Origin of the sequence: Pseudarthrobacter enclensis (assembly GCF_030811655.1) — a bacterium.
In the GTDB taxonomy this organism is placed as follows: domain Bacteria; phylum Actinomycetota; class Actinomycetes; order Actinomycetales; family Micrococcaceae; genus Arthrobacter; species Arthrobacter enclensis_A.
In genome coordinates, this window is record NZ_JAUSRE010000003.1 from 54,899 (window position 1) to 281,542 (window position 226,644).

General features: G+C 66.4%; 209 protein-coding genes, 4 tRNA genes and 5 pseudogenes (2 of these 218 only partly in view). 97 read left to right on the plus strand and 121 right to left on the minus strand.

The window, feature by feature from the left end; genetic code table 11:
- Positions 1 to 238, minus strand: partial view of a 30S ribosomal protein S10 gene (gene rpsJ, locus J2X98_RS03645; protein ID WP_003803825.1) — the 5' portion only. Its footprint begins 71 nt before the window's first position; only the first 238 of its 309 coding nucleotides appear in the window; the start codon lies at positions 236 to 238; its stop codon lies beyond the left edge, outside the window.
- A gap of 395 nt (positions 239 to 633) precedes the next feature.
- Between rpsJ and J2X98_RS03650 the strand changes: the two genes are divergently transcribed.
- Positions 634 to 2,070, plus strand: coding sequence for a GH1 family beta-glucosidase (locus J2X98_RS03650; protein ID WP_307304348.1), 1,437 nt, complete (start codon positions 634 to 636; stop codon positions 2,068 to 2,070).
- Between the two features lie 6 nt (positions 2,071 to 2,076).
- Here J2X98_RS03650 and J2X98_RS03655 read toward each other — a convergent pair whose 3' ends face one another.
- The 9 genes from J2X98_RS03655 to J2X98_RS03695 form a co-directional block, all read right to left on the minus strand.
- Positions 2,077 to 3,327, minus strand: coding sequence for an Nramp family divalent metal transporter (locus J2X98_RS03655; protein ID WP_307304351.1), 1,251 nt, complete (start codon positions 3,325 to 3,327; stop codon positions 2,077 to 2,079).
- Positions 3,328 to 3,432: 105 nt separating this feature from the next.
- Positions 3,433 to 3,558, minus strand: coding sequence for a hypothetical protein (locus J2X98_RS03660; RefSeq protein WP_256398176.1), 126 nt, complete (start codon positions 3,556 to 3,558; stop codon positions 3,433 to 3,435).
- Between the two features lie 124 nt (positions 3,559 to 3,682).
- Positions 3,683 to 4,873, minus strand: a complete 1,191-nt coding sequence (gene tuf, locus J2X98_RS03665) for an elongation factor Tu (RefSeq protein ID WP_018760460.1) — start codon at positions 4,871 to 4,873, stop codon at positions 3,683 to 3,685.
- A gap of 249 nt (positions 4,874 to 5,122) precedes the next feature.
- On the minus strand, positions 5,123 to 7,237 hold the full coding sequence (fusA, locus tag J2X98_RS03670; protein ID WP_141942684.1) for an elongation factor G: 2,115 nt from the start codon (positions 7,235 to 7,237) through the stop codon (positions 5,123 to 5,125).
- A gap of 69 nt (positions 7,238 to 7,306) precedes the next feature.
- Positions 7,307 to 7,777 carry a 30S ribosomal protein S7 gene (rpsG, locus tag J2X98_RS03675; protein WP_003803829.1) on the minus strand — a complete coding sequence of 157 codons (471 nt, stop codon included), beginning with the start codon at positions 7,775 to 7,777 and terminating at the stop codon, positions 7,307 to 7,309.
- A 1-nt stretch (position 7,778) separates the two neighbouring features.
- Positions 7,779 to 8,153 (minus strand): 30S ribosomal protein S12, encoded by a 375-nt coding sequence (gene rpsL / locus J2X98_RS03680; protein ID WP_009358312.1) that lies wholly within the window; start codon positions 8,151 to 8,153, stop codon positions 7,779 to 7,781.
- Positions 8,154 to 8,539: 386 nt separating this feature from the next.
- A complete protein-coding gene (locus tag J2X98_RS03685; protein ID WP_141942686.1) occupies positions 8,540 to 12,439 on the minus strand; it encodes a DNA-directed RNA polymerase subunit beta' in 3,900 nt (1,299 codons plus the stop codon).
- 105 nt (positions 12,440 to 12,544) lie between these two features.
- Positions 12,545 to 16,054, minus strand: a complete 3,510-nt coding sequence (gene rpoB / locus J2X98_RS03690; protein ID WP_141942688.1) for a DNA-directed RNA polymerase subunit beta — start codon at positions 16,052 to 16,054, stop codon at positions 12,545 to 12,547.
- A gap of 304 nt (positions 16,055 to 16,358) precedes the next feature.
- On the minus strand, positions 16,359 to 16,517 hold the full coding sequence (locus tag J2X98_RS03695; RefSeq protein ID WP_307304366.1) for a hypothetical protein: 159 nt from the start codon (positions 16,515 to 16,517) through the stop codon (positions 16,359 to 16,361).
- A 46-nt stretch (positions 16,518 to 16,563) separates the two neighbouring features.
- Between J2X98_RS03695 and J2X98_RS03700 the strand changes: the two genes are divergently transcribed.
- Positions 16,564 to 17,763: an acetyl-CoA C-acetyltransferase gene (locus J2X98_RS03700; RefSeq protein WP_307304863.1), complete on the plus strand. Its 1,200-nt coding sequence runs from the start codon at positions 16,564 to 16,566 to the stop codon at positions 17,761 to 17,763.
- Positions 17,763 to 18,260 carry an aminoacyl-tRNA deacylase gene (locus J2X98_RS03705; RefSeq protein WP_307304369.1) on the plus strand — a complete coding sequence of 166 codons (498 nt, stop codon included), beginning with the start codon at positions 17,763 to 17,765 and terminating at the stop codon, positions 18,258 to 18,260. Before J2X98_RS03700 ends, J2X98_RS03705 begins: the two co-directional genes overlap by 1 nt.
- Positions 18,261 to 18,333: 73 nt before the next feature.
- On the opposite strand, the gene rplL is transcribed toward J2X98_RS03705, so the two are convergent.
- The 9 genes and pseudogenes from rplL to J2X98_RS03750 all read right to left on the minus strand — a co-directional run bounded on the left by rplL (position 18,334) and on the right by J2X98_RS03750 (position 23,825).
- Positions 18,334 to 18,711, minus strand: coding sequence for a 50S ribosomal protein L7/L12 (gene rplL, locus J2X98_RS03710; RefSeq protein WP_141942694.1), 378 nt, complete (start codon positions 18,709 to 18,711; stop codon positions 18,334 to 18,336).
- A 78-nt stretch (positions 18,712 to 18,789) separates the two neighbouring features.
- The gene (gene rplJ, locus J2X98_RS03715) at positions 18,790 to 19,371 is read right to left on the minus strand and encodes a 50S ribosomal protein L10 (protein ID WP_141942696.1); all 582 of its coding nucleotides are present in this window, start codon (positions 19,369 to 19,371) and stop codon (positions 18,790 to 18,792) included.
- A gap of 296 nt (positions 19,372 to 19,667) precedes the next feature.
- A complete protein-coding gene (locus J2X98_RS03720; protein WP_141942698.1) occupies positions 19,668 to 20,786 on the minus strand; it encodes a GNAT family N-acetyltransferase in 1,119 nt (372 codons plus the stop codon).
- A gap of 7 nt (positions 20,787 to 20,793) precedes the next feature.
- Positions 20,794 to 20,907: pseudogene (locus J2X98_RS03725) on the minus strand (GNAT family N-acetyltransferase); the annotation flags it as partial.
- A gap of 105 nt (positions 20,908 to 21,012) precedes the next feature.
- On the minus strand, positions 21,013 to 21,720 hold the full coding sequence (gene rplA / locus J2X98_RS03730; RefSeq protein WP_043456064.1) for a 50S ribosomal protein L1: 708 nt from the start codon (positions 21,718 to 21,720) through the stop codon (positions 21,013 to 21,015).
- Between the two features lie 179 nt (positions 21,721 to 21,899).
- On the minus strand, positions 21,900 to 22,331 hold the full coding sequence (gene rplK, locus J2X98_RS03735) for a 50S ribosomal protein L11 (protein ID WP_018760472.1): 432 nt from the start codon (positions 22,329 to 22,331) through the stop codon (positions 21,900 to 21,902).
- A 128-nt stretch (positions 22,332 to 22,459) separates the two neighbouring features.
- A complete protein-coding gene (gene nusG / locus J2X98_RS03740) occupies positions 22,460 to 23,272 on the minus strand; it encodes a transcription termination/antitermination protein NusG (RefSeq protein WP_141942700.1) in 813 nt (270 codons plus the stop codon).
- A gap of 113 nt (positions 23,273 to 23,385) precedes the next feature.
- Entirely contained in the window at positions 23,386 to 23,670 is a 285-nt protein-coding gene (gene secE, locus J2X98_RS03745; protein WP_141942702.1) for a preprotein translocase subunit SecE, read from the minus strand.
- Positions 23,671 to 23,752: 82 nt separating this feature from the next.
- Positions 23,753 to 23,825 (minus strand) — tRNA-Trp (locus tag J2X98_RS03750).
- Between the two features lie 277 nt (positions 23,826 to 24,102).
- On the opposite strand from J2X98_RS03750, the gene J2X98_RS03755 reads away from it, so the two are divergent.
- Positions 24,103 to 25,320, plus strand: coding sequence for a pyridoxal phosphate-dependent aminotransferase (locus J2X98_RS03755; protein WP_307304387.1), 1,218 nt, complete (start codon positions 24,103 to 24,105; stop codon positions 25,318 to 25,320).
- 162 nt (positions 25,321 to 25,482) lie between these two features.
- Here J2X98_RS03755 and J2X98_RS03760 read toward each other — a convergent pair whose 3' ends face one another.
- Together J2X98_RS03760 and J2X98_RS03765 are read right to left on the minus strand one after the other, a co-directional pair.
- Entirely contained in the window at positions 25,483 to 26,172 is a 690-nt protein-coding gene (locus J2X98_RS03760) for a LuxR C-terminal-related transcriptional regulator (protein WP_174237526.1), read from the minus strand.
- A complete protein-coding gene (locus J2X98_RS03765; RefSeq protein WP_307304390.1) occupies positions 26,169 to 27,530 on the minus strand; it encodes an ATP-binding protein in 1,362 nt (453 codons plus the stop codon). Before J2X98_RS03765 ends, J2X98_RS03760 begins: the two co-directional genes overlap by 4 nt.
- A gap of 125 nt (positions 27,531 to 27,655) precedes the next feature.
- Between J2X98_RS03765 and J2X98_RS03770 the strand changes: the two genes are divergently transcribed.
- The 5 genes from J2X98_RS03770 to J2X98_RS03790 all read left to right on the plus strand — a co-directional run bounded on the left by J2X98_RS03770 (position 27,656) and on the right by J2X98_RS03790 (position 31,729).
- Positions 27,656 to 29,239: a PspC domain-containing protein gene (locus J2X98_RS03770; RefSeq protein WP_307304392.1), complete on the plus strand. Its 1,584-nt coding sequence runs from the start codon at positions 27,656 to 27,658 to the stop codon at positions 29,237 to 29,239.
- Position 29,240: 1 nt separating this feature from the next.
- Positions 29,241 to 29,498, plus strand: coding sequence for a hypothetical protein (locus tag J2X98_RS03775; protein ID WP_141942710.1), 258 nt, complete (start codon positions 29,241 to 29,243; stop codon positions 29,496 to 29,498).
- Between the two features lie 3 nt (positions 29,499 to 29,501).
- Positions 29,502 to 29,756, plus strand: a complete 255-nt coding sequence (locus J2X98_RS03780) for a PspC domain-containing protein (RefSeq protein ID WP_307304398.1) — start codon at positions 29,502 to 29,504, stop codon at positions 29,754 to 29,756.
- 203 nt (positions 29,757 to 29,959) lie between these two features.
- A complete protein-coding gene (locus J2X98_RS03785; RefSeq protein ID WP_141942714.1) occupies positions 29,960 to 30,985 on the plus strand; it encodes an ATP-dependent 6-phosphofructokinase in 1,026 nt (341 codons plus the stop codon).
- Between the two features lie 27 nt (positions 30,986 to 31,012).
- Positions 31,013 to 31,729 carry a GNAT family N-acetyltransferase gene (locus J2X98_RS03790; protein ID WP_307304401.1) on the plus strand — a complete coding sequence of 239 codons (717 nt, stop codon included), beginning with the start codon at positions 31,013 to 31,015 and terminating at the stop codon, positions 31,727 to 31,729.
- Here J2X98_RS03790 and J2X98_RS03795 read toward each other — a convergent pair.
- The 5 genes from J2X98_RS03795 to J2X98_RS03815 all read right to left on the minus strand — a co-directional run bounded on the left by J2X98_RS03795 (position 31,691) and on the right by J2X98_RS03815 (position 36,453).
- On the minus strand, positions 31,691 to 33,214 hold the full coding sequence (locus J2X98_RS03795; protein ID WP_307304404.1) for a DHA2 family efflux MFS transporter permease subunit: 1,524 nt from the start codon (positions 33,212 to 33,214) through the stop codon (positions 31,691 to 31,693). The two genes, J2X98_RS03790 and J2X98_RS03795, sit on opposite strands and share 39 nt — an antisense overlap.
- Before the next feature lie 50 nt (positions 33,215 to 33,264).
- Positions 33,265 to 33,690, minus strand: a complete 426-nt coding sequence (locus tag J2X98_RS03800) for an ankyrin repeat domain-containing protein (protein WP_307304407.1) — start codon at positions 33,688 to 33,690, stop codon at positions 33,265 to 33,267.
- On the minus strand, positions 33,690 to 34,772 hold the full coding sequence (gene ygfZ, locus J2X98_RS03805) for a CAF17-like 4Fe-4S cluster assembly/insertion protein YgfZ (protein WP_307304410.1): 1,083 nt from the start codon (positions 34,770 to 34,772) through the stop codon (positions 33,690 to 33,692). The genes J2X98_RS03800 and ygfZ overlap by 1 nt, the downstream gene beginning before the upstream one ends.
- Before the next feature lie 131 nt (positions 34,773 to 34,903).
- A complete protein-coding gene (locus tag J2X98_RS03810) occupies positions 34,904 to 35,512 on the minus strand; it encodes an FABP family protein (protein WP_141942722.1) in 609 nt (202 codons plus the stop codon).
- Positions 35,513 to 35,685: 173 nt separating this feature from the next.
- The gene (locus J2X98_RS03815) at positions 35,686 to 36,453 is read right to left on the minus strand and encodes a permease (protein WP_141942724.1); all 768 of its coding nucleotides are present in this window, start codon (positions 36,451 to 36,453) and stop codon (positions 35,686 to 35,688) included.
- 339 nt (positions 36,454 to 36,792) lie between these two features.
- Here J2X98_RS03815 and J2X98_RS03820 point away from each other — a divergent pair, with 339 nt between their 5' ends.
- The 11 genes from J2X98_RS03820 (at position 36,793) to asd (ending at position 46,995) form a co-directional block, all read left to right on the plus strand.
- The gene (locus tag J2X98_RS03820; protein WP_018769102.1) at positions 36,793 to 37,491 is read left to right on the plus strand and encodes a winged helix-turn-helix transcriptional regulator; all 699 of its coding nucleotides are present in this window, start codon (positions 36,793 to 36,795) and stop codon (positions 37,489 to 37,491) included.
- A 37-nt stretch (positions 37,492 to 37,528) separates the two neighbouring features.
- Positions 37,529 to 38,497: a mycothiol synthase gene (gene mshD / locus J2X98_RS03825; protein ID WP_141942726.1), complete on the plus strand. Its 969-nt coding sequence runs from the start codon at positions 37,529 to 37,531 to the stop codon at positions 38,495 to 38,497.
- A 131-nt stretch (positions 38,498 to 38,628) separates the two neighbouring features.
- A complete protein-coding gene (locus J2X98_RS03830) occupies positions 38,629 to 40,878 on the plus strand; it encodes an RNA degradosome polyphosphate kinase (RefSeq protein ID WP_307304414.1) in 2,250 nt (749 codons plus the stop codon).
- Between the two features lie 9 nt (positions 40,879 to 40,887).
- Positions 40,888 to 41,856: an NUDIX hydrolase gene (locus J2X98_RS03835; RefSeq protein WP_307304417.1), complete on the plus strand. Its 969-nt coding sequence runs from the start codon at positions 40,888 to 40,890 to the stop codon at positions 41,854 to 41,856.
- 25 nt (positions 41,857 to 41,881) lie between these two features.
- Positions 41,882 to 42,685 carry a thymidylate synthase gene (locus J2X98_RS03840; RefSeq protein ID WP_141942732.1) on the plus strand — a complete coding sequence of 268 codons (804 nt, stop codon included), beginning with the start codon at positions 41,882 to 41,884 and terminating at the stop codon, positions 42,683 to 42,685.
- Entirely contained in the window at positions 42,682 to 43,266 is a 585-nt protein-coding gene (locus J2X98_RS03845) for a dihydrofolate reductase (protein WP_141942734.1), read from the plus strand. Before J2X98_RS03840 ends, J2X98_RS03845 begins: the two co-directional genes overlap by 4 nt.
- Before the next feature lie 4 nt (positions 43,267 to 43,270).
- Positions 43,271 to 43,489: an NF038396 family protein gene (locus J2X98_RS03850; protein ID WP_141942736.1), complete on the plus strand. Its 219-nt coding sequence runs from the start codon at positions 43,271 to 43,273 to the stop codon at positions 43,487 to 43,489.
- 113 nt (positions 43,490 to 43,602) lie between these two features.
- Complete coding sequence (locus J2X98_RS03855; RefSeq protein ID WP_307304421.1) at positions 43,603 to 44,571, plus strand: WXG100 family type VII secretion target; 969 nt, start codon at positions 43,603 to 43,605, stop codon at positions 44,569 to 44,571.
- A gap of 23 nt (positions 44,572 to 44,594) precedes the next feature.
- Positions 44,595 to 45,239, plus strand: a complete 645-nt coding sequence (locus tag J2X98_RS03860; RefSeq protein WP_307304424.1) for a hypothetical protein — start codon at positions 44,595 to 44,597, stop codon at positions 45,237 to 45,239.
- A 2-nt stretch (positions 45,240 to 45,241) separates the two neighbouring features.
- Positions 45,242 to 45,658 (plus strand): hypothetical protein, encoded by a 417-nt coding sequence (locus tag J2X98_RS03865; protein WP_307304426.1) that lies wholly within the window; start codon positions 45,242 to 45,244, stop codon positions 45,656 to 45,658.
- Between the two features lie 206 nt (positions 45,659 to 45,864).
- Positions 45,865 to 46,995, plus strand: a complete 1,131-nt coding sequence (gene asd / locus J2X98_RS03870; protein WP_307304428.1) for an aspartate-semialdehyde dehydrogenase — start codon at positions 45,865 to 45,867, stop codon at positions 46,993 to 46,995.
- A gap of 97 nt (positions 46,996 to 47,092) precedes the next feature.
- On the opposite strand, the gene J2X98_RS03875 is transcribed toward asd, so the two are convergent.
- The 11 genes from J2X98_RS03875 to J2X98_RS03925 form a co-directional block, all read right to left on the minus strand.
- Positions 47,093 to 48,109, minus strand: a complete 1,017-nt coding sequence (locus J2X98_RS03875) for a polysaccharide deacetylase family protein (RefSeq protein WP_307304430.1) — start codon at positions 48,107 to 48,109, stop codon at positions 47,093 to 47,095.
- A 453-nt stretch (positions 48,110 to 48,562) separates the two neighbouring features.
- Positions 48,563 to 49,666: a winged helix DNA-binding domain-containing protein gene (locus J2X98_RS03880; RefSeq protein WP_307304433.1), complete on the minus strand. Its 1,104-nt coding sequence runs from the start codon at positions 49,664 to 49,666 to the stop codon at positions 48,563 to 48,565.
- Positions 49,667 to 49,700: 34 nt separating this feature from the next.
- A complete protein-coding gene (locus J2X98_RS03885) occupies positions 49,701 to 50,768 on the minus strand; it encodes a UDP-N-acetylmuramate dehydrogenase (protein WP_307304435.1) in 1,068 nt (355 codons plus the stop codon).
- 22 nt (positions 50,769 to 50,790) lie between these two features.
- The gene (locus J2X98_RS03890) at positions 50,791 to 52,068 is read right to left on the minus strand and encodes an MFS transporter (RefSeq protein ID WP_307304439.1); all 1,278 of its coding nucleotides are present in this window, start codon (positions 52,066 to 52,068) and stop codon (positions 50,791 to 50,793) included.
- Positions 52,069 to 52,078: 10 nt separating this feature from the next.
- Positions 52,079 to 52,516, minus strand: coding sequence for a MaoC family dehydratase (locus J2X98_RS03895; RefSeq protein WP_307304441.1), 438 nt, complete (start codon positions 52,514 to 52,516; stop codon positions 52,079 to 52,081).
- 2 nt (positions 52,517 to 52,518) lie between these two features.
- Entirely contained in the window at positions 52,519 to 52,980 is a 462-nt protein-coding gene (locus tag J2X98_RS03900) for an FAS1-like dehydratase domain-containing protein (RefSeq protein ID WP_307304442.1), read from the minus strand.
- Positions 52,981 to 53,048: 68 nt separating this feature from the next.
- Complete coding sequence (locus tag J2X98_RS03905) at positions 53,049 to 53,273, minus strand: DUF3188 domain-containing protein (protein WP_141942754.1); 225 nt, start codon at positions 53,271 to 53,273, stop codon at positions 53,049 to 53,051.
- A gap of 44 nt (positions 53,274 to 53,317) precedes the next feature.
- Positions 53,318 to 54,259 (minus strand): DUF2797 domain-containing protein, encoded by a 942-nt coding sequence (locus J2X98_RS03910; RefSeq protein WP_307304445.1) that lies wholly within the window; start codon positions 54,257 to 54,259, stop codon positions 53,318 to 53,320.
- Between the two features lie 27 nt (positions 54,260 to 54,286).
- A complete protein-coding gene (locus J2X98_RS03915) occupies positions 54,287 to 55,150 on the minus strand; it encodes an HpcH/HpaI aldolase/citrate lyase family protein (protein WP_141942759.1) in 864 nt (287 codons plus the stop codon).
- A 165-nt stretch (positions 55,151 to 55,315) separates the two neighbouring features.
- Positions 55,316 to 56,257 (minus strand): aldo/keto reductase, encoded by a 942-nt coding sequence (locus J2X98_RS03920; protein WP_307304448.1) that lies wholly within the window; start codon positions 56,255 to 56,257, stop codon positions 55,316 to 55,318.
- Between the two features lie 31 nt (positions 56,258 to 56,288).
- The gene (locus tag J2X98_RS03925) at positions 56,289 to 58,001 is read right to left on the minus strand and encodes a glycoside hydrolase family 13 protein (protein ID WP_307304449.1); all 1,713 of its coding nucleotides are present in this window, start codon (positions 57,999 to 58,001) and stop codon (positions 56,289 to 56,291) included.
- A 96-nt stretch (positions 58,002 to 58,097) separates the two neighbouring features.
- Between J2X98_RS03925 and J2X98_RS03930 the strand changes: the two genes are divergently transcribed.
- The gene (locus J2X98_RS03930; protein WP_307304451.1) at positions 58,098 to 59,330 is read left to right on the plus strand and encodes an ROK family protein; all 1,233 of its coding nucleotides are present in this window, start codon (positions 58,098 to 58,100) and stop codon (positions 59,328 to 59,330) included.
- Here J2X98_RS03930 and J2X98_RS03935 read toward each other — a convergent pair.
- Positions 59,327 to 59,977, minus strand: a complete 651-nt coding sequence (locus J2X98_RS03935; protein ID WP_307304453.1) for an NAD(P)H-binding protein — start codon at positions 59,975 to 59,977, stop codon at positions 59,327 to 59,329. The genes J2X98_RS03930 and J2X98_RS03935 overlap by 4 nt on opposite strands.
- Before the next feature lie 104 nt (positions 59,978 to 60,081).
- On the opposite strand from J2X98_RS03935, the pseudogene J2X98_RS03940 reads away from it, so the two are divergent.
- The 5 genes and pseudogenes from J2X98_RS03940 to J2X98_RS03960 all read left to right on the plus strand — a co-directional run bounded on the left by J2X98_RS03940 (position 60,082) and on the right by J2X98_RS03960 (position 68,222).
- Positions 60,082 to 63,793 (plus strand): annotated as a pseudogene (locus J2X98_RS03940) (nitrate reductase subunit alpha).
- A complete protein-coding gene (gene narH / locus J2X98_RS03945) occupies positions 63,793 to 65,499 on the plus strand; it encodes a nitrate reductase subunit beta (protein ID WP_307304457.1) in 1,707 nt (568 codons plus the stop codon). Before J2X98_RS03940 ends, narH begins: the two are co-directional and overlap by 1 nt.
- A gap of 26 nt (positions 65,500 to 65,525) precedes the next feature.
- Positions 65,526 to 66,145, plus strand: a pseudogene (gene narJ, locus J2X98_RS03950) (nitrate reductase molybdenum cofactor assembly chaperone).
- 2 nt (positions 66,146 to 66,147) lie between these two features.
- Entirely contained in the window at positions 66,148 to 66,945 is a 798-nt protein-coding gene (narI, locus tag J2X98_RS03955; protein WP_373460825.1) for a respiratory nitrate reductase subunit gamma, read from the plus strand.
- A gap of 38 nt (positions 66,946 to 66,983) precedes the next feature.
- Positions 66,984 to 68,222 carry an MFS transporter gene (locus J2X98_RS03960; RefSeq protein ID WP_307304462.1) on the plus strand — a complete coding sequence of 413 codons (1,239 nt, stop codon included), beginning with the start codon at positions 66,984 to 66,986 and terminating at the stop codon, positions 68,220 to 68,222.
- Between the two features lie 20 nt (positions 68,223 to 68,242).
- Here J2X98_RS03960 and J2X98_RS03965 read toward each other — a convergent pair whose 3' ends face one another.
- From J2X98_RS03965 to J2X98_RS03990, 6 genes are all read right to left on the minus strand, one after another.
- Entirely contained in the window at positions 68,243 to 68,797 is a 555-nt protein-coding gene (locus J2X98_RS03965) for a dihydrofolate reductase family protein (RefSeq protein WP_307304465.1), read from the minus strand.
- Positions 68,798 to 68,855: 58 nt separating this feature from the next.
- On the minus strand, positions 68,856 to 69,809 hold the full coding sequence (locus J2X98_RS03970) for a hypothetical protein (RefSeq protein ID WP_307304467.1): 954 nt from the start codon (positions 69,807 to 69,809) through the stop codon (positions 68,856 to 68,858).
- Positions 69,810 to 70,108: 299 nt separating this feature from the next.
- Positions 70,109 to 70,182: transfer RNA gene (locus tag J2X98_RS03975), tRNA-Met, on the minus strand.
- A 60-nt stretch (positions 70,183 to 70,242) separates the two neighbouring features.
- Positions 70,243 to 70,314, minus strand: a tRNA-Thr gene (locus J2X98_RS03980).
- A gap of 300 nt (positions 70,315 to 70,614) precedes the next feature.
- A complete protein-coding gene (locus tag J2X98_RS03985; RefSeq protein ID WP_307304469.1) occupies positions 70,615 to 72,615 on the minus strand; it encodes a DEAD/DEAH box helicase in 2,001 nt (666 codons plus the stop codon).
- Positions 72,616 to 73,008: 393 nt separating this feature from the next.
- Complete coding sequence (locus tag J2X98_RS03990; protein ID WP_307304471.1) at positions 73,009 to 73,662, minus strand: MOSC domain-containing protein; 654 nt, start codon at positions 73,660 to 73,662, stop codon at positions 73,009 to 73,011.
- Positions 73,663 to 73,837: 175 nt separating this feature from the next.
- On the opposite strand from J2X98_RS03990, the pseudogene J2X98_RS22190 reads away from it, so the two are divergent.
- The 3 genes and pseudogenes from J2X98_RS22190 to J2X98_RS04000 all read left to right on the plus strand — a co-directional run.
- Positions 73,838 to 74,320: pseudogene (locus J2X98_RS22190) on the plus strand (Tat pathway signal protein); the annotation flags it as partial.
- Positions 74,315 to 74,551, plus strand: a pseudogene (locus J2X98_RS22195) (amino acid transporter); the annotation flags it as partial. The pseudogenes J2X98_RS22190 and J2X98_RS22195, both read left to right, overlap by 6 nt.
- Positions 74,552 to 74,593: 42 nt before the next feature.
- Positions 74,594 to 75,784: an acyl-CoA dehydrogenase family protein gene (locus J2X98_RS04000; protein WP_307304869.1), complete on the plus strand. Its 1,191-nt coding sequence runs from the start codon at positions 74,594 to 74,596 to the stop codon at positions 75,782 to 75,784.
- Positions 75,785 to 75,805: 21 nt separating this feature from the next.
- Here J2X98_RS04000 and J2X98_RS04005 read toward each other — a convergent pair whose 3' ends face one another.
- The 5 genes from J2X98_RS04005 to J2X98_RS04025 are packed head-to-tail and all read right to left on the minus strand — an operon-like array spanning position 75,806 to position 81,119.
- Complete coding sequence (locus tag J2X98_RS04005) at positions 75,806 to 76,576, minus strand: SDR family oxidoreductase (protein ID WP_307304475.1); 771 nt, start codon at positions 76,574 to 76,576, stop codon at positions 75,806 to 75,808.
- A 35-nt stretch (positions 76,577 to 76,611) separates the two neighbouring features.
- Positions 76,612 to 77,979, minus strand: coding sequence for an MFS transporter (locus J2X98_RS04010; RefSeq protein ID WP_307304872.1), 1,368 nt, complete (start codon positions 77,977 to 77,979; stop codon positions 76,612 to 76,614).
- 5 nt (positions 77,980 to 77,984) lie between these two features.
- Positions 77,985 to 78,491: a winged helix-turn-helix transcriptional regulator gene (locus tag J2X98_RS04015; RefSeq protein ID WP_141942786.1), complete on the minus strand. Its 507-nt coding sequence runs from the start codon at positions 78,489 to 78,491 to the stop codon at positions 77,985 to 77,987.
- Positions 78,492 to 78,542: 51 nt separating this feature from the next.
- Positions 78,543 to 79,706 carry a cystathionine gamma-synthase gene (locus J2X98_RS04020; protein WP_141942788.1) on the minus strand — a complete coding sequence of 388 codons (1,164 nt, stop codon included), beginning with the start codon at positions 79,704 to 79,706 and terminating at the stop codon, positions 78,543 to 78,545.
- 27 nt (positions 79,707 to 79,733) lie between these two features.
- On the minus strand, positions 79,734 to 81,119 hold the full coding sequence (locus J2X98_RS04025; protein WP_307304481.1) for a cystathionine beta-synthase: 1,386 nt from the start codon (positions 81,117 to 81,119) through the stop codon (positions 79,734 to 79,736).
- Between the two features lie 59 nt (positions 81,120 to 81,178).
- Here J2X98_RS04025 and J2X98_RS04030 point away from each other — a divergent pair, with 59 nt between their 5' ends.
- Positions 81,179 to 82,366 (plus strand): ArsB/NhaD family transporter, encoded by a 1,188-nt coding sequence (locus tag J2X98_RS04030; protein ID WP_307304483.1) that lies wholly within the window; start codon positions 81,179 to 81,181, stop codon positions 82,364 to 82,366.
- A 17-nt stretch (positions 82,367 to 82,383) separates the two neighbouring features.
- Here J2X98_RS04030 and J2X98_RS04035 read toward each other — a convergent pair whose 3' ends face one another.
- A complete protein-coding gene (locus J2X98_RS04035; protein ID WP_141942794.1) occupies positions 82,384 to 82,791 on the minus strand; it encodes a VOC family protein in 408 nt (135 codons plus the stop codon).
- Between the two features lie 157 nt (positions 82,792 to 82,948).
- Here J2X98_RS04035 and J2X98_RS04040 point away from each other — a divergent pair, with 157 nt between their 5' ends.
- The 3 genes from J2X98_RS04040 to J2X98_RS04050 all read left to right on the plus strand — a co-directional run bounded on the left by J2X98_RS04040 (position 82,949) and on the right by J2X98_RS04050 (position 86,180).
- Positions 82,949 to 83,965, plus strand: coding sequence for a DNA-3-methyladenine glycosylase family protein (locus J2X98_RS04040; protein WP_307304486.1), 1,017 nt, complete (start codon positions 82,949 to 82,951; stop codon positions 83,963 to 83,965).
- 146 nt (positions 83,966 to 84,111) lie between these two features.
- Positions 84,112 to 85,182, plus strand: a complete 1,071-nt coding sequence (locus J2X98_RS04045) for a glucose 1-dehydrogenase (RefSeq protein ID WP_307304488.1) — start codon at positions 84,112 to 84,114, stop codon at positions 85,180 to 85,182.
- Entirely contained in the window at positions 85,179 to 86,180 is a 1,002-nt protein-coding gene (locus tag J2X98_RS04050) for an aldose 1-epimerase family protein (protein ID WP_307304490.1), read from the plus strand. The genes J2X98_RS04045 and J2X98_RS04050 overlap by 4 nt, the downstream gene beginning before the upstream one ends.
- Positions 86,181 to 86,280: 100 nt before the next feature.
- On the opposite strand, the gene J2X98_RS04055 is transcribed toward J2X98_RS04050, so the two are convergent.
- Entirely contained in the window at positions 86,281 to 86,775 is a 495-nt protein-coding gene (locus tag J2X98_RS04055; protein ID WP_307304492.1) for a MarR family transcriptional regulator, read from the minus strand.
- A gap of 94 nt (positions 86,776 to 86,869) precedes the next feature.
- On the opposite strand from J2X98_RS04055, the gene J2X98_RS04060 reads away from it, so the two are divergent.
- From J2X98_RS04060 to J2X98_RS04095, 8 genes are read left to right on the plus strand one after another with little or no spacing between them, the layout of a single operon-like run.
- Positions 86,870 to 87,337, plus strand: coding sequence for a hypothetical protein (locus J2X98_RS04060; RefSeq protein WP_222116071.1), 468 nt, complete (start codon positions 86,870 to 86,872; stop codon positions 87,335 to 87,337).
- The gene (locus J2X98_RS04065; protein WP_307304497.1) at positions 87,334 to 87,975 is read left to right on the plus strand and encodes a gluconate 2-dehydrogenase subunit 3 family protein; all 642 of its coding nucleotides are present in this window, start codon (positions 87,334 to 87,336) and stop codon (positions 87,973 to 87,975) included. The genes J2X98_RS04060 and J2X98_RS04065 overlap by 4 nt, the downstream gene beginning before the upstream one ends.
- Positions 87,972 to 89,627 (plus strand): GMC family oxidoreductase, encoded by a 1,656-nt coding sequence (locus tag J2X98_RS04070; RefSeq protein WP_307304499.1) that lies wholly within the window; start codon positions 87,972 to 87,974, stop codon positions 89,625 to 89,627. Before J2X98_RS04065 ends, J2X98_RS04070 begins: the two co-directional genes overlap by 4 nt.
- Positions 89,628 to 89,629: 2 nt before the next feature.
- Positions 89,630 to 91,420 carry a thiamine pyrophosphate-requiring protein gene (locus tag J2X98_RS04075; protein WP_307304502.1) on the plus strand — a complete coding sequence of 597 codons (1,791 nt, stop codon included), beginning with the start codon at positions 89,630 to 89,632 and terminating at the stop codon, positions 91,418 to 91,420.
- A 3-nt stretch (positions 91,421 to 91,423) separates the two neighbouring features.
- Positions 91,424 to 92,542, plus strand: a complete 1,119-nt coding sequence (locus J2X98_RS04080) for an enolase C-terminal domain-like protein (protein WP_307304504.1) — start codon at positions 91,424 to 91,426, stop codon at positions 92,540 to 92,542.
- Positions 92,543 to 92,572: 30 nt separating this feature from the next.
- Entirely contained in the window at positions 92,573 to 94,372 is a 1,800-nt protein-coding gene (locus J2X98_RS04085) for a glycoside hydrolase family 15 protein (RefSeq protein ID WP_307304507.1), read from the plus strand.
- 34 nt (positions 94,373 to 94,406) lie between these two features.
- Positions 94,407 to 94,550, plus strand: coding sequence for a hypothetical protein (locus tag J2X98_RS04090; protein ID WP_186338484.1), 144 nt, complete (start codon positions 94,407 to 94,409; stop codon positions 94,548 to 94,550).
- 50 nt (positions 94,551 to 94,600) lie between these two features.
- Positions 94,601 to 95,209, plus strand: a complete 609-nt coding sequence (locus J2X98_RS04095; RefSeq protein ID WP_307304510.1) for a hypothetical protein — start codon at positions 94,601 to 94,603, stop codon at positions 95,207 to 95,209.
- On the opposite strand, the gene J2X98_RS04100 is transcribed toward J2X98_RS04095, so the two are convergent.
- Entirely contained in the window at positions 95,206 to 96,882 is a 1,677-nt protein-coding gene (locus J2X98_RS04100) for an AMP-binding protein (protein WP_307304513.1), read from the minus strand. The genes J2X98_RS04095 and J2X98_RS04100 overlap by 4 nt on opposite strands.
- Before the next feature lie 103 nt (positions 96,883 to 96,985).
- On the opposite strand from J2X98_RS04100, the gene J2X98_RS04105 reads away from it, so the two are divergent.
- Positions 96,986 to 97,264: a putative quinol monooxygenase gene (locus tag J2X98_RS04105; RefSeq protein WP_141942843.1), complete on the plus strand. Its 279-nt coding sequence runs from the start codon at positions 96,986 to 96,988 to the stop codon at positions 97,262 to 97,264.
- Between the two features lie 67 nt (positions 97,265 to 97,331).
- Here the strand turns inward: J2X98_RS04105 and J2X98_RS04110 are convergent, their stop codons facing one another.
- Positions 97,332 to 97,760 carry a thioredoxin family protein gene (locus J2X98_RS04110; protein WP_141942845.1) on the minus strand — a complete coding sequence of 143 codons (429 nt, stop codon included), beginning with the start codon at positions 97,758 to 97,760 and terminating at the stop codon, positions 97,332 to 97,334.
- 94 nt (positions 97,761 to 97,854) lie between these two features.
- Positions 97,855 to 98,409 (minus strand): acyl-CoA thioesterase, encoded by a 555-nt coding sequence (locus J2X98_RS04115; RefSeq protein WP_307304518.1) that lies wholly within the window; start codon positions 98,407 to 98,409, stop codon positions 97,855 to 97,857.
- Between the two features lie 71 nt (positions 98,410 to 98,480).
- Here J2X98_RS04115 and J2X98_RS04120 point away from each other — a divergent pair, with 71 nt between their 5' ends.
- Positions 98,481 to 99,269, plus strand: coding sequence for a potassium channel family protein (locus tag J2X98_RS04120; RefSeq protein ID WP_307304520.1), 789 nt, complete (start codon positions 98,481 to 98,483; stop codon positions 99,267 to 99,269).
- 289 nt (positions 99,270 to 99,558) lie between these two features.
- Entirely contained in the window at positions 99,559 to 100,533 is a 975-nt protein-coding gene (locus tag J2X98_RS04125) for a LysM peptidoglycan-binding domain-containing protein (protein ID WP_307304522.1), read from the plus strand.
- Between the two features lie 95 nt (positions 100,534 to 100,628).
- Here the strand turns inward: J2X98_RS04125 and J2X98_RS04130 are convergent, their stop codons facing one another.
- The 3 genes from J2X98_RS04130 to J2X98_RS04140 form a co-directional block, all read right to left on the minus strand.
- Positions 100,629 to 101,054: a CBS domain-containing protein gene (locus tag J2X98_RS04130; RefSeq protein ID WP_307304524.1), complete on the minus strand. Its 426-nt coding sequence runs from the start codon at positions 101,052 to 101,054 to the stop codon at positions 100,629 to 100,631.
- A gap of 186 nt (positions 101,055 to 101,240) precedes the next feature.
- A tRNA-Tyr gene (locus tag J2X98_RS04135) sits at positions 101,241 to 101,322 on the minus strand.
- Between the two features lie 166 nt (positions 101,323 to 101,488).
- The gene (locus J2X98_RS04140) at positions 101,489 to 101,743 is read right to left on the minus strand and encodes a hypothetical protein (protein WP_141942868.1); all 255 of its coding nucleotides are present in this window, start codon (positions 101,741 to 101,743) and stop codon (positions 101,489 to 101,491) included.
- A gap of 185 nt (positions 101,744 to 101,928) precedes the next feature.
- Between J2X98_RS04140 and J2X98_RS04145 the strand changes: the two genes are divergently transcribed.
- The 4 genes from J2X98_RS04145 (at position 101,929) to efeB (ending at position 106,126) form a co-directional block, all read left to right on the plus strand.
- Positions 101,929 to 102,420 (plus strand): YajQ family cyclic di-GMP-binding protein, encoded by a 492-nt coding sequence (locus J2X98_RS04145; protein WP_141942870.1) that lies wholly within the window; start codon positions 101,929 to 101,931, stop codon positions 102,418 to 102,420.
- Positions 102,421 to 102,685: 265 nt separating this feature from the next.
- Entirely contained in the window at positions 102,686 to 103,546 is an 861-nt protein-coding gene (gene efeU, locus J2X98_RS04150) for an iron uptake transporter permease EfeU (protein WP_307304529.1), read from the plus strand.
- Between the two features lie 31 nt (positions 103,547 to 103,577).
- Complete coding sequence (efeO, locus tag J2X98_RS04155; protein ID WP_307304531.1) at positions 103,578 to 104,774, plus strand: iron uptake system protein EfeO; 1,197 nt, start codon at positions 103,578 to 103,580, stop codon at positions 104,772 to 104,774.
- Positions 104,771 to 106,126 (plus strand): iron uptake transporter deferrochelatase/peroxidase subunit, encoded by a 1,356-nt coding sequence (efeB, locus tag J2X98_RS04160; protein WP_307304534.1) that lies wholly within the window; start codon positions 104,771 to 104,773, stop codon positions 106,124 to 106,126. The genes efeO and efeB overlap by 4 nt, the downstream gene beginning before the upstream one ends.
- Before the next feature lie 184 nt (positions 106,127 to 106,310).
- Here efeB and htpX read toward each other — a convergent pair whose 3' ends face one another.
- Together htpX and J2X98_RS04170 are read right to left on the minus strand one after the other, a co-directional pair.
- Positions 106,311 to 107,177 carry a zinc metalloprotease HtpX gene (gene htpX / locus J2X98_RS04165; RefSeq protein ID WP_141942876.1) on the minus strand — a complete coding sequence of 289 codons (867 nt, stop codon included), beginning with the start codon at positions 107,175 to 107,177 and terminating at the stop codon, positions 106,311 to 106,313.
- Positions 107,178 to 107,205: 28 nt separating this feature from the next.
- A complete protein-coding gene (locus J2X98_RS04170) occupies positions 107,206 to 108,477 on the minus strand; it encodes an MFS transporter (RefSeq protein ID WP_307304538.1) in 1,272 nt (423 codons plus the stop codon).
- 80 nt (positions 108,478 to 108,557) lie between these two features.
- Between J2X98_RS04170 and J2X98_RS04175 the strand changes: the two genes are divergently transcribed.
- The 3 genes from J2X98_RS04175 to J2X98_RS04185 all read left to right on the plus strand — a co-directional run bounded on the left by J2X98_RS04175 (position 108,558) and on the right by J2X98_RS04185 (position 111,321).
- Entirely contained in the window at positions 108,558 to 109,043 is a 486-nt protein-coding gene (locus J2X98_RS04175; protein WP_018769037.1) for a Fur family transcriptional regulator, read from the plus strand.
- A gap of 7 nt (positions 109,044 to 109,050) precedes the next feature.
- Entirely contained in the window at positions 109,051 to 110,547 is a 1,497-nt protein-coding gene (locus tag J2X98_RS04180) for a catalase (RefSeq protein WP_307304543.1), read from the plus strand.
- Between the two features lie 138 nt (positions 110,548 to 110,685).
- Positions 110,686 to 111,321, plus strand: coding sequence for a DUF2461 domain-containing protein (locus J2X98_RS04185; RefSeq protein WP_307304546.1), 636 nt, complete (start codon positions 110,686 to 110,688; stop codon positions 111,319 to 111,321).
- Positions 111,322 to 111,460: 139 nt separating this feature from the next.
- Here J2X98_RS04185 and J2X98_RS04190 read toward each other — a convergent pair whose 3' ends face one another.
- From J2X98_RS04190 to J2X98_RS04230, 9 genes are all read right to left on the minus strand, one after another.
- The gene (locus J2X98_RS04190; protein WP_141942885.1) at positions 111,461 to 113,014 is read right to left on the minus strand and encodes an amino acid permease; all 1,554 of its coding nucleotides are present in this window, start codon (positions 113,012 to 113,014) and stop codon (positions 111,461 to 111,463) included.
- Positions 113,015 to 113,188: 174 nt separating this feature from the next.
- The gene (locus tag J2X98_RS04195) at positions 113,189 to 113,596 is read right to left on the minus strand and encodes a DUF779 domain-containing protein (protein WP_307304550.1); all 408 of its coding nucleotides are present in this window, start codon (positions 113,594 to 113,596) and stop codon (positions 113,189 to 113,191) included.
- A complete protein-coding gene (adhP, locus tag J2X98_RS04200) occupies positions 113,596 to 114,618 on the minus strand; it encodes an alcohol dehydrogenase AdhP (RefSeq protein WP_307304553.1) in 1,023 nt (340 codons plus the stop codon). The genes J2X98_RS04195 and adhP overlap by 1 nt, the downstream gene beginning before the upstream one ends.
- A gap of 39 nt (positions 114,619 to 114,657) precedes the next feature.
- Positions 114,658 to 116,181 carry an acetaldehyde dehydrogenase ExaC gene (gene exaC, locus J2X98_RS04205; RefSeq protein ID WP_307304555.1) on the minus strand — a complete coding sequence of 508 codons (1,524 nt, stop codon included), beginning with the start codon at positions 116,179 to 116,181 and terminating at the stop codon, positions 114,658 to 114,660.
- A gap of 169 nt (positions 116,182 to 116,350) precedes the next feature.
- A complete protein-coding gene (locus J2X98_RS04210; protein ID WP_307304558.1) occupies positions 116,351 to 117,730 on the minus strand; it encodes a GAF domain-containing protein in 1,380 nt (459 codons plus the stop codon).
- Positions 117,731 to 117,811: 81 nt separating this feature from the next.
- Entirely contained in the window at positions 117,812 to 119,086 is a 1,275-nt protein-coding gene (locus J2X98_RS04215) for a glycosyltransferase (protein ID WP_307304559.1), read from the minus strand.
- Positions 119,086 to 119,706: a TetR/AcrR family transcriptional regulator gene (locus J2X98_RS04220; RefSeq protein ID WP_307304561.1), complete on the minus strand. Its 621-nt coding sequence runs from the start codon at positions 119,704 to 119,706 to the stop codon at positions 119,086 to 119,088. The genes J2X98_RS04215 and J2X98_RS04220 overlap by 1 nt, the downstream gene beginning before the upstream one ends.
- 60 nt (positions 119,707 to 119,766) lie before the next feature.
- Positions 119,767 to 121,227 (minus strand): FAD-dependent oxidoreductase, encoded by a 1,461-nt coding sequence (locus J2X98_RS04225; protein ID WP_373460826.1) that lies wholly within the window; start codon positions 121,225 to 121,227, stop codon positions 119,767 to 119,769.
- A 45-nt stretch (positions 121,228 to 121,272) separates the two neighbouring features.
- Positions 121,273 to 122,268, minus strand: coding sequence for a DNA topoisomerase IB (locus tag J2X98_RS04230; RefSeq protein ID WP_141942898.1), 996 nt, complete (start codon positions 122,266 to 122,268; stop codon positions 121,273 to 121,275).
- Positions 122,269 to 122,386: 118 nt separating this feature from the next.
- Between J2X98_RS04230 and rarD the strand changes: the two genes are divergently transcribed.
- Positions 122,387 to 123,415 (plus strand): EamA family transporter RarD, encoded by a 1,029-nt coding sequence (gene rarD, locus J2X98_RS04235; protein WP_307304564.1) that lies wholly within the window; start codon positions 122,387 to 122,389, stop codon positions 123,413 to 123,415.
- Between the two features lie 79 nt (positions 123,416 to 123,494).
- Here rarD and gabT read toward each other — a convergent pair whose 3' ends face one another.
- Positions 123,495 to 124,865 (minus strand): 4-aminobutyrate--2-oxoglutarate transaminase, encoded by a 1,371-nt coding sequence (gene gabT / locus J2X98_RS04240; protein ID WP_307304567.1) that lies wholly within the window; start codon positions 124,863 to 124,865, stop codon positions 123,495 to 123,497.
- 82 nt (positions 124,866 to 124,947) lie between these two features.
- A complete protein-coding gene (locus tag J2X98_RS04245) occupies positions 124,948 to 126,378 on the minus strand; it encodes an aminobutyraldehyde dehydrogenase (RefSeq protein ID WP_307304570.1) in 1,431 nt (476 codons plus the stop codon).
- Between the two features lie 167 nt (positions 126,379 to 126,545).
- On the opposite strand from J2X98_RS04245, the gene J2X98_RS04250 reads away from it, so the two are divergent.
- A complete protein-coding gene (locus tag J2X98_RS04250; protein ID WP_307304574.1) occupies positions 126,546 to 127,982 on the plus strand; it encodes a PucR family transcriptional regulator in 1,437 nt (478 codons plus the stop codon).
- A 34-nt stretch (positions 127,983 to 128,016) separates the two neighbouring features.
- Here the strand turns inward: J2X98_RS04250 and J2X98_RS04255 are convergent, their stop codons facing one another.
- Entirely contained in the window at positions 128,017 to 129,618 is a 1,602-nt protein-coding gene (locus J2X98_RS04255; RefSeq protein ID WP_307304575.1) for a CYTH and CHAD domain-containing protein, read from the minus strand.
- A 135-nt stretch (positions 129,619 to 129,753) separates the two neighbouring features.
- Between J2X98_RS04255 and J2X98_RS04260 the strand changes: the two genes are divergently transcribed.
- Positions 129,754 to 131,049, plus strand: coding sequence for an MFS transporter (locus J2X98_RS04260; RefSeq protein WP_307304578.1), 1,296 nt, complete (start codon positions 129,754 to 129,756; stop codon positions 131,047 to 131,049).
- A 4-nt stretch (positions 131,050 to 131,053) separates the two neighbouring features.
- The gene (locus tag J2X98_RS04265; RefSeq protein ID WP_307304580.1) at positions 131,054 to 131,734 is read left to right on the plus strand and encodes a FadR/GntR family transcriptional regulator; all 681 of its coding nucleotides are present in this window, start codon (positions 131,054 to 131,056) and stop codon (positions 131,732 to 131,734) included.
- Positions 131,735 to 131,807: 73 nt separating this feature from the next.
- Here the strand turns inward: J2X98_RS04265 and J2X98_RS04270 are convergent, their stop codons facing one another.
- Positions 131,808 to 132,347 carry a hypothetical protein gene (locus J2X98_RS04270; protein ID WP_307304582.1) on the minus strand — a complete coding sequence of 180 codons (540 nt, stop codon included), beginning with the start codon at positions 132,345 to 132,347 and terminating at the stop codon, positions 131,808 to 131,810.
- Between the two features lie 159 nt (positions 132,348 to 132,506).
- On the opposite strand from J2X98_RS04270, the gene J2X98_RS04275 reads away from it, so the two are divergent.
- Genes J2X98_RS04275 through J2X98_RS04285 form a run of 3 tightly spaced genes read left to right on the plus strand, consistent with a single transcriptional unit; the run spans position 132,507 to position 134,895 of the window.
- Complete coding sequence (locus J2X98_RS04275) at positions 132,507 to 132,797, plus strand: hypothetical protein (RefSeq protein ID WP_141942915.1); 291 nt, start codon at positions 132,507 to 132,509, stop codon at positions 132,795 to 132,797.
- Between the two features lie 3 nt (positions 132,798 to 132,800).
- Positions 132,801 to 133,628, plus strand: a complete 828-nt coding sequence (locus J2X98_RS04280; protein ID WP_307304585.1) for a DUF1206 domain-containing protein — start codon at positions 132,801 to 132,803, stop codon at positions 133,626 to 133,628.
- Between the two features lie 28 nt (positions 133,629 to 133,656).
- Entirely contained in the window at positions 133,657 to 134,895 is a 1,239-nt protein-coding gene (locus J2X98_RS04285; RefSeq protein WP_307304587.1) for an SRPBCC family protein, read from the plus strand.
- A 107-nt stretch (positions 134,896 to 135,002) separates the two neighbouring features.
- On the opposite strand, the gene J2X98_RS04290 is transcribed toward J2X98_RS04285, so the two are convergent.
- The 7 genes from J2X98_RS04290 to J2X98_RS04320 form a co-directional block, all read right to left on the minus strand.
- Positions 135,003 to 136,469 carry an FAD-dependent oxidoreductase gene (locus tag J2X98_RS04290; protein WP_307304590.1) on the minus strand — a complete coding sequence of 489 codons (1,467 nt, stop codon included), beginning with the start codon at positions 136,467 to 136,469 and terminating at the stop codon, positions 135,003 to 135,005.
- Between the two features lie 87 nt (positions 136,470 to 136,556).
- Positions 136,557 to 137,819 carry a uroporphyrinogen-III C-methyltransferase gene (gene cobA, locus J2X98_RS04295; RefSeq protein WP_307304592.1) on the minus strand — a complete coding sequence of 421 codons (1,263 nt, stop codon included), beginning with the start codon at positions 137,817 to 137,819 and terminating at the stop codon, positions 136,557 to 136,559.
- Positions 137,820 to 137,893: 74 nt separating this feature from the next.
- Complete coding sequence (locus tag J2X98_RS04300; protein WP_307304595.1) at positions 137,894 to 138,352, minus strand: SRPBCC family protein; 459 nt, start codon at positions 138,350 to 138,352, stop codon at positions 137,894 to 137,896.
- Positions 138,353 to 138,573: 221 nt separating this feature from the next.
- Positions 138,574 to 139,608, minus strand: coding sequence for an ABC transporter permease (locus J2X98_RS04305; RefSeq protein WP_307304597.1), 1,035 nt, complete (start codon positions 139,606 to 139,608; stop codon positions 138,574 to 138,576).
- Entirely contained in the window at positions 139,598 to 140,323 is a 726-nt protein-coding gene (locus J2X98_RS04310) for an ABC transporter ATP-binding protein (protein WP_141942926.1), read from the minus strand. Before J2X98_RS04310 ends, J2X98_RS04305 begins: the two co-directional genes overlap by 11 nt.
- Before the next feature lie 27 nt (positions 140,324 to 140,350).
- Positions 140,351 to 141,481 (minus strand): ABC transporter substrate-binding protein, encoded by a 1,131-nt coding sequence (locus tag J2X98_RS04315; RefSeq protein ID WP_307304879.1) that lies wholly within the window; start codon positions 141,479 to 141,481, stop codon positions 140,351 to 140,353.
- Positions 141,482 to 141,611: 130 nt separating this feature from the next.
- The gene (locus J2X98_RS04320; RefSeq protein WP_307304602.1) at positions 141,612 to 142,778 is read right to left on the minus strand and encodes an RtcB family protein; all 1,167 of its coding nucleotides are present in this window, start codon (positions 142,776 to 142,778) and stop codon (positions 141,612 to 141,614) included.
- Between the two features lie 74 nt (positions 142,779 to 142,852).
- On the opposite strand from J2X98_RS04320, the gene J2X98_RS04325 reads away from it, so the two are divergent.
- Entirely contained in the window at positions 142,853 to 143,290 is a 438-nt protein-coding gene (locus tag J2X98_RS04325) for an SRPBCC family protein (RefSeq protein ID WP_307304605.1), read from the plus strand.
- 90 nt (positions 143,291 to 143,380) lie between these two features.
- Here J2X98_RS04325 and J2X98_RS04330 read toward each other — a convergent pair whose 3' ends face one another.
- Genes J2X98_RS04330 through J2X98_RS04350 form a run of 5 tightly spaced genes read right to left on the minus strand, consistent with a single transcriptional unit; the run spans position 143,381 to position 149,116 of the window.
- Complete coding sequence (locus tag J2X98_RS04330) at positions 143,381 to 144,790, minus strand: sulfate adenylyltransferase subunit 1 (protein WP_307304608.1); 1,410 nt, start codon at positions 144,788 to 144,790, stop codon at positions 143,381 to 143,383.
- A complete protein-coding gene (gene cysD / locus J2X98_RS04335) occupies positions 144,790 to 145,734 on the minus strand; it encodes a sulfate adenylyltransferase subunit CysD (RefSeq protein WP_141942934.1) in 945 nt (314 codons plus the stop codon). Before cysD ends, J2X98_RS04330 begins: the two co-directional genes overlap by 1 nt.
- Positions 145,731 to 146,459 (minus strand): phosphoadenylyl-sulfate reductase, encoded by a 729-nt coding sequence (locus J2X98_RS04340; protein WP_307304612.1) that lies wholly within the window; start codon positions 146,457 to 146,459, stop codon positions 145,731 to 145,733. Before J2X98_RS04340 ends, cysD begins: the two co-directional genes overlap by 4 nt.
- The gene (locus J2X98_RS04345; protein WP_307304615.1) at positions 146,459 to 148,204 is read right to left on the minus strand and encodes a nitrite/sulfite reductase; all 1,746 of its coding nucleotides are present in this window, start codon (positions 148,202 to 148,204) and stop codon (positions 146,459 to 146,461) included. Before J2X98_RS04345 ends, J2X98_RS04340 begins: the two co-directional genes overlap by 1 nt.
- Before the next feature lie 54 nt (positions 148,205 to 148,258).
- Complete coding sequence (locus J2X98_RS04350; protein ID WP_307304617.1) at positions 148,259 to 149,116, minus strand: sirohydrochlorin chelatase; 858 nt, start codon at positions 149,114 to 149,116, stop codon at positions 148,259 to 148,261.
- A gap of 61 nt (positions 149,117 to 149,177) precedes the next feature.
- Between J2X98_RS04350 and J2X98_RS04355 the strand changes: the two genes are divergently transcribed.
- Both J2X98_RS04355 and J2X98_RS04360 read left to right on the plus strand, forming a co-directional pair.
- Positions 149,178 to 149,831, plus strand: a complete 654-nt coding sequence (locus tag J2X98_RS04355; protein WP_141942942.1) for a trimeric intracellular cation channel family protein — start codon at positions 149,178 to 149,180, stop codon at positions 149,829 to 149,831.
- Positions 149,832 to 149,883: 52 nt separating this feature from the next.
- Positions 149,884 to 150,312: a hypothetical protein gene (locus J2X98_RS04360; protein WP_307304620.1), complete on the plus strand. Its 429-nt coding sequence runs from the start codon at positions 149,884 to 149,886 to the stop codon at positions 150,310 to 150,312.
- Positions 150,313 to 150,417: 105 nt separating this feature from the next.
- On the opposite strand, the gene J2X98_RS04365 is transcribed toward J2X98_RS04360, so the two are convergent.
- The 4 genes from J2X98_RS04365 to J2X98_RS04380 all read right to left on the minus strand — a co-directional run bounded on the left by J2X98_RS04365 (position 150,418) and on the right by J2X98_RS04380 (position 154,921).
- Positions 150,418 to 151,269 carry a type IV toxin-antitoxin system AbiEi family antitoxin domain-containing protein gene (locus J2X98_RS04365; protein ID WP_307304622.1) on the minus strand — a complete coding sequence of 284 codons (852 nt, stop codon included), beginning with the start codon at positions 151,267 to 151,269 and terminating at the stop codon, positions 150,418 to 150,420.
- 443 nt (positions 151,270 to 151,712) lie between these two features.
- Entirely contained in the window at positions 151,713 to 152,813 is a 1,101-nt protein-coding gene (locus J2X98_RS04370; RefSeq protein ID WP_141942948.1) for a polyprenyl synthetase family protein, read from the minus strand.
- Positions 152,810 to 154,141 carry a geranylgeranyl reductase family protein gene (locus J2X98_RS04375; protein ID WP_307304627.1) on the minus strand — a complete coding sequence of 444 codons (1,332 nt, stop codon included), beginning with the start codon at positions 154,139 to 154,141 and terminating at the stop codon, positions 152,810 to 152,812. Before J2X98_RS04375 ends, J2X98_RS04370 begins: the two co-directional genes overlap by 4 nt.
- Positions 154,142 to 154,144: 3 nt before the next feature.
- Entirely contained in the window at positions 154,145 to 154,921 is a 777-nt protein-coding gene (locus tag J2X98_RS04380) for a demethylmenaquinone methyltransferase (RefSeq protein WP_307304882.1), read from the minus strand.
- Between the two features lie 124 nt (positions 154,922 to 155,045).
- On the opposite strand from J2X98_RS04380, the gene J2X98_RS04385 reads away from it, so the two are divergent.
- From J2X98_RS04385 to J2X98_RS04400, 4 genes are all read left to right on the plus strand, one after another.
- Entirely contained in the window at positions 155,046 to 156,446 is a 1,401-nt protein-coding gene (locus tag J2X98_RS04385) for an isochorismate synthase (protein ID WP_307304631.1), read from the plus strand.
- A gap of 189 nt (positions 156,447 to 156,635) precedes the next feature.
- On the plus strand, positions 156,636 to 157,589 hold the full coding sequence (locus J2X98_RS04390) for an ABC transporter substrate-binding protein (protein WP_141942956.1): 954 nt from the start codon (positions 156,636 to 156,638) through the stop codon (positions 157,587 to 157,589).
- Between the two features lie 35 nt (positions 157,590 to 157,624).
- A complete protein-coding gene (locus tag J2X98_RS04395) occupies positions 157,625 to 158,581 on the plus strand; it encodes an amino acid ABC transporter permease (protein WP_307304634.1) in 957 nt (318 codons plus the stop codon).
- Complete coding sequence (locus J2X98_RS04400; RefSeq protein WP_307304637.1) at positions 158,578 to 159,354, plus strand: amino acid ABC transporter ATP-binding protein; 777 nt, start codon at positions 158,578 to 158,580, stop codon at positions 159,352 to 159,354. The genes J2X98_RS04395 and J2X98_RS04400 overlap by 4 nt, the downstream gene beginning before the upstream one ends.
- Before the next feature lie 98 nt (positions 159,355 to 159,452).
- Here J2X98_RS04400 and menD read toward each other — a convergent pair whose 3' ends face one another.
- The 9 genes from menD to J2X98_RS04445 form a co-directional block, all read right to left on the minus strand.
- A complete protein-coding gene (gene menD / locus J2X98_RS04405) occupies positions 159,453 to 161,231 on the minus strand; it encodes a 2-succinyl-5-enolpyruvyl-6-hydroxy-3-cyclohexene-1-carboxylic-acid synthase (RefSeq protein ID WP_373460827.1) in 1,779 nt (592 codons plus the stop codon).
- Positions 161,232 to 161,331: 100 nt separating this feature from the next.
- Positions 161,332 to 163,398, minus strand: coding sequence for a PhoX family protein (locus tag J2X98_RS04410; protein ID WP_307304640.1), 2,067 nt, complete (start codon positions 163,396 to 163,398; stop codon positions 161,332 to 161,334).
- Between the two features lie 214 nt (positions 163,399 to 163,612).
- Entirely contained in the window at positions 163,613 to 164,644 is a 1,032-nt protein-coding gene (locus tag J2X98_RS04415) for an o-succinylbenzoate synthase (RefSeq protein WP_307304644.1), read from the minus strand.
- A 30-nt stretch (positions 164,645 to 164,674) separates the two neighbouring features.
- Positions 164,675 to 166,135 (minus strand): aminotransferase class I/II-fold pyridoxal phosphate-dependent enzyme, encoded by a 1,461-nt coding sequence (locus tag J2X98_RS04420; RefSeq protein WP_307304645.1) that lies wholly within the window; start codon positions 166,133 to 166,135, stop codon positions 164,675 to 164,677.
- An 85-nt stretch (positions 166,136 to 166,220) separates the two neighbouring features.
- The gene (locus J2X98_RS04425) at positions 166,221 to 167,555 is read right to left on the minus strand and encodes an Nramp family divalent metal transporter (protein WP_307304646.1); all 1,335 of its coding nucleotides are present in this window, start codon (positions 167,553 to 167,555) and stop codon (positions 166,221 to 166,223) included.
- A gap of 97 nt (positions 167,556 to 167,652) precedes the next feature.
- Positions 167,653 to 168,669 carry a magnesium/cobalt transporter CorA gene (corA, locus tag J2X98_RS04430; RefSeq protein WP_141942967.1) on the minus strand — a complete coding sequence of 339 codons (1,017 nt, stop codon included), beginning with the start codon at positions 168,667 to 168,669 and terminating at the stop codon, positions 167,653 to 167,655.
- Positions 168,666 to 169,160, minus strand: coding sequence for a GbsR/MarR family transcriptional regulator (locus tag J2X98_RS04435; RefSeq protein ID WP_307304650.1), 495 nt, complete (start codon positions 169,158 to 169,160; stop codon positions 168,666 to 168,668). The genes corA and J2X98_RS04435 overlap by 4 nt, the downstream gene beginning before the upstream one ends.
- Positions 169,157 to 170,779, minus strand: coding sequence for an ABC transporter permease (locus J2X98_RS04440; protein WP_307304653.1), 1,623 nt, complete (start codon positions 170,777 to 170,779; stop codon positions 169,157 to 169,159). Before J2X98_RS04440 ends, J2X98_RS04435 begins: the two co-directional genes overlap by 4 nt.
- A 1-nt stretch (position 170,780) precedes the next feature.
- Positions 170,781 to 171,770 (minus strand): ABC transporter ATP-binding protein, encoded by a 990-nt coding sequence (locus J2X98_RS04445; protein WP_307304655.1) that lies wholly within the window; start codon positions 171,768 to 171,770, stop codon positions 170,781 to 170,783.
- Positions 171,771 to 171,823: 53 nt separating this feature from the next.
- Between J2X98_RS04445 and J2X98_RS04450 the strand changes: the two genes are divergently transcribed.
- Both J2X98_RS04450 and J2X98_RS04455 read left to right on the plus strand, forming a co-directional pair.
- Entirely contained in the window at positions 171,824 to 172,996 is a 1,173-nt protein-coding gene (locus J2X98_RS04450; RefSeq protein ID WP_307304657.1) for an MFS transporter, read from the plus strand.
- Positions 172,997 to 173,032: 36 nt separating this feature from the next.
- Positions 173,033 to 173,938, plus strand: coding sequence for a phosphatase PAP2 family protein (locus tag J2X98_RS04455; protein ID WP_307304659.1), 906 nt, complete (start codon positions 173,033 to 173,035; stop codon positions 173,936 to 173,938).
- 192 nt (positions 173,939 to 174,130) lie between these two features.
- Here J2X98_RS04455 and J2X98_RS04460 read toward each other — a convergent pair whose 3' ends face one another.
- The 3 genes from J2X98_RS04460 to J2X98_RS04470 form a co-directional block, all read right to left on the minus strand.
- The gene (locus tag J2X98_RS04460; RefSeq protein ID WP_307304661.1) at positions 174,131 to 174,514 is read right to left on the minus strand and encodes a VOC family protein; all 384 of its coding nucleotides are present in this window, start codon (positions 174,512 to 174,514) and stop codon (positions 174,131 to 174,133) included.
- Positions 174,515 to 174,980: 466 nt separating this feature from the next.
- The gene (locus J2X98_RS04465) at positions 174,981 to 175,649 is read right to left on the minus strand and encodes a response regulator (RefSeq protein WP_307304664.1); all 669 of its coding nucleotides are present in this window, start codon (positions 175,647 to 175,649) and stop codon (positions 174,981 to 174,983) included.
- Positions 175,642 to 177,285, minus strand: a complete 1,644-nt coding sequence (locus J2X98_RS04470) for a sensor histidine kinase (RefSeq protein WP_307304666.1) — start codon at positions 177,283 to 177,285, stop codon at positions 175,642 to 175,644. Before J2X98_RS04470 ends, J2X98_RS04465 begins: the two co-directional genes overlap by 8 nt.
- A gap of 186 nt (positions 177,286 to 177,471) precedes the next feature.
- Between J2X98_RS04470 and J2X98_RS04475 the strand changes: the two genes are divergently transcribed.
- From J2X98_RS04475 to J2X98_RS04485, 3 genes are all read left to right on the plus strand, one after another.
- Positions 177,472 to 178,326: an ABC transporter ATP-binding protein gene (locus J2X98_RS04475; protein ID WP_307304669.1), complete on the plus strand. Its 855-nt coding sequence runs from the start codon at positions 177,472 to 177,474 to the stop codon at positions 178,324 to 178,326.
- Entirely contained in the window at positions 178,323 to 179,207 is an 885-nt protein-coding gene (locus tag J2X98_RS04480; protein ID WP_307304672.1) for an ABC transporter permease, read from the plus strand. The genes J2X98_RS04475 and J2X98_RS04480 overlap by 4 nt, the downstream gene beginning before the upstream one ends.
- 77 nt (positions 179,208 to 179,284) lie before the next feature.
- A complete protein-coding gene (locus J2X98_RS04485) occupies positions 179,285 to 180,400 on the plus strand; it encodes an ABC transporter substrate-binding protein (protein ID WP_307304676.1) in 1,116 nt (371 codons plus the stop codon).
- Positions 180,401 to 180,493: 93 nt separating this feature from the next.
- Here the strand turns inward: J2X98_RS04485 and J2X98_RS04490 are convergent, their stop codons facing one another.
- From J2X98_RS04490 to J2X98_RS04505, 4 genes are all read right to left on the minus strand, one after another.
- Positions 180,494 to 181,195: an esterase/lipase family protein gene (locus J2X98_RS04490; protein WP_307304679.1), complete on the minus strand. Its 702-nt coding sequence runs from the start codon at positions 181,193 to 181,195 to the stop codon at positions 180,494 to 180,496.
- A 58-nt stretch (positions 181,196 to 181,253) separates the two neighbouring features.
- Positions 181,254 to 182,471 (minus strand): MFS transporter, encoded by a 1,218-nt coding sequence (locus J2X98_RS04495; RefSeq protein ID WP_307304680.1) that lies wholly within the window; start codon positions 182,469 to 182,471, stop codon positions 181,254 to 181,256.
- Between the two features lie 90 nt (positions 182,472 to 182,561).
- Positions 182,562 to 182,999, minus strand: a complete 438-nt coding sequence (locus J2X98_RS04500; protein WP_307304683.1) for a hypothetical protein — start codon at positions 182,997 to 182,999, stop codon at positions 182,562 to 182,564.
- A 72-nt stretch (positions 183,000 to 183,071) separates the two neighbouring features.
- Positions 183,072 to 183,686, minus strand: coding sequence for a PAS and ANTAR domain-containing protein (locus tag J2X98_RS04505; protein ID WP_307304684.1), 615 nt, complete (start codon positions 183,684 to 183,686; stop codon positions 183,072 to 183,074).
- Between the two features lie 189 nt (positions 183,687 to 183,875).
- On the opposite strand from J2X98_RS04505, the gene J2X98_RS04510 reads away from it, so the two are divergent.
- Entirely contained in the window at positions 183,876 to 184,217 is a 342-nt protein-coding gene (locus J2X98_RS04510; RefSeq protein WP_307304686.1) for a hypothetical protein, read from the plus strand.
- 51 nt (positions 184,218 to 184,268) lie between these two features.
- Here the strand turns inward: J2X98_RS04510 and trxB are convergent, their stop codons facing one another.
- Positions 184,269 to 185,246: a thioredoxin-disulfide reductase gene (gene trxB, locus J2X98_RS04515; protein WP_141940443.1), complete on the minus strand. Its 978-nt coding sequence runs from the start codon at positions 185,244 to 185,246 to the stop codon at positions 184,269 to 184,271.
- 315 nt (positions 185,247 to 185,561) lie between these two features.
- Here trxB and J2X98_RS04520 point away from each other — a divergent pair, with 315 nt between their 5' ends.
- Complete coding sequence (locus J2X98_RS04520; RefSeq protein ID WP_307304691.1) at positions 185,562 to 185,885, plus strand: hypothetical protein; 324 nt, start codon at positions 185,562 to 185,564, stop codon at positions 185,883 to 185,885.
- A 174-nt stretch (positions 185,886 to 186,059) separates the two neighbouring features.
- Here J2X98_RS04520 and J2X98_RS04525 read toward each other — a convergent pair whose 3' ends face one another.
- Together J2X98_RS04525 and J2X98_RS04530 are read right to left on the minus strand one after the other, a co-directional pair.
- A complete protein-coding gene (locus J2X98_RS04525) occupies positions 186,060 to 186,500 on the minus strand; it encodes a hypothetical protein (RefSeq protein WP_307304694.1) in 441 nt (146 codons plus the stop codon).
- Between the two features lie 62 nt (positions 186,501 to 186,562).
- Positions 186,563 to 187,081 (minus strand): MarR family winged helix-turn-helix transcriptional regulator, encoded by a 519-nt coding sequence (locus J2X98_RS04530; RefSeq protein WP_141940441.1) that lies wholly within the window; start codon positions 187,079 to 187,081, stop codon positions 186,563 to 186,565.
- A 205-nt stretch (positions 187,082 to 187,286) separates the two neighbouring features.
- On the opposite strand from J2X98_RS04530, the gene J2X98_RS04535 reads away from it, so the two are divergent.
- The gene (locus J2X98_RS04535) at positions 187,287 to 188,060 is read left to right on the plus strand and encodes an ANTAR domain-containing protein (RefSeq protein WP_307304698.1); all 774 of its coding nucleotides are present in this window, start codon (positions 187,287 to 187,289) and stop codon (positions 188,058 to 188,060) included.
- A 324-nt stretch (positions 188,061 to 188,384) separates the two neighbouring features.
- Positions 188,385 to 188,531, plus strand: a complete 147-nt coding sequence (locus J2X98_RS04540) for a hypothetical protein (protein ID WP_160147549.1) — start codon at positions 188,385 to 188,387, stop codon at positions 188,529 to 188,531.
- Here the strand turns inward: J2X98_RS04540 and J2X98_RS04545 are convergent.
- Positions 188,528 to 189,799 (minus strand): MFS transporter, encoded by a 1,272-nt coding sequence (locus J2X98_RS04545; RefSeq protein ID WP_307304703.1) that lies wholly within the window; start codon positions 189,797 to 189,799, stop codon positions 188,528 to 188,530. The two genes, J2X98_RS04540 and J2X98_RS04545, sit on opposite strands and share 4 nt — an antisense overlap.
- A complete protein-coding gene (ftsW, locus tag J2X98_RS04550) occupies positions 189,789 to 191,069 on the minus strand; it encodes a putative lipid II flippase FtsW (protein WP_307304706.1) in 1,281 nt (426 codons plus the stop codon). The genes J2X98_RS04545 and ftsW (J2X98_RS04550) overlap by 11 nt, the downstream gene beginning before the upstream one ends.
- Before the next feature lie 202 nt (positions 191,070 to 191,271).
- Here ftsW (J2X98_RS04550) and J2X98_RS04555 point away from each other — a divergent pair, with 202 nt between their 5' ends.
- The 3 genes from J2X98_RS04555 (at position 191,272) to J2X98_RS04565 (ending at position 193,940) form a co-directional block, all read left to right on the plus strand.
- Entirely contained in the window at positions 191,272 to 192,807 is a 1,536-nt protein-coding gene (locus J2X98_RS04555) for an LCP family protein (RefSeq protein WP_307304709.1), read from the plus strand.
- 87 nt (positions 192,808 to 192,894) lie between these two features.
- A complete protein-coding gene (locus tag J2X98_RS04560) occupies positions 192,895 to 193,221 on the plus strand; it encodes an ArsR/SmtB family transcription factor (RefSeq protein WP_141940439.1) in 327 nt (108 codons plus the stop codon).
- Positions 193,218 to 193,940 carry a cation transporter gene (locus tag J2X98_RS04565; protein ID WP_307304713.1) on the plus strand — a complete coding sequence of 241 codons (723 nt, stop codon included), beginning with the start codon at positions 193,218 to 193,220 and terminating at the stop codon, positions 193,938 to 193,940. Before J2X98_RS04560 ends, J2X98_RS04565 begins: the two co-directional genes overlap by 4 nt.
- A 17-nt stretch (positions 193,941 to 193,957) precedes the next feature.
- Here J2X98_RS04565 and J2X98_RS04570 read toward each other — a convergent pair whose 3' ends face one another.
- A complete protein-coding gene (locus tag J2X98_RS04570) occupies positions 193,958 to 195,163 on the minus strand; it encodes an acyltransferase family protein (RefSeq protein WP_307304716.1) in 1,206 nt (401 codons plus the stop codon).
- A gap of 142 nt (positions 195,164 to 195,305) precedes the next feature.
- On the opposite strand from J2X98_RS04570, the gene J2X98_RS04575 reads away from it, so the two are divergent.
- Both J2X98_RS04575 and J2X98_RS04580 read left to right on the plus strand, forming a co-directional pair.
- On the plus strand, positions 195,306 to 196,043 hold the full coding sequence (locus J2X98_RS04575; RefSeq protein ID WP_307304719.1) for a GAF and ANTAR domain-containing protein: 738 nt from the start codon (positions 195,306 to 195,308) through the stop codon (positions 196,041 to 196,043).
- A gap of 510 nt (positions 196,044 to 196,553) precedes the next feature.
- On the plus strand, positions 196,554 to 196,970 hold the full coding sequence (locus J2X98_RS04580) for a VOC family protein (protein WP_141940435.1): 417 nt from the start codon (positions 196,554 to 196,556) through the stop codon (positions 196,968 to 196,970).
- 46 nt (positions 196,971 to 197,016) lie between these two features.
- Here the strand turns inward: J2X98_RS04580 and J2X98_RS04585 are convergent, their stop codons facing one another.
- Positions 197,017 to 198,474 carry an FAD-dependent monooxygenase gene (locus J2X98_RS04585; protein WP_307304725.1) on the minus strand — a complete coding sequence of 486 codons (1,458 nt, stop codon included), beginning with the start codon at positions 198,472 to 198,474 and terminating at the stop codon, positions 197,017 to 197,019.
- Between the two features lie 198 nt (positions 198,475 to 198,672).
- Here J2X98_RS04585 and J2X98_RS04590 point away from each other — a divergent pair, with 198 nt between their 5' ends.
- The 4 genes from J2X98_RS04590 (at position 198,673) to J2X98_RS04605 (ending at position 202,044) form a co-directional block, all read left to right on the plus strand.
- Positions 198,673 to 199,008: a YciI family protein gene (locus tag J2X98_RS04590; protein WP_307304727.1), complete on the plus strand. Its 336-nt coding sequence runs from the start codon at positions 198,673 to 198,675 to the stop codon at positions 199,006 to 199,008.
- A complete protein-coding gene (locus J2X98_RS04595) occupies positions 198,984 to 200,312 on the plus strand; it encodes an RNA polymerase sigma factor (protein ID WP_307304729.1) in 1,329 nt (442 codons plus the stop codon). Before J2X98_RS04590 ends, J2X98_RS04595 begins: the two co-directional genes overlap by 25 nt.
- A gap of 260 nt (positions 200,313 to 200,572) precedes the next feature.
- A complete protein-coding gene (locus J2X98_RS04600) occupies positions 200,573 to 200,965 on the plus strand; it encodes a GntR family transcriptional regulator (RefSeq protein WP_307304733.1) in 393 nt (130 codons plus the stop codon).
- The gene (locus J2X98_RS04605) at positions 200,962 to 202,044 is read left to right on the plus strand and encodes a DUF1648 domain-containing protein (protein WP_307304736.1); all 1,083 of its coding nucleotides are present in this window, start codon (positions 200,962 to 200,964) and stop codon (positions 202,042 to 202,044) included. Before J2X98_RS04600 ends, J2X98_RS04605 begins: the two co-directional genes overlap by 4 nt.
- Positions 202,045 to 202,220: 176 nt before the next feature.
- Here the strand turns inward: J2X98_RS04605 and J2X98_RS04610 are convergent, their stop codons facing one another.
- From J2X98_RS04610 to pdhA, 3 genes are read right to left on the minus strand one after another with little or no spacing between them, the layout of a single operon-like run.
- A complete protein-coding gene (locus J2X98_RS04610) occupies positions 202,221 to 203,807 on the minus strand; it encodes a dihydrolipoamide acetyltransferase family protein (RefSeq protein WP_307304738.1) in 1,587 nt (528 codons plus the stop codon).
- Between the two features lie 2 nt (positions 203,808 to 203,809).
- Positions 203,810 to 204,934, minus strand: a complete 1,125-nt coding sequence (locus J2X98_RS04615; RefSeq protein ID WP_307304740.1) for an alpha-ketoacid dehydrogenase subunit beta — start codon at positions 204,932 to 204,934, stop codon at positions 203,810 to 203,812.
- Entirely contained in the window at positions 204,931 to 206,157 is a 1,227-nt protein-coding gene (pdhA, locus tag J2X98_RS04620) for a pyruvate dehydrogenase (acetyl-transferring) E1 component subunit alpha (protein ID WP_307304742.1), read from the minus strand. The genes J2X98_RS04615 and pdhA overlap by 4 nt, the downstream gene beginning before the upstream one ends.
- Positions 206,158 to 206,317: 160 nt before the next feature.
- Here pdhA and J2X98_RS04625 point away from each other — a divergent pair, with 160 nt between their 5' ends.
- A complete protein-coding gene (locus tag J2X98_RS04625) occupies positions 206,318 to 206,779 on the plus strand; it encodes an Lrp/AsnC family transcriptional regulator (RefSeq protein WP_141946154.1) in 462 nt (153 codons plus the stop codon).
- 28 nt (positions 206,780 to 206,807) lie between these two features.
- Here J2X98_RS04625 and J2X98_RS04630 read toward each other — a convergent pair whose 3' ends face one another.
- On the minus strand, positions 206,808 to 208,304 hold the full coding sequence (locus J2X98_RS04630; protein ID WP_307304744.1) for a DHA2 family efflux MFS transporter permease subunit: 1,497 nt from the start codon (positions 208,302 to 208,304) through the stop codon (positions 206,808 to 206,810).
- Between the two features lie 194 nt (positions 208,305 to 208,498).
- On the opposite strand from J2X98_RS04630, the gene J2X98_RS04635 reads away from it, so the two are divergent.
- From J2X98_RS04635 to J2X98_RS04645, 3 genes are all read left to right on the plus strand, one after another.
- The gene (locus J2X98_RS04635; protein ID WP_307304745.1) at positions 208,499 to 208,882 is read left to right on the plus strand and encodes a MarR family winged helix-turn-helix transcriptional regulator; all 384 of its coding nucleotides are present in this window, start codon (positions 208,499 to 208,501) and stop codon (positions 208,880 to 208,882) included.
- Positions 208,883 to 208,991: 109 nt separating this feature from the next.
- Entirely contained in the window at positions 208,992 to 209,885 is an 894-nt protein-coding gene (gene lgt / locus J2X98_RS04640; protein WP_307304747.1) for a prolipoprotein diacylglyceryl transferase, read from the plus strand.
- Between the two features lie 58 nt (positions 209,886 to 209,943).
- Positions 209,944 to 210,858: a DMT family transporter gene (locus J2X98_RS04645; protein ID WP_307304749.1), complete on the plus strand. Its 915-nt coding sequence runs from the start codon at positions 209,944 to 209,946 to the stop codon at positions 210,856 to 210,858.
- Positions 210,859 to 210,906: 48 nt separating this feature from the next.
- Here J2X98_RS04645 and J2X98_RS04650 read toward each other — a convergent pair whose 3' ends face one another.
- The 3 genes from J2X98_RS04650 to J2X98_RS04660 all read right to left on the minus strand — a co-directional run bounded on the left by J2X98_RS04650 (position 210,907) and on the right by J2X98_RS04660 (position 216,414).
- Positions 210,907 to 213,135, minus strand: coding sequence for a transglycosylase domain-containing protein (locus tag J2X98_RS04650; protein ID WP_141940423.1), 2,229 nt, complete (start codon positions 213,133 to 213,135; stop codon positions 210,907 to 210,909).
- A gap of 177 nt (positions 213,136 to 213,312) precedes the next feature.
- Positions 213,313 to 215,748, minus strand: coding sequence for a hypothetical protein (locus J2X98_RS04655; RefSeq protein WP_307304754.1), 2,436 nt, complete (start codon positions 215,746 to 215,748; stop codon positions 213,313 to 213,315).
- 6 nt (positions 215,749 to 215,754) lie between these two features.
- Positions 215,755 to 216,414 carry a peptidoglycan-binding protein gene (locus tag J2X98_RS04660; RefSeq protein ID WP_307304756.1) on the minus strand — a complete coding sequence of 220 codons (660 nt, stop codon included), beginning with the start codon at positions 216,412 to 216,414 and terminating at the stop codon, positions 215,755 to 215,757.
- Between the two features lie 202 nt (positions 216,415 to 216,616).
- On the opposite strand from J2X98_RS04660, the gene J2X98_RS04665 reads away from it, so the two are divergent.
- Positions 216,617 to 217,300: a VTT domain-containing protein gene (locus J2X98_RS04665; RefSeq protein WP_307304759.1), complete on the plus strand. Its 684-nt coding sequence runs from the start codon at positions 216,617 to 216,619 to the stop codon at positions 217,298 to 217,300.
- Between the two features lie 36 nt (positions 217,301 to 217,336).
- On the opposite strand, the gene J2X98_RS04670 is transcribed toward J2X98_RS04665, so the two are convergent.
- Positions 217,337 to 217,849 (minus strand): hemerythrin domain-containing protein, encoded by a 513-nt coding sequence (locus J2X98_RS04670; RefSeq protein ID WP_307304762.1) that lies wholly within the window; start codon positions 217,847 to 217,849, stop codon positions 217,337 to 217,339.
- Between the two features lie 166 nt (positions 217,850 to 218,015).
- Here J2X98_RS04670 and J2X98_RS04675 point away from each other — a divergent pair, with 166 nt between their 5' ends.
- The 6 genes from J2X98_RS04675 (at position 218,016) to J2X98_RS04700 (ending at position 222,482) form a co-directional block, all read left to right on the plus strand.
- On the plus strand, positions 218,016 to 219,080 hold the full coding sequence (locus tag J2X98_RS04675; RefSeq protein ID WP_141940420.1) for a sodium:calcium antiporter: 1,065 nt from the start codon (positions 218,016 to 218,018) through the stop codon (positions 219,078 to 219,080).
- Between the two features lie 137 nt (positions 219,081 to 219,217).
- Positions 219,218 to 219,868, plus strand: a complete 651-nt coding sequence (locus tag J2X98_RS04680; RefSeq protein WP_307304768.1) for a hypothetical protein — start codon at positions 219,218 to 219,220, stop codon at positions 219,866 to 219,868.
- A 133-nt stretch (positions 219,869 to 220,001) separates the two neighbouring features.
- Positions 220,002 to 220,754, plus strand: a complete 753-nt coding sequence (locus tag J2X98_RS04685; RefSeq protein ID WP_141940419.1) for a hypothetical protein — start codon at positions 220,002 to 220,004, stop codon at positions 220,752 to 220,754.
- Between the two features lie 36 nt (positions 220,755 to 220,790).
- On the plus strand, positions 220,791 to 221,519 hold the full coding sequence (locus J2X98_RS04690) for a class F sortase (protein ID WP_307304771.1): 729 nt from the start codon (positions 220,791 to 220,793) through the stop codon (positions 221,517 to 221,519).
- A 61-nt stretch (positions 221,520 to 221,580) separates the two neighbouring features.
- Positions 221,581 to 222,054 (plus strand): cupredoxin domain-containing protein, encoded by a 474-nt coding sequence (locus J2X98_RS04695; RefSeq protein WP_307304775.1) that lies wholly within the window; start codon positions 221,581 to 221,583, stop codon positions 222,052 to 222,054.
- A gap of 62 nt (positions 222,055 to 222,116) precedes the next feature.
- A complete protein-coding gene (locus J2X98_RS04700; RefSeq protein WP_307304778.1) occupies positions 222,117 to 222,482 on the plus strand; it encodes a Sec-independent protein translocase TatB in 366 nt (121 codons plus the stop codon).
- Positions 222,483 to 222,500: 18 nt separating this feature from the next.
- Here the strand turns inward: J2X98_RS04700 and ftsW (J2X98_RS04705) are convergent, their stop codons facing one another.
- On the minus strand, positions 222,501 to 223,757 hold the full coding sequence (ftsW, locus tag J2X98_RS04705; protein WP_307304781.1) for a putative lipid II flippase FtsW: 1,257 nt from the start codon (positions 223,755 to 223,757) through the stop codon (positions 222,501 to 222,503).
- A 234-nt stretch (positions 223,758 to 223,991) separates the two neighbouring features.
- Between ftsW (J2X98_RS04705) and J2X98_RS04710 the strand changes: the two genes are divergently transcribed.
- Positions 223,992 to 225,437: an FtsW/RodA/SpoVE family cell cycle protein gene (locus J2X98_RS04710; protein WP_307304784.1), complete on the plus strand. Its 1,446-nt coding sequence runs from the start codon at positions 223,992 to 223,994 to the stop codon at positions 225,435 to 225,437.
- Here J2X98_RS04710 and J2X98_RS04715 read toward each other — a convergent pair.
- Entirely contained in the window at positions 225,348 to 225,845 is a 498-nt protein-coding gene (locus J2X98_RS04715; protein WP_141940414.1) for a DUF2127 domain-containing protein, read from the minus strand. The genes J2X98_RS04710 and J2X98_RS04715 overlap by 90 nt on opposite strands.
- A gap of 117 nt (positions 225,846 to 225,962) precedes the next feature.
- Here J2X98_RS04715 and J2X98_RS04720 point away from each other — a divergent pair, with 117 nt between their 5' ends.
- Both J2X98_RS04720 and J2X98_RS04725 read left to right on the plus strand, forming a co-directional pair.
- Entirely contained in the window at positions 225,963 to 226,535 is a 573-nt protein-coding gene (locus J2X98_RS04720; protein WP_307304793.1) for a phosphatase PAP2 family protein, read from the plus strand.
- Between the two features lie 9 nt (positions 226,536 to 226,544).
- Positions 226,545 to 226,644: the 5' portion of an undecaprenyl-diphosphate phosphatase gene (locus J2X98_RS04725; protein ID WP_307304797.1), read on the plus strand. Its footprint extends 839 nt past the window's final position; only the first 100 of its 939 coding nucleotides appear in the window; its start codon is at positions 226,545 to 226,547; its stop codon lies beyond the right edge, outside the window.

Here is a 226,644-nt window from a genome sequence, read left to right on the forward strand (position 1 = left end):
TGGGATCGATGATGTCGATAAGACGCTTGTGCGTGCGCATTTCAAAGTGCTCGCGGCTGTCCTTGTACTTGTGCGGAGAGCGGATTACGCAGTACACGTTCTTCTCCGTGGGCAGCGGCACGGGGCCAACTACCGTTGCGCCTGCGCGCGTGACCGTCTCAACGATCTTCCGTGCTGAAACGTCAATGACCTCGTGGTCGTATGACTTCAGCCGGATGCGGATTTTTTGTCCCGCCATGTCGCCTGACTCTCTTTCAGTCTGTGCTTCCCCGGTTTAGGGCTGCCCTGTTCACTTTCTCGTTGTATGGCTGCCGAAGCATTTGAGGTCGTAACCACCATCCGCCGCACAAGCTGAATCCGGATAAATCCGGGTTCCTCAACCTGCCGGCGCAACCGACCCCCGCGGTCGGGCGTGTCGCGCTGAACACGCATACAAATCCGCAAATCCATTGGGGTGGGTTATGTTTGGTCTTCAACTTGGACCCTGCACCCGGCATTATCCGGATCGGGACGCGAAGAAGCGCTTGAACAACTCATCTAGTATGCCGGAAAACCACAGCAGATGCGAATCGGCTCCAGCACCACCCTCCTGCGGCCATTGCCGTGGGCAGGAACGGGCTGGATGATAGGGGCATGACCCTGGAAGGCACTGAATCGGTGACGGAACTGGCCGGGCGCGTGCCGCCGTCGTTCACCCTTGGCGTCGCTGCTGCGGCGTTCCAGATCGAAGGCGGAGTCAAAGCAGGGGGCCGCGGCCCCTCGGGATGGGATGCGTTCGCGGAGAAACCCGGCACGATCATGGACGGGCACTCCCCCGCCGTGGCCTGCGACCATTACAACAGGCTGCCGGAGGACGTAGCCCTGCTCAAGGAGCTGGGGGTCGATTCCTACCGGTTCTCCCTGTCGTGGCCACGGATCCAGCCGGACGGGCAGGGCAGCTTCAACACGGAAGGCCTGGACTTCTACGACCGCCTGATTGACCAGCTCCTTGACGCCGGCATCTCTCCCATGGCAACCCTCTACCACTGGGACACCCCCTTGCCGCTCGAGCATCGCGGCGGCTGGCTGAACCGTGATACGGCCAAACGGTTTGGCGAGTACGCCAGTGCCGCCGGGGAGCGGTTCGGGGACCGCGTGGCCCAATGGGTCACCCTCAACGAACCCGTCTCGGTCACCCTGAACGGATATGCACTGGGCGTGCATGCCCCGGGCCGCCGGTTGATGTTCAATGCACTTCCCGCCGTCCACCACCAGCTCCTGGCACACGGGCTCGGAGTGCAGGCGCTGCGGGCAGCGGGCGTAGCCGGCGGCGTGGGCATCACCAACCTCCACTCCCCCGTCAGGCCCGCCAGCCGGAAGGTCGGTGACCGGCTCGTTGCCCACCTCTACGACCTGCTGATGAACAGGGTCTATGCCGACCCCGTCCTGCTGGGCCGGTACCCCTCGTTGCCGTTGTACGCCAGGCCCTGGCTGCGCTCCATTGGAAAAATCTCCGATGCGGATCTCAAGACGATCCACCAGCCCCTGGACTTCTACGGACTCAACTACTACTTCCCCGTCAAGGTGGCCCTGGGACCGGGCATCACCCCGATGCCAGCCGACATGCACCAGGAACTCGCCAAGCTGCCCTTCCATGAGGTGGGCTACCCGGAGTTCGGCAGCACGGGGTTCGGCTGGCCTGTGGCACCGGAGCACCTGGGCATCGTGCTCCAGGAATTGCGGGACCGCTACGGGCAGGCCCTTCCCCCGGTGTATATCACCGAGGGCGGCGCGAGCTTCCCGGAACCAGACCGCGTTTCCGGGACGCTCGAAGATTCGGAGCGCGTGGACTATCTCGCGACGCACCTTGGCGCAGCGCTTGAGGCCACTGCCCCCGGCGGCAACGCGGAAGGCGTGGACCTGCGCGGCTATTACGTGTGGACGCTCATGGACAACTTTGAGTGGGCCGCAGGCTATTCGCAGCGTTTCGGCCTGGTCCACGTGGACTTCGATTCGCTGCAGCGAACTCCGAAGAGGTCCTTCTACTGGTACCAGGCGCTGTCCCGCGCGCGCAGCAAGCGGCAGGGCTAGCCCCCGTCAGCCGCGGCCCATCAGCGTGAGGAAGATCAGGACGCAGTTCAGGCCCACGATCAGGGTGGCACTTGTCCAGCCGGCAATCCGCAGCGGCTTGGAGTCGGCGTGAATCCCCATCACTTCCCGGCTGCCCGTGAGGCGGATCAGCGGAATGAGGGCGAACGGGATACCAAAACTCAGGAGAACCTGGCTGAGGACCAACGCCAGTGTGGGCTCGACGCCGGCACCCAGGACCACCAGCGCCGGAACCAGCGTGACGGTGCGGCGGACCATCAGCGGGATCCTCGTCTTCAGCAGGCCGCCCATGATGGTGGCCCCGGCGTAGCATCCCACCGACGTGGATGCCAGCCCTGAAGCCAGGAGACCTACAGCGAAGACGACGCCGATAACCGGCCCGAGTGCCGACGTGACAGCTGCGTGCGCACCGGCGATAGTATCGGTCCCCTCCACGCCCCGGAGGCTGGTGGCAGCCAACAGCAGCATCGCGACGTTCACGACGCCGGCAAGCACCAGGGCGCCTGCGACATCAACGCGCGTAGCGCGGATTAGTCGGGTCCTTACCCGGGGGTCGCTGGAAAATCCGTGCCGGTCACGCGCGAGGGCGGAGTGCAGGTAGATGGCGTGTGGCATGACGGTGGCTCCAAGCATGCTCGCTGCAAGCAAGACGGTGTCGGATCCCTCGAAGCGGGGGACGAGTCCGGCCAGGGCGCCGCCGACGTCCGGCGGAGCTACGAACAGGCCCGAGACGAAGCCCACGGCGATCACGCCCAGAAGGGTCAGGATAGCGAGCTCAAAAGACCTTTGGCTGCGGCGCGACTGCAGCGTCAGGAGCACCATGGAGGCCACTCCAATCACGACGCCGCCAGCCAGCAGGGGCAGGCCGAACAGCAGGTTGAGCGCCACGGCCCCGCCGATGACCTCGGCCATGTCGGTGGCTCCGGCAACCACCTCGGCCTGCAGCCAGTAGGCGCGGCGGCGCTTGGTTCCCAGTCGCCTGCCCAGGATCTCCGGCAGGCTCATCCCGGTGGCAAGTCCCAACTTGGCGGACTGGTACTGGATCAGTACGGCCATGGCATTGGCGCCCACCAGGACCCACACCAGCAGGTATCCGAAGTTCGCTCCTGCGGTCAGGTTCGCCGCGACATTTCCCGGGTCCACGTAGGCGATAGCTGCCACGAACGCCGGCCCAAGCAGCAGGAGGCGTGACCAGGCCTTCTTGGTGGCGGGTTTCGCCGTCATGGTTGGAACAGCCATCAGGTGTCCTCGTCGTTGGGGGCGTTACTAAGACGAGGATACCGCGAATTTAGGTCTACCGAAAAGTAGGAATAAGGCACACCTGTACCGGGGCGCCGGCTGCAGCTACTGGTTCTTGTTTGCCCGGTTGATCCGCTTGGCACGGTCGATCTCGTGGCGGAAGTTTCGTCTGACCCAGAACACCCCGGCCACGACGGCAACCGCGATAATGAGGAATATCAGCCATCCCATAATGAGCTCCTTTCGGTGCTGCAACAGTATCAGGGCAAAAAGAAAGCCCCGCTGCTCGAAGCAGCGGGGCTTTCCTGTGGATTCAGCGTGGGCCGTGGCCCGGCAGAACCTTGATCAACAAGGACTACTTGATGATCTTGGTAACGCGTCCCGAACCAACGGTGCGGCCGCCTTCGCGGATTGCGAAGCCGAGGCCCTCTTCCATAGCGATGGGCTGGATGAGCGCAACGGTCATCTCAGTGTTGTCGCCGGGCATAACCATTTCCGTGCCCTCGGGCAGGGTGATAACGCCGGTTACGTCCGTGGTACGGAAATAGAACTGCGGGCGGTAGTTGGAGTAGAACGGGTTGTGACGTCCGCCTTCGTCCTTGGAGAGGATGTAGACGTTGGCCTCGAAGTCGGTGTGCGGGGTGATGGAACCCGGCTTGACGACAACCTGGCCACGCTCGACATCGTCGCGCTTCAGACCACGGAGCAGGAGGCCACAGTTCTCGCCGGCCCATGCTTCGTCGAGCTGCTTGTGGAACATCTCGATACCAGTAACCGTGGTCTTCTGGACCGGGCGGATACCAACGATCTCGACCTCAGAGTTGATGGCGAGGGTTCCACGCTCGGCGCGGCCCGTAACAACGGTGCCACGGCCGGTGATGGTGAAGACGTCCTCGATCGGCATCAGGAACGGCTTGTCACGGTCACGTACGGGGTCCGGAACAGACTCGTCGACAGCAGCCATCAGGTCCTCAACGGACTTGACCCACTCCGGGTCGCCTTCCAGGGCCTTGAGGCCGGAAACGCGGACAACCGGAGCGTTGTCGCCATCGAAGCCCTGCGAGCTCAGGAGCTCACGAACTTCCATTTCGACGAGGTCCAGCAGTTCCTCATCGTCAACCATGTCAGCCTTGTTCAGAGCGACCAGCAGGTAGGGAACACCAACCTGGCGGGCGAGCAGAACGTGCTCACGGGTCTGAGCCATCGGGCCGTCGGTAGCAGCAACCACGAGGATTGCGCCGTCCATCTGGGCAGCACCGGTGATCATGTTCTTGATGTAGTCAGCGTGGCCGGGGGCGTCAACGTGTGCGTAGTGACGCTTCTCGGTCTGGTACTCCACGTGGGAGATGTTGATGGTAATACCGCGCTGACGCTCTTCGGGTGCAGAGTCGATCGACGCGAAGTCACGCTTCTCGTTGAGAGTCGGGTACTTGTCGTACAGCACCTTGGAAATGGCGGCCGTCAGCGTCGTCTTACCGTGGTCAACGTGACCAATGGTGCCGATGTTGACGTGCGGCTTAGTCCGCTCGAACTTTGCCTTTGCCACAGGTTCCTCCTAGAACGTTTTCAAATGACATACCCTCCTGCCGCTCTTGTCGCGGCAGAAACTCAGGTAAGTCTACTTGGGGGGCTTTGGATTGGTGAAATTGCAGATTCAGGAACTAATACTAGTCCCTAGAGCCTGTTCGTGCAGATGGCCGGAATCCGGTCTGGACCGTAGCCGGCCACCTGCACCGGCTGTGCTTTCCGTTGCCGGCAAGCGCACCCGAGTTTGTTGCTTTGAGAAGTCCGGAGACTATTCGCCGCGGGTCTTCTGGATGATCTCGTCGGCAACTGCCTTCGGGACCTCGGCGTAGCTGTTGAAGGTCATGGAGTACACAGCGCGGCCCTGGGTCTTGGAGCGCAGGTCACCGATGTAGCCGAACATGCCGGACAGCGGAACGTGCGCACGGATGACCTTGACGCCCTGTGCATCTTCCATGGACTGCATCTGGCCACGGCGGGAGTTGAGGTCACCGATAACTTCACCCATGTATTCCTCAGGGGTGCGGACCTCTACATCCATCAGCGGTTCAAGCAGTACAGGGTTCGCCTTGCGTGCAGCTTCCTTGAAAGCCATACGGCCGGCGATCTTGAACGCCATTTCCGAAGAGTCAACATCGTGGTATGCGCCGTCGATCAGCGTGGCCTTGATGCCGACAACCGGGTATCCGGCCAGGACGCCGTCGTTCAGTGCGTCCTGGATGCCCGCGTCAACAGACGGGATGTACTCACGGGGAACGCGGCCACCGGTGACCTTGTTCTCGAACTCGTACAGCTCGCCCTCGGCGGTGTCCAGCGGCTCGATCGCGATCTGGATCTTTGCGAACTGACCCGAACCACCGGTCTGCTTCTTGTGCGTGTAGTCGTGGCGTTCGACGGCGCGCTTGATGGTTTCGCGGTAGGCAACCTGGGGCTTGCCCACGTTTGCCTCGACCTTGAATTCGCGGCGCATGCGGTCCACCAGGATGTCCAGGTGGAGCTCGCCCATGCCGGCGATGATGGTCTGGCCGGTGTCTTCGTTGAGGGACACCTGGAAGGTGGGGTCCTCAGCGGAGAGCTTCTGGATGGCCGTGGAGAGCTTCTCCTGGTCGCCCTTGGTGTTCGGCTCGATGGCAACCGAGATCACGGGCTCCGGGAAGCTCATGGACTCGAGCACGATCTGGTTGTTGGCATCACACAGGGTGTCACCCGTGGTGGTGTCCTTCAGGCCGATGGCTGCGTAGATGTGGCCGGCGGTAGCGCCCTCAACGGGCATTTCCTTGTTGGCGTGCATCTGGAACAGCTTGCCGATGCGCTCCTTCTTGCCCTTGGTGGAGTTGACCACCTGGGCGCCTGCTTCCACGTGACCGGAGTACACGCGGATGAAGGTGAGCTGGCCGAAGAAGGGGTGAGCAGCAATCTTGAATGCCAGGGCCGAGAACGGCTCCTCGGCGGAAGGCTTGCGGGTCAGTTCCTTCTCTTCGTCGCGGGGGTCGTGGCCGACCATCGGGGGGACGTCCAGCGGGTTCGGCAGGTAGTCCACAACTGCGTCGAGCATGGGCTGAACGCCACGGTTCTTGAATGCGGAACCGCAGAAGATCGGGTAGAGCTCGGAGTTGATGGTCATCTTGCGGATGCCGGCCTTGAGCTCGTCGATCGAGATCTCTTCACCCTCGAGGTACTTCTCCATGAGTTCCTCGGACGACTCGGCGACGGTCTCAACGAGGTTCGCGCGGTATTCCTCAGCCTTTTCCTGAAGGTCAGCCGGGATCTCGCGGATCTCGTACTTGGCACCCATGGTGACGTCACCCTTGGCATCGCCGGGCCACACCAGGGCGCGCATGTAGAGCAGGTCGACGACGCCGATGAAGTCGTTCTCGGCACCGATAGGCAGCTGCATGACCAGCGGCTTGGCACCGAGGCGGCTGATGATGGTGTCTACGGTGAAGTAGAAGTCAGCACCCAGCTTGTCCATCTTGTTGACGAAGCAGATACGCGGGACGTTGTACTTGTCAGCCTGGCGCCACACGGTCTCGGACTGCGGCTCAACGCCTTCCTTGCCATCGAAGACGGCAACTGCACCGTCGAGGACGCGCAGGGAGCGCTCAACCTCAACCGTGAAGTCCACGTGGCCGGGGGTGTCGATGATGTTGATCTGGTTGTTTTCCCAGAAGCAGGTCACGGCGGCAGACGTGATGGTGATGCCGCGTTCCTTTTCCTGTTCCATCCAGTCGGTGGTCGAAGCGCCGTCGTGCGTTTCGCCGATCTTGTGGTTCACACCCGTGTAGAACAGGATGCGCTCGGTTGTGGTGGTCTTGCCGGCATCAATGTGGGCCATGATGCCGATGTTGCGGACCTTGCTAAGGTCGGTAAGCACGTCCTGTGCCACGGGGTCTCCTTTTGGGATGGACTACACGTTCGCCGCCGGCTCGGTTGAGCCGGCGGCGTCCGGGGAGTATTACCAGCGGTAGTGTGCGAAGGCCTTGTTGGACTCGGCCATCTTGTGGGTGTCTTCGCGACGCTTCACAGCGGCACCGAGACCGTTGGACGCATCCAGGATTTCGTTCTGGAGGCGTTCGGTCATCGTCTTTTCGCGGCGGGCCTTGGAGTAGCCGACCAGCCACCGCAGGGCGAGTGCGGTGGAGCGGCCCGGCTTGACCTCAACCGGAACCTGGTAGGTGGCGCCACCGACACGGCGGGAGCGGACCTCGAGCGAAGGCTTGACGTTATCCATGGCCTTCTTCAGGGCTGCAACGGGGTCGCCGCCGGACTTGGCGCGTGCGCCTTCGAGTGCACCGTAGACGATGCGCTCTGCCGTGGACTTCTTGCCGTCAACAAGCACCTTGTTGATGAGCTGGGTTACCAGCGGGGAACCGTATACCGGATCCGAAACGAGCGGCCGCTTGGGGGCCGGACCCTTGCGAGGCATATTACTTCTTCTCCATCTTTGCGCCGTAGCGGCTGCGGGCCTGCTTACGGTTCTTCACGCCCTGGGTATCGAGGGCGCCACGGACGATCTTGTAGCGGACACCCGGGAGGTCCTTAACACGACCACCGCGAACGAGCACAATGGAGTGCTCCTGCAGGTTGTGGCCAACACCGGGGATGTAGGCGGTAACTTCCACGCCGCCGTTGAGGCGCACACGTGCCACCTTACGCAGAGCCGAGTTCGGCTTCTTCGGGGTGGTGGTGTAGACGCGGGTGCAAACACCGCGGCGCATGGGGCTGCCCTTAAGCGCGGGAGCCTTGGTCTTTGAGACCTTAGGCGTGCGGCCCTTGCGGACCAGCTGGTTAATCGTAGGCACTCTCGTGTTCTCCGTTTTATCCGGAGTGGCTGTTTCCGGCCACTCTCCTGTTGCGTTGCCCCGCCGCCCGGGCCCTGAAGGAAATCTCCATGACGGCGAAGGCGAAGCCTTTAATAGTCGGATCGCACACCGGGCGGAACCTTCATTCCAACAGTTCCCCAGGCATGCAAAAATGTGGCATACGTTGCACAAGAACCCTGCAAACCGGAAACGTCGCTCTGGTCCAGCCTTTCAGCTGATACCGGCGCACTCATCCACTGCCACAATAACAATTGGTAATAAGTCTAGCATGGACAGGCTCCATGCCTTAATCGACGGGTTAAACGGGGATGGTCCCCCACCGTACGGTGCGGGACCATCCCTGCGGCTAAGCCGGCTTCAGCGGATCAGCGGAAGTCGTTGCCCAGGTCGTAGTCATCCAGCGGGATGGCGTGGAACTCGGGAGCTCCATCACCGCCCAGGGTGTCGTACGAGAAGTCACTGAATGCGCTGGGGCCGGTGAACAGGTTGGCCTTTGCTTCCTCAGTGGGCTCCACGGTGACCTCGGTGTAGCGCGGGAGGCCCGTGCCGGCCGGGATCAGCTTACCTATGATGACGTTTTCCTTCAGGCCCAGCAGCGGATCGCTCTTGCCTTCCATGGCCGCCTGCGTCAGGACGCGGGTGGTCTCCTGGAAGGAAGCTGCCGACAGCCAGGACTCCGTGGCCAGCGACGCCTTGGTGATGCCCATGAGCTCGGGACGTCCGGAAGCCGGAGTCTTGCCCTCGGACACAACGCGGCGGTTGGCCTCCTCGAAGCGGCTGCGCTCGGCGAGCTCGCCGGGCAGCAGGTCGGATTCACCGGATTCGATGACCGTGACGCGGCGCAGCATCTGGCGGACGATAACCTCGACGTGCTTGTCGTGGATACCGATGCCCTGGCTGCGGTACACGCCCTGGACCTCGTCCACCAGGAACTTCTGTGCCGCACGCGGGCCCATGATGCGCAGGACCTGCTTGGGGTCCACCGGGCCGTTGATCAGCTTCTGTCCAACGGCGACGTGGTCGCCGTCTTCGATCAGCAGGCGAGAACGGCGCAGGACCGGGTAAGCGATCTCTTCCGATCCGTCGTCCGGGGTGATGACCAGGCGCATCTGGCGCTCGGACTCTTCGATGGTGATGCGGCCGGCTGCTTCAGCAATCGGTGCAACACCCTTCGGAGTACGGGCTTCGAAGAGCTCCTGGATACGGGGCAGACCCTGGGTGATGTCGTCACCACCGCCGGCGGAGACAGCACCACCGGTGTGGAACGTACGCATGGTCAGCTGGGTACCGGGTTCACCGATGGACTGTGCGGCGATGATGCCCACGGCCTCGCCGATGTCCACGGTCTTGCCGGTGGCCAGCGAACGGCCGTAGCACAGGGCGCAGGTACCGACGCTGGACTCACAGGTGAGTACGGAGCGGACCTTGACCTCGGTGATGCCTGCCTTGAAGAGCTCAGCGATCACCACGTCGCCGCAGTCGGTGCCGGCAGCTGCGAGGACGTTGCCCTCGGAGTCCACGACGTCGACCGCCAGCGTACGTGCGTAGGCGCTGTTCTCCACGTTCTCGTCCAGGACGAGCTCACCGTTGGAATCGGCGACGGCGATGGGCGTGACCAGGCCGCGCTCGGTGCCGCAGTCCTCTTCACGGACGATGACGTCCTGCGAGACGTCCACCAGACGACGGGTCAGGTAACCCGAGTTGGCGGTACGCAGGGCGGTATCGGCCAGACCCTTACGGGCACCGTGCGTGGCGATGAAGTATTCCAGCACCGACAGGCCCTCACGGTAGGAGGACTTGATGGGGCGCGGGATGATCTCACCCTTCGGGTTGGCCACCAGGCCACGGATACCCGCGATCTGGCGGACCTGCATCCAGTTACCACGTGCACCGGAGGACACCATGCGGTTGATGGTGTTCATCGGGGACAGGCTCTCGCGCATCACCGAGGCGATGTCGTTGGTGGCCTTGTTCCAGATTTCGATCAGTTCCTGGCGGCGCTCGTCGTCGTCGATCAGGCCCTTGTCGTACTGGCCCTGGATCTTGGCGGCGCGTTCCTCGTACCCGGCGAGGATTTCCGGCTTGGCAGCAGGAACCTCGATGTCGGAGATGGCAACGGTGACGCCCGAACGGGTGGCCCAGTAGAAACCGGCGTCCTTCAGGTTGTCCAGCGTTGCCGCGGTAACAACCTTCGGGTAGCGCTCGGCGAGGTCGTTGACGATGCGGGACAGTTCGCCCTTGTCGGCAACAGCTTCAACCCAGGGGTAGTCCTCGGGCAGGGTCTCGTTGAAGAGGACCTGGCCCAGGGAGGTCTGGACGAGTGCGGGCTGACCCTGCTCCCAGCCTTCCGGAGCTTCCCAGCCGGCGTACGGCACGAAGCCTTCGAGGCGGATCTTGACCTGCGAGTTCAGGTGCAGCTCGCGGGCGTCGAACGCCATGATGGCCTCGGAGACCGAACCGAAGATCCGGCCTTCACCGGCTGAACCCTTGCGCTTGGTGGTCAAGTGGTACAGGCCGATGATCATGTCCTGCGAGGGCAGGGTGACCGGACGTCCGTCGGACGGCTTCAGGATGTTGTTCGAGGACAGCATCAGGATGCGGGCCTCAGCCTGCGCCTCGGGGCTCAGCGGCAGGTGCACTGCCATCTGGTCGCCGTCGAAGTCGGCATTGAACGCGCCACAAACCAGCGGGTGCAGCTGGATTGCCTTGCCTTCAACAAGCTGCGGCTCGAACGCCTGGATGCCCAGGCGGTGCAGGGTAGGTGCACGGTTGAGCAGTACCGGGTGTTCGGTGATGATCTCTTCGAGCACGTCCCAGACCTGCGGGCGGTAGCGCTCCACCATCCGCTTGGCGGACTTGATGTTCTGGGCGTGGTTGAGGTCAACCAGGCGCTTCATCACGAACGGCTTGAACAGCTCCAGGGCCATCTGCTTGGGCAGGCCGCACTGGTGCAGCTTCAGCTGCGGGCCGACGACGATGACCGAACGGCCGGAGTAGTCGACGCGCTTGCCGAGGAGGTTCTGGCGGAAACGGCCCTGCTTGCCCTTGAGCATGTCGCTCAGGGACTTCAGCGGACGGTTGCCCGGTCCGGTGACCGGACGGCCGCGGCGGCCGTTGTCGAAGAGGCTGTCAACAGCTTCCTGAAGCATGCGCTTCTCGTTGTTGACGATGATCTCCGGAGCACCAAGGTCAAGCAGGCGCTTGAGGCGGTTGTTGCGGTTGATCACGCGGCGGTACAGGTCGTTGAGGTCGGAGGTCGCGAAGCGGCCACCGTCCAGCTGGACCATAGGGCGCAGTTCCGGCGGGATCACCGGGACGGCGTCGAGGACCATGCCAAGCGGGCTGTTGTTGGTGGTCAGGAATGCGTTGACCACCTTCAGGCGCTTCAGGGCACGGGTCTTGCGCTGGCCCTTGCCGTTGGCGATGACGTCGCGCAGTGCTTCGGACTCGGCCTGCATGTCGAAGTTCTCAAGGCGCTTCTTGATGGCTTCGGCACCCATGGAGCCTTCGAAGTACATGCCGTAGCGGTCGCGCAGTTCGCGGTACAGGCCTTCGTCACCTTCGAGGTCGGCGACCTTCAGGTTCTTGAAGCGGTCCCAGACCTGCTCGAGGCGCTCGATGTCGGCGTCGGCACGCTTGCGGACGTTGGCCATCTGGCGGTCGGCGGAGTCGCGGGCCTTCTTCTTGTCGGCAGCCTTGGCGCCTTCGCCCTCAAGGCGTGCAATTTCGCCTTCGAGGTCGCGGGCGATCGCGGCGATGTCGGCGTCGCGGTTGTCGATGAGCTGCTTCTTCTCGATGTCGTGCTCAACCTGCAGGTTGGGCAGTTCCTCGTGGCGGGCGGCCTCGTCAACGCTGGTGATCATGTAAGCAGCGAAGTAGATGACCTTTTCGAGGTCCTTCGGTGCCAGGTCAAGGAGGTAGCCCAGGCGGGAGGGAACACCCTTGAAGTACCAGATGTGGGTGACGGGAGCGGCGAGCTCGATGTGGCCCATGCGCTCACGGCGGACCTTGGCGCGGGTGACTTCGACGCCACAGCGCTCACAGATGATGCCCTTGAAGCGCACGCGCTTGTACTTGCCGCAGTAGCATTCCCAGTCGCGGGACGGGCCGAAGATCTTCTCGCAGAAGAGGCCGTCCTTCTCGGGCTTGAGCGTGCGGTAGTTGATGGTTTCCGGCTTCTTAACCTCGCCGTACGACCAGCCGCGGATGTCTTCCGCGGTGGCGAGGCCGATCTGCATGAGGCCGAAGGAGGATTCGCTGGACATATGGTCCCTGTTCTCTCTTGTTCTCTAAATTCTGAAGTCTTAGGTGCGGGATGAGGGAGGTGGCGTTCGACGGCGGGTGCGCACCCGCCGTCGAACGCTTACCTTCTAGACCTCTTCTACGGAGCTGGGCTCTGCACGAGACAGATCGATGCCCAGTTCCTCCGCAGCCGTGAAGACTGCGTCATCAGAGTCACGCATTTCAATCGTGGTTCCGTCCGTGGAAAGGACTTCCACGTTCAGGCACAGCGACTGCATTTCCTTGATCAAGACCTTGAAGGATTCGGGAACGCCCGGCTCGGGGATGTTCTCGCCCTTGACGATGGCTTCGTAGACCTTCACACGACCGTGGATGTCGTCAGACTTGATCGTGAGCAGTTCCTGGAGCGTGTAGGCGGCGCCGTAGGCTTCGAGCGCCCACACTTCCATTTCACCGAAGCGCTGGCCACCGAACTGTGCCTTACCACCCAGCGGCTGCTGCGTGATCATGGAGTACGGACCGGTGGAGCGTGCGTGGATCTTGTCGTCCACCAGGTGGTGGAGCTTCAGGATGTACATGTAGCCGACCGAGATCGGATCCGGGAACGGCTCGCCGGAGCGGCCGTCGAACAGACGGGTCTTGCCGGAGGAGTTGATCAGGCGGTCACCGTCGCGGGTCACGTTGGTGGAATCCAGCAGGCCCGTGATTTCCTCTTCGCGGGCGCCGTCGAACACCGGCGTTGCAACAGTGGTGGGACCACTCTCGCGCGGCAGGTTGGGCAGCTGCTTGACCCACTCGGGCTCGCCTTCGATCTTCCAACCGGTCTTGGCAACCCAGCCAAGGTGGGTTTCGAGCACCTGGCCCACGTTCATACGGCCCGGAACACCCAGCGGGTTCAGGACGATGTCAACGGGGGTGCCGTCGGCGAGGAAGGGCATGTCCTCCACGGGGAGGATCTTGGAGATAACACCCTTGTTGCCGTGGCGGCCGGCGAGCTTGTCGCCGTCGGTGATCTTGCGCTTGGCGGCAACGTACACGCGGACCAACTGGTTGACGCCCGGGGGCAGCTCGTCGTCGTTGTCACGGTCGAAGACGCGGACGCCGATGACGGTGCCGGACTCGCCGTGGGGAACCTTCAGGGAGGTGTCACGCACTTCGCGGGACTTCTCGCCGAAGATGGCGCGCAGCAGGCGCTCTTCCGGAGTCAGTTCGGTTTCACCCTTCGGGGTGACCTTTCCGACCAGGATGTCCCCTGCCTCAACCTCGGCACCGATGTGGATGATGCCGCGCTCGTCCAGGCCTGCCAGGACTTCCTCGGACACGTTGGGGATGTCACGGGTGATTTCCTCGGCACCAAGCTTGGTGTCGCGGGCATCGATCTCGTGCTCCTCGATGTGGATGGAGGAAAGAACGTCCTCGGCAACAATGCGCTGCGAGAGGATGATGGCGTCCTCGAAGTTGTGGCCTTCCCATGACATGAATGCCACGAGCAGGTTCTTGCCGAGGGCGAGCTCACCCTGGTCCGTTGCCGGGCCGTCGGCGATGATGCCGCCAACTTCCAGGCGCTGGCCTTCGTTGACCAGGACGCGGTGGTTGTAGCAGTTGCCCTGGTTCGAGCGGGCGAACTTGTTGATGCGGTAGTTGGTCTCCGTGCCGTCGTCGTTGAGCATGATGACGAGCTCGGCGGACACCTCGGTGACCACACCGGCCTTCTTGGCGATGACGACGTCGCCGGCGTCAACGGCTGCGGCGCGCTCCATGCCGGTGCCCACGAAGGGGGCCTCGGAACGGACCAGCGGCACGGCCTGGCGCTGCATGTTGGCACCCATGAGTGCACGGTTGGCGTCGTCGTGCTCCAGGAACGGGATCAGGGCGGTAGCCACGGACACCATCTGGCGCGGGGAAACGTCCATGAACTCGACGTCCTCGGCGGGCACGAGCACAGGCTCGCCTCCACCACCACGGGCACGGACCAGCACGGTGTCCTCGGCGAACTTGTTGTTCTCGTCCAGCGGCGCGTTGGCCTGGGCGATCAGCACTTCAGCCTCGTCGTCGGCCGTCAAGTACTGGACGTCGTCGGAAACGACGCCGTCCTTGACCAGGCGGTACGGGGTCTCGATGAAGCCGAACGGGTTGATGCGTCCGTAGGATGCCAGCGAACCGATCAGGCCAATGTTCGGGCCTTCAGGAGTTTCGATGGGGCACATACGTCCGTAGTGGGACGGGTGCACGTCACGGACTTCCATGCCGGCGCGGTCACGGGACAGACCACCGGGGCCCAGGGCCGACAGGCGGCGCTTGTGGGTCAGGCCCGAGAGCGGGTTGTTCTGGTCCATGAACTGCGACAGCTGGGAAGTTCCGAAGAACTCCTTGATGGCTGCAACCACGGGGCGGATGTTGATCAGGGTCTGCGGCGTGATGGCCTCGACGTCCTGGGTGGTCATACGCTCGCGGACAACGCGCTCCATACGGGACAGGCCGGTGCGGACCTGGTTCTCGATGAGCTCGCCGACGGCGCGGATGCGGCGGTTGCCGAAGTGGTCGATATCGTCGATTTCGACGCGCAGGTCCACTTCCTGGCCATCGCGGGTGCCCTTGATGGTCTTCTCGCCGGCGTGCAGCGCGACGAGGAACTTGATCATGGCAACGATGTCTTCAACGTGCAGGACCGAGGCTTCCTTGTCGCCAAGGGAGCGGTCGATGCCCAGCTTGCGGTTGATCTTGTAACGGCCAACCTTGGCCAGATCGTAGCGCTTGGAGTTGAAGTACAGGTTGTCCAGCAGCGACTGGGCAGCCTCGACGGTGGGCGGCTCGCCCGGACGCAGCTTGCGGTAGATGTCAAGCAGGGCGTCTTCGCGGGTTTCGGTGGCGTCCTTCTCCAGGGTTGCCCGCATGGAGTCATACTGGCCGAACTCTTCGAGGATCTGGCCTTCGGTCCAGCCCAGGGCCTTCAGCAGCACGGTTACGGACTGCTTGCGCTTCCGGTCGAGGCGGACGCCGACCTGGTCGCGCTTGTCGATCTCGAGCTCGAACCATGCACCGCGGGACGGGATGATCTTGGCGGTGAAGATGTCCTTGTCGCTGGTCTTGTCGGCAGCGCGCTCGAAGTAGGCGCCCGGCGAACGGACCAGCTGGGAGACGACGACACGCTCGGTGCCGTTGACAACGAAGGTGCCCTTCTCGGTCATCAGCGGGAAGTCACCCATGAACACGGTCTGCTGCTTGATTTCGCCCGTGTTGTTGTTCATGAACTCGGCCTTGACGTACAGCGGAGCCGAGTAGGTGGCGTCCCGGTCCTTGCACTCAGCCATGGTGTACTTGGGGTCAGCGAACTCCGGATCGGAGAAGCTCAGGGACATGGTGCCCTGGAAGTCCTCGATCGGGGAGATCTCTTCGAAGATGTCCGACAGGCCGGACGTGGTGGCGACGCTGAGATCGTTTTCTTCGACAGCCTTTGCCACGCGTGCCTGCCAGCGCTCATTGCCGACCAGCCAGTCAAAGCTGTCCGTCTGCAGGGCAAGCAGATTCGGAACGTCAAGGGGTTCGTGAATCTTTGCGAATGAGAGCCGGCGAGTGGCACCATCAGTGCTGTCGGCAGTGTTAGCGGTTTCGTTATTAGAGGTGCTCGAGGCGACCAAGAGGGATCCTTCCACAGACCTTCAGGCGTTTTCAGATCTCCCCCGCTGTGCACCCTGCGAAGTGACTCCGCAGCGCTACCATCCGGTTCCGCTATATGACCCGGGGCCCGGAACTGACTATGCTGTGACCGTGGTTACGGCACGTTGATTGCCAGCTGCCGGGCAAAGCCCACCGCTATATGAAGGCTGAAGGTAAACAGGGAAGACGCAAATATCTACGATACGGCAAAATAACCTACGTGTCTACCCCACAACCGGCCGGATTGCAAGCACCTGATTTTGGGCGGCAGAGACCCGCCGCATCCTAGAGCCGAAGCGTCACGCCCGCTGCAGTGCAGGCGCCGGCATTCGCGAACACCGCATCCCGGACCGCGTCCTGGGAAGCCTGTGCCGGCTTGCCCCCCATCGCCATGGAATGCACATAGCGGTTCCAGCGTTTGAATAGTTGGGTGACCAGGCTCACGATAGCCTTGGTGGCTTACAACGGAACCGGACTGAAAGTGGGAACCATGGCCAACTCTCCAGACAGCAATGACGTTGTCATCGTCGGGGCCGCGCGGACTCCGCAGGGCCGGATCAACGGCCAACTTTCCAGCCTCACGGCAGTGGACCTGGGGGCCCACGCCATCAAGGCCGCATTGGCGGGCAGTGGTGTGGACGCCTCCGACGTCGAGGCGGTGATCATGGGCCAGGTGCTCCAGGCGGGCGCGGGGCAGAATCCCGCACGGCAAAGCGCCATCGGCGCAGGCATCGGCTGGAACGTCCCTGCGGTGACAATCAACAAGGTGTGCCTTTCCGGCCTGACGGCGGTGATTGACGCCGCCCGGATGATCCGCGCCGGAGAGGCTTCGGTGGTGGTTGCGGGCGGCCAGGAGTCGATGAGCCGCGCGCCGCACCTGCTCCCGGGATCGCGCCAAGGCTGGACCTATGGATCCATTCAGGCGCTGGACGCGGCGGCCCATGACGGCCTGACCGATGCCTTCGACGGGCAGTCCATGGGCCTGTCCACGGAGACACGGAACCTCACCCTGGGTATCGACCGCGCGTCCCAGGACAACGTTGCGGCCCAGTCGCACCAGCGGGCTGCGCTGGCGGCAAAGAACGGAACGTTCGACGGCGAGATCGCACCTATCAGCGTCAAGCAGCGGAAGGGTGAGCCCCTGGTGGTCGACACCGACGAGGGGGTCCGTCCCAACACGTCAGTTGAATCACTGGCAGGCCTGCGTGCAGCGTTCGTCACCGACGGCACCATCACTGCCGGCAACTCCTCTCCCCTGTCCGACGGCGCCGCCGCACTGGTCCTCGCCTCACGCGGCTATGCGGAAGAGCACGGCCTGGAATACCTGGCTGTGGTGGGCAAGCCCGGGCAGGTGGCGGGACCGGACAACACCCTCCATTCGCAGCCGTCGAACGCGATCATGAATGCCCTCGGCAAGGCCGGCTGGAGCACGGGGGACCTGGACTTCGTCGAAATCAACGAGGCCTTCGGGTCCGTTGCCGTGCAGTCCCTCAAGGACCTCGACTACCCTCTGGAGAAGTGCAACATCCACGGCGGTGCCATCGCCCTGGGGCATCCCATTGGAGCTTCGGGGGCCCGCCTGGCCGCGCATGCGGCCCATGAGCTAAAGCGGCGGGGAACCGGTAAGGCGGCGGTGTCCCTCTGCGGCGGGGGCGGGCAGGGCGAGGCCCTCCTGCTGTACCGCGACTGATGGCGGGACTAGCCGGAAACGGCACGGGGGGCGCCGGTCGGGAACGGTTCCTGGCCGACGCCCAGGCCCGCGGGCTGAAGGTGGAGGTAGTGGAGCGGCCCCCTGCGCGAAGCCTTGACGAGGCTGCCGAGATCCTGGGCATCAGGCCGGCGGACATCGTAAAGTCCCTCGTGGTCAAGCACAAGGACGGGACCTTCCTGTTCGCCCTGATCCCCGGCGACCGGCAGATCTCCTGGCCAAAGCTCCGTGCCCTGGTGGGCGTGAACAAGCTCTCCCTCCCGGCCGCCGGGACCGCCCTTGAAGCGACAGGCTATGAGCGGGGCACCATCACCCCTCTCGGCAGCACCACCAGTTGGCCGGTCTACGCCGACGCCACCATCACCGGGCGCCGCATCTCCATGGGCGCCGGTGCCCACGGCTACAGCGCCTTCGTCGACGCTGACGCACTGACCGCAGCCCTGGACGCCGTGGTGGCGGACATCAGCGAACCCTCCTGAATCCCCCAAGCGCCTTAAAAGCAGGAAACCCCGCCCACCGAAGTGGACGGGGTTTCCTGAGGAAAAGGCGTTGTTACTTGAGGGTAACGGTGGCGCCTGCAGCCTCGAGCTGCTCCTTGGCCTTCTCGGCAGCTTCCTTGTTGGCGCCTTCGAGAACAGCCTTGGGGGCGCTGTCAACCAGGTCCTTGGCTTCCTTGAGGCCGAGGGAGGTGATGGCGCGAACTTCCTTGATGACCGCGATCTTCTTGTCGCCGGCAGATTCGAGGATGACGTCGAAGTCGGTCTTCTCTTCAGCCTCTTCAGCAGCGCCACCGGCAGCGGGGCCGGCAACAGCTACAGCAGCAGCGGTAACTTCGAAGGTCTCTTCGAAGAGCTTGACGAACTCGGAGAGCTCGATGATGGTCAGTTCCTTGAAAGCTTCAATGAGCTCTTCGTTGCTGAGCTTCGCCATGGTAGGCGTCCTTCCTGTTGTTGGTGTCCGAACGGCGCGTGGCTGTTCCGGCACCGGAGTCTGGTGGGGGTAAGAGAATTAGTTCTCTTCGGCAGCCGGAGCTTCGGCGGGTGCCTCGGCTTCAGCGGCGGGAGCTTCTTCAGCGGCAGGCGCTTCGGCAGCTGCCGGTGCACCGTTCTCTTCTTCAAGCTTGAGGCGCAGTGCGTCGATGATGCGGGCAGCTGCGGCGGCGGGCGCCTTGAGGACACCTGCAACCTTGGCGAGCTGCAGCTCACGGGACTCGAGGGCAGCCAGGGCTGCAACCTCGGTGGCGTCCAGCGCCTTGCCCTCGAAGTAACCGGTCTTGATGACCAGCTGCTTGTTGGCCTTGGCAAAATCCGTCAGGCTCTTGGCAGCGGCAACTGCGTCACCCTTGATGAACGCGATTGCAGTGGGGCCGGCAAGCTGGCCGTCGAATGCTTCGACGCCGGCTTCCTTGGCTGCAATGGCGGTCAGGGTGTTCTTGACGACCGCGAACTTGGTGTCCTGGCCGAGAGAAACACGCAGCTGCTTGAGCTGTGCAACGGTGAGCCCGCGGTATTCGGTCAGGACAGCGGCGTTCGATTCCTTGAAATCGTTAGTGATCTCAGCTACTGCTGAAACCTTGGTAGGCGTTGCCATAACCCTCCTTCCGGGGATAGTGCCGGTATTCGACGGTCCCCGCTCAAGAGAGCTAAAACTAAAAACGCCCCGCGCAGATGCACGGGGCTTGGCTCAACACGGCTTTACCGCGGAGCTTTGCTTCGTTCACCTGCGCCGGCCGCCCTGCGTTGAGGGTCCTTCGTCCGGAAAACCACTGGAACCCCCCGCGCACATCTGCAGAGTTGAGCCATGCTCAGGAGAGTGGATTTCCAACAACCGACGGTCTTTGGTACTGCCAGCTTACGCGAGGCCTTGCCGCTGCGCCAAATCGAGGTTCAGCTGGTGCTCGTGTGCAGCGTTGGCAGTTCCTTCTGCCAGATGCCCGTCACCCCGGCTGTCTGGAACCCAAGCTGCCTGTTGACCGTCAGGAGGTAACGGTTCTCAGGTGCGTTCCAGGTGTAGATAATGCGGGCGTCCGGAAACTGCTCGCTGAGCCGCACCATGTTCGCCACCTTGATCAGCAGCCCCAGTTTGTTGCCGCGGTGCTCCTGCAGCACCAGCGTGTCGTCCTGGAATACAACGTCCGCACGGTGCGCCAGCACCGTAATCGTGGTCAGTCCCACCAGGGACCCCGTGGCAATGTGCTCGACGGCGGTGACCACCGTTCTCCTGCCCTGCGCAATGGCGACGTCCTCGGCCTCGCGCAGGATGCCGCCGTCGAACACCATGTCCTGCTCAACCGGCACATCCAGGGACGGATCCACGTCCGCCCCCGCCTGGTTCTCCAGGACGGCCACGGCTTCCAGCCACCGGTCGGGGCACCGGTCCGTCCAGTGGTGGAGCCGGTACCGGCCGTTGTTCGCTTCCTCCGCTTCGGCCTGGAGGTCGGCCACCAGCTTGGTGTCCAGCGGCAGGAGGCATGAACTGAACTGCTCAATGTGCTGAAGCGTGTATCCGGTCTTCTGTGCGAACTCCACCTCACGGCTTTCCAGCGGCACGAACCCCTGCCCCGAGCCGGGAACCAACTGGGCCTGTTCAAACTCGTGCAGCGAGGCGCCGGGATGGTTCGTGTCCACCAGGATCATGGTCCGGCCTTCGCCCCTGGCCAGCTGCTCGGCGGCCTCGAGCAGGCGCCGCCCCACTCCCTGCCGCTGGAACTCGGGCAGGATGTCCAGGGTGAGCTCGGCGAGATCCAGGTGATCGGTGAGGGGCAACGCGATGTCCACAGTACCCACGATGGCGCCGTCCACCTTGGCCACCAGGATCAGCTGCCGCTCATACGGGTCCTCGAACTCCAGGAGCTTTTCCATGGGACCGTAAGCGAGGTCGTCACTCCCCCAGGTCTGCATCCGCACTTTGCGGCCCACCTCGACGGCGGCCAGGAAGTCCGCAGCGTCCGGGGTGTCCAGTGAGTCGGGAATCCAGAGCTGCTCGATCTTCACGTCTATTGCCATTCGGGCATCATCCCAGCTGTTTCTGCCGCTCACCTTCAAAGCCGGCGGGCCTGAATCCGAGTGCGGTATTTAGGGCCAGCATATGCTGGTTTCCGCTGGCATTCCATGTCAAAACCGAGCGCGGCGGCGCCAGTGGGACGAAAAGAAGACCGCCCCGGCGCGGTGGCGCAGGGACGGTCTTCGGGTGCTCCGGGAATCAATTCCCGGGCAGGGACTTCATTGAGGACTACGCCTCGGTGAGCACCTTGGTGACGTTGGGGTCAACGGAGATGCCCGGGCCGAACGTGGTGGCAACGGTGGCCTTCTGGATGTAGCGGCCCTTCGCAGCGGACGGCTTGAGGCGAAGGACCTCTTCCAGTGCTGCTGCGTAGTTCTCGGCCAGCTTCACGGCGTCGAAGGAAACCTTGCCGATGATGAAGTGCAGGTTGGAGTGCTTGTCGACGCGGAAGTCGATCTTGCCACCCTTGATGTCGTTGACGGCCTTGGTGACATCGGGGGTCACGGTGCCCGTCTTCGGGTTCGGCATCAGGTTACGCGGACCCAGGACCTTGCCGAGGCGGCCAACCTTGCCCATGAGGTCAGGGGTGGCAACGGCGGCGTCGAAGTCGGTCCAGCCGCCGGCGATCTTTTCGATCAGGTCGTCGGAACCAACGAAGTCGGCGCCGGCTGCGATTGCAGCCTCAGCCTTGTCACCCGTGGCGAAGACCAGGACGCGGGCGGTCTTACCGGTGCCGTGGGGCAGGTTGACCGTGCCGCGGACCATCTGGTCAGCCTTGCGGGGGTCCACGCCGAGGCGGAAAGCAACCTCAACGGTGGCGTCGAACTTGGACGGGTTGGTGTCCTTGGCCAGCGTTACTGCCTCGAACGGTGCGTAGTGCTTGGTCGCATCGATCTTGGCGGCTGCTGCCTCATATGCTTTGCTGCGCTTTGCCATGCTGCTTATTTCTCCTTGTGCAGTTGTGGTCTGCGGACCGCGCTGGGCCCTGCCACAGTCGGTGATCCGGTTCGTTATCCGGGCCGGATGACCAACATTTCAATTATTTTGGTGCCGGTGTCCCGGCGGTGCCGCCCGTCGTCGTCAATTGCACTGACGCTGGACAGCGGTAAAGGGTATTAGCCCTCGACGGTGATGCCCATGGAGCGGGCGGTGCCGGCGATGATCTTCGCTGCGCCTTCGAGGCTGGTGGCGTTGAGGTCTTCCATCTTGGTGGAGGCGATCTCGTTGACCTGGGCCTGGGTCAGCTTGGCAACCTTGACGGTGTGCGGGGTGGATGAACCCTTGGCAACGCCTGCAGCCTTCTTGATGAGCTCTGCAGCCGGCGGGGTCTTGGTGATGAACGTGAAGGAACGGTCCTCGTAGACCGTGATTTCCACGGGGATGACGTTTCCGCGCTGGGCTTCCGTCGCAGCGTTGTACGCCTTGCAGAATTCCATGATGTTGACACCGTGCTGGCCAAGCGCAGGACCGATCGGCGGGGCCGGGTTGGCGGCACCTGCCTGGATCTGCAGCTTGATGAGGCCGGTGACCTTCTTCTTGGGAGCCAATGTAGGGTCCTTCTCTCAATAACGTCCTGGGGCACAGGAGCGTGCCTCAGGTTTTTGGCCGCCATGGCAAGGCGGCCGGCCGTTCCGGTGCAGCTAAGCGGGCGGCGCCGGAACGAATTCTAGGAATCTCAGATCTTGGTGACCTGGTTGAACGCCAGGGTGACGGGCGTTTCGCGCTCGAAGATGGAGACCAGCACCACGAGGGTCTGGGACTCGGGCTTGATCTCGGAGATCGTGGCGGGAAGGGTTTCGAACGGGCCTTCCTTGACGATGACGGACTCGCCGACCTCGAAGTCAACAGCCACGGGAACCTGGTTCTGCTTGTTGACCGGCTTGCCCTTCTCGGCCTGCTCCTCTTCGAAGACGGGGGCGAGCATGGAGAAGACTTCATCCAAACGCAGCGGGACCGGGTTGTGGGCATTGCCCACGAAGCCGGTGACGCCGGGGGTGTGGCGGACGGCGCCCCAGGAGGCGTCGGTCAGGTCCATGCGGACCAGGACGTAGCCGGGGATGCGGACGCGGTTGATCACCTTGCGCTGGGCGTTCTTGATCTCCACGACTTCTTCCATGGGCACCTGGATTTCGAAGATGTAATCTTCCATGTCCAGGGTCTGGATGCGGGTCTCCAGGTTGGCCTTCACGCGGTTTTCGTAGCCGGCGTAGGAGTGGATGACGTACCAGTCACCTTCCTGGCGGCGCAGCTTGGCCTTGAACTCCTCTGCGGGGTCCGCGGCCGCGGTGGCTGCCGCTGCGGCAAGGGCGTCGGTCTCTTCGCCATCGACATCCGCTGAGTCGGCTTCGGATGCCTCTGCATCGTCGGAGGCGGCATCATCGGACTCGGGCGCGGAGGACTCAACCTCGGACTCTTCACCGGCTTCCGCCGTGACGTCCTGGGATTCTTCCAACCCGGTCTCGGTTACCTCGAGCTCCTGCTCAGACACTTGGTCTCCTGCTTCCTCATTGCCTAACATGCCTATTTAAATGGCTCAATTCCGCACACCGGCGCTTCCTTCCGGTTTCCCGGGGAAACACGCGGCCTGCGGACCGTCCAGCCCTAGTGGTCCGTGGGGCCGGTACCGCCGAAGACCCAGCCGACAGCGGTTCCGAAACCAATGTCCAGCAGGCTGACGATGACCATCATGATGGCCACGAACACCAGCACCACGAGCGTGTAGTTGATCAGTTCCTTGCGGGTGGGGGCAACAACCTTCTTCAGTTCGCCAATGATCTGGCGGACAAAGAGTGCAATGCGGGCGAAGAAGTTTGCCTTGGCTTCCTTCTTAGCTGGGCGGCCCTTGGAGCTGCTGGCAGCTGTTTCGGTCACCTGGTCCTCGCTCATCTTTGCAATGGTGGATTACCCGGCCCTGATCAGAACCATGGTTGCTGCGCCTGCCCCGGGCTTTCGCCCGGAGCAGCTTGCGCAGGGCAGACAGGACTCGAACCTGCAACCTGCGGTTTTGGAGACCGCTGCGCTACCAATTGCGCCACTACCCTATGGAGTGAAATCCACTCTTTGACGGCCCAACACCCAGCTTGAACTGGGGCGCACGCCATCATCCGTGTTTCAACACCGGTGAACCAGTCTACGCAAGAAGTCCGCGTAGGTAAAACCGGCCCGGCCGGCCCATCTGGAGTCCGGCCTGAAACCTGCCGCGCTGGGCAGTCATAAATCAAAACCGGCACCCCGGAGGGTCCGGTGAACAGCATAGAGTAGAACTCGTCGAATCCCACATTCCAGCCATCCCGGCTGCAAGCGAAGAACGGACCTGCCATGTCTGCCGCCCGCGTTTCCCAACGCATTTCCGCAATTGCCGAATCCGCAACCCTGGCCGTTGACGCCAAGGCCAAGGCGCTCAAGGCAGCTGGCCGGCCGGTTATCGGCTTCGGCGCGGGCGAACCCGACTTTCCCACGCCGGACTACATCGTCAAGGCCGCCATCGAGGCTGCCGGCCAACCCAAGTACCACCGCTACTCCCCTGCGGGCGGGCTGCCTGAGCTGAAGAAGGCCATCGCGGAGAAGACCCTGCGCGATTCGGGCTACACCGTGGACCCGTCACAGGTACTGGTCACCAACGGCGGCAAGCAGGCGGTTTACAACACCTTCGCCACCTTGGTGGATCCAGGCGACGAGGTCATCGTGCCGGCTCCGTTCTGGACCACCTACCCGGAGGCCATCCGGCTGGCGGGCGGCGTGCCCGTGGAGGTCTTCGCCGGACCGGAACAGGACTACCTGGTCACCGTCGAACAGCTCGAAGCAGCCGTAACGGACCGGACCAAGATCCTGCTGTTCGTCTCGCCGTCGAACCCCACCGGCGCTGTCTACTCCCCGGAACAGGTGGCGGAGATCGGCAAGTGGGCAGCTGCCAAGGGCCTCTGGGTTGTCACGGACGAGATCTACGAACACCTGACCTACGACGGCGTCCCCTTCACCTCCATCGCAACGGCGGCCCCCGAATTGGGCGACAAGGTGGTCATCCTCAACGGCGTAGCCAAGACGTACGCCATGACGGGCTGGCGCGTGGGCTGGATGATCGGCCCGGCCGATGTCATCAAGGCCGCCACCAACCTGCAGTCCCACGCCACCTCCAACGTGTCCAACATCATGCAGGTCGCCGCCCTCGCTGCCGTCTCCGGCCCGCTGACCGCCGTCGACGAGATGAAGGTTGCGTTTGACCGCCGCCGCAAGGCCATCGTCGCAGGCCTGAACGCGATCGAGGGCGTGGAATGCCCGACGCCGAAGGGTGCCTTCTACGTGTACGCGGACGTGCGTGCGCTGCTGGGCAAGGAATTCCCGACGGCGTCCGGCACCGCCACCCCGCAGACCTCCGCCGAGCTGGCGTCGCTGATCCTCGACGAGGTTGAGGTGGCAGTGGTTCCCGGCGAGGCCTTCGGGCCCTCCGGCTTCCTGCGTCTCTCCTACGCCCTGGGCGATGAGGACCTGGCCACCGGCGTCCAGCGCCTGCAGGACTTCCTGGGCAAGGCCCAGTAACGCCCCATCACCTTCCGCAGGCCAAAATCCAAACGCCCGCCCACTTCCTTAGGGAAGTGAGCGGGCGTTTGGATTTAACGCGCAGGAGCTGATGGGGCGTGTGGAGAAAAGCTGCCAAAGGTGATGGGGCGTGGGGGTTTTGGGCCAAAGGGAGCGGGCGATTCAGAGGAGGCGGCGCTCCGCGGCCCACTTGGTGAGCTCGTGCCGGCTGGAGAGCTGGAGCTTGCGCAGCACGGCCGACACGTGGGTTTCCACGGTCTTGATGCTGATAAAGAGTTCCTTGGCCACTTCCTTGTAGCTGTACCCCCGGGCGATGAGGCGCATGACCTCCAATTCCCGGGCCGAGAGCTTGTCCAGCTCATCGTCGGCAATGTCTGCGGGGGCCGTGCCGAAGGCGTCGAGGACGAATCCGGCAAGGCGCGGCGAGAAGACCGCGTCGCCACCGGCCACGCGGTGCACCGCGTCGGTGATCTCGGCACCGGAAATGGTCTTGGTGACGTAGCCGCGCGCCCCGGCTCGGATCACTGCCACCACGTCCTCCGCGGCGTCTGAGACGCTCAGCGCCAGGAAACGCGTGGTGGACAGGAGAGCTGCCGAGCCTGCGATGACCTCGCGGCCCCCGCCGCCCAGTCCGCCGGGCAGGTGCACGTCCAGGAGGACGACGTCGGGGCGCTGTCCGGCAATCACGGCGATGGCCTGCTCCACCGTTGCTGCCTCCCCCACCACGTGGATGCTGGCGTCAAGGTCCGCTTTAAGCCCGGACCGGAAGATGGCGTGATCGTCCACGATGACCACCCGCACGGAACTGGCCGGCCGGGTGCTTCCGGGGCCTGTCCCCTGGGTCATGTTCATGTTTTCCCTTCCCAATGTTCCGCTGCAGCAGGCAGCCTTAGGCGGACTTCCGTGCCGTCAGCGGTGCTGAGGATTGCCGCGGAGCCGCCGTGCCGTTTCATCCTGCCGATGATCGATTCGCGCACGCCCAGCCGGTCCGCCGGCACCTCGCCCAGCTCGAAGCCGGGCCCCCTGTCCTTGATGAAGATTTCCGTCTGCCCGTCCGACGCCTCAAGGTAGACCGAAACCGTCCCGCCCCCGTGCCGCGAGGCATTGAGCATGGCTTCCCGGGCCGCCTGGACCAGGGCTTCGTTTGCCTCAGTCATGGCGGCGTCGCCAACGGTCACAACCTCCACCGCGTTGCCTAGCAGGTCCTCCACTTCGGCGGCGGCGGCCTTGACGCGGGCGGAAAGCTGCCCGCTTTCCCGGCCCGGATCCTGGAACAGCCAGCCACGCAGCTCACGTTCCTGGGCACGGGCCAGGCGGACGACGTCGTGCTCGTTGCCTGCCCGCCGCTGGATCAAGGCGAGCGTCTGCAGGACGGAATCGTGCAGGTGGGCGGCGATCTCCGCCCGCTCCGTTTCCCGGATCCGCCCTGAACGCTCGGCCTCCAGGTCCCGCCAAAACTTCAGCGCCCACGGCAACAGGACCAGCACCACGCCGCCCAGCACGGCAACCGATGCCAGCAGCGCAAGCCAGGTCTGTTCCCACGAGCCGGAACCGGACACCATCACCAGCACACCGGCCACCACCAAGGCCAGGCCGGCGGCAAGCCGGCCCCATCCGCCGGCCTGGTCAGCCTTGGTCTTGTCCACCAGCCCGGCACGCCGGGTTTCGTCCAGCTGCATCCAGGCGATCGAGGCCCCGCTCAGCACCGCGGCCGCGGGGATCAGGGTCCCCAGGGAGACATCCACGCCCAGCATCTGCGCCACCATGATGCCGGCCACCAGCAGCAGCCCGCAGCCCAGGAGGATCTCCTTGCCGTAGCGCATCCCGCCGGCCCGGAACCAGGGCGGAGGAGCCGCCTCCCCGTCCGGCGCCTTGCCGTTGCCACCTGCGGCCGTGCCGGCGTCGGGCGCAGTTCGCTGTGGCGACGGGGCCTGAACGGCCTGGCCCTGCCCCGGTTGGCTCACAGCGGGAGCAATAGGCGACGCCGGGCGGCGGGCACTGCGGCGTGCGGCCTCGTCCGCGGTGGGCACCATAATCCAGAGCCAGGCGTAGAAGACCAGGCCCGCCCCTCCCGCGAAGGCGGCGAGGACCATGGCCAACCGGACGTTCCTTACCGGCCAGCCCAGGTGCGCGGCCAGCCCGGAACAGACGCCCGCGATGACGCGGTCGCTGCTCCGCGCCAGGGGCGGGCGCACCGGGAGGGTTGTCATGGATCAATCCAAACATGGATCAGGGTTGGCCGGGCCGGATCAAGGCCCTTGCCGGGGGCGGCTCAGGGACCGTTCAGGGTTTCCCCCAATAGAGGGCCGGATGGGCAGGGACGGAGGATCGAGGTATGAACTCGCAGATCCCTCCCTCCGACGACGAACCGTCCGGGCCTCTGCCCGGCCCGGAAAGCCAGCCTCCCACTGAGCCGCTCCCGCCCTCCGCCCAGCTTCCCTCCCCCGGCCCAGAACACCCCGCCCCCGGACCGGGGGCGGCACCTGGGGGCCAGGAGGCCGGTCCCGGCCCGAACTACGGTTTCCAGGACGGCCCGGCGCCGGCGGCCTCCACCGATTTCTTTGGCTGGGTCCGCAGCCAGGGCATTCACCGGGGAAACGACCGGTGGATCGGCGGCGTTTGCAGCGGCATCGCCCACCGGCTCAACGTTGATCCGATCATCATCCGCGGCGCCGCGATCGTCCTGACCCTCCTTGCCGGCATCGGCGTACTGGTCTACGGCCTTGCATGGGCCCTCCTGCCGGAACCCGACGGCAGGATCCACGTCCAGGAGGCCGGCGCGGGCCGTTGGTCGAGCGGCATGACCGGGGCCCTCATCGCCACAGTGCTGGGCCTCACAGGCCTGGGCGGAGGCTACTGGGGCTGGAGCCATAACGGCTTGAGCGGGCTGCTGTGGACCGTCTTCTGGGTCGGCGGCGCCATCTACCTCATCTACTACCTGACGCAGCGAAACAAGGCACATCCCACCATGGCGGGACACTCGGTTCCACCCCGGACCACCTATCCTGCGGGACGCCCGGGAACAGGAGCTGCCTCGGCATTTTCCACCGGCACGGCTTCCGCGCCGGCCCCGGGACACCCGGCAACGCCTCAGTATGGCCCGCCCACCATCGGAGCGGGCACAGACGGAGGCTACGGGCCTCCCACCGGCGCAGGCCCTGGAAGGCCCGGGCCCAGCGCCGCCGGCCCCGCCGGGGCCGGGAACGGCACAGGGTTCGGCGGCCCGGGCAGCGCGGCGACCGGCGGTGGCAGCTACCCCGCCCCGTGGGTCCCGCCCCGGCCGTCGAAGCCGCGGCCGGCTGGACCGGGCGCTCCCGCGGTGGCCATCGCAACGGGCGCTGCCCTTGTGGTGGGCGGCGGACTGAAGGCGCTGGACGCCGCCAACATCATCAACCTGGGCGGCTCGGCCAACGCCATTGTGTGGGCCAGCGCGGCAGCAGTCCTTGGCCTGGGCATCCTGGTGGCCGGCTTCCGCGGACGGACCGCCGGCATCCTGAGCCTGTTTGCCGTGATAGCACTGGTCACCGGCGGTATCTACAACACCCTGGACGACGGCCGGATGCGGTTCCAGCAGGTGGACTGGAGCCCTGCCGGAATCGAGGAAGCGCGCGGGGGCATCGACATCACGGCCGGGCGGGGAACCGTGAACCTCACGGACCTCTCCCCAAGCACCCCCCTGACCTCCGACGTCGTGGTGCCCCTGGACATCACGGCCAGCAACGTGACGGTGGTCATCCCGCGAAACCTGCCAGTGGACATCAAGGCGGACATGACCATGGGGAACCTGAACGAGCCAAGCGGCCAACGCGGCGGTACCACCACCCGCGAGAGCACCTACAACACGGACAAACCGGGCAACCACCTGGTGGTGCAGATCGACGGAACCTTCAGCAACGTCACCATCCAGGAAGGCAACTGACATGGACAGCGGCAACATTCCGACGACGGCGGACCAGGACCTTGAGGGCCGGGCACCTGCCAGGGTGGGGACGGTGGTGTGGGGACTGATCGTCCTGGCGCTGGCGGTGCTGATCATCGTGGCGCAGTTGGGCATCGTCACCCTCAACGGCACCTACGTCTTGATCGGCCTGATGATTGGGGCGGGCGTGGCCCTGGTGGTGGGCGGCCTGCTCTCAGCCCGGAAACGTGACAACCAACCGACGACAGGGAAGTCTTGAACCATGGATAAGTTCTTCAGCATTGTCAGGGGCCTTGGCCTGAAGCGCGGCCCGGAGCGGTGGCTTGGCGGAGTCTGCGGCGGCATCGCTGCCAAGCTCAATGTGGACGTAGCTTTTGTCCGTATCGCCTTCCTGCTCTTCGCACTGCTTCCGGGGCCGGCCTTCGTTTTCTACGTCCTCGCGTGGGTGATCCTCCCGGACCAGCGTAACGAGATTCCGCTGCAGACGTTCCTGGACCGCCGCTCACTCGGTCGCTGACCGGGCCGGCTTCCGCCGCCAGCCAATAGCCCCCGCCCGGTGAATCCGTTCATCGGGCGGGGGCTTTTGGCTGCCCTGATTCCGCTGCGTGCCGGCCCGCATGTAACCGGTTTGTGTCGTACCCCACACACCCCACTACACTTCTAGGTGAGCTCAGCGTGGCGCTCTGCCTGTAAACCTTCTTCCCAGGATTTGAGCCGAACATGAAAATTGGAATCCTCACCAGCGGCGGCGACTGCCCCGGACTGAACGCCGTTATCCGAGGCGCAGTATTGAAGGGCATCGCCGTCCACGGCCAGGAATTCGTAGGATTCCGCGACGGCTGGCGCGGCGTGGTGGAGGGCGACATCATCGAAATCCCCCGCACCATGGTCCGCGGCATTGCCAAGCAGGGCGGCACCATCCTGGGCACATCCCGCACCAACCCGTTCGAAAACGGCGGCGGACCCGAGGCCATCAAGGCCCACATGGACCGCCTGGGCATCGATGCCATCATCGCTATCGGCGGTGAAGGGACCCTGGCAGCAGCCAAGCGACTGACCGACGCCGGCCTCAAGATCGTGGGCGTCCCCAAGACGGTGGACAACGACCTTGACGCCACCGACTACACCTTCGGTTTCGACACCGCCGTGCAGATCGCCACCGAAGCAATCGACCGGCTCCGTACCACTGGCGAGTCCCACCACCGCTGCATGATCGCTGAAGTCATGGGCCGCCACGTGGGCTGGATTGCCCTGCACGCGGGCATGGCCGCCGGCGCGCACGCCATTCTCATTCCGGAGCAGAAGGTGAGCATCGAGCAGATCACCGACTGGGTCAAGGAGGCCCATGCCCGCGGCCGCGCGCCGTTGGTGGTGGTGGCCGAAGGCTTCGTGCCGGAGCACATGGAAAGCCCGCACTCCGAGCGTGGACTGGACACATTCGGCCGGCCGCGCCTGGGCGGCATCGCCGACCAGTTGGCCCCCGAGTTGGAGGCAAGGACCGGCATCGAAACGCGTGCCACCATCCTGGGCCACATCCAGCGCGGCGGCGTCCCCTCCGCCTTCGACCGGGTCCTGGCCACCCGGCTGGGCATGGCCGCAATCGACTCCGTGGTTGAAGGATACTGGGGCACCATGGTGGCGCTGAAGGGCACCGACATCCGGCATGTGGCCTTCGAGGAAGCCCTTGGCCAGCTGAAGACCGTCCCGCAGAACCGCTATGACGAGGCCGCGGTCCTGTTCGGCTAAGCCACCGTGCCGCCCTAGGCTGGGAGCATGACACTCGATCCCGGCTCCGCGGCCATCATCCAGCTGGCATGGGCCCGCCGTCTTGGCCTTGACGACGATGCTTTCGGTGACGCCCTGGCTTCCGGCGAACGGATTGTCCGCGCCGACGAGTCATGCCGCACCGTCGAGTTCGTGCGGATATTCGGAAGTTCCGCGCTGGTGGGCCCGCAGAGCGTGATCGATGCCGCCGCCGGCATCCCGGATGAGGAAATGGCCCAGCACGTGACCCTCCTGAAGCTCACCCGGGAACACGGCGGCCATGGACTCGGGGCTTCCGCCCTGTTCTTCGCCGACGACCTGCCGCTCCAGCAGCCGTCCGAAGAGCTGACCGTTTCGCACGGAAATCCCGAGGCCATCGAGCTGGAGGGCCGTTGCCCACCGGACGACGTCAACGAAGTGGGGCTCTCCGACCTGGAAAACCGCTACACCATCGTGCACGAACTGGACGGCAGGCGTGTTCCCCTGGCCTGCGGGGCCTACGGGGAATGGGAGGGCCTGTTGGGCAACATGGGCGTGCTGGTGGACCCTGAGTGGCGGCGGCGCGGCCTGGGCTCACTGGCCGGCTCCATCGCGGCGCACGAGGCACTGGCCGCCGGGCTGACCCTGCAGTGGCGTGCCGATGTGAGCAACACCGGCTGCCTGGCCCTGGCCCGGAAACTGGGCCTCTCAGCCGGCGGAATCCAGACCAGCGTCAACCTTCGCTGAGGTACCGGTACCGGCAGCGGCGCTCCAGTCCTGGACCGGCTTGGGCTTGGCGAAGAACAGGGCCACCGCCGCGCCGGCCAGCACCACAGCGGCGGGCATCAGGATGGACTGTGCCATCGCCGTGGAGAACCCTGCCTTCAGGAACTCCGGCAGCGTGCCGCCCATGGCCATTCCCCCACCGGCTGATGCCGCGGGGCCGCCGGACGGAAGTTCGGCGGCGAGCCGGGACTGGATGAGGACGGCAATGGCGGCGCTGCCCAGCACGGCCCCGATCTGGCGCGTGGTGTTGTAAACGCCCGAACCGGCTCCTGCCTGCCGCGGCGGCAGGTTCCTGGTGGCGGTGGTGCTCAGGGGCGCCCAAATGCCGGCGTTGGCGAAGCCCAGGACGGCGCTGGGCAGCAGGAACAGCAGGATGGGCGTGTCCGGCTGCATCAGCAGGCCGTTCCAGACCAGGGCGACGGCCATCAATACCAGGCCGGAAGCGGCGAGGTATTTCGGGTTGACCCGGTCCACGATCTTTCCCACCACAGGTGCCATGCCGCCCGAAATCAGGGCCATGGGGACCATCAGGAGTGCAGACTGGGTGGGCGTGAGGCCACGGACCAGCTGGTAGTAGAAGATCAGCGGCAGGCCGAATGACGTGACGGTGAACCCCACCATGGTGATGCCCAGGTTGGCGAGGGAGAAGTTCCGGTCCCTGAACAGCCCCAGCGGCAACAGTGGTTCACCCTTGTTGAACCGCTGCCAGGCCACGAAAGCGGCCAGGACAACAAGGCCGGCGATAATCAGGCCCCACACGCTGATGAATCCGGTGATGGTGCCCCAGTTGTACGTCTCGCCTTCCTGGATGCCGAAGACCAGCAGGAAAAGCCCCACGGCGCTCAGCAGCACGCCGGGGATATCGAACCGGTGCGGGTGGGTGCTCAACGCCGGGACGTTGCGCAGTGCAAGGATGAAGCCAACGACGCCGACGGGTACGTTGATGAAGAAGATCCACTCCCAGCCGAGTCCGTCCACCAGGACACCGCCCAGGATGGGGCCCACCAGGGTGGCCATGCCGGCAGTGGCACCCCAGATGGCCATGGCAGAGCCGCGGCGGTCGGGCGGGAAGATGCGGGTGATGACCGCCATGGTCTGGGGCGTCATGACGGCCGCGCCGAGCCCCTGGACCACGCGTGCCCCGATGAGGGTTTCAACGTTCTGGGCAAGGCCGCACCAGAGGGACGCCAGGGTAAACACCACCAGGCCCAGGAGGTACAGCCTCCTGGGTCCGAACCTGTCCCCAAGTCGTCCGGTTATGAGCAGCGGAACGGCGTAGGCCAGCAGGTAGGCGCTGGTCACCCAGATCACCGAGTTGATGTCGGCGTGCAGGCCTTGCATGATCCGGGGATTCGCCACCGAAACGATGGTGCTGTCGATCAGGATCATGAAGAACCCAATCACCAGGGACCACAGCGCCGGCCACGGCTTCTCTACGTTTTCCACTCTGTCATCCTTCTGGAGTTTTATTGGTGCCGGGCGGAGCCCGGGGAGCCTTAGCCCAGCAGGTCCAGGATCTCCGTGCGGGCGAACATTTGCGCCGCAGCCCGCGCCGAGGGCGCCCCGGCATCAGGGTCCGCTCCGGCGCCCAACAGGACCCGGGCCACGTCTGGGTAACCCTTGAATGCCGCTCCGGCGAGCGGGGTCTGGCCCCGGTCGTTGGCGGTGTTTGCGTCGGCGCCGTGCTGCAGGAGCAGCCCAACGGTACCGGCGTGGCCGTGGTACGCAGCCAGCATGAGCAGGGAATCACCGGCGGCGTTCGTCATGGTGGCCGGAGCGCCGGCGTCCAGGTACGCACCCAGCAGCGCGCTGTTTCCTTCGCGCGCAGCCTGGAAGAGCTCGTGCGCCAACGCCAGCGCGTCGTCGTCGTGCGCTTCCGCGCGCTGCGCCCCGGCGTGGACGGGCGTGGTGTTCTCGGTCATCAGCGTGGCCCCCTCAGGAATCCGGTCTGGCGCCCCACCACCTGGCCTGCGTCGGGGGCGACAATGAGCTCCTGCGCGGCGGGATAGGGTTCATCGCCGTCCAGGACCGTCAGTATTTCATCCGGTGCCACGGAACGCTTTATGACCGCCAGGGCCACCGGCCCCATTTCGTAGTGCTGGGCCACGGAGGTCACCGTTCCAACCTTCCGCTCCCCCGCCATCACCGGGCTGCCGGCTGCCGGGAGGGTGTGCTGCGAGCCGTCCAGCTGCAGGAACACCAGCCGGCGCGGCGGGTGGCCGAGGTTGTGCACCCGGGCAATGGTTTCCTGCCCCTTGTAGCAGCCCTTGGCCAGGTGCACGGCGGTGCGCAGCAGGTCCAGTTCGTGCGGGATTGTCTTGTCATCCGTTTCGGCGCCGATGCGCGGACGCCAGGCTGCGACGCGAAGGGCTTCGGCCGCGAGCACGCCCGCCAGTGCGTGCCCGGCAACGGCGTCCTCCAGCTCGCCGGCGGGGATGAGGTACTCGAACCAGGGCCGTTCAAGTCCTGGATGGTTTTCCTCCGGGATGGTGGCGTAGGAATATCCGCCCGCCGAAACGTGGGGCCACGGATCCTGCCAGGCAAGGTGGCCGGACCATTCCGGAACGGCACGGGTGCTGCCCACCACGGCCCAGTCCGCGGAGACGTCGGCGATTTCCACCCGCAGCATGAACTTCATCCGGTTCAGGTACTCTGCCAGCGGCGCGGCCTCGGCGGCCTCCACGATCAGCCAGGTGGTCCCGCCGTCGTCAACCACCCGGGCGTCGAAGTCGATGCGGCCCTGGACGCTGAGGAGCAGCAGTTCACTGGACTCCCCCGGCTGCAGGGCTGCCACCTGCTGGGAGGACAGGGTGTTGAGCCAGCTCAGCCGGTCCGGCCCGGTGACGGTGACCACGCCGCGGTGGGAAAGATCGACGACGGCGGTTCCGGCAGCGAGTGCGCGCTGCTCACGCAGCGGCTCGCCGTAGTGGGCGGCGACACCGGCGTCAGGGCCGGCGGCCTCGACGGCGCCGGGGCGCGACAACAAAGGGCTGGGCGTAGTCATATGAAGTAGAAGTCCTTTGGGGTCGGCGGTATTCCGTGATCTGTGGGTTCGTTTCCGCACCCCGGCCGCTGGAAGGCACTGCCCGGGAAGCCCACTGCCTCAGGAGACCCCTGCAGTGTCAGACCGCTGTATCAGGAGACCCGGTGCAGGAAGGCGGACGCGTGGGCTTCAAGGCCTTTGCCGGCTTCTCCTCCCGTGGCCACGTCCCACCGCCACAAGAGGTTGCCGTCCACCAGGCCGAAGATCCGGGTGGCTGCGCTGTACTCCTTGGAGTGGCTGCCGCGCATCACCATGTCGGTGGTCAGCTGGATCTGCGGGCCCTTGATCTGGCCGTAGTAGAGCTCGGTGATTCCGCCGGGGTGCGCGATGGACACAGAGATGTCGAAGCCGCCGTCTTTGTTGCGCAGGGCCTCCACCTCGTCGGCGCTCTTCAACACCGGCACGATGTCCGCAGGCACCAGGCCTGGGCCGCCGTCGGCGTCCAACTGCTTGCGCTCCAGCGCCCAGAAGCCCGTCTCAACCGTGAGCGGGCGCAGGCGGACACCTTGGTCGTCCGTCAGCCAGCTTTCGGCGCGGTACTGGAGGTACGGGAGGCCGTTGTGGGTGAAGGACACATGCTGCAGGAAGTGTTCCGAGTCCTCGTCGCCGCTGCCCAGCCGGCCGCGGCCCTCCCACTCACCGATGAGCCACGAGAGGGGAACGAGTTCGGGGGTCAGATCTGTTGGAATCTCAATGGGCATTGCCATTACCTCCAGATACGGCTGGTACTGGAATAGGTCTGGTTACTTCTGGCCCTTGAAGAGGCGGTAGACCACGAACCCGGCGAACCAGGCCATGGACACGCTCGCGATGCCAAGCAGGACAAGGAAGAAGATTTCAAAAGCAAGTACGGACATGGTGCCATCCTAACCCGTTAGTAGATGAGTAGTTTGTCTATGAAGTACGCGAGCGATCCCACAGCCGAAACCGGGGCGAGGCCCATGCTAAGGGCAGCAAGAATGTTCAGCGGCGCCCCGCGGAGCGTGGCAAGCCGGCGGAAGCTCGCCAGGACCGCGCCCACCACGATGCCAAAGACGGCGGCCGGAAGGACAGCGATGTCCGACAGGACCAGCCCGGCAAGTGGACCGGCCAGGCCGGCAAGCACAACTCCCAGCGGCGCAACGATGCTGTCCGGCCAGCGGATGAGCCCCGCGAGCACGGCAACCGCAGCGCTGATCGCGGCCACCAGCAGCATCTCGCGCACCCCATTGAACCGCGCACCGGCAATCCAGCCCGCGCCGAGGCAGGACAGCAACACACCGGCGCAGCAGCCGAGGGTGGACTCCAGACGCTGGGCCTGGCCTGTTCCGCGGATCAGCTGCACCACGAAGACGGCCATCATTCCCAGGGCAACAAACGCCGGCGTCCAGTCCAGGTATCCCGGCGCGGGCACCACGGCCGCGGCGACCGCCGCGCCGGCACCCGGCAGGGCAATGACGGCGGCAAGGGTCTTCTTGGCCGGGATGCGCAGGAAGTGCGGCCAGCCGATCCCCACGGCGGCGGCAATGACGATGCCCACGGCGGCCAGGGCCAGCGGCGAGGCGTAGACGCCGGCGACGATGGCAATGAGGCCTGCTATTCCCACGACGCCGATGGTCCAGGAACCGAGCGAACGCACGGGCGCCTGCAATTCCGCGGTCATGCGGGGTCCGGCCTGTGCTTCGTCGGTGCACTCACTGCGCTGTTTTCCCATCCTGGCATCGGCCGGAAGGCTGGTCCGCCCCCTCATGGCAGGGCTGGTCCGCCCTGGTTCAATCCTGCCTTATGTGACCCGGATATGTCGCAAAACGTGCCTTCCGATGGCGCGGATCTGTGGTCCCAAGGGGGCCGCCGGGTATACTCAAGGTTCAGCTACGCTCCCTGCTGAGGTGGCTGGCCGGCGGCGTGCTGACGGACCAAAACCTCCTGCAGGAAGCCCGTACCGGCCGGTGAGAATCCGGTTCAGTCGCCCAATGATGCGCGGACGGCCCTTGGAGGAACAATGTCGCACATCCTGTTACTGACCAACAGCACCGGTTCTTCGGTGGACATCCTGCCTGCCCTCGAATTGCTGAACCACCGCGTCCATATCCTCCCCGCCGAACCCACGGCCCTCCTGGAAACGGACCCCTGCGACATTGTCCTTCTGGACGCCCGCAAGGACCTGGTGGGCGCCCGCTCCCTCACCCAGCTCCTGAAGGCCACAGGCCTCAGCGCCCCGCTGGTACTGATCCTGACCGAAGGCGGCATGGCTGCGGTTTCCTCGGCCTGGGCTGTTGACGACATCGTCCTTGATTCCGCCGGACCGGCCGAGGTGGAGGCCCGCATCCGGCTGTCCGTTGCCCGCGCGGTACCCGAACAGGAGGACGCACCCAGCGAAATCCGTGCCGCGGGCGTCATCATCGACGAAGCAAGCTACACGGCCCGGGTCAACGGAGCGCCGCTGAACCTGACCTTCAAGGAGTTCGAGCTCCTGAAATACCTGGCACAGCACCCCGGCCGGGTCTTCACCCGCCAGCAGCTGCTGACTGAAGTCTGGGGTTACGACTACTACGGCGGCACCCGGACCGTGGATGTCCATGTGCGGCGGCTACGGGCCAAGCTCGGCGCGGACCACGAAAACCTCATCAGCACGGTCAGGAACGTGGGCTACCGGCTCACCCTGGTCCGGCAGCAGGAAGACGAACTTACCGAGGCCTGAACCCCGGCCTGCGGCCAGCGACGTATAGCCTTGGCACATGACTCCAGCGCATCCGCAGAAGTGGCCCGTCCATGCCGTCCGGGGCGGAGTTGACCAGCAACTCCTGAGGGACTGCCGCGTGCTCCTGGCCGCGGCAGAGGAATCGGACGGCAACCCGTCAATTTCCGAACAGACCCTGGTGACCATGCGTTCCGGGGACACCGCGGAACACAGCCTGCTGACCCTGGCCCTGTACGCGCCGGACGAGGACTCCGATCCCGCGACCGGCCAGGATCTGGCGGGTTTCGCTGTGGTGGTTGAGGAGCCTGACGGCAACGGCGTCCTCGAAATCGCCGTCCACCCCTCCTACCGGAACCAGGGGGTTGCCGACCGCCTGGTGGGTGCGCTCAAGGAAGCCCGGGGCTTTGAGGGGCTGAAGGCCTGGTCCCATGGCAACCACGAGGCAGCCGCTGACCTCGCCGCCCGCTACGGGTACAAGCCGGTGCGTGAGCTGTGGAAGATGAGGATGACGACGGCGGGCGCGGACCTGCCCGACGCCGGCCTTCCGGACGGCGTGGCCATCCGCACCTTCGTGCCCGGGAAGGATGAGGACTCCTGGCTGGCTGCCAACAGGGAGGCGTTCGCACACCACCCGGAGCAGGGACACCTGACACGGGCCGACCTCGAAGCGCGCATGGCCGAGGACTGGTTTGATCCTGCCGGGTTCTTCCTGGCGGAAGACCGCGACGGCCGCCTGCTGGGCTACCACTGGACCAAGGTCCATCCGGGGCACGGCGCCCACCCGGCAATCGGCGAGGTGTACGTGGTGGGGGTAACGCCGGCCGCGCAGGGCATGGGGCTCGGCAAGGCTCTGACGCTCACCGGCATCAGGCACCTCCGTGACTCCGGGTTGACCGCCGTCATGCTCTACGTCGATGCCGACAACAGTGCTGCGGTTGCCCTGTACCGGCGGCTGGGCTTCACCCGGTGGGACATGGACGTCATGTACGGCCCCGCAGCAGGGTGAACAGGACGGCCTCAACAAACGCTGCCACCACTTAAATCAAGGGCTGTGGCCCCACCGATTGCTTGTAAGGTTGAAAGGGAACCGCGCGGGGCGGAAGCGCCGGCACCAAAGCGCCAGCAAAAGGAGTTGCCATGAACCCGGAACCGTCCGGAACAGCCACGTCCCAGGATGTTGCGGTGCCCGTACGGGCGCGCTTCGGCTCCTCCGAAGTACCGGCGTCCAGGGCCACGCAGGACCGCATCGACATTCCCGAGTTCGCCCCTAACCTGCAGCCGGAAGGGGACATCAGGCCGGACCGGTTCCTGGACCGAGAGCTGAGCTGGCTTGCCTTCAACTCCCGCGTGCTGGAGCTGGCCGAGGACCCCACCCTGCACCTGCTGGAACGCGTCAACTTCCTGTCCATCTTCGCGTCCAACCTTGACGAGTTCTTCATGGTCCGTGTGGCGGGCCTCAAGCGCCGCATCGCCACCGGACTTGCCGTCCCCTCGCCGGCCGGGCTGAGCCCTGTTGAGGTGCTGGAAAGCATCAGCGAGGAAGCCCACCGGCTTCAGGAGCGGCACGCGCAGGTCTATGCCGACCAGATTCGGCCGGCCCTGGCCTACGAGCACATCCACCTCATGCAGTGGGATGAACTGGACGACACCGCCCAGCAGCAGCTGAGCGCGATGTTCGCCGAAAAAGTCTTCCCCATCCTCACTCCCCTTGCTGTTGATCCGGCCCACCCCTTCCCGTACATCTCGGGTCTGTCCCTGAACCTTGCCGTGGTGGTCCGCAACCCTGTCAGCGACAAGGAACTCTTTGCCCGCGTCAAGGTCCCGGACCAGCTTCCCCGGCTGATCTCCATCGACGGCCCCCGTGCCGGCGCGGTGCCGGGCCGCGTGGCCCGGTTCATCGCGCTCGAGGAAGTCATCGCCGTCCACCTGGACAAGCTGTTCCCGGGCATGGAGGTCCTGGAGCACCACACGTTCCGCGTCACCCGCAATGAGGACGTGGAGGTGGAGGAGGACGACGCCGAAAACCTCCTGCAGGCCCTGGAGAAGGAACTGCTGCGCCGCCGGTTCGGGCCGCCCGTCAGGCTTGAAGTCACCAACGACATCAACCCCAACATCCGCGCCCTGCTGATCCGGGAGCTGGGGGTGGAGGAATCCGAGGTGTACTCGGTGCCGGCTCCGCTTGACCTCCGGGGCCTGTCAGTCATCGCGGGCATCGACCGGGCGGACCTGCACTATCCCAAGCACGTCCCGCACACCTCCCGGTACCTGAACGAATCCGAGACCGCCAAGGCCGCGAACGTCTTCGCCGCGATGCGCCGCCGAGACATCCTGCTGCACCACCCGTATGACTCGTTCTCCACGTCGGTGCAGGCGTTCCTGGAACAGGCCGCCGCGGACCCCAAGGTCCAGGCCATCAAGCAGACCCTGTACCGCACGTCAGGCGACTCCCCGATTGTCGACGCCCTGATCGATGCTGCGGAGGCCGGCAAGCAGGTCCTGGCGCTGGTGGAGATTAAGGCACGGTTCGACGAGCAGGCCAACATCTCCTGGGCCCGCAAGCTGGAACAGGCGGGCGTGCACGTGGTCTACGGCATCGTGGGCCTGAAGACCCACTGCAAGCTTTCACTGGTGGTCCGCCAGGAAGTGGACGGGCTGCGCCGCTACTGCCACATCGGCACCGGCAACTACCACCCGCGCACGGCCCGGTACTACGAGGACCTGGGCCTGCTGACCGCCAACGAGCAGGTGGGCGAGGATCTGTCCAAGCTGTTCAACCAGCTTTCCGGCTATGCGCCCAAGTCCACGTTCAAGCGGCTCCTCGTGGCGCCACGTTCCGTCCGGTCGGGGCTCATCGACAGGATCGAGACGGAGATCCGCAATGCCCGGGCCGGGGTCCCGGGGCACGTGCAGATCAAGGTCAACTCAATGGTGGACGAGGCCATTATCGACTCCCTGTACCGCGCGTCCCAGGCAGGGGTGAAGGTGGATGTTGTGGTCCGCGGCATCTGCTCGCTGCGCCCCGGAGTTCCCGGCCTCAGCGACAACATCACGGTCCGCTCCATCCTGGGGCGCTTCCTGGAGCACTCACGCGTATTCGCCTTCGCCAACGGCGGTGACCCGGTGGTGTACATCGGCTCCGCGGACATGATGCACCGTAACCTGGACCGCCGGGTGGAGGCCCTGGTCCAGCTGGCCAGTGCTGACGACGTTACGTACGTCCTTGACCTCATGCGCCGCTATATGGACCCGGAAACCTCCAGCTGGCACCTTGACAACGAGGGTCGCTGGACGCGGCACCACCTGTCCGAGGACGGAAAACCGCTTGAAGACGTCCAGTCCTGGCTGTTGGCATCCCGGCCGCGGCAACGCAGCCTGAGCCGGCGATAGGCAGCCGCGTTGTCGAGCGATGCACTCGTAGCCGACCAGACCGACCATCCGGGGGAACCCGTAGCCGTTACCGCCGCGGGAGCCATCCCCTGGCGGGTCAACAAGGACCGCCTTGAAGTCCTGCTGATCCACCGGCCCCGCTATGACGACTGGTCATGGCCCAAGGGAAAGATCGACGCCGGTGAGACGGTTCCGGAATGCGCCGTCCGTGAGGTGAGCGAGGAAATAGGGCTCACCGCGCCGCTGGGCATACCGCTGCCGCCCATCCATTACCACGTGGCCTCGGGCCTGAAGAAGGTCCATTATTGGGCCGTCAAGGCCAATGGCAACGGACTGGTGCCCGATGGCAAGGAAGTGGACAGCGTCATGTGGTGCGTCCCCGAGAAGGCTGCCCGCCTGCTGTCCAACCCCTCCGACGTCGCACCCCTTGAATTCCTGCGCGACGCGCACGAACGGGGAACGCTGGACACGTGGCCCCTGCTGGTGCTGCGCCACGCCAAGGCCAAGCCGCGGGCCTCCTGGAGCAAGGCCGAGGGCGAACGTCCACTCGCGGCCACCGGCACGCGGCAGGCGCAGGCTGTCGGCCGGCTGCTGCAGGTCTGGCAGCCCATGCGTGTAGTCACCAGCCCGTGGCTGCGCTGTGTTGCCACCGTTGCCCCCTATGCGCGGTCCACCGGGGCCAAAGTGAAGCTGGCGGAGGGCCTGACCGAACACAAGCACCAGCGCAGCCCCAAGAAGACGGCTGCCGTCATCGAAGCCCTCTTCGACAAGCAGCGGGCCGTGGTGGTCTGCACCCACCGGCCTGCCCTGCCAACCGTGCTCAAGCAAGTGGGTACCCACATGCCGTCCGACCTGGCGAAGCTGCTGCCTGCTCACGAGCCGTTTTTGTCGCCGGGCGAACTGGTGGTCTGCCATGTGGCCAACGGCGGGAGCAAGCGCGTGGTCGCCGTGGAACAGCTCAAGCCTTTCGATGACTAAGGAGCGGTCCCAGTAGACTTGAGGCGTGAGCATCCCTACGCCTTATGAAGACCTCCTGCGCGATGTCCTGGCCAACGGCACCCATAAATCGGACCGCACTGGCACCGGAACCACCAGTGTTTTCGGCCGCCAGATCCGCTTTGACCTCTCCAGGAGCTTCCCGCTGATCACCACCAAGCGGGTCCACTTCAAGTCCGTGGCGGTGGAACTTCTGTGGTTCCTGCGCGGCGAGACCAATATCAAGTGGATGACGGACCAGGGCGTCACCATTTGGAATGAGTGGGCGGATGCGGACGGCGACCTGGGGCCGGTCTACGGCGTGCAGTGGCGCAGCTGGCCCACCCCTGATGGCGGCCACATCGACCAGATCGCCGAGCTCATCGAGAACCTGAAGTCGAATCCGGACTCGCGCCGGCACATCGTATCCGCCTGGAATGTCTCCGAGCTCAACGACATGGCGCTGCCGCCCTGCCACGCGTTCTTCCAGTTCTACGTGGCCAACGGCAAGCTGTCCTGCCAGCTCTACCAGCGTTCCGCGGACATGTTCCTGGGGGTGCCGTTCAACATCGCCTCCTACGCGCTGCTCACCTGCATGGTTGCCCAGCAGGTGGGGCTTGAGCCCGGCGAGTTCGTCTGGACGGGCGGTGACGTGCACATTTACGAGAACCACATGGACCAGGTCCTCAAGCAGCTGGAACGCGAGCCCTACGAGTACCCGCAGCTGAGGATCACCCGCAAGCCGGCGTCGATCTTCGACTACACCCTTGAGGACTTCGAAGTGATCGGCTACCAGCACCACCCGACGATTAAGGCACCGATCGCCGTATGAGCACAGGAAACTTCACTGACCCGCAGTCCTTTACCGAGGAACTGGCCGCCTCGATCACCGGCGTGGGGCTGGTGTGGGCGCAGACCTCCGACGGGGTTATCGGCAAGGACGGGGACATGCCCTGGAACCTGCCCGAGGACCTCAGGCACTTCACCCGCCTCACCACCGGGCACCCAGTGATCATGGGCCGGAAGACCTGGCTTTCGTTCCCGGACAAGTACCGCCCGCTGCCCGGCCGCACCAACATCGTCATCACCCGGCAGCCAGGCTGGGCCAGCACGCCTGAGGCGGAGGGCGCCGTCGTGGTCCCTTCCCTGGATGACGCGCTCCTTGAGTCGCAGTTTGTCGACGGCGGCGAAACCGTCTGGATCCTGGGCGGCGGTGAGGTCTTCCGCCAGTCCACCGAGCTCGCCAACGTCGCGGTGGTCACCACCATCGATGTGAAGGCCGACGGCGACACGTTCGCTCCCGAGCTTGGGCCCAGCTGGGAGGCCACCGCCTCCGTCCCGCCGGACGGCTGGCTGACCGCCGCCAACGGCACGCGCTACCGATTCACCAAATGGTCACGGACCGAGGGCTAGGAACATGCTGAAGAAACCGGAAACCCTGTTCGTCCTGGGCTACATGCTGCTGCCCCTGCTGGCGCTGCTGTCCGCGATCGTCGGGCTGACCATGATCCTGGGCGGCAACAAGATCGCCGGGGCCATCGTGCTCGTGGTGGTCACGCAGGTCTTCACCTTCGGGGCGTTCTTCGCGCTCCGCGCGCGGAAGGCGGCGATGCTGGAGCAGCCGGACCGGAGCTAGCGCTTACGGCAGCGGCATGGGGAGGCCAACCCATCGCGGCCGGGCTGCTCCTGCCCTAGGCTGGGGCACGCAGCACTCTGGGGGCTGTCGGATGAATATTGGGGGGAATCCTGGTGGCAGGAACTTTGTGGGGCGCCGACGTCGACCAACTGCGGACCCTCGCGCAGCAGTTCAGCAAGACGGCGGACCTGCTGCAGCAGCAGGCGACGCAGCTGAGCAGCCAGATCAACAACAACCCGGCCTGGAAGGGCGCAGACGCCCAGCGGTTCCGGTCTGACTGGAACACCAGCCATCGCACCCTTCTACAACAGACCGTCTCGCGGCTGCAGCAGGAGTCAAAGGTCCTCCTCAAGAACGCTGATGAGCAGGAGGAGGCGAGCACCGCCGGTGGCGGACCTGGCGCCGGTTTGCCTGCCGGCAGCAACGGTCCCCGCCCGCCAGTCCCGGGGCAGGGCAGCAACGATCCGTGGGGCCCGGACTGGCTCACGCATCCCAACTCCCCTTTCCGCAGCGGCTGGGACATGTACAACCTCACCAAAGCGTTGCCGAATCTCCGGGCAGGACTGTTCGATCTTCCCCATTTCATCAGCAAGGCAGACAACGTGCCCGAGTTCTTGTTTTCCAAGGACTTCCGGAGTGTGGCAAAGGCATTCCAGGACACAAACATGCTCAGCCAGTATTTCAACACTTCCTCCGAGCTGTTCGACGGCAGGTGGGACACCGCTCTGAACCTCGCCGAGGGCGGCAAGGCGGCCAAGTTCTTCGAGTTCGGCGGCAAAGCCCTGGGCGGCGTCGGAGTGGGCCTTGATGTGCTGGACACTGTCAACAACATCAAAGAGGGCGATGCGGGTGCTGCCTTTTACTCCGGAATCAAGGCCGGCCTGGGAGTGGCCAGTTTCGCTCCCCCGCCTGTTGGAACGGCGGCAATGGTGGCGTCCGGAGCGTTGGCCATCTATGACAATGTTCCGATAGTCAAGGAAACAGTCAATGCCATCGGCGGATCCATCGCTGATGGTGCCAAGGAAGTCTGGGAAGGCGCTGGGGATGCCGCCGAAAAAGTCGGCGACTTCTTTGGTTTCTGAGCCCACAACGAGAGGTATTGACGATGACTGAGACAACAACGGAAACCGCCTCCATCCCGGATGCCATCGGATATGGTTTTGCCGAGATGGTTACCCTTGCAAGCCTGCAGGGCGGGGACGCTGCCGTGCTCAGCGCTGAAGCACTGAGGGTGGACGGCTACCTGAACAACACGGACATGGTGAGCGCCGGTGCGTCTTCATTGGTGGCCCGAGGCCTGGCCAAAGCCGAAAGTGACGGGCTTCTCTCCGTGTCAGGCCCCACTGCCGCCGTTGCTGCCCTCCTCTCCTCTGCCAGCCGTCGGATTGAAATCTCTCTGCTGACGGCAGAGGGAGGCGACAGCGTCATCGGTATGGAAGGCGGAGGCATTCATCTGCTGTTCCAGCCCAGGGCCTACTTCACCTGGTGGGCTATGGCGCAGAGACCCGATGTCACAGCCGCCGAGGCCAACTTCATGGTCATCAAGAAGCACCTGCGCGACAACCCCCAGGGTGGCGCCACTCTCCGACGGCGCGAAGATCCCAAGGGGCAGACACTGTACGTGAAGAGCGGCGGCGACCAATTCTGGACCATCGGTATCTCCACACCCCAGCAGGCAGACATCACTGAAACCAGGGGCGTGGACGACGCCGGTCTCCTTCACCATATCCAAACCATCCGTCAGGACTGACTGTGACATTCGACCGCGACCGTGAACGCCGCAATGATGACGTCTATGCCGAGCACAAGGCCGCGCTCGCCCGGGGTGAGAAGCGCGTACTGCGGAGGACCAGCACAGGTGAACTGCACAGCTATCCTGGGGACGAGATCGGCTTTTCTCCCGGGCGTGGCCACGTGCAGGTCCGATCGTGGTGGGGCATGGGAATCCTCAGCGCCGTCATGGTGGTCCTGGTCATTCTCTCCCTGGTGATACTTCTGCGTCCCCTGCCTGATGGGGGCCAGCCCTTCTGGGGCGCCCTGGTCCTCACCGCATTCAGCAGTCTCGGGGCTTGGTACACCTTCGGCATGGCAAAGGACGAGTACCGGGCCAAAAAACTGCGCAAGGAACGGCAAGCACCGGAACCTGGGGCTGGACATGTCAACGAATGAACCGCACGGCAAGGGCGTGCCCCAGGAACCGGGCTACGTCCCCACCCGCCGGCCCCCGGAGACGCCCATGAAGCATCGCCTGGCCGGGAATCTCCCGCGGCCCGTGGAATAACGCCCAAAGCGCGTGCCGCCGTCGTGAATTTATCCCAGCCCGCGCGTGACGTAACCGACTGCGCCCTACCGGACGCGAAGTCTAAACTGGACCAATGACTACAGCAGCTACCCCTTCCGTCGGCCTGGTCGGATGGCGCGGCATGGTCGGCTCCGTCCTGATGCAGCGCATGCAGGACGAGGGCGACTTCGCCAACATCAACCCGGTGTTCTTCTCCACCTCCAACGCGGGAGGTGCCGCGCCGTCCTTTGCTGACGGCGCCGGCAAGCTCGAGAACGCGTTCGACCTCGACACCCTGGCCAAGCTGCCCATTATCGTCACCGCCCAGGGCGGCGACTACACCAAGCAGGTGCACGGCGAGCTGCGCAGCCGCGGCTGGGACGGCCTGTGGATCGACGCCGCCTCCACCCTCCGTATGAATGACGATTCGATCATCGTGCTGGACCCCATCAACCGCGATGTCATCGACAAGGGCCTGGTCAACGGCACCAAGGACTTCATCGGCGGCAACTGCACCGTGTCCTGCATGCTCATGGGCCTCGGCGGCCTGTTCAAGAACGGCCTGGTGGAGTGGGGCACGTCCATGACCTACCAGGCTGCGTCCGGCGGCGGCGCCCGGCACATGCGTGAACTGCTCACCCAGTTCGGTACGCTCAACGCCGAGGTCAGCACGGAACTGGACGACCCCGCGTCGGCCATCCTGGACATCGACCGCAAAGTCCTGGCCCACCAGCGCACCGATGTCGACGCCACGCAGTTCGGCGTCCCCCTGGCCGGTTCCCTGATCCCCTGGATCGACGCGGACCTGGGCAACGGTCAGTCCAAGGAAGAGTGGAAGGCCGGGGTGGAGACCAACAAGATCCTGGGCACCACGGACGAAAACCGCGTCATCATGGACGGCCTCTGTGTCCGCATCGGCGCCATGCGCTCCCACTCCCAGGCCCTGACGCTGAAGCTGCGCGAAGACCTGTCCGTCGCCGAGATCGAGAAGCTCCTGGACGAGGACAACCAGTGGGCAAAGGTTGTTCCCAACACCAAGGAAGCCTCGATGGCGGAGCTGACCCCGGTGGCTGCCTCCGGCACCCTGGACATCCCGGTGGGCCGCATCCGCAAGATGGAAATGGGTCCTCAGTACATCAGCGCCTTTACCGTGGGCGACCAGCTCCTCTGGGGCGCCGCCGAGCCGCTGCGCCGCATGCTCAACATCGCCACCGGCAACCTGTAGCCACGCAGCTGCCCGACAAGCGGCCCGGCCTGCAAAAGCAGGCCGGCCCGTTTCTGCACCTGCCCCCGGAATCGCCGGCGTGAATTGCGGGTGTCCCTTATGAGGGACGGCTGCCAAAAGTGATGACCGCGCCGCCGTCGGCTGTCCACGAGATCCGGCCGCCCTGATAGTCCTGGGCCACGCCGCTGCCGGAGGCAAACTCGTCGGTGATAGGATACCCGAGCCGTCCCCTCTCAAAGTCCGTTGCTGCCCACGCCTGGCGGATCGCACCGACAGAATAGTGGGCACCGGAAGCCGGGGACCAAATGACCGCACCCCGCTGGTACGTCCGGTAGCAGCCGCCCCTGTCCAGCCCGCAGACGGTGCTGCCAGACGGTGCTCCGAGCCTTGGGTTGGCTGCCGCCACGGCATTCATGGCTGCAGCAGCGCCGGGCGGCGGTGTTGCCCCCGGTGGCGGTGTGTTCGGCGCGGCCAGAGCGTCGGCGCCCTGTCGGATGGTAACCAGTGGCAAGCCGCTGTCCTTAACTGCCGCTATCTGCGCATCGAGCACGGCAGTGTCTGTATGGTAAATGTCCCGGCCGATGCTCGCTCCCACCTCGTGATAGACCAATACCAGCCACGTGTTGTTTGCCTTCGCGGCATCGATCCAGCCCTGCACCGTGGCGGCAGTAGTGCCGGCATCGACGTTCTGCACGAGGATGTTGTACGGGTCGAAGCTGGCCTGGCTGTTGAAACCGTCATCGGTGTTGCGCTGGGTAGCGTAGAACTTCTGGACGGCCGCAGTGGTGGTCGGGTTATACGCCCCGTAGGGAGAGGCAAAATCCAGCGCCGCGGACGGACCGAACATCTGTTGCAGAGCGGCCTTGCTCTGCGCCAGCTCGTTTTCGAGTTGGGCGGCGGAAAGTTTGGTGAGGTCGGGGTGGGTGACTGTGTGCGACGCGATCTCGTCGCCACGGCTTGCGAAGGCCTGGATTTGGGCCTGCGACATGTAATCGGGCGTGTTGATCGATCCCGGGAGAACGTAAAGCGTGGCCGGAACCGCGTACTTTTTCAGGATGGGCAACCCGTTGGTGTACTGGCTGGCCCATCCGTCGTCGAATGTCACGCTCACCATACCGCCTGCGGCATGGGCCACGGGGGCAAACCAAAGCGAAACGGCACCGAGTATCAGGGTGACGGAGAAGGGGGCAACCAACCATTTCGGCGACCGGTTTCTTATGCTGTTCGCCGGGCGCACCCTGGTCGACGGCGGCTGTGAGGACGACGGACGGTCGGGCCTGCGCCGAAGGGCGGGCCCCATCTCCCGGATTCGATTCAAAATGTTCATCTCGTCGCCGCCCCTGCAGTAGTGGTTCGTGCCCTGGCGGAGAGTACTGCCTGGTCACGTAGGCATCGTCGTCCACGGTCCCGGCGAGCCCGGCGGCACGCGCCAGCGCAATGAAAACACGGTAAGCCCGTCTGACCGGGAGGGCTAGGGTAGCCACTACCCAAATTACTTGTTGGCCACCCCCGCGCGTCCAACCAAGCCATCCAGCAGGAGGCGAACAGCAAGCGCAGGGGTCCTTTATCAGTCACCAAGGAAGGCAAGGTAGCGCTTGGCAGCGCGGGCAAGGGCTGCCTGGGCTTCTGCCTTCAGCGGCCGGATATCACCAAAGAGTTCGGGTACGACGGCGGCGCCGGGCCCCGTGCCATGCAGCGCCCAGGTACCAATCACCTTCCCCGCGGCAACCACCGTCTTCTTGAAGACGCCGTTCCCGCCAGGCACGATCAGGTCGGAATGCCCAGGGTCCAGGACGAGCGTCCGATCCGTATAGCCGAGGACGAATTCGTCGAAACCAGGCAGCAGGTGGACCGATCGTGCACCTGGCACGCCGGAGTCCAGGAGGGTCGCCACCTGCGGGGACAGCCAATAGCTGATGCCCTCCAACTCCAGCTCCACGAGCTCGTGGCGGACGTTCTCAAACGCCGCACGCACCTCGGTCAGCGGCAGCCGTGTCCACCAGGCAAAGTCGTGGAGCGTGGCTGGCCCGTGGCTCCGGAAATAGCACAGCAGGAACTCGGCAACCGCCTCCTCACGCTCCATGGCCCGGGAGGCCGGAATCCAGTTGTCGAAGGCCGCGATCAGCTGCTGGTTGCCGGCCAGCGGCCCCAGCACCAGCCACCCGTGCCGGCACAGCGCACCCAGGAGATGGATGCCCCTCTGGCCCTGCGTCGGCTGGCCACCGGCGTCGAACACCTTGAACAGTACAGCGCGGCTAATGGGGCCGTCCGCGAGAATGCGGTCCAGGGCAAGGTCGCGGGCCTTCTCGATGTCCGCCCAAGTGATCTCAAGCTGCCGGTGGCGCCCCGCGATGCTCTTGGTGAGCCGCTCCGCGGTGAGGTCCAGCATCCAGCGCAAGTCCCCGGGAGCCACCAAATGCAGTGTTCCGCGCATGGGCCAGGACCGCACCACCGTCCCGGCATTGATGGCGGCCCGCACATCGGTAATTCCCGTACCCGGTACGCGGGCACCCACTGCCCACAGTGCGGCGGGCAGGTCCTGTGCCTGCATGGCGGTCATCCACCGCACCAGCTCCGGCACGGAGGTGCCGGCCGTCCCGGCGAGCCGCTGGGAGGCGAGCCGCAGCCGCCCCATCACCCTTCGGTCGCGCAGAACAGCTTGTGCAGCCATGCGCCCATCCTAGGCCGGGTAGAGCCGGGAGCGGCTAGAGTCCGAGGCCGATGAGCAGCGGCTCCGGGTGCAGCGAAATGCCGAATTGGCGTTCGACGCCGGCACGCACCTCCCGCGCGACAGCAACCATGTCGGCGGCGCTGGCTGAGCCGCGGTTGGTAATGGCCAGCGTGTGCTTGGTGGACAGCGATGCCCGGCCGCCGGCGACTCCGTCCTGGTCCAGCCCGAATCCCTTGCCGAAGCCTGCCTGGTCGATGAGCCACGCTGCCGAAAGCTTCACCAGGCCGTCCTGGCCGGCGGGATAGCGGGGCGCGGTCTCGGGCAGCTTGTCCGCCACCTCAGCCGACACGATGGGGTTGGTGAAGAACGATCCCGTGGAATAGGTATCCCGGTCGGAAGAATCCCACACCATTCCCTTGGACGCGCGCAGCCGGAGCACTTCGCGCCGCACGTCGTTGGCGTAGGCACGTTTGCCCACTTCCACGTTGAGGGCCCGTGCCAGCTCGGCGTAACGGATAGGGGCGCTCATCCGGCCCAGCGGCAACTGGAATTCCACGGTGAGCACCACGTACCGCGGCGAGCCGTTGACGGTGGCCTGCTTGAGGATGGAGTCCCGGTAGCCGAACTTCAGCTCCGAGTTGGTGAAGGTCTGCACGGCGTTCCGCTCACGGTCCCACGTGCGGACCGCGGCGATGGTCTGCGAGACTTCCGAGCCGTAGGCACCCACGTTCTGGACCGGCGTCGCGCCCGTTGAACCGGGAATGCCGGACAATGCCTCGATACCGGACCAGGCGTGGCGTACCGCGTGCTCCACCAGCTTGTCCCAGTTGTGGCCGGCCTGCACCACCACGGACACTCCCCCGCACGAGTCTTCGGCGTTGACCGTGAACCCTTCAGACGCGATCCTGATGACGGTCCCGGGGAACCCGTCGTCGGACACCAGGAGGTTGGATCCTCCACTGATGATCAGGACCTGTTCCCCGGCGGCATCCGCGGAGCGCACGGCGTCGATGATCTCAGCCTCGGTCCGGGCCTCGACGAACTTGCCGGCAGGGCCGCCGACGGCGGAGGTGGTCAGGGAGGAGAGCAGCGTGGGAGTCACCAGTCCACAATACAAGGGAAAGCTAACCGGCCTTCCGGGCCACCGGGGACAGAACGAAGCTCACCGCCAGCATCACCATCACGGCCAGCAGCGAATGCAGGATACCCACGTGTTCGGCCAGCAGGCCCAGCAGCGGCGGCCCGCAAAGGAAAGCCCCGTAGCCGATGGTGGACACCACCGAGACCCGGGCCGCGGCCTTGGCAGGATCGTCGGCTGCAGCGGACATGCCCACCGGGAAGCCCAGGGAGGCTCCCAGGCCCCACAACGCGAGCCCCACGTACGCAAGCCACGGCTCCGGCGCAAAGACGAAGACGCCCAGTCCCAGAACGGCCGCGGCAGCGCACCAGCGCATCACCGGGACCCTGCCGAATCTATCCAGCAGCACCGTCCCGGCAAAGCGCCCTATGGTCATGAAGGTGACAAAGAGTCCGTAACCGGCGGCTCCGGCGGCATCGCTCTGCCCGTGGCCGTCCGCCAGGGCAAGGGCCACCCAGTCCCCCGCCGCGCCCTCGGCCAGGGCGAGGCCCAGGACCAGCACGCCCAGCAGCAGGGTCCGCCGGTCCCGCCACGCCTGGGCGATCTTGCGCTTGTTGTCCAGCGGGGCATCACCGGCAGTGGTTCCCGCAGTGAGCACGGGAATGGGCCCCGTGGTGGGGTCCTCGAAGTTGTCCGGGGAGTAGGTCCGCGCCGCTGCCACCGGGGTGGCATCGGCACGGAACCAGGAGGCAGCCGTTGCTACCGACACCGCAACCACCACGCCCGCGGCCGCCAGGTGCCAGAACACCGGCATGGCGATTGCCGCGGCACCGGCGCCCAGTCCCGCGCCGGCCACGGTCCCCAGGCTGAACGCGCCATGCAGCCGCGGCATGATATGCCTGCCCACCGCGCGTTCCACTGCTGCGCCCTCCACATTGGACGCCGTGTTCCAGCTTCCGGTGCCAAGGCCGATGATGGCCAGGCCGGCTGCTGTTGCCACCGGGTTTGCCAGCACGGTTGTGCCAAAACCCGCGGTCAGCAGTCCGACCCCCACCATGATGCTGCCGGTGCGGCTGGTCTGCTTGGACCCGAGCCGCAGCACGATCAGTCCGGAGACGGAGACGGAGGCAAAGGACCCCAGCGTCATGCAGAGCAGGATGGCGCCCACGGTGCCCGGGGTAAGGCCCAGCGCGTCCCGGATGGCCGGCAGCCGGGATACCCAGGAGGCAAAGGCAAGGCCGCTGGCGCCGTAAGCTACCACAACGGCGTTGCGCCACGCCGTGACCTGGGCGGCGGTTGCGGCGGTTCCTGCAGGGGTGGTCACAAGGTGCAGCTCAGGACAGCTTGACGAGGGCCTGGGCCTTCATCAGGACTTTTTGCCCGGCGGAGATCACGGTGAGGTCGACGCGGGCGGTGCCGGCGTCGGCGTCGAGCTTTCCGATGGTGCCGCTGACCTCGATGGTGGCGCCGGGCTGGCCGGTGCCCGTGGTGTCGGTGACCAGGACGGGCTTGGTGAAGCGGGTCTGGAAATCGACGACGGCGGCGGGGTCGCCTGCCCAGTCCGTCACCAGCTGCACGGCGGAGCCCATGGTGAACATACCGTGCGCGATCACGCCGGGCAGTTCCACGCTGGTGGCGAAGGCCTCGTTCCAGTGGATGGGGTTGAAGTCACCGGAGGCACCGGCGTACTTGACCAGGTCGGTGCGCGTGACTTCGATGGTGCGGATGCCGATTTCCTGGCCGGCGCTGAGTTCGTTGAAGCTGGGGCTCATGGTTACTGTCCCTCTCCGCGGACCAGGATGGATGACGTGGTGGTGGTGACGGGCTCGCGTGAGTCGCCGGACCCGAGCGCGAAGATCTCCGACCGGGTGGTGATCATGGCACCTCCGCCCATGGCCCGGACGCCGTCCACATGGAGCTCGGCAACGAGACGGTCGCCGGCGATGATGGGCCGGTGGTGGGTGAAGCGCTGGTCTGCGTGGACCACGCGGGAGAAGTCGATCCCGGCGTCGGGATCCTCGATGAGCTGGGCGTCGGCCCGCTGGGCGATGATGATGGCAAAGGTGGGCGGCGCCACCAGGTCGGTGTGGCCCAGGGCCTTGGCCGCCTCCACATCAAAGTGTGCAGGGTGGGTGGCCTTCACGGCGCGGGCAAACTCGCGGATTTTTTCGCGGCCAACGTCGTACACCTCTACGGCAGGGTAGCTTCGGCCCTGCAGATCCGGATTGATAGTCATGGATTCCAGCCTATCGCCCGCATGTTGGCGGGCAGAAAATAGCCCCGCCGCACCCCTTATGGCGGTGGCTACCGGCGAAGGTGCCTGCGGATGGCCTGGCCGCGGACCACGATGCCCACGACGTGCAGGACCAGGCCCAGCCCGATCAGCGGCAGGGAGGCCATGGCCAGGCCCTGGTTGCCACCGGTGTTGCCTATGAGGTTGAGGATGATGCCGACGGCAATCAGTCCCATGGCGCTGAACACAAGGACTTTGTAACGGGTTGGCGCGGTGGCCCAGAATTCGTTCAGCACCGTCCAAGTCTACCTGGCCCTTGCCGGGCGCCCCGGGGCAGCGGTCAGAACAGCGCTTCCTGCACGGCGGGCACCTCGGAGGAGAAGCTGCCCAGCACGACGGTCCGGGCAACCAGTTGTGACAGGTTCACCACGAACTCGGCGTCCGTGCCGTCCAGCCGTGCCAGTACGTTTGCCCCGCTCACCGCAGCGATGCCAAACCCATGCCGGCCGCCATCCAGGGCATGCGGGTAGGCGTGGCGTGGCCTGCTGCCGTACAGTGCCTCCGCATGCGCGGGCCGCGTCCATTGCTCCTCCACGGTCTCGAAACCGTCGACGGCGGTGCGGGCCAGCAGGGAGAGAACGTCGGTGGCGGCACGGGCGTTGACGGCATCCATCTCCTTCTCCGTGAGCGGCTGCAGGAGCGCTTCCGCTTTGGCGGCCGAGCGCACCTGCTGGGTCAGGCCGACGTCGGCCGTCACCAGGTCCTCGAGGATCCGCACCACCCGGCCATCCCGGACCCTGGCAACATACCTCGCCACAGCCGCCCCCTGTTCCGCGAGCCGGGTCCACTTGCGGGGGCCGGACGCCGTACCCACCTTGGTGGCGCCACCGGCGAAGGTGGCCACGTAGAGCCAGTGCTCCTGCATCAGGTAGTCCCGCAGGCCTGGCGTGACCCGGCCCCCACGGTGGAAATCGTGCATCAGCCGGGACTCGTCAAGCACAAAGCACCGCTCACACTGCTTTCCCCGTACAGCGGTAGCAGCGGAGCTGCAGAGCACGTGGCTGCGCGAGCCGGCTGACTGGACCGTGACATGGCCCAGGCACCACCTGCCGGGCTGCACCACTTCGAAGCCAAGGCGCTGGCCCGGGCTGAGGCCCACCTGGCGGAATTCCCCCTCAGGCGACTGCAGCCGCAAGACCGGGCTGCCGCCGTCGTCCGTTTCTTTGGAAGGGTCCGCTGCATGCCAAAAGACCCCGTGGACCAGATAGCGGGTATCGGTCACGGGGGCTCCTGAAGTGGCGGTTTGGCGCTACAGCGCGGGCTGCACCCCAAAGGCTACCGCGAGCTTCATGATCTTCTCGGCGCGGCCCAGGCGGGGCAGGTCTGAGCCGTCACGGATGACGCGGCCGTTGGCTTCGAAATCGTTCATGAAGTCGGTGGCCCAGGCGACGTCCGACGGCGTGGGGCTGATGACCTCGTTGATGACCGGGGTCTGGTCGATGGCCAGGCAGAGCTTGCCGGTCATGCCCATCATCACCGTAATGCCGGTCTGTTCGCGCAGGATGGGGTGGTTGGTGCCCACCGTGGGGCCGTCGATGGGGCCGGGCAGGTTGCCGACGCGGCTGGCGACCACGAGCTTGGCGCGGGGGTAGGCCATGGCCTCCGGGGTGGCTGCCATGCCGGTGTCGCGGCGGAAGTCGCCCGAGCCGAACGCCAGGCGGAACGCGCCCTGGGCTTTGGCGATGTGGTTCGCTTCCTCGATGCCGAGGGCGGATTCCACCAGCGGAATGACGGGCGTCTTGCCGTCCATGCGGTGGTAGCTCTCGGTCACCTGGTCAGCCGACTCGGTCTTGGCCAGCATGACGCCCAACAGCCCGGGCGTGCCGCGCAGGCCGGCGAGGTCGTCCGCCCAGAACGGGCTGGTGGCGTCGTTGATCCGGACCCAGGCCTTGCCGCCGGCGGTCAGCCAGTCGATGACGTTGTTGCGGGCCTGGTCCTTCTGCGAGGGGTCCACTGCGTCTTCGATATCCAGGATGATCGAGTCGGCGCGGGACACGGCCGACTGGTCAAAGAGCTCGGGCTTCATGGCATTGACCAGCAGCCAGGAACGGGCGATCTCGGCGGGGATATTCCGTTCCGGCCTAACGGTTTCGGCGGCGATGGTAGACGTCATGCCTTCTACAGTATCCGCCCCGCCAGTGGCACGGCGAAGAAAACGGCCCGCTTGTGAGGATCAATACGAACTAAACGGGTTGTGACCGGCTTGGCGGGGAAAGCAGCTGGCAGTAGTTGCCGTTTTGGAGCTTCAAAACGGCAACTACTGCCAGCCAGTTGGCGCTTACGGGATGTTGCTTCCGCGCGCCGTGACCCAGAGTTCGTACCAGTGGGCACGGGTCATGGCCCGGGCCACCCGTTCAGCGTCGCGGCACGCACCGATCCGGTCCGGATTGGCCGTGCCGATGACCGGCGCGATCCCCGCCGGATGCTTCATCAGCCACCCCAACAGGATGGCCTCGCCGGAGGTGCCGTACTCCCCCGCAAGATCGGCCACCAGTTCCGCGGTGGCCGCTTCCGCGGACGTGGGACTCTCCGGCTCGGCACCGGTGTAGATGCCCTTGGCCAGTGATCCGTAGGCCTGCAGGGTGATGCCGTTGCGGGTGCAGTACTCCAGCGTGCCATGGGGGAAGCTGTAGTCCAGGTGTTCCGCGTGGTTGACCAGGACCTGGCTTTCCAGCCACGCACGCTTGAGCAGGCTCATCTCCAGCTGGTTGGCCACCACCGGCGTCTCCAGCCGGTCCTGCAGCGCTTCGATCTGCGCGGCGGACATGTTGGAGACGCCCAGTTGGCGTACCTTGCCTTCAGCCATGAGCTGCCCGACGGCGGAAGCCACCTCCGCCGGATCCGCCAGGGGGTCCGGGCGGTGCAGCAGGAGGATGTCCACGTAGTCCGTTTGCAGCCGTTTGAGGCTGCCGTCGACCCGCTCCAGGATGGCCTCCCGGCTGAGGTCATAGTGGGTCTTCAGGCCGCGCTCGTTCAGCCGGATGCCGCACTTGGTCTGCAGCCGGATCCGCTCACGCAGGCCCGGAGTGGCAGCCAGCACCTCGCCGAACACCGCCTCGGCCTTGCCGCTGCGGTAGATGTCCGCGTGGTCGAACAAGGTGATGCCGGCATCCAGCGCGGCCTGCACGGCGGCGGCGGCCTGGTCCACATGGGCAGCATTATGCGGCTCATCGGACCAGCTGCCGCCCAGGCCCATGCAGCCGTAAATAACTTCCTGCATCAGGACGCCCCGCCCGGCTGTGCCCCCGCCATCAGCGCAGCCATGCGGTGGTGTTGGCCGGCAGCTTGCCGTCTTCCAGCGGCGCGCTGCTGACAAGGACTTCCCCGGCAGGGAGATCGACGGCGGCGTTCCCGAAGTTGGTCACGGACTGCCAGCCGTTGGGGCGCTTGAAGTGCAGGACATCCGGGTTGTCGTTCCCGACCCACTCCAGCTCTTCACCGGTGAGCAGTTCGCGGCGCAGCTTCAGTGCCTTGCGGTACAGCTCCAGGGTGGAACCTTCGGTTCCGTCCTGCGCCTCGACGGCGTACTTGCTGAACCAGTCTGGCTGCGGCAGGTGGGATCCGCCGTCGCCGAAGCCGAAGGAAGTGCCTTCAACCTTCCACGGCAGCGGCACGCGGCAGCCGTCACGGCCGATCTCCACGCCCTTGTTGCGGAAGTAGGACGGGTCCTGGCGCTCGGATTCTGGAATGTCGGCCACTTCCTGCAGGCCCAGTTCCTCGCCTTGGTACAGGTAGGCGGATCCAGGGACGGCGAGCATCAGCAGCGTTGCGGCACGGGCGCGGCGTTCGCCGAGCTCAACGTCCAACTGGTCCTTGGGGCCACCGGCGAGCAGCCAGTCCTTGCCGTCCTGGCCCTTGGCACCGGCCTTTGCCTTGGCAACCTGCGGCAGGCCGTAGCGGGTGGCGTGCCGGACGACGTCGTGGTTTGAGAACACCCACGTGGAGGAGGCACCGGTGGCAGCGGCCTCGGCAAGGTTGCGGGTGATGATCTCCTTGTACTCGGCGGCGTCGAAATCGGCCTGCAGCAGGTCAAAGTTGAACGCCTGGCCCAGGCCCTGCGGGCTGGCGTAGCGGGCACGCCGGGTGGCGTGGACCCAAGCCTCCGCCACCGCGGTGCGCGGCGGGTTGTACTCGTTGAACACCTCACGCCATTCGGCGTAGATCTCGTGGACTTCGTCCCGGTCCCAGAACGGGTGCGAGCCGTCGTCGAATCCGTCCACGCCGGTGTTGGCGGCACTAAGTTCCAGCTTGGACAGCAGCGGCTCGGTGAGGTCCTTGGTGAGGGCGTGGGCCACGTCAACGCGGAAGCCATCCACGCCGCGGTCAGACCAGAAGCGCAGGGTCTTCAGGAAGTCCTCGCGGATTTCGCGGTTGGACCAGTTCAGGTCCGGCTGCTCCTTGGCGAAGATGTGCATGTACCACTGACCCGGGGTGCCATCCGGCTCGGTGATGCGCTCCCACGCCGGGCCGCCGAATACGGAGTCCCAATCCGACGGCGGGAACTCGCCGTTGGGACCCTTGCCGTCGCGGAAGATGTAGCGGTCGCGCTCAGGCGAGCCCTTGGGGGAAGCCAGGGCCTCCTGGAACCACTTGTGCCGGTTTGAGGAGTGGTTGGGGACAATGTCGGCAATGAGCTTGATGCCGGCGTCGTGCAGGGCCTTGGCCATCTCGTCGAAGTCCGCCAGCGTGCCCAGCTTGGGGTCCACGTCGCGGTAGTCGTCCACGTCGTAGCCGCCGTCGGCAAGCGCGGAAGGGTAGAACGGGCTGAGCCACACGGCGTCTATGCCCAGCGTCTTCAGGTAGGGGACCTTGGCGGTGATGCCCTTAAGGTCGCCGATGCCGTCGCCGTTGGAGTCCGCGAAACTGCGGGGATAGATCTGGTAGACGGAGGCCTGGCGCCACCAGTTGGGGTCGGCCAGGCGGTCGGAATCGGACAGGGTTGCCAGCGTGGCGGTGGTGGACAAGGACTGACCCTTTTCTTCAGTGTGGTTATATTTATATTGAGTCTAAATTTACTTCCCCAAGTATTATCTGGTGATTCGTCCAGGAAGGTCAACAGCATGCCCGAACCGGTTCCGGCGACTCCTCAACTGCTGCGCAGGGTCAGCGCCGGCGCAGTCCTGGAGTTCATGCGCGCTTCGGCGGCGGTGACGGTCACGGACGTCATGGCTGCAACGGGCCTGACGCGGGCCACCACCATCGCCGTCTGCGAGGACCTGGTCCGCCGGGGGTGGCTCCTGGAACTGGAGAACCAGCGCGAGTTCGGCGGCTACCGGAAGGGCCGCCCCGCCCGGCGGTTTGAGCTCAACGAGCGGGCCGGCGTAGTCCTTGGCGTTGACATTGGGTACTCGAAGGTCACTGTAGTGGTGTCCGATCTCCGGGGCAGGACCCTGGGGCGCTCCAGCCGCCCCTTCCAGGCGGGAGAGGTCGCATCGGCCGAACGCATCGCGTTCATTGACGCGGTGGCCATGGCGGCCCTTGGCTCCGCGGATGCCGAACCTGGCCAGGTGCTGGCCGTCTGTGCCGGTGTGGCCGCGCCCGTGGACCGGCACGGGGAGGTGGTGGCCACGCAGAAGTTCTGGGGACTGTTTGACCTTGGCCTGCGGCCGGCCCTCATGGCGACCCACGGGTGGACGGTGCTGCTGGAAAACGACGCCAACCTTGCCGCCCTCGGTGACCGGTGGCAGGGGGCCGCAGCCGGCGTCGACGACGTGGTGGTGATCCTGGCCAGTGAGCGCCTGGGTTCCGGCATCGTGGAAGGCGGCAGGCTGGTCCATGGAACGCGCGGGAGCGCCGGCGAGCTTGCGTACCTGAACATGGTGGAGGGCGTGGGTGACACCTACGGCATCGCCTACCTGGCCCGGACGTGGGCGGCCGAAGCCCTGGCAGGCTCCGCCCCCACGGCACTCCGTGACTGCCGGCCAGGGCGGGTGGAGGCCGAACAGGTCTTCGCCGCAGCAGCCCACGGGGATGCCGTGGCACTGGACATCCTGGACCGGCTGGCGGAGAGGATGGCCCGGGTGGTGGGCACGGTGGCCACCATGCTCAACCCGGAACTGGTGGTCATAGGAGGCGGCGTGGCCGGTTCCGCCGACGTGCTCCTGGCGAACATCAGCGAGCGCCTGAAGAAGTTCACTGCCACGCCTGCACGCGTGGCAGTGTCCCCGCTGGGTGACTCCATCGTGACGGTCGGTGCCGTACGCTGCGCCCTGGATTACGTGGAGAGGAATTCCCTGGACCTGGAACTGGCTGCGCCTTCCGGCAGCCGGGCGCCGGACCCTGGCTGGCCCTAGTTGCCCAGGGCAGCGGCCACCGGCAGGGTGCCGTCGCGGAATTCGATGGTCCGGCCCGCGGTCTGGGGCAGGTCCAGCACCGCCGCTGCGACGATTGCCGTGTTGGCCCGGGACGTTTCCCGTTCCCCGTCCGGAGAGGGGTCCACGTCGATCCGCCCCGTTCCTGGATTGTCCGTGAGGGCGCCGGGGCCCAGGATGGTCCACGCCAGCCCGGTGCCGCGCAGGTATTCGTCCGCGGCCGCTTTGGCTTCGGCGTAGGCGAAGAAGCTGCTGTCTTCCGGTACCCCGTGGTCCTTGCCGGCGCCGAAGTAGGACACCATGATGTACCGGTTGACACCGGCCTGGACCGCAGCGTCCATGGAGCGGATGGCGGCGTCACGGTCAACCGCATATGTGCGCCCGGGGTTCCCGCCGCCCGCGCCGGCAGACCAAACCACGGCGTCGTGGCCGGCGAGCGCCTGGGCGATGGCCGCCGTCGAGGAATTTTCCACGTCCAGGACCGACGGCGCGGCGCCGGTGGCTGCGACGTCATCCGCGTGGCCCGGGTTGCGGATGAACGAGGTTACCGAGTGGCCCTCGCCGGCGAGGAGTGCGGACAGGAGGAGGGCCACTTTGCCGTGGCCGCCGATGATGGCGATGCGTGTCATGCCCCCATTGTGCCTGCCCGGGCAGCTCTTCGGGCAGCCCCACCCGCCTGAACAGGGCCTTTGTGCCCTATACCGGCTTTCCCGCACACGTCTAGCTTGGGTGAATGGCTGCCGGACCCCAGGCGGGGTTGGATGGACCCGCATCAGACGCACTGTTGAAACTGGGACGTTTCTTTACCAGGTGGGAACAGACAGAGGACGGCAGGGCGGTGTTCCGCGAGGGTGGCCGCAAAGGTGACATCTTCTACCGGGACCGTTGGAGCCACGACAAGGTGGTCCGTTCCACCCATGGGGTGAACTGCACCGGTTCGTGTTCCTGGAAGGTGTACGTCAAGGACGGCATCATCACCTGGGAATCCCAGCAGACGGACTACCCCTCCGTGGGTGCCGACAGCCCGGAGTACGAACCCAGGGGCTGCCCGCGTGGGGCGGCGTTTTCCTGGTACACCTACCTCCCCCACCAGGGTCCGGTTCCCCTATGCCCGGGGCGTGCTGGTGGAGATGTACCGGGAGGCCAAGGCCCGGCTCAAGGATCCCGTGCTGGCCTTTGCCGAGATTGCCGCTGACCCCGAACGGCGGCGCCGCTACCAGCAGGCCCGCGGCAAGGGCGGCCTGGTGCGGGTGTCCTGGCAGGAGGCCGTGGAGATCGCTGCCGCAGCCCACGTCAATACCATCAAGACCTACGGGCCGGACCGCTGTGCGGGCTTCTCCCCCATCCCGGCGATGTCCATGGTCTCGCACGCGGTGGGAACCCGGTTCATCCAGCTCATTGGCGGCGTGATGACCTCGTTCTACGACTGGTACGCGGACCTTCCCGTGGCCAGCCCGCAGGTGTTCGGCGACCAGACCGACGTCCCGGAATCCGGGGACTGGTGGGATGCCCGCTACCTCATGATGTGGGGATCCAACGTTCCGGTGACACGGACGCCGGACGCCCACTGGATGACCGAAGTCCGGTACCGCGGCACCAAGGTGGTCACGGTGAGCCCGGACTATGCGGACAACACCAAGTTCGCGGACGAGTGGCTGCCCGCCCAGGCGGGAACGGACGCCGCGCTGGCCATGGCCATGGGCCACGTGATGCTCAAGGAATTCTTCGTGGACCGGCAGGTGCCGTTCTTCACCGACTACGTGAAGCGGTACACCGACCTTCCCTTCCTGGTCAGGCTGGAGAAGAACGGCGACGGCGCCCTCACGCCGTCGAAATTCCTCACCGCCCTTGACCTCCCCGGCGAGGCCGCGGCCGAGGACGCAGCGTTCCGCACCGTCCTGTACGACAAGGCAGCCGGGCGGCCGGCGGTGCCCAACGGGTCCATGGGCTTCCGGTACTCGGGCAGCGGAGAAGGCAAGTGGAACCTGGACCTTGAGGGAATCGAACCTGCGTTGTCCCTCCGGGAGGTGTCCGGGGAAAGCGCCGAAATCCTGCTCCCCTGCTTCGAGGACTCAGGCGGCGAAGGCAGCATCCTGCGCCGCGGTGTCCCCGTCATGGAGATAGGTGGCCATTTGGTGACCAGCGTGTTCGACCTGATGCTGGCCCAGTACGGGGTGGGCCGGGAAGGCCTGCCCGGCGAGTGGGCGGCCGGCTACGAAGACGCTGCCACCCCGTACACGCCCGCCTGGCAGGAGGAAATCACCAGCGTTCCGGCACAGGCCTGCATCCGCGTGGCGCGCGAGTTTGCCCGCAACGCCGAGCAGTCCAGGGGCCGCTCCATGATCATCATGGGCGCCGGCATCTGCCAGTGGTTCCACGGCGATACCACCTACAGGGCGGTGCTCGCGCTGGTGATGCTCACCGGCTGCACGGGCCGCAACGGCGGCGGGTGGGCGCATTATGTGGGCCAGGAAAAGACGCGTCCCGTGACGGGCTGGGTGTCCCTGGCCAACGCCCTGGACTGGTCGCGGCCGCCAAGGACCATGACCGGCACCAGCTACTGGTACATGCACACGGACCAGTGGCGGCAGGACGGGTATTCGGCGGACGCCCTCAAGTCCCCGCTGTCCACCGGCAAGCTGGACGGAATGCACACCGCGGACGCCATCGCCCAGTCCGCGCGGCTGGGCTGGATGCCGTTCTATCCCCAGTTCGACCGCAATCCCCTCGATGTGGCTGACGAGGCGGACGCCGCGGTCGCTGCCGGCACCGCGGCCGATGCGCCGTCCTACATTGCCGAAGCCTTGAAGAACCGCTCGCTGAACCCCGCCATTGAGGACGTGGACGCTCCTGCCAACTGGCCGCGGACCCTGGTGCTGTGGCGGTCCAACCTGTTCGGCTCCTCCGCCAAGGGGAACGAGTACTTTCTCCGCAACCTGCTGGGGACCCACAACAACGTCCTGGGAGCGGACAGCGCCGGGGAACTCAAACCCCGGGACGTTGCCTGGCACGACAAGGCGCCCGAGGGAAAGCTGGACCTCCTGGTGTCCGCGGACTTCCGGATGACGTCCACCACGCTGCTGTCCGACGTCGTGTTCCCTGCCGCCACCTGGTACGAGAAGAACGACCTCTCCTCCACGGACATGCATCCGTTCGTGCACGCCTTCAGCCCCGCCATCGACCCGCCGTGGGAAACCAAGACGGACTTTGACACTTTCCACCTTCTGGCACGGGAATTCTCCCGCCAGGCCCGGACACACCTCGGCGTCCGGAAGGACCTGGTCAGCGTGCCTTTGATGCACGACACCCCGGGTCAGCTGGCCCAGCCCGGCGGGCGGGTCCGCGACTGGCGGGACGCCGGCATCGGGGCGGTACTCGGTCAGAACATGCCCGTCTTTGCCGTGGTGGAACGCGACTACACGGCCATCGCGGACAAACTGGCGGCTGTGGGACCCCTGGCTGACAAGCTGGGTTTCACCGTCAAGAACGTAACCTACAACGTGGCCCAGCCGGTGGCCAGGCTCAGCCACTCCAATGGCGTGATGCTGGGCGGCGCGGCGGACGGACGGCCTGCCATGGACACGGACGCGAAGATGGCCGAAGCGATCCTCGCCTTCTCCGGCACCACGAACGGGGCATTGTCCGTCCAGGGCTTCAAGGACCTGGAAATACGCACGGGCCAAAAGCTGGCTGACCTGGCCGAAGGCTCGGAGGAAAAGTTCATCACCTTCGCCCAGACCCAGGCGGGAACGGTCCCTGTGATCACCTCGCCGGAATGGTCCGGATCCGAGACCGGCGGACGGCGGTACTCCCCGTTCACCATCAACATCGAACGGCTCAAGCCCTTCCACACCCTGACCGGCAGGATGCATTTCTTCCTCGACCACGACTGGATCACCGACATCGGCGAATCCCTGCCCATCTACCGGCCCCCGCTGGACATGCACCGGCTGTTCGGCGAGCCGCGGCTGGGGTCCGATGGCGCCATGGAGGTGACGGTCCGGTACCTGACGCCGCACTCCAAGTGGTCCATCCATTCCGAATACCAGGACAACCTGCTGATGCTGTCCTTGTCCCGCGGCGGCCCGACCGTCTGGATGAGCCCGGCGGACGCCGATGCCATCAAGGTCCGGGACAACGACTGGGTTGAATGCACCAACGTCAACGGCGTCCTGGTGGCCCGCGCGATTGTCAGCCACCGCATGCCTGCCGGTGTGGTGTACGTCCACCACGCCCAGGAGCGCACCATCGACGTGCCCAAATCCGAGGCCACCGGGCGGCGGGGCGGCATCCACAACTCGGTCACCCGGCTGCTGGTGAAACCCTCGCACCTGATAGGCGGCTACGCCCAGCTTGCCTACGCCTTCAACTATCTCGGTCCTACCGGAAACCAGCGCGACATGGTGGCCACTGTGCGCCGGCGCTCGCAGGAGGTGCAGTACTGATGCGCGTGATGGCCCAGATGGGCATGGTGATGAACCTGGACAAGTGCATCGGCTGCCACACCTGCTCCGTGACCTGCAAGCAGGCCTGGACCAACCGGGCAGGCACCGAGTACGTGTGGTTCAACAACGTGGAGACCCGGCCCGGGCAGGGCTACCCGCGCCGGTACGAGGACCAGGAGCGCTGGTACGGCGGCTGGACGCTGAACCGGCGCGGCAGGCTGGTCCTCAAAGCCGGGGGCCGGGTCAAAAAACTGTTCGGCATCTTCGCCAGCCCCGTCCAGCCCGAGCTCAAGGACTACTACGAACCCTGGACCTACGACTACAAGACCCTGGTGGACGCGCCGCTGGGCGACGATTTCCCGGTGGCGCGGCCCAAGTCGCTGATCACCGGGAAGGACACCAAGATCACGTGGTCCGCCAATTGGGACGACGACCTGGGCGGCTCGCAGGACCACGGGCACCTGGATCCGATCGTGGAGAAGGTGCGGCGGGAGTCCGAGGACAAGATCAAGTTTGCCTACGAGCAGACGTTCATGTTCTACCTGCCCCGGATCTGCGAGCACTGCCTGAACCCGTCCTGCATGGCGTCCTGCCCGTCCGGCGCGATCTACAAGCGGGTGGAGGACGGGATCGTACTGGTGGACCAGGACAGATGCCGCGGCTGGCGGCAGTGCGTCACAGGCTGCCCGTACAAGAAGATCTACTTCAACCACAAGACCGGCAAGGCCGAGAAGTGCACCTTCTGCTACCCCCGGGTGGAGGTTGGCCTGCCCACCGTCTGCTCGGAGACCTGCGTGGGGCGGCTGCGGTACCTTGGGTTGTTTTTGTACGACGCCGACGCCGTCACCGCGGCAGCGTCCGTCACCGACCCGCAGGACCTTTACGATGCGCAGATGGACGTGCTGCTGGACCCGCACGATCCCCGCGTCCAGGCCGAAGCCCGGGCCCAGGGCATCCCGGAGGACTGGCTCGATGCGGCCCGCCGGTCCCCCGTCTATGCGCTCGCCAAGGTCTACAGGGTGGCCCTGCCGCTGCATCCGGAATACCGCACCATGCCCATGGTCTGGTACGTGCCGCCCCTGTCACCCGTGGTGGACCTGCTGCGCGACCAGGGCCACGACGGCGAGGACGCCGGCAACCTGTTCGGTGCCATCGATGCCCTCCGGATCCCGGTAGAGTACCTGGCCGAACTCTTCACCGCCGGGGACGCCGAACGGGTCGCCGCCGTGCTGCGGAAGCTCGCGGCCATGCGGTCCTTCATGCGCGGCATCAGCATGGGCGAGGACCCGGACGAGGCCATCCCGGAATCCGTGGGGATGGACGGGCAAAGCATGTACGACATGTACCGGCTGATGGCCATCGCCAAGTACAGCGAGCGCTACGTCATTCCCACGGCCCATCTGGAACAGGCACACGACCTTGAGGAGCTGGGCTGTTCATTGGATTTCGACGGCGGACCAGGCATGCAGGACTCCGCACCGTTCGGCGAAGCGAGCGGCCGGCCCGTCCCGGTGGCCGTGGACACGTTCAACGCCCTGCGCGACCGGCAGAGCACCGATACGATCGCGGCGGGAACCAGCCTGAAAGGGCGGGTGAACCTGCTGAACTGGGACGGCCGCGGCGCTCCGCCCGGCCTCTTCCCGGACAAGACCTACCCGGACAGGCTTTCCCCGGACACCCTGGCGGCCGCCGAGGACGAGTCATGAAACGTCCATCCCTGAACGGGCCGGCCCTGAACCGCCGCGAGCGGGTGGTGTACCTGGCCGCAGCCTGGTGCCTGTCCTACCCGGACGAGGAACTGGTGGGGCGGGTTCCCCTCATCAGGGCCGCGCTGTCCGAGTTTCCGGGAGCGCCGGCGGACTTCTCCCCGGTCCTGGACCTCCTCGAAGCCACCCCGCCCTTGGAACTGCAGGCACAGTACGTCCGAGAGTTCGACCTCGGCAGGCGGCACGCCCTGCACCTGAGCTACTGGACGGACGGGGACACCCGGCGCCGCGGCGAGGTGCTGGGCTCCTTCAAGGCGGCCTACCGGAGCAGCGGCGTCCTGGTGGACCTGGACGGGGAACTTCCGGATTACTTGCCCATGGTGCTGGAATTCGCCGCCAGGGTTGACGGCGGGGCCGGGCGGGAACTGCTGCAGCGGTACCGGGCCAGCCTGGAGATGCTGCGGCTCGGCCTGCTGCGGGACACCCTGCCGCACGCCGCTGTCCTGTCGGCCTTGTGCGCCACCTTGCCCGGAAAGTCGCCGCAGGACGAGCAGGAAGTGATGCGCATGGCCGGATTCGGTCCACCCACCGAAACGTGGGCCTGGACCCCTACGACCCGCGGCTGCTGCCGGTCAGGAAGGGCTGACCATGCCCGCACCCTGGATGGCGCTGGAGACGGAGCCCGCACCCGCCGTCGTCCTTAACGCCTGGGACATTGTCCTGTGGGGCGTCCTGCCGTACGTCATGGCGGTGGTGCTGGTGGGCGGCCTGGTGTGGCGCTACCGGTACGACCAGTTCGGCTGGACCACCCGGTCCTCCCAGCTGTACGAGTCCAGGCTCCTGCGGATCGCCTCCCCGCTGTTCCACTTCGGGTTGCTGGCTGTCATCGCCGGACACTTCTTCGGCCTGGTGATTCCGATGGCCTGGACGCAGGCGGTGGGCATGAGCCAGGAGTTCTACCACTTCAATGCCCTCCTGGTGGGCGGCATCGCGGGTGTCGCAACGCTTGGGGGAATCGCCCTGCTCATCTACCGGCGCCGGACCACCGGCCCCGTCTTCATGGCCACGACGAAGAACGACAAGACCATGTATGTGGTGCTGACCGCGGCCATCGTGTTCGGCCTGTGGACCACGCTGGCCAGCGTCTTCGAAGGTGAACACGGCCACAACTACCGCGAAACCGTGGCGCCCTGGTTCCGGTCATTGTTCATCTTCCAGCCGGACATCGCCGCCATGGCCGCCGCGCCGTTCACGTTCCACCTGCACACGCTGGTGGGGATGGCACTCTTCGTCATCTGGCCGTTCACCCGCCTTGTGCATGCGTTTACCGCGCCCCTGCACTACCTGTTCCGCCCGTACATCGTCTACCGGTCGCGGGACAGGGAGACCAAAGGCAGGGGCTGGTCCGCCGTCGGCACGCCCGACAGGGACACCCGCAACCGCTGACCGGCGGGGCGTTTTCGATACGTGGTGAGGAGCAGGCAGTGGCCGGAACAATCCCGACACCAGGCACCGGGAGGGCGCTGAACAGCGGCAGGGCACTGAACCTGGCGCTGGCGACGGCGGCGTCCGTGGCAGGTTTCTGGGCGTGGAACTCGGTGGCAACCCTGGGGGCCTTCTACACGCAGAACCTCGAACTGAAGCCTGCCACCACAGGGGTCCTGGTGGCCATGCCGGTGTTCGTCGGATCGCTGGGACGGATAGTGGTGGGGACACTCACGGACAAGTACGGGGGCAGGGCCATGTTCACGTTTGTGCTGCTGGCCGCCATCCCGCCCATTCTGCTGGTGTCCGTGGGGGGCCTCCTCAGTTCCTTCGCCCTGGTACTCGGGGCAGGACTGGTGCTCGGCGTGGCAGGAACCGTTTTCGCCGTCGGGATTCCGTTCGTCAGCGCCTGGTATGTCCCCGCCCGGCGCGGCTTCGCCACCGGCGTCTTCGGGGCAGGAATGGGCGGGACGGCGCTGGCGGCGTTCCTCAACCCGCGGCTCGTCACGGGGATCGGCTACTTCCCCACCCACCTGCTCATCGCCGGCGTCCTGGCCCTCATGGCCGCACTGGTCTGGTTCCTCATGAAGGAAGCCCCGGACTGGGCCCCCAACCACGCGCCGGTGCTGCCCAAGCTCCTGGACGCCGCCAGGACGGCCGTCACCTGGAAGATGTGCTTCCTGTACGCCGTGGTCTTCGGCGGCTTCGTGTCCTTTGCCACCTACCTGCCCACCTACCTGCGCGACGTCTACAGCTTCGACCCCGCCGGTGCCGGTGCCCGGACGGCGGGGTTCGCCCTTGCCGCCGTCCTCGCCCGTCCCGTGGGCGGGGTGCTGGCCGACAGGCTCGGCCCCAAGCCCGTGGTGCTGCTTGCCCTGGGAGCCGTGGCCCTCCTGGGCTGGCTGGTCAACCTGCGGCCCGACGGCGAGGTCCCGGCAGGTGCCACTTTCGTTGCCATGGCTGCGGCGATGGGACTGGGAACGGGCGGCGTGTTCGCGTGGGTGGGCGTCCTCTCGCCGGCAGGAAAGATGGGCAGCATCAGCGGCATCGTGAGCGCCGCCGGCGGCCTGGGCGGCTACTTCCCCCCACTGGTCATGGGCGCCACGTACGACGCCGCCACGCGCAGCTATTCCATCGGGCTGCTCCTGCTGGTGGGCACCGCCCTCCTGGCCCTGGTGTTCACCCTCTTCGCAGTACAGCCCCGGGCCGGGGCGCCGGCGGTCCAGCGGGCCCAGTGATACCGCTCGGAGTCATCGACTCAGCGGGCGCGGTAGCGAAGGTACACGACGCCGTTGCCGAACCGCCGCTCGTCCAGCAGGTCCAGCCGTGCCTCCAGCCCCGCCGGCAGGAAGCGGAGGCCGCCGCCCACTGTGACGGGGTTGATAAACAGCTGGCACTCGTCCACCAGGCCGGCCTTCAGGGCGTGCGCGGCAAGAGTCGGGCCGCCGATGCTGATGTCCTTGTCTGCGGACTCCTTCAGGTCCCGCACCCGGTCCGGGAGGAACTGCCGCTCCAGCCGTGTCCGGGCGGTGGCCACGCTCCCCAGCGAGCTGGAGTACACCACCTTGTCCGCCCCACGCCAGAGGGCGGCGTAGTCCTTGATCACGGGGGGCTCATCCTGCGTTTCCATGGTTTCCCAAACGGACATCACCTCATACATCCGGCGCCCCAGCAGGTACGTGCCCATGCCCCGCTCCAGGTCGTTCACGAAGGCGTGGATCTCTTCGTCCGGCGCCGACCAGTTGAAGTTGCCGTCCTTGTCCGCCGTATAACCGTCCAGGGACATGATTGCGGAGTAGATCAGCTGCGCCATGGGCCCATTCTTCCGCCGGGAATCCCGTCTGGATAGGAACTGGTGGGTTTCTCCAGCCCTACTGCTTCACGAGCGCGTTGCCGTAGCCTGCATCGCATTTGCCGTCATGGATAACGCCTGTCCCCGGTGCCACGGCGTAGTTGGCGGCCGGGTTGAAGACGGCGGTGTTGACGTTTGTCACCCTCCCGGCGCATTCGTCGGCGGCACCGGCACTGACACCCTGACCACCGATCCACATGTCGATCCAGATGGTGGAGTTGGTTCCGTTCGCGTTGACGCCCTGGTGGCACGGCCCGTTCTGGGGATCGTTCCCGTCGCCGCAGGTGTCTTCGACGATGAAGTAACGGCGGACGTCCGGGAGATAGATACGGGTGCCGGCGGGAAAGTCCAGGACGTCCTGGCCTGTTGCCAGTGAGTGGCCCACCGCAATGGTGATGGGCTCCTCATACGTGCCTTTGCCACCGGCCGTGGTGTGCAGCACGGGGTGGCTGATGGTGGCTGAACCGGCTGGGGTGTTGTCGTACCAGGTGTAGGCGGTGGTGGACGTGGTGGTCACAACCCGCTCCGGGGACGATGCCGCGGCTGGGGCCGGAGCTGCGGGCGCCACGGCAGGATGCGGGGCCGGGGGAAGGACCGGAGCGGCGGCGGGAGCCACCGCTGCTCCTGTGCCCGCTCCCGGGGCACCGGCGGCGGCCTGCGGGGCAGCAGCGGCAGCCGCAGGATCGGCGGTGGGAGCCTTGGGGGCAGGAGCAGCCCCTTCGGCCTTCTGAGCTTCAGCCGCTGCTGCTTCGGCGCGGGATGCCGCCGCAGCCTTTTCCGCGGCAACCCGCTGGGAGGCGCCCACCACGTCGGATGACACGTCGCCCCGGGTGCCGGCGCTGGCCTCAACACCTGCCGGGGCCGGGCTGGATGACTGTGCGGGGACACCGGGAGCAGCAGTGATGGCGCCACACGCGGTGGTGGCGAGGGCTGCCGAGAGCATACCGGCGGCGAGCAGATGGTTCCTGCGCATGGAAAACTAAGCCTCTTCATGGGAGTGCGGACGGGGCAGCGGCACGTCAGATGCCCTGCCCGGGCTGGGTCGCGGCCTGCGGAACGCAAGGCCCATGGGCCTGGGACTTACCACACGCAAGAGCATTCGGAGTGCTCCCCCAAGCGTGTGCGCCAACCGGTGACCTAAACGTTACTTTGTACCAAGCGCAACTGGCCAATCGGTGGGCGTGCCGCGTGTCGGCCGGGTGAGGGGAAGGACAGTTCGGGAATTAAACAGAAAAGCCCCCGGAATCTCGGGAATTCCGGGGGCTTAGCCTGTAGCGGTGGGGAGGCTCGATCTCCCGACCTCACGATTATGAGTCGTGCGCTCTAACCAACTGAGCTACACCGCCACGAATGAGAAAAACCTGCGTCAAGCCGGTCAAACCGCCTTGACGCAGGCCCTCATTCAGAGCCCCCCACCGGAATCGATCCGGTGACCTCGTTCTTACCAAGAACGCGCTCTACCACTGAGCTAGGGGGGCAACGAGTAAATACTCTACCGGAAGATTTACGCACCAACAAATCGGCGCTCCAAGCGTTGAGAGGCCCGCAATATGCTGGGTTCCGCCTGGCGTAAAGACCGCATTTTCCGCGGAATTCCGGGGCTTTAAGGGCCCCACGAGGGGACCGGACGACGCCGGCAGGCGCCTTCCTTGGGCCCCCCACCACCGCGCCGGGCAGAGAATGTGTCCAGCCCCACATTCACTCCTGGGTTAAATGCTGGTGGGCCGGCTCGAAAGCCGGCCCATCGCCGTCGTCAGTTGGTCAAACTGCGCGAAGGTTTACCACTTGCTCTTGCGGTTGAAGTCGCCGCCGCTGCGGGGCTTGCGGGAGCCGTCACCGTGGCCGCTGAAGGAACGCTCGGAACGCTCGCTGTACGAACGTCCGCCGCGGTCGGCGGAGGACCGCTCGCCGTCGTTCTTCCGGAATTCCTTCTTGAACCCGCCGTTGCCCTTGAAGTTGCCGCCGCGGCTGCCCTGGTAGGCGCCACGGTCACCGGAAGGCCTGCGGCCGTTGTCCAGTTCGAGGTGGATCAGCTCGCCGCCGATCCGGGTGCGGGACAGGGCGCGCAGTTGGTCTTGGCTCAGGTCCGCGGGCAGCTCCACCAGGGAGTGGTCCGAGCGGATGTCGATGCCGCCGATCTGGGCGGAGGAGATGCCACCCTCGTTGGCGATGGCGCCCACGATCGACCCGGGCATGACCCGCTGGCGCCGGCCCACCGCAATGCGGTAGGTGGCGTTGCCCTCGGTCAGGGCGCGGGTCGGCCCGCGGGAGCCGAAGCCGTCCTTGGAGCGTTCGCGCTTCTGGAACTCGGGAGCAGCAGGCAGTTCCTTGACCAGCAGCGGCTGCCCGCCCTGTGCCATGACGGCCAGGGCCGCAGCGATTTCTGCTGCCGGCACCTTGTGCTCTTCCTCGTAGGAAGCGATCAGGTCGCGGAACATCGCAACGTCCTCGGACTCGAGGGTCTCGGTGATGCGCTCGGCGAACTTGCCCAGGCGCAGCGTGTTCACGGTCTCGGCGGTGGGCAGGTGCATCTGCTCCACCGGCTGCCGGGTGGCCTTTTCGATGGCGCGCAGCAGGTACTTCTCACGCGGCGTCATGAACAGGATCGCGTCACCGTTGCGGCCCGCGCGGCCGGTGCGGCCGATCCGGTGCACGTAGGACTCGGTGTCGTGCGGGATGTCGTAGTTGACCACGTGGCTGATGCGCTCCACGTCCAGGCCGCGGGCGGCGACGTCGGTGGCCACCAGGATGTCGATGCGGCCTTCCTTCAGCGCGTCAACGGTGCGCTCACGCTGCTGCTGCGGGATGTCGCCGTTGATGGCGGCAGCCTGGAAACCGCGGGACTTCAGCTTGTCAGCCAGGTCCTCTGTGGCCATCTTGGTGCGCACGAAGGCGATGACGCCGTCGAATTCCTCAACCTCAAGGATGCGGGTCAGCGCGTCCAGCTTGTGCGGGCCCATGACCTGCAGGTAGCGCTGGCGGATATTGGTCCCCGTGGAGGTCTTGGTCTTGACCGAGATCTCGGCGGGATCGTTCAGGTACTGCTTGGACATCCGGCGGATCTGGCTGGGCATGGTGGCCGAGAACAGGGCAACCTGGCGGTCCTCGGGGGTCTGCTGGAAGATCTGCTCCACGTCTTCGGCGAAGCCCATGCGCAGCATCTCGTCGGCCTCGTCCAGCACCAGGTACTGGAGTTCGGACAGGTCAAGGGATCCCTTGGCGATGTGGTCGATCACGCGGCCGGGGGTGCCAACAACCACCTGGGCGCCGCGGCGCAGGCCGGCCAGCTGGGGACCGTAGGCGGAGCCGCCGTAGACGGGCAGCACGGTGAAGTCATCGATGTGCTTGGCGTAGGAGGTGAAGGCCTCGGCAACCTGCAGGGCCAGCTCACGGGTGGGGGCCAGGACCAGGGCCTGGGTTTTGCGGGACGGGCCGTTGAGGTCGTGGAGTTCGGCCAGGCGGGACAGTGCCGGCACTGCGAATGCTGCAGTCTTGCCGGTACCGGTCTGTGCCAGGCCCACTACGTCGCGGCCTTCGAGCAGCAGCGGGATGGTGGCTGCCTGGATGGGGGACGGCTTTTCGTATCCGACATCCTGCAGGGCGGCCAGGACGCGGCCGTCAATGCCGAGATCGGCGAACTTCACGGTGTTTTCGTCGTCGTTCTGCTCCGCAGCAGGAGCGGCAGTGTCAGCGGCGGCAACTTCGTCGGCGGCGTCCGTCACGGCAGCAGCGGGGGCTTCCTCAATGACGGCGGTGGTTTCGTTCAGGTTTTCGGGCATAGGGATATTCCTCATCCATAGGGGGCCAGGCGGCACTACCCAAGGTGAGCGGAGCCGCAGTACACGTGCCGATGGTGCCGGGCAAACGTTGACCGGCCGGTCACAGAAGTCCGGCGCTTTCGCAATCCCGTGGCAGGACTTCGCGCTGCATCTCTTGGCTGCTATCCCAGCAGTCTGTACAGCGTTTTCTTTAGCCGGCTCTCCCTATGAAAATGCCCGCATCGCTTGCGCGGGCCCCAACACTTGCCAGTCCTGCCTCAAAAATTGGGCAGGAATAAGGGATTTCCGGAGTGGGGGATGTTTCCAGTGTAGGGCACGGAGGTGCCGCAGCGTTAATCGGAACGGGCCACGGCGGCGGTGAGCTTGCGCACACGGGCCGCCCCGAGGGCGCTGCTACTCCCCCAGGCGCCGCAGCAGTGCCTGAAACTTGGTGTGGTATTCATCCTGGAGCCTGATCTCGCCGTCGGCCTCTGCACGGCGGAGCGCTTCGATGACGCCGGCGTCCGGCTCGCTGAACCACTTTCCGATGGTGATGCCGTGGCGCGGAACGAAGGTGCGTTCAATGGCGTCTCCGGCCTGGATGCTGCCGGTACGTATGACCCGCAGGTACGCCCCCACCCGCCCCTCCTCGGTGAACCGCTTCACCCACTGCGGTTCCTTCATCCGCCGCTGGAACGTGGCGCAGGGGGTTCGCGGGGACGTGACTTCGAGTTCGACGCCGGAGCCCAGTGTCCAGCGCTCCCCAATTACCGCATGGGTGGCCTCGATACCGGATACCCGCAGGTTCTCACCGAAGATGCCCGGCGGCAGCTCCCGTCCCAGGGCGGCCGCCCAGAAATCGGCGTCCGTCTGGGAATAGGCATAAACGGCCTGGTCCAAACCGCCATGGTGGGCCCGGTTGGCCTGGATGTCCCCGCGCAGGCCCAGCTTGTGCACCTTCACCGGACCAGCGGCCGGACGCTTGTCGATGGCCGTGACGCCCACGTTTCCCTGGTCCCCGACAAGCTGGTGGACGCGGCAGACGGCAAGGACGGAACCTGTTTGCATGGCATCAGTCTAGGGTTTTCCGGCAGGGTGCCCGGGCCGGGTGATGGGCAGTTCTCCACCACTGCCGGGAGGGGTTTGTGCTCGCAGGCGGAACCCGCAGGGACTACGCTGATTCGAGACTTGCATTGGGGTGCAGCGCTGGGCCCGGTTCGCGTGGACAAATGAAGGGGACGCCGTGGACTCGAACCAGAAAGATCCGGAAGAGGATGCCGGGAACGGGCCGTTGCCCGGGCCGGCCGGCGCCGGCAACACCGCCAAGCCGCCGCCCTGGCAGGTCCCCAAGCCGGACCTGCGTCCTGAGCTCCCCAACGAACCAGTTACCCCAGTAGACCCGTTTGCCCGTGAACGGGAGAAACAGCTCAACGATGCAGCGGCCCGGAAGAAGCGGTCCCAGCGGCGCACCATGGTGGTTGGCCTCGGCGTAACAGCGTTCCTGGCCGGCACCATCACGGCGGTGATTGCCAGCAACGAGGACGACCCTGAGTACGCACAGGTCTGTTTCAATGACGAAACCGGCGAGCGCGTGGCGGAAACCAACTGCGACAGTTCCGCCGGCCGCAGTGGCGGCATTTATGCCTGGTACTTCTACTCGCGCGGGGCCAGCGTTCCGTGCATCGGCCAGAACCCGGCCTCAGCCCCCAACTACACAAGGACGGTACGCAACCTGTGGTTCCGCGGCATCCTGCCGCTGGCCGGCGCACTTCTGCTGACCGCCGCATTCTTCATCTCGGCGATCCAGATGTGGGACCCGGCGTACGGTGACACCCGGACCTTCGGCGTAGGCGGTGCCTTTGTGAGCGGCGTGGTGCTGCCGGCCCTTGGCGTGGTGCTCGCCGCGGCCTGCCGGCTCCTCCCCGCCACCCGGGGCTACTTCCTGGGGACGAAATGACCAGGCGAAGAAATGAAGGATGACAAAGTGACGGCTGAAGAAATGACCGCTGAAGTCTTGGCCACCGGGGCGTCGGACGTCCTGGACCTGGACTCGCTGCTGTCCGCGGAGGAACTGGAGCTCCGGCAAAAAGTCCGCGACTTCACCCGGCAGCGGATCAAACCCGGCATCGCCCGCTGGTATGAGGATGCGGTCTTCCCCCTCGACCTGGCGACGGAACTGGGTGAGCTGGGCGTCCTTGGCATGCACTTGGAGGGCTACGGCTGCCCGGGCCGGTCCGCCGTCGAATACGGCCTGGCTGCCATGGAGTTGGAGGCCGGCGACTCCGGAATCCGTACCTTTGTGTCGGTTCAGGGCTCCCTGGCCATGACCGCTATCCACACCTGGGGCTCGGAGGAGCAAAAGCAGGAGTGGCTGCCCCGGATGGCCGCGGGCGAGGTGATTGGCTGCTTCGCGCTGACTGAACCGACCGCCGGTTCAGACCCTGCCTCCATGGCCACCTTCGCGCGGCGGGACGGCACCGGGGACGACGCCGGCTGGGTGCTGTACGGGGCCAAACGCTGGATCGGACTGGCCTCCGTGGCCGGCGTGATGGTGGTGTGGGCCATGACGGACGACGGCGTGCACGGTTTCCTGGTACCGGCAGGAACCCCGGGCGTCACGGCGACACCCATCGCGCAGAAGCTGTCCATGCGCGCCTCCATCCAGTGCGATGTAGTGTTCGACGACGTCCGGCTGGGTCCCGAGGCCCTGCTCCCGGCGGCGCGGGGGCTGCGCGGCCCGTTCACCTGCCTGAACGAGGCGCGGTACGGCATCGCATGGGGTGCCATGGGTGCAGCCCGCGATTCCTACGAGGCCGCACTGGCATACTCGATGGACCGGCTGCAGTTCGGCAAGCCGCTGGCCGGCTACCAGCTCACGCAGGAGAAGCTGGTGAACATGCTGCTGGAAATCCAGAAGGGCACCCTGCTGGCACTCCACCTTGGCCGGCTGAAAGACGCTGGAACCATCCGTCCGGAGCAGATTTCGCTGGGCAAGCTGAACAACGTCCGGGAGGCCATCGCGATCGCCCGGGAGGCGAGGTCAATCCTGGGCGGGAACGGCATCACCACGGACTACCCACCCCTGCGGCACGCCGCGAACCTCGAATCGGTCCGGACCTACGAAGGCACCGACGAAGTCCACACCCTCATCCTGGGCCGGCACATCACGGGCCTTGACGCCTTCCACTGAGATAGGCGCGGCCGGAAGGGCTCAGGCGGAGAAGCCGCCGTCGGCCTTGATCAGCTGCCCGGACACCCAGCGGCCAGCCGGCGAGAGCAGGAAGGCCACGGTTCCGGCGACGTCGGCAGGGGTGCCCAGGCGGCCGGTGGGCTGCTGGGCGGTGAGCTCGTCCCGGACCTCCGGGGTCATCCACCCGGTGTCCACGGGGCCCGGGTTCAGGACGTTCGCGGAGATGCCCCGGGGTCCCAGTTCGCGGGCGGCCGCAATCACGATCCGGTCCAGGGCTCCCTTGGACGCGCCGTAGGGAAGGTTGAACGCGGTGTGGTCACTGGTCAGCGCAACGATCGCGCCGCCGTCGCCCGTGGCCTGCCGTGCGAAGGCGGCGATCAGCTGCCAGCTGGCGCGCGTGTTAACCGCAAAATGCCGGTCGAAGGATTCAACGGTGGTATCCAGCACCCCGGAATCCACCGACTCGGCATGGCTGAGCACCAGGCCCTGCAGGGCACCGGCCGCCTGCGCTGCCTCCGCCACGAGCCGGTCCGGCACGCCCGGATCCTGCAGATCGGCCGACAGGACGTGGACCTTGGCGCCGATGGCTTCGAGCTCCGCTGTCAGCCGGACCACGTCCTCGGGTTCACTCCCCCAGGGCATGCGGGCGTCGTAGTCGGACCAGTAGGACAGCACCAGGTCCCAGCCGTCGGCCGCGAGCTGGCGCGCGATGCCTGCGCCGATGCCGGCCATCCGCCCCACGCCGGTAACCAGGGCAACGGGGCGGGCGGGGGCAGGTGCGTCGGGTTCCATCGGATCAGCCTAGCGGCCGGCTGGAGCACCGGCGTTCAGGCGGCCGCCGGTTCCGCGTCCCCCGCCGTGGCAGCCTCTGCCCGCTGCTTGCGGATGGTTGCGCTGATGACCGCGGCGATGGTGCACATGGCCGCCGCGCCCAGCCAGGCGTAGGTGTAGTGGCCGGTGGCGTCGCGGAGGGCGCCCGCGGCGATGGCGGCCGCAGCAGCTCCCAGCTGGTGCGCCGCAAAGACCCACCCGAACACCACACTGCCGTCAGCTCCGAACGTTTCGCGGCAGATGGCTGCCGTGGGTGGAACGGTGGCCACCCAGTCCAGGCCGTAGATCACCACGAACACGATCATGCTGGGCTGCACTTCGGCGTTCAGCAGCAGCGGGAGCACCAGCAGGCCGATCCCGCGGAACTGGTAGTAGACGGCAAGCAGGACGCGGGGATTGAAGCGGTCCGTCAGCCAGCCGGAGGCGATGGTGCCGATGATGTCGAAGATCCCGACGACGGCCAGCAGTCCCGCAGCAGCGGTTTCGGGCATTCCGTGGTCGTGTGCGGAGGGGATGAAATGGGTGCCGATCAGGCCGTTGGTGGTGGCGCCGCAGATGGCGAACCCGGCGGCCAGTGCCCAGAAGGTCCGGATTTTGCTGGCGCGGCGGAGGACCTGGAGGGCGCGGACGGCGGCGTTGGCGCGGGGCCCGCAGTCGTTGGGGCCGCCCGCGGCCTTCGGCTCTTCAGCTTCGAGGGCTGCAGGATCCGCACCGTACGGCAGGACCCCGACATCGGCCGGCGAGTTCTTGAGGAACTTCAGCACCAGCGGGACCACGGCCAGGGCACCGGCGGCGATGAGCAGGGACGCCTGACGCCAGCCGGGATCCTGGGCCAGGAGGGCGATGAACGGCAGGAAGACCAGTTGCCCGGCCGCGCTGCCGGCGGTGAGGATGCCAATCACCAGTCCGCGGCTTTTGGTGAACCAGGTGTTAGCGATGGTGGCGGCGAAGACCAGGGCCATGGAACCAGTCCCGAGTCCGATCAGCAGCCCCCACGTCAGCAGGATCTGCCAGGACTGGTTCACCAGCACGGTGAGGGCGCTGCCCATGCCGATCAGGACCAGGGCTGTCGCAGTGACGGCCCTGACGCCGAATCTTTCCATCAGTGCGGCGGCGAAGGGGGCTGTCAGGCCAAACAGCACCAGGTTGATGCTGACGGCTGCCGACAGGACCGTGGTTGACCAGCCGAACTCCTGCTGGAGCGGGACCATGAGGACGCCGGGGGCGGCCCGGAAGCCGGCGGCCCCCACCAGGGCCAGGAACGCCACGGCGGCGACGATCCAGGCGGGATGGAGCCGGCGGCGCTGTCCGGTGCCCGGTCCGGCGGTGGTTTCGGCGGCAACGTCAGCTGCCTTCTTCGGCACGGCACTCACGCGGCTGTTCCTTTCCCGGAAGCGGTGGACAACGGGACGGGCCGCTCTGACCGTGCGCGGCTGTGCCAGCTGGTGTTCGCGGCGGTGAGCCGTTCTCCGCATTCGGTGCAGGTGTCCGCCGAGCTGGTCACTTTCCCGCAGCCGGCGTGGATGACCTGGAGATGGGCCTGCTCCGAGGGCGCGGGCAGGTGTTTCTCCGCCCAGATAGTCACCGCGTTCAGGACCGGGAGGGCGTCTTCACCCATGGGGGTGAGCACGTACTCCTGGCGGGTGCGGCCGCCGTCGTCGTAGGCCTTTTTCTCCAGCAGCCCGGACTCCACCAGGCCTGCCAGCCGCTTGGTGAGGACCGAGTCGGCCACTTCCAGCCGGGCCTTCATCGCGTCAAAGCGGCCGTTGCCGAAGAAGACTTCACGCAGGACCAGGATGGACCAGGGGTCGCCCAGGATGTCCAGGCCACGCGCCATGCTGCAGCTGCGCTGGGACCAGTCGGATCGAAGAGGCATAGGGGAACCCTAGCTGACTTCTTTCAAGAAAGCCAGGGTTCCCCGGGGCGGCTACGGGATGTTGGAGAAGGCCTGGTCCAGGTCCGCGATGAGGTCCTCCGCGTCCTCGATGCCGCAGGAGAGCCTCAGCAGGTTGACCGGGACGGCCAGCTCGGTGCCTTTGACCGAGGCGTGGGTCATTTCGGACGGATAGTTCATCAGCGATTCGATCCCGCCCAGGGACTCCGCCAGCGTGAACACGGAGGTGGACTCGGCCACCTTGCGGGCAGCTGCTTCACCGCCCTTGAACTGCACGGAGACCATGCCGCCGAACTTGCGCATCTGGCGCTTGGCCAGCTCGTGGCCCGGGTGCGTGGGCAGGCCCGGGTACAGCACGGCTTCCACCTCAGGACGTTCCAGCAGCCACTCCGCCACGGCCTGGCCGTTCTCGCTGTGCCGGTCCATGCGAACGCCCAGCGTTTTCAGGCCACGGGTGGTGAGGAACGCGTCCATGGGGCCGGACACAGCCCCAACGGCGAACTGGACGAAGCCGATCTTTTCCGCCAGCTCCGAATCCTTGACCACGACGGCACCGCCCACCACGTCGGAGTGGCCGCCGATGTATTTGGTGGTGGAGTGCACCACCACGTCGGCACCCAGGGCGAGCGGGTTCTGCAGGTACGGGGACGCGAAGGTGTTGTCGACCACCAGGAGGGCACCGGCGTCGTGGGCTATGTCCGCGAGCGCCACGATGTCGGTGATCTTCATCAGCGGGTTGGACGGCGTCTCCACCCAGACGAACCGGGTCTTGTGCGCTGCCACGGCGTGGCGGACCCGGTCCAAATTCGCCATGTCCACCGGTGTATTGCCGATCCCCCAGTCTCCCAGCACGCGGTTGATCAGCCGGTAGGTACCGCCATACGCGTCGTTGCCGAGCACGATGTGGTCCCCGGGGCGGGTCAGTGCACGGATGAGGGCATCCTCGGCGGCGAGGCCTGAGCTGAAGCTGTACGCGTGCGTACCGAGTTCCAGCGCAGCGAGCTGTTCCTGCAGGGCGTCCCGGGTGGGGTTGCCGCCCCGGCCATACTCGTAGCCGCTGCGCAGGCCGCCGATGCCGTCCTGGGCATACGTGGAACTGAAGTGCAGCGGCGGGACCACGGCGCCGGTACGGGGCTCGAACGCCTGGCCGGCGTGCACGGCACGGGTGTTGAAACCCTGGTTTTCAGAGGCAGTCATGGGTGCTCCTTTACGGGGTAACGCAAATTAGTTGCTGAGGTAGGCCAGCAGGTCGTGCCGGGTGAGGATGCCCACGGGCGCGCCCACGAACGTGACCATCAGGGTGTCCGAGTCCGAGAGCAGTTCCCTGGCCGCGGAGATGGTTTCCAGTGATCCGATGACGGGCAGTTTGGGGCCCATGTGCTCGGAAATCTTGTCCGTGAGTTTCGCTTCGCCGCGGAACAGCTTGGCGGTCAGCGTCCGCTCATCGACGGCGCCGAGGACTTCGCCCATGACCACCGGCGGTTCCTGCGACAGGACCGGGATGTGGCTGACGCCGAACTCGGTCATGATGTTGATGACGTCGCGGACTGATTCGTTGGGGTGGATGTGCACCAGGTCCGGCAATTCGCCGTTCTTGGACTTGATGACCTCCCCCACCGAGGTTTCCTCGCCCCCGGAGAGGAAACCATAAGAGCGCATCCACTGGTCGTTGAAGATCTTGGCCAGGTAGCCGCGGCCCGAGTCGGGCAGGATGACGACGACGACGGCACTTTCCGGCAGATCGCGCGCCGCCTGCAATGCGGCTACTACGGCCATCCCCGAGGAGCCGCCCACCAGCAGGCCTTCTTCGCGCGCCAGCCGGCGGGTCATGGTGAAGGAGTCGGCGTCGCTGACCGCGATTACCTGGTCCGGGACGGACTTGTCGTAGTTCGCCGGCCACATGTCCTCGCCGACGCCCTCGACAAAGTAGGGGCGTCCGGTGCCGCCTGAGTAGACCGAACCTTCGGGGTCCGCGCCGATGATCCTGACCACACCGCCGTCGGACTCCGGCCGGTCAGCCGAAACTTCCTTGAGGTACCGCCCGGTGCCGGTGATGGTGCCGCCGGTGCCGGCGCCGATGACCACGTGCGTGACTTTGCCCTCGGTGTCCCGCCAGATCTCGGGACCGGTGGTCTTGTAGTGGCTGCCCGGGGCTGCCGGGTTGGAGAACTGGTCCGGCTTGAAGGCGCCCGGCGTCTCCCGGGTGATCCGGTCCGAAACGCCGTAGTAGCTTTGCGGGCTCTCCGGCGGGACCGACGTGGGGGTGACCACCACTTCGGCGCCATAGGCCTGCAGTACGGCCCGCTTGTCCTCGCCCACCTTGTCCGGGACCACGAAGACGCACTTGTAGCCCTTCTGCTGCGCCACCAGCGCCAGCCCCACACCGGTGTTCCCGGACGTCGGCTCCACAATGGTGCCGCCGGGCTTCAGCTTGCCGTCACGCTCGGCGTCCTCGATCATCTGCGCCGCGATGCGGTCCTTGATGGATCCGCCGGGGTTCAGGTACTCCACTTTGACCAGGATGGTGGCCTTGATGCCTTCCGTCACGTGGTTGAGTTTGATGAGCGGGGTGTTGCCGATGAGGTCCAGGATGGACTGGGCGTACTTCATAGGTACAAAGCTACCGCTTCCTGCACGCCCTTCCCCGTCCGGGGTGCGAGGATAGGCCGGTGAAGCAGTTCGCATGGCTGAAAGCCGCCCGGAGCTACCTGCTGCCCGGCGCGACCCTGGCGGCAGGTTTGGCCACCCTCGCCGCCGGCGCCCTCCCCGTCCGGGCTTTCGGTGAGTTGGCCGGGCGTACCATTCCCATCCTGGCCTTCGTCCTGGCCATGTCCCTGGTCACGGAACTGGTGGACGAGGCAGGGCTGTTCCAGGTGGTGACGGACCGGCTGGCCGGGCTGGGCCGCGGACGGGTCTTCCTGCTGTGGCTCCTGGTGGTTGCGGTGGCCACGGTGTCCACGGTGTTCCTGTCCCTGGATACCACGGCGGTGCTGGTGACCCCGGTGGTGGTCCTGCTGGCCGTCCATGCCCGGATTCCGCCCCTGCCGTTCGCGTTGACCAGCATCTGGCTGGCCAATACCGCCTCGCTGCTGCTGCCGGTGTCCAACCTGACGAACCTCCTGGCGCAGGACCGGCTGGGCCTCAGTCCGTGGCGCTTCGCGGGGCTGGTGTGGGCCCCAGCCCTGGTTGGCCTGCTGGTTCCCCTTGTCCTGCTGTGGCTGGCGTTCCGGCGGGACCTGCGCGGAACCTACGGGCCGCAGCCGGCGCATCCCGTCCGGGACCGCACCCTGCTGAAGGCTGCCGCAATCACACTCCTTGTCCTGTTGCCGGCCCTGGTGTCCGGTTTGCCGGTCCAATACCCGGCGCTGGCAGCCGCGGCCGTGCTGCTGGCGGGCTTCCTGCGCCGCCGGCCCTCCGCGCTCCGGTGGTCGATGGTCCCCTGGCGGCCGCTGATGTTGACGGTAGGCCTGTTCATGCTCATGGAAGCCCTGCACTCGCATGGCCTGACGGCGTTGCTGGCAGGCGTGGCGGGAACCGGTGACGGGCTGCCTGCCCTGCTGCAGCTGGCGGCCCTGGGCGCAGGCGCGGCCAACGCAGCAAACAACCTTCCCGCCTACCTGGCGCTGGAACCCGTGGCGGGGTCGCCGGCCAGGCTCGCCGCCCTTCTCATCGGGGTGAACCTCGGTCCGCTGGTGACTCCCTGGGCCTCTCTTGCCACGCTGCTGTGGCATGAGCGGCTCCGCGTGCTGAACGTCCCCATCAGGTGGGGCGGGTTCGCGGTTGCGGGGCTGGTGGCCGTGATACTGACGCTGCCGCTCGCCGTCCTTGCTCTTTGGGCGGCGTCCGGTATGCCCTGACGCCGCCGGGTTGCGGGTCAGCTGCCTGCGGCCTCGCCGCCGTCGCCGGCGGGCAGGTTCTGCCAGAGGCCCATGACGTTGCCCTCAGGGTCCCTGAAGTAGGCGGTGTAACCCATGCCCGGGATTTCGTTCCTGGGCATGACCACCGCGCCGCCCTGCTCCTCCACGCTTTTGAGCGTGGCGTTGATATCCGGCACATCGACCGTCACAACCGGGCCGGTGATCTGTCCTCCCCTGGCCATCATGCCGCCGTTGATGGCACCCGGCGCCGTGGGCTGGCCGGCATCATCCATGTCCGTGGTGATGACCATGCTGTAGTCCATGCCCGGGACGGGCTCAATCCGCCAACCGAGCACCTCCCGGTAGAACTTCCTGGCCCGCTTCTGGTCGTCAGCGGGGATCTCGAAATGCACTACGCCGCCCATGGCTGCCCTCCGTGTTTCTGTGGGTCGCAGTTCTTTTGGGGCACCCCTGCGTGCCGGTTGCCCCGGTGCCACACGCGGCGATCCTAGCGCGGGGACGGGAAGCGGATAAGGGCCCATGGTCCCGCCGCTGTCGGCGGGGCGTGGGACGATGGAGGGCATGACGATCGCAGAGGCACCTCCCCGGCTGGCAGCCGCGGCGGACATGTCCCTGCGCTGGTATCCGGAGGCGCCATACAGCCTTTCCCGCACCCTCGCGCCCCTCCTGCGGGGCAACAGCGATCCCTCCTTTTGTGTACAGGGGGACGTCATCTGGAACGCGTTCACCACGGCGGACGGTCCGGCCACCATGCGGCTCGCGCCCGCGGGCGGCGGCGACGCGGGCGGCGGCGACGCGGGCGGCGGCGACGCGGGCGGCCCGTTCGTGGACGTCCAGGCGTGGGGCCCGGGCGCCGCCGCCGCCACCAAGGCGGCGCCCCGGCTGTTGGGATCCGACGACGACTGGCAGGATTTCGATGACCCGGCTTTCCATGCCACGCTGCCGCGCATGGTCCGGGAAGCCCGGCGGCGCAGCCGGGCCGTCAGGCTCCCGTCAAGCGGCCGCATGGTGGACCAGCTGGTCCCAATCATCCTGGAGCAGAAGGTGACGGTCCTTGAGGCGCGGCGCGCCTACCGCTACCTGGTGCACCGGTTCGGGACCCCTGCACCCCGCGCCGGAATTTCCACGCCGCCCGGGCTGGTGGTGGCACCAGCGGCTGCGCAGTGGCTGCAGGTCCCCAGCTGGGAGTGGCACAAGGCAGGGGTGGGACCCCAGCGCTCGGCCACGGTGATGCGGGCGTTGCGCTCCGCCCCGGCGCTTGAACGCCTCGCTGCGGCGCCTGCGCTGGAGGCAGCTGCGAAGATGCAGGTGATCCCGGGCATCGGGGTCTGGACTGCGGCCGAAGTGGTGCAGCGTACCCACGGCTGTCCCGATTCGATTTCGGTGGGCGACTACCATCTCGCGGCCTACGTGGGCGCTGCGCTCACCGGGCGGAGGACCGACGACGCCGGGATGCTGCGGCTGCTCGAACCCTGGCGCGGGCACCGGCAGCGCGTAGTCCGGATGATCCAGTCCACGGGCTTCCGCAAACCCACGTTCGGCCCGAGGATGACCATCCAGGACCACCGGGCGCACTGACCTGCCTCCGGCGAGTTGCCGCACCCCCCCGACCATGCGCCCAGCCCTCCGGTGAATGCCGGGTAGCCCCAAACCCTCCTAAAACCGTTGCGTCTGCGCAAGTAATGAAAGAGACTGGCAGTACGGCTTCTGCTTGAGGAGAAACGATGCGTGCATTGACGGTAACTCCCGGAAAGAAAAACTCACTCAGCCTGCGCGAGGTTCCGGAGCCCGCGGAGGGGGACGGCGGCGTGCTGGTGGAGGCGCTGGCCGTGGGCCTGTGCGGAACCGACAGCGAAATCATCGCTGCGGATTACGGTGAGGCGCCCCCGGGCCAGGACTACCTGGTGCTGGGGCACGAGAACCTGGGCCGGGTGCTGGACGCTCCCCCGGACTCCGGACTGGCCAAGGGTGACCTGGTGGTGGGCATCGTCCGCAGGCCGGACCCGGAGCCCTGCAAAGCCTGCGCCGCCGGGGAATGGGACATGTGCCTCAACGGCAACTACACCGAGCACGGCATCAAGGGCCTCGACGGTTTTGCCCGGGAACATTGGCGGGCGGATGCGGAGGCAATGGTGAAGCTGGACCCCGACCTGGAGGACGTGGGCGTCCTACTGGAGCCCACCACCATCGTGGCCAAGGCCTGGGAACAGATCAACCGGATAGGGAAGCGGGCCTTTTTCGATCCCCACACGGCCGTCGTGACCGGCGCGGGGCCCGTTGGGCTGCTCGCCGCCCTGCTGGGAGTCCAGCAGGGCCTGGACGTCCACGTCTTCGACGTCGTCACGGACGGACCCAAACCGCAGCTTGTCCGGGACCTGGGCGCCACCTACCACAGCGAACCGCTGCCGGATTCCGGAATCAAGCCCAACGTCCTGGTGGAATGCACCGGCGTCACTCCAGTGGTGCTGGAGGCCCTGACATGCCGGGCCCAGGACGCCGTCACCTGCCTGACCGGCGTGTCCGGAACGGGCAAGCAAACAGGGGTGGACGTGGGTGCGCTCAACCGTGAGGAAGTGCTGATGAACGGCGTGGTGTTCGGCAGCGTCAACGCCAACCGCCGCCACTACGACGCGGCCGCGCAGGCACTGGCGGCGGCGGACCGGGACTGGCTTCGGCGCCTGATCAGCCGCCGCCTTCCGCTGGAAAGCTACGCGGACGCCTTCAAACACCAGTCCGACGACGTCAAGGTGGTCCTGGACCTAAAGGCCACCGGTCATGGAAACCAGCAGCCATGACCACCCCGGCCGACTCACAGCAGACCGGCGGAACGCCCCTGCTCCCCTCCGGCAGGCAATACCGCATTTCCTTCGGCAGCCAGACCGCCACGGTGACCGAAGTGGGCGGGGCGCTGCGGGAATACCGCCAGGACGGGAGAGACCTGGTGGACGGGTACGGCCCGGAGGACACCTGCACCGGCGCCCGGGGGCAGTCACTGATCCCATGGCCCAACCGGATCAGGGGCGGCAGCTACCAGTGGGAAGGCCAACGCCTCCAGCTGGACCTGAGCGAACCGGACAAGGGCGGGGCGATCCATGGACTCACCCGCTGGCGGAACTGGACCGTCCTGGAACATACCCCGGACGCCATTTCCTTGGCGTACACCCTGCATGCCTGCCAGGGCTGGCCCTGGGTGCTTGACTGCCGGCTGGACTACCGGCTTGGCGCCGAGGGGCTCAGCGTCCGGACGACGGCGGTAAACCGGAGTCCCACGCCCTGCCCCTACGGCACGGGCGCGCACCCATACTTGAGCCTTGGTGTGCGGGGCGGGACCGGAGGCCCCGCCCCCGTCACCGGAGCGATCGACGCCGGCCTGGTGCAGGTGCCCGGGCGCACCTTCCTGCCGGTGGACGGGCGCGGCATTCCAACGGGACACGAGCGGGTGGACGGCACGGAGTATGACGTGAGGGAACTGCAGCAGCTGGGTGGCCGGCACATCGATGTGGCCTACACGGACCTGCTGCGGGATGAGGACGGGGTCGCCAGGGTGAAGCTGGTACACGCGGACCGCTCGTCAGGCGTGGAACTCTGGGTGGACAGGGCCTACCCCTACCTGGAAATCTTCACCGGCGATACCCTGCCGCAGCCGGACCGGCGGCGGACCGGGCTGGGAGTGGAACCCATGACCTGCGCCCCGGATGCCTTCAACTCCGGCGAAGGCCTGATCACGCTGGAACCCGGCCAGTCCCACAGCGCGGCATGGGGCATCAACCCCAACCCCGTGCTCCAGCCGTGAACGAAGCGTGCTCCGTTCCGTAGCACAACAACTATTGCGCTAACGCAAGTGTAGGCGTTGAATGATGAGTATGGGGTTGCCGCACCGGATGCCGGCCAGTTTAGATCCCGGCTCCCAACGTAAAGCGACCGTCGGAGGTCCCCTGGCCCCCGGCGGCGGCCGCGAAGGCCTCCAGGGCCGCGGCCAGCGCAGGGCGCCGGCCGGCAGGCATCCTCGACACCACCTCGGCAATAGCCTGCCGCCGGTGCTCCAGCACGGTATCCACCAGATCCCTGCCCTTCCTGCTCAACTCCAACCGGATGTATCGGCGGTCAGCCGGGTCCTCCCGCCGCTCAAGCAGGCCGGCCATCACCAGCCGGTCACAAATGCGGGTGGCATTGGATGCATGCACGCCGAGTTCAGCGGCCACTCCGCCAAGGTTCTGCGGACCCCGGGAGTGAATCAGCACCAGCACCCGCAGTTGCGGGCTACTCACGACGTCCTCCACCTCAGCAACCGAGTGGGCCACAACCCGCAGGAGGACATCCGCCGCGCCCATCACTGCTTCGACCTCGCGGCTGGAGGGCACTCCGTTGGTTGCTGGGGAAATATCCATGACACCAGTTTCCTCCGATAGTTGATGCTCCGCAAAGGTTGCGGGTGCGCACGCGGTCCGCGGTGACGGGACCGCCCGGCAGAAAGGAAAAATCGTGAGAACACACCCCGCACAGCGAACCGTGGCGGAGACCGTCCACGGTATCGACCGGCTGGTCAGGAACGTTCAGACGGGCCGGTTTGAACGCTCGCTGTCGGCCCTGACCGCCGTCGGCGCCTTGGTCACGGCGGCGGAAATTTTCCTTGAGCATGACAAGGCTAGCTTCGGCAACAAATGGATGTGGGCCCCGGTTGCCCTGGGCCCATTGGGTGCGGCAGCGGGGGTTGCCGGAGTTTTCAGCCGCCGTATGGCCAAGACAGCCCTGCCGCTGGCCAGCGCGGCGATCGTGGCCAACGGCCTGCAGGGCACGTGGCTGCACCTGCGGGGCATCCGGCAGAAGCCGGGTGGCCTGTCCAACCTGCGCTACAACCTGGAGATGGGGCCGCCGCTGTTCGCACCGCTGCTGGTCACGATGGTAGGCGGCATGGGCTTGCTGGCGGCGGTCCTGAGGAGGGAACCGTGACCGGCCTCCCCCTGGCAGATGCCGATGGCGGCGGCCGTTACCCTGGCTTCAGTGCCCTCGCCCAGGCGCCGCACTGGGACCCGGTGACGGCCGCCGTCGTGCAGGGCAGGATGGCCCTGCCTCCGGACGTCCGCTTCTTCACCCCTGCGGAGGAAGCCGCGGCGCGGGCCCTCTTCGACCAGTTGCTGGACCAGCATGCCGAACCAAGGGTGCCGGTGGTGAACATGGTGGACGCGCGGCTGGCGGAAGATGAAACCGACGGCTGGCACTACGACAACATGCCCCGGGACGGTGCGGCCTGGCGCGCATCCCTCGGTGCGCTCGACCGGGAGGCGCAGTCGCGGGAAGGCTGCACGTTCGCGTTGCTCCCACTGGACGGGCAGGCCAGGCTGCTGCAGGACATCTGCGACCGCGGCCAGGACCTTTGGCACGGCCTGCCGGCTGACCGGGTGTGGGGGTTGTGGACGCGGTACGCCTGCACCGCGTTCTACTCCCATCCCCTGGCGTGGGACGAGATCGGCTTCGCCGGTCCGGCCTATCCCCGCGGCTACAAGAACCTGGGTGTGGACCGGCTGGAACCGTTCGAAGTGCGGGACGTGCGGCCTGAAGCGGATCCGACCCGTAGGGCTGACAGATGAGCGGCCTCCGTGAGCGGAACGAATCTGCCTGGCTGCTGCCCGCGGGTCCAGGCACGAACTCGAAACTGCGGGACCGGATGCGCCGGTATGCCGACGACGATGAGGTGGACGTGGTCATTGTGGGCTGCGGTGCCGGCGGCGCCACCTTGCTCCAGCGCCTTGCACGCGCAGGCTGGCGGGCGGTGGGCCTGGACGAGGGCCCGTTCTGGGACCCCGAGCAGGACTGGGTGAGTGACGAAGCCGGCTCGCACCACCTGTACTGGACTGAGCCGCGGGTGATCGGCGGCTCAGACCCCGTGCCCCTGGGGTCGAACAATTCGGGCCGGGGCGTGGGCGGATCCATGGTGCATTTCGCCGGTTACACACCACGGTTCCATCCCAGCGATTTCCGTACCTTCAGTTGGGACGGGGTCGGGGCCGACTGGCCGCTGGAGTACGGGGAACTCCGGCCGTTCTACGAGGACATCGAGGCCGAACTTCCAGTCTCGGGCGAACGCTGGCCCTGGGGCGATCCGCACGGCTATCCGCACCGGCCGCACCCCGTCTCCGGGAACGGGGAAATTTTCCTGAGAGGCGCCAACGCCTGCGGGATCACCGCAAAGGTGGGTCCGGTGGCCATCGCCAACGGCCGCTTCGGCAACCGGCCGCACTGCATCTACCGGGGCTTCTGCCTCCAGGGCTGCAAAGTCAATGCCAAGGCCTCGCCGCTGATCACGCACGTCCCGGACGCCCTGGCCCACGGCGCCGAAATCCGCCCCGACTCCATGGCCACGCGGATCGGGTTCGACGAGCGTACCGGCCTGGCCACCGGCGTCGAATATGTCCACGACGGAATCAACAGGTTCCAGCGCGCCCGCATTGTTGCCGTGGCAGGGTATTCGATCGAAACACCACGGCTCCTGCTCAACTCCACCTCGCCGCGCTTCCCGGAGGGCATGTGCAACGACTTTGACCAGGTGGGCCGGTACCTCATGGTGCAGGGCGCACCCCAGACCGCCGGGCGGTTCCAGGCCGAGGTGCGGATGTGGAAGGCGCCGCCCCCGGAAGTCAGCACGGAGGACTTCTACGAAACTGACCCGGCGAAGCCGTACAAGCGCGGATTCTCCATCCAGTGCGTCTCCCCGCTTCCCATCACGTGGGCGGAGCACGTGGCAGCACAGGGACACTGGGGCGCCGCGCTTCGGCGCTACATGAGCGACTACCCGCACTGGGCATGCCTGGGTGCCCTCTGCGAGTTCCTCCCCCTCCGGGAGAACAGGGTGACGCTGGCGGAGGAAACGGACCGCCATGGCATTCCCGTGGCCCGCTTCAGCTACAGCCAGTGCGACAACGACCGGCAGCTGATGTCCGCGGCCCAGCAGGTCATGGAGCGGATCCTCACCGCCGCGGGAGCGCAGGAAGTGATCACCATCAACCGCTACGCGCACCTGGTGGGTGGTGCACGGATGGCCGCGGGCGAGCAGGACGGGGTGGTGGACCGCAACCTGCGCAGTTTCGCGGTACCCAACCTCCTGGTCACCGACGGCAGCGTGCTGCCCACCCAAGGCAGCGCAAATCCCGCGCTGACCATCATGGCGCTTGCGGCCCGTGCCGCGGGCGTCCTGGTCCAAGGTGCCCGCAGGGGCACCCCGATGAGCATGAAGGAAGACTGATCATGGCAACTACAGTGGCTGACTACCTGCTCTCCCGGCTGGGTGAGTGGGGTGTGGACAAGGTCTTCGGATTCCCCGGAGACGGCATCAACGGCATCCTCGCAGCCTTCGGCAAAGCGGGGAACCAACCGAAATTCATCCAGGCCAGGCACGAGGAGATGGCCGCGTTCGAGGCGGTGGGCTACGCCAAGTTCGGCGACCGGGTGGCGGTGTGCATGGCCACCTCCGGGCCCGGGGCCATCCACCTGCTCAACGGGCTCTACGACGCCAAGCTGGACCACGTTCCGGTGGTGGCCATCGTGGGGCAGACAGCCCGCAGCGCCATGGGCGGCTCCTACCAGCAGGAGGTGGACCTGCTGACCCTGTTCAAGGACGTGGCCTCCGACTACGTCCAGATGGTCACCGTCCCGCAGCAGCTCCCCAATGTCCTGGACAGGGCCATCCGGATTGCCGATGCGCAGCGGGCCCCCACGGCCATCATCATCCCGGCGGATGTGCAGGAACTCGAATACGCCGCCCCCACCCACGAATTCAAGATGGTCCCCTCCAGCCTCGGCATCAAGTGGCCCGACATCGAGCCCGACAGCGCGGCCATCCGCGGTGCCGCCCAACTCCTCAACGAGGGCTCGAAAGTGGCCATCCTGATAGGCCAGGGTGCCCGGGAGGCGCCCGCCGAGGTGCGGGAAGTGGCGGAACTGCTGGGCGCGGGCGTGGCCAAGGCCCTGCTGGGCAAGGACTCCCTGCCCGATGACCTGCCGTACGTCACGGGCTCCATCGGGCTGCTGGGCACCAGGCCCAGCTACGAAATGATGCGTGACTGCGACACGCTGCTCACGGTGGGCTCCAGCTTCCCCTACACCCAGTTCCTTCCCGAGCCGGGACAGGCCCGGGGCGTGCAGATCGACGTGGACCCGAAAATGATCGGGCTGCGGTACACGAACGAATTCAACATCGTGGCCGACGCCCGCACAGCGTTGCGGGCACTGATCCCGCACCTGGACCGGAAGCAGGACCGCTCCTGGCAGGAGGGCCTGCAGTCCTCCATCAGCCGGTGGTGGGAAACCATGCATGACGAGGCCATGGTCAGCGCGGATCCCGTCAACCCCATGCGCCTCTTTGCCGAGCTCTCCACCCGCCTGCCCATGAACGCCATGCTGAGCGCGGACTCGGGGTCATCAGCCAACTGGTATGCCCGGCAGCTGAAGTTCCGCGGCGAAGTCCGGGGCTCACTGTCTGGAAACCTCGCCACCATGGGCCCCGGCGTTCCCTATGCCATCGGGGCGAAGTTCGCCCATCCCGGGCGCCCCGCCATCGCTTTCGCAGGCGACGGGGCCATGCAGATGAACGGCCTTGCCGAGATGATCACCGTCAAGCACTACTGGCCCGAATGGGACGATCCCCGCCTGGTGGTGGCCGTCCTCCACAACAACGACCTCAACCAGGTCACCTGGGAAATGCGGGCCATGGGCGGGGTTCCGGCCTTCCGTGAATCCCAGGCCCTCCCGGACGTGGACTACGCCGGGTTCGCCGAAAGCCTGGGGCTGCAGGGCATCCACGTGGACAACCCCGACGACGTGGGGCCGGCCTGGGAGAAAGCCCTCGCCGCGGACAGGCCAACCCTCCTGGATGTGCGGACCGACCCCAACATCCCGCCCATCCCGCCGCACGCCACCCTGGAGCAGGCAAGGAAGACGGCAGAAGCCATGGTCAAGGGCGATGACAGCGCCTGGGGCGTGGTGAAGGAAGGGGTCAAGACCAAGATCCAGGAATTCCTGCCGCACAAGGAGGGCTGAACCATGAGGCCGGCCAGGGCCACTGCGGAGGCTCCTGTGACCGCCGTCCAGGCGGCCGCTTACACGGTCCCCACCGACGGTCCCGAAGCGGACGGAACGTACAGTTGGGACTCCACCACCATGGTGCTGGTGCAGGCCGCCGCCGGCGGGAAGACCGGCCTGGGCTGGACCTACGCGCCGGCCGCGGCAGCAGGCCTGGTGGAAGGACTCCTCAGTCCCGCCGTGAGCGGCGTGGATGCCTTTGACGTCCCGGCTGCTGCGGCCGCCATGGCCAGGGCAGTCCGCAACCCCGGAAACACAGGGCTGGCCTCCTACGCCGTGTCCGCCGTCGACTGCGCCCTCTGGGACCTCAAAGCCCGCCTCCTGGACCTGCCGCTGCACAAGCTGCTCGGCAGCGTCCGGGACAAGGTGGCGGTCTACGGCAGCGGCGGCTTCACCACCTACACGGCAGACCAGCTGCGCAGCCAGCTCGAAGGCTGGGCCCGTCGCCAAAACATCCCGCGGGTGAAGATCAAGATCGGCCAGGACAACGGAACGAACGTCCCGCGCGACCTGGAACGCATCCGCCAGGCGCGTGCCGCCGTCGGACCCGGAACGGAACTGTTCGTCGACGCCAACGGCGCCTACACCGCAAAGCAGGCGGTCCGCGTCCTGCGGGAGGTGGCCGCCGAGGCTGTGACCTGGTTCGAGGAGCCCGTCTCCAGCGACCACCTGGCCGGGCTGCGGGTGGTGCGGGACGCTGTGGACGCGGACGTGGCAGCCGGTGAATACGGTACGGGCCTCCCCTACTTCCAGCGCCTGTGCGCGGCCGATGCCATCGACTGCCTGCAGGCCGATGTCAGCAGGTGCGGCGGGATCACCGAATGGCTGCGTATCGCCGCAGTCGCCGCAGCCCACGGCCTGGAACTCTCCGGCCACTGCGCACCCCACCTCAGCGCCGCCGTCGCCGCCGCCACACCCAACTTCCGCCATCTGGAATGGTTCCACGACCACGTCAGGATCGAGAACCTGTTCTTCGACGGAACGCTGGACCCCGACGGCGGGTGGCTGCGGCCCGGTGCTGCGCCCGGCAACGGGCTGTCGCTGCGTACCGCTGAGGCCGACAAATTCCGGGTCCGCTAATGCTGACCACAACGGATCAGGAAGGGAACAATGTCAGACATCAGTGATTACGCACTCGTGGGGGACCTTCACACCGCCGCGATGATCAGCACCAGCGGGTCAATCGACTGGATGTGCCTGCCGAGGTTCGACTCCCCCGCCTGCTTCGCAGCTTTGCTGGACACCCCCGCCGCAGGCCGGTGGCTCCTGGCACCCGCAGGGGCACAAAAGTGCACCCGCCGGAGGTATCGGCCAGGCACCCTGATTCTCGAAACCGAATGGGAAACTGCCCAGGGCAGCGTCAAGGTCACGGACTTCATGCCGATCCGCGACGACGCCGCCGACATGGTGCGGATTGTGGAAGGCTCGACCGGCACCGTGCAGATGTACGGAGAATTGTGCCTGCGCTTTGACTATGGACGCATCGTGCCGTGGGTGAGGCGCGGTGAGCACGGCCTCAGCGCCATAGCCGGTCCTGACGCGGCCTACTTCAACACCGCAGCGCCACTCGAGGGCCGGGACATGCGAACCATCAGCGAGTTCACTGTCCGGGCCGGAGAACAGGTGCCTTTCGTGTTGAGGTGGTTCCCCAGCAGCAAACCGGCCCCGCGGAAAACCGACTCCCACCAGGCGCTGCAGGTAACCGAAGATTACTGGCAACGGTGGAGTTCCCGCAGCAGGATTGACGGTGAATACAAGGATGCCGTAGAGCGTTCCCTCATAACCCTCAAAGGGCTGATCTATGCGCCGACCGGCGGCATCGTGGCAGCTCCCACCACTTCCCTGCCGGAGGATCCGGGAGGGACACGGAACTGGGACTATCGGTTCTGCTGGCTCCGCGACGCGACGCTGACGCTTCAGTCGCTGCTCGCCGCGGGCTATGTCGATGAAGCGGCCGCCTGGCGGGAATGGCTGCTGCGGGCCGTCGCCGGCGACCCGGCCGACCTTCAGATCATGTATGGGATTGACGGCACGCGCCGCCTTCCCGAAACAGAACTGCCCTGGCTCGCCGGATTCGAGGGATCCAAACCCGTCAGGACAGGAAACGCCGCGGCTCCGCAGCTGCAGCTGGATGTATGGGGCGAGGTCCTGGACGGGCTTTCCCTGACCCGCGCCGCCGGGCCGGCCGGAGCGGGAGACGATTCCTGGGATATCCAGGTCGCCTTGATGGAATACCTCGAGGGGGCCTGGGACCAGCCCGACAACGGACTCTGGGAAATGAGAGGTCCCCGCCGCCACAACACCCACTCAAAGGTCATGGCCTGGGTGGCAGCAGACCGCATGGTCAAGGGAGTCCAGCATTACGGCCTGCCCGGCCCGGTCGATCGCTGGTCTGCGTTGCGCGACACCATCCATAAAGACGTCATGGCACATGGCTTCGACAGCGACCGCAACACTTTCGTCCAGTCCTACGGGAGCAAAGAGCTTGACGCGAGCCTCCTGCTGATTCCCCGTGTGGGATTCCTGCCGCACGACCATCCGCGAGTGGTCGGTACTGTGGATGCCATCCAGAAGCACCTCACCGAAGACGGCTTCGTCCTTCGGTACCGCCCGCAAGCAAGTAACGACGGCCTGCCCGGGACGGAAGGCGTCTTCCTCGCCTGCTCCTTCTGGCTTGTCGACGCCCTGCTGGGCATAGGACGCCAACATGAAGCCGAGGAACTCTTCGAGCGCCTGCTCGGCCTCCGCAACGACGTTGGATTACTCAGCGAAGAATGGGATCCCAAGCACCAGCGCCAGCTGGGCAACACCCCTCAGGCTTTCAGCCACTTTCCCCTCATCCACTGCGCCCTGCAGCTCCACCAGGGACGTTCCAAACAAAGCAACAAGCCCATTCCCAGCCCAACCTGACGGCCGCCGCCACACCCAACTTCCGCCACCTGGAATGGTTCACGACCACGTCTGGATCGAGAACCTGTTCTTCGACGGAACGCTTGAGCCGGACTGCGGATGGGTACGGCACGAAGACAGACCCGGTAACGGACTGAGCCTGCCGGCCGCCGACGCTGACCCGTTCCGGGTCCGCTGACACTGGCCTGTTGCCCGGCCGCCCGGGCATGACGTACTGAAAGGGATCCATTGAGCACCAACAAACGCAACGCAGATCCGGCCGCTCCGGAGCTGGTGGCTGTCACACCCGACGCACAGGATCCCACGGGGCAGGACGTCACAGGCCTGGACCCGTCAGCCACGGACCCCATGGCGGATGAAAAGGTTCGGCTTCAGCTGGCCATCTTCGAGGTCACCCGGGACGCCGACGGCAAAAGCCTGGACGACATCCAGGAGATGCTCCGCGCTGCCTTTGCCCGGCACCGCGTGGCGACACCGCCGGGCACCTGGCTGGAATCAGTGGCCTCCTCGGCGTACTACGGCGAGCCCTACATCGTTGACCTTTCGGTCGCGGCCATCGCGGACACCATCGTGCCCGCGCCGAACGATGAGGTCCGCGAGCGCCTCGCCGCACGCCGGCAGCTGCAGCAGGAAAAGCTCCCGGCAGGCATCTTTCCCGCTCCATCCGACTGGAACATTCCGGGCAGCGACGCCGCCGTCGGCAGCAACCGGACCACATCCCCGGACCGGTGGAAAGGAAGCGCTGTGCCCGCCATGGCGGCGCTGGCCGCGGTTGCCCTGGCAGCCGTGCTGGTGGCCAGGGCGGGAACGGGCCGGCGCCGCCGGCTGGACACCTAGAGTCCCAGCCGGGCCACTGCTTCCTCGCGCATCTGGACTTTGCGGATCTTCCCGGAAACCGTCATGGGGAAGCTCTCGCGGACCTCGACATAGCGGGGGATCTTGTAGTGCGCCAGCTTCCCCCGGCAAAAGTCCGCAAGCGCCGCAGCGTCCAGCGGTTCCGCGCCGGGCTTGAGGATGATGCACGCCATGAGTTCCTCGCCGTACCTGGGGTCCGGTACGCCGATGACCTGCACGTCCTGGATTGATGGGTGTGTGTAGAGGAACTCCTCAATCTCCCGCGGGTAGATGTTTTCTCCGCCGCGGATCACCATGTCCTTGATCCGGCCTTCCACCACCACATACCCGTCCTCATCCATCCGGGCGAGGTCGCCGGTGTGCATCCACCCGTCGGCATCGATCGCCTCGGCCGTCTTCTCCGGCTGGTTCCAGTACCCCGCCATGACGGCGTAGCCACGGGTGCAGAGCTCGCCGATCTGCCCGCGCTCCAGTTCCTCCCCGGTGACGGGGTCCACGATGCGGCTCTCCAGCTGCGGCATGGTCCGGCCCACGGTCTCGGTCCGCTGCTGGAGGGTGTCCCCCTTCCGGGTCATGGTGGACACCGGTGAGGTCTCGGTCATGCCGTAGCAGATGGCCACGTCCACCATGTGCATCTCCGAGATCACCCGGTTCATCACCTCAATGGGACACAGCGAACCCGCCATCACCCCGGTGCGGAGCGTGGACAGGTCATAGGAGCCGAAATCGGGCAGCGCCAGTTCGGCGATGAACATGGTGGGCACCCCGTACAGGGACGTCCCGCCGAAATCCTGCACTGCCTCAAGCGCGGCAGCGGGCGAGAAGCCCCGCCCGGGGATGATGGTGGCGGCGCCGTGGCTGAGCGCGTTGAGGTTGCCGATCACCATGCCAAAGCAGTGGTAGAACGGCACGGGGATAACCACCCGGTCATGCTCGGTGTAGCCGAGCAGCTCGCCGATGGCGTAGCCGTTGTTCAGGATGTTGTGGTGCGTCAGCGTGGCGCCTTTGGGAAATCCTGTGGTGCCCGAGGTGTACTGCAGGTTGATGGGATCGTGCGGCCGGAGTTCGGCCATGCGGGCCAACAGGTGCGCATGGGCGACGCCGTCCGCCCGCCTGAGCAGCTCGGCGTAGGTCAGTTCCGCGTCACTTTGGGGGTTGCCGGCATCCAGTGCGTCCAGTCCATGGTCCGGCAGGAACACGAGCTCATGCAGGTCCGGGCAGGTCAGGAGCGCCTGGCGTGCCATGGACACGTAATCGCTGTTGGTGTCCGACGGTGCCGTGACCAGCATCCGCATCCCGTTCTGCTTGACCACGAACTCAAGTTCATGGCTGCGGTAGGCCGGGTTGACGTTGACCAGGATGGCGCCGATTTTCGCCGTGGCGTACTGCAGCAGCGTCCATTCGGCGCAGTTGGGGCTCCAGATGCCCACCCTCTCCCCTTTGCCGACGCCCATGGCGAGCAGTGCCCGCGCCAGCCGGTCGACGTCGTCGTTCATCTTGGTGTAGCTCCAGCGGCGGGCGTCACCGCCAGGCACCGGCGCTGCCTCGATCAGTGCGTCGTGGAGCGGAAACCGCGCAACGGTGCGCTCAAAGTTCTCGCCAATGGTTTCCGCCAGGAGCGGGACGTCAGTGTCCCCGGCTGTATAAGCACGCATGAGGGCACGCTACCAACAGGAACGGCGCTGGAGAAGGAGGACGGGGCCGGGAACGCGCGCAACGGAACGGGACGGCAAGGCGGCGCCCGGTATTGTGACATTCATGAGTGCACCGATTGACCTGACAGCAACGTTCATCCCCAACGAAGGCGAGTTCCACCGCGTCAAGCTGGCCCTGGAAATCGCCATCGATGAGGTGGTGAAGGAACCAGGCTGCATCCAGTACGAACTGACTGAAGCCACCGAGGAAAAGCTCGTCCTGACCGAGCAGTGGGCATCCGAGGAAGACCTGGACAGGCACTCCAAGGGCATCGCCGTCCAGGACCTGAACGAGTCACTGAGCGCGCTGCTGGCCGAACCCGTCAAGGTGGAACGCGTCTAGCGCACCCGTTAAACGCAGAATGCGGGGCCTCCCTGTCGGAGGCCCCGCATTCTGCGTCTACTGGGTTTTAGAAGTCCGGGATCTGCGTGCCGTCCTGGGCACCGCCCTGGGGGCTGGCCGGCTTGCCCGCTGCCTCCTCCTGCTGGCGGGCCACGTGGGCGTGGACCTCATCCATGTCCAGCGCCTTCACCGCGTCCACCACCTGTTCCAGCTGCTGGGCGTTCAGCGCGCCGGGCTGGGAGAACACCAGCACCTTTTCGCGGAAGGCCATCAACGTGGGGATGGAGGTGATGCCGGCCTCTGCCGCGAGCTGCTGCTCCGCTTCGGTGTCCACCTTGGTGAAGACGACGTCGGGGTGCTTCTCGGATACTGCCGAATACGTAGGGCCGAACTGCTTGCAGGGGCCGCACCATTCTGCCCAGAAATCGACCAGGACAATGTCGTTGCCTTCGATCGTCGATGCGAACTGTTCACCTGTGATGTCAAGGGTAGCCATGTGTCCACGCTACGCGCCCGGCCCGGGCCATGTCGCGGGTGTTCGCTCCCCGCGTCATTGGGAATAACGGGAGGTACGACGGCGGCACCAGGGTTCAGGCGTTGGTGTCCCACAGGTGCGGGGCGGGGGTGCGGCTGCCGGGAAGGGCGCTGGAGGCGCGCCACCCGTGGATCCACTCGGGGAGCACGAGGTCCGCCGGCGGGACCCCGAACTCGGTGAGGATGTCCTCCTGGCTGACCGGGCCGGCCTTGGTGACCAGCCGGGTGGCGATGTAGGCGCGGGCGTAAATTTCGCCGTCGGCCACCATGCGCTGCTCGAAGAAGATCGCCTTGCTGTCCAGTCCGATGACGCGCGTCTCGATGGTGTAGTCCTGCCACAGCTGCAGCGATTTGCGGAAGGAGATGGTCTCGGCCGACACCACAGGGCTCCAGCCGCGGCGGCGCATGCGCTGCCAGATGCCGCTGCGGACCATCAGGTCGAACCGGCCCAGGTCCATGAGCGAGAGGTACATGCCGTTGTTTACGTGCATGGCAATGTCGATGTCCGTGGGCAGGACGCGCAGCGGCAGCGACGACGCCTCCCACACCGTGACGGGCGTCCGCCGTTTGGACCGGAAGAGCAGAAGCAGGGTTCTCAGAAGCAGGTGCATGGACCAATGCTACCCGCGGGTAACATCCTGCAGGCTCCGGGGGGCACGCCAACCGCCGTAGGATTTCCTGCATGACGCAGCAACGCTACCGGGCCCTTGCCGAGTGGCCCTTGATGGCTACCACGCTGGTGTTCCTGGGCGCGTACGCGTGGCAGGTCATCGGCAGGGTTGAGGGCAGCGGGGCTGACTGGCTCGAGACCGTCATGTGGGTGACCTGGTGCGTGTTCGTCCTGGACTATGCGGCGAAGCTGTGGCTGGCCGAGGACCGCCGGCAATGGTTCGTCCGGAACCTGCATGAGCTGTTGATCGTGGCCCTCCCGTTCTTCCGGCCCCTGCGGCTGCTGCGGCTGGTGACGCTGCTGTCCGTCCTGCACCGGACCGTGGGCGAGACGCTGCGCGGCCGGGTGGTGACGTATGTGGCGGCATCTGCGGCGCTTCTGGTCTTTGTGGGCGCCCTGGCCGTGCTGGATGTGGAGCAGTGGGCGCCGGATGCAAAGATCACCTCGTTCGGCGATGCCCTGTGGTGGGCAACGGCCACCATTACCACCGTGGGCTACGGGGACATGTACCCGGTCACGCCCATAGGCCGGCTGGTGGCCACGGCGCTGATGATGAGCGGCATCGCGGTGCTGGGTGTGGTCACCGCTTCCATCGCTTCCTGGCTCGTCCAGCGGGTCGAGGATACGGCCGAGTCGGTGGCAGAGGCCGTGGAGGAACCGGTCCGGGTGGAGGTTGCGGAGCTCGTGGCCGAGATCGCATTGCTGCGTCGTGAAATCGCAGACCTGCGGGAACACCGCATGCAGCCGCCGCAAGTATTGGACCGCCCTGGCTTGAGTAGCGGGGCCGGGACGGGCGAGTAGCAGACCGCAAAACTCGGGTAATTCCTACTGGTGCTGCCTGCTTGGCGTGATTCCTAGACTCGGGATTCCTAGGACCGACACGTCTGGCAGGTTCTCCCGGGTGGCTTCCGGGAAACCGGCCTTCATGCGGAGCTCCGTATTTTCTGGGTATGCGGAGGCCTCCATCCGGCGCCGCCCGCGGCCACCGGCAGCTGCCGGTGCCTGCGGCGCCTTAACATCTCGATCCGTCCGGCGACCTGGCGTGCCCGCAAGGCACTGCCTGGCCGGACCGTCCCCGGATGGGCTACCCATGAACCAGAAGATCTCCACCTCCCCCGACGGCTCCAGCCGGAGTTTCGTCACCGACGAACCGCGCACGGACCTCAGTACCGGCCGTCCGCTCATCAGCAACAAATTGTGGGCCGGCATGGCCGCGGCGGCCGTTGTGGCAGCTGTAGGTGTGGGCGCCATGGCCGCACCGCCCACCTCCCTCAGCGCAAGCACGACGCCGGCAGTCCAGGTTGCAGAGACCGCCGCACCACCGGCGCCAAGCACCGCTGCCCGCGGCGACGCCGTGGCCGCGGTCGCGGCCCAGGGAGCCGCAGCAGCTGCCGCACCGGCTGCAGAGGCAGCGCCTGCGCCGGCCGCCGAAGCGCCGGCAGCGCCCGAACCCGCTCCGGCACCAGCACCTGCGCCGCCCCCCGAACCTGCAGGTGATCCAAACCTGTACACGGTGGTCCCCGGCGATACCGTGGGCGCGATTGCCGCCAGCCACGGCGTGGACATGAACGGCATGCTTGCCGCGAACGGGCTCTCTGCCTACAGCACCATCTACCCCGGCCAGACCCTCCTGCTGACCGGCCCGGCTGTCGCCATGGCCGCTCCCGACCCTGCACCGGCACCGGCTCCCGCTGCTGCGCCGGCCCCGGCTCCCGCGGCCGCTCCCGCAGCGCCTGCGGTACGGACCATCTACGTGGCGGGCTCCGGCGGCCAGTCCATGGTGGACGCCTGCATCGGGCCCATCCACTACACCCCCAATGACGGCTACTCGCTCTTCATCACCGAGCATGATTTCTGCGGCGGATGGGCCCGGTTCTCCGGGATCAGCGTGGGTGAGACCGTGAGCATCCCCGGCTACGGAACCTTCACAGCCACCGGCCGCGGCACCGTCCCCAATCCCGGCACCACCAACGATGTGATCGCGGTCTTCGGCGGTTTCCCCCGGGCAATCCTGCAGACCTGCATCCCGGGCACCAGCCAGATGCTCCTGATCGCACTGAACTGACCCGGGTGGGCTGAAGCCGGCATTCAAAAGTCTGTCCGCGGGTCCGGACCTTCAGGGCCTGGATCCGCGGACAAGGCCATGACGCGCTGCCGGAGCTACACGCCGTGGCGCTCTGAAATATGCTCCACCAGTTCGCCTACGCGCTGCTCGGAGTAATTGCGGGCAATGTCGCCCTGGCTGATGATGCCCACGAGCTTGTGGTCGGAGATCACCGGAAGCCTGCGGACCTGATGCTGTTCCATCATGTCGATGGCTGCATCAACGTTGGCGTCGGCGTCAATGCAGTAGGGCTTGCCGGAAGCGAGTTCCCGGGCCATCATCTGGGCGGGGTCGCGGCCGGCGGCGACGCATTTGAGCACGATGTCACGGTCGGTGATCATGCCCTTCAATTTGCCGTCATCACCGCAGATGGGGAGGGCTCCGCAGTCGAGGTCCATCATCATCCGGGCCGCGTCCGCGAGGGACTCGTCTTCCCCAATGCATCGCGCATCAGTGGTCATGAATTCACGTACGGCACTCATTGAATCCTCCTTCATCGATGGAATATCGACGCAGGGCATCGGAGCACATGCGCCGATCCTGCCAGCCTACGCCCGTGCCAACAGGGTGTCGACGGCGGGTGGAGGCTTCTTTCGGAGTGTTCACGAGGAGTGCCGGCCAACAAAAAAACCTCCGGAACCTGGTGGTTCCGGAGGTTTTTCCTTGGGTGGCAGATGAGGGATTCGAACCCCCGTAGGCGTTGCCAGCTGATTTACAGTCAGCCCCCTTTGGCCGCTCGGGTAATCTGCCGAACTTCAAAAGAAGTACCCGCCGATGCAGTGTTGGGAAGCATCCGTTTCCGGCGCTTTCCGCTTCAGTAACCGCGGGCAAGACAACTTTACAGAACTTCCGGCGAAGAATCGAATCGGGTCCCGCACCACGCCAAATGACCCGGAATGTCGGCAAAAGTCAGACCCTACGCCTCACCAAGAATGCGTCCGGCCAGCTTGGCTTCGAAGCTGATGGCCTGCTCCTGGGTGATCTGGTTCAGCTGGACCGCCCTCTGCAGGTCTGCCCGGACGCCGTCCAGCCGGGAGGAGGCATCCGCCACCGGGCTGAGGACGATGGAGGCCGCCACCGCTGCCGCCGCCACCGAGGTTGCTGCCGTGGCCACCGCCCCTGCCGCTGCGGTTGTGGTCCGGGTGACATATTGGGCGGCTTTGCGGTGCATGGGGTTCCCTTCAACTGCGGTACTGCTTCTCCAACTCTCGCCACCCCTCCTTCATTCCGCCATTACGTCCGCTGAGAGGGAACTGTGAATCCCGCACCCCCACCCGGCAGGGCATCCGTACTAGGCTGGATGGCAGAGATCCCGGCCCTGTCCCCGCACAGGGCTCCCATCAACAAAGGAGAGTCATGGCAGGCGAGTCAACGTTCGACGTCGTAAGCAAAGTGGACAAGCAGGAGGTGGCCAACGCGCTCAACCAGTCGCAGAAGGAAATCGCCCAGCGCTACGACTTCAAGGGCGTGGGCGCCGAGATCGACTTCAGCGGCGAGAAGATCCTCATGAAGGCCAACTCGGAGGAACGCGTCAAGGCTGTCCTGGACGTCTTCCAGTCCAAGCTGATCAAGCGCGGCATCTCGCTGAAGTCGCTGGACGAGGGCGAGCCCTACGCCTCCGGCAAGGAGTACCGGCTGGAGGCCTCCATCAAGGAAGGCATTGCCCAGGACCTGGCCAAGAAGATCAACAAGCTGATCCGCGACGAAGGCCCCAAGTCGGTCAAGTCGCAGATCCAGGGCGATGAACTCCGGGTGTCCTCCAAGTCCCGCGACGACCTGCAGGCCACGATGGCCCTCCTCAAGGATTTTGACGAAGCCGACCTGCAGTTCGTGAACTTCCGCAGCTAGCCCTCCCGCGGTCGTTTTCGACGCGCAAGAGGATTCCCGCTACGCAGAAAGGCTGGCGCACCTGATATCCCGGGTGCGCCAGCCTTTTTGCGTGTCGCGGACGCCCTTGCACAGTGCTACCCCGAGGGTTGCCTGCCCCGGGGTACGGTATCCCTCGGGCGTAACGGCAGGCAATTACGGCACAGTTAGTTTGCGTAATAGCCGACGCCGGGTAATCTCTTTCTTAGGCCTTCCTAAGTAAGGCTTACCTGACTGAAAGAACATCATGACTGCCAACTTCCTGATCGGCCTGCGCGAAGGACTCGAAGCCACCCTGGTGGTGGTCCTCCTCATGGCCTACCTGGCGAAAACGGACCGCCGCCACCTCATCCCCCGGCTCTGGGTAGGCGTGGCAGCAGCGGTTACAGTGTCCGTCGCCTTCGGCGCCCTCCTCACCTTCGGGCCCAGGGGCCTCACGTTTGAAGCGCAGGAGGCGATCGGCGGCACCCTGTCCGTCGCCGCCGTCGGCCTCGTGACATGGATGGTCTTCTGGATGGCCCGCACCGCGAGGACCCTCGGCAGCGACCTGAAGACGCGCGTCGACAGATCCGCCGGCGGGGCCGGTTGGGGGCTGGCCGTAGTGGCTGCCATCGCGGTGGGACGCGAAGGCCTGGAGACGGCACTTTTCCTCTGGGCGGCTGCCAAGGCCACGGGCGAATCCACGCAGCCGCTCGTCGGGGCCCTCCTTGGCCTGGCCGCAGCCGCCGGCTTTGGCTACCTGCTGCACCGGGGCGTCCTGAAAGTGAACCTTTCCCGGTTCTTCACCTGGACCGGGGCCGCCCTGATCGTCATCGCGGGCGGCGTCCTGTCCTACGGCCTCCATGACCTGCAGGAGGCCGGGCTGCTTCCGGGCCTGCATTCCCTGGCCTTCGACATCAGCGGCGCCGTCCCGCCGTCGTCCTGGTACGGCACGCTCCTCAAGGGCACCCTCAACTTCTCCTCCGCCACCACCTGGCTGGAAGCCGCAGCCTGGCTCCTCTACGTGCTGCCGGTGCTGTTCCTGTACCTGCGCACCAACGGCAAAACTCCGGCTACCCCTGCCGGCTCCGGCACCACCGCCGCCCCCAAGGCCGCGGCCGCCGCCTAAATCCCCTTTCACCCGCACCTAAGGAATCCCCATGCCTGGCTTCAGCCTGCCCAAAATTAGCCCCTACGCCTTCCGCACCCGGCTTCCCGCCCTGGCTGCCGCCGTCGTCACCGTCCCGCTGGTCCTCACCGGGTGCACTGACAATACCCAGGCGGCGGACACCTCCGGAGGCACCATCGACGTGGTCAGCTCCAATACCGACTGCAACGTCTCCGCCGCCAGCGTGCCCAGCGGCAACCTCACGTTCTCGGTCAAGAACGAAGGAACCGAAGTCACCGAGTTCTACCTCCTGGCGGCGGACGGGCTGCGCATCATGGGCGAGGTGGAAAACATCGGCCCGGGACTGAGCCGCAACCTGGTGGTCACCGCCCCCGCCGGAACCTACACCACCGCGTGCAAGCCAGGCATGGAGGGCGACGGGATCAGGGCCGCCCTCGAAGTGACCCCGTCAAAAGACCAGCCGACGGCGGACGCGGACTTCCAGAAACTCCTGGACACGGCCAGCACGCAGTACGCGTCCTACGTCAAGGACCAGAGCGAGCAACTGCTTGCCGGCACCGAGCAGTTCGCCGCGGCCTTCACAGCGGGCAACACCGACCAAGCCCGCTCCCTCTACGCGGCAACGCGGCAGCACTGGGAACGGATTGAACCCGTCGCCGAGTCCTTCGGCGACCTGGACCCGAAACTTGACGCACGCGAGGCGGACCCGGAACCCGGCCAGGAGTGGACCGGCTGGCACCGTGCCGAAAAGGACCTGTTCCCGCCGGCCGCCTACACGGCCCTCACCGCTGCCGGGCGCTCGGCCATCGCGGACCAACTGGTGGCCGACACCAAGGACCTGGTGGAACGCACCCGCACCGTGGAAATCTCCGCTGACATGCTGGGCAACGGCGCCAAGGAACTCCTGGACGAGGTTGCCACCGGAAAAGTGACCGGTGAAGAGGAAGTCTGGTCCCACACGGACCTTTGGGACTTCCAGGCGAACGTGGACGGCGCCCGCATCGCGTTCGAGAACCTCAAGCCGGCCCTGCAGCTGAAGGACGCCGCTTTGGCCGCCTCGCTGGACGGGAAGTTCGCCGCGCTGCAGGCCGAACTTGCCACCCATGCCCAGGGGGCGGGCTTCACGTCCTATGACAAGCTGTCCCCTGAGCAGGTCCAGCGGCTCGCCTCACTGGTCGACGCCCTCGGAGAACCGCTGTCCCGGCTGACCGCGGCGGTGGTCCTGTGACCGGCTGCCCCTTTGGCGGTCGGCCGCCGGAGGCACCGGCTGAGGCACCTACGGATGCCTCGGAAGGGGAGAGCCCGACGCCGGGAGGCCGCCTGAGCAGGCGCGGCCTGTTTGGCATTGCCGGACTGGGCGGCGCCGCCGCCGGGCTCGCCGCGGGCTTCCTGGGACATGACGCCGTCGCGGCTTCTGCCGCCCCGGCACCTGACGCGGACAGCCCTGTTGTCCCCTTCCACGGTGACCACCAGGCGGGCATCACCACCCCCGCCCAGGACCGCCTCCACATTGCCGCGTTCGACGTCACCACCACCAAGCGTGAAGAGCTCATTCAACTGCTGAAGGACTGGACGCGGGCAGCGGAGGCGCTGACCGAAGGCCGCCCTGCAGGGACAACGGGCGCAGTGGACGGCCCCTACGGTGCTCCTCCCCAGGACACGGGCGAGGCCCTGGACCTGAACGCCGGGAAGCTGACCCTGACGTTCGGCTTCGGCGCCAGCCTGTTCGAGAAGGACGGCGTGGCCCGGTTCGGCCTGGACGGCAGGCGGCCGGAGGCCCTGATAGACCTACCTCACTTCCCGGGTGACGATCTGGACCCGGCCCGCAGCGGCGGCGACCTGGTAGTCCAGGCCTGCGCCGACGACCCCCAGGTGGCGGTCCATGCCATCCGGAACCTTGCCAGGATCGGCTTCGGAAAGGTGCGGGTCCGCTGGTCCCAGCTGGGCTTCGGCCGGACGTCCTCCACCTCCCGCGCGCAGCACACCCCGCGGAACCTCTTCGGCTTCAAGGACGGCACCGCCAACCTGAAAGTGGAAGATGAGCAACTGCTGGACCAGCATGTGTGGGCCCAAGCCGCCCGCCCGCAGGATGCCTGGATGGCGGGCGGCAGCTACCTGGTGGCGCGCCGGATCCGGATGCATATCGAAACGTGGGACCGCACCTCGCTGGGCGAACAGGAAGGCCTGATCGGCCGGACCAAGGGCACGGGCGCACCGCTCTCTGGCGGCGAGGAGTTCACCGAGCCGGACTTCAACCGTCAGGGCAAGGGCGGCAAACCGCTCATCCCGATCGATTCCCACGTCCGGATGGCCCACCCCAACCAGAACAGCGGAGTGCGGATGCTGCGCCGGGGCTACAACTACACCGACGGTTCCGACGGCGTGGGCCACCTCGACGCCGGCCTGCTCTTCATCGCGTTCGTCACCGATCCGCGGACGCACTACATCCCCATGCAGATGGCGATGGCCAAGGGCGACACCCTGGCCGTGGAGTACCTGAAGCACACGGGCTCGGGACTGTTCGCGGTTCCCGGCGGGGTCAAGCCCGGCGGGTACATCGGCGAGGGGCTCTTCACGTAGCCGGACCGCTCAAGCCGGCCCCGCCCCGCCGTCGTTCCCGACGCGCAAAAGGTTAACCGCTGCGCAAATAACCCGGCGCCCCCGGAATACCAGGTGCGCCAGGGATTTTGTGCAGCGAAAGCGAGGGTGCGCGTCGAAACAAAGGTGCGCGTCGCCACGCAGGCGTCCGACGGCGGGATCCCGGCTACACCTGCCGGCCCGCCATCCGCTCCAGCCGGACGATGCGGTCCCGCATTGGCGGGTGGGTGGCGAAGAGCTTGTTCATCGCGCCCCCGCGGAACGGGTTGGCGATCATCAGGTGCGAGGCGTTGACCAGCCGCTGGTCCTGCGGCAACGGGGCAAGGCTGACGCCGCGCTCAATCTTGCCCAGGGCTGAGGCGAGTGCCAGCGGATCCCCGGTGAGCTGCGAACCGTCCTCGTCGGCGTCGTACTCCCTGGTGCGGGAGATGGCCATCTGGATCAGCGACGCCGCGAAGGGCGCCAGCAGCGCCATGGCGATCATGGCCAGCGGGTTCGCGTTGCGCCGGTCCCCGCCGCCGAAGAACAGCAGCATCTGGCCAACCGACGTGATCACGCCGGCGACGGCGGCCGCGACCGATGAGGTGAGGATGTCGCGGTTGTAGACGTGCATCAGTTCGTGGCCCAGGACGCCGCGGAGTTCGCGCGCGTCCAGGAGCTGCAGGATGCCTTCCGTGCAGCAGACGGCCGCGTTTTTCGGGTTGCGGCCGGTGGCGAAGGCATTGGGGTTCATGGTGGGCGAGACGTAGATGCGCGGCATGGGCTGGTTGGCGCGCATGGAGAGCTCGCGGACGATCTGGTAGAGCTGCGGGGCCTGGGCTTCGGTCACCGGGAAGGCCTGCATGGACCGGATGGCGATCTTGTCGCTGTTCCAGTAGCCGTAGAACGTGGTGCCGACGCCGACCAGCGCCATGATCCAGATGGGCGCGGAGCTGCGGGTACCGACGCCGATGAGGCCGCCGAGGCCGAGGAGTACGGCCCAGAGCACCCCGAACAGTGCCGCCGTCTTCAGGCCGTTGTGATGGTTGTGCACGTTTCCTCCTTACTAAGGGAACGGCCGGCTAGGGCACCGGGTTCCGCGCATCGTATTTCCGGAAGCCCGGCTGCAGCTTCGCCGCCAGCCACGCCACCGCGATGCACAGCACACCGCCGAACAGCAGGACCCAGCCCTCACTCAAAATCCTAGTCGCGCCGCCGGCCAGCAGGTCACCGATCCGCGGTCCGCCGGCCACCACCACAATGAACACGCCCTGCAGCCGTCCGCGCAGGTGGTCCGGGGCTGCCGCCTGCAGGATGGTGTTCCGGAAGACGCTGCTGATCGAGTCGGCGATCCCGGCCAGGGCGCAGCAAAGTGCGGCGGGCAGCAGCCACACCGTCACCGTGCCGTCCGGCGCCCGGCCGGCAAGCAGCACCACCAGGCCGAACGCACCAATGGACGCGCCCCAGCCCATCACGGAGATGACGACGGCGGTCCCCTGGCGGCGCACCATGCCCAGCGGACCGGAGAACAGGCCGGCCAGGAAGGCCCCGACGGCGGTGCTGGCCAGCAGGATGCCCACGGTTGCCTCGCCGCCGCCGATCATGAGTGCGGCGACGGCGGGGAGCAGCGCCCGCGGCTGGGCAAGGACCATGGCCACGATGTCGATGATGAAGGTCATCCGGAGGTTGGGCCGCGTCCCCAGGAAACGGAACCCCTCAATGACGGAGCGGAGCCCTACCTTGCTGCGCGTGCCGGCGGGAGGCATGGGCGGGAGGCGGTAGACGGCCCAGAGGACGAAGGCGAAGCTGACAAAGTCGACGGTGTAGGTCCAGCCGAACCCGACCCACGCCACCAGGAGCCCGGCCAGCAGCGGCCCTGCCGTCATGGCAAGGCCCAGGGAGAGCATGCTCAGCGCGTTGGCCGCCGGCAGAAGTTCCTTGCGGATGAGCGTGGGGATGATGGCGCTGCGGGCCGGCTGATTGATGGCCTGGGCGCCGCTTTGCAGTGCCACCAGGAGGTACAGCACCCATACGTTGCCCAGGTGCAGCCAGGCCTGGAACGCGATCAGCCCTGTAGTCAGCCACAGCACCGTCGAGGCCAGGAGGGCGATGCGCCGGCGGTCATGGGCGTCGGCGATGGAGCCGCCCATCAGTCCACCCACAACGAGGGGAACCAGCGCGAAGATGCCCAGCAGTCCCACGTAGAAGCTGTCCTGGGTCAGGCGGTACACCTCGAGGCTGACGGCCACCAACGTGAGCTGGCTGCCGACGGCGGACACTGCCGATCCGAGCCACAGCCGGCGGAAGGAGGGGCTTTCCTTGAGCGGCGTGACATCGGCAAGTATTTTCCCCACCCCGCAACACTAGCGGGCGACACGGGAAGGTAAGCCAAGCCTTATTGTGAGTTAGTAATAATAAGTGTTTCAATGGAGCCATGATGGAGCACTTTGACGGCCAGGAAGCGTGGGCTGCAGCCCTGCGTGCCCACGGCCGCAGGGTGACCAAGCAGCGGCTCGCTGTACTCGCCGCCGTCGAACGCCACCCGCATTCCCCTGCCGAAAGCATCCTTGCCGCCGCCCGCGCCGAGCTGCCGGAACTGACGGCCCAGTCCGTATATGTGGTGCTCGGTGACCTGACGGACCTGCACATGCTGCGCCGGTTTGAGCCGCCGCACTCCCCCGCACTGTATGAGACGCGCGTGGGCGACAACCACCACCACGCCATCTGCATCAGCTGCGGCCGCGTGGAGGACGTGGACTGCGCCGTCGGCCATGCCCCCTGCCTCACGCCGCACTGGAACCCGGACGCCAAGCCCATGACCATCCAGATCGCGGATGTCATGTACCAGGGCATCTGCCAGGAATGCCAGCAGGCCCAGCAACTTCCTCCCCATAGTCCCTCGCAAGAAAAAGAGAAATAGGAGAACAATGACTGCCGTTTCCACAACCCAGTCAGGCGCGCCGGTTACATCCGACGCACACTCGAAGTCAGTTGGTGCCGACGGTGCCATCATTCTGACCGACCACTACCTTGTCGAAAAGCTCGCCCAGTTCAACCGTGAGCGGGTCCCGGAGCGCGTAGTGCACGCCAAGGGCGGCGGTGCATTCGGCACGTTCAAGACCACCGAGGACGTCTCCAAGTACACCAAGGCTGCATTCCTGCAGCCCGGCGTCGAGACCGAAATGCTCATCCGCTTCTCCTCCGTGGCCGGCGAAAACGGCTCCCCGGACACCTGGCGCGACCCCCGCGGTTTCGCCGTGAAGTTCTACACCACCGAGGGCAACTACGACCTCGTGGGCAACAACACGCCCGTCTTCTTCATCCGCGACGGCATCAAGTTCCCGGACTTCATCCACTCCCAGAAGCGCCTGCCGGGCACCCACCTGCGCGACGCCGACATGCAGTGGGACTTCTGGACCCTCTCCCCCGAGTCCGCACACCAGGTCACCTGGCTCATGGGCGACCGCGGCCTGCCCGCCTCCTGGCGTGAAATGCAGGGCTACGGTTCACACACCTACCAGTGGATCAACGAAGCCGGTGAGCGCTTCTGGGTGAAGTACCACTTCAAGTCCAACCAGGGCGTGAACTCCATGAGCTCCGAGCAGGCCGAACAGCTTGCCGGCTCCGACGCGGACTTCTACATCCGCGACCTGTCGGAGAACATCGAGGCCGGCAACTTCCCGTCCTGGGACCTGCACGTCCAGGTGATGCCTTACGAGGACGCCAAGACCTACCGCTTCAACCCGTTCGACCTGACCAAGGTGTGGCCGCACAGCGACTACCCGCTGATCAAGGTTGGCACCATGGAGCTGAACCGCAACCCGGAGAACTACTTCGCGCAGATCGAGCAGGCCACCTTCGCGCCGTCGAACTTCGTGCCCGGCATCGCTGCCTCCCCGGACAAGATGCTGCAGGCCCGCATCTTCTCCTACGCGGACGCACACCGCTACCGCGTGGGCACCAACCACGCCCAGATCCCGGTGAACCAGCCAAAGAACCAGGTGAACAACTACAGCCAGGACGGCCAGGGACGCTTCCTGTTCAATGCCCCTTCCGTTCCCGTGTATGCCCCCAATACGTTTGGTGGACCGTCTGCACTTGAGCCGCAGAACCCGGCCGGCGGCTGGGAGAACGACGGCGAACTGACCCTTTCCGCGCACTCCCTCCACGCCGAGGACGGCGACTTCGTCCAGGCCGGCACGCTGTACCGCGAGGTCTACAACGAAGCCGAGAAGGCCCGCTTCCTGGAGACCATCACCGGCGCCGTGGGCGGCGTGAAGCGCTCCGACATCAAGGAGCGCGCCATCCAGTACTGGACCAATGTCGACGCCGAACTGGGCGCCAAGCTGCGCGCCAACCTGGGCGCAGCTGATGCACCTTCGGCTCCCACCTCGGACGCGGAGTCCGCCAACAAGGTTGGCTGACCAGGCTTCCTGTCCGCTGAACTGAAAGACCACCCCGTCACGGGTTTTCCGTGGCGGGGTGGTCTTTTTGCTGCCGCGTTTTGCACATACGGTCCTGGTTCCCTGGCCTGCCCGCGGGCCCGGCCCTAGGCTCCAGGCATGGACACTTTTGCAGGCATTCCCCCGGAAGCCTTCCGCTTCTATGAGGAGCTGGAAGGCAACAACAACCGCGAGTGGTGGCTGGCGCACAAGGACACGTACCAGGCCGCTGTCAAGGAACCCCTTGCCCGGCTGCTTACTGGACTGGAGCCGGAGTTCGGGGCGGCCAAACTGTTCCGCCCCTACCGCGACGTCCGGTTCTCCCGGGACAAGTCGCCTTATAAGACCGCCCAGGGCGCCTTCGCCACCCGGCAGGAAGGGGTGGGCTATTACCTTCAGGTCAGCGCGGACGGCCTGCTGGTGGGAGGCGGCTACCGCTCCCACACGCCGGCGCAGCTCGCCAGGTTCCGGGCTGCCGCCGATGCCTCCGGAAGCGGTGCGGCGCTGCAGGAGATCGTGGAGTCGATCGCAGCCGCGGGCTTCAGCATTGAGGGCGAAAAGCTCAAGACGGTCCCCCGCGGCTTCGACCGGGAACACCCCCGCGCCGAGCTCCTCAAGCACAAGACCCTGTACGCCGGATCGCAGCTGGGCGTGCCCGGGTGGGTGTCCTCGGAAGCGGCCGCGGAGGAGATTGCGGCCCGCTGGCGGCAGCTGCGTCCGCTGGTGGAGTGGGTGGGCAGGCATGCGGGGCCGTAACCGGCCCGGAACTCTGACCCAGCGGGAACACCCCGGGCCCGGGATACAGGGATGGGCCGGAACTGCGGACCGGCCGGAGATGCCGCTGCCCGCCCGGCACAGGCCGGACGGGCAGTTCAACAGCAGGAGCTGCGGGCCGTCAGGTGCGGCTCAGCTCCTCCTCGTCATCAGACTCGGCGGCAACGCGGGGAGCGGTGCCGTTGACGCTCGCGGTTGCGCCGGCGAAGCGCTCATTGAGCCGTGAGTGGCGCTGGCCGTAGGCGAAGTAGATCGCCAGGCCCAGGACCAGCCAGAAGGCAAAGAAGATCCAGGTCTCCACGGCCAGGTTGGTCATCAGGTACAGGCACAGCACGGCAGAGACGATGGGAAGCACCTTGCCGAACGGCACGCGGAAGGCAGGCTTCAGGTCCGGCCGCTTCTTCCGGAGCACCAGGATGCCCAGGCTGACCACCACGAAGGCGGAGAGGGTGCCGATGTTGATCATTTCCTCGAGCAGGTCCACGTTGGTGAGGCCGGCCACCAGGGCAACCGCGGCACCGCAGATGATCTGCAGGCGAACCGGGGTCGAACGCTTGTCGCTGGTCTTGGACAGCGCGCGCGGCAGCAGGCCGTCGCGGCTCATGGCCAGCACCACGCGGGACAGGCCCATGAGGAGCACCATGATCACGGTGGTCAGGCCCACCAGGGAACCAAAGGCGATGACCTTGGCGGCGGACGTGTCGCCTACGGCTTCGAAGGCGGTGGTGAGGGTGGGGCTCTTGGCTTCGGCCAGCTTGGTGTAGGAGACCATGCCGGTCAGGGCAAGGGAGACGAGGATGTACAGCAGCGTCACCAGGGCCAGGCCGCCGAAGATGCCGCGCGGCAGGGTTTTCTGCGGGTTCTTCACCTCCTCGGCTGAGGTGGCCACCACGTCGAAGCCGATGAAGGCGAAGAACACCAGTGCGGCACCGGCGAAGATGCCCATGGTGCCGTACTGTGCGGGGGCTGCGCCGGTGAGGAAGCCGAAGAAGGACTGCTTCAGAACGTCTGCGGCGCCGGTGCCGGCGGTGGGCTCGGCAGCGGGAACGAACGGCGTGTAGTTCTCGAACTTCACGTAGGTGAAGCCCACCACGATCACGAACAGCACCACGGCAATCTTGATCAGGGTGAAGATGTTGCCCACGCGGGCGGACAGCTTGGTGCCCAGCACCAGCAGCACGGTGAAGATGGCCACGATCAGGAAGGCGCCCCAGTAGAGGTCCACCCCGCCCAGCGAGATGGACGGCGGGACGTCGAGTCCGGTGAGGGCGAAGACCTTGCTCAGGTAGATGCCCCAGTACTTGGCGATCACGGCCGCGGCGGTGAACAGCTCAAGGATCAGGTTCCAGCCGATGATCCAGGCAAGGAGTTCGCCCATGGTGGCGTACGTGAAGACGTAGGCGGAGCCCGCCACGGGGATGGCGGTGGCAAACTCGGCGTAGCACATGATGGCCAGCGCACAGGTTACAGCTGCGATGGCGAAGGAGAGCGTCACGGCAGGGCCGGCGAAGTTGGCCGCGGCCTTCGCGCCAACCGAGAAGATGCCGGCACCGACAGCAACGGCGACGCCCATGATCATGAGGTCCCAGGTGCTGAGGGAACGCTTGAGTTTGCGTCCGGGCTCATCGGCGTCGGCGATCGACTGCTCGATGGATTTTGTCCGCAGAAGATTCATAGGGGGTCACAATCCTGGTTTGTGAGGGAAACAGACCTATCAACGATAGTGTCCATCCACTGGACGGCCCCAATCGTCCCGAATAGTGAGACGGCCCCTTTGCCGAACATTCTTCTGCCAACGCACTCGGGGCCCTCCGAATGGAGAGCCCCGAGTGGCCGTTGATCGAACTTCCTAGGCAGGCCAGTTTATCAGTGTTGACCGGATCAGGAAGCGTTTACCTTCAGGCGCTTCAACGGAAAAGCCGCTCCCCCTGCCGGGCACCACGTCAACCGTGAGGTGGGTGTGGCTCCAGTAGTTGAACTGCTCCCTGGACATCCAGAACTCAAGCGGCATGGGCTGGAGGCCGCCGGACAGGTCGAACAGCCCCAACAGGACATCCGAGTCGCCCGTGATGAACTCCCCGGCCGGGTAGCACATGGGCGAGGACCCGTCGCAGCAGCCGCCGGACTGGTGGAACATGAGCGGGCCGTGCCGGTCCCACAGCATCCGCAGCAGGTCCACCGCGGCCGGCGCGAGCGCAACCCGGGAAAAATCTTCCCCGGGCAGCGTCACGGCGGCGTCGAGTCCTTCCGCCGGCATCAGAACCTCAGCACCACGCGACCGTCGATCTTGGCGTGCTTCATCTCATCGAGCACGGCATTGACCTCCGACAGTTCCCGCACGGACACGGTGGGGTGGATCTTCCCCCGGGCATAGAAGTCCAGGGCTTCCTCCATGTCCTGCCGGGTGCCGACGATCGAGCCGCGGACCGTCAGTCCCTTGAGCACAATCTCGAAGATCGGCGCCGGGAAATCCCCCGGCGGCAGTCCGTTGAACACGATGGTGCCGCCGCGGCGGGCCATCCCAATGGCCTGTCCGAACGCTGACGGGTGCACCGCAGTGACCAGAACTCCATGGCAGCCTCCTGTCTCCCGCTGGATCACCTCCGCCGGGTCCTCATGCAGGGCGTTGACCGTGAGTTCAGCACCGTGGGCCTTGGCCAGGGCCAGTTTGTCGTCGGCGATGTCCACGGCCGCAACCCGGAGTCCCATGGCCACGGCATACTGGACAGCGATGTGGCCCAGGCCGCCGATGCCGGAAATGGTGACCCACTGGCCCGGCCGGGCCTCGGTCATCTTCAGGCCCTTGTAGACGGTGACGCCGGCGCAAAGCACCGGCGCCACTTCGACGGGGTCGGATCCCGCCGGTATGCGCGCCGCGAAACGGGAGTCCACCAGCATGTACTCCCCGAAGGAGCCGTCCACGCTGTACCCGCCGTTCTGCTGCGCCTCGCAAAGTGTTTCCCACCCGGTGCGGCAGTACTGGCAGTCGCCGCAGGCTGACCACAGCCACGCGTTGCCCACCACGTCGCCGACGGCGAGGCCGGAAACCCCCTCACCCAGGGCCACTACTTCACCCACGCCCTCGTGCCCGGGCACGAACGGAGGGGAGGGTTTGACCGGCCAGTCGCCTTCCGCTGCGTGGAGGTCGGTGTGGCAGACCCCGGTGGTCAGGACCTTGACCAAGGCCTGACCCGGCCCCGGCGTGGGGACGTCGAGGGTCTGGACCTGCAGGTCCGTGCCGAATTCGGTTACTACTGCTGCTTGCATTGTCGTCGTCATTGGCGAAATCCTTGCGTCGTTGTAGTGGTACGGCCCGGCCTAGAAGAAGCCGAGCTTGTTTTCGTCGTAGCTGACCAGGAGGTTCTTGGTCTGCTGGTAGTGGTCCAGCATCATGGCGTGGTTCTCACGGCCGATGCCGGAGGACTTGTAGCCGCCGAACGCGGCCCCTGCCGGGTAGGCGTGGTAGTTGTTGACCCAGACGCGTCCGGCCTGGATCTCGCGGCCGGCGCGGTAGGCCACGTTGCCGTTGCGGGACCAGACGCCCGCGCCCAGGCCGTAGAGGGTGTCGTTGGCAATGCCCATGGCGTCGTTGTAGTCACTGAACTTCGTCACCGCCACCACCGGGCCGAAGATCTCCTCCTGGAAGATCCGCATCCGGTTGTGGCCCTCAAACACCGTGGGCTGGACGTAGAAGCCGCCGGCGAGGTCGCCCGGCAGTTCTGCACGCGCGCCGCCGGTGAGCACCTTGGCACCTTCCTGCTTTCCGATGTCGATGTAGGACAGGATCTTTTCCAGCTGGTCGTTGGAGGCCTGCGCGCCTACCTGGGTTTCGGTGTCCAGGGGGTTGCCCTGGATCATCTTCTCCACCCGTGCCACGGCGTCGGCCATGAAGGATTCATAGATGTCTTCCTGGACCAGTGCCCGCGACGGGCAGGTGCAGACTTCGCCCTGGTTGAAGGCGAACAGCGCGAAGCCCTCCTGGGCCTTGTCGTAGAAGGCGTCGTTTTCCTGGGCAACGTCGTTGAAGAAGATGTTGGGGCTCTTGCCGCCCAGTTCCAGGGTGACGGGGATGAGGTTCTGGCTGGCGTACTGGCTGATGAGCCGGCCGGTGGTGGTTTCACCGGTGAAGGCAATCTTCCGGATCCGGGAGCTGGATGCCAGTGGCTTGCCGGCCTCCACGCCGAACCCGTTGACCACGTTGATCACGCCGGCGGGCAGCAGGTCCCCGATCAGTTCCATCAGCACCAGGATGGACGACGGCGTCTGCTCTGCGGGCTTGAGGACCACGGTGTTGCCGGCGGCGAGCGCGGGCGCAAGCTTCCAGACGGCCATCAGGATGGGGAAGTTCCAGGGGATGATCTGGCCCACCACGCCGAGCGGTTCGTGGAAGTGGTAGGCGGTGGTGTTGTCATCGAGCTGGGACAGGCTGCCCTCCTGGGCGCGAACCGCTGAGGCGAAGTAGCGGAAGTGGTCCGAGGCCAGCGGCAGGTCGGCGTTGAGGGTTTCCCGGATGGGCTTGCCGTTGTCCCAGGTTTCGGCCACGGCGAGCATCTCGAGGTTTTCGTCGATGCGGTCGGCGATCTTGTTCAGGACGGCGGCGCGTTCCGCCACGGAGGTCTTGCCCCAGGAGGGTGCGGCCTTGTGTGCCGCGTCCAGGGCGAGCTCGATGTCCTCAGCCGTGCCGCGTGCCACCTGGCAGAACGCCTTGCCCGTCACGGGGGTGACGTTTTCGAAGTACTCGCCCTTCACCGGGGCCACCCATTCGCCGCCAATCCAGTTTTCGTACCGGTCCTTGAAGGTGACCTTCGAACCGTCGGTTCCCGGCTGTGCGTAAACGGTCATTGCTTAGCTCCTTTGCTGTGCAGAAGGCTGGCCCGTAGGGGCGCTCGCCAATGAAGCCAGCGTAGGAGCGGGGAGGTTGCAGCAAGGTTGCAACGGTGAGAGCTGAATCACAACACATGGTTGAAGGTGCCGGAACCTGGTTTCGAAAAGCTCAACCACCGGTCGCCGGTCAGGCGCGCAGTTCGGCTTCCAGCCGTTCCAGGTCGGCCACGACGGCGGCCCGCTTGGGTGAGCGCGGCGGCAGGAGGCGGAGCGCCGCACGGCGGATCCCGACGTCGTCCCTTGCCTCGGGCAGCGCGGCGAATTTGAGCAGGGACTCGGCACTGCCGTCGGTGAGGACCGCGTCCCGGAGCAGGGATGAGACCCTCCTCCGCAGCTCCACGATGCCAGGCGCCTCAGAGCGGGGCAGCACCTCGCCGCGGTAAATCTCCAGGGCGATCCGGTGCGCACCGCGCTGCAGGCAACTGAGCACCTGGCCCGTGTCCGGCACCAGGTCCAGCGGCAGCCGGTACGGTCGCGAACCGGGAACCGCGTCCGGGCTCAATTCCTGGATGACTTTGCGGAGGCGCACCATCTCGGCCCGGAGGGTGATGGTGGAGCCCTCCCCCGGGTACAGCAGCGTGCCAAGCTCCTCGGCGCTGAGCCCTTCCGGGTGCGTGCTGAGCAGGGCAAGAATCTCACTGTGGCGTGCGGACAGGGACACCGTCCGTCCTCCCAGGCTCAGCAGCGCCTGGTCGCGGCCCAGCAACTGCAGGCTGTTCCGGTACAGGCTGCCTTCCCTGGCGCGGCTGCCTGCCCCGGCACTCTTGCCCTGTGTGCCGGCGGCAGCCGGGGTCCGGCGTCGTACGGGCTTCCTGGCCAGCTCCGCAGCATGCTGCAGCCGCTCCACCCGCAGCTGGGCCTGGGCTGCGGCCACTGTGGCCTCTACCAGCGACAGGGTGTGCGGCGCCACCGCCGTGGCCGTCCCGGTGATGTCCACGACGCCGAGGACCGCACCGGAATCCGGATCGTGGAAGGGGACGGCGGTGCAGCTCCAGGGATGGACAGCCCGCTGGTAGTGCTCGGCTCCGGCGATCTGGATTCCCCGGCCGAGGGCAAGGGCGGTGCCCGGCGCGCTGGTGCCTACGCTGGCCTCGGACCAGTCTGCACCGGGAACGAACATCATGCCTTCTGCGCGGCGCTGGAGGGCGGGGTCGCCGTCCACCCACAACAGCCTGCCCACCTCATCACCCACGGCAACCAGGAGCCCGCTGTCATGGCTGGGCTGGACCAGGAGTTTGTTGATGACCGGCATGATCGCAGCCAGGGGGTGGCGCCGGCGGTAGTCCTCCAGCTCGTCCCAGTCGAAGGCGAGCGGGGCGGCCGTGTTGTCCGGGTTGGCTTTGAAGCGTGCGGAACGCTGCCAGGACTCCCGGATGAGGTTGCGGAGGCCGGGGATTTCCGGGGTGGCATCGCCACGGCCCGCAGTTTCGTAAATGGCACCGTCCAGGCGCTCATGGCCGGCCAGCGCGGCGCGCTGGCGGGGTTCAGGATGGAGCAGGTTCGTCATCGAACTCCCGTTCCGGAATTTTTGCCCTGCTTTGCATGGCTGGGGGTGGCCAAGCCAGCATAGCCGGACAAAAACCCGGTGTCATGGGTGTACGCGAACCAGCGCCTCCAAGGCATCCGCTCCTGCTGCCGCACCGCCTGCCGCAGAGTAGCCCTGGGCGACCCGCCGCGCGCCCGGGGCTTTGGTCCGCGCCTGGTGAACGGCGGCCCGGAGCCGCTCCGGGGTGAGGTGCTTCCGGCTGAGCCGCACTCCGGCGTCGGCCGTTACCACCCTTGCTGCAACCTCGTGCTGGTCGCGCCCGAACGGAACCACCACCACGGGCACCCCTTTGGAGAGCGCCTTCTGGGTTGCCCCCATCCCGCCATGGGTGATGGCGACGGCGGCGCGGTCAAGGACGGGCCCGTGCGGGACGAAGTGTTCCAGCCGGGCGTTGGACGGCACCGGTCCGAAGCCATCGGTCCCGGATGCCCGGTTCGCTCCGGCCGATCCGGCTTCCGCCGCGGGCACGGTGGCAACGACGGTGAAGGGTTCGGCAGCGAGGCCGGCCAGCGCGGCCCTGACAATGGCTTGGTCCGCCTGGTATTCGGAGGAGGTGGTCACCAGCACGACAGGATCCGCTCCGTCCCGCAGCCAGGCGGGAGGTTCCACGGGCGGCTCCCATTGAAGCGCGCCGATCATGCGCACGTCCGGACCCCAGTCAGGATGCGGGTACTCGAACGGTTCGGATGTGGCAACGAGCATGAGCGGCGCGGTCCGGAACATGTCGTCCGCACCGCTGACCGGACGAAGGCTGCCGCCGGTCAGGTCCGCCCGCAGGGAGTTGATGCGCGGCAGCATCAACTTTTCGACCGCGCCAATCACCAGGCGCCGCACCACCGCATCCCGGGCCATGCCGAGCGGACCGGACATCGGGGCCAGCCCGGGGCCAAACGGGGGTGTCCCCCGCGACTGCAGCGGGGGCGTGTACGGACTGAAAGTGGCCCATGGCAGGCCGGAGGACTCAGCCTGGATGCGGGCTCCCCATGCGTTGATGTCCACCAGGAGCAGGTCCGGGCGAACGGCGTCGATGGCCTTCTGCAGGTCAGGTGCATCAAAGCGTGCGCGGGCCGTGAACGTTTCCACGCTGGAAGCGAGCGCCGCCTTCGCGCTTCCAGCACGGTAATCGGTGGCTTCGATCGCCAGGATGCGCTCATCCACGGCTTCGGCCTGGAACCCTTCCTTCCGGAGCACGGGAACCTGCCGGCCGAGGGTACGGACGTGGACTGCGTGGCCCCGGGCCTTGAGCTCCTGGAGCAGCGGAACCATCGGGAACAAGTGGCCGATGGCGGGTGAGGTGTAGGCAAGGACGGTGGACATCAGGACCTCCGGGTGAAGGGTTCCAGCATTTCGAGCAGGGACTGTTCCACCTGGTCGCGGCTGAGCCCTGCGTCGAGGCGGAGCAGCTTCCAGGTGTAGACGTCGCAAAGCGCGACGAACTGGGCCAGCCGGCGGTCGCGCTCCGGGCTGCCCTCCAGGCTTGCCAGGAACACGGGGTCCAGGAAGGGGGCGAAGACCCGCGCGCACCACTGGCGGTGCAGGTTGCGGCCGCCCTCGGTGATCTGCGCCAGCTCGGGTGAAGCCTGCTCCTCGGCCAGCAGCTTCAAGGCCAGGCGTCCGGTGGTTTCGTAGTGTTCCAGGAGATTCCCGACGGCGGCGGGCACGTCCCCGGGAGGAGCAGCATTGCGCTGGCTGCCCACCCGGTCCATGGCGGCTTTGGCGCAGGCGCCGATAAGGCGTGCCCGGTCACCGAACCTGCGGATGACGGTCTGGACCGTCACGCCGGCCCGTTCCGCCACTGCATTGAGCGTGACCTCGCTCAGCGGCCGCTCAACGAAGAGGTCTTCGGTGGCCTGCAGGATCCGGCGCCCGGTTTGGGCGGCGGAAGAAGCCCGCTTGGGCGAATCGTAGGCTCGGCTCTTTGCCGCGGCCATATTCATGTTAATCAGATTAACTCGAATACGGCTCACGGGACAGGGCACAAGGTCCCGGGATAGGGCTCAGTCGCGCGAGATGCGGATCATGTCCTCGCGCGGCACCACCTTGATGCGTTCGCGCACCACATGGTCCAGGCCCTCAGGCCCGGTCCAGGCCGCGCCAAGCCCTGCCTCATGGGCATCAAGCTTGTTCCAGCCTTCCCAGGTGGTGTACTCGATGCCGCGCTCCTCAAGCAGGTCGATGATGGCCTGCGGGTCCGGGTTCTGCGCGGCCGGGAGGTTCAGCCGGTCCTCCAGCAGGAAGCCAATGGTCTCCAGCGCATCGCCCTTGGTGTGGCCGATCAGCCCGACCGGACCGCGTTTGATCCACCCCGTGGTGTAGATGCCGGGAACCGGGTTGCCCGCGGCGTCCAGGACGCGGCCGCCCTGGTTCGGGATGACGCCGCGCTTGGCGTCGTACTCCAGTTCATCAAGGGCCGAGCCATGGTAGCCAACGGCACGGTATACGGCCTGGACCGGGTACTCGACGTACTCCCCCGTCCCCTTCGCATTGCCGGTCCCGTCCAGTTGCATGCGCTCAAACTTGATGCCGCCCACTTTGCCCGTGCCGTCATCGAGCACTTCAACGGGGCTGTGCAGGAAGTGCAGGTGCAGCCTGCGGGAGGAAGGGTTTTCCGACTCCGCATGCTCCTCCACCAGCCAGTTGGTGAGGGTGTTCACCATGGTCTTGACCTGGTTGTTGCTGCGGATGGCCTCGTCCGAGGCCTCGTCGAATTCAAAGTCCTCCGGGTACAGGACGATGTCCACGTCATCCATGTGGCTGAGCTCGCGCAGCTCCAGCGGGGTGAACTTGACCTGGGCCGGTCCGCGGCGGCCGAATACGTGGACGTCGGTGACCGGCGAGGCCTTCAGGCCCTGGTAGACGTTGTCCGGGATCTCCGTGGTGAGCAGTTCTTCGGGGTGCTTGACCAGCATGCGGGCCACATCCAGCGCCACATTGCCGTTGCCGATGACGGCGATTTCCCTGGCCTCCAGGGGCCATTCGCGCGGGACATCCGGGTGGCCGTCGTACCAGGACACGAAGTCCGCGCCGCCGAAGGAGCCCCGCAGGTTGATGCCCGGGATGTCCAGGTCCGCATCCTTGATGGCGCCGGTGGAGAAGATCACGGCGTCATAGAACGCGCGGAAATCGTGCAGCGTGAGGTCCCGGCCGTAGGTCACGTTGCCCAGGAAGCGGATGTCCCCCCGGTCCAAAACCTTGTGCAGGGCGTTGACGATGCCCTTGATCCGGGGATGGTCCGGGGCAACGCCGTACCGGATCAGGCCATAAGGGGCCGGGTAGGCCTCGAAGAGGTCGATGCTGACCTGGAAGTCGCCGTCCTTCACCCCGCTGGATTTGGTGAGGATGTCCGCAGCATAGACTCCTGCCGGTCCCGCGCCGACGATGGCGACGCGGAGGGGACGGTTGGCGGCGGTTTCGCTGTGGTTGGACACCGGGAGCCCTTCTGAACTGGTCCTGCTCATGATCCATGAGGGTGCGCAGCATGGTGCCCCGCACAGTCCCCCATTCTAGTTGGCGGCAAGCGCCACCACCTTGCCTTCGCGGTACAGCAGCGCCCGCAGTTCCGCTTCCGCCGAGTCAAGCCGCTTGGGATCGATGGTTTCGCCGTCGTGGTAATGATCCACCACCCGGGGGTCCACATAGCTCTTCCGGGCAATGGAAGGAGTGTTTCCCAGCGTCTCTGCGGCGTCGTGCATGGCCCGGCTGATGGCGCGCTTCCGTTTGGCGGCCGTCCGCTGCGGGCCGGTACGGGCCAGGCTTTCGGCAGCGGCCACGGTCCCGCGGAGCGTCCGGAAGTCCTTGGCCGTGAAGTCGGAGCCGGTGCGCTCCTTCACATAGGCATTGATGTCAGCGCTGGTGACCGGACGCCACCTCCTGCCCTCCTTGTAGGCAAGAAGCCGGGCGTTGGGCCCGCGGCGCTTGAGCAGCCGCAGCAGGACGGCGAGGTCGGGGTCGCGGATTTCGGATTCCCAGTCCTTGCCGCTCTTGGCCGGGAACCGCAGCAGGATCCGGTCCTTCCGCACCTGGACGTGTGCGCACAACAAGGTGGCCAGCCCGCGGCTGCCGTTCTCGTTGGTGTACCGCTCCGACCCCACCCGGAGGGAGCCGCTGTCCAGCATCCGGAACGCCCCGGCCAGCACGCGCTCCCGGGTGAACCCGTCGCTGCGGAGGTCCATCGTGACGCGGCGGCGGGCTGCGGGCAGCGATTCAGCCAGCTGGAGGGACCGGTCGAACTTCACCCGGTCCTTACGCTCGCGCCACTCCGGATGGTAGATGTACTGGCGCCTGCCCACCGCGTCCACCCCGGTGGCCTGGATATGGCCGTTCTCAAAGGGCGCAATCCAGACGTCCGTCCATGCCGGCGGGATGCCGATGCTTTCCAGCCGGTCCCGGACGGGACCGGGCGGCAGGGTGGATCCATCCAGGTCCCGATAACTGAAGCCCGTGCCGGCGGCCACCCTGCGGTAGCCGCGGCCGGAAGCGTTGCTGCGCCGGAGCCTCATGGGGCGGGCTCCGGGAAAGGCGCACATTTCATGAAAGCAAGCCTACTGATTATTTTCCGGATTGCTGCCTGCGTGCTGGAATACCTGTCCGGCGGCTGCTGTTATGGACATCGTGCCCATGCCAGAAGGAATCCCCGCCACGTCCGTAGCCACCTCCCCTACCGGCGCTTCACCGGCGCCGGGCTCCCCGGCGGATAATCCTTCAGCGAAGGGTCCCAAGCCGGCGGCGAAGGACACGACGACGGGAATGCTCTTCGGCATCGGCGCCTACGTTTTGTGGGGGCTGCTGCCCCTGTATTTCTTCATCCTCATGCCGGCTGGCGCCGTCGAAATCGTCGCCAACCGAGTGGTGTGGTCCTTGCTGTTCTGCGCGCTCCTGATCACCGTCACCAGGGCGTGGCGGGTGCTGGGCGCGGCGCTGAAGGACCGGCGGGTCTTCGGTTCCCTGGCGCTGGCCGCCTTCCTGATCGCCATCAACTGGCTGACCTATACCTATGGCGTGACCACCGGCCAGGCCGTGGAAACCTCACTGGGCTACTTCATCAACCCGCTGGTCTCGGTCCTGCTGGGCGTACTCGTCCTGAAGGAGAAACTCCGCCCGCTCCAGTGGGCCGCGGTCGGCGTCGGCGTCGTGGCTGTGGGCGTCCTGACCTACTCCTACGGAAAACTGCCCTGGATCGCCCTGACGCTGGCGTTCAGCTTTGGCCTGTATGGCTTCGTAAAGAACCGGGTGGGGTCGAAGGTGGATGCCATCACCAGCCTCAGCGTGGAGACCATGGTGCTCGCCCCGCTGGCCGCCGTGGCCATGGTGGTCCTGGCGGCCGGGGGCGCTTCAACACTGACGTCGCAGGGTGCGGGACACTTCTGGCTGCTGCTGGCGTCCGGCGTGATCACCGCTGTGCCGCTGCTCTTCTTCGGCGCTTCCGCACGGCGGCTGCCCATGACCACTATCGGGCTCCTCCAGTACTTTGCTCCCGTCCTGCAGTTCCTGGTGGCCCTGCTGGTGTTCCGCGAGTCGATGACCGTTGAGCGCTGGATCGGGTTCGGGGTGGTATGGCTGGCGCTGTTGCTGCTGACCCTGGACATGCTGGGCGCCGCCCGCAGGAACTCCTTGGCGCGCAGGGCCGCGCTCCGCCGGGCCGGCTGAATAGAAACGTTTAAAGCAGGAGGGCGGCCCCGCATCTGCGGGGCCGCCCTCCTGGTGTTGTCGGGAGGAGTCGTCCCGGTCAGGCGTGGGCCTTGATGGCGGCGGCGAGGACTTCCAGGCCGTCGGAGAGCAGTTCGTCGGTGATGACCAGCGGCGGCAGCAGGCGGATGACGTTGCCGTAGGTGCCGCAGGTGAGGATGATGACGCCTTCCTTCAGGCAGGCGGCGGCCACGGCCTTGGTCAGGTCCGGGTTCGGTTCCTTGGAGCCGGCCTGGACCAGTTCGACGGCGAGCATGGCACCGCGGCCGCGGACGTCGCCGATCACGGCGGTACCCGCACCGGCCAGTTCTGCCTGCAGGTCGCGGAGGCGGCCCAGGGCCAGTTCCTCGATGTGGCGGGCGCGGCCGTTGAGGTCGTACTCCTCCATGGAGCCGATGGCGGCCAGCGCAGCGGCGCAGGCTACCGGGTTGCCGCCGTAGGTGCCGCCCAGGCCGCCCGGGTGGACAGCGTCCAGCAGGTCGGCGCGGCCGGTGATGGCGGACAGCGGCATGCCGCCGGCGATGCCCTTGGCCATGGTCAGGATGTCCGGGACGACGCCTTCGTGGTTGACGGCGAACCATTCACCGGTGCGGCAGAAGCCGGACTGGACCTCGTCGGCGATGAAGACGATGCCCTTTTCCTTGGCCCAGGCGGCCAGTGCCGACAGGAAGCCTTCGGCCGGGACGATGAAGCCGCCTTCGCCCTGGATGGGTTCGATGATGATCGCGGCAACCTGGTCGCCGCCGATCTGCTTCTCGATCATGGTGATGGCGCGCTTGGCTGCCTCGGCACCGGTGATGGCGGGGTTTTCCTCGCGGTACGGGTAGCTCATAGGCATCCGGTAGACCTCGGGGGCGAACGGGCCGAAGTTGGTCTTGTACGGCATGGCCTTGGCGGTCAGCGCCATGGTCAGGTTGGTGCGGCCGTGGTAGGCGTGGTCGAAGGCGACGACGGCGTCCCGGCCGGTGGCCAGGCGGGCCACCTTGACGGCGTTCTCCACTGCCTCGGCGCCGGAGTTGAAGAGGACGGTGCGCTTTTCGTGGTCGCCCGGGGTGAGCCGGTTCAGCTGCTCAGCGACGGCCACGTAGCCCTCGTACGGCGTGACCATGAAGCAGGTGTGGGTGAAGTGCTCCACGGCTTCCTTGACGGCGCCCACGACGGCGGGGTCGGAGGCACCCACGCTGGTCACGGCGATGCCTGAGCCGAGGTCGATGAAGGAGTTGCCGTCGACGTCGTGGATGATTCCGCCGTCGGCGTCTGCAACGTAGACCGGGACGCTGGAGGCGACGCCGGCTGCCACCACGGACTTGCGGCGTTCGGTCAGTGCCACGGACTTGGGGCCCGGGAAGTCGGCCTGGACGTTGCGCTTCTGCTCCAGTCGGTACGTGATGTCTGATGCTGTGGTGGTCATTGCGATTACTTTCTCTTACTGGTGGGCCTACGCCGGCCGGGTTCCCTGGCCGAAGCGAAGCGAGGTTAGGGTGCTGGCGGGGTCAGGCGTCGAGGGCGGACATCACATGCTTGATGCGCGTGTAGTCCTCCACGCCGTACATGGAGAGGTCCTTGCCGTAGCCGGACTGCTTGAAGCCGCCGTGCGGCATTTCGGCAGTGAGGAGGATGTGGGTGTTGATCCAGACGGCGCCGAAGTCCAGGTCGCGGCTCAACCGCATGGCGGTGCCGTGGTTGGTGGTCCAGACGCTGGAAGCGAGGGCGTAGTCCACGTCGTTGGCCAGGGCCACAGCTTCTTCCTCGGTGCTGAACTTCTGGACGGTGATGACGGGGCCGAACGTTTCCTTCTGGACGACGTCGTCGGTCTGCTTGGCACCGGTGATGATGGTGGGTTCGAAGAAGTAGCCCTTCTCCCCCGCCCGGTGGCCGCCGGTTTCGATCCGGCAGTTGGCGGGCAGGTTCTCCACCACGGAGGTCACGGCGTTGAAGTGGTTGACGTTGTTCAGCGGGCCGAAGTAGTTGTCTTCATCGTTTTGCGAGCCTGTGTGCAGGGTCCGGGTGTGCTCCACCATGGCGGCCACAACGTCGTCGTGCACTGATTCCTCCACCAGCACGCGGGTGATGGCGGTGCAGTCCTGGCCGGCGTTGAAGAAGGCGAACTCGGCGATGGCCGCGGCGCTCTTCTTGATGTCCGCGTCCGCGAAGACGATGGCCGGGGCCTTGCCGCCCAGCTCCAGGTGGGCGCGCTTGAGGCCCTTGGCCGCCCCGGAAGCGACCGCGATGCCGGCACGGACGGACCCGGTGATGGACACCAGGCCGGGAACCTTGTGCTCCACCATCATGGCGCCGGTTTCTCCGGTCCCGAGTACCACGTTCAGGACGCCCGCCGGCAGGATTTCCCCGGCCAGGCCCGCCAGCACAAGGGTGGATTCGGGGGTGGTGTCGGAGGGCTTGAGGACCACGGTGTTGCCGGCCGCGAGCGCAGGGCCGATCTTCCAGATGGCCATGAGGAAGGGGTAGTTCCACGGCGCCACCTGGGCCACCACGCCGATGGGTTCGCGGCGGACGTAGGAGGTGTGGCCCTCGAAGTATTCGCCGGCGGACTTGCCTTCCAGGATGCGGGCGGCCCCGGCGAAGAAGCGCAGCTGGTCGGCGCCGGCGGCCACTTCCTCGGAGGCGATGAGGGACCGGACCTGCCCGGTGTTCCGGTGCTGGGCCTCGACGATTTCATCGCTGTTGGCCTCGATGGCATCGGCAAGCTTGAGCAGCATCAGCTGGCGCTGGCCGGGGGTGACGTGCTTCCAGGTCCTGAAGGCGTCCTTGGCCGCGGCCATGGCGGCGTCCACGTCGGCCTGCACGGAGACGGGGGCGTGTGCCACGACCTCGCCGTTGGTGGGGTTGACGACGTCCAGCAGGGTGGTGCCGGAGGGGGTGACGAACTCCCCGTTGATGAAGTTCTGCAAGGTTTGGACCACGGTGTGCAACCTCTTTCGTAAGGGCCATCGGCGCCGGGCGGAGACCGGGACGGATGGATGGAACTGCCTTGAGCCTATGCCAGCGCCCAAGCCGGGTGAATAGCCACCTGCACACCCTTCCCGAAGGGGTTTAGTGCGGTTGCCCAGCTCACGTTTATCCTTGCTTCATGGCCATTTCCCTTGCTGCCCTGGTGGGCGTGACCTCCTTGAAGCTGTCCAAGGCGGGCGTGGCGGAGACCACCTGGAACCAGGACATCAACTGGGTGGCGGTGACCGAACTGGAGGATCCGCAGCGGTTCCTCAATGGGGGTGAACTGGTCCTCACCACCGGCCTGCGGCTGCGGTCCGCCCCCGAGCAGCGCCGTTTTGTCCGCCAGGTGCAGCGCGCGGGGGCGGTGGGCATCGGATTCGGGGTGGGGTTGTCACATGAGGTGGTGCCCCCCGCCCTCCTGGCCGAGGCCAACCGGTGGGGCCTGCCCGTGGTGGAAGTGCCCTACGAAACACCCTTCATCGCCATCACCAAGCTGGTGGCGGACGCCCAGTCGGCGGACCACTACGCCAAACTGGAACGGCTGATTGCGGGCCACCAGGTGCTGGCGCGGGCGCTGCTGACCGGCGGGGGCCTGGCGGAGCTGCTGAAGAACCTGGGCGGCATGCTGCGCACAGACGTAGCACTGACCCAGTTCACGGCGCAGCTGTACAACAGCAGCACCGCCCACCCGTCGGCGGATACCTGGGCCAGCTACCCCGTGCCCACGGGACGCCGCGACGCCTGCACCCTGTGGGTGCGCCAGCCGTTCGAGGACACAGGCATCATCGGCTACGCGCAGAACCTGATCAGCGTGGAGCTGAACAACATGGTCAAGCAGCGGCAGGCCCAGCGCGCCTTGTGCGGCCAGGTGCTGGAGGACGTCATCCACGGGGCGCTGGAAACCAGTGAGGCGCAGCGCCGCCTGGCGGGCGTGGGCGTGAACAGCACCCGCAAGAACGTGGTGCTGCTGGCCGTATCGGCCGCACACGCCAAGGCCCTGGGGAGTACCTCGGTGCCGCAGGAACTGGAGAAGTCCGTGGCCGCCGTCGTGGGCAAGGACCTGGTGCTGGTGGTCAATGACGACGGCGGGACGGCACCTGCGCTGGCACGCAAGCTCAGCGACCACCTCGCCGAAGCCGGCATCCATGCCACGATCGGCATCGGCGGGGCGTACACGAAGCCGAACGGCCTGCGCTGGAGCTACTTCGAGGCGCGCGACGCCGCCAGCCATGGCCTGCCGGTCAACGAACCGGAGCGGCTGAGCCTGACGTCGCTGCTGCTGGCCAGCGAGGATGTCCCGCTGGCTGACATGGCACATGAGTCGCTGAACCCTTTGCGGGCCTTCGATGCCGCGCACGGCTCGGAACTGATGGCTACGCTGGAGAGCTACCTGAACAACAACGGATCCGTGGCCGCGGTGGCGGAGGAACTCACGCTGCACCGCAACACGGTGCGGTACCGGCTGGCCCAGATCACCGAGCTCACCGGTTATGACCCCGCCGTCACCGCGGACCGGGTGCAGCTGTGGCTGGCCCTGGCCGTGGCCCGGTTGTCCGCGCGGCAGGGAAAGTAGGCAGGCCGTCCCGCAGGACCAATAACGGCAAGGCTCAAATGACGCCGCGGCCCAGCAGGTCGCGGGACTTCTTCCACGCCTTCCGGTGCCCGGCTTGGGCGGCCAGCATCCGTTCCTCCTGCTGGTTGAGCAGCTGCGCGTAGATGCCCGCGGTGGCCGGGTCACTGTACTCGCCGGCAATGGCGGCCAGCAGGTCGCGGGCCACCACGGCGTCCTGGAACCTGCCCAGGATTTTTTGCTGCCGGCGGGCGGCCTTTGCCACCTTGCCGGCGCGCTTGCCGTGGACCAGTGCTGCGGACTCGGCCACGTGGCGGAGCCGCTTCGCATCCTTGCGCACCCGGTGGAGGGCCAGTTCCTGGTCCGTGCCCCGCCGTGCTGCCTTGGCCGCCTTGTGCGAACGCCGCAGCCGCTTGGCGGCCTTGTCCACCGCTTTCGCTGCCACCCGCCGTCCCTGCGCCACTGCCTCGGCCTGCACCGGCGGGTTGTCGCGGAAATCCTCGAGCTTGTCCAGGAGCCGAAAGTAGCGCGGCGACTGCAGCGCTGCCTGCAAAAGCCGGTACCCGCCGTCGTAATCCCCGCCGGTGCGCTCTTCAATCCTTGCCGTGGCAGCGGCAACGCCGTCATCTCCCGGCAGCAGTCCTGCCAGTTGTTCGCGGAGCTCCGCCCGCAGGACCTCGGCGTCCCGCGGCTGGCCGAGCAGCTGGCCCAGCCACTTCAGCTCGCTCCGCAGCTTCCGCACCGGAGAGGCGCGGTAGAGCCTGCCGTAGGCAGCCAGGACGGAGCGGATGCGGCGGGTGGCGGACCGCATGGCGTGCACGGCGTCCAGTTCCTCCAGCCGGACGGCGGCATCTCCGGCCAGGATCTGGTCGATCTGCGCGGCCACATAAACGGTGACGACGGCGGCTGCGGGGGCACGTTTTCCCGCCAGGAGCGCGGGGCTGCCTTCGTCCTCCGCAGCGCCATTGCCGTCCGCGCCGGCCGCCCCCAGCTTCCGGGATGCCTTTCCGGTGCCCAAGGCACGGGCCAGCTTGGAGGCGTGCCCGGCGGGGCGGGCCCCGGCAGCGGTCAGCAGTTCCTCCACCGGCCCGAAGATTTCCGGGTCCCCGTGGACCAGCTCCAGCTCCCATTCGCGCCATTCCTGCCGCGTTGCCTCGTCGTCGTGCCCGTCCTCCAGCCGCACGGCGGTGACCTGGTCGTCGGCAAGGTCGGCGAGGTGCACGCCGTCTTCCCCGTAGAGGGGGTAGGTGGTGCGGCGGGTTTCCAGGCGTACCACCGGCACCGGCTCCGCCCCCCGGAGGTAGGCGTGGAGGTGGGTGAGCAGGCTGTCCGGGACGACGTCCGGCCGGCCGAGGGGTGCGTGCAGTTCCGTCCGCTGCTGGGGACCATCCCCCGGGACGGGCACTAACGGGGGCAGCTTCAGGTGCCATCCGGCGTCCTTGCCGCCGGTGCGACGGCGGAGCGTGATGCGGCGGGCAGCCAAGCGGTGCCTGGGCGTATCAAAGTACACGGCCTCGAGGAGGTCGGTGTGCGGCTTTCCGGCCCGGGCCACGCCTGCGGCCTGCTCCAGGGCCGGCACCTCGGCGCCGGTGTCGACCTCGTACTTCTTCTCAATCTCGAGTCCCCGGGATGCCTCCACAGCCGTCCTTCCGCCCTGCCTGGTCTGTGCCAGGCCCTCCGACAGTCCGTTGGCAGTCTATTCCAGGAGGGGAACCTGCGAGAGGTTGCCCACAAAATCCGAAACATCAAACGTCTAACCTTTAGTGTGGAGGGTATGCCTGCCAGTCCCCCCGCCTCCGCCCCCGCACACGCAGACGCACCAGTGGCAGCCCGGGCCGCCCCCGGATCCACGGCCCCTGCCAGGCCCCGGTCCGCCGTCGTGTCCGCAGTGATTGCGCTGGTGCTGATCGGGCTGAACCTGCGTGCCGGCATCACCGGAGCATCCGCCCTGCTGCACGACCTCCAGGCAGTACTGGGTTACGGGGCACTGGTGGCAGCCGTGATCCCGTCCATCCCCACGCTTTGCTTTGCCGTTGCCGGCGCGGCCACCTCCTGGCTGACCGGCAGGCTCGGCGTAGAGAAGGCCATCCTGCTCTCCCTGGCGATGCTGGCCGGCGGACTGCTGCTGCGAGGCATTCCCGCCACCGGGATGCTCGTGGCGGGCAGCGTGGTGGGCATGTCCGGGCTGGCCGTCTGCAACGTTGCCATGCCCTCCTTCATCCGCGAGCACTTTGCCGCCCGCACCTCGCTCATGACGGCCGTCTACACGGTGACCATGACCACGGGCGGCACCCTGACCTCGGTCATGGTGGTACCGCTGGCACAGGCCCTGGGTTCCCCGTCCGCCGCAGTGGGCGCCGTGGGCATCGCGGCTGTGGCCGCCTTCCTGGGTTTCCTGCCCGTGGCGCTGCAGGCGCACCGCAGCACCGTCCCGGGCCCGTCCGCCCACGTGTCCCCGTGGCCGCTGCTGCGCAGCCGGAAAGGCCAGCTCCTCACCGCGATCTTCACCCTTCAGGCCCTGCTGGCCTACGCCCTGCTGAGCTGGTTCCCGTACATGCTGACCACCATGGGCATGGAGGCGTCCGCGAGCGGGCTGATGTTCGGCCTGATGCAGCTGGTGTCCGTGCCGGCAGGCATGGTGCTGATCGCCATCGGTGCCCGGCCGGGAATGCTGCGCCCTGCGTTCTACCTGGTAAGCATCACCATGGTCCTGGGGATCGCGGCATTGCTGGCCCTCCCCGTGGCGCTGGCCGCCATTCCCGCTGTCCTCCTGGGCTTTGGGCTGGGTATCTTCCCGCTGGTGATGGTGATGATCAGCCGGAGCGGTACCAGCACCGCCGAGACCACCGCGCTGTCCACCCTGGCCCAGTCCTCGGGGTACCTGCTGGCCACCGCCGGACCGTTCGGCATGGGCCTGCTGCACAGCGCCACGGGCGGCTGGGCCCTGCCGCTGGTGCTACTGCTGGTGCTGTCATTGGCCCAGGTGGTGGTATCCCACTTGATCACCGGGCCCCTGATGCCCGGCAGGTCCGCGGGCGCCGCCGCCGGCCGGACAGCGAAAGGGAAGTAGCGCCATGTCCCTGAGCCCTTCAGTCCGGCAGCCGCTCGCCGCCGAAGTGACGGCAAAGCTGCGGGAAATGGTCCACTCCGGCGAGTGGCCGCTGGACCAGCGCATCCCGCCCGAACCCGAGCTTATGGCCACCCTGGGCGTCTCCCGGGGTACCCTCCGCGAGGCAGTCAAAGCCCTGGCGCACGGCGGCATGCTGGAGGTTCGGCGCGGGGACGGTACCTACGTTCGCGCCACGAGCGAGATGTCCGGCGCGGCCCGCCGCATGTACCAGGACCACACGGAGCAGCACATCCTGGAGGTGCGGCTGGGCCTGGACACCCAGGCCGCCCGGCTGGCCGCACGCAACGCATCGGATGACGACGCCACGGCCCTGCGCGCCCTGCTCACCGCCCGGGACCGGGCCTGGAACAACGGGAATTTCGAGGCCTGGGCGGACGCCGACTGGCGCTTCCACGAAGGGGTGGCCCGGGCGTCCGGCAATCCGCTGCTGCACGAGCTCTACGCGAGCTTCGGAACGGCGTTCCACCAGGACCTGCTCAAGCAGCAGCGCCGCCCCGGCTTCAACGGGCTCCCCCGCGACGGCCACGAAACCCTGCTGGCGGCCATCGAACAGCGGGACCCGGACGCTGCCGTGGCCACCGTGAACCGGAACCTGAACTCCTGCGCTGAGTGGCTGGCGGAGTAGCCCCGGGGACACGACGGCGGCCCGGCACTTTCGTACCGGGCCGCCGTCGCAAGCGCTGTGTTCCTGACCCGCCCTAGTCGCGGCGGAGGCCCACCAGGACGTTCTTGGGACGCTGCATCTCGCCGTGCTTGGCACCAAGAATGATCACCAGGGCAGCGAAGCCGGGGATGGCCCACTGCAGGAGCTTGAGCTGCTGCTGGGCGCTCTTCAGCTCATCCGAGGCCGCGGCGTGCGGCTCCGTTGCACCTTCGGCGCCTTCACCGGCCAGCTTGTCCACCTTCTTGCCCAGGATGCCCGAGTACAGGGTCACCGCCGCTCCCACCACGGTCACCGCCGTCTTGATGACGGTATCGCGGGCCACGCCTTCCTGCTTGGCGATGCGGCCTTTGTTCTCCCATGCGATGGCGAGGTCCGCCGCCAGGTGGGAGGCGAACGCCGCGGTCTGGATCGGCGCCCACTTCATCCAGCCGGCGCTGGACAGCCGGGTGCGCTCGGCGGGGTCCTTGGCCTGGGCCGCTGCCCCGTTAAGCCCAATGGCGCCCATCAGGGATCCACCAAACCATGCTGCCGCCGTCAGGTCGTGAACTGAACGGGCAATGAGATTTCCTGCCATGATGTGCATTCCTAACGTAGTGAACTGGATCCGGTTGCCGCTGTGCTGCGGACTTCGCTTGCCGTGTTCCATCGAGGTATGGTGCGCCCATGGTAAGCACACTTACTAATATTACGAAAGCCCGTCCCGGCAGCGGAGCGACCGCGTAATATCGTCGCCATGGGAAATACAGGGACATTGTTCGGCTGGGCCTTCGGCAACCCGGCCCGGGAAAGTGACAGCGGCTACGTGGACGGCCTGGAGCGCGAGGCGCTGCGGAATGCCCGGGAAACGGCGAAGTCCAAGGGTGTGGACGTGGTGGCAGGGTCCGAGGTATTCACCGTCCTCAGCGCGGACGAGTCCCTGGTGGAGCTGGACAACGCCCCCGGGCAGTTGGTGGTCCGCTGCACCGTGCACGTCGAGGGCCCGGGAGCGGAGAAGCTGCGGGCCGAAGGGCCGATGAACGGCTAAGAGATGTCCGACGGCGAATCCACCCTCAGCCAGGCAGCGGACGTTGTCGAGGAGGCGTCCAACGCAAAGGCCCTGGACGTCCTGGCCCGCGCGGGATTTGCCGTCATGGCACTGCTCCACATCATTGTCGGCGCCATCGCCGTTGCCATCGCTTTCGGCCATCCGGGCGATGCGGAACCCACCGGTGCCATTGCCCAGCTGGCAGACAACGCGTGGGGCCCCGCCGTGATGTGGTTCTGCGTGGTCTCGTGCCTCGGCCTGGCAGTGTGGCAGGCCAGCGAAGCAACCTTGCGCGCCCGGAGCCTTCCGCGTAAGGAGCGGCTGGCCAAACTGGTGTCGTCAGGGTTCCTGGCCGTTGCCTATGGCAGTGTGGGGCTGACCTTTGCGGGCTTTGCCCTGGGGCAGCGCAGCGACTCCGGCGAAAACACACGGGACTTCAGCGCCCGCCTGATGGCCAACCCCTTGGGACTGTGTATCCTCGTGGCCCTGGGCCTGACCGTCCTGGGCATTGGCATCTACTTCATGGCCAAAGGATTCCGGCGGGGCTTCAAGGAGGAACTGTTCCGCTTCGAGGGCACCCGGCGCGGCAGGCTCATCGACACCCTGGGGGTCACCGGCCATGTGGCCAAGGGTGTTGCGCTGGACCTCACCGGACTGCTCTTCATCGTTGCCGCCGCCAAGCACCGGCCGGATGAGTCCACCGGGCTGGACGGCAGCCTCAAGGCCCTTCAGGGCCACCCTTTCGGGCCACCCCTGTTGACGCTGATCGGCGCCGGTTTCATCGCCTACGGCATCTTCGCGCTGATCCGGGCCCGGTTCGGCCGCATGTAGTCCGGAGGTTTGTGGGTAGGAAGGAAGTATGACCCAGCAGCTGCGCGTTGATTCCGCCGTCACCGGAAGTGCCGGGCAGGCTTTTGCTGCCCTCTTCCGGCTTTTGAAGATTGCCAGGCCTGACCGGCCGATCCATCCGCAGGGCCTGGGGCTCAGCGGGACCCTGGACAGGACCGGAAACCCTGCGGGGGCCAGCGGCATCGACTGGCTGGACTCCCCCGGCGCCGACCAGGTGGTGGCGCGGTTCTCCAGGTCTTTGGGCCTGCCGCAGGCGCTGCCGGACATCCTGGGCCTGGCCCTCCGCGTTTCGCCGCCGGGCGATGCAGTGGCGGGCCCTGGCTCCCCTGGCGCCGGGTCCGATGGTTCCGGGCCCGCGGACGTCCTTTTCGCCTCCACGGGGTGGGGGCTGCCCGGCCGGTTCCTGCTGGTGCCGCGGCTGGATGTCGCCGGGGCGACCATGACCACGCTCATGCCGTACCGCGGCCGGCAAGGTCCCGTGCTGCTGGGCCTGCGGACGCGGAGCCTCCCGGCGGGGTCACTGGCTTCCGGGGAGTGGGTCCTTGGGCTGCATTGGGCCACACCGGGCGGCGCATGGCGGGAGTGCGGCGAGTTGCGCCTGCACGCGGGCCCCAGTCCCGGTGACATCCCGTTGCGCTTCGATCCGCTAGCGAACCAGCCGCCCGGGGCCGAGGCCTACGGGTGGACGCGCCGCCTGCGGAAGCCGTCCTACCTGGCGGCCCGGCAGCCCGCACCTCCCGCCGTCGTACCCCACCCGGGCTCCCTTGCGAAGCGCGGGAAAAGCACCACCGGAACCGGAAGGAAGCCCATGTCCACTGTCTCGCTGCTGTTCAATTCCTCCGCTGCCGACGTCTGGCGCGTCATCGCCGACGGCTGGCTCTACTCCGGGTGGGTGGTGGGCGCGTCCCGGATCCGGGACGTGGACGCCGAGTGGCCAGGGACCGGAGCGCAGCTGCACCACTCCGTCGGCGCCTGGCCGCTGGTCATCAACGACAGCACCCGCGTCACCGCTGTCGAACCGGGCCGTTCCCTTGAGCTCGTGGCGCGCGGCTGGCCAATGGGCGAGGCCAAGGTGGACATCAGGCTGGAGGACCGGGGCACCCAGTGCCGGGTAACCATTGCCGAGGACGCCATCCGCGGGCCCGGCAGGCTCATGCCAAAGTTCCTGCGCGACCCCGTGATTTCGGCGCGCAACCGCGAGACGTTGCGGCGCCTGGAACTCATGGCCGTTGGCGGCGCGGGCAAATAGCGCGGCCGGGTTAAACAGCCGTCAAAGCGAAGGAACCCCGGGACCAATGGCCCCGGGGTTCCTTCGCTTTTAGCCGCTAACCGGCTTTCAGGTCCTAGAGCTGGGTTCTAGACCTGGGCGGAGACGCCGTCGCGGGAGATGTCCACCATGTCCCCGCGCGGCACCACCTTGATGCGCTCACGCTTGACCTCGACGCCGTGCGAGCCGCCGGCCTCGGTGGCCGCAGCACCGAGGGCGAGCTCGTGGGCGTCCAGTGCCAGCCAGCCTTCCCAGCTGGTGAACTTCACGCCGCGGGCATCGAGCAGTTCAACGACGGCGTCCTCCTGCGGGGCGGAAGCCACCGGGAGGTTTTCGCGGTCTTCCAGCAGGTAGGTCACGGTTTCCAGGGCGTCGCCCTTGGTGTGGCCGATCAGGCCGACCGGTCCGCGCTTGATCCAGCCGGTGGCGTAGAGGCCGGGCACGTGCTGGCCGTCGGCGTCCAGGACGCGGCCGCCGTCGTTCGTTACCACGCCCTTCTTGTGGTCGAACTCGACGTCCGGCAGGGCGGAGCCGAAGTAGCCGATGGCGCGGTAGACGGCCTGGACAGGGTAGTCCACGAATTCTCCGGTGCCGCGGGCGTTGCCGGTGCCGTCCAATTCGGTGCGCTCGAACTTGATGCCCGCAACCTTGCCCGGGGTCTCGGCGTCGTCGTAGATCTCCACCGGGCTGTGCAGGAAGTGCAGGTGCAGGCGGCGGGAAGCCTTCAGCTCGGAGAGGTCCTCCGGCTGCTCGGCGATCCAGTTGGTAAGCGTGCCCACCATCGTCTTGGTCTGGTTGTTGGTCTGGATCTGGCGGTCCGATTCCTCGTCGAACTCGAAGTCCTCCGGGTACAGGATGATGTCCACGTCCTTGGAGTGGGACAGCTCGCGCAGCTCCAGCGGGGTGAACTTCACCTGGGCGGGGCCGCGGCGGCCGAAGACGTGCACGTCGGTGACGGGGGAGTTCTTCAGCCCGGCGTAGACGTTGTCCGGGATTTCGGTCACCAAAAGGTCGTCCGCGTGCTTGGACAGGACGCGGGCCACGTCAAGGGCCACGTTGCCGTTGCCGATGACCGCGATTTCCTTGGCCTCCAGCGGCCATTCGCGCGGGACGTCCGGGTGGCCGTCGTACCAGGAGACGAAGTCGGCGCCGCCGAACGAGCCCTCCAGCTCCACGCCGGGGATGTTCAGGTCCGCGTCCTTGATGGCGCCGGTGGCGAAGATGATGGCGTCATAGTGGGTGCGCAGGTCCTCGATGGTGAGGTCCGTGCCGTAGTCCACGTTGCCGAAGAAGCGGATGTCGCCGCGGTCCAGCACCTTGTGCAGGGCGTTGACGATGCCCTTGATGCGGGGGTGGTCCGGGGCCACGCCGTAGCGGATCAGGCCGTAGGGTGCCGGGTAGCGGTCAAAGAGGTCGATGCTGACGGTCAGCTCGCCACTCTTGACGGCTTCGCTCTTGGTGAGGATGTCAGCGGCGTAGACGCCGGCCGGGCCGGAGCCCACGACGGCGACGCGCAGCGGACGTTCGGCAGAACCTACGGTAGTGCTGGATGACACGGCTGTGTTCCTTTTCTTCTGCATCGATTGCTGAGTTATCGCCGTTTTGAAGGCTCATAACGGCAGTTACGGAGCAATCGATGGGTTTCAGTGGGTAAGGGCGGTCTTGCGGGGGCTGTTCGGGGTGGTGGTGCTGTAGTCAGCGGTTTTGAAGTGCGCCGGCGCGAACGGGCTTACGCGCACCACGTCACCGATGACAACAACGGCAGGATTTGCGACGCCGGCGGCCTGGGCCTGGTCGGCAATGGAGCCGAGCGTGCCAATGGTGACGCGCTGGTCCGGCAAATAGCCGTTTTCCACGATACCAACAGGGGTGTCCAGGGGCAGTCCGGCTTCGCCCAGCGCGGACGCGGATTCGCGCAGCTGGCCCACTCCCATGAGCAGGACGATGGTGTGGTCTGCGCGGGCCGGGATCTCGGACAGTTCCTCGTGGCCAGTGACCACGCTGAAGCCCTTGGCCAGGCCGCGGTGCGTGACCGGGATGCCGGCGGCGGCGGGAACGGAGATGGCTGACGTAACGCCGGAAACCACTTCCACTTCGACGCCGTGCTGCCGGCAGTATTCGGCCTCCTCGCCGCCCCGGCCCAGGACGTAGGGGTCCCCTCCCTTGAGCCGGACCACACGGTGGCCTTTGAGGGCCTCCTCAACGAGGATGCGGTTGATCTCCGCCTGCGGCACGGGGTGGTGGCCGGGCGTCTTGCCGACCTCGATGACGCGGACGTCGGGGGCGAGTTCAGTCAGCAGTTCGCGGGGTCCCAGGCGGTCGGCGACCACGACGTCCGCCTGGCCCAGGAGCCGGCGGCCTTTCACGGTGATGAGGCCGGTGTCGCCGGGACCGCCGCCCACGAGCGCCACGCTTCCCTGGTGGGCGCGGCGGCGGCGCAGCGGGAGATCGCCGGTCTCCAGGGCGGTGGCCACCGCGTCACGGACGGCCATCGCGCGGCGGGGGTCTCCCCCGGCGTTGACAGCGATCTTGACGTCGTCCACCTCCGCGACGGCCGGGGTCCAGGCGGCTGACGCTTCATGGTTGGAGGCGTTAACGCACCAGATCCGCTGGGCCTCGGCGTCGGACGAGACCTTCGCATCCACTTCCGCGTCGCCGGTCGCGGTCTGGACGAACCAGGCGCCGTCGATGTCAGTTGAAAGGTAGGGGCGCGCTTCCCAGGTGAGCAGGCCGGCGTCGACCATCTCCTGGAGCGCGGGCGAGGCAACCGGGGCCACGACGGTGACCACGGCACCGGCGTCGAGCAGTCCCTTGGCACGGCGGGCAGCAACGGGGCCGCCGCCCACCACCAGCACCGGGCGGCCGAGCAGCCGCAGCGCGGTGGGATAAATGTCCTGAATTGCCATGGATCAACGGTATGGCCGCGTCACATTGCCCAACAAAGGCCGAGCAACACCAGTTCACGTAAGGTAACGCTGCGTCACAAAGGGTTTTGGCTCCAGCCAGCCAGGAAGTGGCCGCGCGCGGTGATGAGCTTTCTGAGGTACCTGGCCAGGACGAAGCGTTCGACGGCGCCGCCCAGCGCTCCCAGCGGGGCGGTGAACACCACGCGGTCCGTCATGACGCTGCCCATGGCTGTTGGTTCGAACTCGTGGACATGGCGGAAGGCCTTGAACGGGCCCTTGACCTGTTCGTCCGTGAAGCTGCGGGGGAAGTCCAGCTGGGTGACGCGGCTGGTCATGGTGAGCGGGAGCCCGAAGTGCCGGGCCCGCCAGGTGACCTCCTGGCCGTCCCCGATCAGGCCGGTAGTCACTCCTGCCACCGCCCGCTCCCCCGAGTCCTTCTGGGAGTCCAGGTGCAGGTCGATGCTGCGCGCCCTGTCGAACAGCTCTTCCACGGCCAGGGGCGACTCGGTGCGGCATACGAAGCTGGCGGTCATGGCGCCAGTCTGCCATGGGGGCGGTATGGCGCGAGGCACTCCTGCCCAATCAGCCGGACCCAAATGCGAAACTTTTGGCACCTGCACCGACTGGCGGCCGCACCGGTGCAGGTGGACTTCATAGGGACAGGCCAAAAGACACGCAAACGCGTCAGGAACGGCAAGAGCCCGACGGCGGGAGGTCGCCGTCGGGCTCTAGCGGTGCGTTTGGAGGGGCTGGGTCAGCGGGTGCTGCCGGCCAGGAGGCCCCGGCTGCGGAGGAGCCGCTTCTCGATGGGCCCGAAGACCAGCAGTTCAATGAGGATGCCGACCCCGAGGATCAGCAGGATGGCGGCCATGACGACGGACATATCGGAAAGCGTGCGGCCCTGGTCCAGCAGGGAGCCCAGGCCGAAGCCGATGGTGCCGCCCACGGCGATGATCTCCGCGGCCATGAGGGAGCGCCAGGAGAAGGCCCATCCCTGCTTCAGGCCGCCCAGGTAACCAGGCAGCGCGGCCGGAAGGACAATCTGGAGGGCCATCTGGAGCCGGGACGCACCCAGGACCGTTCCAACCCGGCGGTACTGCGGCGGAATCTGGTCCACGCCCGAAATCAGCCCGTTGATGATGGACGGGATGGCACCCATGAACACCACGAAATACACGGTGGCGTCCGTGAGGCCGAACCAAATGATGGCGGCCGGGACCCACGCCACGGAGGGCAGGACCTGCAGCCCGGAGATGAGGGGCCCAAAGGCGCGCCGCAGCGGGGCGACCTGGGCCAGCAGCAGGCCGACCGGCGTGGCGATCGCAACCGAGATCAGGAAGCCCACCACACCGCGCTGCAGGGAGGTCCACATGGATTGCTGCAGCTTGCCTTCGCTCCAGAGCAGCCCCATCTGGCCCACCACGTCCAGCGGGCCGGGAACCAGGTCCCGCCGCTTCACGCCGAGCGAGACGTAGAACTGCCAAACGAGCACCAGGACCACCAGGGCAGCCACGGGCAGCAGGATGCGGCTCCAGTCAATGCGGTGCTTGCGGTCGGCGTCGGACTGCAGGGAATCCAGGCCGGACTCCAGCTCCCGGAGGTCCTCGTGCCCGCTGGACGTGCGGGTCAAGGCGGCATGCACGTGGGCTGCGGGCGCAGCGCCGGTTGCCGCCCAGGGAGTGGCATCGGGCCTTCCGGAGCCGGACGCTTCGTCCGAAGGACGGAAGCCGTCCGGCGAAGGGGCGGGGGCGGCATTCGGCGCGGAGCCGGACAGGGACTTACTTGGCATGGCGGCGAATCTCCTCCCGCAGCCGGGCGGTGATGACCCCGGTCAGCTGGCCGGCGAGCCCGGCGTCGGTTCGGTGTTCCTCGGTGACGGCCCATTCCTGGACCACGCGGCCGGGGCGGGAAGACAGCAGCAGGACGCGCTGGCCCAGGCGCACGGCCTCGCGGACGTTGTGCGTGACGAAAACAATGGTGCGCCCGGTTTCCTTCCAGATGCGTTCCAGTTCGTCGTGCAGCAGGTCGCGGGTGATGGCATCGAGCGCGGCAAAGGGTTCGTCCATGAGCAGCAGCTGCCGGTCCTGGGCCAGTGAGCGGGCCAGGGAGACGCGCTGCCGCATGCCGCCGGACAGTTCGTGCGGGCGTTTGTCCCCCGCGGAACCCAGGTGTACCAGTTCCAGGAGCTCCTGGGCCTTGGCGCGGCGTTCGGCCTTGCCCACGCCGCGGAGCTTCAGGGCCAACTCGATGTTCTCCCGGGCGGTCAGCCAGGGAAACAGAGCCGCGTCCTGGAACATGAAGGCGGCACCGTCGCTGGGCACTTCCAGGGCGCCCGACGTCGGCGCTTCAAGTCCCGCGATGATGTTCAGGAGGGTGGACTTACCGCAGCCGGAGGCACCGAGGAGGGCAACGAACTCGCCCTGCCGGATGTTGGCGTTGACGTCGTCCAGTACCGGGGCGCCGTCGCCGAAGCGCTTGCCCAGGTGTTCCAGTACCACTGGCATGGTGGCGTCCTTAGCTAGTTGGGTGGGTCAGTCCTGGCCGAGGCCGGCTGCTGAAATCTTGTTGGCGCTGCCGGTTACCTGGTTGAGCGCGCGGAGGTCGAAGAGGCCGTTGATGTCGGCCTTCTTGGTGGTGCCTGCGTCCACGCCGTCCTGCAGCAGCTTGGGGTAGCTGCCGGCCAGCGGGTCGAGGGTGAAGGTGATGTTGGCCAGGGACCGGGCCAGGACATCGCCGGGCAGGGCTGCACCGGCGGACTCCTGCAGGGCCGCGTTGATGACGTCGGCTTTTTCAACCGCGGGCGCCGAGTTGAGCCAGGCCACGGAGTCCGCGTTGCCCTTGATCAGGGCCTTGACGGTGTCCGGGTGCTCCGCGGCGAACTTCTGGTTCACGATCAGGATGGTGGTGGGGAACTCGCCGGGCTTGCCCGTTCCGGTCCCGTCCCACAGGTCCTTTTCGTCCACCAGCACCTTCGCTCCGGCCTGGAGCACCAGGCGGGAGGCCCACGGCTCAGGCAACCACGCGCCGTCGATCTTTCCGTCCTGGAACAGCTTCAGGGTCTGGGCGTTGTCCGTGGGGTTGATGGCGACGTCGCCGCTGCCGTCCACGCCGGTCTTGTAGCCCTGTCTGGTGAGCCAGGCGCGGAGGGCGACGTCCTGGGTGCCGCCGAGCTGCGGCGTTGCGAGGGTTTTGCCCCTGAGGTCCGCGGCCGAGGTGATCCCGGGTTTGACCACCAGCTGCGCACCGCCCGCAGCGGCGCCGGCGACGACGCGCACCGACTCGCCCTGGCTCTTGGCGAACGAGTTGATAGCCGGGTTGGGGCCGATGTAGGCGGCGTCGATGGCTCCGGCGTTGAGGGCTTCGATCGCGGCCGGTCCGGCGTTGAAGGTCTCGGTGCTGAGTTTGGTGCTTCCCAAAGCCTCGGCCAGGAAGCCCTTCTTGACGCCCACCAGGGCCGGGGCGTGGGTGACGTTGCCGAAGTAGCCAAGTTTCAGCTCCGCTGCCGGGGTGGGCTCGGCGGCCTGGGCTTCGGAATTGCGCGAGAGGTTCGAGGCCACTACGGCCCCAACGGCGATCAGCAGGACAAGCCCGAGGGCCAGGGCAGCCTCGATGGCGCGCTTGCGCTTCGGGACCGCGCTTTCGCCGGCCACGATGCGGGTCATCCCGGGCTTGGAACTAGTCATTGTTTCACCATAGGGAGTGGCCCAAACCCGTTCAATGACGCGGAAACGGGGGGTCACGCACGTTCATCTAGCGTCACATTTGGCCGCGCTGCCACCCGGTTTCACGCATTCAGTTGCCTTTGACGTTGACCAGCTGCCGCAGCTTGTGCCGCACCGTCACCAGGTCTGCGGCGTCCTGCATGACTTGATCGATCGGCTTGTACGCAGCCGGAATCTCATCAATGAACGCCTCCGACGCACGGAACTCGATCCCCCGCATGGCCCGCTTCAGTTCCGCCAGTGTGAAGGTCTTCCGGGCCGCGTTGCGGGAGTACTCCCTGCCGGCGCCGTGCGGGGAGGAGTTCAGGGACGCCGGGTTGCCGCGGCCTTCCACCACATACGACGCCGTTCCCATGGACCCGGGGATCAGTCCGGGATCGCCGAGGCCGGCTTTGATGGCGCCCTTGCGGGATACCCACACCCGCTTGCCGTAGTGCGTCTCCTGCTCCGTGAAGTTGTGGTGGCAGTTGATCCGTTCCAGCTCCCGCACATTCCCGCCCACCCAGCGGCTGAACTGGGCGGTGACGCGGTCCATCATCTCCTCCCGGTTCAGCAGCGCGAAGTGCTGGGCCCAGCGGAGTTCGGCGATGTACCGGTCAAATTGGGGCGTGCCTTCGTCCAGATAGGCGAGGTCGGGATCAGGCAGGTAGGCCTGGTGCTTGCGGCCGACGTGCCGTGCCAGGCCGATGTGGTGCTGGGCAATCCTGTTGCCGATGCCCCGCGAGCCCGAATGCAGGAAGAGCCATACGCTGTCGTGCTCATCCGCCGAGACTTCGATGAAGTGGTTGCCCGAGCCCAGGGAGCCCAGCTGCAGCTCCCACTTGGCCACGTACTGGGCCGGGTTGAAGCCGGCCTTCGCCGCCCGCCGCTTCAGCTCGGCGATCCGGGACTCCGCCGTGGGAAGGACGGTCTTGTTGTTGTGTCCCGCAGACAACGGAATGACCCGTTCGATGTCCTCCCGGAGGCTCTTCCGGTCCTTTGGCAGGTCCTGCACGGAGTACTGGGTGCGGACGGCGATCATCCCGCAGCCGATGTCCACGCCGACCGCGGCGGGGATAATCGCGCGGAGCGTGGGAATAACCGACCCCACGGTGGCACCCTTGCCCAGGTGCGCGTCCGGCATCAGCGCAAGGTGCGGGTAGATGAACGGCAGGTCCGCCGTCATGACCGCCTGCTGGCGGGTCTTGTCATCCAGGATGGACGCCCAGTTCAAGAGCTTGGGGCTGATGGTTTCCACTGCCGCCTCCCGCCGCGGTGACCAGGACTAGGGTAAGTCCTAGGCTAACCCCGCCTTCGAGAGGAGAAGCAGCCATGGTCGACGTCCAGACGGAAATCCACATCGACAGGCCGCGCGCCGACGTGGCGGACTTCGCGGCGGACCCGGACAACGCGCCCCGGTGGTATGTGAACATCCATTCCTCGCAGCGGTTGGACGGCGGCCCGCTGGGCCCGGGCTCGAAGGTAGCCTTCACCGCGAAGTTCCTGGGCCGGGAGCTCAACTACACGTACGAGTTCGTGGAGTACGTCCCGGGCGACAAGCTGGTGATGCGCACGGACCAGGGCCCCTTTCCCATGCAGACCACCTACACGTGGACGGACGACGGCGGCGGGACCCGGATGACGCTTGGCAACAGCGGGAGCCCCTCGGGTTTCTCCCGGCTGGCCGGGCTGGTCCTGGAACCGATGATGCGCCGCGAGAACCGGAAGGACCTGCAGCGGCTCAAGGCGATCCTCGAGGGGCGCGGTTAGTCCTGCCTTTAACCGCCAATTCGCCGGAACGCTGCCGGGATCGCCGTTCAGGAACGGCGACCCCGCAGGGTTCCGGCGAATTGGATGAGCCTAGATGCTGTAGCGCTCGTCCTCGTGGTCGCCCGGGTGGTCCTTGACCAGGCCGGCGGCCAGCGTGTTGCCGTCCAGCGGATCGATGACCAGGAACGCGCCGGTGCGGCGGTGGTGCAGGTAGTTCTCCAGCGGCAGCGGCGCGGCGAGCCGGAGCTGCGCGTGGCCGATGTCGTTGAGCTCCAGGTTGGAGGCACCCTCGAGCTTGAAGGTGGCCAGGTCCAGCTTCCCGGACACGCTGCGGACCATGGCCTGCACGGTGCGGGTGCCGTGCTTGACCAGGACTTTCTGGCCTTCGCGCAGCGGCTTGGGCGAGAGCCAGCACAGGGCTGCGTACAGGTCGGCGGAGGCTTCGCGGACGGTGCCGGCGGCGGCGATGGTGTCACCGCGGGCGACGTCGAACTCATCTGCCAGCCGGATGGCCACCGACTGCGGGGCGGCGGCTTCCGCCAGCGAGGCACCGGCGAAGTCGATGCCCACCACAGTGGTGGTCCGCGGCGCCTGGCCGGGGGTCAGCACGGACACCTGGTCCCCCACCTTCACGGACCCCTCGGTGATCTGCCCGGCATACGCGCGGTAATCGCGGTACGCCTCCACGTCCAGGCCTGCGGCGACGGCGTCGGGAGCCAGGGCGCCCTGCGGCCGGATGACCAGCTGGACCGGGAAGCGGAAGCTCTCCAGGTGGCTTTCGAGCTCATCCGCGGCCGGGAGGGTTTCGAGGACCTCGAGCAGGGCGGGGCCGGTGTACCAGGGGGTCCGTTCCGAGCGGTCCACCACGTTGTCGCCGTCGAGCGCCGAGACCGGGATGACCAGGAGGTCGGAGATGCCGTCCGCGCCGAGGCCCAGTTCGCGGCCCACCTGCTGCACGTCGGCTTCGATGTCGCGGAACACGGATTCGCTGAAGTCCACCAGGTCGATCTTGTTCACGGCCACGATCACGTGCGCCACGCGCAGCAGCTGCAGCACGGACAGGTGCCGGCGGGTCTGCTCCAGGACACCCTTGCGGGCGTCAATGAGTACGACGACGGCATCCGCAGTGGATGCGCCCGTCACCGTGTTCTTGGTGTACTGCACGTGCCCGGGGCAGTCGGCAAGGATGAAGCTGCGCCGGTCGGTGGCGAAGTAGCGGTAGGCCACGTCGATGGTGATGCCCTGTTCGCGTTCGGCGCGCAGCCCGTCGGTCAGCAGGGCCAGGTCGATCCCGCCCTTGTCGCCACCGAAGCCGCGGTCGGCCGAGGTGCGGGCGACGGCGTCGAGCTGGTCAGCGAGGATGGCCTTGGAATCGTGGAGGAGGCGGCCCACCAGGGTGGACTTGCCGTCGTCGACCGATCCCGCGGTGGCAAAGCGGAAGAGGGTGGTGGGCAGGGCTTCGTTGATTGAGCCCGCCGGGATCTCAGAAATCGTGGTCATTAGAAGTACCCATCCTTCTTGCGGTCTTCCATGGCGGCCTCGGAGATGCGGTCATCTGCGCGGGTGGCGCCACGTTCGGTCAGGGTGGAGGCGGCAACTTCAACCACGACGTCGGACACCGTGAAGGCGTTCGACTCCACGGCACCGGTGCAGGACATGTCGCCCACGGTCCGGTAGCGGACGGTCTTGGTGATGACCTCTTCGCCCTCGCGGGGCTGGGAGACTTCACCCACAGCCCGCCACATGCCGTCGCGGGCGAAGACCTCGCGCTGGTGGGCGTAGTACAGGCCGGGCAGCTCGATGTTTTCGCGCTCGATGTAGCGCCAGATGTCCAGCTCGGTCCAGTTGCTGATGGGGAACGCGCGGACGTGCTGGCCCACCGTGTGGCGGCCGTTGTAGAGGTTCCACAGCTCTGGGCGCTGGTTGCGAGGGTCCCACTGGCCGAATTCGTCGCGGAGGCTCAGGATGCGCTCCTTGGCGCGGGCCTTGTCCTCGTCGCGGCGGCCGCCGCCGAACACGGCGTCGAACTTGTTCTGCTGGATGGCGTCCAGCAGCGGGACGGTCTGCAGCGGGTTGCGGGTGCCGTCGGCGCGCTCTGCCAGCTCGCCGCGGTCGATGAACTCCTGCACGGAGCCCACCACCAGCTTCAGGCCCAGGCGCTCAACGGTGCGGTCGCGGAAGGCGATGACCTCGGGGAAGTTGTGGCCCGTGTCCACGTGCAGCACGGGAAACGGCACCTTGCCCGGCCAGAACGCCTTGGTGGCCAGGTGCAGCATCACCACGGAGTCCTTGCCGCCGGAGAACAGCAGCGCGGGCTTCTCGAACTCGGCAACCACCTCGCGGATGATGTGGATGGCCTCGGACTCAAGGGTGTCCAGGCTGGACAGTCGGGTTGAGACGCCGGCCTCGGTCACCTGGGTCTCCTCGGTAAGTGAAGTGCTCATACGTGTAGTCCGCATTCTGTCTTGTCGGTTCCTGCCCAGCGGCCGGCGCGGGGATCCTCGCCGGGCGCCACCTTGCGGGTGCAGGGCTGGCAGCCAATGGAAGGGTAACCCTGGGAAAGCAGCGGGTTGACGGGCAAAAGGTTGTCGTCCGAGTACTGGACCAGCTGGTCGAACGTCCAGGCAGCCATGGGGTTGACCTTGACCAGGCCGTTCTTCTCGTCCCAGCTGACCAGCGGCGTGTTGGTACGGGTGGGGGCCTCGTCGCGGCGGACGCCAGTGAACCAAAGTTCGTAGCCGGCCAGGGTGCGCTGCAGCGGCGCCACCTTGCGAAGGGCGCAGCACTGGGCGGCGTCGCGGGCGAAGAGGTCCTTGCCCAGCAGCCGGTCCTGCTGCTCGACTGTGTTCTCCGGCAGCACGTCCACCACGTTGACGCGGAGGTTTGCGGCTACCTCGTCACGGGTGGCGTAGGTTTCCGGGAAGTGGTAGCCGGTCTCCAGGAACAGGACGTCGACGCCGGGCATCTGGTCCGCGACCAGGGCCGGCAGGACGGCGTCGGCCATGGAGCAGGCGACGGCGACGGCGGGCAGGTCGAAGTTGCGCGCCACCCAGGCGATCACGTCCCGGGCGGGAGCGTCCCAGCCGAGCTCGGCGGCGCCGGCTTCGGCCAGGGCCTTGAGCTCTTCCTTGGAACGGAGCTTGGGTGCGGGTGCGAGATGCTTTGCCATTACTGCAGTGCCTCCTCGTCTGCTGCGTGGGCCCATTCGGCGAAGGTCTGGCCTTCGGCGCGGTCGGCCACGAAACGCCGGACCACGCGCTCCACGTAGTCGGGCAGGTCGTCGACGTACACCTTCAGGCCGCGGACGGTGCGGCCCAGGCCTGCTTCCTCACGGTCGTTGTTGGCCAGGCCGCCGCCCAGGTGCACCTGGAAACCCGGGGAGGGATCGCCGTCGGGCGTTGGCAGCATCATGCCCTTGAGACCGATGTCCGCCGTCTGGATGCGGGCGCAGGAGTTGGGGCAGCCGTTGATGTGCAGCGACAGGGCTGCGGGCAGCTGGCCCGAGTCGGCGAGGTCGGCCAGGCGGCGCTCCAGCTCGGCCACGGCCGTGGCGGCGGTCATCTTGGTTTCGACGATGGCCAGCTTGCAGTACTCGATGCCGGTGCACGCGATGGTGCCGCGGCGGAACACGGACGGTCGGGCGGACAGGCCCAGGGCGTCCAGCTCCGCGATGAGCGGCTCCACATGCTGCTTATCGACGTCCAGCACCACGATCTTCTGGTGCGGGGTGGTGCGCAGCCGGTAGGAGCCGCGGGCCTCCAGGGTGTCGGCGAGCTTGACCAGGCCGGAGCCGGACAGGCGGCCGCCCAGCGGGGTGGCGCCGATGAAGAACTTGCCGTCCTTCTGTTCGTGCACGCCCACGTGGTCGCCCGGGGTGGCGGGCTTGGGCGCTGCCGGGCCGTCGGCCAGCTTGTAGCCCAGGTATTCGTCCTCAAGGACCTGGCGGAACTTCTCCGTGCCCCAGTCTGCCAGGAGGAACTTCAGGCGGGCCTTGGTGCGCATGCGGCGGTAGCCGTAGTCGCGGAAAATGCTGGTGACGCCCAGCCAGACGTCTGCGGCCTGGTCGGGCTGGACGAAGGCGCCAAGGCGCTTGCCCAGCATCGGGTTGGTGGACAGCGCGCCGCCCACCCACAGGTCATAGCCTGCGCCGAGCTCCGGGTGGCGGACCCCCACCAGGGCGATGTCGTTGATCTCGTGGACCACGTCCTGGCTGGGGTGGCCGGTGATGGCGGTCTTGTACTTGCGCGGCAGGTTGGACACGATCGGGTTGCCGATGAACCGCTCCCCCAGCTCCGCGATGAGAGGGGTGGGGTCGATGATCTCGTCCTTGGCGATGCCCGCCACGGGCGAACCAAGGATCACGCGCGGGACGTCGCCGCAGGCTTCGGTGGTGGACAGGCCAACCGCTTCGAGCCGGCGCCAGATTTCGGGGACGTTCTCCACCTCGATCCAGTGCAGCTGGATGTTCTGGCGGTCGGTGACGTCGGCGGAGTCGCGGGCAAAGTCCACGGAGATCTGTCCGATGACGCGCAGCTGCTCGGTGGTGAGCGCGCCGCCGTCGATCCTGACCCGGAGCATGAAGTACTTGTCTTCAAGCTCGTGCGGTTCCAGCGTGGCGGTCTTACCGCCGTCGATCCCCTGCTTGCGCTGGGTGTAGAGGCCCCACCAGCGGAACCGGCCGTGCAGGTCCTGGCTGGGGATGGCGTCGAAGCCTTCCTTGGCGTAGATGGACTCGATACGCTCGCGGACGTTCAGGCCGTCGTCTTCCTGCTTCCAGGTTTCGTTGGCGTTCAGCGGCGTCTTGCCGTCCACTTTCCACTGCCCGTGCGGCTTTGCGGCGGGGCGGGACGGGCGGGCGGGGCGCTTGGCGGCAGCGGAATCCGCCGACGCTCCGGCTAGAGCTGTATCAGTCATGCATCGACTGTAGGGCGGGGCCGAATACCGTCACAAAGGCCCGGAAACGCTAAGTCACCTAGGGAAATATTTCGTCACGAAACGCCGGACGGCCTTGAAGAACCCACCCTGCTGTGCATCGGCCGGAGCCTGGTTTTGGGGTGGGGAGGGCACCTCCGGAGCGGGCGCCACGGTCATCTGGTTCAGGGTGGCGACGGCGGCGTCGTACCTGTCCAGCGCAATCTCGGCGAGTACCGGGGACGGCAGCAGGGGTTCGGTGACGACGTCGGCACCCGCCTTGGCCAGCTGGTCGTGGAAGAAGCCCGGCGCCAGGAGGTACGAGGCAACCACCACGCGCCCGCCGACGTCGACCGCTCCGGCGGACTCCCCCGCACCGGCACCTCCGGCGAGCTCCTCGCGGAGCATGGCGACGGCGTCGGGCACGGACGGCTGGGCGGAGGCACCATAGGCTGCCACCATCCGGTTGGACCGGAGCTGCTGAAGCTGGCCCAGCAGCTCCTCGACACTGACGGCAGCGTTGGGATTGGACGAACCCGCGGCAGCCAGGACAATCACGTCGTTGTCCGTGGTGCCGGCCTCGCGCAGCCGCTGGTCCAGGAGTTTGGCAAGGCGCGGGTCGGGGCCGAGCGGCGCGGCGGCGGCACTGCCCGGCCGGCTCTTCACGGCTCGGGCGATATCCACCTTCACGTGGTAGCCCACGCTCAGCAGGAGCGGAACAACGACGGCGGCCTCCCCCTCCGGCAGGCCTGCCACCACGTCCACCAGGTCAGGCTGCTGGACGTCAACATAGGCTTCGCGGACGTCAAGCCCGGGGCGCAGTTCCGCAATGGCGGCCCGCAGGGCGTTGACCTCGGCAGCTCCTTGTGTGTTCGACGTCCCATGGGCGCAGGCGATCATGATGGGGCTGTTCATAGGGGCTAGCGTAACGTTGGAGCCGCCCTGTCCGCGCTCTTTGAAATACCCGGGACGCCCCATGACATTCGCCTTTGACAACTCCCCGGTGTGGCTGGATCTGCTGGGCGTGTTCTTCTTTGCCGTCTCGGGCTCGCTGCTGGCGGCGCGGAAGCAGATCGACATCGTCGGATCCCTGCTCCTGGCATCACTGGTGGGCCTGGGCGGCGGCGTGATCCGCGATGTCATCCTCGTCATCGTTCCGGCAGCCTTCACCAACCCCGCGTACCTGGCACCCCCGCTACTGGCCACGGTCCTGGTGTTCTTCCTGTTCTCCAGCGTCCAGCGGTACACGTCCCTGCTGATCCTCTTCGACGCCGCAGGCCTGGCCCTGTTCTGCATGACCGGCACGCTCAAGGCCCTGGCCACCGGACTGAACCCTGTGGCATCGGTGCTGCTGGGCGTGACCACGGCCGTGGGCGGCGGGCTGCTGCGCGACATCACGGCAAACGAGGTTCCGGAGCTGTTCAACCCAAAAGACATCTATGCGCTGCCGGCGTTCCTGGGTTCCTCCCTGACCGCGGTGCTGTGGGTCCTGGGCGTGTTCAACGTGCTGACCGCCGCGGGAATCGCCGCCGTGGTTTTCACGTTCCGGGTCCTGGCATGGCGCCGGTCCTGGCAGGCGCCCCTGGCCGTCCGGGGCTGGCACCGGCGGGCCACCGATTCGGGGCTCTGAGAGTTATCCTGCCTGTCATTTTGGGGTGGTCCTGATTGGCTAGGATATGAGCATGACTGACATGTTCCTCGAGAAGTTCAAAGCGCTTGTTCCGAAGTATCTCGAGGATGAATGGCAGGAAGCGGACGGCCTGACCCCCGAGGAACTGGACAAGGCCCTTGCCGACCACCAGTTCCAGATCCCCCTGGTTTTGCGCGAGTTCTACCTGGCCCTGGGCGGCTGCGAGGACCTCATGGAGGCGTACCACTACTTCTGGGACCCCGAGGAGCTCGAAGTCGATGACGAGGGCATCCTCATGTTCCTCGAGGATGAAGAGGAACAGTTCACCTGGGGCTTCCGCGTAGGCGACCTCAGCGTCCCGGACCCCATCGTGTACCGCCGCAACAATGCCCGCGGCCAGTGGAAGTCAGAGGAAGGCACCTTCTCGGAGTTCGTCTTCGACATGTTCGAGTGGGCGTTCGAGGACGAAGAGGAAGAGTAGGCCTCGCCTACCCGGAATGCGTCACTTTCAGGCCTGCTGATTCCCGCGCCCACTGAGTTTGCACGGGCGCCGGCCCAGCAGCAGTACGTAAGCTACGCATTCCGGTCACGCCTCCGGCCGCACACCGGCAGGAACGTGTCCGCTTCGCCAGAGTTCCAGCACTGCCATCACCTCAGCCACCATGGACTCGGGCGCGTAAACAACATCGTCGTAGTAGTACCGCAGCACCAAGTAGCCGCCCAGAATGCTGCGGTTGTTGCGCCGTTGGTCCCGCTTGACGGATTTTGGCTCAAAATGGGTGGCGCCATCAGTCTCGACGACAATCAGGTCCTCCACCAGGAAGTCCACCTCACCAACCCCGGGTATCACCACATGCCGTTTAACCCGCAATCCTGCACGAATGAAATGCGTGTTCGCGAGGACCTCCAGCAGTGAATCGGCCCGTGGAATAACCAGGTCGAGGGTGGAACGCACCGGCCCGTTGCGGCGGCCGCAGCATTTTGAATAGAGGAAGTCCAACGAGATACTGCCGCTTCCCACAGCTGATTGCACCATGACAAGAGCCTCGAATGCCGGCAGACAGTGCAGAGCATGGAGCAGGACATCTGCAAGGCCAACCACGGGGAGCCAACTGTGAGCGGGATGCTTTGGACGGCCGTGGTCGGTCAGGCCCGGCGTTTTGGCCGGGTGGCTGCGGCAAAGGTGTACTGACGTAGCCTCAGTGAGCGTCCAGAGTTGGTAGACCGGCGCCGCGGACAGGCATGTGAGCCAGCCGCCCGCCGCCAGGGCGGGAGTGAGAATGCCTCCCTCCGGCACTCCATAGATGCCCCGCCGGATTCTGGTGACCAGACCGAGCTCCACGGCCTGCCTCACCCCCGCGCGGCTGAAACCTGCTTTCCTCAGGTCCCCGGACCGGGCCACTCCCCCGCGCCGCCGCAGGTAATCGGTGATGTCCATTCGTCGATGGTGGCCTGCTGAGCGCACAACCGCCGGTGGAGGGCGGTTGTATGTGGATACTTCGGCCTCGTCGCCAACCGGAATGCGTTACTTATGCGCTTCTTCTGCGACCGGCAATCCGTAAGCAGGCGTGTTTGGGAATTCCGGCGCCCAAAAGTCACGCATTCCGAACGAGCCCCCATCGCATGCCCCACGACAGCCGCATGCCCAGCAGGAAAAGCCGATGACATCCCTGGTAAAAAGCGACTTGCATATTGTGACAAAGCTGTCATAAGCTATTCACGGATCCGCTAAACGCCTCCGGCGGGTCTGATGCGAACGGAGAGATAGCCCCGGTTCACAGCAACTTCGGATGCTGGGAACCGGGGCTATCCCGTTAAAGCAGGAAGCCCGGCACCGGGTGGCAAACTCACACCAGCGGCACCGGGGCTCCTGCCTGAAAATCAGCTGGCGCGGTCCACCACTGCCCGCGCGAAGTTGGACAAGGACTCCTTGACCACGCCATCGGGCAGCGGCGCCAGGGCGGCGATGGCCTCGTCGGCCCACTGCCGCGCCACTACCCAGGACTCGGCGGTGACCGGATGCTCGCGCAGGCCTGCGACGGCGGCAGCCAGGGCTTCGTCGGAGGACAGGTCGCCGTCGATGAGCGTCAAAAGGTCGACGGCGGACTGGTCGCCATCCTCGGCGGCCTTGCGCAGGAGCAGCACCGGCAGGGTGGGCACCCCTTCGCGGAGGTCCGTCCCCGGCGACTTGCCGGACTTGACCTTGACGCCGGTGACATCAATGACGTCGTCGGCGAGCTGGAACGCCACGCCCACCTTCTCCCCGTACTCCACCAGCACGTCCTCATAGGCGGCGTCGGCCCCGGAGAAGATGGCACCGAACTGTCCTGAGGCCGCCACCAGCGAGCCGGTCTTGTCAGCGATGACCGACAGGTAGTGCGCCACCGGATCCTCGCCGGGGCGCGGGCCGACGGTCTCGTGCAGCTGGCCCAGGCAGAGCCGTTCGAAGGTGCGGGCCTGGATGCCGAGCGCGCGGCCGCCCAGCTCTGAGACCAGGATGGAGGCGCGGGCAAAGATCAGGTCACCGGTAAGGACAGCCACCGAGTTGCCCCACACCTCGTGCGCCGTGGGCGCTCCGCGGCGCAGCGGGGCGGAGTCCATGACGTCATCGTGGTAAAGGGTAGCCAGGTGGGTCAGTTCCACTACGACGGCGGCCTGCACCACGGCGGGCAGCGACGCGTCACCGAGGTGGGCGCAGAGCAGGGTCAGCAGCGGCCGGATACGCTTGCCCCCGGCTTCCACCAGATGGCGCGACGTTGCGTCAGCCAGGGGATCCGAGTTGGCGATGGCTTCGCGGAGTTTCTTCTCCACCTTGGCCAGGTTGGTGGTGATGGCCGGGCCCAGCTCGGCATCCCCCGCGATGGCCGCAAAGCCTGCCGGCAGCTGGAGTCCGGTGGCGATGGCCGTGGTGTTGAGGCTGGGTTCGGAGTCCGGCAGGCCGTGCCCGGCGTGCGTCCAGCTGTGGTCTGCGGATTTGGTCACGGGTTAACCCTAACTTTTTGTTGCGGATACCGCTGGTTCGGAGCTGGCGGGGTATTGGATGTGGCTGGAACCAGCGCTTCCAGGACGCGGATCACCCGGTCCTCGAAGCCCTTCGCGGCGGGGTCCGTGAGATTGGCGAGGAGCCGGACCACGAACCTCATCAGCACCGGAATCGGCATGCCGGTCCGGAGGGCCAGTTTCATGACGGCGGGCTTCCCGATCAGCGCGGCGAAGGCCCGGCCCAGGGTGAAGTGCGATCCCCACTGGCCCCGCACGTAGTCCGCGTACCTCGACAGGTGCGCGTCGGCGTCGTACGCCCCGCCCGAGGCAGCCAAGCGCGAGGAGGCGTCGATGATGAATTCCGCGGCGAAGCGCGCCGATTCCATGGCGTAGGAGATGCCCTCGCCGTTGAACGGGGAGACCATGCCGCCGGCGTCGCCGAGCAGGAGCAGGCCGGGCGAGTAGTGCGGGGTGCGGTTGAAGCCCATGGGCAGGGCCGCGCCGCGGATCTCGCCCACCTGGTTCTCCGGCGTGAAGCCCCACTCGGCGGGCATCCCGGCGGTCCACTCGCGCAGGACCTGTTTGTAGTCGAGCTTGCCGAATTCCTTGGAGGAGTTCAGGATGCCCAGGCCCACGTTGGAGGTGCCGTCGCCCACGCCGAACACCCAGCCGTAGCCGGGCAGCAGCTTCCCGTCGCGGCCGGGAAGCTCCAGCCAGCCTTCCATCCAGTCGTCATCGGTCCGCGGCGAGGTGAAGTAGGTGCGGACGGCGACGCCGAGGGGGCGGTCGTCACGCTTCTGGATCCCAAGGGACACGGCGGTGCGGGTGGAGTTGCCGTCGGCAGCGAGGACGACGTCGGCAGGAAACTCGCGCGTCTCCCCCGTCTTGCGTCCGGACCCGTCAAGGAGCGCTGCGCGGACCCCGGTGACGCGGCCGGCGTCGTTCCGGAGGGCATCGGTGACGCTGTGCCGCTCGAGGATGGTGGCGCCGGCAGCCTCAGCGTGCCGCGCCAGTTCCTCGTCAAAGCCCAGCCGGGTCCGGATGAGCCCGTACTGCGGAAAATCGGACACCTCGGGCCAGGGCAGCTCGATGGTGCGGCCGCCGGCGATCAGGCGCAGGCCCTTGTTCCGCCGCCAGCCGTCGTTCTCGGGGTGCGGCAGGCCCAGCTTCTGGATCTCGCGGACGGCGCGCGGGGTCAGCCCGTCGCCGCACACCTTCTCGCGCGGAAACGAGGTCTTCTCCAGGACCGTGACGTCGATGCCGGCCTTGGCCAGGTAGTACGCGGCGGTGGATCCGGCCGGCCCCGCGCCGACAATCAGTACCTTCACAGGTCAGCGGACGATATTGCGGCGCAGCTTGGCCACCGGGCCCTTGTGCGCGGCGATGGCGGCAGCGGCGCCGTTGGATGCGGAATCCGCGGGCTTGAACGCACGGTGGACGGCCACGATGCCGCCGGTAAGGTTGCGGTACGTGACGTTCTCCCAGCCGCTCTCCTGCAGCCATGCGGCCAGGTGGTCCTGGTCCGGCCAGGCCCGGATGGACTCGGCGAGGTAGACATAGGCGTCCGGGTTGGAGGCCACTTTGGTGGCGATCGCGGGCAGCGCGCGCATCAGGTATTCGGTGTACATGGTGCGCCACAGCGGAACCACGGGCTGCGAGAACTCGGCGATGACCACACGGCCGCCGGGCTTGGTGACGCGCAGCATCTCCTTCAGCGCCTTCTTGGGCTCGTTCACGTTACGCAGGCCAAACGAGATGGTGCTGGCGTCAAAGGTGTTGTCCGCGAAGGGGAGGTTGGTGGCATCCCCCGCGACGAAGTTGATGTCGGGGCGGCGGCGCTTGCCCACCTTGAGCATGCCCAGGGAGAAATCGCAGGCCACCACGTCTATGCCGGCATCGGCATACGGCTCGCTGGAGGTGCCGGTTCCGGCCGCCAGATCCAGGACCCGCTGGCCCTTGGAAACTTCCATGGCGTCCACCACGATCTTCCGCCAGCGGCGGGTCTGCCCCAGGGACAGGACATCGTTGACGACGTCGTATTTCGGTGCGACGTCGTCAAACATCGTGGCTACTTCGTCCGGACGCTTATCCAAGGATGCTCGGTTCACCATGACATTGTCTCAAATGTTCGGCAGCCTGCTGACCAGCCCTGCTTCACGGCGGAGGCACTGTGCGGGCGTGCCGGAGGCACAGGGAAGGCCGCGGTGTACGCGGGAGTAGTGTTGTCTCATCATGACGAGCACGTTCCGCACCCTGACGGTCCCCCTGGATGGCAAAGCATTCCCCGGGGGACTGCCTTCGTTTCTGGTCCGGGACGATGTCCTCTGCTGGACGCGCCGCGAAGCCGGACTGGCGGGTTTCGGCGAGATCGCACGCTTCACCTCCACGGGGCCCGACCGGTTCCTGGAGGCCGACATCTGGTGGCGGCACCTGGTCCTCGAAGCCGAGGTGGCGGACTCCGTGGAGCTGCCCGGCACCGGACCGGTCGCTTTCGGCTCCTTTGCCTTCTCAAAGACCTCCGCCCACGAGTCGCGGCTGATCGTGCCGGAGATCGTGGTGGGGGTGCGGGACAACCAGGCGTGGCTTACCCAGCTGACGTTCGACGGCGGCCCGCTCACCGGAGAGACCGCCCACGCCGTATTGGACCGCTGGCTGGGCGGCGGTTCCGCGGCTGCCCGGGCCGCGGAAGGCACGACGGCGGCAGCGGACTCCGCCGGGGACGCTTCCCTGGGTGACGTGGCCGGCCAGGCAGGCGGCGCCGTCGTCCGCCCCCTTCCGCTGGCTGCCGGCGCAACGCTGCATACAGGCTCGCTGAGCGAGGAAGCCTGGATGGAGGCCGTTGCCGCGGGTGTTGCCGAGATCCGCACGGGCGCCCTGGAGAAACTGGTGCTGGCCCGGGACGTGGTGGCAACTATTCCTTCCGGCGTACATGCAGCAGACGTGCTGCGCGAGCTCGCCGCCAGGTACCGGGAATGCTGGACCTATGGCGTGGACGGACTGGTGGGGGCAACCCCAGAGATGCTGATCCAGGTGGAGGGGCGCACCGCCCAGGCCCGCGTTTTGGCCGGCACCCTGGACCGCCGGGACGCGCATGGCGAGGACGGGCCGCCGATGGACTACGCAACGCGCGTGCTGGCCGGCTCGGAAAAGCAGCGGCACGAACATGAGATCGCCATCCAGTCGCTGACAAAGCAGCTGGCGCCGTTCTCGGAGGCGATGAATGCCCACGATGAGCCCTTCATCCTGGAGCTGCCCAACGTGTGGCACCTGGCGTCCGACGTCAAGGCCGAACTCACCGAGGTGGAAGGCCACGTCCCCACCTGCCTGGCCCTGATCAACGCCCTGCATCCCACCGCCGCAGTCTGCGGTACCCCCACGCTGGTGGCCGGCGAACTGATTCGCAAGCTGGAGCATCTGGACCGCGGCCCCTACGCCGGACCCGTGGGCTGGCTGGACGCTGCAGGAAACGGTGAGTGGGGCATTGCGCTGCGCGGTGCCGTGATCGAAGCTGCAGACACCGTACGGCTGTATGCCGGCTGCGGCATCGTGGATGGCTCCCAGCCGGAGGCTGAACTGGCGGAGACATGGGCCAAGTTCCGGCCGATGCTCGAGTCCCTGGGCATCAGCAGCTGACGTTCCTTTCCCGCCCGAATGGGTAAGAAGTCCGGGATGCCAGACAAGTCCGTCGCGGAAGGGGTTGATTTTCACCCCATTACAGTTATCCAATAGTGAAACTTAGTTGCGTGTGACGTACCTCTCTTGTTGAGCGTTACACTATAAGCCGCGTTAGTACCTCATAGCCCCTGCAACAAAAGGTAAGAAATGCAGACTCCCCGTACCCTCCTGGGCACCACCAAGCTGACCGCCGCCACTATGATCGCCATCAGCGCCCTGGCCCTCTCAGCGTGCACCAACGCCTCGGAAACGGGTCCCTCCAGCGCGGCCTCCTCATCGGCCAGCGCCAGCACCAGTTTTGATCCCACCACGGTCAAGAAGGACGACGCCCTGGCCGCCATGGTCCCGGACGCCATCAAGTCCAAGGGCACCATCACCGTTGGCTCCGACACCAGCTACGCCCCCGCCGAATTCCTCGGTCCGGACGGCCAGACTCCTGTCGGCTACGACGTTGACATCGCCAAGGCCATCGGCGCCACCCTGGGCCTGAAGGTACAGGTCCAGACCGCGGAGTTCACCGGCATCCTCCCGGCACTGGGCCCCAAATACGATCTGGGCATCTCCTCCTTCACCATCAACCCGGAGCGCCTGGGCGCAGTGAACATGGTCAGCTACTTCAACGCGGGCACCGCTTGGGCCGTGAAGAAGGGCAACCCCAACAAGTTCTCCCTGGACGACGTGTGCGGCAAGTCCATCGGCGTGCAGACCGGCACCGTCCAGGAAGACCCGGACCTGGCCGACCGGAACAAGAAGTGCGTTGCTGACGGCAAGAAGCCGATCGACATCGTCACACTGAAGAACCAGACGGATGTCACCACCCGCCTGGTGAACGGCAGCATCGACGCCATGGCCGCCGACTCCCCCATCATCGGCTACGCACTGACCCAGACCAACGGCCAGCTTGAGAAGCTGGGCGACGTCTACGACTCCGCTCCGCAGGGCATTGCCGTGGCCAAGGCTGACACCGCCTGGGCAGACGTCATCCAGAAGACCGTCACCAAGCTGATGCAGGACGGCTCCTACAAGAAGATCCTGGACGGCTGGGGCAACTCCGAGGGCGCCATCAGCAAGTCCGAGGTCAACCCGGCGGTTAAGTCTTGAGTTTTCGCGTTACCGACGACAAGTCAGGCGTGCACATGGAACACCAACATCGGGATGCACCGATACTGAACAACCCAGTACCGGTGCGCCACCCCGGCCGGTGGGTCAGCGCCATCATCATCCTTCTGCTGGTTGCAGGATTCCTGCAAAGCCTGTTCACCAACCCCAACTTCCGCTGGGATGTTGTGGGCACCTACATCCTGGACGTAAAAGTCGTCCAGGGTGTGGGGTGGACCCTCCTACTGACGGTCGCGTCCATGGTGCTGGCCATCGTCCTCGCCATCCTGCTGGCCGTCATGCGGCAGTCCGACAACCCGGTGTTCCGCTGGACCAGCTGGGTGTGGGTGTGGTTCTTCCGCGGCACGCCTGTCTACACGCAGCTCGTGTTCTGGGGCCTGGTGACGGTTCTCTACCCTGCCATTACCCTGGGCATCCCGTTTGGACCGGAACTCTTCAGCTACGCACTGTCGGATCCCAGCAAGGGGCTGATCCCCGCGATCCTCGGCCTGGGCCTCAACGAATCCGCCTACCTCGCGGAGATTTTCCGGGCCGGCCTCAAGTCCGTGGACAAGGGCCAGCAGGAAGCCGCCGAGGCGCTGGGCATGTCCAAGGGCAAGATCATGTGGCGGATCATCCTGCCGCAGGCCATGCGGATCATCGTTCCGCCCACCGGCAACGAAACCATTGGCATGCTGAAGACCACCTCGCTGGTCCTCGCGGTTCCGTTCACGTTGGACCTGACGTTCGCCACCAACGCCCTTGCGAACCGCATCTACCTCCCCATTCCGCTGCTGATCGTTGCGGCATTCTGGTACCTCCTGGTTACCAGCGTCCTGATGGTCGGCCAGCATTACCTTGAGGCCTACTACGGCAAGGGCGTGGACAACGCCGCCCCCGCAGCGGTGAACCCGGCTGCGGCGAAGGCCGCAGGTGCCGGCGCCGACGCGCACCGCTCAATGAAGACGGACTTCCCCGAGGAGAGTGCACGATGACGATCACAGCAGTAAAGCCGCTGGTGAAGATCGAAGGCCTCCACAAGTACTACGGGCACCACCATGTGCTCCGGGGCATCGACATGACCGTCAACCAGGGCGAGGTGTCGGTGGTGATCGGACCTTCGGGTTCCGGCAAGTCCACCATGTTGCGCTGCGTGAACCTCCTGGAAACCATCAGCGCCGGCCGGATCTCGGTAGGCGGCCAGCTGATCGGCTACCGCGAGGTCAACGGCAAGCTCCACGACCTGAAGACCAAGGAGATCGCCGCCCAGCGCCGCGAGATCGGCATGGTCTTCCAGCGCTTCAACCTGTTCCCGCACAAGACCGCGCTGCAGAACGTCATGGAAGCACCCGTGCACGTGAAGGGCCAGTCCAAGTCCGTGGCGCAGAAGCGTGCCCTCGAGCTGCTGGACCGGGTGGGGCTCGGTGACCGCGCCGGACACTACCCCTCACAGCTCTCGGGCGGCCAGCAGCAGCGGGTTGCCATCGCCCGGGCGTTGGCCATGGAGCCGGAGCTCATGCTCTTCGACGAGCCCACCTCGGCGCTCGATCCGGAGCTGGTGGGCGATGTCCTGAACGTGATGAAGGACCTGGCAAAGTCGGGCATGACCATGATCGTGGTGACCCACGAGATCGGCTTCGCCCGTGAAGTCGGCGATACCCTGACCTTCATGGACGGCGGTGTGGTGGTGGAGTCGGGCGATCCGCGCGAGATCATCGCCAACCCGCAGCACGCACGCACCAAGGAGTTCCTGAGCCGCGTGCTCTGACGCGGTTCCGCAGTTTCGACGCGCAAATGCCCTGTCGCGGCCGGTATTCCGGCAGCGACAGGGCATTTCCGCGTCATGGGGAATTTTGCGCGTCGTTGCTACTGCCCGGAAAGCACGGCCTCCACGGCGGCGGACACGGCATCCTTTATCCTTGCGTGCAACTGCCGCAGCGACCGGCGGTCCGTGCGGACCTCCACGATGCTGCGCCCCTGGATGGGGCGGGCCAGCGCCTCGGCGAGTCCCGCCGTCGTACTTACCAGGGAATGTCCGACGCCGTACGCTGCGGCGAGTGCCGCGATGTCCACGGAGTGCGGGGTGCCAAAGAGTCGCTCGACGGCGTCCCCGTAGTGTCCGCCTTCCTCCACTCCCCCGTGTTCGAGCAGCCCGAAGATGGCGCCCCCGGCATCGTTGAGGACCACGATGCGCAGGTCCGGCTGCTCCTCCCCCGTGCCGAGGAGGAGGCCGCCGGCGTCGTGCAGGAAGGTGACATCGCCCATCAGGACGGTGGTCTCCTGCCGTCCGCCCAGCGCGATGCCGGTGGCGGTGGAAATGGTGCCGTCGATCCCGGCCAGGCCCCGGTTGGCATAGACGGTGGCGGCGGGATCGGGGGCAGGCAGGCCCGCGAGGTCTACATCGCGGATGCCGTTGGAGGAACCCAGCAGCAGCTGGCCGCGGGCATTTCTCCAGACCAGGGAAGCAACCGAAAGCCCGGTGGCGGCGGCCTCGGCGGATACCACTTGGTCCAGCGCATGCTGCGCGGCAGATCCGGCCAGGAGCCACGTGTCCAGCCACTCGGAGGTGCCGCGGCCGGCAAAATCCGCGAGGTCGGCGAGGTTTTCCAGCGGCAGTTCGGTGCGGCGGCCGGCCTCGTACCAGGCGACGGGAACCGGCTGGTACAGCGCTGCCTCAACATCGGCGCGGGCCAGGAGGTGGGCCACGGGCCGGGACAGTGTGGGCCGCCCGAACAGCACCACGCGTTCGATCGGCTGCGGCGAGTCCGGCCCAAAATGCTCCAGGAGCAGCCGGTACGGGCCTACCGCGTTTGGGCCGAAGCGGGAATTGGAGGACGGTTCGGCCAGCAGAGGGAGGTTATGGGCGCGGGCGAACGCTTCGGCGACTGGGCCGGCATCATGCCCTGCCAGCACCACGGTCCGCCGTTCCGGCAGGGTCTCCGGTGCCGGCGGGAGGTTCATGACCAGCGGTTCGGTGCCCACCCGGTAATGCTGCCGCTCCACGGCCTCCGGCAGGCCCTCTTCCGCCGAAGGAACCAGCGGGTCACGGAACGCGAGGTTCAGCTGGACCGGGCCCGGAGGCAGGTCGGGGAACGCGCCCGTGGCCGCGGAAAGTCCGGTTTGGATGGCGCGCTCGGGACTGCTCCCGGCGGGAACATCCGCGGCGAACCTCACCTGCTCGCCGAACAGGTCCGGCTGCACCGTGGTTTGGTTGGCGCCCGTCCCCCGCAGTTCCTCAGGCCGGTCCGCAGACAGGACGATCAGCGGGACGGCGGCGTGGTTCGCCTCCATCACTGCAGGCATCAGGTTCCCGACGGCGGTCCCTGACGTGGTGAGGACGGCCACCGGGGAGCCGGTAGACAGGGCAAGGCCCAGCGCCGTGAAGCCTGCGGACCGCTCATCGATCCGGACCAGCAGGTCCACCCGGCCGGCGGCGGACGCCTCGGTTAGTGCGTAGGCCATGGGGGCCGATCGCGAACCCGGCGATACCACCACGTGCCGCACGCCGCCGTCGAGCAGGACTTCGACGGCGATCCGCGCTGCAGCAAGCGCCCTCAACTCAGGCGCGGCGCCGGCAGGTTCGGTGGAGCTTCCGGGCACGGTGTCGGCGGAGGTGTCCGGTGCAGGTTCGTTCGGCAAAGTCACCCAACCAGTCTGCCACCCTCCAACGCCCCGCCCCGGATGCCCTATCACTTATGGTCCCTAAACCGGGGTTTTGGGGACCATAAGTGATAGAGCAACGAGACTAGCCGCGGAACACCTGGATCACGGCGGGACGGGGCGCGCGCACCTTGCCGGGTGCCGGCGTCGTGCCTGCCGGGACGTAGTCCGGGAAGAAGGAGTGCGGTGCCTCGAAGGTGCCTTCCTCGCCCGGGTGCTGCACGGAGACGAACACGGTGCGCTCGTCGTCGTGGATGACCGGGCCGCAGGTTTCGGCGTCGCGGGGGACGGAAAGGAACTGCTCCACCTTGCCGCGCTCGGCACCGTCAAGGGTGACCTTGAAGAGGCCGTCGTTGTAACCGATGCCGGAGGGGGCGCCGTCGGTGGAGATCCAGAGGTTGCCCACGGAGTCGAAGGCCACGTTGTCCGGGCAGGAGATGGGCGAGACCTTGTCCGCCGGGTAGCCGGAGAAGTAGGTGACATCGCCCTGCGCGGGATCGCCGCAGACCATCAGGAGGGTCCAGTTGAACTTGGTGGAGGCCTGATCGCCGGTTTCGGTGATCTCCACGATGTGCCCGTCGCGGTTCTGGGTGCGCGGGTTGACCTCCGTGGCACCTTCCTTGGTCCCGGTGCCGCGGTCCGAGTTGTTGGTGCAGACCACGTAGACCTTGCCGGTGTGCAGGCTGGGCTGGACGTCCTCGCAGCGGTCCATCTTGGTGGGGCCCACCTTGTCGGCGGCCAGGCGGGTGTAGACCAGGACCTCCTCGACGGACATGCCCGGGACGGCCGACTTACCGCCTACCACCAGGGGCAGCCATTCGCCAGTGCCGTCGAACGCGCCGTCGGAGGGCAGCGCCCCGGTTCCGGTAATCTCGGCTGCCGGTGAATTGCCCGTGAACTTGGCGACGTACAAGTCCCCCTCGGACAGCAGGTTCATGTTGTGCCTGCGGTCGCCCTCGATGTACTTATCCGCCGAGACGAACTTGTAGAGGTAGTCGAACTTCTCGTCGTCGCCCATGTAGGCCACCACGTGGCCGGATTCGGCCACGATCACGTTGGCGCCCTCGTGCTTGAACCGGCCCATGGCGGAGCGCTTCTTGGGGGTTGAGGTGGGGTCGAACGGGTCGACTTCCACGATCCAGCCGAAGCGGTTGGCCTCGTTCCCGTAGCCCGGGTTGCGGGTGTCGAAGCGGGGGTCGTCCAGTTCCCACTGCCGGGCGGTGGGCTTGGCGGTGAGGCCGTAGCGCTTGTCGCCGGCCGAGGTGCCGCCGGCCACGAAGTAGCCGTTGAAGTTCTCCTCGCCGGAGAGGATGGTGCCCCAGGGTGTGGTGCCGCCGGAGCAATTGCCGAACGTGCCTTTGATGGCGCGGCCCGAGGGATCGGCGACAGTTTTGACGAGGGCCGAGCCGGCAACGGGGCCGGTCAGCTCGTAGGTGGTGTCGGAGAGGTAGCGGCGGTTCAGCGGCGCGCCCTTGACGTAGGTCCACGGCTTGGTGGTGTTCTTGCGTTCCAGTTCCACGACGGCAAGGCCGTGGGCGGCGCGGCCGATGGCCCGGGTTTCGGCGGCGTCGTAGCCGGCGGGAACCATGATGTTTTCGTTGGTGTACTCGTGGTTGGTGAACAGCACGGCGCGGCGGCCCTTGCTGCCGGGGATTTCCACAATGTCCGTGTAGTCGTTGTTGTACCCGAACTGGCGCGCCTGGGCTGCCGCTGTCTGGTTGTCCAGGTCGAACTCAGGGGAATCGCTGAACAGCGGGTCACCCCAGCGGATGATGGGCTGCCAGGTGAAGCCCTCCGGCACGGTGAACGCGTCAACGGCCTTGTCCACCGGCTTGATGGCGGTGAACTGCAGCTTGGAGTTGCCGAAGCCTTCCTTGGCGGCCTTGGACAGGCCGGCGGCGGAGGCGGGTTCGTTGGAAGTCACGGCGGAACCGAGGACGACGGCGAGAGCACCGGCGGCGCCCAGGCCCAGGGCGGCGCGGCGGGACAGGGTGGTGGAGGCGATGTCGCGGAAGTAGCTGTTGGAACTGGTGTTGCAGACCTCGCCGGCGCAGGCGTTGTCGCATTTGAGTGCGCATGTAACGGGGCTGCGCTTGCCCTTGGTATGGCCGAGCATGGGCAGCAGGGTGAATTTGCGGGCAGTTTCAGACATGGGGAACCTTTCAAAGGAATGTCTTTTGGGTGCCCGTTCACCCTTCCAGCCCGTTCTGAAATAACGACGGCCTTCAGATGAATCTGAGGTTAACCCATGAAAAGGCTGAAAGAAACCTGTGAAAGGTCCTATTGGGGTGGCAACCGCCTCCCCGCGAAGGAATGAACGCGATCGACTGCTGAGTACTTGTCGTTATGGCACCTCAGAACGACATTTACTCAGCAATCGATGGGGTGAGGAGGGCATGGACGCGGCGGAGCCGGTCCAGCCACCAGTCCCGGCGTTCCGCGGGAGCCGCAAACCGCTCAAGCAGCCCGGCGTCGGCGGCAACGTCCCGGAGGCGGATGGCGCCGTCGTCCGCCACCAACGGGTCAAGGGTGATGTCCGATTCGAACAGGGACACCGTTCCCAGGCCGCAGGCGTAAGGCAGTTCGGGAAGGGCGGCAGCGAGCGCCAGGCCGGCGCGGATGCCCACGGACGTGTCCAGGGCGGAGCTCACGACGGCGGGAAGTCCGGCGTGTGCCACGATGTCCAGGGCGCGCCGCACTCCCCCTAGCGGTCCCACCTTCACCACGAGAAGGTCGGCGGCGCCGGCCCGTGCCACCTTGAGGGGGTCGGTTTCCTTGCGGACGCTCTCGTCCGCCGCGATCAGCACGGGTGTCCCGGCGGCCCGCAACAGGGACCGGACCTCTGCCAGACCCTCGATAGACGGGACCGGCTGCTCGGCATACTCGAGCCCCACCGGCGCCAACCGGGTCAGTGACGCCACGGCGCCCGGCACGTCCCAGCCCCCGTTGGCGTCCACACGGATGGCCGCAGCCGGCAGCGCGGCGCGGACCGCATGGACCCGGGCGACGTCGTCGTCCAGCGACTGTCCCTGCTCGGCCACCTTGACCTTCACCGCGTCCACCCGGCCGAACCTGGCCAGCACCTCCGCCACCCGGTCCGCGGAGACGGCGGGCACCGTGGCATTCACGGGAATGCTGTCACGCAGAGGGGCGGGGAAGCCCTGCCACCCTGCCTCGATGGCGGCGGCCAGCCAGCGTGAGGCCTCGGCGTCGCCGTATTCGGGAAACGGGCAAAACTCCCCCCACCCCATGGGGCCGCGGAGCAGGAGGGACTCGCGCTGCATGATGCCGCGGAACTTTACCCTCATGGGCAGGCTCACCACGTGCGCGCCCGCCAGCAGTTCCTCGAGCCGAGGGGCGGGCAAGCCAGGAGCAGGCGGGAGACCGGTGTTGGGCATGCCGTTTACTGTACGCCGGGGACGCCGCCCCTACTCCCGCACCACCCGGATGGTGCCCAGCGACGGATCGGCAGGGTCGGGCAGAACCATGCCCGCCTTCAGCCCCGATTCCAGGTATTCCACGATGGCCTCGTTGATCCGTTCGCCGGGAACAACCACCGGGATACCCGGCGGATACGGGGTGATCTGCTCCGCGGCGATCCGTCCCACAGCCTCCCGTGCCGGCACATCCTCGCGGGGCCCGAAGAAGGCGTCCCGCGGCAGGGCCACGGATTCCAGTTCCAGGTCCGACGGCGAGGGCAGGGAAACCTCCGGAGGGGCCGGAAGTGACGGAGCGGCGTCGATGAGCGCGCGCAACGCCGCCAGCAGCCGCTCTGCGGAGGCGTCGTCGTCGGCCATGGACATGGTTGCCATGATGCGGCGGTGGTCACTGAGCCCCATGTCGATCCGGCAGTTTTCCCGCAGCCAGTCCGCCGCCTGGTAGCCGCTGATCCCCAGCCCCGAAAGGTCCATGAGAATCTGCAGCAGGTCCAGGTCGTGCGAGGATTCCTCGGCGAGGAGCTCGTCCTCGAGCACATGGATCCCGGGGAGCCCGTCGATGTCGCTGCGCAGCCTCTTGGCAAGGTCCAGGGCGTTGCTAAGCAGTTCTTTCCCGTGCTGGACCATCTGGCGGCGCCAGCCATCGATGGCCGAGTACAGGATGGCGTTGGGGCTGGTGGTCATCAACAGGTCCGCGCACTGGGACAGGTGCGCGGCGTCCACCAGGTCCCCCTGGAGGTGGTAGACCGACCCCTGCTCAAAACCGGCACCCATCTTGTGCACCGACACCACGCATACGTCAGCGCCGGCGCTCATCGCCCACGTGGGCAGGCCTTCATGGAAGGGCAGGTGTGCGCCCCAGGCCTCATCAACGATCAGGGGTTTCCCGCGGTCGTGGCATATCTTGGCGATGGCGGCGATGTCCGCGCACGTGCCGTAGGGTGTGGGGCTGACGATCAGCGCGCCGGCGGCATCCGGATACCGCTCCCACATCTCCTCCACGTCCGCGGGGGACGGCGGGTGGGCAATGTGCAGGTTGGGGTCCCAGCGCGGCCGGATCCAGCGCGGCTGGATGCCGGAGAACACCAGCCCGGCGGTGATGGATTTGTGCGCATCGCGGCTGACCAGCAGATCACCTTTGCCGGCGGCCACGGCGATGACGGCTGCCTTCACCGACAGTGAGCTGCCGCAGGTGGAGAAGAAGGCCTGGTCCGCACCCACGGCATCGGCCATGAGCTGTTCAGCCTTCTTCAAATACCCGCCGGATGACGAGCGGTCGTCCAGTCCTGCCGAGGCAAGGACGTCGGCACGAAAAGTGTCCGGCCCCAGGATGTTCCGGACGCGCGGGTCAGCCCCGCGCCCCTGCCGGTGGCCCGGCGGTGTGAAGCCGTAGCGGTCCAACTTGTGGTAGCTGTCCAGTGCGTCCAGCAACGGCGCTTCGTTGTGGTCCATGGTCACTCACTTTCGGTGGGGGGTCGGTCGGGTTTCGTTGCATGCTGCTCGTAAAGGCGGACGACGACGCAGTCCAGCCAGGCGGTCAGGCTCCGGTAAGGGTGGTCCAGACGCCGATGCTGCCGGCCACCAGCATCACTGCCGCCGTGAACCAGCCCAGGGTGGCGGCGAGCCGGCCGTTTTTGTAATCGCCCATGATGGCTTTGTCCCTGGAGATCAGCATGGTGACCACCAGGAACGGGGCCGCAGCGATGCCATTGACGGTGGCGCTGAAGACCAGGAGCCCGATGGGGTCGGTTGAGAAGAAGCTGATGAGGACACCGGCAACCATGCCTACGCCCAGCAGGGCGTAGAACAAGGGGGCGCGCCGGGGGCTGAGGTCAAGGCCCCAGTCCTTGCCCAGCAGGCCGGCGAGTCCGGCTGCGCCGGAGGCGGCCAGCACCGGCACGCCCAGGACGCCCGTGCCGATGAACCCGGCGGCGAACAGGAACGTGGCGGCCGGTCCCACTATCGGTTGCAGGGCTTTGGCCACGTCGGCCGCGGTGTTCACGTCCGTGCCGTCCTTGCCCAGGGTTGCCGCGGTGGCCGCCATGATCGAGAACATCACCAGGACGGAAAAGACCATGCCGATGAAAACGTCCGCCCGCGCTTTCCGCAGGGTATGGGCAGCGGCAGCAGCGTCCGGCCGGTCCTTCAGTCCCACGGCTTCCTCGCCGCCATGTTCCTCCGCCCGCAGTTCCTGCACCCGGTGTGCGCTCTGCCAGAAGAACAGGTAGGGCGAGATGGTGGTGCCCAGGACAGCGACGATCAGGCCCAGGTACTCCGGGGCGAAACTGAATTTCAGTCCCAGCAGGCCCTCCAGCACGTCGGGCCAGTTGACATTGGCAACGAACAGGACCGCCACATACGCAAGCAGCGTGACGCACAGCCATTTGAAGACTTTTGCGATGGCGGCAAACGATCCACTCATGAGCGCAACCGCGATCCCAACCCCGGCGATGGCGCTCCACAGGTGGTCGGGCCCGGCGCCGAGCATCTCCATGCCCTGCCCGATCGCCATCAGGTCCGCCGCCGCGTTGAGGATGTTGCCGACCAGGAGGGCGACGATCAGCACGGCAATCACCACCCGGGGGCGGCGGGAGAACTTGCGCCGGGCCAGCCTGCCCAGGCTCTCGCCGGTGGCCAGCGCCGTGCGGTCGCAGATCTCCTGGACGGCCATCATCATGGGCAGCGTCACCGGCACGGTCCACAGCATTCCGTTGGAAAACGTCGCGCCGGCTTTTGCGTAAGTGGCAATACCCGACGGATCGTCGTCCGCTGCTCCGGTCACCAGTCCGGGACCGAGCAGCGAGCCGAAGCGGCGCAGGCGGGACTTCTGGGGAGGAGGCACTTCCTCAGGCACAACTGCTTTCGACGTCATCCTTATCCTCCCTCATCGGCCTTCAAATACTAAGCAAGCTTAGGATTTAGTAGCCCATAGTAGGGCAAGAAGCTGGGAAGAGGGGATCAGCGCCGTCTTAGATCCACTTGTTGTGCTTGAACGCCAGGTACAGGACGAAACCCATGGCCACCATCAGGCCCAGCGCATAGGGGTAGCCATACGTCCACGTCAGTTCGGGCATATTGGTGAAGTTCATGCCGTAGATGGACGCCACCAGTGTGGGAGCAAAAAGGATGGCAGCCCAGGAGGATATGCGCTTCACCTGCTCATTCTGCTCAAAGCTGGACTCGGTCATGCGCTGCATCTCATCGTTTTGCCGCTGGGCCACCAGGGCCGCGTTGACGGCGAGCGCGTTCTGGAGCAGGGCCCGGAAGGAGGCTACGCGCTCGTTGAGCCGGATTACGTGGTCCAGGACATCCCGGTAGTGGTCCCGAAGCTCGCCGGCCTGCTCGCGGTCCGGGGTTCCGGCCATCAGGGCCTGCAGGATTCCCGAGAGCGGACTCGTGGCCCGCTGGAAGATAATGACCTGGCGGGACAGTTCGTAGATCCTGCGGGAAACGTCCGGATCGGCCCCGAACAGGTCGTCCTCGATTTCGTCGATGTCGTTCTCCAGGCCGGCCACAACCGGCTCGTATTCATCCACCACCTGGTCCAAAATCCCGTACAGCACGGCGTCCGGCCCCAGGGCCAGGAACTCCGGCATGGACTCCATGCGCCGGCGGACCTTGGCCAGGTCCGGGGACTCGGCATGCCTGACGGTGACCACGTACTCGTCGCCGGCAAAAACGTGGATCTCGCCGAAGTCCACTTTCTCCTCGTCGTCGCGGTACCGGGCGGGGCGCAGCACCAGGAACAGGCACTCGCCGTAGTGCTCCAGCTTGGCCCGCTGGTGGCCGGCAAGGGCGTCCTCAACGGCCAGGGCGTTGAGATCGAATTCCTCCCCCACGGACTGCAGTTCCTCCGGGTCGGGCCGGTACAGGCCTATCCATGCCATTCCCTCGCGCTGGCGGAGCAGGAAGTAGGTCTCGTCCAGGTCCTCCGGGTCCTCGGTACGCAGTCCGTTGACGTAGACCGCGTTGTCGATGATGGTCATTGCCCGCCCTCCCGCTCGCGTTCCCAGTCGTCCAGCAGTGCCGGCAGCCGGGAGTTGAGGAAGCGGTAGAACCGCGCCATTTCCGCTACCCGTTTGCGTGCCGGCGAGCCTTCGGGGAGGGTTCCGGCTGTGGCGTCCGTCAGTTCCGCGAGTTTGTCGTAGATGGGACTGTTCCGCATGGACACCACGTACCACTCATCCTCGTGCAGGGCGTAGAGGTCGCGGCGGCTGCCCGGTTGGGAGACGCGGTGGACGAACCCAACAGTCTGCAGGTAGCGCACGGCCCCTGACACGGCGGCGGCGCTGGCGCCCAGCCGCTCCGCGAGTTCGGCGGCGGTAAGGCTCCCCTGTTCCGAGGACACCAGCGCCAGCAGCGTCCGTGCCGGCATCTTGGGGAAGCCGGCCGCGGCGAAGGCGGCAGCAGTCCTTTCAGCAGCGGCGGCGGTCAGTTCCGGAGTCTGCGTATCGGCCACGCCCGTGTCCGCGCTCATTCCGAGGCAACCTCCCGCCGCCGCATCATTGCAACCGCCAGCGCGCCTGCAGCGGCGGCAATCATCAGCATCCACCACGCACCGCTCCAGTCCGTGGCAGCCCCCCGCGGGACCGGTGTATGGGCGAATGGGGACAGGTCGCGCAGGCTTTGGTCGATGCCCAGCATGGCCCCCAGGATTCCCAACACCACGCCAAGGGCCAGCAGCGCCCAGCCGGCGGCGATGGTAGCGACGGGCCAGAGAACGAACACCAGGGCCGGTACCGACAGGTAGATCAGCGCCGCCGGCAGCTGGGCCACGGCGGTCTGCCAGAGCGCATCTGCCGGCATGGTCCCGTCACCGGAGCCGGCGAGCGTGGCCCAGGCCCCGACGCCGGCCAGTCCCACCACCAGCACCACGGCTGCTGCGCCCAGCACCAGGTACCCGGCCAGCCAGCGGACCCGCCCCACCGGGGCGGACAGCAGGAGTTCGGCGGTTCCGGCCGCTTCCTCCTGGCGCAGCCTGATGACGGCCTGGAGTGCGCAGGCCGCGGCCAGGACCCCGGCCATGGAGAACAGCACCGAAACCATGAGCTGGGTGAGCGAGGCCCCCTGGGACTGGAGCATGGCGCGCAGCATGGCGGTGATGTTGGTGTCCGGGGTGTCGACGGCGGCAATGGCCTTTCCCAGTGAGCCCGCCAGCAACCCCAGGGCCAGCCCGCTCAGGCCCCAGCCAATGATGGAGCCCGCCTGCAGCCGCAGGGCAAGGGCCACCGGGCTTCGAAGTCCGGGACGTGCGGCGGCTCGTCCCGGCCTGGTGCCCCACACGCTGGCCGCGCTGTCCCGGGTGCGGAGGATCACCCACGCTCCCCCAAGGCAGGCGGCGCCCAGCGCGAGTGGCAGCAGCAACGGCCAAGCCCTGTCTCCCGAGAAGGCGAACGTCTGCTGGCCCCAGCCGATGGGAGAGAACCAGCTGGCAGCCCCCTCGGTCATGGTGGTCCCGCTGGCACCCGGCGTTCCCGTGGCGTCCCCGATCCCACGGAGCACGTAGGCCAGGACCACCACGGCAGCGGACACGCCGTTGGCGCCGCGGGAGGTCCCCATGAACTGGGCCACCAGCAGTCCCACGCCAAGGAAGGCGAGGCCGACGACGCCCGTTGCGGCTCCGGCTGTCAGGGAACCATGGGGCTCCAGCCCCTGCGACATGAAGCCGCCGTAGACCGCGAGTGCCACGAGGAGGTTGGCGGTGATGCCATGGAGCAGGGTGGCGGTGTTGGGGAGCAGGCGGCCCGCGGGAGTAGAAGCGACCAGTTCCGCTGCACCGGTTTCCTCGTCCGCCCGGGTGTGGCGCACCGCCAGGAAGGTGCTCATCAGGCCGGCCAACAGTGCCAGGAACGCATAGATCAGGAAGAAGGTGAAGGCCCCCTGGTCCGCGCCGCGGGGCAGCCCGCGCAGCATCAGGATGGCGGGGGTTGCGATGGCCACCTGCAGGATCTCGGTACGGCTGGCCACGCTGCCGTAGGTCTGGGTGACAGCGGCGGCTGCGAACAGCGCGAAGGCTCCGATGGCCACCACCCAGCTGAGCAGCTGCCAGCGGTCCCGGCGCAGCCGTTGCCCCCACAGGACCAGGAGGACCGCCATTTCAGCTCCGCCCCCTCGCGCCCAGCAGGTGCCGGCGCCCGCCATGGTTGCCTTCAGCCACCGGCTGGGCCGGGGCTCCGGCGCTGACGGACGCATCCCCGTAGTGCCGCAGGAACAGCTCCTCCAGCGACGGCGGCACGATGGTCAGGCCCTGCACGCCCAAGGCGCCCAGGGCGGGGAGCACTTCCGCAATCCGGTCCGAATCGGCGCTGAACCGGACCCTGCCGGCGTCGACGGCCAGGTCGTGCACCGCGGCAAGGCGGGCCAGGGCCTCCGGCTCCAGGCCGTCCGCGGCGAACGAGACCTCGGATCTGGTGAGGTGGCGCAGGGACTCCAGCGTGCCGCCGTCGACAATCCTGCCGGCACGGATGATGCTCACCCGGTGGCACAGCACTTCCACCTCGGACAGGATGTGGCTGGAGAGCAGCACGGTGGCCCCGCGGTCGACGGCGGCCAGCAGCTCCCCGCGGAAGACCTCCTCCATCAGGGGGTCAAGGCCGCTGGTGGGCTCGTCCAGCAGGTACAGCTCGGCTTCGGTGGCAAGGGCTGCGATCAGGGCCACCTTTTGCCGGTTGCCCTTGGAATAGGCGCGCCCCTTCTTGGCGGGGTCGAAGTCGAACACCCGGCACAGGCGGTCCTTGCGGCGCCGGTAGGCGGGGCCGTCCGCCGTACCGCCGCGCAGCCGGGAGAGCAGGTCAATGGTTTCGCCGCCGGAAAGATTGGGCCAGAGCCGGACGTCGCCGGGAACATAGGCCAGCCGCCGGTGCAGCTCTGCCGCCTGCGTCCACGGCTCGAAGCCAAGAACGCTAACGGACCCGGACGTCGCCCTGGCGAGGCCCAGGAGAACGCGGAGGGTGGTGGACTTCCCGGCCCCGTTGGGCCCCAGGAAGCCATGGATTTCGCCGCTCCTGACCTCCAGGTCCAGTCCGTCCAGGGCCCGGACCTGACCGAAGTGCTTATGCAGGTTTGCTGTCTGGACAACCGCGTTCATCCTTCAAGTCTTCGAAGTTTTCACAATTTTGTGAAGGTACTAAAGTCCCACCTATGACCCCCGACAACCCGACGCCCGGCGCGCAGGCCACGGCGCCTCTCTATGCGGCAGGGTTCGTCACCGCGTTCGGGGCTCACAGCATCGCCGCAGGTCTGGGCGCGCAGAGCGGCAACATCGGCCTGACCCTGCTCAACCTCGGTATCCTGCTGGCCCTTTACGACGTGGCGGAGGTGTTCCTGAAGCCGGTCTTCGGAGCGCTCAGCGACCGCGTCGGAACCAAGCCTGTCGTCGTCGGCGGACTCGTTGCCTTCGCCGCGCTGTCCCTGATTGGTTTGGGGGCGGCGGACCCCCTGGTCCTTGCCCTGGCCAGGCTGGGACAGGGTGCGGCCGCCTCGGCGTTTTCACCGGCGTCATCAGCGATGGTGGCCAGGATGGCCCGGGGCGGCAAGGCTGGGACCTACTTTGGCCGCTACGGATCGTGGAAGAGCCTGGGCTACATCGTCGGGCCGCCGCTGGGAGCCGGGCTGATCCTGGCCGGCGGCTTCCCGCTGCTGTTCGGCACGCTGTCGGCGCTGGCGGCCGTGACTGCGCTGTGGGTGCTGGTGTCCGTGCCGCACCTGGCGCCGCTGCCCCGGAAACGGTATACGGTGATGGACCTCGCCCGCCAGGTGGGCGAACGCCGTTTCCTGGTGCCCACGCTGGTGCTGGCCGCCTCGACGGGCGCCCTGGGCGCCGCCGTCGGCTTCCTCCCGGCGCTGGCCACGCGGCACGGCATGGATGCCTTCGCGGGCACGGCCGCGGTCAGCGTGGTGGCGCTGGGTTCCGTCCTGACCCAGCCGTGGATCGGCAGGCTGCGGGACCGGAACGCCGTCACCGACAATAGAGGCGCGACGACGGGCCTGCTGCTGATTGCCGCCGGCATCGGACTGGTGGCCGCCGCCCCCGGCGTGGTCACCATCTTCCTGGCCGCGGCGTGCATAGGAACCGGCATCGGCGCGGTGACGCCGCTCGGTTTCGCCCACCTGGCGGACACCACGCCACCCGAGCGGATGGGCCGCACCATGGGCTCCGCGGAACTGGGCCGGGAACTGGGCGACGCCGGCGGACCCCTGCTGGTGGGCGGCATCGCCACGGCCACGGCGCTACCGTTCGGGCTGGCCGCCCTGGCGCTGCTGGTGGCCGCCGCAAGCATCCCCCGCCTGGACCCGGTCAAGCCCGCTTCCTGAGCAGCCTTCCAGTTTTTTGTGTCACCCTTAACCGCGATGACTTCTTCACGGCAACTGCCCACCAGGACTCTGGCCCGCCCCGCCCCGGGCTCGGCGTTCCTGTTCGTGCTGTCCACCGTGGCGTGCATTGCGGGCCTGGTTGCCACCTACTGGTTCTTTGTCCAGACGGCCACCGGACAGTTCATCGATGAGTCGGCCCTGGTGGAAGCCGTGGACATCCATGGGCCTGCCGGCAAGGCTGCCACCCAGTTCCTCGATTGGCTGCCCACCATCTCGCTGGTGATGGCCGCCGTCGTGGTGCTGTTCGTCACGGTGATCCGGCGGCACTGGGCAGAGGCAGGGATTGCCGTGGCCGCCTGCATAGCGGCCAACGTGGCCACCCAGGTCCTGAAGGACCTGCTGCCGCCGCGCCCGGACAAAGGCGTACTGACGCTGGAACTGAACTCGCTGCCCTCCGGGCACACCACCCTGGCGGCGTCCGCTGCGGCCGCCGTGTTCCTCATGGCGTCCCCGCGCTGGCGCCCCATGGCGGGCTTCGTCGGGGGGACCTTCGCCATCGCCTCGGGAGCGTCCACCCTGATCAACCAGTGGCACCGCCCGGCCGACGTGGTGGCTGCCTTCCTGCTGGTGGGGGCCTTCATGATTCCGGCCGGCTGGCTGATCCTCCGCCGCGGCTCCTGGAACGAGTGGGACGGGTTTGGCCAACACCTCGGCTCTGCCCGGATCTGGCTCGCGCTGCCGGTGCTGATCGGGCTCGCCTCGGCCGGCGTCGCGGTGTATTCGCTGATCAGGATCGCGCCAAGCCCCTGGCAGGAGACCAGCACCACCAACTACTTCTGGGCCGGGATCTCACTGATTGTGATCGCGGGCTACCTGGCCACCGTTGCCACTACGTCATTGTTCGCGTTTGCGGCGCGACGGCGGGACGCGCCGCGCCTCTGACCGGTCACCCCGGGTTGGGTATCACCGCTGGGCTGGCACGAGAAATGCTCCGCGCAGGGAAATCCTGATCAGACCTTGAGCGAATTGAACCCGGCAGCTTGAGCCGCGGTGTGAATAGTTACAGGTGCCCGGGCGGCGTCTTGAAGCAGGCGCCGCCGGGTACTCCCTCCCGCGTCATACCTCGATCCAGCCTTACGGCAGGGGATCCAGCCGCTTGCGCAGGAGGCAGAACTCATTGCCTTCCGGATCCTGCAGGACGTGCCACTGCTCGTCCCCGGTCTGCCCTACATCAGCCGGCCGCGCTCCAAGAGCCAGCAGGCGTTCCAGTTCGGCATCCTGGTCCCGGTCCACGGGGTTGACGTCGATGTGCAGCGGAAGCCGCCCCGTCCGTGGATTGCTGCTGGGGCTCAGGAAGATCGTTGGCTGCGCTCCCCCGAATCCGGCGTCCGGCGGCCCGATCTCAATCGCGCCGTCCTCCCGGTCGAGCTCCACGTAGCCAAGGACGCCGCACCAGAACCGCGCCAGCAGCTCGGGGTCTGAGCAGTTCAGGACCAGTTCGCTGATTCGGCATGACATGGTGCCAGTGTACGGAAGGGCTACAGCTGCCTGCCGCGGGACACGGAAGCGACGCGCACCCCCCGCCGACGCGGATATTCGTCCTCGAGCAGCCTGTTACTTTTCGCGGCCCGCATGCCGGCAGCGGAAATGCACCTGCGCGTCGGAAATGAAGATGTGGATCGCCAGCTCGGCGGGAGACGGTGCCACTGCATGGGGGGAGGCAGCGGCACCTTCTTCCGCCGAGCTGGCCGGAGGAATCAGGGGCTATAGGCTTGGCGGCCTGTGCCTGGAGTGCTGTTCTTCATCGTGGATACCCGGACTTTTATGGGTTCGGTTTGTCCAGCTGCGGACAACAATGCCCGGGCAACCTCAGGACGCGAGGGGGTAAAGAGTCAACAAATGCTCAAGGTATTTGAAATTTCAAGCAGTTCTGGGCTGCGCTGATACCGGAAGGCGCCGACTGGGCAGCCCGGGTGCCCGCGGCTCAGGAAACCGTGTAGGAGTTCAGCGGCCTGCCCGTGCTGCCGTAAGTGAGGTCCAGGACCAGGAGGCCCTTGCGTTCCAGGGTGCTCAGGTAGCGCTGGGCCGTTGGCCGGCTGACCCCGAGCTGCTCGGCTATTTCGGCGGCATTGACGGGCCTGCGTGCTGCCCGGACGGCGTCGAACACTTTCTGCATTGTTGGCTGCAGGCGCGGTGCCGGGGCCGCAGCCTTGATCCCTGCCAGCCGCGCTTTGTACAGGTTGTCGATCGTTGCCTGGTTTGCCGTCGACACCGATTCCAGCTCTTCCCGCCACTTCCGGTAGGCCTCCAGCTGGGTACGAAGGCGCTCGAAACCGAACGGTTTGACCAGGTAGTAGACGGCTCCGCTGGCCATCGCGGACTTCACCGTTGCCAATTCCTGGGCGGCCGTGATCACGATGCAGTCAACCTGCGTGCCGGCCGCCTGCAAAGACCGCAGGAAGGAAAGCCCGTCTTCGTCCGGCAGGTGGATGTCCAGCAGGAGCAGGTCCGGGTCCAGGCGCCCAATTGCCTCGCGCGCGGCGGCCGCGCTGTACACCTGGCCCACGCACTCGAACCCCTCCACCCGCGCCACCCGGGAAGCATGAATGCCCGCAACCCGGAAATCGTCGTCCACTACGAGCGTCTTAATCAACGCGTGCGCTCCTGTCGTCAACCGTTGCCTGCGTCTTTGCCGGCAGCCATACCTCAAAGTTACCGCCCGGCCCTGGGAACACATCCAGCGTTCCACCTGCCCTGCGCACAATCCTGCTCACCAGGGCAAGCCCGATGCCCCGCCGCATTCCCGGCCGGGAGTCCTTGGTGGAGTACCCGTCCACCATCACCTGGTCGATCTTGTCCGCCGGGACGCCGGGCCCGTTGTCCCTGACGGCAATGAAGACCCCGTCCGCGTCGTCGAACTGCACCGTCACCACGCGCGGCCTGGGCGTATTGGCGAGCGCATCCACAGCATTGTCCAGGAGGTTCCCCACAATGGTCACCAGCTCTGCGTGATCCACTTCCGGATGTTCCAAACGGGAGTCCTCGGTCACTTCCATCTGCACGTCCTGTTCGGCGGCAACCGCCACCTTGGCCAGCAGCAGCGCCGCGAGCTCCGGCGGGGCGATGGTGGCGCGCAGCCGTTCACCCAGCGACCTGGACATCGCTGACACCTGCGAGACATACCTCTTGGCCTGCTCCAGGTCCCCCATCTCCAGCAGCCCGTCAACAATATGGAGCCGGTTGGCGTACTCGTGTTCCAGGGCCCGCATCGCTTCCATCAGGCCCTGGATGGAATGCAGGTCCCGCACCAGGCTTTCGATCTCGGTGCGGTCCCGCAGCGTGACCACGGAACCGATGCTGCGGCCTGCGGTGGAGACGGGCATGCGGTTGACAACCAGCAGGGCGTCATCGGTCAGCGCCACCTGGTCGGCCCCCGGGAGCCCGCCCGCGAGCAGGTCCCGGAGCCGGCCGTGCGGCAGCAGATCTGCAATGGGCTTCCCCAAAGCTTCCCCCTCCAGGTGGAGGAGGCGCCGGGCCTCCTCATTGATCACTGTCACCTTGCCGTGGTCATCGAGCCCGACGACGGCCTCACGGATACCGTGCAGCAGCGCCTCCCGTTCCTGCAACAGGGAGGCGATCTCGGCCGGCTCCAGGTCGAAGGTGACACGTTTGATCCGGCGTGAAAGCAGCAGCGACCCCGCCACCCCCAGGGCCAGGACCAGCGCGGAGAATCCCGTGATCAGCCAGATGTTCTGCAACTGGTTACTGAGGACCTGCGTGTCCTCGATACCCACCGACACCTGGCCTATCACCGAGCCGTCCGCACCGAAGACAGGAGCCTTGGCGTTGGCGGACCGGCCAAGGCTGCCGGGGTCGAAACCAACGTGGGTTTGACCGTCCAGGACCGCCACCGGTTCCTCCAGCCTGCGCCCGATCAGGCTTGGGTCGGGGTGCGAGAAGCGCGTGCCCTCTGTATCGGTCACCACCACGTAGTCAGGCCGGGCGGCAGTCATGACCTGACGGGCGATTCCATTGATGACGTGGTCAGGGTCCCCGGCCGGGAGGGCGGAGCGGATTTCCGCCATCTGCGCGGTGGTTGTCGCAATGCCCAGCGCCCGCAGCTGGTACTGCTGGTCCAGGGTCTGGTTGCTGACCATCGAAAACAGGAAGCCACCCAGAGCCACCGTGAAGAGCAGCAGCGACAGCGAGGCCAGGAGGATTTGGGCTGTCAGCGTGGAAAATCGCCGACCTGTCCGGAACCGCCGCCGGGCCCAGGATCCCTGGCTCATTCCGGCCCCTGCTGAAGGGTTTTGATTGGGGAGCAGAAAATGCACAAAACGTGCACTTTTGCGGCTAAAGCACACATCTTACTGAAGTCTTTCTGGCCGGAATGATCACTTCCTAAGCTTCACACAGTTCCAGTGATGCACATCACGAACCTGAACTACATGAACAGAAGACAGCGAGGTCTTGCAATGAAGACACCCCACACAGCCCGGCCGCCCGGCCTGCCCCATATAGCCGGAGAAGGCGCCCGCATTGAGGTCACGGGCCTGACCAAGCGCTACCTCACGCCGAAGGGCGAGACCTTCACCGCCATCAGGGACGTGAGCATGACGGTCGAAGCCGGGCAGTTCTGCTCCATCGTCGGACCGACTGGGTGTGGCAAATCCACCACCCTGGCCCAGGTCTCCGGCCTTGAGCACCCCAGCGCGGGATCGGTGAAGGTCGGCGGAAACCTGGTCGAAGGCATCACCAACGGTGTGAGCTATATGTTCCAGGCAGATGCGCTGTTTCCCTGGAAGAGCGTCCTCAGCAACGTCATGATGGGGCCCATCCTGCTGGGAATGCCAAAGCGGGAGGCCACCGACCTTGCCCGGGACTGGCTGCGCCGTGTTGGGCTGGCCGGATTCGAGGACCGCTACCCGCACCAGCTCTCGGGCGGCATGCGCAAGCGCGTCGCCATGGCGGCTGCCCTGATCAACAATCCCCGGATCCTGCTCATGGATGAGCCGTTCGGAGCACTGGATGTGCAGACCAAGGCCATCATGCAGAACGAACTCCTCAAGCTGTGGGAGGAACTGCGCCCGTCGGTCCTGTTCATCACCCATGACCTGGACGAGGCCGTGGCACTCTCCGACCGGGTGGTCATCATGACCAGCAGCCCCGGTTCCATCAAGGACGTCTTCGACATCGACCTCCCCCGGCCCCGCGGCAACGTCCAGGAAATCCGCCACGAGGAGCAGTTCCTTGACCTGCAGGGCCGCATCTGGGAATCCCTCAAGGATGAGGTCACGCGCGCGTACGCACTGACGGCAGGTGCGGCATGACGGCACTTACCCACAATGAAACGCGCAAAGGCGAAAAAGCAGTGGACACAGAGGCAGCAGCGAAGGATGCGGGCCGGCTGAAAGCGCGCCGCCGCTCCACGTCCATCTGGATTGGCCGGATAGCCCTCGCCGTCGCGGTGGTCGGCGGCTGGCAATGGTTCACCACCGAAGGGTGGGTGGATAAGTTCTTCTTCGGCCAGCCATCCGAGATCTGGGACAGCCTGGTCCGGCTCTTCACTGAAGGCACGGCCTTCGGCACCATCTGGGAGAACCTGGGGGTCACTGCACAGGAGGCGTTCCTGGGTTTCCTGCTCGGAACCACCGTGGGCGTGGTTCTGGGCATCCTCCTGGGCTCCAACAAATACCTGTCCGCCGTCGTGGGCCCCTACATCAGGATCGTGAACTCCATTCCGCGCATCGTGCTCGGCTCGATCTTCATCGTGGCATTCGGCCTGGGCGTCTTCCCGAAAATCCTGCTCGCGGCCGTGCTGGTCTTCTTCGTCGTGTTCTTCAACGCCTTCCAGGGCGTCCGCGAGGTGGACCAGAACCTGGTGGCGAACGTCCGGGTACTGGGAGCCTCGCCCTACCAGGTGGCGATGCACGTAACCATCCCGTCCGCCATGACGTGGATTATCGCCAGCCTCCATACGGCCTTCGGCTTCGCGATCATCGGCGCCCTCGTTGCCGAGGTGCTCGGCGCACAGAAAGGAATAGGCCTCATCATCAGCCAGGCACAGGGAACGTTCGACCCCAACACTGTCTTCGCCTGCATGGTGATCATCGCCGTCGTCACCCTGTTTGCCGAATCCCTGATCAACATGCTTGAGCACAGGCTCCTCAAGTGGCGTCCGCCGAACCGCTCGGAGGCCCAGGCAATCTGAGCCCGGAACAGCCTTCCCCCCGCAGTACCAAGAAAAAACATGTCCCTGACGGGACCAACAAAAGGATGCGTACAACAATGATGATGAAGCGCCCTATCTTTGCCGCCGCAGCTGCCGGAGCCGTTGCCCTCAGCCTGGCAGCGTGCGGCAACAGCACCACCCCCGCAGCCAGCGGCGGTTCTGCAAGCGGAAGTGCCTCCGCTGACAGCAGCACCATGCCCACAGTGAAAATGATGGTGGGCGGCATCGACAAGCAGATCTACCTCCCCTACCAGTTGGCGCAACAGCTGGGCTACTACGAGAAGTATGGGGTCAAGATGGAACTCTCCACCGAGCAGCAGGGCGGCGTTGGTGCTGAGGAAGCCATGGCGTCCGGACAGGTGGATATGGCCGGAGCCTGGTACATCCACACCGTGGACTTCCAGGCCAAGGGCAAGAAGGTCACCAACCTCATCCAGCTGTCCGGCGCCCCCGGCGAGCGCATCATGTGCAGCCCCAACGCCAATGTCCACTCCGGCGCCGACCTCAAGGGCAAGACCGTCGGCGTGACGGACCTCGGCTCAGGGACTGACGAGCTCACCCAGTTCATCGCGTCCAAGGCCGGCCTGTCCAAGAACGATTACCACACCATTGCCGTGGGCGCCGGTGCCACGGCCATCGCCGCCATCCAGCGCGGCTCCGCGGACTGCGTGATGACCACCCAGCCGACGGTCGGCGCGTTGGAATCGAAAAACCTGGCGGTCCCGGCCATTGACCTTGCGTCGGCGGACGGCGCCAAAGCGGCCCTTGGCAGCACGCTGCCGTCGGCGGGTTTGCTCGCCCAGACCGACTGGGTGAACAGCCACCAGGATGAAGCCCAGAAGGTAGTGGACGCGCTGGTGGACACCATGCATTGGATCAGCACCCACTCAGCCCAGGAAATTGCGGACAAACTGCCACCGGCCTTCGTCCAGAACAGCACCATCAGCAAGGACGATTACGTCAAGGCCCTCGACCAGGACAAGGGCCAGTTCCTCCCGGACGGCATCATGCCCGCCGGTGGCCCGAAGACAGTGTTCGATGAGGAGAAGACCATCGGGGTGGACACGTCCAAGGTCAACATCGCCGACACGTTCGACCAGAAGTACGCGCTGGCGGCACTCAAGCTTGAGGGCTACACGGCTACCACCACCCCCGCAGGTACCGACGGCTAGGAAAGCCCAAAAATGATAGGCCGTGCTCCCCCGGAAAGCCCACGCTTTCCGGGGGAGCACGGCCTTTACCGCGCGTGCGGCCACGCAGCGCCGTCAGGCAGGAAGGTCCAGCTGCTGCACGATGATCCGGGCCGTCGCGGGGTCCCCCAGGATACGAAAGTGGCCCGCCACCGGCAGTTCGATGTTCGTGGCACCGGGAAGGACGCTGCCTTCGGGGATATGCGGATCGAACGGCCCGTACAGGGACGTGATGCGGCTGTTGACGGTCAGTTCACGGGACATCTGGAGCGTCAGCGGGTTCCGCGGGGAGAAGATCCGCAGGCTGGGCAGCAGCATGTAGCGGGCGTAGCGTGATCCGGAAAAGGGGGCGCACACGGCGATCATCCGGTCGATCCGGTGCTCGGGATCCAGGGACAGCATGGTGTATTTGCCAATCAGGCCGCCCTTGCTGTGCGCCACCAGGATGGCATTGTGCAGCCCCGCCTCCTCCACGTGCTGGGCCACCAGCCTGGCGGCGTCCGGCACCTTGAGCTTGTTCCGCTGAAGCACCGTCACCACGTGCACGGGATGCCCGGCATCGTGGATTGCCTGGATGAGCGGCATCATGAACTGCCAGTTTTCGTACACTCCGGGGATGATCAGCACGGGCGCCTTGGTGCCGTTGCGGAAGGACTCCGGCTGCACGCGGGACAGGAATCCGCGGACCTGCCAGCCCGCGGCGTACACATAGTCCTGAGCCCACCACACAGCCTTCTGCAGCGGACTGATGCGGGCGGCGGCGCCGGGATCACTCATGTGTCGAGAATAGCCTCGGCCAACGCCCTACCCACCAAACCGGGCCGCAAACACACCCTTAGTAGTTGCGGCGGTGCTTCAGGCGGGGAATCACGACGGCGAACACGGCCGCCGCCGCGAACCCCAGGATGCCCGTGGCTGAGATCCCCGGGCCCAGGGAGGCGAGCGCCGTCACCCCGGAGAGCAGGACTGGGCCGCCGGTGGAGCCCGCGTCCGCCATGAACCGCCAGAGGCCCAGGAACTGGCCGCGGCCGCGGTCCGGGGAGAAGTCGGCGCCGAGGGTCATCACCAGCCCGGAGCTGATGCCGTTGCCGAAGCCGATCAGCAGCGCCGCCAGCAGCAGCCCCGCAAAGGAGCCGGTGAGCGGGATCAGGAGCAGCGCGGTGCCCATGATCAGCGTGGACGGAACCGCCACCCACTGCCGCCCCTTGCGGTCCATGAGTCTTCCGGCGGGATAGAACACCAGCATGTCGATGGCGCCGGACAGCCCGTAGATAAGGGACGCGGAGGTGGCGTCCATGCCCAGGTGGTCGGACCAGAGCGGAATCACCACCTGGCGGGAGGACCGCAGCGCGCTGAGCAGCAGGATGCCCATGCCGAGCGAAAGGAACACGCCCGCATGCGAGACGGCGACGCTCCGCAGCGTGGGCTGGGGGCCGGCGTCCCCGCCTGGCTGGACATCCGGCGTCGTAAGATCCGGGATGGTGAGGGACAGCAGCGCGGCGGCCGCCATTGCCGCCGCCCCCACCCAGTAGGCACCTGCGATGCCAAGGAACTGCATCGCAGCGGCCCCTGCGAACGGGCCGATGAACACACCGATCCGGTTCACGCCGCCCAGGGTGGACAGCGCCCGGGCGCGGAAGGGCACGGGCACGGCCTCGGTGAGGTACTTCTGCCGGGCCAGGCCAAACACCGACCCGGACATCCCGACGACGGTCATCGCCGCGGCGAGCAGCCACAGCCCGTTCGGGGCCAGGGCGGACATGGCGGCGGCGGCCAGGGCCAGGCCGGCTGCGACGGCGGCGCCCACGATGGACCAGCGCTCACCGAAACGGAGGGTCACCAGGGATGCAGGGAGGTTGAAGAACCAGGACCCCAGCCCGATCAGGGTGACGATCAATGCCGCGACGGCCACGGAGGCACCCAGTTCGCGGGCCGACAACGCCACTACCGGGAGGATGGCACCCTGCCCGATGCCGAACAGGAGCGTGGGACCAAAAGCGGCCACGGCAATTTCGCGCAGGCTGAAGGGCTGGGGATCATTCGGGGAAGTCATCGGATTTATCCTATGGCCGCTCCCTTTCGCCGCAGGATGGGGTGTGAGGCACCCGACAAATCCCGTGCTGGGCGGCGTGCATAGGCAGGCTCAGCGTGCCCTGGGCGAGAACCCGGCCAGCGCGCGGAACAGGTTGATGATCTCCACCACAGCACCGATGATCGAGCCCACGATTCCAAGCACCAGGAAAACCCGCACCAGCACCGGCCAGCCGGACCAGCTCCCGCCGAAGTCGAAGGGGAAAAACTCCCAAAGCCGGAGCACCGCCGCCAGGCCAATACCCATAGCCACCAGGTTCCCGAGGGCCAGGAGTGCCCTGGAACGGATCACCGCGCAGACCACGTTCACGATGATGCCTGCAACCAGGGTGGCATTGATGAGGTCCAGCACGCGGGCCATGTCCGCCGTCAGGAAGGGCAGAACCTGCCAGCCGGGCCAGATGTTGATCCCGTAGAGCAGCAGGGCGTTCACCACGGCGGAGCCAACGCTGCCGCTGCGGCTCGGGTGGATTGAGGTCCTCTCCGCCATGGCAACAGGGTCGCCCTGTGTGCAGCGGGGCCGGAAGTGCCGAAGGTCCCACCGGCAAGGGTCAGCCGGTGGTCAGTATCCCTCGAGAAGTTCCCTGGCTTTGCCGTTGACGGCGGCGTTCACCAGTTCCTCGGCCACAATATGCAGTTTGACGTTGGCGTGCTGGCTGCGGGCGGCCAGCATCTGGAACGCAACCGGCGGTTCCACCCCCTGCAGTGCAATGATGATTCCCTTGGCCTGCTCAATCACGGCCTTGTGCGCGTAGGCGCCCTCGATTGCTTCAGTAGCCGCCTGCTGGGATTCGATGCGGAGGCTCTGGGTCACATCCACCATGAACCCGCGCGCCTGCTCCACCCGGCCGGAGGCTGCAGCCTCTGCCTGCAGAGCAGAAAACACGCGCCGTTCCCTCCCGTGGACGTCGATGACGCGGTGCAGCAGGGCTCCCTGGCCTCCCGACTGCAGCAGGTTCTTCCACACGGCACGGAGCGGCTCGCGGTCCTGTGGGTGTTTGTGCGCCATCAGCAGGTCGAAGGTGGGAACCACCTCCCCCCGGCGCAGTCCGTGGATGCGGAACATCCCCTCGGACCATTTCATCTTTCCTGTGGCCACATCCAGTTCGAAGGTGCCGGACGGGCACTCGGTACCGGCGCGAAGCGGAAAAAGGTAGGTATCAAGGTTTGACCACATATCTTTCTCCAAAGTCGGCTAAACACCCCCAGTCGGCTATCGGCATCACACTAGCCCAAATTCCTTCCGCGCGAAGCAGGCGAAAGACCCGGGGTCGGCAAAAAGCGGGGGTCACAAAAGGCCCCGCGAGGAGTAGCGTTCGCCTTATGGGGCACTGAAGCGCGTCCCAATCCAAGGGGAGGTCAATTCATGGGTGAAGTATGGATCCGCACGCTGGGCAACGGGCTGGTCCGCGCGGACCGGGTCACCGAAATATCTTCCACCCGCGGGTCCCTTCATGAGAACCAGGGGTTTTCACTGAAGGTCATCGTGGACGGCAAGGGCCACGTATTGATTGACGACGGCGACCTGCAGGGGTCGCTGCCCGAGCGGCTGGAATACGCAAGGCACATGGAGGATGCCCTGCTCCTGGCCATCGACGAAGCACGCGGGAACGAGGCCTCCATAGTGATCTCATATGAGCCTGAACGTGAGCGGTGGTCGGCTGCACCCGTTTCCGTATTAACAGGAATACTCCCCGAGGTCGTCTGAACCGGGGAGTCTTCGTCCTGCCCGGGCGCGGTTGGTACCCGGGCAGGAGCCCTAGCTGTGCGTCGGTTCCTCCACCAGCGCGGTGGCGATACTGGCGGCATCCTCCAGCGCCGCGAGGAACCGCTCGGCATCCAGTGCGGCAGCGCAGCCGGTACCGGCGGCGGTAATGGCCTGGCGGTACCGGTGGTCAACTGCATCGCCGCAGGCAAAGACTCCCGGCAAATTGGTGCATGTGGTGGGCGAATCCACCTTGATGTAGCCCTCCTCGTCCAGGTCCACCTGGCCGGCAACCAGGTCAGTGCGCGGCAGATGGCCGATGGCAACGAAGATGCCGGTGGCGTCCTGGTGCCGGGTTTCGCCGGAGCGGGTGTCCGTGAGGGTCACGCCGGTGACCTTTCCGTCGCCGTGGATGGCGGTGACGGCGGAGTTCCAGGCGAAGCGGATCTTGGGGTTGTCCTTGGCGCGCTGGGCCATGATGCGGGAGGCGCGCAGTTCACCCTTGCGGACCACGACGGTCACGGACTTTCCGAAGCGGGTCAGGAAGGTGGCTTCCTCCATGGCGGAATCGCCGCCGCCCACCACGATGATGTCCTGGTCGCGGAAGAAGAACCCGTCGCAGGTGGCGCACCAGGAGACACCGTGGCCGCTGAACTTCTTCTCCTCCGGCAGCCCCAGTTCCTTGTACGCGGACCCGGTGGCCAGGATGACGGCCGGGGCCTCGTAGGTCTCCCCTCCCCCGGTGACCACGCGCTTCACGGGACCCTTGAGGTCAACGGACGTGGCGTCGTCGTACTCGATCCGTGCGCCGAACTTCTCAGCCTGCTGCTGCAGGCCGTCCATCAGTTCCGGGCCCTGGACTCCGGCAGGGAAACCGGGGAAGTTCTCCACCTCGGTGGTGTTCATCAACGCGCCGCCGGCAGTGACGGACCCCGCCAGGACCAAGGGGTTCAGGCCGGCGCGGGCGGCGTAGATGGCGGCGGTGTAGCCGGACGGGCCGGAGCCGATAATGATCAGCTGTTCTTTGCTCATTGGGTGTCCTTCGGTGGCGGTACTGCGGGGGCGTGCCCGCGCTGCTCGGGCGGGGGTTCGATGACTAGTCAATCACCAGGTCCGATTCTTTCACTGCTTGCGGGTGCACGCCCCTGCAAGCTGGGCGGCGAAAGAGGCCGGAGCGTGGTTCCAACCTACCCACGGCCGACCAACTGAGAGGAAACTGCACTCGATGTAATAAACGTCACTGTGTTGCGCGCATCACATTGGTTGCCTAATCTAATGGAGGCTTAAGCAAACAGGCCATGCAAGAAGCTGCAGCGTCGCAGCCAATGCCGGGGAAGGCTTTACAACTTGAACTCAAAGCTAAACATCGTGGTCCGGGTTGATCTGGACCACAGCAAGGCCCAGGTGATTGCAAAGGGGCATATCACCATCCACAGCGTCAACGCCCTCTATGTCGTGGCTAAGCGTGCCAAATCCCTCAAGGGAGGACTGGACCTGGAACTGGATGTCTCCAGCGCCCTGGTGGACCAGGAGGCGCTGGACATGCTCCGCACCGCCTCGGAAACAAGGCACCTGCCCGCCAAAATCGATCCGGCGCAGGTGCCCTGCACCATCAGCGTGCTGGCCGGGCGCCGACATCCACGTCCCTCCGCAGGCCGCCTGGCCGCCTAGCAGTCCCGGCCGCTCGCGGCGCCCACCTTTCGGGCCAGAACCGGCCGTCCACTCTTTCCTTATCCACTCCAGACGACCCGGAGTGCAGCTGCATCTGAACAGACGGATGGCTGCACTTCGGGGACACGCGGACTATGCAGCCCCAGCCCTCCCGGCCCGGGGCTGCAACCACATTTAGGCCAGCGGGCCGCCGGCCAGGAATTCCCGGAGCTCCAGTGCGCTGAGGCCGGCCGCCCTGCCCAGAGCCTCCTGCCCCACGCCTGCGCGGGAGGCGCTCCGGACAGCGTTCTCGAACCGTTCCTGCGCTGCGTCAAGCTCCCATTGAAGGCTCTCCAGCCGGGCCGAGGCCAGGCGGACGGCTTCGAGGGGCTCACCGCCTGTCCCCCCGTCCACCCTGTGGCCGCACGGGCAGGTCCATTCGGCTGCGCCCAGCTCCAGCGGCGCCCATCCCAGTTCGGCTATGGCAACCGGGGCGGCCGTCATCGCCGCGCCGCAGTGGAAGGGAGCAGCCGGGTCCTCGAGCACCATGGGCGCTGATGCATGGCGCGGAACTTCATCATGTCCCGGGACGGGGAGCGACTCTCCCGGTGCCTGGGGTTCAAGTACTGCAGTCATGCGAGCCGCCATCCGATAGTTAACTAACAATGTAGCTAGTCTAACTAGGATTACGCCCTTGTCTACCTGCGGACGGCAGCGGACGCGGCATTGACAGCCTCCACCGCTTCCCGCATGCGCATCAGGAAGTTCATCACCGCTTGAACCTCGTCCGGGGTCAGCGACTCGGCTGCCTCCAGCATTCGCTGGTGCATCTGGTTGAGGTTGTGCCGGACCTCCTCCTCCGCACCGGGAGTAGGACGGAGGATGACGGCCCGACGGTCCGAAGGGTGGGGCTCACGAGTGACATGGCCGCCGGCAACCAGCCTGTCCACCAAACTGGTCATTGACGCTGACGTCACGCCGAGGCGGCCCGCGAGCTCCGTGGGACGGATTCCTGCGCCGGCAGCATCTGCGTCAATGAGGTAGCGCAGCGCCAGGAGGTCGGTCTCCCCCATCGCAACGGAGGAGCGCGTGCGCCGGCGCATGGCGCTTTCTGAGGTCCGGAACTCCCGGAGGGCGTTGATGATGTCAACGGGTCCGGGCTGTCCGCCCTCCACAGGTGGGTAGCTGTGGCCTTCGCTTGCACCGTGCGGGTTCATGCGAATTCCTTCGATATCCTACTTGCTTGGCTGTCTAACAAACCAATGGTAGCCCACTTGGACGGATCCCACCTCCACCACGTTGAAAAGGCCGCACAGGTACTCACGCAGGGCCCGGGGAAAAGTAGAGTACCTGCTACTCGTGCCGCCACCACCCGGTCGCCAATAAGTTTCTAGGAAACCCGCGGCAGGTGGCTGACGGGGTATGACCGGACGGGGGTGCAGGGTGGCGGTTGGCCCGGCAAACAACAAGGGGCCCGAGCGGCAGGGATTCCTGCTGGACCTGGTGACAGGGGCCGACGGGGAGGGGGGATCGCTGCAAAAGCTCGCCGACGGCGCCGCCCGCTGGATCAGTACCACGGCCGGTGCGCCCGTCGAGTGCGCCGCGGTGCTGCACCGGCAGCGATGCTGTCCTTCCATCGCCGGAAGCACTCCGGAGGCGGCAAGCGTTGCCGCGGCCGAAGATGAGCACGCGGACGGACCGGCGGCACTCGGCTCGGCACTGGCTGCGCCCGCAGTGGTCAATGTGGGCGGTTCACGCTGGCAGGCGTACCGCAGGCGGCTGTTGGAAAGAGGCTTCGGCTCAGCACTCGCCGTTCCCCTGGAACTCCAGGCGGGCTCCGCCGGCGCCGTCATATTCCTGGGCCCGCCAAACTTCGGCTTCAACGCCAGGGTGGTCCATGAGGCATCCTGGTTCGCCGGAGTCGCCTCACAAAGCCTGAAACTGGCCCTTGACGTACATGGCGTTATCCGTGCCGGGGACAACCTCAAACAGGTACTGGAAAGCAGGACCAGCATTGACGTTGCCTGCGGAGTGCTCATGGCGCAGAACCGCTGCTCCTATTCGGAGGCATTCGGCAAGCTCGCAGGTACCTCCAGGAACCGCAACCTCAAGGTCCGCAGTGTGGCGGACAGTATCCTCAAGGCGATGCCCAGCGGCGCGCCCGGAACCCGGTTCGAGCCCCCGGCAATTGCCTGATACAGGCGCGGGACCCCTCAGACGCCCGCTGCGGCGGCGTGATGCCTTAGTGGCGTGCCCGTGCGCGGATAAGGCCGGCCGCCACCAGCCCTGCACACCCAAGTGAAGCCAGCATGCCGCCGAGAGCCATGAAGTAGTCGGTAATGGTCATTGTCCTGCGCTCCTTCCGTCCTGCCGATGAGCCCAAGCTACGCGGCGAAACTCAGTGTTGCCTGAAGGATCGCCAGCAGGTTCGGTCAAGATCCGGTAAAGGAAGAATGCGGGGATCCACATACTTGGCCACCGTGACCTTTCCTTTGCCATGGCGTTCCGTATTATTCATGCATGTGGACTAAACAAAGCCAGAGTTTCTGCCCCACCTGCGGCAGGACCACCAATCACGTCACCCACTTCCAAAAGGACGACGCCGGTTCCCTGGTTGCCCACGTCCACTGCGCCGAGTGCCCGGAGACCGCGGCGGCTGTTGCCTAGGCAGTTTCGCTGGACGGAGCGTGCGGACGGAGTACGGCGAAGACGCCCAGTGCGGCTGCCTGGATGAGCGTGATGGTGATGGCCAGGGCAGGAATTGAGCGCTCGTAGAGCAGGCCGATGACGAAGCTTCCGGCCAGCCAGGCGAGCCCGTAGCAGGCCGTGAACATGCCATAGGCACTCCCCCGCCGGACCGCGGGGGCCAGGCCCGCCACACCGGCCCGCATGGTGCTTTCCTGCACCCCCATGGCCGCTCCCCACACCAGCACCCCCACGACGGCAGCCGCGGTGTTGTTGCTGAAGCCCAGCCACGGGACAGCTGCGGCCAGCACCGGCAGCGCCAGCAGGACCTTCAGCCCGATGCGGTCGAAAAGCCAACCGGATACCAGTGCTGCCACCGCGTCGACGCCCATGGCACCGGCGTAGAGGACCGGGACAAGCGCCGGCGGGAGGAGCCCGGCGGCCACCAAATGGAACGAGAGCAGCCCGAACGTTGCGTAGCCGAACATGGTCAGGCTGCTGAACGCGGCGTAGACCCAGTACTGGCGCGGCATGGGAGGAACGTCCCCGGGCACGGCCTGGGCAGGATCGACGCCGGGCGTTGCCGGCTGCGGGCCCGGGGATACGGCGGCGGGCTGCACGGTGGCGGCCTCATACACAGCAGGATCAGGGACCCTGCGGCGAAGCCAGAACAGAATGAGCATGGCTGCAATCCCGGGAACGGCCAGCAGCAGGAATCCGGGCCCATAGCTGCCCGAGAGCGCCAAGGCAACCCCCACGAGCAGCGGCCCCACCAAGGCGCCCACCTGGTCTAGCGCCTCATGCAGGGCGAACGCCTTTCCCTGACCCAGCGCCGAACCGGCCTCCGCGAGCATGGTGTCCTTCGCCGGGCTTCGCACCGCCTTGCCCAGCCGCTCGGCGAGGACCAGGAGGCAGGCAATCCACAGCGCGTCGGAAATTCCCAGCAAGGGGACGGAAATGGCGGTCAGCGCATAGCCGCTGATGGCCAGCGCCCAGCGCAGCCCGGGACGGTCGGCCAGCCGCCCGAACACCAGCCGGAGAACCAGTGCAACCGCTTCGCCGGCACCGGTGACCACGCTGATCAGCAGCGCAGACGCCCCCAGGGCACCAAGGTAGGGTCCGGTGACGCTCCGGGCGCCCTCGTACACCATGTCCATGAGCGCACTGACAATCCCGAAAACCAGGATGAAGCGTATGGCGGTCAGGGGCGCCCCGGGAATCGTCCCGCCGGCGCTGCCGCTAGTGCGCATGCTCCCGGGCCTGCTTCGGGGCGGAGCTGGGGACGGCCGGGCCCGGCAGGTTGCGGCGCCGGCGGAAGGCACGGGAACGGGGAGGGTGCGGAACATCGCCTTCAGGGCGGGTGACCGCCAGGATCACCCCAATTCCGGCGAGCGAGGACACCATGGCCGAGCCGCCGTAAGAGATGAACGGCAGTGGCACGCCGATGACCGGAAGCAGCCCGCTCACCATGGCGATGTTGACCACCGCCTGTCCAAGGATCCAGGTGATCACACTGCAGGCGACAATCCGGGAGAATGTGTCAGTGGTCCGGGCGATGGTCTTGAACACCGCAACGGCCAGGGTGGCGAACAGGCCCAGCACCAGCAGTGTGCCGGCCAGGCCAAGCTCCTCCCCGAGGATGGAGAAGATGAAGTCGTTGTGGGCTTCGGGGATCCAGTTCCACTTCTGCCGGCTTTGTCCCAGGCCCACGCCGAACCAACCGCCGGAGGCGAGCGCATACGCACCGTGCTGCGCCTGGTAGCCCATGCCCTGCGCGTCCTCGTCGGACCCCATGCCCAGCCAGGATGAGATGCGCCCCATTCTGTTTCCACTGGTGGCCGCGAGCGCCAGGGCCGCTACCGCGCAGATCAGGCCCGCAACAGAGAACACCTTCATGCGCACTCCGCCGTAGAACATGGTGGCGGCAAGAATCATCATGATGATCATGGTGGTGCCCAGGTCATGCCCCAGCGCCACGATGAACATGATCAGCCCGCCGGCGGGCCCCAGCGGAATGACGGCGTGCTTCCACTGGCCCAGCAGCGCCTGCTTGCGGTCCAGGATTGCGGCAGCCCAGACAATCAGCGAGAGTTTGGCGAACTCGGACGGCTGCGCGGTGAACCCACCCACGCTCAACCAGTTCCGGTTTCCGTTCACTGACATGCCCAGGGGCGTGAACACCAGCACCAGGGCAACCAGGGAGGCGATCAGCAGCGGCCAGCCCAGTTTCCGGATGCGGGGGACCGGCATCCGTGCCAGCACCAGCATGATCACCACGCCGGCCACGGTCCACATGGCCTGCTTCAGGGGAAGATCGTACGGATTGTTTCCGGCCGCCACGGATTCCACTGACGACGCCGAGGCCACCTCAACGAGTCCGATCGCCGAGAGCGTGAGGACCACGGCGAGGATCAGCGGCCGGAGGCGTCCGGGCGAATCATCTTCCAGCCACACCGCCAGCTTGCCCAGCCCGCGCCGGGCAGGACGTCCGCCCGCGCGCTGCTTGTGTCCTGTGTTCATCCGTCCGTTCCTCAGCCTGCACACCCGGGCTTCCCGCATGGTCGGGTCCGTCACCGGGGGCGGGTACCGCCGAGAAAACACAGTACGCCTCCGCCGGGGCATAGGGCGCAGGCACACGCGCCGCGCCACCAGTTCTAGGGAAATTGCCAGCTTCGGCATGTAGGGTATCGGAAACCTGTCCCCTCCCGAAGGTCATCTTGTCGTGTTCGGTTCCAGAAAATCCCCAAGCCCGGAACAGGAAGGCTCCAGCCCCTTAGCCTACCCGGGCCAAGGCCAGCTGTACGCCGCCAGTTCGCGCCACCTCCGGCCTTCCCGCCGTGCCCCGCGGTGGGTCAAGGTCATCACCGGGGTGGTGTCCGTGCTGCTCCTGGGCGTGCTGGCGTTCGGCGGCTACTGGGTGTGGCGGCTGCAGTCCAACATCAGCACCTCCCAGCTCTCGGCAGGCGGACAGCGGACCGAAGGGGCCGTCAATGACAGCACGGACCGTCTGCAGATCCTGGTCCTGGGCTCGGACACCCGCAGCGGCAACAACAGCCAGTACGGTTCGCCCGATGACTCCTCCGGGTACGGGCAGTCGGACGTGATGATGCTGCTGGACATCTCAGCTGACAACAAGCACGTCAACGTGGTCAGCTTTCCACGCGACCTGCTGGTGGACGTCCCTGCGTGCACGGACTCCAAAACCGGACAGAAGTACCCGGAACAGCAGGATGCCATGATCAACAGCGCCATGAAGCAGGCCGGGATCGGCTGCGCCGTGGACACCGTTAACAAGCTCACAGGGCTGGAAGTGGACCACTTCATGATGGCGGACTTCAACGCCGTCAAGGAGCTGTCCAACGCCGTGGGAGGCGTGGACGTGTGCGTCAGCTCCGCGGTGGACGATCCCGATTCCGGGCTGCACCTGCCCGCCGGCACCTCGCAGGTGCAGGGGGAACAGGCCCTGGCCTTCCTGCGCACCCGGCACGCCTTCACCAACGGCGGGGACCTGGGCCGGATCAAGGCCCAACAGGGCTTCCTCGCCTCACTCACCCGCAAACTGAAGTCCGAGGGCACGCTGGGCAACCCGGAGAAGGTCCTGACCATCGCCGATGTCGTCACCAAGAACCTGACGGTGGATCCGGGACTGTCCTCGGTTCCCTCGCTGCTGACCATCTCCAACCGGCTGAAGAACATCGATCCCGCCAGCGTCAACTTCATCACCGTACCCACGGTGCCGGCACCGCAGGACCCCAACCGGCTTGCCTTGGATGAACCGGCGGCGTCCAACTTCTTCAAGGCGCTGCGCAACAGCCCGGACCTGAGCCAGCCCGCGCCGGAGGCCCCCGCCAGCACGCCCGCAACACCCGCGGCGCCTGCCTATGACAAGGCCCTGCAGCCAGTTTCCATTGCCAACGGCACAGGCATATCGGGCAGCAGCAACGCGATCGCCGGGATGCTCTCCGAGGCTGGATTCACCAAGCTGACCAAGCTGCCGGCCCAGACGCAGGGCCAGACCATGGTCTACTACTCCGCCGGGTTCGAAGATGTCGCCGCGGATGTGGCCTCGCTGTTCGGCCTGCCGGCCAGCAGTGTCCAGAAGGTGGCGAACATCCAGGGCGTGCAACTGTACGCCGGCACGGACTTTGCCACGGGCACCAAACCCGCCGCTCCGCCGTCGCCCGCGGATTCCTCCGGCGGCGTGGTGGCGCAGACCGGCAGCGACCAGACCTGCGAGTCCACCAACCCGATGGGATAGAAGACCGTTCGCGGAACGTGGATTGCGGGGCCCCAGACCCCGCAATCCACGTTTGCGTGAATACAGCATCCGCTGTACTTTCGATCCATGCAAACCCTCACCCATGCCCCGGTACTGGCCCGCTTCGGCCACGCCGTCTCGGATCCCACCCGCGCCCGCGTGCTCCTGGCGCTGGCGGAGGGCGCGTCCTATCCCTCTGATCTTGCGGACAGCGTGGGTGTCTCCCGGCAGAGCATGTCCAATCACCTCACGTGCCTGCGGGGCTGCGGATTGGTGGTTGCGGTTCCGGACGGGCGCCGCACCCGGTACGAACTCGCGGATGCCGGGATCGGCCATGCCATAAGGGACCTAATCACCGTTGTCCTTGCCGTGGACCCCGCCTGTTGCGCCCCCAACGGAGAGTGCCTGGCATGAGCGCCATGAATGTATCTGCCACGCGGCGGCGGGTGCTGACGCGGCGGATCAGGATTTTTGCGGCAGCCACCATCAGCTACAACATCGTCGAGGCGGTGGTGGCGTTGTGGGCGGGAGGCGCCGCGGATTCCTCAGCGCTGATCGGGTTTGGTCTGGACTCGGTGATAGAGGTGGCCTCCGCAATGGCCCTCTCCTGGCAGTTTTCGGCCAAGGATCCCCAGCGGCGAGAGCATCTGACGCTCCGGATCATCGCCGTGTCGTTCTTCGCCCTGGCGGCCTTCGTCGCCGCGGACTCCATCCGTTCCCTGGCCGGCGGCGGTGAAGCGCAGCACTCGGCGCCCGGCATCGCCATCGCAGCACTGAGCCTGGCCGTCATGCCCGTCCTGTCCTGGGCCCAGCGCCGGGCCGGCCGCGAAATGGGATCCAGATCTGCGGTGGCGGACTCGAAGCAGACCCTGCTGTGCACCTATCTGTCCGCCGTACTGCTGGTGGGACTGGTCCTGAACAGCACACTGGGTTGGTGGTGGGCAGATGCCGGAGCGGCCCTGGTGATTGCGGCCATCGCCGTCCGCGAGGGCATCAACGCGTGGCACGGCGAGGCCTGCTGCGGTGTTCCAGGCGCCGCCGGCAGCGAACCGGAGGTTGCCGCGTGCTGCCCGGGATGCTCAGCGACAGCGTCCCGGAGCGTGCTCGGCATTCCCGGGATCAGGGAGAGCTGACGGACAAACTCCTTTTGTCAGCGGGCCAGTTGTCCCTCCGGCTCACGTTCCGGCATTGCCGGTTTGGCCGGGCCGGTGCCTGCAGGCGGGGAAGGCACGACGGCGGGATCCAGCCTTTTGTTCGCCCAGCGCCGGAGCGGCCGCTCCACAAAGCGGAAGGACGCGTAGGCCAGCAGCACGGTAAGCGCTGCAGTCAGGGCGATGCGAAGGGGCAGGGACGGAATCAGCCGCATCAGCAGCAGGTAGACAGGCAGGTGCCACAGATACATGCCGTAGGACAAGTCCCGGCCAGGACGGGACAGCCAGGGGTGGCTGAGGAACCGCGAGAAGAACCCGGCAGGTTGCAGGACCAGGGATCCGATCAGCACGGCGGCCAGCACGGCCAGCGCCGTGGGACCAACGCTCCAGAAAGTGTTGAACCAGGCACCCGGGGCGTCCGGTTCCTTGAGCAGGAACAATGCTGCAACCAGGGCGGCGCCGGCAACCGGGGCGGCCCAGCGGGCGGCGGACGCCAGGGCGTTGTGGACTCGGGAGCCCTTCCGGACTGCGGTGAACAGCAGGGCGAGCGCGCAGCCGGCCAGCAGTTCGTCGGCCCTGGTGTCCGGTCCGTTGTAAATCCGGGCCAGCGGCTGGCCGGCATTGACCAGCAGGAACCGGTTCAGCACGAAAGCGGCGGCCACGGCTGCGGTAGCCACCGCTGCGGTGCGGACCCTCCAGAAGCGGAGCATCGCCAGCAGGAGCAGCGGCCACACGAGGTAGAACTGTTCCTCCACGGCGAGCGTCCAGGTAGGGCCGAGGGTTTCGCCGGCGATGGACTGGCCGAATGCGCCGAAGTGCGCCAGGTTCATCACGTAGCCGGCGGCCGGAAGGACGAACCCCGCCTGGCCGCCCCAGCCTGAGGCCGGGAACACGAGGCCGACGCCCACGATCACCGCGCAGAGTGCCAGCAGCGCGGGCCAAAGGCGCGCCAGGCGCCTGGCGTAAAAGATGCCCAGGCGGAGCCGGCCGGTGGCCATCCATTCCTTCATGATCAACAGGGTGATGACGAAACCGCTCAGCGTGAAGAAGACGTCGACGCCGATGGAGCCACCGGGCATCGACTCGGTAGCCGTGTGAAAGAAGAAGACGCCTGCCACGGCGATGGTGCGAAGCCCGTCCAGGGCGTGCTTCCGCCCCGCGATGAGTCCTGCTCCGGGCACGGCCTCGCCGTCCGCTGCTGACAAAGTTCCACTGCTTGACCTCAAAACCACTAAGCAAGCATATATAACGTTTCCATAACCGGGCTGTGCCCCGGCTGGGAAAAGCATGGGTGTGCGCACAGAACTGCGGCTTGTGGGAGGTGCCCGGCGCTCCTAGATTGAAGACATGCCGGAACCACAGATCACGGACGATTTTGAAGGCATTGTCGACCTGATCGCCCGCACGGAGGACATCAAATCTGTGCTGGACGGCATCACGGACTATGCAGCAGCCACAATGACCGGCAGCAGCGGTGTAGAGATTGAATGCGCCATAACGCTGCACCGGCGCAAGCACACCGCCACTATCGGAGGCAGCAGCGGCAGGGCCGTGGTACTTGACCGGATCGAGCAGACGCTGGGTGATGGCCCCTGCGTGGAAGCCCTGCAAACCGGCGTCCCCGTCCTCATGGGCGATGTGTCATCAGACGGGCGCTGGCCAGAGTACCGCAGCGCACTGGCCACCGCCGGCGTCGCGAGCGCCCTTGGCATCCCCATGGCACTGGACAGTGAGTCTGGTGCGGTCCTGGATTTTTTCGCCCCCGCCGGAGGACTGTTCGATGAGCAGGCGGTGGCCAGCGGAGTAAGGTTTGCCGACATGGCGGCCAAAGCGCTGCGCCTTGCCATCCGGATCGCCTCCGCAGACCAGCGCGCCGAGAACCTGAAAGCGGCAATGGACACCAGGACGGTCATTGACCTCGCCTGCGGCATCATCATGGCCCAGAACAAATACAGCAAGGACGCGGCCTTCGACCTGCTGCGCAGCGCCTCCAACACCCGCAACCAGAAGCTCAACGAACTTGCCCAATCATTGGTCAACCGGTTTTCAGGCCCGGCAGACGCGACGGCCCACTTCGACGACTGACACGGTTGCGCTGGACGGCCGCACTGATAAAGACGGGCCCGGGAGCCAGCGACGCTGATGGCCCCCGGAGTATAAGGCGCGGATGTGGCCCACCCCCGAAATATGGTTTCCCTGGGCCACACCCGCGCCAGCTAAAAGGGCGGCGGCGCGCCAAAGGAAAGTTGGGGTGGGGACAGGACGGTCAAGGGCATTCCTCCGATGGCAAAAATCGGGCCACCTGCCTGACCTTCAGCCAGCCTAACAATGGTCTGCCACTCCGGTGTAGGGACTAAATACCCAATTTTTGCTCAATTTCCCCCAATTAATGGATCTGTAGCGAGCAGCACCGGCGCCCTGGCGGTATCAATGCGTTCCGGGAGATCGCGGCCGCCCCGATCCGGGACCATACGGTGAGCGCAACAGCGGGTTAGTGCGCTCCCCCTTTCCACTGCCGCCCCCCTTCTATGTCCGCGCATCGCGCTGCTAGCATGGCCGGTGCCGACACCGACGTCCGTTAATAAAGGAGCCCCCATGGCCACGCGTCTCAACCCCTACCTGAGTTTCCGCAACAACGCCCGGGAGGCGATGGAGTTCTACAAGGACGTCTTTGGCGGCGAGCTGAACGTCAGCACCTTCGCCGATTTCCACGCAAGCCAGGATCCCTCCGAAGACAACCTGGTCATGCACGCCCAGCTCGACAGCCCGTCGGGGCTCACCCTGATGGGCTCAGACACGCCGGCGCGCATGGACTACACCCCGGGGAACACTTTCAGCGTTTCCCTCAGCGGCGACGACGAAGCCGAACTGCGGGGGTACTGGGAGAAGCTGTCCGACGGCGGCACGGTCACCATGCCGCTGGAAAAGGCCATCTGGGGCGATGCCTTTGGCATGTGCACCGACAAGTTCGGCATTCCCTGGCTCGTCAACATCGCAGGCCCGAAGCAGTAGCGCGGCAGCAGCTGTCCGCAGCGGCGCGTCCGCCGGACGTCGGCGTTCAGGTGATGCGCGGCGGCACGTCGCCACACCATGATTTGAGTGCGTTGGCAAGGCCGTCCGCCGTGCCTCCACCCACCCACGCGACGTAGCCGTCGGGCCGCACCAGGACCGCCGTGGGCGGCACCACCGAACCCAATACCGGAAGCTGCCATTCGCCGTCGTACGCTGCCGGCACGTACAGCGCGTTTCCTGCGCGGCCGGTTTCCAGGGCCGGGCCACCGAAATCCAGCAGCACCGGCCGGGCCTGGTGCAGCAGCGCGTACACCCGCACCGGGCCATCATCAGAGGTGATGTCCAGGTCTGGCATGCGCCGGCCGAGCAGCGGATGGCCCGCTCCCGGGTGGTAGGCCACGTCCAGCCCCGCGATGAGTGCGGCGATGGGCGTGCCGGCAGCATCAACGCCGAGCACCTCGTCGAGCAGATCACGCAATGCTTCCTGCCGCGGGTCCGACTTCTGGAAGAGGGACTGCGCCATGGTGTATTTGAGGGCCCGCGCCCCTGCCGGGTGGCGCTCCGCGTGGTAGGTGTCCAGCAGTTCCTCGCCGGAGCTCCCCCGCACCACCTGCCCCAGCTTCCAGCCGAGATTGACGGCGTCCTGCAGTCCGAGCCCGAGGCCAAGGCCGCCGGTGGGTGAGTGGACATGCGCGGCGTCGCCGGCCAGCAGCACCCTGCCTTTCCGATAGGACTCGGCCTGCCTGGTGGCATCCGTGAACCGCGAGAGCCAGACAGGGCTGTGCACGCCGAAGTCCGTTCCGAACACCTCGGTCAACGCCTGCTTCAAGTCCGCCAGGGTGGGTCCGGACGCCGGCCCAAGCGAGGCCTCCGTGACCACCACCCGGACCAACCCGTCACCCATCGGATAGAGCCCGTGGATCCCCCGGCTGTCCACCTTCCCCTGCTGGACCGGCTCCCCCGCCACCCTCACCTCCGCAATGAGGGTGCTGCGGGTGGCGCCCGGGCCCGCCATCGCAACTCCTGCCGAGCGCCGCACCACGCTGTGGCCGCCGTCAGCGCCCACAACGTACCTGGCCCGCACCGTCCCGCCACCTGCGAGCCGGACCTCCACGCCGGCGTCGTCCACTGAAACTTCCGTGACATCCACACCACGCCAAATTTTCACCCCCAGCTCCTGGACCCACTCCAGCAGCAGCCGCTCGATGTGGTTTTGGAAGAGCGCCAGCGTATAGGGGTGGCGCGTGGGCAGGCCGGCCAGGTCCAGCTGGGTGCCGCCGAAGGTCGCCGTCTGGATTGTCCTGCCCTCGGCCAGGAACCGGTCCGCGATGCCGCGCTGGTCCAGCAGCTCGATGGTGCGCGAATGGATTCCGCCGCCCCGGGAGCCGGCCAGCTCCTGGGACCGGCGCCGCTCCAGGACCAGCGCGTCCACACCAGCCAGCCGCAGTTCCCCGGCCAGCATCAGTCCCGTCGGTCCGCAGCCCACGATCACTACATCGCGCATGTTGTCCCCGCCGTTCCTTTGTTGTGGACCGCCAGTATGGGGCAGCCCGGGGGCCTTGCGGCAAGGCCCCCGCTGCGCGGTATCTTGAAAATGCGAGGAGATTTTGTGGCAGGTGTCGATTTCCGCTTCCCGTGTGCGTCGTATGGGTAGGAGCTTCTCCAATGAGGAGCCCTTGACCACGACAGAAGGGAGCATGACATGTCCAAGTACCTGATCCTGATCTACCAGGACGAGGCGGTGGCCCGGCAGGCGGAAGGGGAATCCGTCAGCGCCAGCTACCAGGAGTTCCAGCGGCGGCGCGGCTCTTGCCTGATCGGCGGAGCCGCCTTGCACCCGTCCTCCACGGCGACGTCAATCCGGCGTGATGGGTCCGGCGGATTCGCGGTGACGGACGGACCCTTCGCGGAGTCAAAGGAGACCTTGGGCGGCTACTACCTGATCGAAGCAGCCGACCTTGACGAGGCCCTTGAGATCGCCAAGGAGGTTCCCGCCGGCGTCGGAGTCGAAGTATGGCCGGTGCGGGTGGCCAGCTGATGCCGGGGGCCGCCAGGACAGAAGTTGCTGCCGCGGTTGCGGATGCGCACCGCCGGGAGTGGGCGTTCGTGCTGGCGGCGACGGTACGGGTTGCCGGTGACATCGACGCCGCAGAGGAGACTGTGCAGGACGCGTACGCCAGCGCGTTGTCCACGTGGGGCAGGAGCGGGATCCCCACCAACCCCGGGGCATGGCTGACGGTGACGGCCCGACGGCGGGCCCTGGACGTTCGACGTCGGACAGCCACGGCGGAGCGTGCCCTGCCCAAGCTGGTCAGCCCCGGAGAGCGCGGCGTTGACGAGGCCGTTGTGGAAGGAGCGGGTCCGGAAGGAGAGGACATCCCGGACGACCGCCTCCGGCTCATTTTCACCTGCTGCCATCCGGCCCTGGCACTCGAGGCCCAGGTGGCCCTGACGCTGCGGCTCCTGTGCGGGCTCTCCACCGCCGAGGTGGCCCGGGCGTTCCTCGTCCCGGAGACCACGATGGCGGCCCGTCTTACCAGGGCAAAGAAGAAGATCGCGGCCGCGCACATCCCGTACCGCGTGCCGGGGGCGTCGGAGCTGCACGAGCGGGTTGATGGGGTGCTGGCGGTGGTGTACCTGGTCTACACCACGGGGCACACGGCTCCGTCGGGAGCGGACTTGATGCGCGGAGACCTGGCCGGGCGCGGGCTCGAGCTGGCCCGGATGCTGCGCGCGCTCCTCCCGGAGGACCCCGACGTGGCGGGGCTGCTGGCGCTGATCCTGCTGACCGGGGCCCGCACCGGCGCCCGGCTGGACGGACAAGGGGATCTGGTCCTGCTGGAAAACCAGGACAGGTCGATGTGGGACCGGCAGGCCATCGAGGAAGGGGTGCGGCTGCTGGGTGCGTCACTGGCGGCGCGTCCGCCAGGCCGCTTCGCCCTCATGGCAGCTATTGCAGCGGTGCATGACGAGAGTGGATCCTGGGCGGACACGGACTGGCACGAGATCCTGGGCCTCTACGACCTGCTCCTGGCAACGTGGCCCTCCCCCGTGGTCCGGCTCAACCGGGCCATCGCCCTGGGCTTCGCGCTGGGCCCCGCGGAAGCCCTCGGAGAGCTGGATGCCCTCGGTGCCGAACCACAACTGGCCCGTTACCCGTACTTGGCCGCGGCCCGGGGTGATTTCCTGGCGCGGCTTGGGCGTGCGGCGGAGGCCCGGCTGGCTTTTGAGGAGGCTCTGATCCTCACCGACAACCAAGCGGAGCGGCGATTCCTCCGGTCTCGGATAAGCGAGCCGCCCGAAAGCCGGGGCCTTCCGGGACAAGGGGAAAGCCCCTCCTAGGAGGGGCTTTCAACGTAGTTGTCAATTGTCATCAGGTAATGGTCAGCGGTGATGCACTCCCCCTTCCCGGACGCTCCCCGGCGCCCATCCGGACTATGACGCCTATCACTTTAATAACCTGCAGCCTGGGCGTAAAGACCCTGGCGGAAAAACCGAAACCTCCACCCCGGCCTCCCGTCTTTCCCCTATGTTCAGACCCCTGGCGGCGGCCACAACTTTGTTCTATAACTAATAGAACAAAGGGAAGGGTTGGAGGTGCGTTGATCCTCAACGTGGACCTGAGCGCCGACGTACCGATCTATCAGCAGATCCGGGACCAGGTCGTGGAAGCGATCGCGCACGGCGCACTGACGGAAGGCAGCCCGCTGCCGCCCACCCGCACGCTCGCCGCTGATTTCGGCGTCAACTTCCATACGGTCAACAAGGCCTACGACCTCCTTCGGCAGGAAGGGCTGATCCGCCTTAGCCGCGGGACCGGGGCGGTGGTGACCGCGGCTGCCACGGACCAGGTCCTCCCCTCCGACTGGACCGCCAGGGCCCGGACCCTCCTGGCCGAGGCCGTGGCCCGTGGAATATCTCCCGACGAGGTGCTCAGGACCTGCCAAACACTGCTCACTTCCTTTGGTCCCGCAAAGCAGGAGGACACGCGATGATTGTCTCCGTCATTCTGGGTTTCGTGCTGCTGGGACTGGTACTGCTGCTGGCCCTGGTGTTGCCATCGGTGACCAGTGACACCATTCCCTTCGGGGTCCGCGTCCCGGCACAATACGCTGCCAACCAGGTGGTTACCAGGCAAACGCGCATTTACCGGCGGCGGGTCCTGCTGTGCGGTGGTGTCATTGCGGCAGCCGGTGTGGGCAGCGTGGCGGTAACCGGGCAGCCATTGCTGCTGCCGTTGTCGGTGCTGGTGCTGGTTGGTACCTGGTACGGCTGCTTCTTCCTGGCCCGTCAGGAGATCCGGGCAGCGAAGCGTGCCGGTGGTTGGTTCGAGGGGCTGCACCAGGGCATCGCGGTGGACACGGAGCTGCGAACCAGTCCTCCGCGGTTCCCCTGGCGCTGGGTGGCGCCGGCGGCGGTCATCACGGCTGCGACGGCGGTCGTCGGCGTCGTGATGTACCCCTCCATGCCCCAAACCCTCGCAGTGCACTATGGCGCCAACGGTCTGCCCAACAGGCTGGAAGTGAAGTCAGTCGGCTCGGCTTTTTCGCTGGTCTTCCTGCAGCTCGGCCTCACAGCGCTGCTGGCAGGGATTGCGGCGGCGATCGTCCGCAGCAGACCTGATCTGGACCCGGCCCGCCCCGTGGGATCCTCGCGCTGGGGCCGGCACTACATGACGCTAAGTGCCAAGGCGCTGCTTGGACTGGTCGCCATGATCGATCTGGGCTTGATGGGGTCGTCGCTGTTGATGTGGACCGGGACTGTTACCCGGTGGGCGCCGCTGGTGATCGTGGTCCCCGTCCTGGCCTCCGTGGCGGCAGCCGTCGCGGTCCTGGCCAGGAACAACAGGGACCGCGGCGGAAACGGGGAGGACACGGGGCTTACCCACCGCGATGATGACAGGTACTGGCGCGGCGGCGTGATCTATATCAACCGGGAAGACCCGGCACTGCTGGTCCCCCGCAGGTTCGGCATCGGGTGGACTTTGAACTTCGGTAACCCCCGGGCAGCGATGCTGCTGGCCGGAATAGTCGCGCTGATCGGCTTGGTGGTCACGCTCCGCTTTGAAGGATGAGCACGTACGACGGCGGCAGGCGTCCGCCGTCGTACGTCCGCCATCCGCGTGGCGGGCTACCCCCGGGCGATACCCAAACGAAGTTTCGAGGCGCAAAAAGGCCGGCGCTGCCCGCATATGGGGTGCGCCGGCCTGGTTGCGCGTCGGGTACAGTTCTGCGCGTCGACAGGACGAGGCTAGATGTCTGCCAGGAGCGACATCGGGGCTTCGATGGCGTCGGCGACGAAGCGGAGGAAGCCGCCGGCCGTGCCGCCGTCGCAGACCCGGTGGTCGAACGTCAGGGTTAGCTCGGTGACCTTCCGGACAGCCAGTTCACCATTAACCACCCATGGTTTGTCGATGATCCGCCCCACACCGAGGATGCCCACCTCCGGGTGGTTGATGATCGCCGCTGAGCCGTCGACGCCGAACACGCCGTAGTTGTTCAGCGTGAACGTGCCGCTGCCCAGCTCAGCAGGAGTCGCCTTGCCATCGCGGGCCACCTGGGTGAGCCGGCGGATCTCCGCATCCAGCTCCCTGGCGCTGAGCTTCTCGGCACTCCGCACGGACGGGACCACCAGGCCCCGGTCGGTCTGGGCGGCGAAGCCCAGATTGATCCCGTCGAACGACACGATCTCCTGAGTCCCGTCCTCCGCCGTCTCGATGCGGGTGTTCAGCTCCGGGTACTTCTTCAGGCCTGCCGTGACGAACCGCGCAATGAACGCGAGCAGGCCGGGGACCTCCGCGCCGCCCGCCTTCAGCCCCTCGCGCAGCTCCATCAAAGCGGTGGCATCCACGTCCACCCACACGGTGGCTTCCGGAATCTCGGAACGGCTGCGGACCATGTTGGTGGCCACAGCCTTCCGGACCCCGCGGACCGGAGTGCGGGCGGCAACGCCAAGGCCGGTGCGGGGGTCGGTGCCCTTGGTTTCGACCGGCTCAACAGGACCCGATAGCGCTTCAACAGGCTCGGCTTCAGGCTCGGCTTCAGGCGCGGCTTCCGGTGCTGCCGCCGGCGCCGCCGTCTTCATCGCCGCCTCCACGTCGCGGCGCATGATCAGTCCGCTGTCGCCGGAGCCGGAGATGTCGCCCAGGTCCACGCCGTGCTCCCGGGCCATGCGCCGGACCAGCGGCGAGATCACGGCACCGAGCTTGCCGGGTACGCGGGTGCGGAGCAGTGCGAGCTCATCCTCCTTGGACAGCTCGGCAGAAGCGGATTCAGTCCGCTCGTCCACAGCTACGGAAGACTTCCGTGCACGGGTACGCCGGGCCTGGCCATGGCCGCCCGGAGTTCCGTACCCGATCAACACATTCCCGGATCCGGCCTTCTCCTCTTCGCGGTAGGTCTCCGCCTCAGTCGCCGCGGATGATGCCGCCCCGGGAGTGGCTTCTAAGGAACCGGACGAGGGACCCGATGCGAGCTTGCGAGCATTGGGAAGTCCGGGGCCGCTTCCTGAGCCGGCAGCATCGTCCGCAGGACGACTGCTGTCCGGCGAAGGGGCGGGGGCGGCATCATCCGCGGCACCCACGGGAGCGAAACCAAAGGGCGTCACCGAGATCAGCGGCTTCCCCACGTCGATGGTCTCCCCCGGCTTCCCGTGCAGCTCGGCCACGATGCCGGCGTAAGGGGACGGGACCTCGACGGCGGACTTGGCGGTCTCCACCTCTGCGATCGGCTGGTCGACGGAAATCTCGTCACCGACGGCGACGTGCCAGGACACCAGCTCGGCTTCGGTGAGGCCTTCGCCGAGGTCCGGCAGCAAAAACACACGTGGTTCGCTCATGGTCAGTTCTCCCACTGAAGGTCGTCAACGGCGTCGAGGATGCGGTCCACGCCGGGCAGGTAGTACTTCTCGAGTTTGGGTGCGGGGTAGGGGACGTCGAACCCGGTCACGCGCCGGATGGGGGCGGCCAGGTAGTGGAAGCAGCGCTCCTGCACCCGGGCCACAATCTCGGAGGACACGGACGCGAAGCCGTGGGCCTCGGCGATCACCACGGCGCGGCCAGTCTTGCGCACCGATTCGCACACGGTGGCGTCATCGAACGGCACGATGGTCCGCACGTCGATTACTTCGAGCGAACGCCCCTCCAAAGCTGCCGCCTCGGCGGCGGCCAACGCGGTGGGGACGGACGGACCGTACGCAATCAGCGTCGCGTCCGTGCCCGGACGCGCGACGGCGGCACGGCCCTCAGTGCCGAGTCCCGCCGTCGTGCCTTCCGCACGGGAGTCCTCGTGGAGGCGCCGGAGCTCCGAAAGGTCCACGGAGTCCTTGGTCCAGTACATCTTTTTGGGCTCCATGAAGACCACCGGATCGTCGGAGTCGATGGCCTCGCGGAGCATCCGGTAACCGTCTGCAACGGTGGCCGGGGTGTAGACCTTCAGGCCGGCGGTGTGGGCGTAGTAGGACTCGGAGGAGTCGCAGTGGTGCTCCACTCCCCCGATGCCGCCGCCGTACGGGATGCGGATCACCAGGGGCAGCTTCACGGCGCCCTTGGTGCGGTTGTGCATCTTGGCCACGTGGCTGACGATCTGCTCGAATGCGGGGTACGCGAAGGCGTCGAACTGCATCTCGATGACGGGGCGCATGCCGTTGATGGCCATGCCCACGGCCATGCCCACGATGCCGGATTCGGCCAGCGGGGTGTCAAAGCAGCGCTGCTCCCCGAACATGGCGGTGAGTCCGTCGGTGATGCGGAAGACGCCGCCCAGCATGCCCACGTCCTCGCCGAACACCAGGACGGAGGAATCGGCGGACATGGCGTCGGCGAGTGCGGTGTTCAGTGCCTTGGCCATGGTGACCGGTTGCGGTCCGGCTGCTTCGGCGGACGCGGCGGCTGAAGCTGCCGCGCGGGCGGTGGCGGCGGACACGTTGCCGTTGGCCTCGGACGATGTGGTGATGGTGGGGCTCACTTGCCGGCCTCCTTCGAATCGGTTGCTGCGGCGTCGCGGGCCAGCTCGTCGGCGAGCATGGCCGACTGTTCCTTCAGCTGGGGCGTCCGCGCAGCGAAGACGTGGCGGAAGAGTTCCTGCGGGTCCACGGGCACGTCCTCGCCCAGGCCCTCGCGCAGCTGCGCGGCAACCGCCTCGGCGTGGTCGCGGATCCGGGCCTCGCCGTCGTCGTCCAAAAGCCCCCTCCCCGTGAGGTAGGTGCGCATCCGGTTGACGGGGTCCTTGGCCCGCCACTCCGCAACCTCGGCGCTTTCCCGGTAGCGGGTGTCGTCGTCGGCGTTGGTGTGGGCCTGCATGCGGTAGGTGTTGGCCTCCACGAGCAGCGGTCCGGAGCCTTCGCGGGCCAGCTTCACGGCGCGGTCCAGGACGGCGAGGAGTGCCACGACGTCGTTGCCGTCCACGCGTTCGCCCGCCATGCCGTAGCCCACGGCCTTGTGCGCGAGCGACGGCGCCACGGACTGGTGCGCCAACGGCACCGAGATGGCGTACTTGTTGTTCTGCACGAAGAAGATCACCGGCAGGTGGAAGACGGCGGCGAAGTTGAGCGCCTCGTGGAAGTCACCTTCGCTGGTGGCGCCGTCACCGCACATGGCCAGCACCACGGTGTCCTCGCCGCGCAACTTGGCGGCGTGGGCGACGCCGACGGCGTGCAGCAGCTGGGTGGTCAGCGGCGTGCACTGGATGCCCACCTTGTATTTGAGGGGGTCGTAGCCGCCGTGCCAGTCGCCGCGGAAGATGGTCATTACCTGGACGGGGTCAACGCCGCGCGTCATCACTGCGACGGCGTCGCGGTAGGTGGGGAACATCCAGTCACCCTCGGAGAGGCAGAGGGCCGCGGCCACCTGGCAGGCTTCCTGGCCGTGGCTGGACGGGTACACGGCCATGCGGCCCTGCCGGACCAGGGCGGAGTTCTGGTCGTTGACGCGGCGGCCGACGACGAGCTGCTCGTACGCTGCCAGCAGTTCCTTGTCGCCGGGTACGGGGTATTCGTGGCCCGGCTGGGTGCCCTGCTCACCTTCGGGGATGAGCCGGCCGTCCGGGTCCACCATCTGGATCTGGTGCCGGGCGGGGAGCATGTAGTCCTCCACCGTGATGCCGAACTTCTTCACAGCTTCCGTGAGCGCGTTTCCTGGCGCTGCGCTGCTGGTGGTGTCCGGCGCGGTGTGGTCTGCGGAGATCGTCATTGGTCCGTCCTTCGGTAGCCACTATTCCCTCCCAGTATTGTCCTGACGAAGGTTTCGTATCCAGTACCTGGGTGAATCATGGAGAAGCTGCTCTGAAGTCCCTAATATGGAAGACGATTTGTAACTATGACGTGGATTACCGACGGGAGTCGTGGACAAAATGCCGGGCAAGGATGCTGCTGCCGAGGTTCCGCTGGATGAGATTGACCGCCGCATTATTTCGGAGCTGACCCGGGACGGCCGGATGTCCGTGACGCAGGTGGCCGAGAACGTGCACATCTCGCGTGCGCACGCCTACTCCCGGATTTCCCGGCTGACTTCTGATGGGGTGCTGACCCGGTTTACCGCGCTGGTGGATCCCATCAAGGCAGGGCTGAAGTCCTCCGCGTACGTGACGCTGAAACTGAAGCAGGATTCCTGGCGTGAACTGCGGGACCAGCTGGGAGCCATTCCCGAGGTGCACCACATCGCCTTGGTGGGCGGGGACTTCGACGTCATCCTGCTGGTCCGCGCCGTGGACAACATCGACCTGCGCCGGGTCATCTTCGACCAGCTGCAGACCATGCCGGGCGTGCTGGATACGCAGACGTTCCTGGTATTCGAGGACGTGGATACGCGGTAGGAGGCGGCTCCGCCGCTGGCCGGCCCCCTTACTTCCTGAGGCGTGCCGAGGCCGGCACGGAGGGCCGTCCGAGTAATGACAGGGCTGCCGCCACGGCAGCAAGGACCGCCAGGAGTGCGGCGGCCATCTGGAAACCGAGACCGGACCCGCCTGGCATGCCTGAACTGTCTGCAAGGGCAGGGGCGAGCGAATATGCTGCTGCCCCCAATGCCACGCCGAGAGAGGTTCCCACTCCCCGGGTCATGTTCATCACGCCGCTGACCATGCCCGCCTGGTGATCGTGTCCGGCAGCTGCCACCGCAGCGTTGTTTGCCGGCGTGAAAAGGCCCAGTCCCAGGCCCAGGGCAGCCAAGCCGGCCGCAGTAATCCACAGACTCGGAGAAGGCCAAACCAGGATGGCCAGGGCGGCCGCGGCCAGCCCCATACCGGCCGAGGTGGGCAGCCGGGCTCCGGACCGGTCCGCGACAAAACCCGCAGCAGGAGCCACGAGTCCAAGTGCCACTGGAAGCACCGTCAGCAGCAAACCTGCTTGGGCGGGTGGCAGGGAATACTCGGACTCCAGGTGCAGGGGCGTGACGAACAGAACCCCGAAGAGCACGAGATAACTCAGCAGGCCGGTCGCGATGCCCCGGCTGAAGGTCCCGGTGCGGAACAGTGAGAGATCCACCAAGGGATGCCGCGCCCGGCGTTCGAGCAGGACAAACACGACGAACAGAACAGCTGATGATGCCAGCAGGCCCAGAACAGGAGGGTTACCGAAACCGGACCTGGATGCCTCGGACAATGCCAGAAGGAGGGCACCAACAGCCGGCATCAGGGCCACCAGCCCTGGCCAGTCCAGCCTCACGAGGGGAGCCTTGACCCGGGTTCGAGGCAGCAGCAAACAGCCCAGCACCACCCCGATGACGCCTGCGGGAATGTTGACGAAGAAGACCCACCGCCAGCCGCCCAGGCCAATGAGTACGCCGCCCACGGAAGGGCCCATGGCCAGGCCAACCGCCTGCGCGGCCCCTTGAAGCCCGATGGCCTTGCCGAGCTTCCCGGCGGGCATGCTGGTCCGGATCAGCGCGACGCTGTTCGCCTGGAGCATGCTCGCCCCTACCGCCTGAACCCCCCTGGCCACCAGGAGCCAGGTTATGTCCGGCGCCAGCGCGCAGCCCAGGGAAGCGAGGGTAAACAAAGCGAAGCCGTAGGTGTAGAGCAGTTTCCGCCCCACCATGTCTGCCAGGCGGCCGACGGCCGAGATGCTGCCCACCAGCACCAGCAGGTAGATCAGGGCAACCCATTCCACCTGCGCGAGCGAAGCGTTCATTTCGGTTCTGATGCTTGGGACCGCCAATGTCACGATGCTGGCGTCCAACTGGCCCATGAAAGCACCAATGCACACGGTGGCAACCACCAGCCAGGCAGCCCCCGGCCGCCTTCGGACCCAGTCCGGCCGGGCCGGTTCCCGCAACAGTTTCCCCCAGCCGACGGCTGAATCGGGGGCTAAGGGGACTCCCTGGCGGGCATCTTGTTCTGTCACAGAACTATTCTACGTGGGAACTAAAAGGATAAGCTCACGGTATGAACACGATGCGTGTCCCCTCTTCCCCCGCTGCGGCACCTGCGCATGACCCTTCCGGCGCGGATGCATGGTCGCTGACGGGAGTGATAACGCGCCTTCGCCGGGTCCTGCGCTCGAGCGTCCGGCAGGATTTCCCATGGGAGTCTTTGCCCATGGCACAGGTGGAGGTCCTTCAGCGGCTGGCCGATGAGCCGGGCATCGGAGTCCGCGACCTGGCGGAGCGTCAAAGGCTGGCCACCAACACCGTGAGCAGCCTCATCCAACAAATGGTGACTTCAGGGCTGGTCACCCGTACCCCCAGGCCCGGAGACCGCCGGGCCGTGACCCTCAAACTCACCAGCGCCGGAGCGGAAGTCCTCTCGGGGTGGCAGGCAGCGAACCACCGAAGGCTGGGCCAGGCACTGCGGCAACTCACTCCAGCAGAACAGCAGGCGATAGAAGACGCCATCCCTGCCCTTGCAGCCCTCGCCGCACTGCTGGAATTGGAGGACGAACTCCAAGGCCAGAACCACAGCCAGCAAAACCAGACACCATGATGTACGGTACTGCGTCGCCGGCGCCCCAGTATCGGCCCGGCCTCCTCGTCGTACGGGACGAACCGGCCCCGAAAAGAGCGACCGCAGCAGACCTCCAGAACAGGACCCCATGACCGACAACGGCCCATTCATCCCCTCCCCGACGGTTAGCGCTTTTCACATCGGCCCGCTGACCATCCATTTCTATGCGCTCTGCATCATGGCCGGCATCATCTTTGCTGTCTGGCTGACGTCCCGGCGCTGGCACGCGAGGGGCGGCCAGGCCGAACAGGTCCTGGACATCTGTGTGTGGGCGGTCCCGGCCGGGATCATCGGGGGGCGCGCCTACCACGTCATCACCGACCCCGAGCTGTACTTCCAGCCAGGCAGGAATCCGTGGAACGCCTTTGCAATCTGGGACGGTGGACTGGGGATTTGGGGTGCCGTGGCGTTGGGTATCGTCGGCGCCTGGGTTGGCTGTCGCCGGAAGCACGTCTCTTTGGTGGCGTTCATGGACGCCGCGGCGCCGGGCCTGGTCTTCGCCCAGGCCCTGGGCCGGTGGGGAAACTGGTTCAACAACGAACTGTACGGGGATCCCACCACCCTTCCCTGGAAGCTTCAGATCCATCAGATGGATCCCGCTTCCGGTTCCGCCGTTCTGGGCCCCTCGGGAGCTCCCGTGGTCATCGGCTATTTTCAGCCAACGTTCCTTTACGAATCGATCTGGTGCGTAGCGGTCGGAGCCGTCCTGCTGTATCTGGACCGGCGCTTCGTTCTGGGTGCGGGCAGCGTGTTCGCACTCTACGTTGCCGGCTACACGGCGGGACGCTTTGCCTTTGAATTGATGAGGTCCGACTACGCCAACCTGATTCTGGGCCTGCGGGTAAACACCTGGGTGGCAGGACTGATATTCCTGGCCGGCGCTGCCGCCTTTGCCCTGTTGTTCCGGCGCAGACGATCGACGGCCGTGGATCCAGGGCCCATTCCGGCGTCAGGAAAAGTTTCCCAGAACGAACTTTCCTAGACTTTCAGCGGTCCCCGGGATACCGACGTGATCCCGCAGGCTTGGGTAAGGTCTGATCATGATCCAGGCAGCGTCGGTGTCCGCCCTAACGTCCTACCACTGGCTTGGGATCCCTATCGCGGTGGCCGGCGCCATCCTGCTTGCGCTTGGAACGTTGTTCCAGCACCGGGCCGTGGAAGACCAGCCTGCCGCTTCCGGGCGTGCTGTCGGAAGCATGGGCGGAGGACGCCTCCAGGCCCTCGTTCGAAATCCAAAGTGGCTTGCCGGGACAGCGATGCTGGGCGGCGCCATCCTCCTCCAGCTCACCAGCCTCCGGTTCTCCCCGTTGATCGTGGTCCAGCCCATCGGTGCGGTGGCCCTGGTGGTCACCACGCTGGCCACGGCGCGGATAACCCGCAGGTCCCCCGGACGCCGGTCCCTCACCGCCGTCGGGTTGTGCATGGGCGGCGTGGGGGTGTTCGTTGCGGTAGCGGCGCTGTCAGCACAGGACGTGGAGATCAGCGACCGGCACCTGGTCACCATCCTCATCGTTTTGGCCGCGGTCCTTGCCTGCGTGGCCGTCGCCTTTATGTTGTGGCGCCACCGGGCGGGCGCGGTGGTCTTCACCGCCGGCGCCGGGGTCCTGTTCGGATTCGTCGCGGCCCTGGCCAAAACCGTGATCGGCCGGCTGTTCCAGGGCGATTTCGAGTGGCTGTCCCTGACATGCGTCGCCGGCCTGGTCGTTGCCGGCCTCGCAGGGAGCTTCCTGGTCCAGAACGCCCACAGCCGGGGAACGCCCGAACTGGTGGTCGCCGGACTCACCGTCATCGACCCCCTGGTTGCCGTGGCGATCGGTGTCACCATCCTCGGCGAGGCGGACACGGCGCCTCCGCTTGCGATTGTCCTGTTCCTCCTGTCCGGTGCAACCGCCATCGCCGGGGTCTTCCTGCTCGCGGGGGTCAGGAAGCCGGCGAGGCCGGGAGTGAAACCATAGCGCCGTCTTCACTTCCGTCCGTCAGCCTGGCAGGCTCCAGGCCGGCGTTCAGCGGCCTGCGCTCGGTGAAGTAGTCTTCCCGCGCTGGTCTGACGGGCCACTGATGAGGTTCTGCGGCGGTGCGTCGAAGTTGCCATGGTCGTAGAGGCCCACGGCCGCCTGCATGTACTGGGCCCATTGCGGGCCCGCGATGAAGGCTCCATCGACGGCGGGGTAGAACTTGCCGTTGATGGTGACGTTCCGTCCCAACCGGCCCGGTCCACCGTTGAAGGGGTCCCCGAAGAAGGACGCGGTGGCCAGGCCCTTGGTGTAGCCCACCACCCAGGTCTGGTTGTTCCATTCGTTGGTACCGGTCTTGGCGGCATCCGGCACCCCGAGTTTCTGCGGGATCAACAGGCCGGAGCCTTTCGTGAGGACGTCCTGGAGGACGTTGGTGACGGCCTTGGCCACATCCGGTTTCAGGGCGCCGGCCTGGCAGGACGATGTTTGGCCGCCGATCTTGTTGCCCTGGGCGTCATCTACTTCAGTGATGGACATGGGGGCGCAGTAGGTGCCGTTGGCCGCGAACGTCGCGAATGCGTTGGCCATGGTCAGCGGGGCCACGTTTTGGCTGCCCAGGATATTTCCCAGGGTTGAGAGGTCGATCTTTTCGTCTTTTCCGCTGCCCAGGTGCAGGCCGATGGCATCTGCGGCGCGTTGGACGTCGCAGACATCATTGAGCCCGGCGAGGGAGGCGAACGTGGCCGTGTTGATGGATTGGTAGATGCCTTCACGGACCGTCATGGGCCGGTACCAGTTGGGCTCATCGTTTTGCAGGTCCGCCGATTGCGGTACGGTGCTGTCGAACCAGCCCTGGACGGGATGGCAGGTGGTCTTCCACGGATAGTTGATGCCATAACGGCGGCGGGAAGCATCGACAACCTGGTTGGTTGACTTCCCCTCGCCAAGCCAGGCGGCGAGGGTGACGGGTTTCATCGTCGAGCCTGGCTGCATGCCGCCCACACCGCCCAGGCTGTTGCCGGCCGCGTCAGCGCTGTCCACGTTGAAGTTGTAGTCGGACACAAAACCGGTGCCTTCGCCGGGCAGCTTCCGGGAGTTCTGCGCCATGGCCAGGACTTTCCCGGTGCCCGGTTCAATGGTTACCAGCGAGGTGCCCCACTTGTCCGGGTTCGCGCCCGTCGTGGCGTCCACCTGGGTCTGGGCCGGCCCCTCCAGGCGCGGGTCCAGCGTGGTCTTGATGGTCAGGCCGCCGGCCATGATCTTCTGGTCCCGCTCGTCCTGGGTGGCCCCGTAGGACGGGTCATTCTCGATCTGGTGCAGGACGTAGTCGCAGAAGTACTGCGCCTGGGAAGCGTAGGCACAACCCTGTTTCGGGGGATTGAGTTTGAGCTGAATGGGGGTGTTCACGGCGTCGTCGTGCTGCCGCTGGTCGATGTAGCCGTGTTCCAGCATTGCGTCCAGCACCAGGTCCCGCCGGGATTTGGACGCTTCCGGGTGCACTGTCGGATCGTAGAGCGAGGGGCCGTTCACCAGGCCTGCCAACAGCGCGGCCTGGGGCAAGGTGAGGTCCTTGGCATCCACGGAAAAGAAGTACTGGCTCGCCGCCTGGATCCCGTATGCGTTGGCGTTGAAACCGACGACGTTCAGGTATCCGGCAAGGATCTGGTCCTTCGAGTACTGCTCCTCCAGGCCGATGGCGAGCTTCATCTCCTGGATTTTTTTGTTCATGCTCTTCTGCCCGTTGAGCACTACCTGGGCGTCCTTGCCCTGGGCAATCAGGTTCTCGTTGAGCATGTTGGTCACATACTGCTGGGTCAGCGTGGAAGCCCCCTGGTGGCCGCCGGCGGCGTCAATCATCGCGGCCCGCAGGATGCCCGCAGGGTCAATACCGCCGTGCTGGTAAAAGCGGTAGTCCTCGATTGCCACGATCGCATTTTTGATGTTGGGGGACATCTGATCCAGCGTTATCCGGGTCCTGTTCTCACTGAAAAGAGTGGCAATCTGGGACCCGTCCGCTGCAAGCACGCGCGTCATCTGGGCCGGCGGCGCCGCGAACACATCCTTGGGGAGGTTGGTGGACAGCGCTGCAGTGCTGCCCGTAACCGCCGTCTCCGCCAGGGCTGCGGCCGGAACCATCAACCCGGCCACCAGGGCGCCGCACAGTGCGCTCACGCCAATGAAGCCCAGGAACCAGCCCAGCGTTATGCCGGTGGCACGGAACAGGTTCCGGCCCCGGTGCGCGTTCGGCGTGGATGTGGAAGAGGCTCCCTTGGACATGTGTATCTCCGGTTCCCGACGTCGTATTACTGCAACGGTTGCCTTTCCCCGGACAGGTCCCCGTCACGGGCGTCGCACACCTGCGTCCATGCCGGCAACCGTGCCTTCACCCTACTCTTCGAACCTGATAGGCCCCGGTAAGGCTCCCCGGCGACGGGTACCGGCAGGTCATCCTGCTTAACCTGCGCTGGACGACGGCGTCGCCGCCAGGGTCTCCCCCGTCCCGGTACCTGATGTAGGTGCCGGCGTGGCGTCGTCAACAGGCGACGTCGGTTGCCCCCCTTCCATGTTCCCGGCCGCCGGGGCAGTGCCCATGTAAGTCGCTGCCGGAGCGGGTGCCTCCGCGGGAGCGGACGGCCCATCCTGAACGAGGGACGAGGTGGGACCAGGGGTCGGTCCACCGCTGGGACCATTTGTAGCAGGGGACGTCGCTGCAGAGGTGCCCCCTGACGCCGAAGAGCCCTTGACGATGGCCGCGATCTGTTCCTTGTACCGATCAAGGGTCGACTGGATGTCAGAGAGCGGAACGTTCTGGATATTCCGCCCGTATTCGGCGATTTGCGCCCACAGGGCCTCGAGTTGCTGCTTGCTGTCCCCGTCCAGCGGCCCGTTGAGGGTCAGGACCAATTGGCTGGCCAGGGCGTACGTGAGGCAGTCCAGGCAGTTGTAGTTGGCCGCCGCGGAGAGGTTCTGCGGCACGATCACGTCAGTTTGCCCTACCACCAGGACCACTTGGAACCCCACGGCCACCGCCGCGCAGCCCGAACAGCTGGCGAATGCGTAAGCCTCATTATTGGTGGTGACAGGCCCGCCGTCGTCCGCCCACACCAGCGCGAAGGCCACGCTGTACTTCACCGAGCCGTCGGTGGTATTGACGGCGAGCGCCTGGTTTCCGTCGGCGGCCGGGGCGGCCGGCCTATCGAACGGGAACACCCAGGACGGAGCGGCAGCAGAAGCGGTCTTGCCACCACGGGCGGTACCAGGCGATGCCTCCTCAGCCGGCACCAGCACCATGCTCAACTGCGGGTTCTCCCGCGTGGGCTTGGCGGCGCCGGCCGGCCACAGCGCAACGGTCCGTCCAGCAACACCCTGACGCAACGCCCCGCCGTCGCGGGCGGGAAGAATTGCCCGGGTGGCATCCCCCAACGTCCCGCGTTCGTAGGCCTGCACGGGACGGTACGTCCCGCCGTCGGGCCACCACGCCCAGGCGAGTCCCGCCAGCAGGACACCCACAGCCCCCATTGCAACGATGCGCTGGGCAACCTTCCCCCGGGTCTTTTGCCAGAGTCCGGTGACCAGCTGCCGCAGCAAGCGGACCACGATGTACAGCACACCAAGCACCGGAACCGCCACGACCACCATTGCCAGCGCCCGCACGGCCACGCCCAGGACGTCCCCGGACGCAAGGCTCGCCGCCAGAGCTTCCTGCTGTTTCCCCACGCCGGCCCAGCCCGTAGCCAGCAGCCTCGGCAGGGACAGCACCATCATCACCATGCTGAAGAGCAGCACCGGCACGGTAACCAGGACCCAGGCGGTGACCACAGCCCGGGCCCACGGCTTAAGCAGCTTGCTTTCCGGGTTTCCCCAATGCCAGGGAAGAATCCCCAGAAGGGTGGGCTTTATCCGCTGGAACAGGTCCGGCACCCCGGTGGCGTCGGCCAGGATGTGGTAGCCGTCGTACTTCACCAGCGGGATGAGCTGCCGGACCATTTGCAGGATCTGCGTGACCACCACCAACAGGAGCGCATCAAAGCCGGTGGCCCACCACAGGCCCATAATGACCACCGCCACGATGGCATTGAAGTACAGTCCGCCCAGATCCGTCCGGATCCGGCCGCCCCGGCCCAGCCGGTAGGAGTCGGTGACGTCCGTGAAGAACGCCGGCCACAGCAGGTACAGCCCCGCGCCCATGGCTCCGGGGGTAGCCCCTCCCCTGCGGGTGGCGGCGGCATGGCCGAACTCGTGGAAGCCCGCAGAGAGGATGGTGACGGCGAGGATCAGCAGCAGGAGGGCGGGCTGGGCAAAGGCCTCGTGCGTTGCCGAGCCCAGGCCCTTGACCATCAGCACCCACCAGCAGGCGGCCAGGAACGCCGCCGTCACAGCCACCACGATCAGCGGATTGAACAGCACCGCGAACGGTGCCGTGATCCTGCGGGTCCGCTCGGGATCGGACACGATATAGCGGAACCGCAATCCCAGGAGCGGGTTGGATTTCTTGACCTCGGGCTGGGTGCCGTCGGCGAGCCGAAGCAGGCCCATGGGTAGGAGCTGGGAGTCCATCAGGGTACGCACGTTGTCTGCGCTGACCAGCCGCCCGTATTCCTGGCTGACGTGCCGGGCGATGCCTTCAAGATCGTTCGTGCCGTCCGTGGCCTCCAGCACCAGATACAGGAGCCTGGTCAGCTGGAGGGTCTGGCCGTCTGCGCGCCGCACCAGCGACGGCGGCTCGCGATAGCCGGAGCCTTCTGCTGCGCCGAGCAGCTGCACGCCGTCAGCCAGGGCTGGAATGTCGGCTTCCGCCGTCGTACTGCCTTGGCCCGGTTCCCGGGCGAGGGAAATGCGTGACGACGACGGGGCCGCCTCAGGAGGCGGCCCGCCGTGGGTTTGGGTCATCTCGGTTTACTGCTGCAGGTTGGACTGCTGGCCGGCTGTGGCGTTGGCCGCGCCGTCGATGTGCTGCGATATGGCGGCACTCTGGTCCGAGATGGCGTAGGACTGGCTGTCGATCGAGCCGATGTTCGCGGCAACGGCTGCGTCGATGGGAGCGGCTACGTTGGCGTTTGCCGCCACGGCACCGTTGATCGGGGCGGCGATGGCGGCGTCGGCGTCCAGGTTCACGTCCACGTTCAACAGGTTGCCGTTCAGGGCACCCGCTGCGTCCGTGACGCCACCGGTGCCCGTGGGAGCCGGAGCCGTTCCGGTGGTTGCATCGGCGGTTCCGGTGTCCGTGGTTCCAGTGCCAGTACTGCCGTCACCCTGTCCGATCACGCTGTCCTGGGCAGAGTTGGCATTGGCGTCGGCCACGATCCCCTGGTCAATGGCAGCATCCTGGTGGGAAAGTGCCTGCGCGTCAGAGCCAAAGGAGAGGATGTTGGCCGAGGCCGCGGCGTCGATGGGGGCCGCCACGTTCGCGTTGGCGGCGACGGCCAGGTCGATCGGAGCCGCCGCGTTGATGCCCAGGTCCAGGTCGGCGTTCAGGTCCAGGACGGACGCCACTTCCTTGTCCGGCAGGGCCGTGGCCTGCTCCGACATCAGTTCTTCGTCAGTGAGGGGACGCATTTCATTGTCCATGGTTGAGACCTCCGGTGCGGCGCGGGTGCTCTGCCCCCAGCGGACAGCCCGCGCCACACAATAGTAAGCATGATTAGTAATTTTGCGAAGCTTCGGGTGATGGGCGGGCATGCGGGCACGGCACCTGGGACACGAGGACGGACGTAGCACCCGCAAGCCAGCGTTAACGTTGGTGGCATAACTTGGGCCCATGAGCCTTCTCCCCCTGGCCGCCACGGCCTCTTCCGTCCGTCCGGTGACGGGCCTGCTGCCTGCCTGGATGGATCCAAACGAGTTCCTGCGTGATCCGGCCCTGGCCCCCTGGCTCGTCTTGATCGTGTGCGCATTCCTTTTCGTGGAGACAGGCCTTCTGGTGGGGTTCTTCCTCCCCGGGGACTCCCTGTTGTTCACGTCGGGACTCCTGGCGGCAACGGGAATCATTCAGGTCCCCGTCGGCGTCCTCGCCGGCGCCGCGTTTCTTGCCGCGCTCGGCGGGGACCAAACCGGGTACCTCATCGGCAGGAAAGCAGGGCCGGCGCTCTTCAACAGGCCCGGTTCCAGGTTTCTGCGCGGCGAATACGCGGACAAGGCGCACAACTTCTTCCTCAAGTACGGCCGCAGGTCCGTGGTCCTGGCCCGCTTCGTTCCAATAGTGCGGACCTTTCTTCCCGTCACCGCAGGCGTGGGAAGAATGCGTTACGGCGCCTTCCTTGCCTACAACGCCCTGGGCGCCCTGCTCTGGGGCGCAGGCGTTACGCTCCTCGGTTTCTGGTTGGGCCGATACGCCTGGATCGGGGCCAATATCGACCTGATCTTTGTAGTGATCGTCGTGGTTTCATTCGTCCCGGTTGGCGTTGAACTGCTGAAGAGCCGGAGGCACAAAGGGAGCCAGTAGGCCTGCTTGGCGGCATCGGTGGGGCAGGCCCTGGCCCTACTCGTGCTCGCGGACGTACGCTTCCGGGCTGACATCCTCCGGTTCAATCCCCGCGGCATGCCTGGACTCAAAAATGCTGAATGACAGGCCAAGGCGATGCCGCAGCTCAAGGGACGCGTGCTGCCGAAAGTCGGTCAGGCCTTCGCGTTCCTCCTCCGCCATGTGGTCGTCGTTGGCTTCGTTGAGCTTCGCTATCCCCGCCCACCACTCGGGGGAACCCGCCGGGTGCCCGTCCACCTCGCTGATGGCGTCCCGGATTTCGTTGTGGTCGTGGATCGCGTCGGTGGTTTCGTCCGCGGCGGAATCCTTCCCGCCTGCGCCCTTCCCCAGTTCCATCAACTCCGGATAGAAGAGCTCTTCTTCTGCCTTGGCGTGGACTTCCAGCAGGATGCGGAGCTGCTTCCACACAGCTTCCAGGCTGGACGGTTCGCTGCCGTGCATCTCATCAAGCAAGGCGAACCGGCGCCGCTGCTCGTGGTGGTCGCTCAAAATCACTTCAACAATGTCCATGGTGGTCCTTTCAGCAAGGGAGGTATCCCTTAACCCTTACCCTCGATGCAGCCATTCACCACCCCGCAACTGCCAGGCCTCGATTCCCAGCTTGGATTCAGGGTTCCACCCCCGTTACTGGGTAGGGGTTCTCTTGGAAGAAGACAAAAACCCAGGAGGGGAAGGCATGGAGACTCTGCCCGTGGCAGTTCTGGTCCTGATTTTCGCGGCTGCCGCGGCGGTGATCTGGGTGGCCGGAATTCAACTCTCCAAACAGACGGACGTTCTTGATGACAGACTGCACCTGGGTTCGGCGCTGGGCGGCCTCATCCTGCTTGCCGTCGCCACCAATCTGCCGGAGATCGCCATTACGGTCAGCGCGGCGTTATCCAACAACATCGGCGTGGCGGTGGGGAACATCCTGGGTGGTATCGCCATCCAAACCGTCGTACTGGTCATCCTTGACCTGTTCGGAACCAGGGGGACCGATCCCCTCAGCTACAAGGCCGCGTCCCTGACCCTGGTCATCGAAGCCGTCATTGTCATCGCAGTCCTGGGCGTGGTGATCGCCGGCAGCCAAATGCCGGGCTCGCTTGTGGCCTTGCGCCTGACTCCCGCCGCAGTGCTGATCGCCGTCATCTGGGTGCTCGGACTGATCCTCGTCCAACGTTCACAGAAGGGCCTTCCCTGGCACCAGCAAGGGGACGCACCTGGAGGCCAGGACAAGCCCCAGGGCCACTCCAAAAAGAAGTCCAGCCAACAGAACCGCCACACCAGCACGGGGAAGGCAGCCCTGATCTTCGCCCTCGCGGCCCTGGCAACCTTGGCCGCCGGCGTCGTACTGGAGCGCAGCGGGGACGCCATCGCGGGGCATATCGGCTTATCCGGGGTCCTCTTCGGGGCGACCTTCCTGGCCCTGGCCACGTCCCTGCCCGAAATTTCCACCGGCCTGGCCTCCGTGAAACAGGGCGACTACAAACTGGCCTTCAGCGACATCTTCGGCGGCAACGCCTTCCTTCCCGTCCTGTTCCTGGTAGCCGTACTCATCACCGGCAAGCCGGTGCTGCCCCAGGCGCAGGCCACCGACATCTACCTCACCGCCCTGGCGATCCTGTTGACCCTTGCCTACCTCCTGGGCCTCCTCTTCCGCCCGAAGAAGAAGCGCCTCGGCATGGGGATGGACTCCCTGGTGGTCCTGGTCCTCTACCTCGTCGGCGTCGCCGGGCTGTTCGCAGTGGCCACGATGTCCTGAATCCACGAAGGCACGTCCGGCCGCACCCCGTGGCTCGCTCGAATCGGATTCCCCCGCACCGGTCCGTATTGGCCGCGGCTACGAACACTCGGTAGGGACGGGAACGTCATGCCAATAAGTGTCGGGAAGGCGTAGCCATGGGTTCACAAAGCAGGCCGCAGGAAATCCACCGACCCCGCGTGCGGATGTGCGTCCTTGCCGCGTCCCTCATGCTGGTCCTGTCCGGTTGCGCCGCGGCTGCCAGTGAAGGGCCGGTATCCCGGAGCCCTGAGGCGGGTACGTCCGCTTCGCCGGATGCCTCTGCCGGCGCCGGCGTCTCTGCACCACGACCGGCTGGGCAAACCGCCGCTGCTGTGCCGGAAGGCCCCTCGGCGGCCGCGACGATGGTGTGCGGGGACGAGACGCGGGCGAACATCGTCCGGATCCTGTCCCTCCCTTCCGATCCGGTCACGACAAATTCCTGGACGGACAGGCTCTACACCTGCACCTATGGCCTGCCCGCAGGCCCGCTGGTACTCAGCGTCAAGGAAGCCTCCGATCCGCAGGCTGCCCATGCCTATTTCGAGGGGCTGCAACAAAAAACCGTCGGGGCGGTTCCCATTGAAGGGATGGCAAACCTGGGCTTTCCGGCGTTTCAAACACCTGCTTCCGCGGTCTTCGTAAAAGACAACTTCGTCCTTACCGTCGACGCGGCCGCTCTTCCCGGCGCGCTGGGCCCCCATGACGTGTCCCGGGATGCTTTGGCTTACCAGATAGCCACAGCCGTGCTGGCCTGCTGGTCCGAATAGGAGGGCACGGCCCGTGGGAAACAGTTTTCCGTCCACCCCGCCCATCCGTGATGTGGAGCACAACGAACCCTTAGTGTCACCATCATGGACGTGCCCATCAGGGGAGCGCCCATTTCCAACGGAGGAAAATGCCATGAAGAAATCCGCTTTCCTGATCGCCCCGGCCCTTGCCTTGGGCGCCCTCGCACTCTCCACCAGTCCCGCACTCGCCGCTGACAGCAACACGATGTACCAGGCCAACCTCGCCGCGATCAACGGCAGCAACGCCTCCGGATCCGTGATGATCACCGTCAACGGCGACCAAGCCACCGTCACAGAGAAGGTCTCCGGGCTCGCTGCCATGTTCAACGGCAGCCCGTACCCCCACGTCCAGCACATCCACATCGGCGCCCAGGGCACCTGCCCGGACATGTCCGCCGACACCAGCAAAGACGGCGTGATCAGCACCACCGAAGGTGCCCCGTTCTACGGCGGCATCGGCGCCACCCTCTCCACCAGCGGGGACACCAGCCCCGCGGCCGGCACCGATCTGAAAGTCGCACCCTCGGGCGCCTCCTACACCTACAACCGGACCTTCACCCTGGACGCGAAGACCGCTGATTCGCTCAAGGCCGGGACCGCCGTCGTAGTTGTCCATGGCCTGGACCCCGCCACCCTGCCCGCGGCAGCCCAGAAGGAGCCCAGCGACCTGGTGCCGTCCCTGCCCCTCGCGGCCACATCACCGGCGCTGTGCGGAAGCCTGAAGGCCATGCCCGCTGGAGCGCCCGGCACCGGCATCACCACCCCTGCCCCGGCAGGACCTGACCTGGGCCTGCTCGCTGCCGGCGGCGGCCTGGTCCTGGCAGCCGGGGGTGCCTACGCCCTCCGCCGCAAGATGGCAGCGTAACGCCTGGTCAAGGGCCACGGGACAAGCAGGGATCTGATGGGATCTGAAAACAGCAGCCGCCGCGGACGCACCATCGCGTCCGCGGCGGCTGCGCTGCTCCTGGCCGGCGGCATCACCACCATCGGTCTCGGCCTCCATGCCGAACCTCCCGGCGCTGATGGAGCCACCGCCTCGAACGCACCGGCGGTGGCTGCATCAGGCGCGGTCACCAGTTCTGCCCCACCTCCCTCAACCGACCCGGTCACTGCACCGCCTCTCCGGCCGTCCGCGGCCGTTCCTCCCGCTCCGGACGCCGCGCTGCCCGCCTCCGTGCCGGTCCGGGTGGAAGTTCCCGCCATCGGCGTTGACGCGGCCGTGACTCCCCTGGGGAAGCAAGCCAACGGCGAAGTGCAGACCCCGTCCGGGGAACCCGGGTCCCCCGCCGGCTGGTACCAGGACTCGCCCACCCCTGGCCAGACGGGGTCTGCGGTGATCCTGGGCCACGTCAACAGCACCACCAGCGATATTGGCCTGTTCTATCGGCTCCACGAGCTCACCGCCGGCCAGAACATCACCGTCACCCGTGCGGACCATACCGCCGCCGTGTTCACCGTGGACAGGGTGGACATCTACCACAAATCAGCGTTTCCCACGGTGGAGGTCTATCAGAACGCGGACCGCCCGGAGGTCCGCCTGATCACCTGCGGCGGCTATGATCCGGCCAGCCGGGAGTACCTGGACAATACCGTTGTCTACGCCCACCTCACCTCCAGCCACCCCGCCTAAAACCGGCACCTCCGCCCTCGTTTTGCCCAGAGGCCGCGTCCGCTCCCTGAAAGGGAACACCATGAAGACGATAAAGACTCCGCAACGCCTGGCCATTGCCCTGATCGGTGCGGCCACCTTCATCGGAGCCGCGGCCTGCGGGACCACCGGCAGCGGGTCCAGCCCATCATCAGATTCTCCGGCGTCGATGGCGTCCCCGTCCGCATCCATGGAGGGCATGCCAGGTTCACCCATGGCATCGTCCATGGGAACCACGATGGGAGGATCATCGGCGTCGCCTGGAATGAGCGCTGGCCTGACGATCCATATCAAGTCTTTCGCTTACACCGGCCCGGACGGCGTCCCTGCCGGGGCGACAGTGACGGTCATGAACATGGACAACGAAGCCCACACTGTGACCGCTGACGACGGTTCCTTCAACGTCGTCGTCAAACCCGGTAGCAGCGCCACGTTCCGCGCCCCGGCCAAGGCTGGCACCTACCCGTACCACTGCACCTACCACTCCAACATGCACGGAACCCTGGCCGTCACGTGAGCCAGGCAGTGCGGCGCACTCTACCCCCACTACTGTGACAACAGCGGCGGTAAAATAATGTGGTGTTCGGTATCGACGCCGAAAAGCTATTCGTCCTCCTCATCATCGGCGCCTTGGTGCTGGGGCCCGACAAACTGCCGGAATATGCTGCCAAGTTCGGCCACCTGGTCAGGGAAGTGCGCCGCATGGCCGCTGGCGCCCAGGAACAGCTCCGCGATGAACTCGGCCCTGACTTCGACGACATCGACTGGAAAAAGCTCGACCCGCGCCAGTACGATCCGCGCCGGATCCTCCGCGACGCAATCCTGGACAGCCCTGCCGGCCCTCACCCGGGCACCACCGCAGACAAACCCGCCGCCACCGAGGTTTCGTCCCCGCCGCGCAACCCTTTGCCCGGGCAGGCACCCTTCGACTCGGAAGCTACATAATCTGCCCCCCTCAGGACCTCACCCCTTGGTCCGGGACGAGTTTCGTTTGGGCGGGAGCAGGCGGAACCGCTTGGCCTGGGGTCCGGATAACGACGGCGCTGCTGCGGGTGGGCGGGTGATGGCCAGGATCACGCCGATTCCTGCGAGGGAGGAAACCATCGCTGAACCACCGTAGGAGATGAAGGGCAGGGGAACACCGATCACGGGCAGCAGGCCAGTGACCATGGACATGTTCAGGACTGCCTGGCCGATAATCCAGGCGATGATGCTGCAGGCCACGATCCGGGAAAAGGTGTCCCTGCTGCCCGCAATTGTCTTAACGACGGCGACGGCCAGGACGGCGAACAGGGCCAGGACCAGCAGGGTGCCGGCAAGGCCCAGCTCCTCCCCAAGGATGGTGAAGATGAAGTCGTTGTGCGCTTCCGGTATCCAGTTCCATTTCTGGCGGCTCTGGCCCAGCCCGACGCCGAACCATCGACCGGATGCCAAGGCGTAGAGTCCGTTTGTGGCCTGGTACCCCACGCCCTGGGTGTCGTCACCGGAGCCTGCGCCCAACCAGCTGAAGATCCGGCCCATGCGGTTGCCGCTGCTGGCTGCCAGCAGCACGGCAGCCACCGCGCATATCAGTGCCGCCACGGAAAAAACCTTCATGCGGACCCCGCCGAAGAACATGGTGGCGGCAAGGATCATCATGATGATGAGGGTGGTTCCCAGGTCGTGGCCCAGGGCCACCACCGCCATGATCACGGCGCCTGCGGGCAGCAGCGGGATGACCGCGTGCTTCCACTGCCCGAGCAGGGCCTGCTTCCGGTCCAAAATTCCGGCCGCCCAGACGATCAGCGCAAGTTTGGCGAATTCGGAGGGCTGGGCGCTGAAGCCTCCCACTCCTATCCAGTTCCGGTTGCCGTTAACGGTCATGCCCAGCGGGGTGAACACGAGTATCAGGGCGAGGATCGCTCCGATGAGCAGCGGCCATCCAAGCTTCCGGATACGGTCCACCGGCAACCGGGCCAGCACCAGCATGATCGCTACGCCCGCTATGGTCCACACGCCCTGCCTCAGCGGCAGGTCATAGGGATTGTTTCCGGCCGCCACGGATTCCACGGACGACGCCGATGCCACCTCCACGAGGCCGATGGCCGACAAACTAAGGACGGAGGCCAGGATCAGGGGCCGCAACCGTCCCGGGGAGTCATCCTCAAACCAGACTGCCAGTTTCCCCAGCCGTCCCCTGACGTTCCTGACGGGGCGGAGGTGCTTTTGTCCAACGGGCATGGTGTCATTCCTCAAGCGTGGATTCCGGCTTTCCCCTGGGGCCCTGAGCGCGGAACGTACTCCGACCGCCAGTCACACTACGGCCGGCGGCCCGGGAACCGGAGGCGTGACGCACCGCGGGCGTGCAATTCACAGGTCTTTTTTCGGTTATTCCACGCTTTTTCCCAGACTGCGGGCGTGAAGTGAACAATTGGTTCCCGTGTGCCGTGCAAGGCCAGAACCACCCCGGGATCTATGAGAAGAGAGCAAGCATTGAGCGGTGGCCAGTCTGGGAACGCAGCCCGTAGCCGGGACGTAGAGGCACTGCTCCTGGTGCTTGCCTTGATGATCGGTGCGGGGGCGAGTGCAACAGTTTCCCTGGACAGGCATCAGCCGCTGGGGCAGGACTTCTGGATCCAGGTTGCCATCCAGGCCGTCCTCGCGGCCGGAATCCACACAATTCTGCGGCTGCGCGCCAAATACGCGGACCCGCTGATCCTCCCCATCGTGGTGGCTTTGAACGGGGTGGGTATCGCCGCCATCCAAAGCCTTGACCAGGCAGCCGGAAGCGACGCCGGCACGAACCAGCTCAGGTGGACGGGGCTTTCGATGCTGGTCGCGGCCCTCGTGGTGTGGTTCCTGCGGGACCACCGGAAGCTGGGCCGGTACACCTTCATCGCGCTGGCCGTGAGCGTCCTCCTGCTGGTCCTGCCGCTCGTGCCCGGGATTTCCGCCGGCGACATCAACGGTGCCAGCGTGTGGATCCGGCTTGGTCCCATGACATTCCAGCCCGGCGAAATCGCGAAGATCACGCTGGCGGTGTTCTTCGCCGGCTACCTGTCCACCCACCGGGACTTGATCCTGCTCGCCGGCCGGAAGATCGGGCCCCTGCAGTTCCCCCGGGTGAAGGATCTGGGGCCGATGGTGACCGCCTGGGCCGCGGCCGTGGGTCTGCTGGTCTTCCAGCACGATCTGGGCATGTCCGTCCTGTTCTTCGGACTGTTCATGGTCATGATCTACGTCGCCACCAGCCGCGTCACCTGGCTCGGGCTCGGCCTTGTCCTGATGGCCGCCGGCATGTACGGAGCTGCGAAGATCTTCCCGCACGTCGCGCTGCGCATCGATGCCTGGCAGAACGCGTTTGATCCTGCCGTGTACGGGCGCTTCCCCGGGGGAAGTTCCCAGGTAGTCCAAGGCCTGTTCGGCATGGCCTCGGGCGGCCTGGTAGGTGAGGGACTGGGCCTGGGCAGGCCGGACCTTGTGCCGTTTGCCAACAGCGACATGATCGTGGCATCACTGGGTGAAGGGCTGGGCGTGATCGGACTTTTCGCTATCGTGCTGCTCTACCTGTTGCTGTTCACCCGCGGGTTCCGCGCAGCGCTGGGAACAAAGGACGCGTTCGGAAAGCTGCTGGCCTGCGGACTGTCATTCGCCATGGCGCTGCAGTGCTTCATCATTATTGCCGGGGTGACCCGCCTGATCCCGCTCACGGGTCTGACCACTCCCTTCCTCTCGGCCGGCGGGTCCTCCCTGCTGGCCAACTGGGTCATCGTGGCGCTGCTGCTGGGCATCAGCCATTCGGCCCGGGAACCGGGGCCACAGGGAACCGGGTCAGCCCACGGGCATGCGGCTCTGCGCGCGCCTGAGCCGGTACTCGTGCCACGTAATCCACACGATGAAGATGTCAAACGCGGTGAGTAGCACCATGCCCCATGAGAAGGCCACTGAAATCCTGTAGGCCTGGTACGCGATGAAAACGAGCAGGAAGGCAATCATCCACGGATAGGCCCAGAGCTTTTCCTTCAGGACAGCCCAGACCAGGACGATCTTCACCGCGCCGTGCAGAAGCAGGTAGACAGCGCCGAACAACGACGCCGACCCTGAGAGATTGGCGGTCAGGTGCAGCAGGCTGTTGGCAACGACGTCGTGCGGATCCTGGGCGAGTTCGTGCTGGGTAAGGAACCTCGCCAGGGCTCCGATCTGCTCTGGCGTGACCAGCAGGAGAAGGAGGCCGCCGATCAGCTCCAGGACTCCGTCCAGCCCCTTGAGGATAAGGGAGACCCGGAAGGTCCTGTCGAGAGCGCCAGTTCCCGGCCGCGTTTTTTCCATGGGCTTCCCTTCGACAATCCCTGCAGTCTATGTCGGTGACCGCGGGCCAAGCAGTGATGAGGCATGTTCCCAGCTTTTTCAGTGCCTGTGCTCAGGCCGCCTGCGTAAGATCCGGTGATGCATCCGAGCGAACACAATGACAGTGCCGAGCCATTGGACACAACGATCGTCAAGGGCGTCAACCGCCGCTCGGGCGCCGCCGTTGACGCCGGACTGCATGGGCTTTCCATCAGCGCCAACAAGAGCCTGCTGTGGCTGGCAGTGGCAGGTGCCATGGCCTTGCGCGGCGGGGTTTCGCGGAAGGCTGCCATGCGTGGGCTGGTGGCCCTCGCGGTGGCGTCGGCCGCAAACGGATCCCTCAAGCTTGTCCTTCCCTTCAGGACGCGGCCGCAGCAGCTGCCCGGGTTTCTGTCCTGGGCGCCCGAATACAGGGGATCGTCTTTGCCCTCGGGCCATTCAGCGGCTGCGGCAGCCTTTGCCGGCGGCGTGACCATGGTCAGCCCGGCTTTGGGCGCCGCCGTCATTCCCGTCGCCGCCGGGGTGGCCTATTCGCGGGTCCATATCGGGGCGCACTGGCCCTCTGATGTCATCCTGGGGACCGCCGTCGGAATCGGATCAGCCCTGGTGAGCCGGAATTGGCCCATCTGGAATTCGCCCTCCATTTCTCTTCCTGACACCCGGCGTATATAGGCTCGGTCCATGCTAAATATGATCCAGGCTGCCGTCCTGGGCTTTCTCCAGGGGCTTACCGAGCTTTTTCCCATCTCGAGCTTGGGCCACAGCGTTATTCTCCCGAAGG

Bases quoted from the DNA above. Each gene is read 5' to 3' on its own strand.
- J2X98_RS03650 (WP_307304348.1), top strand. From the start codon at position 634: ATGACCCTGGAAGGCACTGAATCGGTGACGGAACTGGCCGGGCGCGTG.
- J2X98_RS03655 (WP_307304351.1), bottom strand. From the start codon at position 3,327: ATGGCTGTTCCAACCATGACGGCGAAACCCGCCACCAAGAAGGCCTGG.
- J2X98_RS03660 (WP_256398176.1), bottom strand. From the start codon at position 3,558: ATGGGATGGCTGATATTCCTCATTATCGCGGTTGCCGTCGTGGCCGGG.
- rpsG (WP_003803829.1), bottom strand. From the start codon at position 7,777: ATGCCTCGCAAGGGTCCGGCCCCCAAGCGGCCGCTCGTTTCGGATCCG.
- J2X98_RS03685 (WP_141942686.1), bottom strand. From the start codon at position 12,439: ATGTCCAGCGAATCCTCCTTCGGCCTCATGCAGATCGGCCTCGCCACC.
- J2X98_RS03700 (WP_307304863.1), top strand. From the start codon at position 16,564: ATGGCCAACTCTCCAGACAGCAATGACGTTGTCATCGTCGGGGCCGCG.
- J2X98_RS03705 (WP_307304369.1), top strand. From the start codon at position 17,763: ATGGCGGGACTAGCCGGAAACGGCACGGGGGGCGCCGGTCGGGAACGG.
- rplL (WP_141942694.1), bottom strand. From the start codon at position 18,711: ATGGCGAAGCTCAGCAACGAAGAGCTCATTGAAGCTTTCAAGGAACTG.
- rplJ (WP_141942696.1), bottom strand. From the start codon at position 19,371: ATGGCAACGCCTACCAAGGTTTCAGCAGTAGCTGAGATCACTAACGAT.
- J2X98_RS03720 (WP_141942698.1), bottom strand. From the start codon at position 20,786: ATGGCAATAGACGTGAAGATCGAGCAGCTCTGGATTCCCGACTCACTG.
- rplA (WP_043456064.1), bottom strand. From the start codon at position 21,720: ATGGCAAAGCGCAGCAAAGCATATGAGGCAGCAGCCGCCAAGATCGAT.
- secE (WP_141942702.1), bottom strand. From the start codon at position 23,670: ATGAGCGAGGACCAGGTGACCGAAACAGCTGCCAGCAGCTCCAAGGGC.
- J2X98_RS03755 (WP_307304387.1), top strand. From the start codon at position 24,103: ATGTCTGCCGCCCGCGTTTCCCAACGCATTTCCGCAATTGCCGAATCC.
- J2X98_RS03760 (WP_174237526.1), bottom strand. From the start codon at position 26,172: ATGAACATGACCCAGGGGACAGGCCCCGGAAGCACCCGGCCGGCCAGT.
- J2X98_RS03765 (WP_307304390.1), bottom strand. From the start codon at position 27,530: ATGACAACCCTCCCGGTGCGCCCGCCCCTGGCGCGGAGCAGCGACCGC.
- J2X98_RS03770 (WP_307304392.1), top strand. From the start codon at position 27,656: ATGAACTCGCAGATCCCTCCCTCCGACGACGAACCGTCCGGGCCTCTG.
- J2X98_RS03775 (WP_141942710.1), top strand. From the start codon at position 29,241: ATGGACAGCGGCAACATTCCGACGACGGCGGACCAGGACCTTGAGGGC.
- J2X98_RS03780 (WP_307304398.1), top strand. From the start codon at position 29,502: ATGGATAAGTTCTTCAGCATTGTCAGGGGCCTTGGCCTGAAGCGCGGC.
- J2X98_RS03785 (WP_141942714.1), top strand. From the start codon at position 29,960: ATGAAAATTGGAATCCTCACCAGCGGCGGCGACTGCCCCGGACTGAAC.
- J2X98_RS03790 (WP_307304401.1), top strand. From the start codon at position 31,013: ATGACACTCGATCCCGGCTCCGCGGCCATCATCCAGCTGGCATGGGCC.
- J2X98_RS03800 (WP_307304407.1), bottom strand. From the start codon at position 33,690: ATGACCGAGAACACCACGCCCGTCCACGCCGGGGCGCAGCGCGCGGAA.
- ygfZ (WP_307304410.1), bottom strand. From the start codon at position 34,772: ATGACTACGCCCAGCCCTTTGTTGTCGCGCCCCGGCGCCGTCGAGGCC.
- J2X98_RS03810 (WP_141942722.1), bottom strand. From the start codon at position 35,512: ATGCCCATTGAGATTCCAACAGATCTGACCCCCGAACTCGTTCCCCTC.
- J2X98_RS03815 (WP_141942724.1), bottom strand. From the start codon at position 36,453: ATGACCGCGGAATTGCAGGCGCCCGTGCGTTCGCTCGGTTCCTGGACC.
- J2X98_RS03820 (WP_018769102.1), top strand. From the start codon at position 36,793: ATGTCGCACATCCTGTTACTGACCAACAGCACCGGTTCTTCGGTGGAC.
- mshD (WP_141942726.1), top strand. From the start codon at position 37,529: ATGACTCCAGCGCATCCGCAGAAGTGGCCCGTCCATGCCGTCCGGGGC.
- J2X98_RS03830 (WP_307304414.1), top strand. From the start codon at position 38,629: ATGAACCCGGAACCGTCCGGAACAGCCACGTCCCAGGATGTTGCGGTG.
- J2X98_RS03845 (WP_141942734.1), top strand. From the start codon at position 42,682: ATGAGCACAGGAAACTTCACTGACCCGCAGTCCTTTACCGAGGAACTG.
- J2X98_RS03850 (WP_141942736.1), top strand. From the start codon at position 43,271: ATGCTGAAGAAACCGGAAACCCTGTTCGTCCTGGGCTACATGCTGCTG.
- J2X98_RS03860 (WP_307304424.1), top strand. From the start codon at position 44,595: ATGACTGAGACAACAACGGAAACCGCCTCCATCCCGGATGCCATCGGA.
- asd (WP_307304428.1), top strand. From the start codon at position 45,865: ATGACTACAGCAGCTACCCCTTCCGTCGGCCTGGTCGGATGGCGCGGC.
- J2X98_RS03875 (WP_307304430.1), bottom strand. From the start codon at position 48,109: ATGGTGAGCGTGACATTCGACGACGGATGGGCCAGCCAGTACACCAAC.
- J2X98_RS03880 (WP_307304433.1), bottom strand. From the start codon at position 49,666: ATGGCTGCACAAGCTGTTCTGCGCGACCGAAGGGTGATGGGGCGGCTG.
- J2X98_RS03895 (WP_307304441.1), bottom strand. From the start codon at position 52,516: ATGAGCCCCAGCTTCAACGAACTCAGCGCCGGCCAGGAAATCGGCATC.
- J2X98_RS03900 (WP_307304442.1), bottom strand. From the start codon at position 52,980: ATGACTATCAATCCGGATCTGCAGGGCCGAAGCTACCCTGCCGTAGAG.
- J2X98_RS03915 (WP_141942759.1), bottom strand. From the start codon at position 55,150: ATGACGTCTACCATCGCCGCCGAAACCGTTAGGCCGGAACGGAATATC.
- J2X98_RS03920 (WP_307304448.1), bottom strand. From the start codon at position 56,257: ATGCAGGAAGTTATTTACGGCTGCATGGGCCTGGGCGGCAGCTGGTCC.
- J2X98_RS03930 (WP_307304451.1), top strand. From the start codon at position 58,098: ATGCCCGAACCGGTTCCGGCGACTCCTCAACTGCTGCGCAGGGTCAGC.
- J2X98_RS03935 (WP_307304453.1), bottom strand. From the start codon at position 59,977: ATGACACGCATCGCCATCATCGGCGGCCACGGCAAAGTGGCCCTCCTC.
- narH (WP_307304457.1), top strand. From the start codon at position 63,793: ATGCGCGTGATGGCCCAGATGGGCATGGTGATGAACCTGGACAAGTGC.
- narI (WP_373460825.1), top strand. From the start codon at position 66,148: ATGCCCGCACCCTGGATGGCGCTGGAGACGGAGCCCGCACCCGCCGTC.
- J2X98_RS03965 (WP_307304465.1), bottom strand. From the start codon at position 68,797: ATGGCGCAGCTGATCTACTCCGCAATCATGTCCCTGGACGGTTATACG.
- J2X98_RS03970 (WP_307304467.1), bottom strand. From the start codon at position 69,809: ATGCGCAGGAACCATCTGCTCGCCGCCGGTATGCTCTCGGCAGCCCTC.
- J2X98_RS03985 (WP_307304469.1), bottom strand. From the start codon at position 72,615: ATGCCCGAAAACCTGAACGAAACCACCGCCGTCATTGAGGAAGCCCCC.
- J2X98_RS03990 (WP_307304471.1), bottom strand. From the start codon at position 73,662: ATGCAAACAGGTTCCGTCCTTGCCGTCTGCCGCGTCCACCAGCTTGTC.
- J2X98_RS04000 (WP_307304869.1), top strand. From the start codon at position 74,594: ATGACCGCTGAAGTCTTGGCCACCGGGGCGTCGGACGTCCTGGACCTG.
- J2X98_RS04005 (WP_307304475.1), bottom strand. From the start codon at position 76,576: ATGGAACCCGACGCACCTGCCCCCGCCCGCCCCGTTGCCCTGGTTACC.
- J2X98_RS04015 (WP_141942786.1), bottom strand. From the start codon at position 78,491: ATGCCTCTTCGATCCGACTGGTCCCAGCGCAGCTGCAGCATGGCGCGT.
- J2X98_RS04020 (WP_141942788.1), bottom strand. From the start codon at position 79,706: ATGACTGCCTCTGAAAACCAGGGTTTCAACACCCGTGCCGTGCACGCC.
- J2X98_RS04025 (WP_307304481.1), bottom strand. From the start codon at position 81,119: ATGAAGTACGCCCAGTCCATCCTGGACCTCATCGGCAACACCCCGCTC.
- J2X98_RS04035 (WP_141942794.1), bottom strand. From the start codon at position 82,791: ATGGGCGGCGTAGTGCATTTCGAGATCCCCGCTGACGACCAGAAGCGG.
- J2X98_RS04040 (WP_307304486.1), top strand. From the start codon at position 82,949: ATGACGATCGCAGAGGCACCTCCCCGGCTGGCAGCCGCGGCGGACATG.
- J2X98_RS04045 (WP_307304488.1), top strand. From the start codon at position 84,112: ATGCGTGCATTGACGGTAACTCCCGGAAAGAAAAACTCACTCAGCCTG.
- J2X98_RS04050 (WP_307304490.1), top strand. From the start codon at position 85,179: ATGACCACCCCGGCCGACTCACAGCAGACCGGCGGAACGCCCCTGCTC.
- J2X98_RS04055 (WP_307304492.1), bottom strand. From the start codon at position 86,775: ATGGATATTTCCCCAGCAACCAACGGAGTGCCCTCCAGCCGCGAGGTC.
- J2X98_RS04070 (WP_307304499.1), top strand. From the start codon at position 87,972: ATGAGCGGCCTCCGTGAGCGGAACGAATCTGCCTGGCTGCTGCCCGCG.
- J2X98_RS04075 (WP_307304502.1), top strand. From the start codon at position 89,630: ATGGCAACTACAGTGGCTGACTACCTGCTCTCCCGGCTGGGTGAGTGG.
- J2X98_RS04080 (WP_307304504.1), top strand. From the start codon at position 91,424: ATGAGGCCGGCCAGGGCCACTGCGGAGGCTCCTGTGACCGCCGTCCAG.
- J2X98_RS04085 (WP_307304507.1), top strand. From the start codon at position 92,573: ATGTCAGACATCAGTGATTACGCACTCGTGGGGGACCTTCACACCGCC.
- J2X98_RS04090 (WP_186338484.1), top strand. From the start codon at position 94,407: ATGGTTCACGACCACGTCTGGATCGAGAACCTGTTCTTCGACGGAACG.
- J2X98_RS04100 (WP_307304513.1), bottom strand. From the start codon at position 96,882: ATGCGTGCTTATACAGCCGGGGACACTGACGTCCCGCTCCTGGCGGAA.
- J2X98_RS04105 (WP_141942843.1), top strand. From the start codon at position 96,986: ATGAGTGCACCGATTGACCTGACAGCAACGTTCATCCCCAACGAAGGC.
- J2X98_RS04110 (WP_141942845.1), bottom strand. From the start codon at position 97,760: ATGGCTACCCTTGACATCACAGGTGAACAGTTCGCATCGACGATCGAA.
- J2X98_RS04115 (WP_307304518.1), bottom strand. From the start codon at position 98,409: ATGCACCTGCTTCTGAGAACCCTGCTTCTGCTCTTCCGGTCCAAACGG.
- J2X98_RS04120 (WP_307304520.1), top strand. From the start codon at position 98,481: ATGACGCAGCAACGCTACCGGGCCCTTGCCGAGTGGCCCTTGATGGCT.
- J2X98_RS04125 (WP_307304522.1), top strand. From the start codon at position 99,559: ATGAACCAGAAGATCTCCACCTCCCCCGACGGCTCCAGCCGGAGTTTC.
- J2X98_RS04130 (WP_307304524.1), bottom strand. From the start codon at position 101,054: ATGAGTGCCGTACGTGAATTCATGACCACTGATGCGCGATGCATTGGG.
- J2X98_RS04140 (WP_141942868.1), bottom strand. From the start codon at position 101,743: ATGCACCGCAAAGCCGCCCAATATGTCACCCGGACCACAACCGCAGCG.
- J2X98_RS04145 (WP_141942870.1), top strand. From the start codon at position 101,929: ATGGCAGGCGAGTCAACGTTCGACGTCGTAAGCAAAGTGGACAAGCAG.
- efeU (WP_307304529.1), top strand. From the start codon at position 102,686: ATGACTGCCAACTTCCTGATCGGCCTGCGCGAAGGACTCGAAGCCACC.
- efeO (WP_307304531.1), top strand. From the start codon at position 103,578: ATGCCTGGCTTCAGCCTGCCCAAAATTAGCCCCTACGCCTTCCGCACC.
- J2X98_RS04175 (WP_018769037.1), top strand. From the start codon at position 108,558: ATGATGGAGCACTTTGACGGCCAGGAAGCGTGGGCTGCAGCCCTGCGT.
- J2X98_RS04180 (WP_307304543.1), top strand. From the start codon at position 109,051: ATGACTGCCGTTTCCACAACCCAGTCAGGCGCGCCGGTTACATCCGAC.
- J2X98_RS04185 (WP_307304546.1), top strand. From the start codon at position 110,686: ATGGACACTTTTGCAGGCATTCCCCCGGAAGCCTTCCGCTTCTATGAG.
- J2X98_RS04190 (WP_141942885.1), bottom strand. From the start codon at position 113,014: ATGAATCTTCTGCGGACAAAATCCATCGAGCAGTCGATCGCCGACGCC.
- J2X98_RS04195 (WP_307304550.1), bottom strand. From the start codon at position 113,596: ATGCCGGCGGAAGGACTCGACGCCGCCGTGACGCTGCCCGGGGAAGAT.
- adhP (WP_307304553.1), bottom strand. From the start codon at position 114,618: ATGACGACGACAATGCAAGCAGCAGTAGTAACCGAATTCGGCACGGAC.
- exaC (WP_307304555.1), bottom strand. From the start codon at position 116,181: ATGACCGTTTACGCACAGCCGGGAACCGACGGTTCGAAGGTCACCTTC.
- J2X98_RS04210 (WP_307304558.1), bottom strand. From the start codon at position 117,730: ATGACGAACCTGCTCCATCCTGAACCCCGCCAGCGCGCCGCGCTGGCC.
- J2X98_RS04215 (WP_307304559.1), bottom strand. From the start codon at position 119,086: ATGTCCACCGTCCTTGCCTACACCTCACCCGCCATCGGCCACTTGTTC.
- J2X98_RS04220 (WP_307304561.1), bottom strand. From the start codon at position 119,706: ATGAATATGGCCGCGGCAAAGAGCCGAGCCTACGATTCGCCCAAGCGG.
- J2X98_RS04225 (WP_373460826.1), bottom strand. From the start codon at position 121,227: ATGAGCAGGACCAGTTCAGAAGGGCTCCCGGTGTCCAACCACAGCGAA.
- J2X98_RS04230 (WP_141942898.1), bottom strand. From the start codon at position 122,268: ATGAGGCTCCGGCGCAGCAACGCTTCCGGCCGCGGCTACCGCAGGGTG.
- rarD (WP_307304564.1), top strand. From the start codon at position 122,387: ATGCCAGAAGGAATCCCCGCCACGTCCGTAGCCACCTCCCCTACCGGC.
- gabT (WP_307304567.1), bottom strand. From the start codon at position 124,865: ATGACCACCACAGCATCAGACATCACGTACCGACTGGAGCAGAAGCGC.
- J2X98_RS04250 (WP_307304574.1), top strand. From the start codon at position 126,546: ATGGCCATTTCCCTTGCTGCCCTGGTGGGCGTGACCTCCTTGAAGCTG.
- J2X98_RS04260 (WP_307304578.1), top strand. From the start codon at position 129,754: ATGCCTGCCAGTCCCCCCGCCTCCGCCCCCGCACACGCAGACGCACCA.
- J2X98_RS04265 (WP_307304580.1), top strand. From the start codon at position 131,054: ATGTCCCTGAGCCCTTCAGTCCGGCAGCCGCTCGCCGCCGAAGTGACG.
- J2X98_RS04270 (WP_307304582.1), bottom strand. From the start codon at position 132,347: ATGGCAGGAAATCTCATTGCCCGTTCAGTTCACGACCTGACGGCGGCA.
- J2X98_RS04275 (WP_141942915.1), top strand. From the start codon at position 132,507: ATGGGAAATACAGGGACATTGTTCGGCTGGGCCTTCGGCAACCCGGCC.
- J2X98_RS04280 (WP_307304585.1), top strand. From the start codon at position 132,801: ATGTCCGACGGCGAATCCACCCTCAGCCAGGCAGCGGACGTTGTCGAG.
- J2X98_RS04285 (WP_307304587.1), top strand. From the start codon at position 133,657: ATGACCCAGCAGCTGCGCGTTGATTCCGCCGTCACCGGAAGTGCCGGG.
- cobA (WP_307304592.1), bottom strand. From the start codon at position 137,819: ATGGCAATTCAGGACATTTATCCCACCGCGCTGCGGCTGCTCGGCCGC.
- J2X98_RS04300 (WP_307304595.1), bottom strand. From the start codon at position 138,352: ATGACCGCCAGCTTCGTATGCCGCACCGAGTCGCCCCTGGCCGTGGAA.
- J2X98_RS04305 (WP_307304597.1), bottom strand. From the start codon at position 139,608: ATGCCAAGTAAGTCCCTGTCCGGCTCCGCGCCGAATGCCGCCCCCGCC.
- J2X98_RS04310 (WP_141942926.1), bottom strand. From the start codon at position 140,323: ATGCCAGTGGTACTGGAACACCTGGGCAAGCGCTTCGGCGACGGCGCC.
- J2X98_RS04315 (WP_307304879.1), bottom strand. From the start codon at position 141,481: ATGACCCGCATCGTGGCCGGCGAAAGCGCGGTCCCGAAGCGCAAGCGC.
- J2X98_RS04325 (WP_307304605.1), top strand. From the start codon at position 142,853: ATGGTCGACGTCCAGACGGAAATCCACATCGACAGGCCGCGCGCCGAC.
- J2X98_RS04330 (WP_307304608.1), bottom strand. From the start codon at position 144,790: ATGACCACGATTTCTGAGATCCCGGCGGGCTCAATCAACGAAGCCCTG.
- cysD (WP_141942934.1), bottom strand. From the start codon at position 145,734: ATGAGCACTTCACTTACCGAGGAGACCCAGGTGACCGAGGCCGGCGTC.
- J2X98_RS04340 (WP_307304612.1), bottom strand. From the start codon at position 146,459: ATGGCAAAGCATCTCGCACCCGCACCCAAGCTCCGTTCCAAGGAAGAG.
- J2X98_RS04345 (WP_307304615.1), bottom strand. From the start codon at position 148,204: ATGACTGATACAGCTCTAGCCGGAGCGTCGGCGGATTCCGCTGCCGCC.
- J2X98_RS04350 (WP_307304617.1), bottom strand. From the start codon at position 149,116: ATGAACAGCCCCATCATGATCGCCTGCGCCCATGGGACGTCGAACACA.
- J2X98_RS04355 (WP_141942942.1), top strand. From the start codon at position 149,178: ATGACATTCGCCTTTGACAACTCCCCGGTGTGGCTGGATCTGCTGGGC.
- J2X98_RS04360 (WP_307304620.1), top strand. From the start codon at position 149,884: ATGACTGACATGTTCCTCGAGAAGTTCAAAGCGCTTGTTCCGAAGTAT.
- J2X98_RS04365 (WP_307304622.1), bottom strand. From the start codon at position 151,269: ATGGACATCACCGATTACCTGCGGCGGCGCGGGGGAGTGGCCCGGTCC.
- J2X98_RS04385 (WP_307304631.1), top strand. From the start codon at position 155,046: ATGACGAGCACGTTCCGCACCCTGACGGTCCCCCTGGATGGCAAAGCA.
- J2X98_RS04390 (WP_141942956.1), top strand. From the start codon at position 156,636: ATGCAGACTCCCCGTACCCTCCTGGGCACCACCAAGCTGACCGCCGCC.
- J2X98_RS04395 (WP_307304634.1), top strand. From the start codon at position 157,625: ATGGAACACCAACATCGGGATGCACCGATACTGAACAACCCAGTACCG.
- J2X98_RS04400 (WP_307304637.1), top strand. From the start codon at position 158,578: ATGACGATCACAGCAGTAAAGCCGCTGGTGAAGATCGAAGGCCTCCAC.
- J2X98_RS04410 (WP_307304640.1), bottom strand. From the start codon at position 163,398: ATGTCTGAAACTGCCCGCAAATTCACCCTGCTGCCCATGCTCGGCCAT.
- J2X98_RS04415 (WP_307304644.1), bottom strand. From the start codon at position 164,644: ATGCCCAACACCGGTCTCCCGCCTGCTCCTGGCTTGCCCGCCCCTCGG.
- J2X98_RS04420 (WP_307304645.1), bottom strand. From the start codon at position 166,135: ATGGACCACAACGAAGCGCCGTTGCTGGACGCACTGGACAGCTACCAC.
- J2X98_RS04425 (WP_307304646.1), bottom strand. From the start codon at position 167,555: ATGACGTCGAAAGCAGTTGTGCCTGAGGAAGTGCCTCCTCCCCAGAAG.
- corA (WP_141942967.1), bottom strand. From the start codon at position 168,669: ATGACCATCATCGACAACGCGGTCTACGTCAACGGACTGCGTACCGAG.
- J2X98_RS04435 (WP_307304650.1), bottom strand. From the start codon at position 169,160: ATGAGCGCGGACACGGGCGTGGCCGATACGCAGACTCCGGAACTGACC.
- J2X98_RS04440 (WP_307304653.1), bottom strand. From the start codon at position 170,779: ATGGCGGTCCTCCTGGTCCTGTGGGGGCAACGGCTGCGCCGGGACCGC.
- J2X98_RS04445 (WP_307304655.1), bottom strand. From the start codon at position 171,770: ATGAACGCGGTTGTCCAGACAGCAAACCTGCATAAGCACTTCGGTCAG.
- J2X98_RS04450 (WP_307304657.1), top strand. From the start codon at position 171,824: ATGACCCCCGACAACCCGACGCCCGGCGCGCAGGCCACGGCGCCTCTC.
- J2X98_RS04455 (WP_307304659.1), top strand. From the start codon at position 173,033: ATGACTTCTTCACGGCAACTGCCCACCAGGACTCTGGCCCGCCCCGCC.
- J2X98_RS04460 (WP_307304661.1), bottom strand. From the start codon at position 174,514: ATGTCATGCCGAATCAGCGAACTGGTCCTGAACTGCTCAGACCCCGAG.
- J2X98_RS04470 (WP_307304666.1), bottom strand. From the start codon at position 177,285: ATGAGCCAGGGATCCTGGGCCCGGCGGCGGTTCCGGACAGGTCGGCGA.
- J2X98_RS04475 (WP_307304669.1), top strand. From the start codon at position 177,472: ATGAAGACACCCCACACAGCCCGGCCGCCCGGCCTGCCCCATATAGCC.
- J2X98_RS04480 (WP_307304672.1), top strand. From the start codon at position 178,323: ATGACGGCACTTACCCACAATGAAACGCGCAAAGGCGAAAAAGCAGTG.
- J2X98_RS04485 (WP_307304676.1), top strand. From the start codon at position 179,285: ATGATGATGAAGCGCCCTATCTTTGCCGCCGCAGCTGCCGGAGCCGTT.
- J2X98_RS04490 (WP_307304679.1), bottom strand. From the start codon at position 181,195: ATGAGTGATCCCGGCGCCGCCGCCCGCATCAGTCCGCTGCAGAAGGCT.
- J2X98_RS04495 (WP_307304680.1), bottom strand. From the start codon at position 182,471: ATGACTTCCCCGAATGATCCCCAGCCCTTCAGCCTGCGCGAAATTGCC.
- J2X98_RS04500 (WP_307304683.1), bottom strand. From the start codon at position 182,999: ATGGCGGAGAGGACCTCAATCCACCCGAGCCGCAGCGGCAGCGTTGGC.
- J2X98_RS04505 (WP_307304684.1), bottom strand. From the start codon at position 183,686: ATGTGGTCAAACCTTGATACCTACCTTTTTCCGCTTCGCGCCGGTACC.
- J2X98_RS04510 (WP_307304686.1), top strand. From the start codon at position 183,876: ATGGGTGAAGTATGGATCCGCACGCTGGGCAACGGGCTGGTCCGCGCG.
- trxB (WP_141940443.1), bottom strand. From the start codon at position 185,246: ATGAGCAAAGAACAGCTGATCATTATCGGCTCCGGCCCGTCCGGCTAC.
- J2X98_RS04525 (WP_307304694.1), bottom strand. From the start codon at position 186,500: ATGACTGCAGTACTTGAACCCCAGGCACCGGGAGAGTCGCTCCCCGTC.
- J2X98_RS04530 (WP_141940441.1), bottom strand. From the start codon at position 187,081: ATGAACCCGCACGGTGCAAGCGAAGGCCACAGCTACCCACCTGTGGAG.
- J2X98_RS04535 (WP_307304698.1), top strand. From the start codon at position 187,287: ATGACCGGACGGGGGTGCAGGGTGGCGGTTGGCCCGGCAAACAACAAG.
- J2X98_RS04540 (WP_160147549.1), top strand. From the start codon at position 188,385: ATGTGGACTAAACAAAGCCAGAGTTTCTGCCCCACCTGCGGCAGGACC.
- J2X98_RS04545 (WP_307304703.1), bottom strand. From the start codon at position 189,799: ATGCGCACTAGCGGCAGCGCCGGCGGGACGATTCCCGGGGCGCCCCTG.
- ftsW (WP_307304706.1), bottom strand. From the start codon at position 191,069: ATGAACACAGGACACAAGCAGCGCGCGGGCGGACGTCCTGCCCGGCGC.
- J2X98_RS04560 (WP_141940439.1), top strand. From the start codon at position 192,895: ATGCAAACCCTCACCCATGCCCCGGTACTGGCCCGCTTCGGCCACGCC.
- J2X98_RS04565 (WP_307304713.1), top strand. From the start codon at position 193,218: ATGAGCGCCATGAATGTATCTGCCACGCGGCGGCGGGTGCTGACGCGG.
- J2X98_RS04575 (WP_307304719.1), top strand. From the start codon at position 195,306: ATGCCGGAACCACAGATCACGGACGATTTTGAAGGCATTGTCGACCTG.
- J2X98_RS04580 (WP_141940435.1), top strand. From the start codon at position 196,554: ATGGCCACGCGTCTCAACCCCTACCTGAGTTTCCGCAACAACGCCCGG.
- J2X98_RS04585 (WP_307304725.1), bottom strand. From the start codon at position 198,474: ATGCGCGATGTAGTGATCGTGGGCTGCGGACCGACGGGACTGATGCTG.
- J2X98_RS04590 (WP_307304727.1), top strand. From the start codon at position 198,673: ATGTCCAAGTACCTGATCCTGATCTACCAGGACGAGGCGGTGGCCCGG.
- J2X98_RS04595 (WP_307304729.1), top strand. From the start codon at position 198,984: ATGGCCGGTGCGGGTGGCCAGCTGATGCCGGGGGCCGCCAGGACAGAA.
- J2X98_RS04605 (WP_307304736.1), top strand. From the start codon at position 200,962: ATGATTGTCTCCGTCATTCTGGGTTTCGTGCTGCTGGGACTGGTACTG.
- J2X98_RS04610 (WP_307304738.1), bottom strand. From the start codon at position 203,807: ATGAGCGAACCACGTGTGTTTTTGCTGCCGGACCTCGGCGAAGGCCTC.
- pdhA (WP_307304742.1), bottom strand. From the start codon at position 206,157: ATGACGATCTCCGCAGACCACACCGCGCCGGACACCACCAGCAGCGCA.
- J2X98_RS04625 (WP_141946154.1), top strand. From the start codon at position 206,318: ATGCCGGGCAAGGATGCTGCTGCCGAGGTTCCGCTGGATGAGATTGAC.
- J2X98_RS04635 (WP_307304745.1), top strand. From the start codon at position 208,499: ATGGCACAGGTGGAGGTCCTTCAGCGGCTGGCCGATGAGCCGGGCATC.
- lgt (WP_307304747.1), top strand. From the start codon at position 208,992: ATGACCGACAACGGCCCATTCATCCCCTCCCCGACGGTTAGCGCTTTT.
- J2X98_RS04645 (WP_307304749.1), top strand. From the start codon at position 209,944: ATGATCCAGGCAGCGTCGGTGTCCGCCCTAACGTCCTACCACTGGCTT.
- J2X98_RS04650 (WP_141940423.1), bottom strand. From the start codon at position 213,135: ATGTCCAAGGGAGCCTCTTCCACATCCACGCCGAACGCGCACCGGGGC.
- J2X98_RS04655 (WP_307304754.1), bottom strand. From the start codon at position 215,748: ATGACCCAAACCCACGGCGGGCCGCCTCCTGAGGCGGCCCCGTCGTCG.
- J2X98_RS04660 (WP_307304756.1), bottom strand. From the start codon at position 216,414: ATGCGTCCCCTCACTGACGAAGAACTGATGTCGGAGCAGGCCACGGCC.
- J2X98_RS04665 (WP_307304759.1), top strand. From the start codon at position 216,617: ATGAGCCTTCTCCCCCTGGCCGCCACGGCCTCTTCCGTCCGTCCGGTG.
- J2X98_RS04670 (WP_307304762.1), bottom strand. From the start codon at position 217,849: ATGGACATTGTTGAAGTGATTTTGAGCGACCACCACGAGCAGCGGCGC.
- J2X98_RS04675 (WP_141940420.1), top strand. From the start codon at position 218,016: ATGGAGACTCTGCCCGTGGCAGTTCTGGTCCTGATTTTCGCGGCTGCC.
- J2X98_RS04680 (WP_307304768.1), top strand. From the start codon at position 219,218: ATGGGTTCACAAAGCAGGCCGCAGGAAATCCACCGACCCCGCGTGCGG.
- J2X98_RS04685 (WP_141940419.1), top strand. From the start codon at position 220,002: ATGAAGAAATCCGCTTTCCTGATCGCCCCGGCCCTTGCCTTGGGCGCC.
- J2X98_RS04690 (WP_307304771.1), top strand. From the start codon at position 220,791: ATGGGATCTGAAAACAGCAGCCGCCGCGGACGCACCATCGCGTCCGCG.
- J2X98_RS04695 (WP_307304775.1), top strand. From the start codon at position 221,581: ATGAAGACGATAAAGACTCCGCAACGCCTGGCCATTGCCCTGATCGGT.
- ftsW (WP_307304781.1), bottom strand. From the start codon at position 223,757: ATGCCCGTTGGACAAAAGCACCTCCGCCCCGTCAGGAACGTCAGGGGA.
- J2X98_RS04710 (WP_307304784.1), top strand. From the start codon at position 223,992: ATGAGAAGAGAGCAAGCATTGAGCGGTGGCCAGTCTGGGAACGCAGCC.
- J2X98_RS04715 (WP_141940414.1), bottom strand. From the start codon at position 225,845: ATGGAAAAAACGCGGCCGGGAACTGGCGCTCTCGACAGGACCTTCCGG.
- J2X98_RS04720 (WP_307304793.1), top strand. From the start codon at position 225,963: ATGCATCCGAGCGAACACAATGACAGTGCCGAGCCATTGGACACAACG.